Source organism: Ruegeria sp. B1 (genome assembly GCF_056535885.1).
Map to the genome: position 1 here is coordinate 1,327,284 of NZ_JBQFJA010000001.1, position 230,686 is coordinate 1,557,969.

At 57.9% G+C, this 230,686-nt stretch carries 205 protein-coding genes, 1 tRNA gene and 4 pseudogenes (2 of these 210 only partly in view); 117 read left to right on the forward strand and 93 right to left on the reverse strand.

Annotated elements, in window-relative coordinates; translation table 11 throughout:
- Both ACR3ES_RS06425 and ACR3ES_RS06430 read left to right on the forward strand, forming a co-directional pair.
- A protein-coding gene (locus tag ACR3ES_RS06425) for an oligopeptide/dipeptide ABC transporter ATP-binding protein (RefSeq protein WP_170436348.1) crosses the window boundary here: on the forward strand, positions 1-879 show its 3' portion. Its footprint begins 117 nt before the window's first position; only the last 879 of its 996 coding nucleotides appear in the window; its start codon lies off the left edge, out of view; its stop codon occupies positions 877-879.
- Positions 872-2,680, forward strand: coding sequence for an aminopeptidase P family protein (locus ACR3ES_RS06430; protein ID WP_480425047.1), 1,809 nt, complete (start codon positions 872-874; stop codon positions 2,678-2,680). The genes ACR3ES_RS06425 and ACR3ES_RS06430 overlap by 8 nt, the downstream gene beginning before the upstream one ends.
- A 44-nt stretch (positions 2,681-2,724) precedes the next feature.
- Here the strand turns inward: ACR3ES_RS06430 and ACR3ES_RS06435 are convergent.
- The 12 genes and pseudogenes from ACR3ES_RS06435 to ACR3ES_RS06490 all read right to left on the reverse strand — a co-directional run bounded on the left by ACR3ES_RS06435 (position 2,725) and on the right by ACR3ES_RS06490 (position 16,265).
- A pseudogene (locus ACR3ES_RS06435) lies at positions 2,725-3,842 on the reverse strand (IS3 family transposase).
- Positions 3,843-3,927: 85 nt separating this feature from the next.
- A complete protein-coding gene (gene arsJ, locus ACR3ES_RS06440) occupies positions 3,928-5,193 on the reverse strand; it encodes an organoarsenical effux MFS transporter ArsJ (RefSeq protein ID WP_170435905.1) in 1,266 nt (421 codons plus the stop codon).
- Positions 5,190-6,188 (reverse strand): ArsJ-associated glyceraldehyde-3-phosphate dehydrogenase, encoded by a 999-nt coding sequence (locus tag ACR3ES_RS06445; protein ID WP_170435907.1) that lies wholly within the window; start codon positions 6,186-6,188, stop codon positions 5,190-5,192. The genes arsJ and ACR3ES_RS06445 overlap by 4 nt, the downstream gene beginning before the upstream one ends.
- Positions 6,185-7,018, reverse strand: coding sequence for an arsenate reductase/protein-tyrosine-phosphatase family protein (locus tag ACR3ES_RS06450; RefSeq protein ID WP_170435957.1), 834 nt, complete (start codon positions 7,016-7,018; stop codon positions 6,185-6,187). The genes ACR3ES_RS06445 and ACR3ES_RS06450 overlap by 4 nt, the downstream gene beginning before the upstream one ends.
- Before the next feature lie 293 nt (positions 7,019-7,311).
- Positions 7,312-8,247, reverse strand: a complete 936-nt coding sequence (locus ACR3ES_RS06455) for an ABC transporter ATP-binding protein (protein WP_480425050.1) — start codon at positions 8,245-8,247, stop codon at positions 7,312-7,314.
- A 26-nt stretch (positions 8,248-8,273) separates the two neighbouring features.
- Positions 8,274-9,227, reverse strand: a complete 954-nt coding sequence (locus tag ACR3ES_RS06460; RefSeq protein WP_170435911.1) for an ABC transporter ATP-binding protein — start codon at positions 9,225-9,227, stop codon at positions 8,274-8,276.
- Positions 9,224-10,798 carry a gamma-glutamyltransferase gene (locus ACR3ES_RS06465; protein ID WP_480425051.1) on the reverse strand — a complete coding sequence of 525 codons (1,575 nt, stop codon included), beginning with the start codon at positions 10,796-10,798 and terminating at the stop codon, positions 9,224-9,226. Before ACR3ES_RS06465 ends, ACR3ES_RS06460 begins: the two co-directional genes overlap by 4 nt.
- The gene (locus ACR3ES_RS06470; RefSeq protein ID WP_170435913.1) at positions 10,795-12,255 is read right to left on the reverse strand and encodes an SDR family NAD(P)-dependent oxidoreductase; all 1,461 of its coding nucleotides are present in this window, start codon (positions 12,253-12,255) and stop codon (positions 10,795-10,797) included. The genes ACR3ES_RS06465 and ACR3ES_RS06470 overlap by 4 nt, the downstream gene beginning before the upstream one ends.
- Complete coding sequence (locus ACR3ES_RS06475; protein WP_170435961.1) at positions 12,252-13,067, reverse strand: ABC transporter permease; 816 nt, start codon at positions 13,065-13,067, stop codon at positions 12,252-12,254. Before ACR3ES_RS06475 ends, ACR3ES_RS06470 begins: the two co-directional genes overlap by 4 nt.
- A 17-nt stretch (positions 13,068-13,084) precedes the next feature.
- Positions 13,085-14,011: an ABC transporter permease gene (locus ACR3ES_RS06480; protein ID WP_170435915.1), complete on the reverse strand. Its 927-nt coding sequence runs from the start codon at positions 14,009-14,011 to the stop codon at positions 13,085-13,087.
- A gap of 2 nt (positions 14,012-14,013) precedes the next feature.
- Positions 14,014-15,504 carry an ABC transporter substrate-binding protein gene (locus tag ACR3ES_RS06485; RefSeq protein ID WP_170435917.1) on the reverse strand — a complete coding sequence of 497 codons (1,491 nt, stop codon included), beginning with the start codon at positions 15,502-15,504 and terminating at the stop codon, positions 14,014-14,016.
- Positions 15,501-16,265 (reverse strand): GntR family transcriptional regulator, encoded by a 765-nt coding sequence (locus ACR3ES_RS06490; RefSeq protein WP_170435919.1) that lies wholly within the window; start codon positions 16,263-16,265, stop codon positions 15,501-15,503. The genes ACR3ES_RS06485 and ACR3ES_RS06490 overlap by 4 nt, the downstream gene beginning before the upstream one ends.
- A gap of 201 nt (positions 16,266-16,466) precedes the next feature.
- On the opposite strand from ACR3ES_RS06490, the gene ACR3ES_RS06495 reads away from it, so the two are divergent.
- The gene (locus ACR3ES_RS06495; protein WP_480425055.1) at positions 16,467-17,261 is read left to right on the forward strand and encodes an Asd/ArgC dimerization domain-containing protein; all 795 of its coding nucleotides are present in this window, start codon (positions 16,467-16,469) and stop codon (positions 17,259-17,261) included.
- A gap of 104 nt (positions 17,262-17,365) precedes the next feature.
- Positions 17,366-17,533: a hypothetical protein gene (locus ACR3ES_RS06500; RefSeq protein ID WP_480425583.1), complete on the forward strand. Its 168-nt coding sequence runs from the start codon at positions 17,366-17,368 to the stop codon at positions 17,531-17,533.
- A gap of 46 nt (positions 17,534-17,579) precedes the next feature.
- On the opposite strand, the gene xylB is transcribed toward ACR3ES_RS06500, so the two are convergent.
- On the reverse strand, positions 17,580-19,016 hold the full coding sequence (xylB, locus tag ACR3ES_RS06505) for a xylulokinase (RefSeq protein WP_170435924.1): 1,437 nt from the start codon (positions 19,014-19,016) through the stop codon (positions 17,580-17,582).
- Between the two features lie 119 nt (positions 19,017-19,135).
- On the opposite strand from xylB, the gene ACR3ES_RS06510 reads away from it, so the two are divergent.
- The 11 genes from ACR3ES_RS06510 to ACR3ES_RS06560 all read left to right on the forward strand — a co-directional run bounded on the left by ACR3ES_RS06510 (position 19,136) and on the right by ACR3ES_RS06560 (position 31,892).
- Positions 19,136-20,161, forward strand: coding sequence for a LacI family DNA-binding transcriptional regulator (locus tag ACR3ES_RS06510; protein WP_170435926.1), 1,026 nt, complete (start codon positions 19,136-19,138; stop codon positions 20,159-20,161).
- 94 nt (positions 20,162-20,255) lie between these two features.
- On the forward strand, positions 20,256-21,560 hold the full coding sequence (locus ACR3ES_RS06515) for an ABC transporter substrate-binding protein (RefSeq protein ID WP_170435928.1): 1,305 nt from the start codon (positions 20,256-20,258) through the stop codon (positions 21,558-21,560).
- A gap of 107 nt (positions 21,561-21,667) precedes the next feature.
- A complete protein-coding gene (locus ACR3ES_RS06520; RefSeq protein WP_170435930.1) occupies positions 21,668-22,534 on the forward strand; it encodes a carbohydrate ABC transporter permease in 867 nt (288 codons plus the stop codon).
- 12 nt (positions 22,535-22,546) lie between these two features.
- Positions 22,547-23,377, forward strand: a complete 831-nt coding sequence (locus tag ACR3ES_RS06525) for a carbohydrate ABC transporter permease (protein WP_170435932.1) — start codon at positions 22,547-22,549, stop codon at positions 23,375-23,377.
- A 12-nt stretch (positions 23,378-23,389) separates the two neighbouring features.
- Positions 23,390-24,394, forward strand: coding sequence for an ABC transporter ATP-binding protein (locus ACR3ES_RS06530; RefSeq protein ID WP_170435934.1), 1,005 nt, complete (start codon positions 23,390-23,392; stop codon positions 24,392-24,394).
- Positions 24,391-25,164 (forward strand): L-iditol 2-dehydrogenase, encoded by a 774-nt coding sequence (locus ACR3ES_RS06535; protein ID WP_170435936.1) that lies wholly within the window; start codon positions 24,391-24,393, stop codon positions 25,162-25,164. Before ACR3ES_RS06530 ends, ACR3ES_RS06535 begins: the two co-directional genes overlap by 4 nt.
- Positions 25,164-26,675 carry a mannitol dehydrogenase family protein gene (locus ACR3ES_RS06540; protein ID WP_170435938.1) on the forward strand — a complete coding sequence of 504 codons (1,512 nt, stop codon included), beginning with the start codon at positions 25,164-25,166 and terminating at the stop codon, positions 26,673-26,675. The genes ACR3ES_RS06535 and ACR3ES_RS06540 overlap by 1 nt, the downstream gene beginning before the upstream one ends.
- Positions 26,676-26,900: 225 nt before the next feature.
- The gene (locus ACR3ES_RS06545; RefSeq protein WP_170435940.1) at positions 26,901-28,001 is read left to right on the forward strand and encodes an MHYT domain-containing protein; all 1,101 of its coding nucleotides are present in this window, start codon (positions 26,901-26,903) and stop codon (positions 27,999-28,001) included.
- A 136-nt stretch (positions 28,002-28,137) separates the two neighbouring features.
- Complete coding sequence (locus ACR3ES_RS06550; protein ID WP_170435941.1) at positions 28,138-28,971, forward strand: FAD binding domain-containing protein; 834 nt, start codon at positions 28,138-28,140, stop codon at positions 28,969-28,971.
- A 12-nt stretch (positions 28,972-28,983) separates the two neighbouring features.
- On the forward strand, positions 28,984-29,478 hold the full coding sequence (locus ACR3ES_RS06555; protein ID WP_170435943.1) for a (2Fe-2S)-binding protein: 495 nt from the start codon (positions 28,984-28,986) through the stop codon (positions 29,476-29,478).
- Positions 29,475-31,892 (forward strand): aerobic carbon-monoxide dehydrogenase large subunit, encoded by a 2,418-nt coding sequence (locus tag ACR3ES_RS06560; RefSeq protein ID WP_170435945.1) that lies wholly within the window; start codon positions 29,475-29,477, stop codon positions 31,890-31,892. Before ACR3ES_RS06555 ends, ACR3ES_RS06560 begins: the two co-directional genes overlap by 4 nt.
- Before the next feature lie 248 nt (positions 31,893-32,140).
- Here ACR3ES_RS06560 and ACR3ES_RS06565 read toward each other — a convergent pair whose 3' ends face one another.
- Both ACR3ES_RS06565 and ACR3ES_RS06570 read right to left on the reverse strand, forming a co-directional pair.
- Positions 32,141-32,740, reverse strand: coding sequence for a S24 family peptidase (locus tag ACR3ES_RS06565; RefSeq protein ID WP_480492774.1), 600 nt, complete (start codon positions 32,738-32,740; stop codon positions 32,141-32,143).
- Positions 32,741-32,993: 253 nt separating this feature from the next.
- On the reverse strand, positions 32,994-33,221 hold the full coding sequence (locus ACR3ES_RS06570; protein ID WP_480479826.1) for a hypothetical protein: 228 nt from the start codon (positions 33,219-33,221) through the stop codon (positions 32,994-32,996).
- On the opposite strand from ACR3ES_RS06570, the gene ACR3ES_RS06575 reads away from it, so the two are divergent.
- The 3 genes from ACR3ES_RS06575 to ACR3ES_RS06585 are packed head-to-tail and all read left to right on the forward strand — an operon-like array spanning position 33,209 to position 36,409.
- Positions 33,209-35,581: a helix-turn-helix domain-containing protein gene (locus tag ACR3ES_RS06575; RefSeq protein WP_480425058.1), complete on the forward strand. Its 2,373-nt coding sequence runs from the start codon at positions 33,209-33,211 to the stop codon at positions 35,579-35,581. The two genes, ACR3ES_RS06570 and ACR3ES_RS06575, sit on opposite strands and share 13 nt — an antisense overlap.
- Positions 35,538-36,206 carry an AAA family ATPase gene (locus ACR3ES_RS06580; protein ID WP_480423910.1) on the forward strand — a complete coding sequence of 223 codons (669 nt, stop codon included), beginning with the start codon at positions 35,538-35,540 and terminating at the stop codon, positions 36,204-36,206. Before ACR3ES_RS06575 ends, ACR3ES_RS06580 begins: the two co-directional genes overlap by 44 nt.
- A gap of 2 nt (positions 36,207-36,208) precedes the next feature.
- Positions 36,209-36,409 carry a hypothetical protein gene (locus ACR3ES_RS06585; protein WP_480423912.1) on the forward strand — a complete coding sequence of 67 codons (201 nt, stop codon included), beginning with the start codon at positions 36,209-36,211 and terminating at the stop codon, positions 36,407-36,409.
- 230 nt (positions 36,410-36,639) lie between these two features.
- On the opposite strand, the gene ACR3ES_RS06590 is transcribed toward ACR3ES_RS06585, so the two are convergent.
- A complete protein-coding gene (locus ACR3ES_RS06590; protein ID WP_480424921.1) occupies positions 36,640-38,025 on the reverse strand; it encodes an IS1182 family transposase in 1,386 nt (461 codons plus the stop codon).
- A 307-nt stretch (positions 38,026-38,332) separates the two neighbouring features.
- On the opposite strand from ACR3ES_RS06590, the gene ACR3ES_RS06595 reads away from it, so the two are divergent.
- From ACR3ES_RS06595 to ACR3ES_RS06605, 3 genes are all read left to right on the forward strand, one after another.
- Positions 38,333-39,148 carry a type IV toxin-antitoxin system AbiEi family antitoxin domain-containing protein gene (locus ACR3ES_RS06595; RefSeq protein ID WP_480423914.1) on the forward strand — a complete coding sequence of 272 codons (816 nt, stop codon included), beginning with the start codon at positions 38,333-38,335 and terminating at the stop codon, positions 39,146-39,148.
- Positions 39,138-39,323, forward strand: a complete 186-nt coding sequence (locus ACR3ES_RS06600) for a hypothetical protein (protein WP_480423916.1) — start codon at positions 39,138-39,140, stop codon at positions 39,321-39,323. The genes ACR3ES_RS06595 and ACR3ES_RS06600 overlap by 11 nt, the downstream gene beginning before the upstream one ends.
- 333 nt (positions 39,324-39,656) lie before the next feature.
- Positions 39,657-42,476, forward strand: a complete 2,820-nt coding sequence (locus tag ACR3ES_RS06605) for a S8 family peptidase (protein WP_480425060.1) — start codon at positions 39,657-39,659, stop codon at positions 42,474-42,476.
- On the opposite strand, the gene ACR3ES_RS06610 is transcribed toward ACR3ES_RS06605, so the two are convergent.
- The 4 genes from ACR3ES_RS06610 to ACR3ES_RS06625 form a co-directional block, all read right to left on the reverse strand.
- Positions 42,460-42,717, reverse strand: coding sequence for a hypothetical protein (locus tag ACR3ES_RS06610; RefSeq protein ID WP_480425061.1), 258 nt, complete (start codon positions 42,715-42,717; stop codon positions 42,460-42,462). The two genes, ACR3ES_RS06605 and ACR3ES_RS06610, sit on opposite strands and share 17 nt — an antisense overlap.
- 12 nt (positions 42,718-42,729) lie before the next feature.
- A complete protein-coding gene (locus ACR3ES_RS06615) occupies positions 42,730-45,051 on the reverse strand; it encodes a putative Ig domain-containing protein (protein ID WP_480425063.1) in 2,322 nt (773 codons plus the stop codon).
- Between the two features lie 149 nt (positions 45,052-45,200).
- Positions 45,201-48,308 (reverse strand): tandem-95 repeat protein, encoded by a 3,108-nt coding sequence (locus ACR3ES_RS06620; protein WP_480634703.1) that lies wholly within the window; start codon positions 48,306-48,308, stop codon positions 45,201-45,203.
- A 50-nt stretch (positions 48,309-48,358) separates the two neighbouring features.
- Positions 48,359-56,761 (reverse strand): tandem-95 repeat protein, encoded by an 8,403-nt coding sequence (locus ACR3ES_RS06625; protein WP_480634704.1) that lies wholly within the window; start codon positions 56,759-56,761, stop codon positions 48,359-48,361.
- A gap of 400 nt (positions 56,762-57,161) precedes the next feature.
- Here ACR3ES_RS06625 and ACR3ES_RS06630 point away from each other — a divergent pair.
- A pseudogene (locus ACR3ES_RS06630) lies at positions 57,162-57,260 on the forward strand (transposase domain-containing protein); the annotation flags it as partial.
- A 185-nt stretch (positions 57,261-57,445) separates the two neighbouring features.
- Here the strand turns inward: ACR3ES_RS06630 and ACR3ES_RS06635 are convergent.
- On the reverse strand, positions 57,446-60,295 hold the full coding sequence (locus tag ACR3ES_RS06635) for a S8 family peptidase (RefSeq protein WP_480426462.1): 2,850 nt from the start codon (positions 60,293-60,295) through the stop codon (positions 57,446-57,448).
- Positions 60,296-60,691: 396 nt separating this feature from the next.
- Between ACR3ES_RS06635 and ACR3ES_RS06640 the strand changes: the two genes are divergently transcribed.
- Positions 60,692-61,402 (forward strand): sulfotransferase family protein, encoded by a 711-nt coding sequence (locus ACR3ES_RS06640; RefSeq protein ID WP_480425560.1) that lies wholly within the window; start codon positions 60,692-60,694, stop codon positions 61,400-61,402.
- Positions 61,403-61,435: 33 nt separating this feature from the next.
- Here ACR3ES_RS06640 and sfsA read toward each other — a convergent pair whose 3' ends face one another.
- Positions 61,436-62,134: a DNA/RNA nuclease SfsA gene (sfsA, locus tag ACR3ES_RS06645; protein WP_170428285.1), complete on the reverse strand. Its 699-nt coding sequence runs from the start codon at positions 62,132-62,134 to the stop codon at positions 61,436-61,438.
- A 50-nt stretch (positions 62,135-62,184) separates the two neighbouring features.
- On the opposite strand from sfsA, the gene ACR3ES_RS06650 reads away from it, so the two are divergent.
- Genes ACR3ES_RS06650 through ACR3ES_RS06670 form a run of 5 tightly spaced genes read left to right on the forward strand, consistent with a single transcriptional unit; the run spans position 62,185 to position 65,874 of the window.
- Entirely contained in the window at positions 62,185-62,907 is a 723-nt protein-coding gene (locus tag ACR3ES_RS06650; RefSeq protein WP_170428288.1) for a molybdopterin-binding protein, read from the forward strand.
- The gene (locus ACR3ES_RS06655) at positions 62,904-63,614 is read left to right on the forward strand and encodes a GNAT family N-acetyltransferase (protein WP_170428291.1); all 711 of its coding nucleotides are present in this window, start codon (positions 62,904-62,906) and stop codon (positions 63,612-63,614) included. Before ACR3ES_RS06650 ends, ACR3ES_RS06655 begins: the two co-directional genes overlap by 4 nt.
- Positions 63,615-63,643: 29 nt before the next feature.
- Positions 63,644-64,201: a peroxidase-related enzyme gene (locus ACR3ES_RS06660; RefSeq protein WP_480425561.1), complete on the forward strand. Its 558-nt coding sequence runs from the start codon at positions 63,644-63,646 to the stop codon at positions 64,199-64,201.
- On the forward strand, positions 64,198-65,100 hold the full coding sequence (locus ACR3ES_RS06665) for an OmpA family protein (protein ID WP_170428296.1): 903 nt from the start codon (positions 64,198-64,200) through the stop codon (positions 65,098-65,100). The genes ACR3ES_RS06660 and ACR3ES_RS06665 overlap by 4 nt, the downstream gene beginning before the upstream one ends.
- Before the next feature lie 54 nt (positions 65,101-65,154).
- Positions 65,155-65,874: an SDR family NAD(P)-dependent oxidoreductase gene (locus tag ACR3ES_RS06670; protein ID WP_170428300.1), complete on the forward strand. Its 720-nt coding sequence runs from the start codon at positions 65,155-65,157 to the stop codon at positions 65,872-65,874.
- A gap of 66 nt (positions 65,875-65,940) precedes the next feature.
- On the opposite strand, the gene ACR3ES_RS06675 is transcribed toward ACR3ES_RS06670, so the two are convergent.
- Entirely contained in the window at positions 65,941-66,846 is a 906-nt protein-coding gene (locus tag ACR3ES_RS06675; protein ID WP_170428302.1) for a LysR family transcriptional regulator, read from the reverse strand.
- A 227-nt stretch (positions 66,847-67,073) separates the two neighbouring features.
- Between ACR3ES_RS06675 and ACR3ES_RS06680 the strand changes: the two genes are divergently transcribed.
- On the forward strand, positions 67,074-67,514 hold the full coding sequence (locus ACR3ES_RS06680) for a DUF4399 domain-containing protein (RefSeq protein WP_170428305.1): 441 nt from the start codon (positions 67,074-67,076) through the stop codon (positions 67,512-67,514).
- A 174-nt stretch (positions 67,515-67,688) separates the two neighbouring features.
- Positions 67,689-68,822: a cytochrome c peroxidase gene (locus ACR3ES_RS06685; RefSeq protein WP_170428307.1), complete on the forward strand. Its 1,134-nt coding sequence runs from the start codon at positions 67,689-67,691 to the stop codon at positions 68,820-68,822.
- Between the two features lie 41 nt (positions 68,823-68,863).
- On the opposite strand, the gene ACR3ES_RS06690 is transcribed toward ACR3ES_RS06685, so the two are convergent.
- Both ACR3ES_RS06690 and ACR3ES_RS06695 read right to left on the reverse strand, forming a co-directional pair.
- The gene (locus ACR3ES_RS06690; protein WP_480425068.1) at positions 68,864-70,405 is read right to left on the reverse strand and encodes an ankyrin repeat domain-containing protein; all 1,542 of its coding nucleotides are present in this window, start codon (positions 70,403-70,405) and stop codon (positions 68,864-68,866) included.
- A 630-nt stretch (positions 70,406-71,035) separates the two neighbouring features.
- The gene (locus ACR3ES_RS06695) at positions 71,036-73,063 is read right to left on the reverse strand and encodes an FAD-dependent oxidoreductase (protein ID WP_480425070.1); all 2,028 of its coding nucleotides are present in this window, start codon (positions 73,061-73,063) and stop codon (positions 71,036-71,038) included.
- Between the two features lie 134 nt (positions 73,064-73,197).
- Between ACR3ES_RS06695 and ACR3ES_RS06700 the strand changes: the two genes are divergently transcribed.
- The 5 genes from ACR3ES_RS06700 (at position 73,198) to ACR3ES_RS06720 (ending at position 75,914) form a co-directional block, all read left to right on the forward strand.
- Positions 73,198-73,683 (forward strand): RNA pyrophosphohydrolase, encoded by a 486-nt coding sequence (locus tag ACR3ES_RS06700; RefSeq protein ID WP_170428311.1) that lies wholly within the window; start codon positions 73,198-73,200, stop codon positions 73,681-73,683.
- 6 nt (positions 73,684-73,689) lie between these two features.
- Positions 73,690-74,235: an RNA polymerase sigma factor SigZ gene (gene sigZ, locus ACR3ES_RS06705; RefSeq protein ID WP_170428314.1), complete on the forward strand. Its 546-nt coding sequence runs from the start codon at positions 73,690-73,692 to the stop codon at positions 74,233-74,235.
- Between the two features lie 60 nt (positions 74,236-74,295).
- Positions 74,296-75,006, forward strand: coding sequence for a glutathione S-transferase family protein (locus ACR3ES_RS06710; RefSeq protein ID WP_170428318.1), 711 nt, complete (start codon positions 74,296-74,298; stop codon positions 75,004-75,006).
- Positions 75,007-75,161: 155 nt separating this feature from the next.
- Positions 75,162-75,443 (forward strand): hypothetical protein, encoded by a 282-nt coding sequence (locus ACR3ES_RS06715; RefSeq protein WP_170428320.1) that lies wholly within the window; start codon positions 75,162-75,164, stop codon positions 75,441-75,443.
- Positions 75,444-75,452: 9 nt separating this feature from the next.
- Positions 75,453-75,914, forward strand: coding sequence for a hypothetical protein (locus ACR3ES_RS06720; RefSeq protein WP_170428323.1), 462 nt, complete (start codon positions 75,453-75,455; stop codon positions 75,912-75,914).
- Between the two features lie 16 nt (positions 75,915-75,930).
- Here ACR3ES_RS06720 and ACR3ES_RS06725 read toward each other — a convergent pair whose 3' ends face one another.
- The 4 genes from ACR3ES_RS06725 to ACR3ES_RS06740 form a co-directional block, all read right to left on the reverse strand.
- A complete protein-coding gene (locus tag ACR3ES_RS06725; protein WP_170428326.1) occupies positions 75,931-76,920 on the reverse strand; it encodes an adenosine kinase in 990 nt (329 codons plus the stop codon).
- Complete coding sequence (gene nth, locus ACR3ES_RS06730) at positions 76,917-77,561, reverse strand: endonuclease III (protein WP_170428329.1); 645 nt, start codon at positions 77,559-77,561, stop codon at positions 76,917-76,919. The genes ACR3ES_RS06725 and nth overlap by 4 nt, the downstream gene beginning before the upstream one ends.
- A 94-nt stretch (positions 77,562-77,655) precedes the next feature.
- Positions 77,656-78,300: a cysteine hydrolase family protein gene (locus ACR3ES_RS06735; protein ID WP_170428332.1), complete on the reverse strand. Its 645-nt coding sequence runs from the start codon at positions 78,298-78,300 to the stop codon at positions 77,656-77,658.
- A 1-nt stretch (position 78,301) separates the two neighbouring features.
- Positions 78,302-78,751 (reverse strand): MarR family transcriptional regulator, encoded by a 450-nt coding sequence (locus ACR3ES_RS06740; RefSeq protein ID WP_170429654.1) that lies wholly within the window; start codon positions 78,749-78,751, stop codon positions 78,302-78,304.
- 119 nt (positions 78,752-78,870) lie between these two features.
- Between ACR3ES_RS06740 and ACR3ES_RS06745 the strand changes: the two genes are divergently transcribed.
- From ACR3ES_RS06745 to ACR3ES_RS06760, 4 genes are all read left to right on the forward strand, one after another.
- Positions 78,871-79,722 carry a bifunctional helix-turn-helix domain-containing protein/methylated-DNA--[protein]-cysteine S-methyltransferase gene (locus ACR3ES_RS06745; RefSeq protein ID WP_170428336.1) on the forward strand — a complete coding sequence of 284 codons (852 nt, stop codon included), beginning with the start codon at positions 78,871-78,873 and terminating at the stop codon, positions 79,720-79,722.
- Between the two features lie 72 nt (positions 79,723-79,794).
- Positions 79,795-80,667 carry a cation diffusion facilitator family transporter gene (locus tag ACR3ES_RS06750; RefSeq protein WP_170428339.1) on the forward strand — a complete coding sequence of 291 codons (873 nt, stop codon included), beginning with the start codon at positions 79,795-79,797 and terminating at the stop codon, positions 80,665-80,667.
- A 175-nt stretch (positions 80,668-80,842) separates the two neighbouring features.
- On the forward strand, positions 80,843-81,277 hold the full coding sequence (locus ACR3ES_RS06755; protein WP_170428342.1) for a glyoxalase superfamily protein: 435 nt from the start codon (positions 80,843-80,845) through the stop codon (positions 81,275-81,277).
- Between the two features lie 167 nt (positions 81,278-81,444).
- A complete protein-coding gene (locus ACR3ES_RS06760) occupies positions 81,445-82,200 on the forward strand; it encodes an SDR family oxidoreductase (protein ID WP_170428345.1) in 756 nt (251 codons plus the stop codon).
- 45 nt (positions 82,201-82,245) lie between these two features.
- On the opposite strand, the gene ACR3ES_RS06765 is transcribed toward ACR3ES_RS06760, so the two are convergent.
- Complete coding sequence (locus ACR3ES_RS06765; RefSeq protein ID WP_480425074.1) at positions 82,246-83,685, reverse strand: aldehyde dehydrogenase family protein; 1,440 nt, start codon at positions 83,683-83,685, stop codon at positions 82,246-82,248.
- Between the two features lie 224 nt (positions 83,686-83,909).
- Between ACR3ES_RS06765 and ACR3ES_RS06770 the strand changes: the two genes are divergently transcribed.
- Positions 83,910-84,560: a peroxiredoxin gene (locus ACR3ES_RS06770; protein WP_170428351.1), complete on the forward strand. Its 651-nt coding sequence runs from the start codon at positions 83,910-83,912 to the stop codon at positions 84,558-84,560.
- 71 nt (positions 84,561-84,631) lie between these two features.
- Here the strand turns inward: ACR3ES_RS06770 and ACR3ES_RS06775 are convergent, their stop codons facing one another.
- From ACR3ES_RS06775 to pnp, 3 genes are all read right to left on the reverse strand, one after another.
- On the reverse strand, positions 84,632-85,375 hold the full coding sequence (locus tag ACR3ES_RS06775; protein WP_480493424.1) for a glycosyltransferase family 25 protein: 744 nt from the start codon (positions 85,373-85,375) through the stop codon (positions 84,632-84,634).
- A gap of 125 nt (positions 85,376-85,500) precedes the next feature.
- Positions 85,501-86,520: a Hint domain-containing protein gene (locus tag ACR3ES_RS06780; protein WP_480425076.1), complete on the reverse strand. Its 1,020-nt coding sequence runs from the start codon at positions 86,518-86,520 to the stop codon at positions 85,501-85,503.
- Between the two features lie 203 nt (positions 86,521-86,723).
- Entirely contained in the window at positions 86,724-88,874 is a 2,151-nt protein-coding gene (gene pnp, locus ACR3ES_RS06785) for a polyribonucleotide nucleotidyltransferase (protein WP_170428360.1), read from the reverse strand.
- Between the two features lie 286 nt (positions 88,875-89,160).
- Here pnp and ACR3ES_RS06790 point away from each other — a divergent pair, with 286 nt between their 5' ends.
- Positions 89,161-89,925 (forward strand): DUF3299 domain-containing protein, encoded by a 765-nt coding sequence (locus tag ACR3ES_RS06790; protein WP_480425079.1) that lies wholly within the window; start codon positions 89,161-89,163, stop codon positions 89,923-89,925.
- A 98-nt stretch (positions 89,926-90,023) separates the two neighbouring features.
- Here the strand turns inward: ACR3ES_RS06790 and ACR3ES_RS06795 are convergent, their stop codons facing one another.
- The 3 genes from ACR3ES_RS06795 to ACR3ES_RS06805 are packed head-to-tail and all read right to left on the reverse strand — an operon-like array spanning position 90,024 to position 91,666.
- Positions 90,024-91,037, reverse strand: a complete 1,014-nt coding sequence (locus tag ACR3ES_RS06795; protein WP_170428362.1) for a zinc-binding alcohol dehydrogenase family protein — start codon at positions 91,035-91,037, stop codon at positions 90,024-90,026.
- 14 nt (positions 91,038-91,051) lie between these two features.
- Entirely contained in the window at positions 91,052-91,354 is a 303-nt protein-coding gene (locus ACR3ES_RS06800) for a DUF1330 domain-containing protein (RefSeq protein WP_170428365.1), read from the reverse strand.
- Between the two features lie 24 nt (positions 91,355-91,378).
- Entirely contained in the window at positions 91,379-91,666 is a 288-nt protein-coding gene (locus ACR3ES_RS06805) for a putative quinol monooxygenase (RefSeq protein ID WP_170428368.1), read from the reverse strand.
- A gap of 97 nt (positions 91,667-91,763) precedes the next feature.
- Here ACR3ES_RS06805 and ACR3ES_RS06810 point away from each other — a divergent pair, with 97 nt between their 5' ends.
- Both ACR3ES_RS06810 and ACR3ES_RS06815 read left to right on the forward strand, forming a co-directional pair.
- The gene (locus ACR3ES_RS06810) at positions 91,764-92,150 is read left to right on the forward strand and encodes a winged helix-turn-helix transcriptional regulator (RefSeq protein WP_170428372.1); all 387 of its coding nucleotides are present in this window, start codon (positions 91,764-91,766) and stop codon (positions 92,148-92,150) included.
- Between the two features lie 258 nt (positions 92,151-92,408).
- Positions 92,409-94,010, forward strand: coding sequence for a BCCT family transporter (locus ACR3ES_RS06815; RefSeq protein ID WP_480425081.1), 1,602 nt, complete (start codon positions 92,409-92,411; stop codon positions 94,008-94,010).
- A gap of 243 nt (positions 94,011-94,253) precedes the next feature.
- Here ACR3ES_RS06815 and ACR3ES_RS06820 read toward each other — a convergent pair whose 3' ends face one another.
- From ACR3ES_RS06820 to ACR3ES_RS06855, 8 genes are all read right to left on the reverse strand, one after another.
- On the reverse strand, positions 94,254-94,808 hold the full coding sequence (locus tag ACR3ES_RS06820; protein WP_170428379.1) for a CIA30 family protein: 555 nt from the start codon (positions 94,806-94,808) through the stop codon (positions 94,254-94,256).
- Between the two features lie 11 nt (positions 94,809-94,819).
- On the reverse strand, positions 94,820-95,272 hold the full coding sequence (locus ACR3ES_RS06825; RefSeq protein WP_480425085.1) for a TspO/MBR family protein: 453 nt from the start codon (positions 95,270-95,272) through the stop codon (positions 94,820-94,822).
- Positions 95,273-95,285: 13 nt separating this feature from the next.
- Positions 95,286-95,789 carry an aggregation factor core gene (locus ACR3ES_RS06830; RefSeq protein ID WP_480425087.1) on the reverse strand — a complete coding sequence of 168 codons (504 nt, stop codon included), beginning with the start codon at positions 95,787-95,789 and terminating at the stop codon, positions 95,286-95,288.
- Positions 95,790-96,066: 277 nt separating this feature from the next.
- Complete coding sequence (locus ACR3ES_RS06835; RefSeq protein ID WP_170428385.1) at positions 96,067-96,612, reverse strand: YdeI/OmpD-associated family protein; 546 nt, start codon at positions 96,610-96,612, stop codon at positions 96,067-96,069.
- A gap of 21 nt (positions 96,613-96,633) precedes the next feature.
- Entirely contained in the window at positions 96,634-98,127 is a 1,494-nt protein-coding gene (locus tag ACR3ES_RS06840; protein ID WP_170428388.1) for a cryptochrome/photolyase family protein, read from the reverse strand.
- A gap of 3 nt (positions 98,128-98,130) precedes the next feature.
- Positions 98,131-99,432, reverse strand: coding sequence for an FAD-binding domain-containing protein (locus ACR3ES_RS06845; RefSeq protein ID WP_480425089.1), 1,302 nt, complete (start codon positions 99,430-99,432; stop codon positions 98,131-98,133).
- Positions 99,372-99,512 (reverse strand): DUF2256 domain-containing protein, encoded by a 141-nt coding sequence (locus tag ACR3ES_RS06850; RefSeq protein ID WP_170428394.1) that lies wholly within the window; start codon positions 99,510-99,512, stop codon positions 99,372-99,374. The genes ACR3ES_RS06845 and ACR3ES_RS06850 overlap by 61 nt, the downstream gene beginning before the upstream one ends.
- Positions 99,509-101,020, reverse strand: coding sequence for a cryptochrome/photolyase family protein (locus tag ACR3ES_RS06855; RefSeq protein ID WP_170428398.1), 1,512 nt, complete (start codon positions 101,018-101,020; stop codon positions 99,509-99,511). Before ACR3ES_RS06855 ends, ACR3ES_RS06850 begins: the two co-directional genes overlap by 4 nt.
- A gap of 767 nt (positions 101,021-101,787) precedes the next feature.
- Here ACR3ES_RS06855 and ACR3ES_RS06860 point away from each other — a divergent pair.
- On the forward strand, positions 101,788-102,237 hold the full coding sequence (locus tag ACR3ES_RS06860) for a thiol-disulfide oxidoreductase DCC family protein (RefSeq protein ID WP_170428401.1): 450 nt from the start codon (positions 101,788-101,790) through the stop codon (positions 102,235-102,237).
- Between the two features lie 171 nt (positions 102,238-102,408).
- On the opposite strand, the gene ACR3ES_RS06865 is transcribed toward ACR3ES_RS06860, so the two are convergent.
- The 3 genes from ACR3ES_RS06865 to ACR3ES_RS06875 form a co-directional block, all read right to left on the reverse strand.
- Positions 102,409-103,728, reverse strand: coding sequence for an ABC1 kinase family protein (locus tag ACR3ES_RS06865; protein WP_170428404.1), 1,320 nt, complete (start codon positions 103,726-103,728; stop codon positions 102,409-102,411).
- Positions 103,729-103,734: 6 nt separating this feature from the next.
- Complete coding sequence (locus tag ACR3ES_RS06870) at positions 103,735-104,208, reverse strand: DUF427 domain-containing protein (RefSeq protein ID WP_050605543.1); 474 nt, start codon at positions 104,206-104,208, stop codon at positions 103,735-103,737.
- A gap of 188 nt (positions 104,209-104,396) precedes the next feature.
- Positions 104,397-105,515: a pyridoxal phosphate-dependent aminotransferase gene (locus tag ACR3ES_RS06875; protein WP_480425091.1), complete on the reverse strand. Its 1,119-nt coding sequence runs from the start codon at positions 105,513-105,515 to the stop codon at positions 104,397-104,399.
- A gap of 89 nt (positions 105,516-105,604) precedes the next feature.
- Between ACR3ES_RS06875 and ACR3ES_RS06880 the strand changes: the two genes are divergently transcribed.
- The 4 genes from ACR3ES_RS06880 to ACR3ES_RS06895 all read left to right on the forward strand — a co-directional run bounded on the left by ACR3ES_RS06880 (position 105,605) and on the right by ACR3ES_RS06895 (position 107,775).
- Positions 105,605-106,126 carry an MBL fold metallo-hydrolase gene (locus ACR3ES_RS06880; protein WP_480634705.1) on the forward strand — a complete coding sequence of 174 codons (522 nt, stop codon included), beginning with the start codon at positions 105,605-105,607 and terminating at the stop codon, positions 106,124-106,126.
- A 36-nt stretch (positions 106,127-106,162) separates the two neighbouring features.
- On the forward strand, positions 106,163-106,630 hold the full coding sequence (locus ACR3ES_RS06885; RefSeq protein ID WP_480426465.1) for a transposase: 468 nt from the start codon (positions 106,163-106,165) through the stop codon (positions 106,628-106,630).
- Positions 106,630-107,301, forward strand: coding sequence for a transposase (locus tag ACR3ES_RS06890; RefSeq protein WP_480425595.1), 672 nt, complete (start codon positions 106,630-106,632; stop codon positions 107,299-107,301). The genes ACR3ES_RS06885 and ACR3ES_RS06890 overlap by 1 nt, the downstream gene beginning before the upstream one ends.
- Positions 107,302-107,550: 249 nt before the next feature.
- On the forward strand, positions 107,551-107,775 hold the full coding sequence (locus ACR3ES_RS06895; RefSeq protein ID WP_480425095.1) for a hypothetical protein: 225 nt from the start codon (positions 107,551-107,553) through the stop codon (positions 107,773-107,775).
- Positions 107,776-107,823: 48 nt separating this feature from the next.
- Here the strand turns inward: ACR3ES_RS06895 and ACR3ES_RS06900 are convergent, their stop codons facing one another.
- The 7 genes from ACR3ES_RS06900 to rbfA form a co-directional block, all read right to left on the reverse strand.
- Positions 107,824-108,552, reverse strand: a complete 729-nt coding sequence (locus tag ACR3ES_RS06900; protein ID WP_170428413.1) for an SDR family oxidoreductase — start codon at positions 108,550-108,552, stop codon at positions 107,824-107,826.
- A 314-nt stretch (positions 108,553-108,866) separates the two neighbouring features.
- On the reverse strand, positions 108,867-109,136 hold the full coding sequence (rpsO, locus tag ACR3ES_RS06905) for a 30S ribosomal protein S15 (protein WP_170428415.1): 270 nt from the start codon (positions 109,134-109,136) through the stop codon (positions 108,867-108,869).
- Between the two features lie 143 nt (positions 109,137-109,279).
- Entirely contained in the window at positions 109,280-110,299 is a 1,020-nt protein-coding gene (locus ACR3ES_RS06910) for a calcium-binding protein (protein WP_170428418.1), read from the reverse strand.
- A 95-nt stretch (positions 110,300-110,394) separates the two neighbouring features.
- Positions 110,395-110,898, reverse strand: coding sequence for a DUF1643 domain-containing protein (locus tag ACR3ES_RS06915; RefSeq protein ID WP_170428421.1), 504 nt, complete (start codon positions 110,896-110,898; stop codon positions 110,395-110,397).
- 21 nt (positions 110,899-110,919) lie between these two features.
- Complete coding sequence (gene truB / locus ACR3ES_RS06920) at positions 110,920-111,825, reverse strand: tRNA pseudouridine(55) synthase TruB (RefSeq protein WP_170428424.1); 906 nt, start codon at positions 111,823-111,825, stop codon at positions 110,920-110,922.
- A 54-nt stretch (positions 111,826-111,879) separates the two neighbouring features.
- The gene (locus ACR3ES_RS06925) at positions 111,880-112,623 is read right to left on the reverse strand and encodes a phosphodiester glycosidase family protein (protein WP_170428427.1); all 744 of its coding nucleotides are present in this window, start codon (positions 112,621-112,623) and stop codon (positions 111,880-111,882) included.
- A complete protein-coding gene (rbfA, locus tag ACR3ES_RS06930; protein ID WP_170428431.1) occupies positions 112,620-113,015 on the reverse strand; it encodes a 30S ribosome-binding factor RbfA in 396 nt (131 codons plus the stop codon). The genes ACR3ES_RS06925 and rbfA overlap by 4 nt, the downstream gene beginning before the upstream one ends.
- Before the next feature lie 90 nt (positions 113,016-113,105).
- On the opposite strand from rbfA, the gene dapB reads away from it, so the two are divergent.
- On the forward strand, positions 113,106-113,915 hold the full coding sequence (gene dapB, locus ACR3ES_RS06935) for a 4-hydroxy-tetrahydrodipicolinate reductase (protein ID WP_170428434.1): 810 nt from the start codon (positions 113,106-113,108) through the stop codon (positions 113,913-113,915).
- Between the two features lie 14 nt (positions 113,916-113,929).
- Here dapB and ACR3ES_RS06940 read toward each other — a convergent pair whose 3' ends face one another.
- The 3 genes from ACR3ES_RS06940 to tmpA all read right to left on the reverse strand — a co-directional run bounded on the left by ACR3ES_RS06940 (position 113,930) and on the right by tmpA (position 116,655).
- Positions 113,930-114,796 carry a hypothetical protein gene (locus ACR3ES_RS06940; protein WP_480425097.1) on the reverse strand — a complete coding sequence of 289 codons (867 nt, stop codon included), beginning with the start codon at positions 114,794-114,796 and terminating at the stop codon, positions 113,930-113,932.
- Between the two features lie 135 nt (positions 114,797-114,931).
- Entirely contained in the window at positions 114,932-115,522 is a 591-nt protein-coding gene (gene tmpB, locus ACR3ES_RS06945) for a (R)-1-hydroxy-2-trimethylaminoethylphosphonate oxygenase (protein WP_170428439.1), read from the reverse strand.
- On the reverse strand, positions 115,519-116,655 hold the full coding sequence (gene tmpA / locus ACR3ES_RS06950) for a 2-trimethylaminoethylphosphonate dioxygenase (protein ID WP_170428442.1): 1,137 nt from the start codon (positions 116,653-116,655) through the stop codon (positions 115,519-115,521). The genes tmpB and tmpA overlap by 4 nt, the downstream gene beginning before the upstream one ends.
- A gap of 99 nt (positions 116,656-116,754) precedes the next feature.
- On the opposite strand from tmpA, the gene ACR3ES_RS06955 reads away from it, so the two are divergent.
- A complete protein-coding gene (locus tag ACR3ES_RS06955; protein WP_170428445.1) occupies positions 116,755-117,609 on the forward strand; it encodes a LysR family transcriptional regulator in 855 nt (284 codons plus the stop codon).
- 4 nt (positions 117,610-117,613) lie between these two features.
- Here ACR3ES_RS06955 and ACR3ES_RS06960 read toward each other — a convergent pair whose 3' ends face one another.
- A complete protein-coding gene (locus ACR3ES_RS06960; protein ID WP_170428449.1) occupies positions 117,614-117,796 on the reverse strand; it encodes a DUF1674 domain-containing protein in 183 nt (60 codons plus the stop codon).
- A gap of 89 nt (positions 117,797-117,885) precedes the next feature.
- On the opposite strand from ACR3ES_RS06960, the gene ACR3ES_RS06965 reads away from it, so the two are divergent.
- From ACR3ES_RS06965 to ACR3ES_RS06995, 7 genes are all read left to right on the forward strand, one after another.
- The gene (locus ACR3ES_RS06965; RefSeq protein WP_170428452.1) at positions 117,886-119,163 is read left to right on the forward strand and encodes a transcription antitermination factor NusB; all 1,278 of its coding nucleotides are present in this window, start codon (positions 117,886-117,888) and stop codon (positions 119,161-119,163) included.
- Between the two features lie 70 nt (positions 119,164-119,233).
- Positions 119,234-120,973 (forward strand): heparinase II/III domain-containing protein, encoded by a 1,740-nt coding sequence (locus tag ACR3ES_RS06970; protein WP_170428455.1) that lies wholly within the window; start codon positions 119,234-119,236, stop codon positions 120,971-120,973.
- 22 nt (positions 120,974-120,995) lie between these two features.
- Complete coding sequence (purH, locus tag ACR3ES_RS06975) at positions 120,996-122,585, forward strand: bifunctional phosphoribosylaminoimidazolecarboxamide formyltransferase/IMP cyclohydrolase (RefSeq protein WP_170428458.1); 1,590 nt, start codon at positions 120,996-120,998, stop codon at positions 122,583-122,585.
- Positions 122,585-123,085: a signal peptidase II gene (gene lspA, locus ACR3ES_RS06980; protein WP_170428461.1), complete on the forward strand. Its 501-nt coding sequence runs from the start codon at positions 122,585-122,587 to the stop codon at positions 123,083-123,085. The genes purH and lspA overlap by 1 nt, the downstream gene beginning before the upstream one ends.
- A gap of 28 nt (positions 123,086-123,113) precedes the next feature.
- A complete protein-coding gene (locus ACR3ES_RS06985; RefSeq protein WP_170428464.1) occupies positions 123,114-123,632 on the forward strand; it encodes a DUF3035 domain-containing protein in 519 nt (172 codons plus the stop codon).
- 80 nt (positions 123,633-123,712) lie between these two features.
- Positions 123,713-125,053: a M16 family metallopeptidase gene (locus ACR3ES_RS06990; protein WP_480425099.1), complete on the forward strand. Its 1,341-nt coding sequence runs from the start codon at positions 123,713-123,715 to the stop codon at positions 125,051-125,053.
- A complete protein-coding gene (locus tag ACR3ES_RS06995; protein ID WP_170428470.1) occupies positions 125,050-126,360 on the forward strand; it encodes a M16 family metallopeptidase in 1,311 nt (436 codons plus the stop codon). Before ACR3ES_RS06990 ends, ACR3ES_RS06995 begins: the two co-directional genes overlap by 4 nt.
- Positions 126,361-126,362: 2 nt before the next feature.
- Here the strand turns inward: ACR3ES_RS06995 and ACR3ES_RS07000 are convergent, their stop codons facing one another.
- The 5 genes from ACR3ES_RS07000 to deoC form a co-directional block, all read right to left on the reverse strand.
- Positions 126,363-127,160: an endonuclease/exonuclease/phosphatase family protein gene (locus tag ACR3ES_RS07000; protein WP_480634418.1), complete on the reverse strand. Its 798-nt coding sequence runs from the start codon at positions 127,158-127,160 to the stop codon at positions 126,363-126,365.
- 134 nt (positions 127,161-127,294) lie between these two features.
- Complete coding sequence (locus ACR3ES_RS07005) at positions 127,295-128,113, reverse strand: SDR family oxidoreductase (protein WP_170428475.1); 819 nt, start codon at positions 128,111-128,113, stop codon at positions 127,295-127,297.
- Positions 128,114-128,330: 217 nt separating this feature from the next.
- Positions 128,331-130,664, reverse strand: a complete 2,334-nt coding sequence (locus ACR3ES_RS07010) for an aldehyde dehydrogenase family protein (RefSeq protein WP_170428478.1) — start codon at positions 130,662-130,664, stop codon at positions 128,331-128,333.
- Positions 130,661-130,900 (reverse strand): hypothetical protein, encoded by a 240-nt coding sequence (locus tag ACR3ES_RS07015; protein WP_170428481.1) that lies wholly within the window; start codon positions 130,898-130,900, stop codon positions 130,661-130,663. Before ACR3ES_RS07015 ends, ACR3ES_RS07010 begins: the two co-directional genes overlap by 4 nt.
- Before the next feature lie 4 nt (positions 130,901-130,904).
- Positions 130,905-131,903: a deoxyribose-phosphate aldolase gene (deoC, locus tag ACR3ES_RS07020; protein WP_170428484.1), complete on the reverse strand. Its 999-nt coding sequence runs from the start codon at positions 131,901-131,903 to the stop codon at positions 130,905-130,907.
- Positions 131,904-132,577: 674 nt separating this feature from the next.
- Here deoC and mutL point away from each other — a divergent pair.
- From mutL to ACR3ES_RS07035, 3 genes are read left to right on the forward strand one after another with little or no spacing between them, the layout of a single operon-like run.
- Positions 132,578-134,434, forward strand: a complete 1,857-nt coding sequence (mutL, locus tag ACR3ES_RS07025; RefSeq protein WP_170428487.1) for a DNA mismatch repair endonuclease MutL — start codon at positions 132,578-132,580, stop codon at positions 134,432-134,434.
- A gap of 57 nt (positions 134,435-134,491) precedes the next feature.
- Entirely contained in the window at positions 134,492-135,730 is a 1,239-nt protein-coding gene (locus ACR3ES_RS07030; RefSeq protein ID WP_170428490.1) for a DNA recombination protein RmuC, read from the forward strand.
- 52 nt (positions 135,731-135,782) lie between these two features.
- Positions 135,783-137,102 carry an adenylate/guanylate cyclase domain-containing protein gene (locus ACR3ES_RS07035; protein WP_170428493.1) on the forward strand — a complete coding sequence of 440 codons (1,320 nt, stop codon included), beginning with the start codon at positions 135,783-135,785 and terminating at the stop codon, positions 137,100-137,102.
- A gap of 2 nt (positions 137,103-137,104) precedes the next feature.
- Here ACR3ES_RS07035 and ACR3ES_RS07040 read toward each other — a convergent pair whose 3' ends face one another.
- Positions 137,105-137,755 (reverse strand): ChrR family anti-sigma-E factor, encoded by a 651-nt coding sequence (locus ACR3ES_RS07040; protein ID WP_170428496.1) that lies wholly within the window; start codon positions 137,753-137,755, stop codon positions 137,105-137,107.
- 10 nt (positions 137,756-137,765) lie between these two features.
- Entirely contained in the window at positions 137,766-138,281 is a 516-nt protein-coding gene (locus ACR3ES_RS07045; RefSeq protein WP_480425102.1) for a sigma-70 family RNA polymerase sigma factor, read from the reverse strand.
- Between the two features lie 287 nt (positions 138,282-138,568).
- On the opposite strand from ACR3ES_RS07045, the gene ACR3ES_RS07050 reads away from it, so the two are divergent.
- The 3 genes and pseudogenes from ACR3ES_RS07050 (at position 138,569) to ACR3ES_RS07060 (ending at position 140,180) form a co-directional block, all read left to right on the forward strand.
- Positions 138,569-139,342 (forward strand): DUF1365 domain-containing protein, encoded by a 774-nt coding sequence (locus ACR3ES_RS07050; protein WP_170428502.1) that lies wholly within the window; start codon positions 138,569-138,571, stop codon positions 139,340-139,342.
- 86 nt (positions 139,343-139,428) lie between these two features.
- Positions 139,429-139,747 (forward strand): annotated as a pseudogene (locus tag ACR3ES_RS07055) (DUF3775 domain-containing protein).
- A 196-nt stretch (positions 139,748-139,943) separates the two neighbouring features.
- Positions 139,944-140,180, forward strand: a complete 237-nt coding sequence (locus tag ACR3ES_RS07060; RefSeq protein WP_170428507.1) for a DUF1127 domain-containing protein — start codon at positions 139,944-139,946, stop codon at positions 140,178-140,180.
- 399 nt (positions 140,181-140,579) lie between these two features.
- On the opposite strand, the gene ACR3ES_RS07065 is transcribed toward ACR3ES_RS07060, so the two are convergent.
- Complete coding sequence (locus tag ACR3ES_RS07065) at positions 140,580-140,900, reverse strand: hypothetical protein (RefSeq protein WP_480425104.1); 321 nt, start codon at positions 140,898-140,900, stop codon at positions 140,580-140,582.
- Between ACR3ES_RS07065 and iolG the strand changes: the two genes are divergently transcribed.
- From iolG to iolB, 8 genes are all read left to right on the forward strand, one after another.
- Positions 140,899-141,912 carry an inositol 2-dehydrogenase gene (gene iolG / locus ACR3ES_RS07070; protein WP_480425106.1) on the forward strand — a complete coding sequence of 338 codons (1,014 nt, stop codon included), beginning with the start codon at positions 140,899-140,901 and terminating at the stop codon, positions 141,910-141,912. The genes ACR3ES_RS07065 and iolG overlap by 2 nt on opposite strands.
- Before the next feature lie 123 nt (positions 141,913-142,035).
- A complete protein-coding gene (locus tag ACR3ES_RS07075) occupies positions 142,036-142,977 on the forward strand; it encodes a sugar ABC transporter substrate-binding protein (RefSeq protein WP_170428516.1) in 942 nt (313 codons plus the stop codon).
- An 87-nt stretch (positions 142,978-143,064) separates the two neighbouring features.
- On the forward strand, positions 143,065-144,189 hold the full coding sequence (locus tag ACR3ES_RS07080; RefSeq protein WP_170428520.1) for an ABC transporter permease: 1,125 nt from the start codon (positions 143,065-143,067) through the stop codon (positions 144,187-144,189).
- 1 nt (position 144,190) lies between these two features.
- Entirely contained in the window at positions 144,191-145,009 is an 819-nt protein-coding gene (locus ACR3ES_RS07085) for an ATP-binding cassette domain-containing protein (protein WP_170428523.1), read from the forward strand.
- A gap of 157 nt (positions 145,010-145,166) precedes the next feature.
- Positions 145,167-146,999 carry a 3D-(3,5/4)-trihydroxycyclohexane-1,2-dione acylhydrolase (decyclizing) gene (gene iolD / locus ACR3ES_RS07090; RefSeq protein WP_170428526.1) on the forward strand — a complete coding sequence of 611 codons (1,833 nt, stop codon included), beginning with the start codon at positions 145,167-145,169 and terminating at the stop codon, positions 146,997-146,999.
- Positions 146,996-147,895, forward strand: a complete 900-nt coding sequence (gene iolE, locus ACR3ES_RS07095; protein WP_480425108.1) for a myo-inosose-2 dehydratase — start codon at positions 146,996-146,998, stop codon at positions 147,893-147,895. Before iolD ends, iolE begins: the two co-directional genes overlap by 4 nt.
- 49 nt (positions 147,896-147,944) lie before the next feature.
- Positions 147,945-149,126: a phytanoyl-CoA dioxygenase family protein gene (locus tag ACR3ES_RS07100; RefSeq protein ID WP_170428532.1), complete on the forward strand. Its 1,182-nt coding sequence runs from the start codon at positions 147,945-147,947 to the stop codon at positions 149,124-149,126.
- 48 nt (positions 149,127-149,174) lie between these two features.
- Entirely contained in the window at positions 149,175-149,984 is an 810-nt protein-coding gene (gene iolB / locus ACR3ES_RS07105) for a 5-deoxy-glucuronate isomerase (protein ID WP_170428535.1), read from the forward strand.
- Positions 149,985-150,023: 39 nt separating this feature from the next.
- On the opposite strand, the gene ACR3ES_RS07110 is transcribed toward iolB, so the two are convergent.
- From ACR3ES_RS07110 to iolC, 3 genes are read right to left on the reverse strand one after another with little or no spacing between them, the layout of a single operon-like run.
- Positions 150,024-150,866: a class II fructose-bisphosphate aldolase gene (locus tag ACR3ES_RS07110; RefSeq protein ID WP_170428539.1), complete on the reverse strand. Its 843-nt coding sequence runs from the start codon at positions 150,864-150,866 to the stop codon at positions 150,024-150,026.
- Positions 150,863-151,699, reverse strand: coding sequence for a 5-deoxy-glucuronate isomerase (locus ACR3ES_RS07115; protein WP_170428542.1), 837 nt, complete (start codon positions 151,697-151,699; stop codon positions 150,863-150,865). Before ACR3ES_RS07115 ends, ACR3ES_RS07110 begins: the two co-directional genes overlap by 4 nt.
- A gap of 3 nt (positions 151,700-151,702) precedes the next feature.
- Positions 151,703-152,695: a 5-dehydro-2-deoxygluconokinase gene (gene iolC / locus ACR3ES_RS07120; protein WP_170428545.1), complete on the reverse strand. Its 993-nt coding sequence runs from the start codon at positions 152,693-152,695 to the stop codon at positions 151,703-151,705.
- Positions 152,696-152,810: 115 nt separating this feature from the next.
- On the opposite strand from iolC, the gene ACR3ES_RS07125 reads away from it, so the two are divergent.
- On the forward strand, positions 152,811-153,914 hold the full coding sequence (locus ACR3ES_RS07125; RefSeq protein ID WP_170428548.1) for a Gfo/Idh/MocA family protein: 1,104 nt from the start codon (positions 152,811-152,813) through the stop codon (positions 153,912-153,914).
- A 38-nt stretch (positions 153,915-153,952) separates the two neighbouring features.
- Complete coding sequence (locus ACR3ES_RS07130) at positions 153,953-155,086, forward strand: Gfo/Idh/MocA family protein (protein WP_170428551.1); 1,134 nt, start codon at positions 153,953-153,955, stop codon at positions 155,084-155,086.
- Here ACR3ES_RS07130 and ACR3ES_RS07135 read toward each other — a convergent pair whose 3' ends face one another.
- Positions 155,087-156,085 carry a LacI family DNA-binding transcriptional regulator gene (locus tag ACR3ES_RS07135; RefSeq protein ID WP_480425109.1) on the reverse strand — a complete coding sequence of 333 codons (999 nt, stop codon included), beginning with the start codon at positions 156,083-156,085 and terminating at the stop codon, positions 155,087-155,089. It lies immediately after the preceding gene.
- 116 nt (positions 156,086-156,201) lie between these two features.
- Positions 156,202-157,206, reverse strand: a complete 1,005-nt coding sequence (gene torT / locus ACR3ES_RS07140; RefSeq protein WP_480425110.1) for a TMAO reductase system periplasmic protein TorT — start codon at positions 157,204-157,206, stop codon at positions 156,202-156,204.
- Between torT and ACR3ES_RS07145 the strand changes: the two genes are divergently transcribed.
- Entirely contained in the window at positions 157,193-159,964 is a 2,772-nt protein-coding gene (locus ACR3ES_RS07145; protein WP_480425111.1) for an ATP-binding protein, read from the forward strand. The two genes, torT and ACR3ES_RS07145, sit on opposite strands and share 14 nt — an antisense overlap.
- Here the strand turns inward: ACR3ES_RS07145 and ACR3ES_RS07150 are convergent.
- Positions 159,937-160,641 carry a response regulator gene (locus ACR3ES_RS07150; RefSeq protein WP_170428561.1) on the reverse strand — a complete coding sequence of 235 codons (705 nt, stop codon included), beginning with the start codon at positions 160,639-160,641 and terminating at the stop codon, positions 159,937-159,939. The two genes, ACR3ES_RS07145 and ACR3ES_RS07150, sit on opposite strands and share 28 nt — an antisense overlap.
- 116 nt (positions 160,642-160,757) lie before the next feature.
- Here ACR3ES_RS07150 and ACR3ES_RS07155 point away from each other — a divergent pair, with 116 nt between their 5' ends.
- The 6 genes from ACR3ES_RS07155 (at position 160,758) to ACR3ES_RS07180 (ending at position 167,427) form a co-directional block, all read left to right on the forward strand.
- A complete protein-coding gene (locus ACR3ES_RS07155; protein WP_170428564.1) occupies positions 160,758-163,430 on the forward strand; it encodes a molybdopterin-dependent oxidoreductase in 2,673 nt (890 codons plus the stop codon).
- A 136-nt stretch (positions 163,431-163,566) separates the two neighbouring features.
- Positions 163,567-164,775 (forward strand): molybdopterin molybdotransferase MoeA, encoded by a 1,209-nt coding sequence (locus ACR3ES_RS07160; RefSeq protein WP_480425113.1) that lies wholly within the window; start codon positions 163,567-163,569, stop codon positions 164,773-164,775.
- The gene (locus tag ACR3ES_RS07165) at positions 164,772-165,299 is read left to right on the forward strand and encodes a DUF2478 domain-containing protein (RefSeq protein ID WP_170428570.1); all 528 of its coding nucleotides are present in this window, start codon (positions 164,772-164,774) and stop codon (positions 165,297-165,299) included. The genes ACR3ES_RS07160 and ACR3ES_RS07165 overlap by 4 nt, the downstream gene beginning before the upstream one ends.
- Positions 165,289-166,296 carry a GTP 3',8-cyclase MoaA gene (gene moaA / locus ACR3ES_RS07170; protein WP_170428573.1) on the forward strand — a complete coding sequence of 336 codons (1,008 nt, stop codon included), beginning with the start codon at positions 165,289-165,291 and terminating at the stop codon, positions 166,294-166,296. Before ACR3ES_RS07165 ends, moaA begins: the two co-directional genes overlap by 11 nt.
- A 30-nt stretch (positions 166,297-166,326) precedes the next feature.
- Positions 166,327-166,638 (forward strand): carboxymuconolactone decarboxylase family protein, encoded by a 312-nt coding sequence (locus tag ACR3ES_RS07175; protein ID WP_170428576.1) that lies wholly within the window; start codon positions 166,327-166,329, stop codon positions 166,636-166,638.
- A 276-nt stretch (positions 166,639-166,914) separates the two neighbouring features.
- The gene (locus ACR3ES_RS07180; protein WP_170428579.1) at positions 166,915-167,427 is read left to right on the forward strand and encodes a ferredoxin-type protein NapF; all 513 of its coding nucleotides are present in this window, start codon (positions 166,915-166,917) and stop codon (positions 167,425-167,427) included.
- 409 nt (positions 167,428-167,836) lie between these two features.
- On the opposite strand, the gene ACR3ES_RS07185 is transcribed toward ACR3ES_RS07180, so the two are convergent.
- Positions 167,837-168,856 (reverse strand): LacI family DNA-binding transcriptional regulator, encoded by a 1,020-nt coding sequence (locus ACR3ES_RS07185; RefSeq protein ID WP_170428582.1) that lies wholly within the window; start codon positions 168,854-168,856, stop codon positions 167,837-167,839.
- 137 nt (positions 168,857-168,993) lie between these two features.
- Between ACR3ES_RS07185 and ACR3ES_RS07190 the strand changes: the two genes are divergently transcribed.
- The 11 genes from ACR3ES_RS07190 (at position 168,994) to ACR3ES_RS07240 (ending at position 178,060) form a co-directional block, all read left to right on the forward strand.
- Positions 168,994-169,179 carry a hypothetical protein gene (locus ACR3ES_RS07190; protein ID WP_170428586.1) on the forward strand — a complete coding sequence of 62 codons (186 nt, stop codon included), beginning with the start codon at positions 168,994-168,996 and terminating at the stop codon, positions 169,177-169,179.
- A 24-nt stretch (positions 169,180-169,203) separates the two neighbouring features.
- Positions 169,204-170,349 carry a TRAP transporter substrate-binding protein gene (locus ACR3ES_RS07195; protein ID WP_170428588.1) on the forward strand — a complete coding sequence of 382 codons (1,146 nt, stop codon included), beginning with the start codon at positions 169,204-169,206 and terminating at the stop codon, positions 170,347-170,349.
- 111 nt (positions 170,350-170,460) lie between these two features.
- Positions 170,461-170,973 (forward strand): TRAP transporter small permease, encoded by a 513-nt coding sequence (locus ACR3ES_RS07200; RefSeq protein WP_480425115.1) that lies wholly within the window; start codon positions 170,461-170,463, stop codon positions 170,971-170,973.
- Positions 170,974-170,984: 11 nt separating this feature from the next.
- Complete coding sequence (locus ACR3ES_RS07205) at positions 170,985-172,313, forward strand: TRAP transporter large permease (protein WP_170428594.1); 1,329 nt, start codon at positions 170,985-170,987, stop codon at positions 172,311-172,313.
- A 12-nt stretch (positions 172,314-172,325) separates the two neighbouring features.
- Positions 172,326-173,633 (forward strand): histidinol dehydrogenase, encoded by a 1,308-nt coding sequence (gene hisD, locus ACR3ES_RS07210; RefSeq protein WP_170428597.1) that lies wholly within the window; start codon positions 172,326-172,328, stop codon positions 173,631-173,633.
- Positions 173,626-174,387, forward strand: a complete 762-nt coding sequence (locus tag ACR3ES_RS07215; RefSeq protein WP_170428599.1) for an SDR family oxidoreductase — start codon at positions 173,626-173,628, stop codon at positions 174,385-174,387. Before hisD ends, ACR3ES_RS07215 begins: the two co-directional genes overlap by 8 nt.
- A complete protein-coding gene (locus ACR3ES_RS07220) occupies positions 174,384-175,364 on the forward strand; it encodes an alcohol dehydrogenase catalytic domain-containing protein (protein WP_170428602.1) in 981 nt (326 codons plus the stop codon). The genes ACR3ES_RS07215 and ACR3ES_RS07220 overlap by 4 nt, the downstream gene beginning before the upstream one ends.
- 24 nt (positions 175,365-175,388) lie before the next feature.
- Complete coding sequence (locus ACR3ES_RS07225) at positions 175,389-175,799, forward strand: universal stress protein (protein ID WP_170428605.1); 411 nt, start codon at positions 175,389-175,391, stop codon at positions 175,797-175,799.
- A gap of 49 nt (positions 175,800-175,848) precedes the next feature.
- Positions 175,849-176,355: a sulfopyruvate decarboxylase subunit alpha gene (gene comD / locus ACR3ES_RS07230; RefSeq protein ID WP_170428608.1), complete on the forward strand. Its 507-nt coding sequence runs from the start codon at positions 175,849-175,851 to the stop codon at positions 176,353-176,355.
- Complete coding sequence (gene comE, locus ACR3ES_RS07235) at positions 176,352-176,906, forward strand: sulfopyruvate decarboxylase subunit beta (protein ID WP_170428611.1); 555 nt, start codon at positions 176,352-176,354, stop codon at positions 176,904-176,906. Before comD ends, comE begins: the two co-directional genes overlap by 4 nt.
- Positions 176,906-178,060 (forward strand): alpha-hydroxy acid oxidase, encoded by a 1,155-nt coding sequence (locus ACR3ES_RS07240; RefSeq protein ID WP_170428614.1) that lies wholly within the window; start codon positions 176,906-176,908, stop codon positions 178,058-178,060. Before comE ends, ACR3ES_RS07240 begins: the two co-directional genes overlap by 1 nt.
- On the opposite strand, the gene speB (ACR3ES_RS07245) is transcribed toward ACR3ES_RS07240, so the two are convergent.
- Both speB (ACR3ES_RS07245) and ACR3ES_RS07250 read right to left on the reverse strand, forming a co-directional pair.
- Positions 178,019-178,984: an agmatinase gene (speB, locus tag ACR3ES_RS07245; protein WP_170428617.1), complete on the reverse strand. Its 966-nt coding sequence runs from the start codon at positions 178,982-178,984 to the stop codon at positions 178,019-178,021. The two genes, ACR3ES_RS07240 and speB (ACR3ES_RS07245), sit on opposite strands and share 42 nt — an antisense overlap.
- A gap of 80 nt (positions 178,985-179,064) precedes the next feature.
- The gene (locus ACR3ES_RS07250; RefSeq protein WP_480634706.1) at positions 179,065-179,805 is read right to left on the reverse strand and encodes an IclR family transcriptional regulator; all 741 of its coding nucleotides are present in this window, start codon (positions 179,803-179,805) and stop codon (positions 179,065-179,067) included.
- Positions 179,806-180,090: 285 nt separating this feature from the next.
- Here ACR3ES_RS07250 and bhcA point away from each other — a divergent pair, with 285 nt between their 5' ends.
- The 7 genes from bhcA to ACR3ES_RS07285 all read left to right on the forward strand — a co-directional run bounded on the left by bhcA (position 180,091) and on the right by ACR3ES_RS07285 (position 188,170).
- Positions 180,091-181,281, forward strand: coding sequence for an L-aspartate--glyoxylate aminotransferase BhcA (gene bhcA / locus ACR3ES_RS07255; RefSeq protein WP_480425120.1), 1,191 nt, complete (start codon positions 180,091-180,093; stop codon positions 181,279-181,281).
- Positions 181,282-181,296: 15 nt separating this feature from the next.
- Positions 181,297-182,271: a beta-hydroxyaspartate dehydratase BhcB gene (gene bhcB, locus ACR3ES_RS07260; protein ID WP_170428620.1), complete on the forward strand. Its 975-nt coding sequence runs from the start codon at positions 181,297-181,299 to the stop codon at positions 182,269-182,271.
- 11 nt (positions 182,272-182,282) lie between these two features.
- A complete protein-coding gene (gene bhcC / locus ACR3ES_RS07265; RefSeq protein ID WP_480425122.1) occupies positions 182,283-183,446 on the forward strand; it encodes a 3-hydroxy-D-aspartate aldolase BhcC in 1,164 nt (387 codons plus the stop codon).
- Positions 183,447-183,525: 79 nt separating this feature from the next.
- A complete protein-coding gene (bhcD, locus tag ACR3ES_RS07270; protein ID WP_170428626.1) occupies positions 183,526-184,515 on the forward strand; it encodes an iminosuccinate reductase BhcD in 990 nt (329 codons plus the stop codon).
- Positions 184,516-184,726: 211 nt separating this feature from the next.
- Positions 184,727-184,939: a hypothetical protein gene (locus ACR3ES_RS07275; RefSeq protein ID WP_170428629.1), complete on the forward strand. Its 213-nt coding sequence runs from the start codon at positions 184,727-184,729 to the stop codon at positions 184,937-184,939.
- A gap of 33 nt (positions 184,940-184,972) precedes the next feature.
- On the forward strand, positions 184,973-186,019 hold the full coding sequence (locus ACR3ES_RS07280) for a TRAP transporter substrate-binding protein (RefSeq protein WP_170428631.1): 1,047 nt from the start codon (positions 184,973-184,975) through the stop codon (positions 186,017-186,019).
- An 84-nt stretch (positions 186,020-186,103) separates the two neighbouring features.
- On the forward strand, positions 186,104-188,170 hold the full coding sequence (locus tag ACR3ES_RS07285; RefSeq protein ID WP_480425123.1) for a TRAP transporter large permease subunit: 2,067 nt from the start codon (positions 186,104-186,106) through the stop codon (positions 188,168-188,170).
- A 51-nt stretch (positions 188,171-188,221) separates the two neighbouring features.
- On the opposite strand, the gene ACR3ES_RS07290 is transcribed toward ACR3ES_RS07285, so the two are convergent.
- Positions 188,222-188,995, reverse strand: a complete 774-nt coding sequence (locus tag ACR3ES_RS07290) for a FadR/GntR family transcriptional regulator (protein WP_170428634.1) — start codon at positions 188,993-188,995, stop codon at positions 188,222-188,224.
- 336 nt (positions 188,996-189,331) lie between these two features.
- On the opposite strand from ACR3ES_RS07290, the pseudogene ACR3ES_RS07295 reads away from it, so the two are divergent.
- From ACR3ES_RS07295 to dld, 3 genes and pseudogenes are all read left to right on the forward strand, one after another.
- A pseudogene (locus tag ACR3ES_RS07295) lies at positions 189,332-190,381 on the forward strand (TRAP transporter substrate-binding protein).
- A gap of 118 nt (positions 190,382-190,499) precedes the next feature.
- Positions 190,500-192,563: a TRAP transporter large permease subunit gene (locus tag ACR3ES_RS07300; RefSeq protein WP_170428640.1), complete on the forward strand. Its 2,064-nt coding sequence runs from the start codon at positions 190,500-190,502 to the stop codon at positions 192,561-192,563.
- Between the two features lie 21 nt (positions 192,564-192,584).
- The gene (gene dld / locus ACR3ES_RS07305; RefSeq protein ID WP_170428643.1) at positions 192,585-194,273 is read left to right on the forward strand and encodes a D-lactate dehydrogenase; all 1,689 of its coding nucleotides are present in this window, start codon (positions 192,585-192,587) and stop codon (positions 194,271-194,273) included.
- A gap of 57 nt (positions 194,274-194,330) precedes the next feature.
- Here dld and ACR3ES_RS07310 read toward each other — a convergent pair whose 3' ends face one another.
- Together ACR3ES_RS07310 and gph are read right to left on the reverse strand one after the other, a co-directional pair.
- Positions 194,331-196,031 carry a SulP family inorganic anion transporter gene (locus tag ACR3ES_RS07310; protein WP_170428645.1) on the reverse strand — a complete coding sequence of 567 codons (1,701 nt, stop codon included), beginning with the start codon at positions 196,029-196,031 and terminating at the stop codon, positions 194,331-194,333.
- Positions 196,032-196,363: 332 nt separating this feature from the next.
- Positions 196,364-197,038 carry a phosphoglycolate phosphatase gene (gene gph, locus ACR3ES_RS07315; RefSeq protein ID WP_170428648.1) on the reverse strand — a complete coding sequence of 225 codons (675 nt, stop codon included), beginning with the start codon at positions 197,036-197,038 and terminating at the stop codon, positions 196,364-196,366.
- A gap of 220 nt (positions 197,039-197,258) precedes the next feature.
- On the opposite strand from gph, the gene hemP reads away from it, so the two are divergent.
- Both hemP and ACR3ES_RS07325 read left to right on the forward strand, forming a co-directional pair.
- Positions 197,259-197,426, forward strand: coding sequence for a hemin uptake protein HemP (gene hemP, locus ACR3ES_RS07320; RefSeq protein ID WP_170428651.1), 168 nt, complete (start codon positions 197,259-197,261; stop codon positions 197,424-197,426).
- Complete coding sequence (locus ACR3ES_RS07325) at positions 197,423-197,899, forward strand: hypothetical protein (protein WP_170428653.1); 477 nt, start codon at positions 197,423-197,425, stop codon at positions 197,897-197,899. The genes hemP and ACR3ES_RS07325 overlap by 4 nt, the downstream gene beginning before the upstream one ends.
- A 52-nt stretch (positions 197,900-197,951) precedes the next feature.
- Here ACR3ES_RS07325 and ACR3ES_RS07330 read toward each other — a convergent pair whose 3' ends face one another.
- From ACR3ES_RS07330 to ACR3ES_RS07355, 6 genes are all read right to left on the reverse strand, one after another.
- Entirely contained in the window at positions 197,952-201,008 is a 3,057-nt protein-coding gene (locus tag ACR3ES_RS07330) for an aminotransferase class III-fold pyridoxal phosphate-dependent enzyme (RefSeq protein ID WP_170428655.1), read from the reverse strand.
- 27 nt (positions 201,009-201,035) lie between these two features.
- Positions 201,036-201,908: an NAD(P)-dependent oxidoreductase gene (locus tag ACR3ES_RS07335; RefSeq protein ID WP_170428658.1), complete on the reverse strand. Its 873-nt coding sequence runs from the start codon at positions 201,906-201,908 to the stop codon at positions 201,036-201,038.
- 102 nt (positions 201,909-202,010) lie between these two features.
- Complete coding sequence (gene cueR, locus ACR3ES_RS07340; RefSeq protein WP_170428660.1) at positions 202,011-202,400, reverse strand: Cu(I)-responsive transcriptional regulator; 390 nt, start codon at positions 202,398-202,400, stop codon at positions 202,011-202,013.
- The gene (locus tag ACR3ES_RS07345; RefSeq protein WP_170428663.1) at positions 202,397-204,868 is read right to left on the reverse strand and encodes a heavy metal translocating P-type ATPase; all 2,472 of its coding nucleotides are present in this window, start codon (positions 204,866-204,868) and stop codon (positions 202,397-202,399) included. The genes cueR and ACR3ES_RS07345 overlap by 4 nt, the downstream gene beginning before the upstream one ends.
- A gap of 413 nt (positions 204,869-205,281) precedes the next feature.
- The gene (locus ACR3ES_RS07350; protein ID WP_170428665.1) at positions 205,282-205,902 is read right to left on the reverse strand and encodes a pyridoxamine 5'-phosphate oxidase family protein; all 621 of its coding nucleotides are present in this window, start codon (positions 205,900-205,902) and stop codon (positions 205,282-205,284) included.
- 11 nt (positions 205,903-205,913) lie between these two features.
- A complete protein-coding gene (locus tag ACR3ES_RS07355) occupies positions 205,914-206,378 on the reverse strand; it encodes a nuclear transport factor 2 family protein (RefSeq protein ID WP_170428668.1) in 465 nt (154 codons plus the stop codon).
- A gap of 307 nt (positions 206,379-206,685) precedes the next feature.
- On the opposite strand from ACR3ES_RS07355, the gene ACR3ES_RS07360 reads away from it, so the two are divergent.
- Both ACR3ES_RS07360 and ACR3ES_RS07365 read left to right on the forward strand, forming a co-directional pair.
- Entirely contained in the window at positions 206,686-207,249 is a 564-nt protein-coding gene (locus ACR3ES_RS07360) for a TetR/AcrR family transcriptional regulator (protein ID WP_480425126.1), read from the forward strand.
- 145 nt (positions 207,250-207,394) lie between these two features.
- Entirely contained in the window at positions 207,395-208,552 is a 1,158-nt protein-coding gene (locus tag ACR3ES_RS07365) for an acyl-CoA dehydrogenase family protein (RefSeq protein WP_170428674.1), read from the forward strand.
- Between the two features lie 28 nt (positions 208,553-208,580).
- On the opposite strand, the gene ACR3ES_RS07370 is transcribed toward ACR3ES_RS07365, so the two are convergent.
- Positions 208,581-209,498 (reverse strand): LysR substrate-binding domain-containing protein, encoded by a 918-nt coding sequence (locus ACR3ES_RS07370; RefSeq protein WP_170428676.1) that lies wholly within the window; start codon positions 209,496-209,498, stop codon positions 208,581-208,583.
- A 150-nt stretch (positions 209,499-209,648) separates the two neighbouring features.
- Here ACR3ES_RS07370 and ACR3ES_RS07375 point away from each other — a divergent pair, with 150 nt between their 5' ends.
- Genes ACR3ES_RS07375 through ACR3ES_RS07385 form a run of 3 tightly spaced genes read left to right on the forward strand, consistent with a single transcriptional unit; the run spans position 209,649 to position 214,185 of the window.
- Positions 209,649-211,841 carry a dehydrogenase E1 component subunit alpha/beta gene (locus tag ACR3ES_RS07375; protein WP_480425127.1) on the forward strand — a complete coding sequence of 731 codons (2,193 nt, stop codon included), beginning with the start codon at positions 209,649-209,651 and terminating at the stop codon, positions 211,839-211,841.
- A complete protein-coding gene (locus tag ACR3ES_RS07380; RefSeq protein WP_170428682.1) occupies positions 211,838-212,872 on the forward strand; it encodes an ACP S-malonyltransferase in 1,035 nt (344 codons plus the stop codon). Before ACR3ES_RS07375 ends, ACR3ES_RS07380 begins: the two co-directional genes overlap by 4 nt.
- Positions 212,873-212,898: 26 nt before the next feature.
- Positions 212,899-214,185 (forward strand): FAD-dependent oxidoreductase, encoded by a 1,287-nt coding sequence (locus tag ACR3ES_RS07385; protein WP_170428685.1) that lies wholly within the window; start codon positions 212,899-212,901, stop codon positions 214,183-214,185.
- 4 nt (positions 214,186-214,189) lie between these two features.
- Here ACR3ES_RS07385 and ACR3ES_RS07390 read toward each other — a convergent pair whose 3' ends face one another.
- A complete protein-coding gene (locus tag ACR3ES_RS07390) occupies positions 214,190-214,894 on the reverse strand; it encodes an SDR family oxidoreductase (protein WP_170428688.1) in 705 nt (234 codons plus the stop codon).
- Positions 214,895-214,943: 49 nt separating this feature from the next.
- Between ACR3ES_RS07390 and ACR3ES_RS07395 the strand changes: the two genes are divergently transcribed.
- Entirely contained in the window at positions 214,944-215,849 is a 906-nt protein-coding gene (locus tag ACR3ES_RS07395; protein WP_480425129.1) for a LysR substrate-binding domain-containing protein, read from the forward strand.
- On the opposite strand, the gene ACR3ES_RS07400 is transcribed toward ACR3ES_RS07395, so the two are convergent.
- A complete protein-coding gene (locus ACR3ES_RS07400; protein WP_170428691.1) occupies positions 215,846-216,742 on the reverse strand; it encodes a LysR family transcriptional regulator in 897 nt (298 codons plus the stop codon). The two genes, ACR3ES_RS07395 and ACR3ES_RS07400, sit on opposite strands and share 4 nt — an antisense overlap.
- A gap of 75 nt (positions 216,743-216,817) precedes the next feature.
- On the opposite strand from ACR3ES_RS07400, the gene ACR3ES_RS07405 reads away from it, so the two are divergent.
- From ACR3ES_RS07405 to ACR3ES_RS07425, 5 genes are all read left to right on the forward strand, one after another.
- A complete protein-coding gene (locus ACR3ES_RS07405; protein WP_480425130.1) occupies positions 216,818-220,030 on the forward strand; it encodes a reductive dehalogenase in 3,213 nt (1,070 codons plus the stop codon).
- Positions 220,031-220,156: 126 nt separating this feature from the next.
- Positions 220,157-221,023: an FAD binding domain-containing protein gene (locus ACR3ES_RS07410; protein WP_480425564.1), complete on the forward strand. Its 867-nt coding sequence runs from the start codon at positions 220,157-220,159 to the stop codon at positions 221,021-221,023.
- Positions 221,020-221,499 (forward strand): (2Fe-2S)-binding protein, encoded by a 480-nt coding sequence (locus tag ACR3ES_RS07415; RefSeq protein ID WP_170428700.1) that lies wholly within the window; start codon positions 221,020-221,022, stop codon positions 221,497-221,499. Before ACR3ES_RS07410 ends, ACR3ES_RS07415 begins: the two co-directional genes overlap by 4 nt.
- Positions 221,499-223,754, forward strand: a complete 2,256-nt coding sequence (locus tag ACR3ES_RS07420; protein WP_170428703.1) for a xanthine dehydrogenase family protein molybdopterin-binding subunit — start codon at positions 221,499-221,501, stop codon at positions 223,752-223,754. Before ACR3ES_RS07415 ends, ACR3ES_RS07420 begins: the two co-directional genes overlap by 1 nt.
- Positions 223,747-223,992, forward strand: a complete 246-nt coding sequence (locus ACR3ES_RS07425; protein WP_170428706.1) for a MoaD/ThiS family protein — start codon at positions 223,747-223,749, stop codon at positions 223,990-223,992. Before ACR3ES_RS07420 ends, ACR3ES_RS07425 begins: the two co-directional genes overlap by 8 nt.
- Here ACR3ES_RS07425 and ACR3ES_RS07430 read toward each other — a convergent pair.
- Entirely contained in the window at positions 223,989-224,693 is a 705-nt protein-coding gene (locus tag ACR3ES_RS07430) for a DUF374 domain-containing protein (RefSeq protein ID WP_170428709.1), read from the reverse strand. The two genes, ACR3ES_RS07425 and ACR3ES_RS07430, sit on opposite strands and share 4 nt — an antisense overlap.
- A gap of 143 nt (positions 224,694-224,836) precedes the next feature.
- Here ACR3ES_RS07430 and ACR3ES_RS07435 point away from each other — a divergent pair.
- Positions 224,837-224,912, forward strand: a tRNA-Trp gene (locus tag ACR3ES_RS07435).
- A 297-nt stretch (positions 224,913-225,209) separates the two neighbouring features.
- Here the strand turns inward: ACR3ES_RS07435 and ACR3ES_RS07440 are convergent.
- From ACR3ES_RS07440 to ACR3ES_RS07450, 3 genes are all read right to left on the reverse strand, one after another.
- Entirely contained in the window at positions 225,210-225,620 is a 411-nt protein-coding gene (locus ACR3ES_RS07440; protein ID WP_170428712.1) for a hypothetical protein, read from the reverse strand.
- A gap of 300 nt (positions 225,621-225,920) precedes the next feature.
- Positions 225,921-226,382, reverse strand: coding sequence for a hypothetical protein (locus tag ACR3ES_RS07445; RefSeq protein ID WP_170428715.1), 462 nt, complete (start codon positions 226,380-226,382; stop codon positions 225,921-225,923).
- Between the two features lie 459 nt (positions 226,383-226,841).
- Positions 226,842-227,051 (reverse strand): hypothetical protein, encoded by a 210-nt coding sequence (locus tag ACR3ES_RS07450; RefSeq protein ID WP_170428718.1) that lies wholly within the window; start codon positions 227,049-227,051, stop codon positions 226,842-226,844.
- Between the two features lie 353 nt (positions 227,052-227,404).
- On the opposite strand from ACR3ES_RS07450, the gene lptF reads away from it, so the two are divergent.
- A complete protein-coding gene (gene lptF, locus ACR3ES_RS07455) occupies positions 227,405-228,541 on the forward strand; it encodes an LPS export ABC transporter permease LptF (protein WP_170428721.1) in 1,137 nt (378 codons plus the stop codon).
- A gap of 2 nt (positions 228,542-228,543) precedes the next feature.
- Here lptF and ACR3ES_RS07460 read toward each other — a convergent pair whose 3' ends face one another.
- Positions 228,544-229,377, reverse strand: a complete 834-nt coding sequence (locus tag ACR3ES_RS07460) for a LysR family transcriptional regulator (RefSeq protein WP_170428724.1) — start codon at positions 229,375-229,377, stop codon at positions 228,544-228,546.
- A gap of 100 nt (positions 229,378-229,477) precedes the next feature.
- On the opposite strand from ACR3ES_RS07460, the gene ACR3ES_RS07465 reads away from it, so the two are divergent.
- Positions 229,478-230,068, forward strand: a complete 591-nt coding sequence (locus tag ACR3ES_RS07465) for an HD domain-containing protein (RefSeq protein WP_170428726.1) — start codon at positions 229,478-229,480, stop codon at positions 230,066-230,068.
- Here the strand turns inward: ACR3ES_RS07465 and speB (ACR3ES_RS07470) are convergent.
- On the reverse strand, positions 230,065-230,686 hold the 3' portion of the coding sequence (speB, locus tag ACR3ES_RS07470) for an agmatinase (protein ID WP_170428729.1). 221 nt of this gene lie beyond the right edge of the window; 622 of the gene's 843 nt are visible here — the last part of the coding sequence; its start codon lies off the right edge, out of view; it ends in the stop codon at positions 230,065-230,067. The genes ACR3ES_RS07465 and speB (ACR3ES_RS07470) overlap by 4 nt on opposite strands.

A 230,686-nucleotide genomic window follows, 5' to 3' on the forward strand; every position in this document is an offset into this window, starting at 1 on the left:
CTGGACCTGATCCGCGGTGAAACCCTTGGTGTGGTGGGTGAGTCCGGATGCGGAAAGTCGACGCTTGCCCGTTGTATCGTACGCCTGCACACACCCAGCGACGGCAGCATCCGTTTCGAAGGTCAGGACGTGTTCGAGCGCACCTACAAGGCAGACCGAACCTACAACCGCCGCGTGCAAATGATGTTTCAGGATCCTTATTCCTCGCTCAATCCTCGAATGACGACCGGGCAGATTCTGGCCGAGGCTTTGAGTGTTCATGACATGCGTCCCGAAGCTGAAATTCCCGACCGTGTCGCCGAGCTTTTGGATCTGGTCCGCTTGCCGCAGGACGCGCAAACCAAGCTGCCGCACGAGTTTTCGGGCGGACAGCGCCAGCGCATCGCCATAGCCCGCGCCTTGGCCGTTGAACCCGAGGTGCTGATCGCAGATGAATTGGTGTCAGCCCTAGATGTCTCGGTTCAGGCGCAGGTGGTCAACCTGCTGCTGGACCTGCAAAGAGAGCTTGACCTGACCATCCTGTTCGTTGCCCATGACTTGCGGCTTGTTCGGCATGTCTCAAACCGAGTTGCCGTGATCTATCTGGGCCGGATCGTTGAGATTGGCGATAGCGAAACCCTGTTTTCCGCCCCGTCTCACCCATACAGTCAGGCGTTGCTGTCTGCCGCACCGTCCCTGAACCCCGATGACAAGGGCACGGTAGAACGGCTGGAAGGAGAGCTGCCTTCTCCCCTGAACATGCCCTCGGGCTGTCCGTTTCACGTGCGATGCCCCCATGCCTCGGATATGTGCAAAACCGATGTTCCAGTCCTGAAATCCTTTGAAGTCCGAGGCGAGGTCGCCTGCCACCATGTTGAAAAGATAAATGCCCATGCTTGATGCCCCAAATACTGATCGCGCCCCTATCATTGCGGCCCTGCGCTCCGAACTGCAGGCCCAGGGGTTGGACGCCTTTATTCTGCCCCGGTATGATGCCCATCAGGGCGAATATGTCGCCCCGCATGATGAGCGTCTGGCTTATGTGACAGGGTTTACCGGGTCGGCGGGCATGGCCATCATCACCCGAGATACCGTGGCTTTGTTTGTAGATGGCCGCTATGTAGTTCAGGCTCAAAATCAATGCACTGACGGCCTTTTTTCGCACCACCATCTGTTCAATAATCCACCCGAGGACTGGCTGGCTTCGGCGGTGGAAAAGGGCTGGAAGATCGGGTTCGACCCAATGCATCTGCCACCGGCATGGTATGACCGCTTTGCGGTAGCGCTGGATCAAACCGGTGCGGAAATGAGGCCGGCAAAGACAAACCCCGTCGATGCAGTCTGGCCGGATCAGCCCGCAGAACCCGCCGGCCAAATTGAGGCCTTTCCGCTTCAGTTCGCCGGTAAAAGCTCCCGCGACAAAGTCTCGGAACTGGCTGCTGAGCTGGCGCACAAGGGTGCGGATATTTTGGTAGAAACGCAACCCGACAACATCGCGTGGCTGCTAAACGTGCGCGGTTCGGATGTCGCGTTCAATCCGGTTCCGAATTCATTTCTATTGGTGCAACGTTCGGGCAAGGTTCATTGGTTTGTCTCAGAGAAAAAGCTGAATGCCGACGTTATAGACCATCTGCCGGAGGACTTGGAGTTATACGCCATGGACCGGTTTCTCGCGGTGTTCGATGACCTTGTGTCACCGCGAAAGGTTGTAGCATTTGACCCCGACTTCTCGCCGGTAGCAGTTCGGCATGTGCTGAAGCGGGCCGGTGCCAAAGACCTGCCGACAAAAGGATTTCTAAGCCGCATAAAGGCCCAGAAGAATCCCACAGAACTGGAAGGATTGCGCTCATGCCATATCAGGGACGGGGTAGCGTGGGCCGAGTTTTGTGCGTGGCTGGCCGCCGAAGTACCGGCCCGTGCAATTAAGCAGGATTGGGTTACTGAGCGAGAGGCCGAAAACAAGATACTCGCCTGCCGCCGTGAACAGCCGGGATACATTTGCGACAGCTTCAACACTATCTCGGCCGCAGGCGGCAATGCCGCTATGTGCCACTATGCGACCGACGCAGAAAACAATGTCCCAATTGTGCCGGAAGGTGCCTATCTGCTGGATTCAGGCGGCCAGTACGACACCGGAACAACCGACGCCACACGCTGCTTCTCATTCGGGCCAAAACGACCAGATGGGTTCGACAGAGCGTACACAGCCGTATTCAGGGCGTTTCATGCGCTTGCCACTTTACGATTCCCGCACGGGACACAAGGGCACCACATTGACGCAATTTGCCGACGACCGTTGTGGGACTTGGGGTTGGATTATGATCACGGCACCGGACACGGGATCGGGCATCGCCTGTCTGTCCACGAACATCCTCAGCGTATCGGAAAACCCTATAACCCTGTAGATCTTGTTCCGGGCATGGTCCTGTCGATTGAACCCGGTTACTATGAAGCAAACCGTTTCGGTATCCGGATTGAGAACCTATTCGAAATTGTCGAGGCCAAAGACGGATTCCTTGAGTTTTCAAACATAACTTGGATTCCAATTCAAACAGACATGTTGCTGACCGGCCTGTTGACCGCAGCCGAGATTGCCTGGATCAACAGCTACAACGCAGCCGTCCTAGATCGACTTCGCCCAGAGCTTTCGCCAGGGGGGCTCAAATGGGCTAAAAACGCGTGTTCAACCATCGCAAGCTAGTTTTACACCGCGGGTTGATGGTGTGATCCTGTCCAGCCCCAATTCTATGGGCCAGTTTTGAGCAAGGTTTCTGGAACGGGCGGTCGCATGTTTAGAGCCTGATGGGGTCTGACACGATTGTACTGTCTAAGCCAGGTATTGATGACGATCTGAGCCTGTTTGGTGGTGTGGAACCATTCTGCGTTGAGGACTTCCCGGCGCAGAGTGCCATTGAAGCGCTCGTTGTATCCATTCTCCCAAGGTGATCCCGGGTAGATTTGGATCGGCTTAATGCCCACCTTTCTTAACCAGGTCTGCAGGGCCGTTGCGATGAACTCCGCGCCGTTGTCGGAACGGATGTGTTCGGGCTTCCCGTGCCGCAATAAGAGTGGGTAGAGCGCATCCAGCACGTCTGCGCTGTTCATCTTCGGCTTGACCGCTACGCAGAGCGCCTCACGGGTATACTCATCCAGCACCGTCAGCATCTTGTAGCTCTGTCCGTTGCTCAGCTTGTCGTGGACAAAGTCAATGCTCCAGATGTGATTGGGATGTTGCGGTCGGAGCCGGATGATCGAGCTGTCCTTGTGGTACAGCCGTTTGCGTTTCTTGTGCCGTTGTGGGAGCTGCAAGCCTTCTTCGCGCCATAGTCGTTCGATCTTTTTATGATTGACTGCCCAGCCTTCGACACGCAGCAGCTCGGCGACCTTGCGGTAGCCGTAGCGCCCATACCGTTTGGCCAATCGGATCATCGCCAGACGTAACGCCTCATCATCCTTTGGCGCTGCGCGGTATTGCAGCGTGCTCCGCGCCAATCCAATCACGCGACAGGTGCGCCGTTCAGAGGTTGCCAGCTTTTGTCGGGTGTGGACCACGGCCTGACGAAGCTGGTCTGCCGTCAGGCCTTTGGCTTTAGATAATCAAGGCTCTCCTTGAGAATGAGTTTGTCCAGTTCAAGCTCAGCCACGATTTTCTTGAGCCGATCATTCTCTTTCTGCAGCGCCTTCAGATTGGCCATCTCAGATCGTCCCATCCCACCAAACCGCTTGCGCCATGTGTAATAGGTCGCATCACTGACACCAGCCGTTCTGCACGCCGTCGCGACATCCGAACCAGATGCCAGGCCCAGCTCAATCTCGCGCAAAAGCCGCAGAATATCTTCGTCCGAATACCGTTTCCGCGCCATCAATCCCGTCTCCAAAACTAAGCCAACTGTGGCACAGTTTTAGGGGGCCAAGACACCCAGAGGGTCAGGTAACGTTCGAAGATGCTCATGAGTAAGCCTCTGTTGTTTGATCGGTCAGCTTGCCCGACGTCAGCGCGGCCAGCGCCACCATCACCGAGGCGGTACCCAGCACAAGCGGCAGACCTCCGAGCTGATAGGTGAAACCTGACAAGACAGTGCCCAAAAGGCGTCCTGTCGCGTTGGCCATATAGTAGAAGCCAACATCCATAGTGACCCGCTCGGATTTGGTGAAAGCGAGAATCAGGTAGGAATGCAGCGAGGAATTGACGGCGAAGATCGCCCCAAAGACCAACAGGCCGAGAACCAGCGTGAGCGTCAACCATGTCTCAGGGCCGGATGACACCCAAACAGCCAGTGCTAGAGCCGCAGGAACACAGAAAAGGACCGCTGCCCAGCTGCGGGCAGCGCGGATCAGATCGCCTTCGGTCCGATCCGCGGCCTGCAGGATTTTGGGGGCATTGGCCTGCACTGCCCCGTACAGGATAATCCAGATCGCCATGAAGGTGCCGATCATAAAAAAGGCCGCACGGTTGCCGTCTTCCGTGCCGTCGGACAGGACAGCATAGAAATAGATCGGAATGCCGACGACAAACCACACATCCCTTGCACCAAACAGAAAAACACGGGCCGCTGACAGCCAGTTGACGTTTGCGGATTTTGAGAACACTTCGGAGAACTTGGCGCCCTTGCGCCCCTTGGGCAGGCCTGGTGGCATGAACAGGATCACGGCAAGCAGGATCACCGCCAGCACAAGCGCCATGATCAGTACAGCCCAAGTGAAGCCCAAGACGGCCAGCACCGCAGCCCCCAAAAGAAAGCCCAGACCTTTGACGGCATTCTTCGACCCGGTCAGCACGGCAACCCAACGGAACAGACCGCCACCGTCTGTGGGGGCCAGCAGTTTGACGGCGGATTTCGAGGACATCTTGGCCAGATCCTTCGCGACCCCACTTGCCCCTTGTACGATCATGACAAAGGCCACAGACGCGCCAATCGCCCAGTTAGGGTCTAGTTGTGTCAGCGCCAGCAGCGCCACGACCTGTAGTCCGAGCCCGGCAAAAAGTGTCGACGTCAAACCAAACCGCGCCGCGATCCAACCCGCTGCAAGGTTCGTCACCATCCCGGCGATTTCATACAACACAAACAGATAGGCCAGCTGTACTGGTGAGTAACCCAGCGTATGAAAGTGCAACAGCACCAGCATCCGCAAGGCCCCATCGGTCAGCATAAAGGCCCAATAGGCCGCAGTAACCGCGATATAGGCCGAAAGCCCCTCGGGCCGTTCGGTCACAGCGCGGACCCAACCATCAGCGCAACATCAACCAGACGATGGGCATAACCCATCTCGTTATCGTACCACGCATAGATTTTCACCTGAGTTCCGTTCACCACCATGGTCGACGGCGCATCTATGATCGAAGACCGTTCGTCATTGGTGTAATCGGTGGACACCAAAGGGCGGGTTTCGTAGCCCAAAATGCCCTTCAGATCGCCTTCGGCCGCGGATTTGAAGAAGGCATTAACTTCTTCGGCGGTGGTTTCGCGCTCTACTTCGAACACACAATCGGTCAGCGAAGCATTCAGCAACGGCACCCGCACTGCATGACCGTTCAGCCGGCCCTTGAGCTCGGGATAGATAAGCGTGATCGCCGTGGCCGAGCCCGTGCTGGTTGGGATCAGCGAGTTCAGTGCTGATCGCGCGCGGCGCAAATCTTTTGCGGGGCGGTCTACAATGGTTTGCGTGTTGGTTACGTCATGGATCGTGGTCATCGAGCCGTGACGGATGCCAAGATTTTCGTGAATCACTTTGACCACGGGTGCAAGGCAGTTGGTGGTGCAGGACGCAGCCGTCACGATGTGATGCGTGTTGGGATCATAGGTGTCTTCGTTGACACCTATGACGATGTTAGCGGTGGGGCCGTCCTTTACTGGGGCCGAGACAACAACCTTTTTCACACCGGCTTCGAAATAGGGGGCCAGCGTTGCCTCGGATTTAAAGACACCGGTACAGTCGACAACAACATCGACACCATCCAGCGGAAGCCCGGACAGGTCCTTTGTGCCAATAAAAGGCAGGCGTGTGCCGTTGATCGAAACGCTATTTTCGTCATATGCAAATTCCGCGTCCCAGCGGCCATGCACGGTGTCGAATTCCAGAAGATGCGTATGCATCTCTGGATTACCCACCCCGTCATTGATCCATGCGATTTTTGCGCCCTTTTCCAGCAATGGCTTCAGAGCCAGTTTTCCCATCCGGCCCAGACCGTTCACGGCATAAGTCGTCATTCTGTGTCCTCGAGTACGGCCCTGCCGATGTCGTCAACGGCGGCTTGCAGTGCAATCCTGTCGAGGCTTTCAACCGGCAGCGATGTAAAGGCCTGAATGCGCCGCTTGAGCGCGCCGTAAGCATTCTGGAAGGCGAGGCTTTTTTCGGCATCGGTGCCTTCAGCTTTCACCGGATCTTCCATACCCCAATGGCCACTGATCGGCTGGCCTTCCCAGGCCGGGCATTCCTCGTTCGCAGCCTTGTTGCAGACAGTGAAGACAAAATCCAAATCGGGTGCGTCTGGGCCGGAAAATTCGGCCACGTTCTTGGACCGCAGCACATCGGTATCATGCCCTTTGTCTTTCAGAACCTGCACCGCAAACGGGTTAAGTTCGGAAAAGGGGCGTGTCCCTGCAGAATAGACGTTAAACCTGTCTCCGGCGATGTCGCGCAGCAGCGATTCGGCAAAAACTGACCGCGCAGAGTTGCCGACGCAGATGAACAATACGTTGAATTTCCGATCTGTCACTGTGCCATTTCCTTGCTCCAGGGGCATGCAAATATCAGGGCGACCACGGCAGCAATCATTCAGTAAAAAACCGAGCATGTGCTGCACGTTCTTCGTATCAATCGAATAAAGCAGAGAAGTGCCAACACGTTCCTGAGCCACCAAATCGGCCCTTAGAAGCGCATTAAGGTAGTTCGACAGAGTGCTGGCCTTGATATCGAGCTGAGACGCCAGTTCACCCGCAGGCACTTTGTCAGGATAACGTCGCATTAACATGCGAAAAACTGACAGTCGCTGCGCGTGGCCGAGGGTTGCAAGCTGATTTGATACATCTTCTACCATATTTCGCGAAATATAGAAATTAGACCCATGCGTCAACACTACTATCGCAAGGTTCCAACTATATAATTCGATCGCACCACGGCTCGAACTCACGTGCGAAACAACTTGATCTTAAGCATCTGCGTGGAAATAGCTTATGTCTAAAAAGCCATTGCGTGTTCCCGACGCACCCAAACCGCATAGGCGATGATTTCACGAGGGAAACGAAGACCCTTCAGGCCTGGCATTTTGGGGCGGTATCTTCATGTATAAAGCGTAACCAGTTCAGAACGCGCAAACAGGTCGCCATTGCCTTACTCTCTGAGAAAGCACCGGCATTTTCGTGTGTCATCCAAAGGCTTTAGCTCAGGTCTTTTGTCAGAACAATATGGTTCGGCCATGGGACACCGGGTGACAAACGGGCATCCGTCGGGCGGAAACATCGGGCTTGGAAGATCACCCTCCAACACGATACGCTTACGTTTGCCCCGCAAAGACGGGTCCGGCAAGGGGATCGCTGAGATCAACGCCTCGGTGTACGGGTGTTTGGGGTTTAAAAAAACGTCTGCTGACGGGCCCTCTTCGACGATGACACCCAGATACATGATGGCCACCCGGTCAGCGATATGGCGTACAACGGACAAATCATGCGCAATGAACAGGTAGCTGAGACCAAGTTCACGCTGCAGCTGCATCAGCAGATTCAGGATCTGACTTTGGATCGAAACGTCCAAAGCGGATACCGGTTCGTCACAGATCACAAGCTTTGGGTTCAGGGCAAGCGCCCGCGCGATCACCACTCTTTGTCTTTGTCCATCCGACAGAGCGCCGGGCCGTCGATTTCGCTGATCCGGGTTCAACCCAACTAGCGCCATCAGCTCATCTACGCGTGTGTTGATTTTGGTCTTGGAGTGCCCGTGAATTACCAACGGTTCCGAAATGGATTGAGCGATTGTCCGACGCGGGTTCAATGCGGAAACCGGGTCCTGGAACACAACCTGCATGTCGCGCCAGATTTGCTGGCGCTGATCCTGCGTCAGTTTGGAAAGATCCTGACCTTCGAATAAGATCTTACCGTCAGTCACCGGGACAAGCCCCAGGACCGCGTTGCCTGTTGTGGACTTTCCGCACCCGCTTTCTCCGACAACCGCCAAAGTTTCCTGCGCTTCGATCCGCAAAGATACCCCGTCAACGGCCTTTACGACCGCCTTCTTGCCACCAAGCTTGCCTGTGCGCACAGGAAAGTGCACGCGGAGATCTTGAACTGATAACAAACTCACAAGCTTCCCCCCAGCGGGTGGTGACACGCAAATCGGTGAGAGCCCCCTTGCAGCTGCGGGCGCGTAGAGCAGGCCCCTGTCGGGCGGTCGCAGCGGGTCTGAAAGCGACAACCCTGCGGCCAGTCCTTGGGGCTTGGAACGTTTCCGGGGATGGCGAATAACTCTTCTTTGGCATCATCATCAAGCCGCGGCAAAGTCTTGAGCAACATGCGTGTATAAGGATGCCGGGCGTCTTCGAAGATGTCGTCAACCGGGCCCTGTTCCACAACGCAACCGCCATACATGACACAGACGCGATCGGCCAACTCTGCCACGACGCCCATATCATGGGTGATCAGCAAAATTGCGGTATGTGACTGCTTTGTCAGCGCACTCATTAAATCCAGGATCTGAGCCTGTATGGTCACGTCCAGAGCCGTTGTTGGTTCATCCGCGATCAAGAGTTGCGGTTCAGAAATCAAAGCTGCCGCGATCATGACGCGTTGGCACATACCGCCGGATAACTCGGCGGGCAATTGCCGGGATCGTCTTTCAGGTTCCGGAATTCCAACCTTGCGCAACATGTCAATTGCCTGAGTTTCAGCCTCAGCTGCGGTGGTTTTTCTGTGCACGATCAGGCTTTCGGCGACCTGAGCCCCAACCGACAACAGTGGATTGAGGGAAGAAACGGGTTCTTGAAAAATCATCGACAGTGAATCGCCACGCAGATCGCTCAATTCGTCGGTCGCCGCCTGTGTCAGATCCACGCCACCCAGACTGATTGTTCCTCGTTCAATCGTGAGGCCATCGCCAAGCAAGCCCATGACTGACAAGGCGGTCAATGACTTCCCCGAACCGCTTTCCCCGACGAGGGCAACAACCTCACCGGCCTCAACGTCCAGCGTTACCCCATCCACAAGGGATAGAGCCCCAGCGCGTATTGCCAGATCCTGAACGGTCAAAAGAGTCATTGCGTCTCCTCGCTTCTGACTGCTGTCCAGGGATTGTTGGGATGCACTGCGCCGATGTTAGGGGCGTGGTTTCGTCCAGCCTGAACCATTGAAGGGATGGCAAATTGAACTGGGTACAAGCTGTCTTCCACGATCTGCACCGCATGATGGGTCGCAATGGCAGTTGCAATATCTGGCCGCGCAGCCCGGTTGATGACGATCAGCGGTGTACTGGCGTCAATGCGAGGGGCATGAAACGCGGTTTCGGGTGCCTCGTTGCGGTCAATAAGCCGGGACAGAAGCTGAACAAGTGCCGGGAATATTTGTCGCCCACCAGCCGCGCCTATTGCGATGTCCGGCAAGCCGCCCTTGGTGGAAATGACAGGGGCCATGTTCGCTAACGGCGGCGCCCCCGCAGCGATAGAATTAGGCTGGCCGGGGCGGGGGTCAAACCACATTATCCCGTTGTTCATAACCATGTCCAAAGATGGCGCGACAACTTTGGAACCGAAACGCGACAACAAGGTGTTTGTCAGGGATACCATATTGCCTGCACCATCAATAACAGACAAATGGCTTGTGCAGTCCTGTGCCGCCGCAGCGTGTCCCAAATGCTTTAGACGAACCTCATATGCGGAACGAATTGCATTGGCATGATGTTCGGCAATTTGAGGTTCGTCCATTGATGGAAGGTCGACCGCGTTCAGATTAGACAGACAGGCCAGCAGGCTTGGTCCGCCCGACAGACCGGGAATGGTATGGATAAGCCTGTCGCGGTAGGCGCAGGTTGCAGGCGCGCTCCAAACCGGTGCGTACTGTTCAAGGTCTTTTTGCGAGAGCGTTGACCCGAGCATCTGCATATCCGCAATCAGTTTTTGGCCGGTCTCTCCAGTGTAAAAATCCTGAGGACCTGCTTCAGACAGGCGTTTCAGCATCGCGGCTTTTGCGGGCATGGGCAAGAACCGGACAGTCGGATCATGCGGGTCCGAACTTTGCCGCTGTGCGTTCAAAAAAAGATCAGTTGAGGCCGCGAATTTTGACAATCCTGGGCTGTCGATCGCAAACACGAGATCCGCAAACCAATCAACACGCATTCCGCGCTCGGCCAGCTCAATTGACGGGGCCGAAACCTCTGCCCAGCTTAGTGTGCCGTATTTTGTCAGGGCCTCAGCCAAACCCGCGACGGCACCGGGGGTGCAGATAGAGTGTGGACCAGATAGATTTCTGTCGTCCTCCACCGACGGCCAGTTGAACCAATCCCCCCCTTCGCCGCCGGACAAGCGATAGGTCTCGTACCTGATACCAAATGGTGCGCGCATATTGAAATCAAGCGTATCAATTTTTCCCGCGCTATCGGCATGCAACAGGAACCCGCCGCCACCCAGTCCAGACAACCATGGTTCGACGATCGACAGGGCAATCGCTGTCGCGACCGCAGCATCCATTGCATTGCCACCGGATGACAGGATGTCCGCACCTATCTGCGCTGCCTCAAAATGTTGCGCGGCCACCATGCCACCATAGCTTTCGACCTGCGGCTTGGTGATCGACCATTGCTGGTGCGACATACGACTTTCAGGGCGAGTGTTCATCGATTTCCCTTGCTCGTGAAAGGTTTGAGTTGACCGGCCTTTACCCGCATGCCCCCTTTTTGCATTTTGTGGTGCTGAGCCAGGGCATCACAGCTTGCCAACCAGACCTCGGGTTGTGCCGACAATGTCGAGAGGAGGTGTTCCAACTGTGCAACGCGGTTCGCCCGGCCAGAGATCCAGTCATGGACAGTTAACATATAAAGACCACCTTCTTTGATCTGCGATTGGGCGTCCTCAAGCCATTGTCTTGATATTTGGTAGTCCGGTCTTGGGGTCCTGTCGCCGGGCCCCAGGAACTTGGAAAAGACTGCGTCGTCGTTGTCCCAACGTACCGGCAGTTCAGGGATCCCTGCGATGGTATACGGTACGTCTTCTCCCATCAGGCTGCTGTCCCACAGATCAAGGCGGGACAATTCAGCCAGCATGTGCGGTGTCATTTCCCAGGCAGGCGATCTGAAACCGCTAGGGCGTTGGCCAGTCTGAACTTCGAACAGATTCAGAGATCGCTCCAGCGCATCGGTGAACTGCCGATCCGAAATGTCCTCGACGCGTTCGTGTACGTACCCGTGCAATCCAATTTCCTGCCCGCGCTCCAGTAGACCGGGCAGAAGATCGGGGTGTTCTTCGGCAACAATGCCGGGCACGAAGAATGTACCGGTGATGCCCGTTCGTTCGAGCATAACCACAATCCGCGCCAACCCCCTACGCATCCCGTATCTGCGATGTTCCAACGCAGCCAGGGTGTCGGGCAGACCATTGCGGTGCTGCCAGAGATATGGCGCCGTCGCATCCACATCGACCGTGAAGCAGGCAGCCGCCCGATAAGGTTCGGGCCCGGTCTCAGTGCCCAGCGGGATGGCGGCCATGACGCGATCGATATGTTCTTGCGACAGTGATGAGACGGAACTGCCAGAAGCGAAACCGGGTTCCAGGCAGTTCACCCGGATACCGTATTCCGCAAGTTCCAAAGCAAAGCCTTTGGACATACGGTCAAGCGCTGTTTTTGACATGCAATATGTGACCGCAGCGCGGCGCATTTTCCGAGCAGCCCCTGATGAGATGTTGATAAAACTGCCCTGAACATTCTGGTCGATCATGTGCAAGGCGAACCCGCGCATCAGTACAAAGGGCGCACGTACGTTGACGTCCATGATGCGGTCCCAATCTGCGGTGGCCAAATCCAGCAAGAAAGAAGATGGGTAAAGCGCGGCATTGTTCACCACGATGTCCGGAGCGCCCCATTTTTCTTGCACCGTATCAAGCAGAGTATTCAAGCCGTCGTCGGTTGTCAGGTCGGCCGCGACGCAGAACCCGGACAGCATGTCTGTGGTGTGATCCGTGGCGCAGATATCCGCACCTTGCTGTGCAAAAGCGTCCACCAGCGCGCGGCCCATGACGCCGGCTGCTCCGGTTACAACAACGCGTTTACCTGCGAACTCCGATCCAAAACTGATCATTTGCCTTCTCCAATTCGATCGCCAAATCTGTCGCCAATCAGGTTGGCACTCAGGACCAGCAGAAACAGCGCCAGACCGGGGAACATTGCGATCCACCACGCCGTGGCGATGTAATTTCGCCCGGTCGACAGCATTGAGCCCCAGCTGGCGGTTGGGGGTTGCACACCGAGGCCAAGGAAAGACAGCCCGGCTTCGAACAAAACCATCAGCCCAAATTCTAGTGTCGCAACCACAAGTAACGGACCAACGATGTTGGGCAGGATGTGGAGCGCAAGCACACGCAGCGGGCTCGCCCCCATAGAACGGGCCAATTTCACGTAAGGCCGATCCGCAATGACCAGTGTCTGGCCATAAGCCACCCGCGCATAGCGGGGCCAGCGTGTAAGGGCCAGAACCAGAATGACATTCAGAAACCCAGGGCCCAGAACCGCAACCGTGATGATCGCCAACAGAATGGCAGGGATGGACAGGAAGATATCGACAAGGCGCATGAGTATGGTTTCCGTCCAGCCGCGCAGATATCCGGCGGCCATCCCGACCAGCACACCCACGATGCCCGATAGCAGCACGGACAAGGCCGCAACCAAAAGAGATACACGCGCGCCATAAATCAGCCGAGACAGGAGATCGCGTCCCAATTCGTCTGAGCCCAGCAGAAAGACAGTGCCCCGCGCCTCATAGCCCGGTGGCTTCAAGCGACCCAATAGGTTCTGACGATCCGGATCCAGCGGCGCAAGCCAAGGGGCAAACACGGCGCAGAAAACCAGGGCCAACAGCAGGGCGACAGGCCACCACGACAGGGCCGCTTTCATGTCAAAGGGTCCTTTGGTCACGACGTACCTGCCAGCCGTACCCGGGGATCAACAACCGAATAGAGGATATCCGCCGCGAGGTTCGCAAAAATGGTTACGAAAGCTCCTAGAAGGACGATGGCCTGCACGACCAGAAAGTCGCGTGCGGCGATGCTTTGTACCGTCAGCAGCCCAAGTCCCGGCCATGCAAAAACGGTTTCGACGACGACAGCGCCCGCAAGCAGTTGCGACAGCTCAAGCGCAGTGATCGAAATAATCGGGATCATGGAATTACGCAGCAGATGCCGTTGCACAAGGCGACCGGTTCGCACGCCACGGGCGCGCGCGGATCGGACATAGTCCTTGCCAAGCTCATCTAGTACTGCGGCGCGGGTGATGCGGGCATAGGTTGCCAAAGACAACAGGCCAAGTGCTATGGACGGCATGATGAGATGAGCAAACGACCCCGTGCCGGAGGATGGCAACCACTTCAGCCAGACACCAAACAACAGGATCATCATGATCCCCGACCAGAAGGTCGGCATGGACTGACAGGCCAGAACAAACCACATGATGGCTTTTGAGGTCCGTTTGCCCTTGGTCAGCGCCATGATCAGGCCCAATGGCAACCCGATGCACAACGCCACGGTGATTGCCCCTGCCGCAAGCTGCAGTGTTTTTGGAATGCGGCTGGACAGGATGTCCCAGACGTCTGCGTTCTGAACAAAACTGCGCCCCAGATCAAACCGTGCCAGATCGCCCAGAAATGACAGGTATTGAACGATCAGGGGGCGGTCGAGGCCAAGCGTGACCCGCATGGCCTCGATATCTGCTTGCGTGGCGGTTTCCGGCAGCAGCAGCGCAGTTGGATCCCCAGACAGACGCTGGATGAAGAACACCAGGGTCACAACTCCGAAAGCTGCAATCAGGGCCTGACCGCCACGGTTTAGCAGAAAGCGTAGCATGTTTACTCGGTGACGCTCATACGGTTGAGGAACATGCTTTCATTGGCCGTAGGGGTGAAGGACAGGTCGGACGATGCGCCATACAGAACCGCAGCCTGATACATCGGCAGCAGGTAGTAGTTGTCGCGCACCATCTGGTGAACCTTGTTATAGGCGTCTTGACGCACCTCGGGATCAAGCGACCCCCGTGCCGTTTCCAGTAGGGCATCCAGTTCCGGCACATTCACACGGGACCAGCTACTGTCGGAATGCAGGGTCGGATAGGCGATACCGTCCGCATCCTGGCATGCACAGGACCAGCGACCAAAGCTGAGCTCGGAATTCTCAGAGGGTTCTGATCGCACGATGTCCAGATAAGTCGGCATATCGGTCATGCTGATCGACACATTGAAACCGGCGTCGTTCAACATCTGCTGCACGGCTTGTACGATACGCTGATCAAAAACCGGAGCGGTTGCAAGCGTTGCGGGCGTTGCCGCAAGATCTGCCTTGGAGGACGTTATCTCCTTGGCCTTCTCCGGATCATATTCGAACAGGGCGAGATCGGGTGAGTAGCCAAAGTGCGCGGGGCTGGACATCTGTGCCATCGGTACTTCACCCGCCTGCAACAAGCCTTCGGTGATACCGAGACGGTCAATCGCCAGGCTGGCCGCTTTGCGCATTTCCAGGTCGTTGAATGGCGGCTTGTCGAGATTCAGACCCATGTACCCGACGCGCTCTGTCGGGGCCGACAGCAGGTCGACATCCGGGTTTGACTCGATCTGAATGCCAGCATCCGCGTCGATGCTGACGACCAGATCAGCCGTGCCGGCCAACAGGTCTGCGACACGTGTCGCGGCATCCGGAACGGCCCTGAAAACCGCGTTGTCAAAAGGTCCTGTGTCCCCCCAGTAGTTTTCGTTTCGGCTGAGCGTTACTGCGACGCCACGGTCCCAAGTGTCGAAAACATAGGGGCCAGAGCCCACCGGAGCTTCGTTGAATGCATCGCGCCCGACCTCTTCGACAATTTTTTGGGGAACAACCGAGAGTTTCACCAATTGCGCCAATAGTGCCGGGTAGGGTTGCGCAGTGGTCAGCACAACTTTGGACCCATCAACAACTTTGGCATCGGTTATCTGGTTGAACTGCCCCAGCTGAGGAGACCCAAACTCAGGATTCGTGATGCGCTTGACCGAGAACACGACATCTTCTGGCGTCAGCGCGGACCCGTCATGAAACGTCACACCTTCGCGGATGGTCAATTCCAGTTCGGTGTCCGACAATTGCTGCCAGTCGGTGGCAATCTGAGGCACAATCTGGCCGTCATTGTCCCGCGTGACAAGGTTGTCGAATATGTTGCGATACACATAGTAGCTGTCGGGGTTCCATTGGACGTGGGGATCCAGCGAAGACGGCTCGCCCGCCAAGTCAATGGTAATGTCCCGCGCGAAAACGGGCGACGCGAGTGCCGTGATGGCGACAGCACCCAGAAGTTGCTTGAGCGAAGGTTTCATAGATCTCTCCTGTTTTGAGCGGTTGGTTTTGTTTTTGGGAATGTGTCGGGGTGCGACAAAGGCGTCTGGTCATTGAGCAACTGGCGCAGGAAATAGGCCTCTTGTGCGGCGATCAGGTTCTCTCTTGCACACTGAATGGCCTGTCCATCCTGAGCGCAAAGTGCCTTGATCAGATCGGACCCGTCCGTGCGCCGAAACGGATGTTTGGGGTGCGCGGCATCGAAAAAATGGGTGATCCGCGCCGTGTGATGCCACAGCTTGCGCAAATGGCGGGCCGTGAAGGGATTACTTCTTTCCAACATCAGACCGTCGACGCGGTTGAAGTAGAAGTTCATCGTACTCACCACACCCGGCTCGGTTCGGTTTTCCATTGCCGACAACATATCTGCGATCTGCTCAAGTTCTGTGCAGGCCGCCCGATCCAGTTTGATGTCAGCCAAGGACGGTTCAACGATGCGGCGCGCCTCGGTGATCTGACCGATCAAAGCACCACTGATCGGAAGCACTTGCCAACCGGTCCGGGGTTGTGGCGAGGCCCAGCCGTCATACCCCAGCCGCGCCAACCCAGCTCGGGCGGCCGCCTTGGTCAGGCCGAACTTCTTCATGACATCCGCTTCGGTCACCGTTTCGCTGGGCAACAATTCGCACCAGATGACCGCATCCAGCAACCGGTCTTCAGCGAAACGCACCTTTCCGTCCGGGTTTGGAGTGCCGTCTTCGGAAACGACTGGGCGCAACAGGGGAGAGGTCGGATCGTACATGAAATCTCAAATATCCTTTTTTGACATGTCAATTTTGACTATATGACATTTTTAATCAATCAGTTTTTTCAAACAGGGCTCGATGACATGAAAACACAACGTATATCCATCGCAGGTATCAGCACTCTTCTGGGGCAAAAATTTCTAGAGAGATCACTGCAAAGCACTGAAATAATTGTGCAAAGTCTGCATGATCCAAAAGTGCAGAATAACACAGACACCCTTGCGACAATCTGTGATTGGTCCGGCTCAAATGAGACCTTTCAGGCAGCAGCCAGTCTGCCGCTGCTGCCGTCTGATGCAACTTCTGCAGCGCAGACATTGGTTTCTTTTCTGCCAGATCCGGTTGGGGAAGATATCGAATCGCTGCATCTGGCCAAAGGGACACGGGTGGTAACGCATTGCGAATATGCCCGACTGACCGCCCCTATGGTCATGCCTGGCGTGACACAGGTGGTTGGTGATCCCCCTCTGTCGGCAACGCCGAATTGCACCACGGCAATCTGCGCGTCGTCGCTGGCTCAGCTACACCAATCCTTCGGTGTAAGCCGCGTGACGATTACGACGATGCAAGCGATCAGCGGAACAGATCTACCGGGCATACCCGCCTTTGCTATTCATGATCAGGTGATTGGGCATCTGGGTGGAGAGGCAGAGGCGCTATCGCAGGAGCTGTCAATCCTGTTCGATGCCAATTTCCCGGTCGATACTTTTGCAACACGGGTGCCGGTCTGGCGCGGACACACGATCACCCTGGCCGTTGACTTGAAAGTGCGTCCTGACCTACCGGCAGTCCAAGCCGCATTGTCAGGTTCATCAGCGATTTCCTTTCAGGACACCGAGAAGGCCCGTAGACGGTTTCCAGCCGATGCACCGCTGACAACGATCGTGAACCTGCGCCTTACGGACAGGGGCGTTCTACTTGTTATTGAAGGCGACAATCTAGAAGCGGCAACCGTTGGTGTAATGTTTGATACATTGCGCCAACTTTTCTGATTTGGTTGCCATTTTGGGTTGTATCGCAAACTTCTGACCGAGGTTGACGAAATCCCAGGCCTTGGTGCTTGTTGGCTTCAAATCAATCGCGAGAAAGTTTCAGAATGGATTCTTTGAAAGGCTGCCACGTCCCCAAGGATGCGGTTTTGTACGCTGTGTTTTTCTATCTGCGCTACACTGTTTCCTATCACTACCTTGAGGAAATCATGACTGAACGCGGCGTTGCCGGGCAAACTTATCCTGCGATCTCGACAGACACCCGATACTACTGATGGACGCAAAGGTTGGCGGCAGGGCGCAGTAGACGCTCGGGGGCGATCAGTAGACAGCGCTCACTGCGTGATAAAGCCTTCGAAATCGCTCCAATCGTTCGGACAATCCAGGCAAGTCAAAGGGCTCAAACCTGTCCGTTGTTGGAGGCTGATCCGCAAGATCGGCAATGGTCAACGCACCGTCGCCACAGGCTGCCAGACGGGCCGCGCCAAGGGCCGGGCCGGAATCTGCCCCATCAGAGCGCACGATGGGTTTCTCGGTTACTGTTGCGATAAGACCCAATAACAGATCAGATCGGCTGCCACCTCCGATTGCAGCCAGTTCCGGCAAATTGCCTATCGTTTCGCCGAAACTCTGCGCGGCGTCAGCAAAGCAAAAGGCAATTGCCTCGATCACGGAACGGCAGAGATCTGCGCGTGTTGTCGAATCCTCAAGACCAAAGTAGCAGGCCCGGATGTGCGGATCGCCCAAGGGGCTGCGTTCGCCGGTCAGATACGGCAAAAAAATCGGTACGCGATCACCGTTGACCGTTTCGGCAAGGGCGACAACTTCGGCAGCGGACAGCCCCAGTTGACCGCCGATCCATGATATCGGCCTTGCACCGTTCAACATCGCGGCCATTTGATACCATCGGTCGGGCAACGTATGCGCGAACGCGTGCACGTAACGGTCCGGGTTAGGCTTATACGTGCGATCTGCCACGAACAATTGACCAGACGTGCCCAGCGAGATGAACCCGCGCCCCGGTTCAGTCGCGCCCAAAGATACTGCCCCGGTTGCCGCATCCCCGCCTCCGGCGACGACAGGAACGCCGGGCTTCAATCCGGTCTCAACCGCTGCTTGCGGCGTCACGACTCCGACGACAGTTTGTCCATCGAAAATCGGCGGGAGCCAGTCGGGCGAGACATCAGTAGCTTCGGCAATTCCGGCATGCCAATCGCGTGAAGCCTGATCGAGCCACAGTGTCCCGGCGGCATCGGACGTATCGGTTCCCAATTCGCCATGCAGACGTAAGCCGATATAGTCCTTGGGCAGCAGGATATGGGCAAGTTGGGCATAATGTCCCGGTTCATGCTGTTTGAGCCATGCAATCTTGGGTGCCGTAAAGCCGGGCAGGGGAAGGACGCCTGCAATATCACCAATCCGCGGTATGGCCGTGCGCAATTGATCGCACTCACGAGTCGCCCTGCTGTCATTCCACAGGATTGCCGGGCGGATCGGGCGCAGATTGCGGTTCAGCAATACGGCCCCATGCATCTGGCCCGACAACCCGATGGCCTTCACCTCTGACAGTGTGATTTGCCCCGCAAGCTGGCCCAATGCGTCCAGTGTCGCCTGCCACCAAAGATCCGGGTGCTGCTCTGACCAGCCGGGCTGCGGCGAGGACGTTTCGATCTCCATTGAAGACGTCGCAAGAACTCGATCGGTATCGGCACAGACAAGTTTGACCGCTGATGTTCCGATGTCGATCCCGAGATACATTCAAACCCCTTGCCTGCACAAAAGCCCGGAACATGTCTGGCTATTGATTTTTGTCGCGCGCAAAGAATATGTAAAAATATGATAAGATCAAGGCGGCTGAGATCCGCAGGCAGACTGACATGACTAAAATCAAGAACATGGAAGAGTTCGCAGCCCTCAGCGGTATCTCGCGGCCCACAGTGTCCAAATACTTTCACGATCCGGACAGCGTTCGCCCAACGACAAGGGCGCGCATTGAAGAGGCGCTGGAGCGGTTTGACTATCGCCCGAATATCTATGCTGTGAACCAGAACCGAAAACTGACCAAGAATATCGGTATCGTTGTGCCTTATTTGTCCGATCCGTTTTTTGCCGAAATCGCACGGTATCTGGAGGAAAGCTGTATCGCGGCAGGCTATCGCCCGTCCTTGTTTAGCGCACATGGCGAACAAAAGCTGGAAAACGAAATTCTGGACAGTTTGCAGTCCATGAAACCTGCCGGGGTTTTGTTGGCGCCATTGGGACGGATTTCAGACCGATCAGCGATCGAGAAGTTTTGTTCCAGTGTGCCGACGGTCCTGTTTGACAGTAACCTTGAAGGCTTGGGGGCCGCGTTTGTGGGATCGGACAACTTCAGCTTTGTGTCGCAGACAGTGGAATACATGACCCGGACGGGAGAGCCCCCATCTTTCTTTGAAATGCGCACGCCTGCGAACCCGAACGCCAACAAACGAAGGAAGGCCTATGTTGAGGTAATGGAACGCCTCGGTTTCGAGCCGCATATCATCAAAATCGATGGTAAAGGATGGGCCTTTGAAGAAATCGGGCACAGGGGCGCGCTGAAGGTTCTGGATGAACGCGGCTTGAAGACGGACTCGGTTTTGTGCAGCAATGACCGGCTTGCCATCGGATTTCTTGCAGCCTGTTTTGAACAGGGGATTCGGGTCGGCCGGAAAGAAGACTGTGCGCTGCGCGTCGCCTCAAATGACGATCATCCGTTCGCAAAGTTCACATGCCCATCTCTGACAACCGCCGCCCATGACTATGACAACGTGGCCGGGCGGAGCGTCGAGACTCTGTTTGAACTTATTGAAAACGGTGGAGAATTTAAATCGCGAACTGAGACGCTCTTCCCCGCGCGACTTGTCTTGCGGGATTCGGCCTGACACAGTTATTTAACGCGCGTAAAGTTTTTATTGACGGCGCGACAACTTACGCTCTACGCTTCCTGCACGACATCCAAGCTCAGGGAGGACAGGGATGTATCTGAAGAACGCACTTCGTGCGGCGACTGCACTGACATTCGTCGCTACGGCAGCGGCCCATGCACAAACCATAACGATCGCCACCGTCAACAACGGCGACATGATCCGTATGCAGGGCTATACCGACAATTTCACCGAAGCGACCGGCATTGATGTGGAATGGGTGACGCTGGAAGAAAACGTGCTGCGTCAGCGCGTGACCACTGACATCACCACCAAGGGCGGTCAGTTCGACATCATGACCATCGGCATGTACGAAACTCCGATCTGGGGTGCCAATGGTTGGTTGGTGCCGCTGGACGGAATGTCCGCTGACTATGATGTTGGGGACCTGCTTCCCGCGATGGCCGGTGGCCTGAGCAATGACGGCACGCTCTATGCGGCGCCGTTTTACGGCGAAAGCTCGATGATCATGTACCGCACCGACCTGATGGAAAAGGCCGGATTGGAAATGCCCGAGGGGCCCACATGGCAGTTCATCCGCGAAGCGGCGGCGGCCATGACGGATCGTGAAAACGACATCAACGGCATCTGCCTGCGCGGCAAGGCCGGTTGGGGTGAAGGCGGCGCTTTCATCACCGTGACCGCAAACTCGTTCGGCGCACGCTGGTTCGATGAGGACTGGAAACCCCAGTTCGATCAGCCTGAATGGAAAGAGGCGCTGACTTTCTTTGTCGATATGATGAATGAATCGGGCCCGGCGGGTTATGCGACCAACGGGTTCAACGAAAACCTGTCGCTGTTCCAGCAAGGCAAGTGCGGCATGTGGATCGACGCGACAGTTGCAGCGTCATTTGTGACCAACCCCAACGATTCAACTGTGGCGGATAAGGTCGGCTTTGCACTGGCACCAAATGCGGAAGGCGTGGACAAGCGCGCCAACTGGCTCTGGGCCTGGGCGCTGGCCATCCCTGCCGGTACGCAGCAAGAGGATGCGGCAAAGCAGTTCATCGAATGGGCGACCTCGAAGGACTACATTGAGCTGGTGGCCGAGAACGAAGGCTGGGCCAATGTGCCTCCGGGTGCGCGGACCTCGCTTTATGAAAACGACAACTACAAGGACATCCCTTTCGCGCAGATGACGCTGAAGTCGATCCTTGCCGCTGATCCGCAGAACTGCTGTGCCCAGCCGACGCCCTATACCGGCATCCAGTTTGTCGCCATTCCTGAGTTTGCGGGCATCGCCACGCAAGTCAGCCAGGAATTCTCGGCGGTATATGCCGGACAACAATCGGTGGACGAGGCGCTTGCCAAGGCGCAGGCCTTCACAGCCGAAGAAATGGAAGCCGCAGGTTACTAAGGCTTCCCTCCCGTGGGGGACAGGCGATCTGTCCCCCGCTCCCCTCTTTCTCAACTTGTGTTTTTCTCGCAGGCTAGCAAAGTGCCTGAACAGAGAGGTCTTGCATCATGGCGACCCAACATTCCCGATCCGTTGCCCGGCTGATGATGGCACCCGCAGTGGTCCTGCTGCTTGGCTGGATGCTCGTGCCCCTGACGATGACCCTGTATTTTTCCTTCAAGAAATACCTGCCCCTGCGCGGTGGTGATCTGGGCTGGGTCGGCTTCGACAACTACGTTCGGTTCGTATCATCCAGCTCCTTCTGGCCCGCGGTTCAGGCAACGCTGATGATCGTCGGAGGGGTTCTCGTCATCACCGTTGTCCTAGGCATCCTTCTGGCGATGCTTCTGGACCAACCGATGTGGGGCCAAGGAGTTGTCCGCATCCTCGTGATCGCGCCCTTCTTCGTCATGCCCACAGTGTCTGCGCTGGTCTGGAAGAACATGTTCATGGATCCGGTCAACGGCCTTCTGGCGCATCTGTGGCGCTTTTTCGGGGCTGAACCGATCTCTTGGCTGTCTGAGGCGTCGATGACCTCGATCATCATGATCGTATCTTGGCAGTGGCTGCCCTTTGCGACGCTGATCCTGCTTACCGCAATCCAGTCGCTAGATAGTGAGCAGTTGGAAGCGGCTGAGATGGATGGCGCGCCAGTGCTGAAACGGTTCTATCACATCGTCCTGCCGCATCTGAGCCGCGCGATTACGATCGTGATCCTGATCCAGACGATCTTCCTTTTGTCGATCTTCGCCGAGATCTTCGTGACCACCGGCGGCGCATTCGGCACCCGTACACTCACCTACCTGATCTTCCAGCGCGTGCTGGAAAGCCAGAATGTTGGCCTGGGATCAGCCGGAGGTGTCTACGCAATCATCTTAGCCAACATCGTTGCCATCTTCCTGATGCGCATCGTCGGCAAGAACCTGGACGCGTGAGGAGGTAAGATCATGGCCCGCGCCGTCACAACCCGCCGTAAATCAATGAACACCGCCCTCGCCTGGGCCGTTGGTTTGCTGATCTTTTTCCCGATCCTCTGGACCATCCTGACCAGCTTCAAGACCGAGGCGCAGGCGATCGCCAGCCCGCCGCTGTTCCTGAATTTCAACTGGACCTTGGAAAACTACGCCGTCGTACAAGAACGTTCGGACTATATGCGGTTCCTTTGGAATTCGGTCATCATCGCCGGTGGCTCGACCATTCTGGGTGTGATCATCGCGGTGCCTGCGGCTTGGGCGATGGCATTCGTTCCGTCCAAGCGCACCAAGGACATTCTGCTTTGGATGCTGTCGACCAAGATGCTACCTGCGGTCGGCGTTCTCTACCCGATCTACCTGCTGTTCATTCGACTGGGTCTGCTGGATACACGCGGAGGGCTGGTCGTTGTCCTGATGCTGATCAACCTGCCGATCATCGTCTGGATGCTCTACACTTATTTCCGCGAAATTCCCGGTGAGATCCTAGAAGCCGCGCGGATGGACGGGGCGACGTTGAAAGAGGAAATCCTCTATGTCCTCACCCCCATGGCCATCCCCGGCATCGCCTCGACCGTGCTGCTGAACTTCATTTTGGCATGGAACGAGGCGTTCTGGACCCTCAACCTGACCGCTGTCGATGCCGCGCCGCTAACGGCCTTCATCGCCAGCTATTCCAGCCCCGAAGGTCTGTTCTTTGCCAAGCTCAGCGCGGCCTCGACCATGGCAATTGCACCAATCCTGATCCTCGGCTGGTTCAGCCAGAAACAACTTGTCCGCGGCCTTACCTTCGGCGCTGTGAAATAAGGAGCATTCCTCATGGGACGCATACAACTCAAGTCCGTGACCAAAAGCTTCGGCGACGTTCAGGTCATCCCCCCTCTGGATCTGACCATCGAAGATGGCGAGTTCACTGTCTTCGTCGGCCCCTCGGGCTGTGGTAAATCAACGCTCCTGCGACTGATCGCCGGGCTGGAAGACATTACCTCGGGCCATATCGAGATTGATGGAACCGATGCGACTGATGTGCCCCCGGCCAAGCGTGGCCTCGCGATGGTGTTCCAGTCCTATGCGCTCTACCCGCATATGACAGTGCGCAAGAACATTGCTTTTCCCCTGCGCATGGCAAAGCTGGATCAGGCTGAAATCGACCAACGCGTCGAAGGCGCTGCCAGCGTCCTGAACTTGAGCGACTATCTGGACCGCCGTCCGGGCCAATTGTCTGGCGGCCAGCGCCAGCGGGTCGCCATCGGTCGCGCGATTGTGCGCGAACCAGCTGCTTTCCTTTTTGACGAACCTCTGTCAAATCTCGACGCGGCGCTGCGTGTTGGCATGCGGCTGGAAATCAGTGAACTGCACGAGCGTCTGGCCACTACGATGATCTACGTGACTCATGATCAGGTCGAGGCGATGACCATGGCCGACAAGATCGTCGTCCTTCAGGCTGGTGTGATCGAACAGGTCGGCAGCCCGTTGGACCTGTACCGGACCCCGCGCAACCTGTTTGTCGCGGGCTTCATCGGGTCCCCCAAGATGAACTTCATCGAAGGGGAAGAGGCAGCAAAACATGATGCTCAGACCATCGGAATTCGCCCAGAACACATAGCTGTTTCGGAAACCGAAGGCGACTGGTCCGGGGTCGTCAGTGTCTCGGAACATCTGGGGTCGGACACGTTCTTCCACGTCCACGACACCGGGTTGGCTGAGACGATCACCGTCCGTGCCGATGGCGAAGTCGGGTTCCGCCACGGGGATCGTATTCACCTGACACCACGTGCAGATGTCATTCACCGGTTTGACTCCAAAGGGTTGCGGATCGCATGAAGCGTTTGGCGGGCAAAACGGCGCTGATCACCGGCGCGGCGCGCGGGATTGGATTGGCTTTTGCCAAAGCCTATGTCTCCGAAGGCGCGCGCGTGGCACTGGCTGATATCGACATCGCCCGCGCGCAAGAGGCCGCACAGGAGAGCGGTGAGGCCGCGATTGCGGTTGAGATGGATGTCACCTGCCAAAACAGCATTGATAGGGCCATCGCGCAGACGGCGGAGTGCTATGGTCAGATTGACATCCTGATTAACAACGCCGCCATCTTCACCGCCGCTCCGATCGCTGAGATCAAGCGTGCCGACTATCAGCGCGTGTTCGATATCAATGTTGCTGGCACGTTGTTCACCCTTCAGGCCGTCGCGCGACACATGATCGAACACAGAATCAAGGGCCGGATCATCAATATGGCGTCACAGGCCGGGCGGCGCGGGGAACCTTTGGTCGCCGTCTACTGCGCCAGCAAGGCCGCTGTCATATCATTGACGCAGTCGGCAGGGCTGAATCTGATCCAACACGGCATCAACGTGAACGCCATCGCGCCGGGCGTTGTGGATGGTGAACACTGGGACGGGGTCGACGCGTTTTTTGCAAAACACGAGGGCAAGGCTCCGGGCCAGAAAAAACGCGAGGTTGCGGCGGCGGTTCCCCATGGCCGCATGGGGCGTGCCGAGGATCTGACCGGAATGGCGGTGTTCCTGGCTTCGGATGAGGCGGACTACATCGTCGCGCAGACCTACAACGTTGACGGCGGAAACTGGATGAGCTGATGGAAACTGTCGCGAACGCACACCCTCCTGTACGGCTGCGACGAGATAGCCTTTCAGACCTGCCGGCGACAATCACAACCCCGGCGTATGAGCGTTCGGATCTGACGCCTGGCATTGTTCACATTGGGCTTGGCAATTTCCACCGTGCGCATCAGGCTTGGTACATTCACCGGTTGATGCAGCAGGGGCAGGCCTATGACTGGGCGATTATCGGGGCTGGTGTGCGACACTACGATGCCGAGATGCGGTGGAAACTGCTTGCGCAGGATTGCCTCACAACGCTGATCGAACTGGATCCCAAAGCGATATCCGCCGAGGTGATTGGTCCGATGATCGACTACTTGCCGATAGAGGAGGGGAACGCGGCCCTTATCCTCAAGATGGCTGACCCCGCCATCCGTATCGTCTCGCTTACCGTTACCGAAGGCGGGTACTATCTGGATACCAACACGGGTGCCTTCAACACCGATCACGAACACATTCGCCACGATGCGGACAACCCCGAACAGCCTCGGACGGTTTTCGGCGCTATTGTTTCGGCGCTTAGGCAACGTCGGGTGAATGGGGTGACCCCGTTCACTGCGCTGAGCTGTGATAACCTTCAGGGCAACGGGGCGATCCTGCGGAACTGCGTTGTTGGTCTGGCCCGCATGTCTGACCCTGATCTGGCGAACTGGATTGATCAGAACGGCGCATTCCCCAATTCGATGGTAGATTGCATTGTGCCCGCGACGACGGACCAAGTGGTGTCGCAATGCCACGCGCTTGGCGTCGATGACCGTGCGCCGGTCTCTCACGAGAATTTTCGCCAATGGGTTATTGAGGATGACTTTTGCGCCGGCCGACCGCCCGTTGAAGAGGTTGGGGTAACCCTGACCCACGATGTCCACAGCTATGAGACCATGAAGCTGCGCATTTTGAACGGAGGTCACCAACTGCTCGCAAATGTCGGGGAAATTTTGAATGCCCCGACGATCGCAGCCTGCATGCAGGACCCGGACATCATGGCGTTTTTTAAAAAAGTTCAGGTTGAAGAAATTCTGCCTTATGTCGAAGCCGTCCCTGGAACAACGGCGACAGAGTACCTAGGGTCGGTTAAGAGCCGATTTGCGAACACTGCAATTCACGATACGACGCGCCGGGTCGCGTTTGACGGATCGGCACGACATCCAGGTTTCCTGCTGCCGTCGTTGCGCGATGCACTTGCGTCCGGCTCTTCCGCAAACGGGCTCGCGTTGGCCGAAGCATTCTGGTGCCGGATGTGTGCGGGAATTCGTGAAGATGGCTCCGAAATCAGCCCCAATGACCCCCAGTGGGAGAGCCTACGCAAAACTGCGTTGGCGGCCAAAGCCGATCCAGAACTCTGGCTCGAACAGGGTCTGTATTGTGGTGACTTTGGCCGCGGCGCGCACTTTTCCGAAGCTTTTGCCTTCTGGCTGAACTTAATCTGGCAGAGCGGCAGTCGGGCCGCTATAGCTGAATATGTCGCCCTGGATTCAAAGTCACACTAATCTCCGGCCACAAAGCACAATCCATCTCAGGCAAATATTTTTGCAGGCAAAAAAACCTATCGGTCGATGAAATGACACCGTGATTCCCGCCTGCTCGCTGGCCAAGGCCCAGCGTGTCTGACAGGGCAAACGGGGTCTCGAGAGAACATCTGCTACACTGCGTTTGTATCGTGAATTTCAGTTTGCTAACGTCGTCCACGCGCTGGGGAGGGCGTGAACAGCTTCATGTTGGACTATTCGCACAACGCGTGGCTCGTGGCGGCATCTTTGGCTGTGGCGCTTATGGCCGGGTTCACAGGTCTCTACCTGACCCATGGCGCATCCAAACTGGACAACCAAAAGCGTAAATTCATTGTTGCACTGGCGGCCATCATCTTGGGCGGTGGCATCTGGTCCATGCATTTCGTCGCAATGCTGGGTCTGCAACTTCCAATCCTGTTCTACTACGACGCTTTGATCACCCTGATTTCGGCGTTGGTGGCCATTCTGATGGTGGGTTTGGCGCTCCTTCTGCTGCATTTTCGGCCCAGAACTCTGCCAACCATCGTTGGTGCCGGTGTGATCGTGGGGCTTGGCATCGTCGCAATGCACTATATCGGGATGGCAGGGATGGAGCTTTGCCGACCGGTCTACAATGCGCTGGACGTCGTAATCGCAACGCTGGCATCTGTCGTGTTGTCGGTGCTGGCCATCTGGGTGGCCTATGACAATCGAACACAGCGCAACATTCTGCTTGGAACGGTCTGTTTCGGAATGGCGGTGTTTACCATGCACTTTGTGGCAACGGGCCTGACCGACTTTGTCGCCAGCGACAACACTGGTGGAGCCGGGCCAGCACTGAACAACCAGGTGCTGGCCATGGGTGTCACGGTGTCGGTTTTCCTGATCTGCGCTGCCTTCCTGTTGACAGGGGTGACGTTTTTTGGCGTTGAGACCGAGGACGAGGCAACATCCGAAACGTCGGAACCCGAACAGGCGGCACCGGCTCAGCTGCGGGCGGGTATACCGTTCGAGCGTGAGGGTCAGACATTTTTTAGCCCGGCAGGTGACATCGCAGCCGTTCGGGCCGAAGGGCACTATACTGTCCTCTACATGGGGGCCGAGAAGTTATTTTGCCCGTGGTCGATCACCGAAGCCGAAACACGGCTGAAACCCGATGGTTTTCTACGCGCGCATCGCAGTTACCTTGTGAACCCAAAACACGTTTCCAGTTTCGAGCGGCACAAGGACAACGGCACATGCTATTTTGACGGCGTAGATGCTTTAACTAAAGTTCCCGTCAGCCGATCCCGCCTCAATGACATCCGTGAGGCTTTGGGTCTCTGATCGCAACTCGTGCAGCTTATTCGCATTTCGTGAAACAAGCTGCGCGCCCTGTTTCCCTTAGCTGGAACTGCAGGCACGCCCACCCTTTCCTGAGGTCAGGTCCCCCAGGCATATTGTCGGACCCAGGGAGGAAAAAATGATACCAGCCGGTTTTGAGTATCACCGGCCGGGCGATATTGCCTCGGCCATTGGCATTTTGCAGGAGCACGGAGACGAAGCGCGCGTGATCGCGGGCGGGCACAGCCTGATCCCAATGATGAAGCTGCGCATGGCAGAGATGGGCCATCTGATCGATCTTCAGGCGATTGATGAGCTGAAGGGCATCGAGGTCGGCTCTGAGACCGTCACGCTTGGTGCGATGGTCACGCAGCACGAGCTGATCACTCACGAAGCATTGGCCTCTGCCATTCCGCTGATCCGCGAGGCGGCGTTGCAAATTGCCGACCCTCAAGTACGCTACATGGGCACGGTCGGCGGCAACGTCGCCAATGGCGACCCGGGCAATGACATGCCGGGTTTGATGCAGTGCCTGAATGCGACGTTTGAATTGTCTGGTCCCGATGGAAACCGAAGCGTTGCTGCGCGTGAATTCTATGAGGCGGCGTATTTCACAGCGCGCGAAGACGAAGAAATCCTGACCCGCATTTCGATACCGGTTCCGGGACAGGGCGTGGGTCAAGCCTATGAAAAGCAAAAGCGCAAGATCGGCGACTATGCCACCGCCGCGGCCGCCGTGATGGTGGGCAATGGTACAGCCTCGGTCGCGATGACCAACCTGGCCGATACACCGGTCTGGTCAGAAGAGGCCAGCGTATGGTTGGCCAGCGGAAAAATCGACGGCTGCGTCGCCGCCATGCTGGATGCCATCGACCCGGTTGCAGACAACCGCGGACCTGTCGAGTTCAAGAAACACGTGGCCGCCGTCATGCTGCGCCGCGCCATCGAACGTGCGCTAAGCCGCGCGGGGTGAGGGGAGGATAAAATGTCGAAAATGCACGTCAAACTCACCGTGAACGGTAAAGAGGTCGAAGGCCTGGCCGAGCCGCGCACGCTGCTGATCCATTTCCTACGGGAAGACCTAAAAATCACTGGCCCTCATATCGGATGCGAGACCAGCCACTGCGGCGCCTGCACCGTGGATATCGATGGCAAGTCCGTCAAATCCTGCACGACTTTTGTGGCGCAGGTGAACGGAGCCGATGTCACCACCGTCGAAGGCCTCACCAATGACGATGGCAGCCTTGGCGTATTGCAGGAAATGTTCCGCGAACATCACGGGCTGCAATGCGGCTTCTGCACGCCGGGGATGATCACCCGCGCGCATCGCTTGCTGCAGGAAAACCCGAACCCGTCTGAGGAGGATATCCGTTTCGGCATGGCCGGGAACCTGTGCCGCTGCACCGGCTATCAGAATATCGTCAAGGCAATCTCGGCCTCGGCTGACATGCTGAACGCTCAGAAGGAGGCTGCGGAATGAACGATCAAACTCTGACCCCCGAAGAACGCGCCGCCAATCTCAAGGGGATGGGCAGCTCGCGCAAACGCGTCGAGGACGTGCGCTTTACCCAAGGCAAAGGCAACTATGTCGATGACATCAAGCTGGATGGGATGCTGTTCGGTGCTTTTGTTCGATCGCCATATGCTCATGCGCGTGTCGTCAGCGTAGACAAAGAAGCTGCACTGGCCGTGCCCGGTGTGGTGGCTGTGCTGACGGCCGAAGATCTTGCTCCGCTGGGTCTGCATTGGATGCCAACACTGGCGGGTGACAAGCAGATGGTTTTGGCCGATGGCAAGGTGCTGTTCCAGGGCCAGGAGGTTGCCTATGTGGTGGCTGAAAATCGGTACATCGCGGCAGATGCGGCAGAGCTGGTTGAGGTTAATTACGAAGAGTTGCCGGTTCTGACGGATCCGTTCGACGCGCTGAAATCGGACGTTGTTCTGCGCGAAGACCTTGAAGGTCAGACCGAAGGCGCGCATGGTCCGCGCAAACATCACAACCATATCTTCACGTGGGAACAGGGCGACAAAGACGCGACCGAAGCCGTTCTTGGTGAGGCAGATGTGGTCGCCGAAGAGATGGTTTACTACCACCGCACCCACCCATGCCCGCTGGAAACCTGCGGCTGTGTTGCCTCAATGGACAAGGTGAACGGCAGGCTCACGCTTTATGGTACATTTCAGGCACCGCACGCGATCCGCACTGTCGTGTCACTGATCTCCGGGCTCGCCGAGCACAATATCCGTGTGATCAGCCCCGATATCGGCGGTGGCTTTGGCAACAAGGTTGGCGCATATGCGGGCTATGTTTGTTCGGTTGTCGCTTCGATTGTCACCGGTCAGCCGGTGAAGTGGGTCGAAAACCGGATGGAAAACCTGATGTCGACCGCCTTTGCCCGCGACTACTGGATGCAGGGCAAGATCGCAGCCACGAAAGATGGCAAAATCACAGGGCTGTGGTGCCACACGACAGCGGATCACGGCGGTTTCGACGCCTGCGCTGACCCCACCAAGTTCCCGGCGGGATTCATGAACATCTGCACCGGGTCCTACGATATCCCGACCGCCTATCTGGCTGTGGATGGCGTCTACACCAACAAGGCGCCAGGCGGTGTCGCCTATCGCTGTTCTTTCCGGGTGACCGAGGCGGCCTATTTTATCGAGCGAATGATCGAAGTTCTGGCCATCAAGCTGAACATGGACGCAGCCGAGCTGCGACGGATCAACTTCATCAAGGCAGATCAGTTCCCATACCAGTCGGCGCTGGGCTGGGAGTATGATTCGGGCGACTATCACACCGCCTGGGACAAAGCCCTGAAGGCTGTGGATTATGAGGGCCTGCGCGCTGAACAAGCGCAGCGGGTTGAGGAGTTCAAAGCTGGTAAAACCCGCAAGCTGCTGGGAATTGGCTTAACGCATTTCACAGAAATCGTGGGCGCGGGACCGGTCAAGAACTGCGATATCCTCGGGCTGGGGATGTTCGACAGCTGCGAAATCCGCATCCATCCGACGGGTTCCGCCATCGCACGGCTGGGGACGATCTCTCAGGGCCAGGGCCATGCCACGACCTTTGCCCAGATCATCGCCAGTGAGATCGGCCTACCCGCCGACGACATCACTTTGGAGGAAGGCGACACCGATACCGCGCCTTATGGTCTTGGAACCTATGGGTCTCGGTCCACGCCTGTGGCCGGTGCGGCAACGGCGATGGCCGCCCGCAAAATCCGCGCCAAGGCGCAGATGATCGCGGCGTACCTGTTGGAAGTCCACGACAATGACGTCGAATGGGACGTGGATCGGTTCGCTGTCAAAGGTGCGCCCGAGCGATTCAAGACCATGAAAGAAATCGCCTTCGCCGCATATAATCAGGCCATTCCGGGGCTGGAGCCGGGTCTAGAGGCTGTGAGCTACTATGATCCCCCGAACATGACCTATCCGTTCGGAGCTTATATCTGTGTCATGGAAATCGACGTGGATACCGGCGAATGGGAGGTTCGGCAGTTCTACGCGCTGGACGATTGTGGCACACGGATCAACCCGATGATCATCGAAGGGCAGGTCCACGGTGGCGTCACCGAAGCGCTGGCCATCGCGATGGGTCAGGAAATCGCCTATGATGAAATGGGGAACGTGAAGACCGGCACGCTGATGGACTTCTTCATCCCGACCGCGTGGGAGACGCCGAACTATATCACCGACTACACGGTGACGCCGTCCCCGCACCATCCGATTGGGGCAAAAGGTGTCGGTGAAAGTCCAAACGTGGGCGGTGTGCCTGCATTTTCGAATGCGGTGCATGATGCGTTCCGGCCGTTTGGGTTGGTGCAGAGCCACATGCCGCATGATCATTGGCGTATCTGGAAGATCGCCAATGGGCTGGGGATGCACGGGTAGTTGGGTTCGAACCGGCTGGCGCCGGTCCGATCAGACGGAGGGGGCCAGCCCCCTGGGGGGGATCGGAATTAATTGGAACGGTGAGTACGGTTTAAACTGGAACAGGTGGATGAAGGTCATCGCATGATAGCCTTGTTTTATTGGCGATGCGGGACGGCGCGGCAAAATCGGCCGTTCGGCAAGGATGGCCCGAACTAAACTGGACTATGCCGGATGATGCCGGATGTTTCCAAAAACGGCATTAACTCTCACCACTCACGCATGGATGCGACCACTCTGCCTTCCAATCGGACATCCTCTGGTGCCTCCAAATCCACAATGATCGGTGGGTATCGTGCGTTGGTGCTGATCAGCTGGAGCCTATTACCTGGCAACCGCTGTACGCGTTTAACAAACAGTTGCCCGTCATAATGTACGGCGAACATAAAGCCGTTGCGTGGCTCTTTCTGATCCGTGGCGATCAGGACGAGATCACCATCTGAGAGCTCTGGCTCCATGCTGTCGCCAGTCACGCGGATCACCGACAGATGATCCTCACTTAGCCCGCGCCGCTGAATGGAAGCCCGACTGTAGCTGTAGTAACCGGAGCCGACGTCGGCCTCCACTAGCGAATCGAAGCCAGCGGACGCCTGCGCATCGAAGTGCGGAATGGCGACAAACTCTTCAACACGATCATTGGGTTGAAGTGCCAAAGCTTGGTTCTCATGAGCATTTGCTCCGACACTCTCCGTGATCAATCGGGCGCCTCGCCCGGTTAGAAGCCACGTTGGTGATATGTCCAAATGCTCCGCCATTGCTGCTAAAAGCTCAGCGCTCACCTTCCTGGAGCCCGAGAGATAGTGCTGCATGGTTCGGTAGTTCGCTCCGATCTTATTGGTAAAATCCTGCAAACTCAAACCGCTAGCAGATACGGCCTCTTTTAGTCGCTCATTTATGTCCATTTGTTCTTATGTCGCTTGATTATAGGAGCATTTGGTCTTATTTGTGATATTACAACATACCGACGCACCCCAGCATTGCGAGGACACTATGTCAGCAAGAAGCAAGCCGTTCCAGCCCGGAGCGGTTCTATGTGAGATCATCGTTGGCGCATGTCGCGCCTCAGACCTCGGCGGGCGTGGGAAGCAGAACATCCACACCAGCACCACTCCCGTGGCTACCTGCGGACAATCTGGGGACGACACGGGCCAGGCGCGCCTCAAACGCCGGAAGCGCATGGCACCCCGCGATGCGGTGCTGAGCGAGGAACGCGTCACGGAACGCGTCCCCGGTGCCGGAGAAGGGGCGGGCGCCCCGAGACGGTGGCGGTGTAAGCCATGGGGCAGGCATCGCGCAAATTCGAACTGGTTGAGGCCAACGCCTCGGGGTTGACCAATCCGCCGCTAGAAGCCGTTGGTCAACCTGTTGGTCAACCATTGGTCAACCACGAAAAATGGTTGCCGATGAATGACCTGGTCGAGTTGTCTGGGGTATCCAAACAGGCGGTCAGCAAAGCCCTGCAGTCGCGCAAGTGGCGCGGTGTCGATCTTCTTGTCAGAGAAGTTGAAATCGGGCGTGGCGGTGCTGGAGGTCGAGCACCTCAAGCGCATGTAGACCACTTACCCGCTGATCTGCGGGAGGCCTGGTATCTGGAGCGTGGCATCGTGCTCCACGCAAAGCCCGATGTGGCGACCGGCGGCACCTGTCTTGTACCGGAGCAGGCCCACCAAACGGATGCACGCTTTGAGGCCGATCTGGCTTTGGCGCGGTGGCGGCAGGAGGTGATCCGCCCGGCCCTGGCCTTTGAGAAGGGCTCACCTGAGCGGGCGGCGGTGATCGAGGGCCTCACCCGGGAACCGCGCCTGTTCCCCAACGGGAAACGCAAGCTGATCTCCAAGCAGACGCTCTATAACTGGCTGCGCGACTATGAGGCCTTTGGTCTAAATGGTCTGGTCCGCAAGCGCCGCGCCGATCACGGCGTCCGGCGCCAGACGGTCACCCGCGCCTGGGATGCGTTTTTTGAGGCGCATATCGATGCGGCCACGCAGGCCGGGATCGGCGCGGACCTGACCACCTATATCCGGTCCCTCTGGGCAGCGGGGGAATGCGGCTGGCGCGCGATCTCGGAGAAATCCACCACCCGCCTGATCGAGATGAGCCGAGACCTGCGGGTCGTGCCCTTCGAGGCGCTGGAGCTGGGCCGGTGCGGCGACACGAATGCCAAAGGCACCCAGTTCGGCCTCTGTAATGTGAACCGCCGCCAGGTGGAGCATCACCGCCAATACGCGCTTCTCGCGATCAAGGACAAAGACAACGCCACCTTCCAGGACAGGTATGTGCCCTCGATCCGGCGGGACTATGCCACGTTGCTGCCACGTCAGATCGTGGTGGGGGACGTGCACCCCGTGGATATCATGATGCGCCGCGCCGATGGCACGGTGGTCTATCCCAAGGCGATTGCCTGGTACGACGTAGCTACCAATGAAATCCATATGACGTTCGTGCTTTGCGAGCCCGGTGAAGGCATACGGCGCGAGCATGTGGCCCAGAGCTTTGAGGCGATGGTCGCGGAATGGGGCCTGCCCGAGATGCTCTATCTCGACAACGGGTCCGAGTATTCCTGGGATGCGATGATCGGCGGGTTCACCCAGCTCTCCAGACTGACGCAGGGCGGGCTCAAGGTGTTTGATCTCACCGGTGATCCGAAGGTCGCAGCGCGCGTGGCCGAGGGCCGTGAAGCCGTGGTGCGGTCGATGCCCTACAATGCGAAGGGCAAGCCGGGCATTGAGGGTGCCTTTGGCAACATCGAGCAAGTCTTTTTCGCCACAATCCCAGGCTGGACCGATGGCGACCGCATGAACAAGAAGACCCACGCCAAGGGCAAAGACCCGGTGGCCTTCGATGGCGATGCGAGTGCCTTTCTGGAGACCGCTGGCAAAGCCTTGGAGTGGTATCACAAGCGCCCTCAGCATGGGCGGCTTGCAGGCATGAGCCCCAATGAGGCCCTGCGCAATTTCATTGATCAGGGATGGGGCAAGACCACACTCTCGCACCCCGAGGTTCTCGCCCTCGCCTTTGCCGAGGAGGTCGAGCGCATGCCGGATCGCGGGCGGGTGAGCTACACCCCCCGCCGTGGCGAGACGATCTATTTCTACGACGATGCGCTCCTGGGCCTCACCCACAAGATCACCCTCCGGGTGCCCGCCTTCAATCCCGCGTTTGTGTTCTGTTTCGCCAATGGTGAGTTGATCTGCCAGGCCTTCCCGGAGCGCACCTTTGGTGTCCTGGATGATGCAGGCGCTCGGGAGGTCAACCGGCGCGGCAAGGCCTTCCGCCGCCAGATCGCTGAAAAGCGCAAGCATGTGGCCCTGTTGTCGCTGACCGAGGAAACCGAGCGGCACATCGCTCATATGCCCGATGCGCCGGAGGCCCCGGTGGCTGCAGTGGTCGATGCCGGGATCATCGACCGCATGGTGCGCATGGATGCCGAGGCGCGCGCAAAGGCCCTGGCCGAGGCCGCCAATACCGAGCCGCGCAAACCCATTGAACAATGGAAACCGCCGACCCCGAGGTGGTCAGGACTTTCACATATGCGGAGGAAGAGGATTGAGGAGCTTCGTCGAAACGGAGATGGCGGGCCGGGCGCGCATGATGTGCGAAACGGTGATGTCCGTGCCACAATACAGCCGCCTGGGTCAGATCACGGGTGATCCGGGCACCGGCAAGACCTCGGCGACCTACTGGCTGGCCGAGACGCTGGGGGCCATTCGTATCGAGGCCTGGGCAGGCATGAAGGAAAAGACCTGCCTGCAAGAGCTGGCGCATGCCTTTGCCAAGGCCGGATATCCCATCGATGCGAGCGGCACATCCAACACCCTGATCCAGCGCCTCATCCGGCAGGGGACCGAGGGCAAGCTGATCATCGTGGATGAGGCCAATCACCTGCGCTGGCCCACCCTTGAGATGCTGCGCTCGATCTCTGACATCGGCGGCGCGGGGCTGGTGATCGCGGGCACGGACTTGCTGGCCAGAAAGTTCATCCACCCGCAAATCCGGGTGTTCCTGGAGCAGTTCCGCCAGCGGATCGGCACCAAGAAGGTGGTGATGCAGCCGGTGCAGGAGGCGGGCGAGATGGCCGCCTATGTCCTGGCCCCGCGCTTCGGGAGCATCACTCAGAAGAGCGCCACGGCCTTTCTCAGAAAGACGGGGGGCAACTGGCGCTTAGCGATGGCCCTGGCCGATGCCTGCGCCCGCCTCATGGAGAATGAGGGCATCGACAAACTCGATGAGCGCGTGGTCGAGACCGCTGCCGCATGGATGGCGGGAGAGAGTTGAGGATGGCCGTTCCCGAAACCGTCCAGGAGCTGGTCTCCCTTGCCGCGCCCCATGCCCTTGATGGCGCGCCCTTCACCGCTGCGGACCGGCTGCACAAGGCCGCCGATGCTCGCACCGCCCACGCCATCCCTGCGGGGTATCCCAACCCACCGGGCTTGGCACCATTGGCGAGACCAGCACCCTCAGCGCAAGCGCAGGATTGAAGATCACGTTCATGGCATACTCCCATGCTCTAACGCCGGGGCACTCGGATCATGATCAGGCAGCGACCCTCGGTGCTTTCAACTCGTTGTTATTTCTGTCAAATTGGGCGGATTCTGTTGAAGAACTCGGTGCAATTGACTGCCAGATTATCGCTGGAGAACCAGCGCGAGTTGTTTGGTCCGGACGCTGGCCCAGTCGTCTCGCAAATGGGCTGATTTGGCGGGTCAGATCATCCCATGGCCTCCGTTTGGGCGGTCCTGGGCCTGAGCTTGGCGAGCTTTCTGAGGTTCTGTGCGATGGCAGCGAGCAGGAACTCATCTTTTGCCCCGTTCGGGCCGCGCAATCGCAACCTGGTCAGGTTCAGGATGCGTTTCAGATGCGCGAAGAGCATCTCAACTTTCTTCCGTTTGTCACGGCTGACCTTGTAGGCTTTCGTCTTCCGGCTCGATCGCGCGAAGTCCCGGGCGTCCTCGTGCTCTTCCCGGCTGATCGATCTGCAGATCGCATTGGGGCAGCACTTCTCTTTCGATGGGCACCCCTGACAATCGGATTTTAGAGCGCGATACTTTCGGGTGCCGCGGATGTTCTTGTCGCGATTGGGATCGGAGTAATTCCGGCGGAACTGCTTCAATGCGAAACCTTCGGGGCAAATGTATTGGTCGTTGGCCTCGTCGTATTCAAACTCAAAACGGGTCCATGCGCCGTCCTTGCGGTTCGAATGATCGATCACTGGAATGAAGGGGATGATGCCGCGTTTCTTGACCAGCCACCCCAAGTTGTCGCTGGATCCATAGGCCGTGTCCGCGGCAAGCCAATCCGGCCGGATGCCGAAGCGCTGTTCAGTGCGATCCAGCATTGTTTGCGAGGCACCCACCTCGGCCTGTCGGATCGCCCGCGTGGCTTCAACATCCATGATGACTGAGCTTTTTGTGTCGATCAGGTGGTTCGTGGCATAGGCAAAGTAGGGACGACTTTCCTCAGCTCGGGTCCACTGAGCTGCCGGATCCGACTTGGCGACGAACTTAGGTTGTACCGGCGAGGCTGCACCGAAGGCCGCATCGTCTAGCGTTTCAAGGTACTCTCTGGCCGCGCGATTGCCCGCAGCTCGAGCGACGTCTTCGCTCCAGTCCTTAGCCGCAATGGAACGGGCTTTGTTGGCATCCGCCGGTATCAGGCTGGCGTCGACAGCAAAGCCTTCGCCTGACACGAGGTCCTCCTTCAGGCAGCGCTCCACCGTCGCCTCGAAGATATGGCGCAGCATGTCGCTTTCCCGAAGCTTGCCATGGCGGCACCGCGAGAACGATGAATGATCCGGCACCTTGTCCTCCAAACCGAGCCGGCAAAACCAGCGATACGCAAGATTGAGATGCACCTCCTGGCACAGTCGTCGTTCGGACCGAATGCCCATCGCATAACCAATCACCAGCATCCGGACGATCAGCTCGGGATCGATCGAAGGGCGGCCCGTGTGGCTGTAAAAGGGCTTCAGCCTCTCCCGCATGTCGCCCATGTCGAGGAAACGGTCAATCTCTCTCAATACGTGATTAGGCGGCACATGTGCGTCCAAATCGAACTCATAGAACAGCTGCGCTTCAACCTTTTGAATGCCCATCATCGCCCGATCCTCCCAATCTCGATAAATCAAGTGAATCAAACGACTTGCCGCACTGCAACACAGAGTTCTTCAACACCATCGGCGGACTCCAGTCATTCGCTGCGAACGCGATTGCTCCTTCCAAGAGTCTGGATTGCGGCCATTCAAATGTGGAATTGCTTGCGACTCCGGAAATCTGGCCGCTATATTTTGCAGGCGAAAATTCATGAAATTCGCGAATTCCGGTATGCGGTATATACCGGAAGTATAGTACTATACTTAGATAGAAATTCGCTATTTCCGAGAATTTTGTGTACTCTAATGTAGTATGAACGATTCGAGACCACCGCTGGCTCGCGGGCGCGCCCGCCTCACTACAGTCATTCAGGCTTCAGGGGATGTCGTGCGTATTGACGATGCAGTGCGAGCTTTGGATATCGACCGTCACCAGGCCGCGAAATTACTCTCAAGATGGACCGCCCAAGGCTGGCTCAGGCGAGTTGGTAGCGGGGCATATGTACCTGTTCAGCTTGATCTTCTCGATGCGAGGCAGGTCTTGCAGGACCCTTGGATTCTTGTGCCGACGCTATTTGAGCCATGTTACATTGGGGGACGGACCGCTGCCGAGCATTGGGACCTCACCGAACAGATATTTCGCGATGTTCTTGTGTTTACGGCCCGCTCGGTTGCCGGCCGGACAGTCGAGCGGCAGGGTGCGGTCTTTACACTCAAGCACATCAAGAATGAGATGATATTCGGGACGAAAACGGTTTGGCGTGGCCAGACCCGTATTCCGGTGTCTGATATTAACCGCACAATCATCGATATGCTCGATGATCCCCGGGTTGGCGGGGGCATTCAACATGTCTCGGAGTGTTTTGATCGCTACCTACAGCGGCCTGATTGCAACCCTGATCTGTTGATCGACTACGCTTTGCGCCACGGAAACGGCGCGGTCTTCAAGCGGCTCGGTTTTCTTGCTGAACGCCACGAAAAGGGCGGAATAGTTGCCCGCAAAGCGCGCAAGCATCTCACCAAGGGGCATGCCAAGCTGGACCCGTCTTTGGAGTGTCCGCGTCTCATCACACGTTGGCGCTTGCGTGTGCCGGATAGCTGGATGAAGGACGCCCCGCATGATCGATAAGCGCGAAATCCTTGGACTTGCCAGTACGCAGGGCCTTACCCCGCACGTGGTGGAAAAGGATTACGCGCTTGGCTGGGCGCTCGCGGGTATCTATGCGCATCCTGAGCTATCTGAATCCTGGGTCTTCAAGGGCGGTAGACCGGATCGAATTATTTTGGATTTCGGACCGCCTTAATTTGGATTGATCCGGCTTCAATCGCTCGGTCTTTTCGTCTGGGTTGAGGTGGTGAAGCTCCTGCCACTGATCTCATGGCGTGCGCAGGCCGCACCATAGCCGATGTCTATTCAAACATAGGATCGGGGTATTTCATAATACAGTAACCGGGTTCTAAAGTTGGGCAGGAAACGAATGGCCCGCCTACCGAATGATCGGTCAGCAATCCTCAATATCCGCAATACATTCAGCTTGTTACTTGCGAGCCGGGTGGGTCGGGCGGTTCATCGGTATCAACGGCGCGCGGTCGCAACCGAGCAGTTACAATCTAACAGCTAAAGAATAGCAATCATCATGCGCCTGTTTAAGACGTTAGCCCTGACCACGACGGCCATTATTACCTTTGCCAACTCCGTCGCGGCGAATATCTACGCAGGCCAACTCGCCTCCTACTCAGATCAACAGGTCTTGAGCTACCTCGTTCGCGAACATGCGCGCGATCCATCGACCTCCGAGGATGCGAAAGAGTACATTATCCTGAACCGACCAGGGATTATGGAGGACTACCTCAACCAAACCTTAGACCGGGCACCAGACACCCGTAGTTTTTCCCTTTCGGAGCTAAGCACAGGGGAGACCTTCGGGATTGGTTCGATCGCCCTTGGGCTCGCCGCAGTTGGGCTTGCAGCTTCTCTCGCAGGCGGTGGTGGTGGAGACTCTGAGACAGGCTCCGGCCCAAATCCAGGCACCGGTATTCCAAACCCAGGTCCCAGCCCATCACCTTCTCCAAACCCCAGTCCAAATCCAAGCCCAGGTCCCGGCACTCCAAACCCGGGCCCCAACCCAGGCCCCGGTCCCAACCCAGGCCCCGGCCCCAATCCAGGTCCCGGCCCCAACCCAGGCCCCGGTCCCAACCCAGGCCCCGGCCCCAATCCAGGTCCCGGTCCCAATCCAGGTCCCGGTCCCAACCCAGGCCCCGGTCCCAATCCAGGCCCCGGTCCCAATCCAGGCCCCGGTCCCAATCCAGGCCCCGGTCCCAACCCAGGCCCCGGTCCCAACCCAGGCCCCGGTCCCAACCCAGGCCCCGGTCCGGACAATCCCGCTTTCTTCCGGACCGAAGAATTCAACGCAAACTATGCTCTGTCTCTGATTGGAGCCGATGAAAAATACGCTCAAGGCTGGCGAGGACAGGGCATAAAGATTGCAATCCTGGACACAGGTATTGATATCGACAGTCCAGAATTCGAAGGGAAAATCGACTTTGAGAACAGCCACTCTTACTTTGTCGGAGACCCCGACGATATTTCTGAGCCTGACGGTCATGGCCGTTCCGGTCATGGCACGCATGTTGCCAACATCGCTGCAGGCAGGAAAAACGGTCAAGGCCTGCACGGCGTTGCCTTTGAATCCGAGCTTGTCATCTTCAAAGGAATAAGAAAACGGGGCGACTACACCGAATTTACGATTCCGATCGAGAACATATGGGCTGATGCCATAAACCGCGCAATTGACGCTGGTGCGCATGTCATGAACAACAGCTGGGGTCGAACCAAAATTGTCGATGATTTCATCGTCGAAATGCCAATCACGGATTTCACAACTGAAACTCCGGACGAAAATAGCAAAAATCTCGAAGAATTTCTTGGCCGCAAAACCCTCGACGCCCTGGATGACGCCAAAGAGGCTGACTTGATGAACATTTTTGCCGCAGGTAACAGCGGCCTGCCCGAGGTCGGAGTCCTCGCAGGCATTCCAGTCGTTCTGGAGGACGATTATCTCGGTTACTTCATCGCCGTCGTTGCTGTCCGTGAAGACAAGAGCCTATGGCACTCCTCCAACCACTGTGGCGTCGCAATGCACTTTTGCCTCGCTGCGCCAGGCGCAGGTGTCATTATCATCCCCAACGGCAACGGCTTCACTCACTTGAACGGAACATCCATTGCAGCCGCCTATGTCACTGGCGCCTATGCCGTATTGAAGAGCCAGTGGCCACACCTGACAGCACCCGTAATCGCTGAGATTATGTTCGCGGCAGCCGAAGATCTCGGTGAGCCGGGTGTTGACCCGATCTACGGGCAGGGCCTCCTCAATCTGGAACGCGCCATGCTTCCTATGGGTGAGCTTGTCGTCTACCAGGGGAACACCACCGAGAGCGACGCCATGCCTCTCGCCGAAACCGGCATCGTCGCCAGCGGCGCCCTGGCGCCAGCCCTCAATCAAGCCCTCGCAGGGCAGACCCTGATGGTTGCAGATGCGTATACGCGCGGATTTGAGCTTGCCGCCAGTGCCCTGGTCTCCGAACTCAAGGCGCCAAGACCCCGCCCCACCTTCGTACGGGAAACAAAGGCCAGCGACAGCCTGACGCTCATGCGTTCAGATCACGGAACAGGTCTCCGTTTTGATGGGGATGTGTTCTCCTATGAGATAACCCTCGGCGACATAGATCCAGACACAGATCCATTTGGACAGCTTCTGACAGAAGACTACTCATTCAGGCACAAGTTTGAACTCACACAAGCGCTGGCCCTTATTACTGACCACGCGGTCGGATCATCCACGGGCTCCTTCTCGAGGACCAGCATAGGGCTTGAAGCAAAAGACAAAGATGGGTCAGGCCTTTCTGCCCAGTTCGGCCTCATAGAAGAAAACGGCACAGTCCTTGGATCCCGCTTTATGGGAGCCGCGGGTCAGGGCGGACGCAGCTCTACCTCATTCTTGGAAATATCCGGATCTGTTGCGGTCGGGCAGGGCACGCTCCTGACGGTATCGGGCACGCAAAGCAGGACAGATTTCAAACAGGCAGGCCTGGTCACTGGCGGCCAAAGCCTGACGGGGCGTGCCGGCAGCGTCTCAATCAGCAAGAAACGCTTTCTCGGCAGCCCAGGCACGATGCGCTTGTCGATATCCAGTCCGCTCCAGATCTCCTCTGGTGAGATTTCAATCGACCTCCCCCGGGACAGGGTTGCAGCAGTGGCCGGTCAGGAAAGCGCGGGCGTGACAAGAAGCTCTCAAACTGTGCAGATTACATCTTCAGTGCGGCCGATAGATATTGGCCTGACCTATCAGCTTGCTTCAGAAGCGCCCGGACCGGAAATTCTGTTTAACGCGGGATATCGCGCACAAGGCGGTGACCCCAATCCCTACATTGGATTTGCCCTCAGTCACAGGTTTTGAGCCGCAGGGACAGCCCGATCACTGGGTGCCATGCCGCAGCCGCCAAACCCGCCAGCACGATCAGCGTCGGCACCGAACCGCTCGCCAGCACCCGGTCATACACCTGTAGCATGAACAGTGATCCGGTGAGCATCAGGAGATTGATCGGCAGGCTGAGCAGGCCAACACCTGCGAGCGTAGAACGGAGTGCCTGAAGGCACTCCGCAACAAGCCCGTCCTGGGTGCGTGATTGCGACACCATGCGTTGTGGTCTTTACGCGTAAAACCGGAAGTCGTCGGAGGACAGGTCCGACACGACCACATTCTTCAGGACAATGCTGTTGTCCGTATCCAGCGTGATGGTCGTATCGGTGCCATCATCCGCCGCCTTGTTCAGCACTTCTGCATAGGAGGCCAGGTTGGGGACACCCCTGAACGCGATGACATCCAACGTCGCAATACCAGCCACAAAATCGGTTATGATATCCTCGCCAAAACCGGGATCAAAGACGAAGGCATCGTCTCCCGCACCCCCGGTCAGCGCGTCGTTGCCACCACCGCCTATCAGCCAATCATTACCGGCGCCGCCATGCAGCGCGTCGTCTCCGCCCAGACCCCACAGACTGTTATTGGCCTCATCCCCATACAGCAAATCTGCATGAGCGGATCCCGCGAGATTCTCGATCGACACAAAACTATCGCCCGTCGCGTCACCCGTGTTGGCCGCGGCATCGCCCAGATCAACCGTCACGCCGGAGGCCGCGTCCCAATACCCGGCCCCATCCTGGCCCGCGCCGCCATCCAGAACATCCGCACCTGCACCGCCATGCAGCCAGTCATTGCCCCCGCCGCCCTGCAGCGTGTCGTTACCCGCGCCGCCGTACAGATAATCATTGCCCCCGCCACCATGCAGCGCGTCGTCTCCGCCCAGACCCCACAGGCTGTTATTGGCCTCATCCCCATACAGCAAATCTGCATGAGCGGATCCCGCGAGATTCTCGATCGACACAAAACTATCGCCCGTCGCGTCACCCGTGTTGGCCGCGGCATTGCCCAGATCAACCGTCACGCCGGAGGCCGCATCCCAATACCCCGCCCCATCATTACCCGCGCCGCCATTCAGATCATCTGCACCTGCACCGCCATGCAGCCAGTCATTGCCCCCGCCGCCCTGCAGCGTGTCATCGCCATCACCACCATAGAGATAATCATCGCCCCCGCCACCATGCAGCGCGTCGTCTCCGCCCAGACCCCACAGGCTGTTATTGGCCTCATCCCCATACAGCATGTCTGCATGGGCCGATCCCGCGAGATTCTCGATCGACACAAAACTATCGCCCGTCGCGTCACCCGTGTTGGCCGCGGCATTGCCCAGATCAACCGTCACGCCGGAGGCCGCATCCCAATACCCCGCCCCATCATTACCCGCGCCGCCATCCAGAACATCCGCACCTGCACCGCCATGCAGCCAGTCATTGCCCCCGCCGCCCTGCAGCGTGTCATCGCCATCACCACCATAGAGATAATCATCGCCCCCGCCACCATGCAGCGCGTCGTCTCCGCCCAGACCCCACAGGCTGTTATTGGCCTCATCCCCATACAGCATGTCTGCATGGGCCGATCCCGCGAGATTCTCGATCGACACAAAACTATCGCCCGTCGCGTCACCCGTGTTGGCCGCGGCATTGCCCAGATCAACCGTCACGCCGGAGGCCGCATCCCAATACCCCGCCCCATCATTACCCGCGCCGCCATCCAGAACATCCGCACCTGCACCGCCATGCAGCCAGTCATTGCCCCCGCCGCCCTGCAGCGTGTCATCGCCATCACCACCATAGAGATAATCATCGCCCCCGCCACCATGCAGCGCGTCGTCTCCGCCCAGACCCCACAGGCTGTTATTGGCCTCATCCCCATACAGCATGTCTGCATGGGCCGATCCCGCGAGATTCTCGATCGACACAAAACTATCGCCCGTCGCGTCACCCGTGTTGGCCGCGGCATTGCCCAGATCAACCGTCACGCCGGAGGCCGCATCCCAATACCCCGCCCCATCATTACCCGCGCCGCCATCCAGAACATCCGCACCTGCACCGCCATGCAGCCAGTCATTGCCCCCGCCGCCCTGCAGCGTGTCATCGCCATCACCACCATAGAGATAATCATCGCCCCCGCCACCAATGGCGAGGGCTGTAACGCTCGAGTAGAATTGCGAACTATTGGTGAATTCGTTGATGCTGAACGCGCTCGCGCCAACACTCCCATCAATCGCGGCTGGTGTATCGTCGACAGGCGTAATCTCAAGCGCAAAGGTGCTGCTTGCGCAAAGAGGTCCGTCGCTGGCCGTTACCATGACAATCAATGTCCCATGGACGTCCCGGGGCGGTATGCCCGAGAAACGCCCCGCAACCGCATCAAACACCAACCAGTCCGGCAGGGCCGTACCATCAACAAGCTTTGCGCTTAAGGTCAGCGCATCGCCATCCACATCCGTGAACGCATGCGCTGGCAGGACAAAGCTCACAGCCTCATCTTCCGCGGAAGACTGATCAGGCAACGCAATTGCCAAAATGGGTGTGTTGTTCATAACGGTCATTATGTTCTCCAATTCAAACTGTTGAGCATCAGGAGATTGATCGGCAGGCTGAGCAGGCCAACACCTGCGAGCGTAGAACGGAGTGCCTGAAGGCACTCCGCAACAAGCCCGTCCTGGGTGCGTGATTGCGACACCATGCGTTGTGGTCTTTACGCGTAAAACCGGAAGTCGTCGGAGGACAGGTCCGACACGACCACATTCTTCAGGACAATGCTGTTGTCCGTATCCAGCGTGATGGTCGTATCGGTGCCGTTATCCGCCGCGCTGTTCAGGACGTCCGCATAAGATGTCAGGTTGGTGACACCCCTGAACTCGATGATATCCTCCGTCGCAGCACCAGCCGCAAAATCGGTTATGATATCCTCGCCAAAACCGGGATCAAAGACGAAGGTATCGTCCCCCGAGCCGCCGGTCAGGATGTCGTTGCCTGTGCCAGCATCCAGACGGTCATCGCCAGCGCTACCATACAGATAATCATCGCCCGCGCCGCCGTTTAGGATGTCATCGCCAGCGGTGCCGGTCAGGATATCATCACCAGCGGTGCCAAAGATCGGTGCTTCGTTTCTTCCGCGAACAACAACTGAAACCGTTGCGGTGCTTTCACCGCCATTGCCATCTCTGACGGTATAGGTAAATGTATCCGTCAGCATTTCGCCCTCTGCCAGGGCCTGAACAGCCTCTGCGCCGGTCGGATCATAGCTGATGGTCCCATCGGTGTTCAGCGTCAGGACTGCTCCATGCGCGCTTTCGGCAGAGACCGCTGTCACCGTCAGTGCATCTCCCTCGGCATCGCTGTCATTGACAAGAAGACTGGCTGTCTCAATCAGGGTGACAAAACCTTCCGAGATAATATCGGAACTTTGAGTAACACCGGCTGCATCGAAAATACGGGCCTCCATGGTCCAAGCAGACGAAGCGCCGTACTGTTGGTCATTAGACTCCCAGGTGACCACAAAATCGCCATTGGCGAGCGCTGTAACCTTCGGGTTTCTTTGAGCGCCATCGATGATTGCATTGACCAGAAATTCACTGGCGATCTCCCCGCCGTTCGCATCGAAAATACGGGCCTTGATAGCAGTATCGTAAGAACCGTCTTGCGGGTCAGTAGCCTCCCAGGTAACGACGAAATTGCCATTCGCGAGTGCTGTAACACTAACGCCATGCTGCCAGTCGTCAATGGCATTGAGAGGTTCATTGACTTTGAGGAGGCCGCTGATGTCCCCGCCATTCGCGTCGTAAACACGGAAATAGCTGTCAGAACCACAAAGATCGTTATTGCAGGGTCCAGTCGACCAGCTTGCGACGAAATTGCCATTGGCGAGCTCTGTAACACTTATGATGTATTGATAGAACCCGTCGACGACGTTCAACCTGCCGCTGATCCCGACGCCATTCGCATCAAAAACGCTTGCGTTAGTCTCTAAATATCCGTTATCTTTATGCAGCCAAGTTACGATGAAATTGCCATTAGAGAATGCTGTAACACTCGGCGAACGTTGGAAAGCCCATTCTTTAATGACGTAGAACTCACTGACAATCTCAACGCCATCTACGTCTACAATACGTGCCTTGATGTCAGTAAAGTGAGATTCATCAGGGGATTCCCAAGTTTCGACGAAGTTGCCATTGGCGAGTTCTGCGACCTTCGGGTCGCTTTGGGTGCCATTGGTAAAGTCATTGATCAGGAACTCACTTGCGTCAATTGTACTTTCTGCATCAATAGTATTTTCAACCTCGCTATCATCAGCCGCGACAGGTGCATCGTTTCTTCCGTGAACAACGATTGAAACCGTTGCAGTGCTCTGCCCACCATTGCCGTCTTCAACCGTATAGGTGAAGGTGTCGATAAGTGTCTCGCCCTCTGCCAGAGCCTGAACAGCATCTGCGCCGGTTGGATCATAGCTGATGGTCCCGTTGGTATTCAGCGTAAGGGCGGCCCCATGCGTACTCGCGGCAGAGACCGCTGTTACCGTCAGTGCATCCCCTTCAACATCACTGTCATTGGCCAAGAGGGTGGCGGTCTCAATCGAAGTCACAACATCTTCGTCGATCGGCGTGGGACCTTGCGCAACACCGTTTGCATCGAAAATACGCGCCTTGATGGCCCAATCAGTGTCGCCTTGCTGCCCGTCAAGAGAATGCCAGGTGACGACAAAATCACCATTGTCGAGCGCTGTCACATTTGGAGTGCCTTGAATGTCATTGGTAAACTCATTGACGAGGAATTCACCGACAACCTCACTGCCACTCGCATCGAAAATACGCGCCTTGATGGCCCAGCCATCATCACCTTGCTGCCCATCATCAGATGCCCAGGTGACGACAAAGTGGCCATTGGCGAGGGCCGTAACATTTGGGTCGCGTTGCGTGCTATGGGTGAATTCATTGACGAGGAACTCACTGACGATCTCAACACCGTTTGCATCAAAAATGCGCGCCTTGATGGCCCAATCAGCATCCCCTTGCTGCTGGTCTTCAGACTCCCAAGTGACAACGAAATGGCCATTGGTGAGCGCTGTAACAATCGGCTTGATTTGCCAGCCATTGGTAAATTCATTGACGAGGAACTCACCGACAACCTCACTGCCACTCGCATCGAAAATACGCGCCTTGACGGCATAACCGGATGGATCGCCTTGCTGCAAGGCGTGAGAATGCCAGGTGACGACGAAATGGCCATTGGCGAGAGTGGTAACGCTTGGGTCCCGCTGATCGCCATTGGTAAATTCATTGACCAGGAATTCACTGACGATCTCGCCGCCCTCCGCATCGAAAATACGCGCCTTGATGGCCGTTGGAGACGTATCGCCTTGCTGCTGGTCTTCAGACTCCCAAGTGACAACGAAATGGCCATTTTCCAGTGCTGTTACACTCGAGATGAATTGACCGTTATTAGTAAACTCGTTGACCAGGAATTCACTGCCAATCTCACTGCCATCCGCATTGAAAACACGCGCCTTGACAGCATATCCGGATGGATCGCCTTGCTGTTGGTCAAAAGACGACCAGGTGACGACAAAATGGCCATCGGCGAGCGCCGTGACACTCGCGTTCAATTGCCAGCTATGGGTAAACTCGTTGACCAGGAACTCACTGACGATCTCAACACCCTCTGCATCAATAATACGCGCCTTGATGGCAGAAGAAGAAGCATCGCCTTGCTGCCCATCACGAGAGTCCCAGGTGACGACAAAATGGCCATTAGTCAGTGCGGTAATACTTGGAGTCTTTTGTCCGGTGTTGGTAAATTCATTCACGCGGAGTTCACTCGCGCCAATAAGATCATCTACCGCGATCGGTGCATCGTTTACAGGGGAATCTCAAGGGCAAAGCTATCGCTTGCTGTGCGTGACCCATCGCTGGCCGTCACGGTCACACTCAATGTACCATGGAAGTCCTGCGGCGGTGTGCCCGAGAAGCTCCCCGCAATGGCATCAAACACCAGCCAGTCCGGCAGCGCCGCACCATCCGTCAGTGTCGCACTCAAGGTCAGTGCATCGCCATCCACATCCGTGAACGCATTGGTTGGCAGTGCAAAGCTCACAGCTTCATCTTCCGCTGAAGAGTGATCGGACAATGCAATTGCTAAAACGGGTGCATCGTTTCTTCCGTGAACAACAATTGAAACTGTTGCAGTGCTCTCCCCGCCATTGCCGTCCTCGACCGTATAGGTAAATGTGTCGATAAGTGTCTGCCCAACTGCCAAAGCCTGGACAGCATCCGCGTTGGTGGGATCATAGCTGATTGTCCCGTCGGTGTTCAGCGTCAGGGTCGCGCCATGCGCACTCGTGGCAGACACTGCTGTCATCGTGAGCGCATCCCCGTCGACATCGCTGTCGTTGGCCAAAAGCGTGGCGGTCTCAATCAGGGTCACAACATCTTCTGTGATCGGCTCGGGACCTTGAGCAACACCGTTTGCATCGAAAATACGCGCCTTGATGGCATAACCAGACGTATCACCTTGCTGCCCGTCGTTAGACATCCATATGATGACAAAATGGCCATTGGCGAGCACTGTCACGCTCGGCGCAATTTGAGTGTCATTGGTGAATTCATTGACCAGGAATTCACTGACAACCGCATCGCCATTCGCGTCAAAAATACGCGCCTTGATGGCCCAGCGATCATCGCCTTGCTGCCCATCATCAGACGCCCAGGTGACGACAAAATGGCCATTGGCGAGGGCCGTAACATTTGGGGTATCCTGATTGCCATCAGTAAATTCATTGACCAGGAACTCACTGACAACCTCATCGCCATTCGCGTCCAAAATACGGGCCTTGATGGCAGAACCTTCGGTGTCGCCCTGCTGCCCGTAACCAGACTCCCAGGTGACGACAAAATGACCATTGGCCAGTTCTGTAACACTCGAATTCCATTGAGAGTCATTGGTAAATTCATTGACCAGGAACTCACTGACAATCTCATCGCCATTCGCATCGAAAATTCGCGCCTTGACAGCATAACCAGATGGATCGCCTTGCTGCACGGCATAAGAGTGCCAGGTGACGACAAAATTACCATTTTCCAGCGCTGTCACACTTGGGTTCCGCTGATCGTAATCGGTAAATTCATTGACCAGGAACTCACTGACGATCTCAACACCCTCTGCATCGAAAATACGCGCCTTGATCGCAGTTGGAGACGTATCGCCTTGCTGCTGGTCTTCAGACTCCCAGATGACGACAAAATGGCCATTGGCAAGCGCTATCGCACTCGAGAACGCTTGATCGCCATCGGTAAATTCATTGACCAGGAACTCACTGGTGATCTCACCGCCGTTCGCATCGAAAACACGCGCCTTGACAGCATAATCAGATGGATCGCCTTGCTGTCGGTCAATAGACGACCAGGTTACGACAAAATTACCATTTTCCAACGCTGTCACACTCGGAATCAATTGCCAGCTATCGGTAAACTCATTGACCAGGAACTCGCCGACGATCTCAACACCATTCGCGTCAAGAATACGCGCCTTGATAGCAGAAGAAAAAGCATCCCCTTGCTGCCCAGCATCAGACGTCCAGGTGACGACAAAATTGCCATTGGCCAGTGCGGCAATACTTGGAGCATTTTGTATGGTGTTGGTAAATTCATTCACGCGGAGTTCACTTGCGCCAATAAAATCATCAGCTGCGACAGGGGCATCATTGACCGGTGTGATCTCAAGCGTAAAGGTCTCGCTTGTTGCAAGTGAGCCATCGCTCGCCGTCACCATGATGTTCAATATGCCGTTGAAGTCCTGGGGCGGTGTGCCCGAGAAACTCTCCGTAGCCGCATCAAACACCAGCCAGTCCGGCAGCGCCGAACCATCCGCAAGCGTTGCGGTCAAGGTCAACGCATCGCCATTCGGATCGCCAAACGCGTCCGGTGGTAGTGTAAAGTTCACAGCCTCATCTTCTGCGGAAGAGTTATCGGGCAATACAGGTGGCCCAATAGGTGGATCATTGGCTCCAATGACCTCAAGGGAGACTGTTGCGGTGCTCTCCCCGCCATTGCCGTCGCTGACTGTATAGGTGAAGGTATCCGTCAGGGTCTCCCCCTCGGCCAGATCCCGAACAGCTTCTGCGTCTCTTGGATCATAGCTGATCGTCCCATCGGTGTTCAGCGTCAGGGTTGCGCCATTCGCGCTTTCGGCAGAGACCTCTGACACCGTGAGGGCATCCCCGTCGACATCGCTGTCATTGGCCAGGAGGGTGGCGATATCAATCGAAGTAACAACATTTTCTCTGACAGGAGTGGGGCTCTGCGCAACATCATCAACCGCGACAGGAGCATCGTTGGTTCCGTGCACAACAACTGAAACACTTGCGGTGCTCTGACCGCCGTTGCCGTCCTCGACGGTATAGGTGAAGGTATCCGTCAGGGTCTCGCCCTCTGCCAGGGCCTGAACAGCGTCTGCGCCGGTTGGGTCGTAGCTGATTGTACTGATCGTATCGGTGGTGTTCAGGGTCAGGGTTGCCCCATACGCACTCGTGGCAGACACCGCTGTCATCGTGAGCGCATCCCCCTCGACATCGCTGTCGTTGGCAAGAAGGGTGGCGGTATCAATCAGGACGACAACATCTTCTGTGATGATATTCGGACTTAGAGCAACAACATCATCAATCGCGGCAGGCGCATCGTTTCTTCCGTGCACAACAACTGAAACGCTTGCGGTGCTCTCCCCACCATTCCCGTCCGCGACCGTATAAGTGAAGGTATCCGTCAGGGTCTCGCCAACTGCCAGCGCCTGCGCAACCGCAGCACCGGTGGGATCGTAGCTGATGGTCCCGTCAGTGTTCAGTGTCAGGGTTGCCCCATGCGCACTCGTGGCAGACACCGCTGTCATCGTGAGCGCATCCCCGTCAACATCACTGTCGTTGGCAAGAAGGGTGGCGGTATCAATCAGGGTCACAGCGTCTTCGGTGATGATGTTGGAGCTTTGAGCAACACCATTTGCATCGAATATACGGGCCTTGATGGCCCAATCAGAAGTATCGCCTTGCTGCCCGTCTCTAGATTGCCAGGTGACGACGAAATGGCCACTGGCGAGGGCTGTAACACTTGGCTCGGTTTGAGTGTCATTAGTGAATTCATTGACCAGGAATTCACTGACGATCTCGTTACCATCCGCATCAAAGATGCGGGCCTTGATGGCAGAGCTGGAAGCATCCCCTTGTTGCTCGTCTCCAGTCACCCAGGTAACAACGAATTCGCCATTGGCGAGGGCTGTAACGCTCGGGCTGATTTGACTGTCATTGGTAAATTCATTGACCAGGAATTCGCTGGCGACCTCATTTCCATTCGCGTCAAAAATACGGGCCTTGACAGACCAATCGGGCGTATCACCTTGCTGCTGCTCATCAGACATCCAGGTGACAACAAAATGATCATTGGCGAGGGCCGTAACGCTCGGAGTGCTTTGCCAGTCATTACTAAACTCGCTGACCAGGAACTCGCTGACGATCTCAACGCCGTCCGCGTCAAAAACACGCGCTTTGATGGCTCCACCAGGCACATCGCCTAGTTGCTGGTCATGAGACATCCAGGCGATGACAAAACCGCCATTGGCGAGGGCCGTAACGCTCGGACTGATTTGACTGTCATTGGTAAACTCATTGGCCAGGAATTCACTGGTGACCTCAACGCCATTCGCATCAAAAATACGCGCCTTGATGGCATAATCAGACGTATCAACCCGCTGTCCTTCTCCAGACTGCCAGGTGATGACAAAATGGCCATTGGCAAGTTCTGTGACGCTCGGGTTGAGCTGCCAGTCATTATTGAATTCATTGACCAGGAACTCACTGACGATCTCACCGCCATCCGCATCAAAAACACGGGCCTTGATGGCCCAATCGGACGTGTTACCTGGCTGCCCGCCTTCAGACACCCAGGTGACGACAAACTGCCCATTGGCGAGGGCTGTAACGCTCGGTTGAGCACCATTGTTGAATTCATTGACGAGGAACGCACTGACGATCTCACCGCCATCCGCATCAAAAATACGCGCCTTGACAGCCCAATCGGGCATGTCGCCGTGCTGCTGCGCATGAGACATCCAGGCGACGACGAAATGCCCGTTAGCAAGTTCTGTGACGCTCGGGGCGCTTTGACTGCCATCGGTGAACTCATTGACCAGGAATTCGCTCTGGTCAACAACATCATCCACTGCAACAGGCGCATCATTGGCTCCGTGCACAACGATGGAAACCGTTGCGGTGCTCTCCCCGCCATTGCCGTCACTGACCGTATAGGTGAATGTATCCGTCAGGGCCTGGCCCTCTGTCAGAGCCTGAACAGCGTCTACGCCGGTTGGGTCATAGCTGATCGTCCCATCGGTGTTCAGCGTCAGGGCTGCGCCATGCGCACTTGTGGCAGACACAGCTGTCACCGTGAGCACATCCCCGTCGACATCGCTGTCATTGGCAAGAAGCGTGGCTGTCTCAATCAAGGTGACAGCATCTTCGGTGATAAGATAGGGGTTTTGAGCAACACCGTTTGTATCAAAAATACGGGCATTGATCGCAGAACCGGACGTATCGCCTTGCTGCCCGTCATCGGACTGCCAGGTGACAACAAAATCGCCATTGGCAAGGGCTGTTACACTCGCGTTGCCTTGAAAGAGATGGTTAAATTCATTGACCAGGAATTCACTGACGATCTCGTTACCATCCGCATCAAAGATGCGGGCCTTGATGGCAGAGCTGGAAGCATCACCTTGTTGCCCGTCATAAGAGTGCCAGGTGACGATGAAATTGCCATTGGCGAGGGCGGTAACACTCGGGTCGTGTTGGCCGTTATTGGTAAACTCATTGACCAGGAATTCATTTACAATCTCAACACCGTTCTCATCGAAAATACGGGCCTTGATGGCCCAATCAGTATCACCTTGCTGCCCGTCGTTAGACCTCCATGTGACGATGAAATGGCCATTGGCGAGCGCTGTGACGCTCGGGCTCCCTTGAGTGTTAGCGGTGTATTCATTGACCAGGAATTCGCTGACAATCTCAGCTCCACTCGCATCAAGAATGCGGGCCTTGACGGCACCCCCAGACGTATCGCCTTGCTGCTGGTCATCAGACTCCCAGGTGACAACAAAACGGCCATTGGTGAGGGCTGTCACACTCGATGACTCTTGCTTGCCATCAGTGAACTCATTGACCAGGAATTCATTTACAATCTCAACACCGTTCTCATCGAAAATACGGGCCTTGATCGCAGAACCAGACGCATCGCCTTGCTGCTGGTCATCAGACGTCCAGGTGACGACAAAACTCCCATTGGCGAGGGCTGTCACACTCGAGAACGCCTGACCGCCATCGGTAAACTCATTGACCAGGAACTCACTGGCGATCTCACCGCCATTCGCATTAAAGATGCGGGCCTTGACGGCAGTACTGGAAATATCGCCTTGTTGTCCGTCAGAAGACTGCCAGGTGACGACGAAATCGCCGTTGGAAAGCGCTGTAACGCTCGGGCTGTTTTGCCAGTCATCGGTAATCTCATTGACCAGGAATTCGCTGACAATCTCAGCTCCACTCGCATCAAGAATGCGGGCCTTAATGGCAGAACCAGACGCATCGCCTTGCTGCTGGTCATCAGACTCCCAGGTGACAACAAAATGGCCATTGGTGAGGGCTGTAACACTCGATGACTCTTGCTTGCCATCTGTAAATTCATTGACGCGGAATTCACTCGTGCCAACAATATCATGACCTGCCACAGGTGCATCATTGGCAGGTGTGATCTCAAGCGCAAAGGTGTCGCTGGCTGAAAGTGACCCGTCACTGGCCGTTACCGTGACACTCAATGTGCCATTGAAGTCCTGGGGCGGTGTGCCTGAGAAGCTGCCGGAAGCCGCATCAAACACCAGCCAGTCCGGCAGGGCCGTGCCATCCGTAAGTGTCGCACTCAGGGTCAGCGCATCGCTATCCACATCCGTGAATGCGTTCGCCGGCAGCACAAAGCTCACGGCCTCATCTTCCACGGAAGCCTGATTGGACAATGCAAGTGCCACAACAGGGGCATCATTGGTTCCGTGCACAATGATCGAAACGGTTGCGACGCCCACACCGCCATTGCCGTCATCGGTCGCATAGGAAAATGTGTCGATAAGTGTCTGGCCCTCTGCCAGGGCCTGAACATCAGCTGCCCCGGTGGGATCGTAGCTGATGGTCCCATCAGTGTTCAGCGTCAGGGCTGCACCATGCGCACTTGTGGCAGAAACCGCTGTCACCGTGAGTGCGTCCCCGTCGACATCGCTGTCATTGGTGAGAAGCGTGGCGGTATCAATTGAGGTCACAACATCTTCGGTGATCGGAGTGGGACTTTGCACAACATCGTTAACTGCGACAGGTGCATCGTTGACAGGGGTAATCTCAAGCGCAAAGGCATCGCTTGCTGAAAGAGACCCGTCACTGGCCGTCACCAGTACATTGACCATGCCATTGAAATCCTGCGGCGGTGTGCCTGAGAAGCTCCCTGCAACCGCATCAAACACCAGCCAGTCCGGCAGGGCCGTGCCATCCGTAAGTGTCGCACTCAAGGTCAGCGCATCCCCATCCACATCCGTGAATGCGTTCGCCGGCAGCACAAAGCTCACGGTCTCATCTTCCACGGAAGACTGATCAGGCAATACAATCGCCACAACAGGCGCATCGTTGGCTCCATGAACAACCACGGAAACACTTGCGGTGCTCTCCCCGCCATTACCGTCCTCGACCGTATAGGTGAATGTATCCGTCAGGGTCTGACCCTCTGCCAGGGCCTGAACAGCGTCTGCGCCGGTTGGATCATAGCTGATCGTCCCGTCGTCTGTGTTCAGCGTCAGGGCCGCGCCATGTGCACTCGTCGGAGACACATCCATCACCGTCAGCGCATCTCCATCCACATCGCTGTCATTGGCCAGAAGCGTGGCGGTCTCAATCAGGGTGACAACATCTTCTGTGATAATCTTGTGACTTTGAGCAACACCGTTCGCATCAAAAACGCGGGCCTTGATGGCGAGGTCCCCATCGCCCTGCTGTCCGTCATGAGACTCCCAGGTGACAACAAAACCCCCATTGGCGAGGGCTGTCACACTCGGGTTCTGTTGCCAGCCATTGGTGAATTCATTGACCAGGAATTCACTGACAACCTCATCGCCATTCTCATTGAAAATGCGGGCCTTGATGGCAGTACCGGACGTATCCCCTTGCTGCCCGTCCTCAGACATCCAGGTGACAACAAAATGGCCATTGGTGAGCGCTGTAATACTCGGGTATACTTGCCAGCTATCGGTGAATTCATTGACCAGGAACTCACTGACAATCTCATCGCCATTCTCATTGAAAATACGGGCCTTGATGGCAGAAGCGGACGCATCCCCTTGCTGCTGGTCATGAGACCCCCAGGTGACAACAAAACCCCCATTGGCGAGGGCTGTCACACTCGGGTCCTCTTGCCAGAAGTTGATGAATTCGTTGACACGGAACTCACTGACAATCTCATCGCCATTCTCATTGAAAATACGAGCCTTGACGGCAGACCAAGACGTATCCCCGTGCTGTTGGTCCCAAGAATGCCAGGTGACGACAAAATGGCCATTGGCGAGCGCTGTAACGCTCGAGTATAGTTGCGCGTCATTGGTGTATTCATTGACCAGGAATTCACTGACAATCTCATCGCCATTTGCATCGAAAATGCGGGCCTTGATGGCAGAACTGGACGTATCCCCTTGCTGCCCGTCAAGAGAATGCCAGGTGACGACGAAATGGCCATTGGCAAGGGCTGTCACGCTCGGCCAGCCTTGCATGTCATGGGTAACTTCATTGACCGGGAACTGACTGACAATCTCATTACCATCCGTATCAAAAATACGGGCCTTGATGTCAAAACCAGACGGATGCCCTTGCTCCTGATCATTGGACGGCCATGTGACGACGAAATGGCCATTGGCGAGCTCGGTAACGCTGGGGGTCAATTGACTACCATTAGTAGACTCATTCACCAGGAATTCACTGACAATCTCGACACCATTCTCATTGAGAATACGGGCCTTGATGGCAGTTTCAGACGTATCGCCCGGCTGTCCATCATCAGACTGCCATGTGACGACGAAATGGCCATTGGCGAGAGCGGTAACACTCGGGTCGCTTTGAGAGCCATCGGTGAAGTCATTGACCAGGAACTCACTCGGATCAACAGTATCATCAGCCGCGACAGGTGCATTGTTCATTACGGTCATTTCTTTATCCAATTCAAGCTGTGTGCAATTGAGATGATCTCGCCCTGACCCTGAACCCGCCGGTGACACAGGGGGACCTGGCCAGCGTTCCAGAGTTTTGTTGCTTTTGACTTTTGCTGTCTGATTGCCCGCGAATACGTCCAGCTAATTCGTCCCGCATCCAACACTGGATCCAGATCGCTGAATTGGAAAATACCATGATTCTATATTTGAATAGGAAAAGGCTATGGTGGGGTCTGCACCTGTCAGACTGTTACTTTGTCAATACGGCCTGAGCAAACAGTCGCCACAAGCACCATTATCGCACCAGAAGTCTGCAATGGTCTTCTGGTCAGGGCGAGTTGCCCAGTCAACCACATCAGTTCGACGTTCCGCCCTGCATTACGTTCTAACCAATGGCCGTGCCTGGCTCACCCAAACACTGACCGCTATCGCAAACGGGCATAAACAGTCCAACATCAGCAGCCTGATGCCCTGGAATTACGCCACAGACCTGTAATCGGTGCACCGCCTTCACTTTATCCTGAAAATGACGCAGAAATCTCAGCGGCCCAATGCATGTACCGGCTGCTGTTCTCCGCCGTCCCTGAGGCCCTGGTTCAGACCTGCATCGTGCATCTGGTGCGCTATGCACTGCGCAGCTCTCTCGGCAGATGAAGTGGCCGAAACATCTGCCCGTGCGGCTCAAAACCTGTGACTGAGGGCAAACCCAATGTAGGGATTGGGGTCACCGCCTTGTGCGCGATATCCCGCGTTAAACAGAATTTCCGGTCCGGGGGCTTCTGAAGCAAGCTGATAGGTCAGGCCAATATCTATCGGCCGCACTGAAGATGTAATCTGCACAGTTTGAGAGCTTCTTGTCACGCCCGTGCTTTCCTGACCGGCCACTGCTGCAACCCTGTCCCGGGGGAGATCGATTGAAATCTCACCAGAGGAGATCTGGAGCGGACTGGATATCGACAAGCGCATCGTGCCTGGGCTGCCGAGAAAGCGTTTCTTGCTGATTGAGACGCTGCCGGCACGCCCCGTCAGGCTTTTGCCGCCAGTGACCAGGCCTGCCTGTTTGAAATCTGTCCTGCTTTGCGTGCCCGATACCGTCAGGAGCGTGCCCTGCCCGACCGCAACAGATCCGGATATTTCCAAGAACGAGGTAGAGCTGCGTCCGCCCTGACCCGCGGCTCCCATAAAGCGGGATCCAAGGACTGTGCCGTTTTCTTCTATGAGGCCGAACTGGGCAGAAAGGCCTGACCCATCTTTGTCTTTTGCTTCAAGCCCTATGCTGGTCCTTGAGAAGGAGCCCGTGGATGATCCGACCGCGTGGTCAGTAATAAGGGCCAGCGCTTGTGTGAGTTCAAACTTGTGCCTGAATGAGTAGTCTTCTGTCAGAAGCTGTCCAAATGGATCTGCGTCTGGATCTATGTCGCCGAGAGTTATCTCATAGGAGAACACATCCCCATCAAAACGGAGACCTGTTCCGTGATCTGAACGCATGAGTGTGAGGCTGTCGCTGGCCTTTGTTTCCCGTACAAAGGTGGGGCGGGGTTCTGGCGCCTTGAGTTCGGAGACCAGGGCACTGGCAGCAAGCTCAAATCCGCGCGTATACTTATCTGCAACCATCAGGGTCTGCCCTGCGAGGGCCTGGTTGAGGGCTGGCGCCAGGGCGCCGCTGGCGACGATGCCGGTTTCGGCAAGAGGCATGGCGGCGCTCTCGGTGGTGTTCCCCTGGTAGACAACAAGCTCACCCATAGGAAGCATGGCGCGTTCCAGATTGAGGAGACCCTGCCCGTAGATCGGGTCAACACCCGGCTCACCGAGGTCTTCAGCTGCAGCGAACATAATCTCAGCGATTACGGGGGCGGTCAGGTGAGGCCACTGGCTCTTCAAGACGGCATAGGCTCCAGCGATGTGTGGGGCGGCGAAGGACGTTCCGGGCAACAGAGCGTAGCCGTGGCCGTTGTCGTGATAAACTCTAACGTCGCCTGGTGCAGCGAGGCAAAAGTCCTGTGCGACGCCACAGTGGTTGGAGTAGTCTGCTATTTTTATTTTTTCCTCGTCAACGCGATCAACATCGACCGCGACAACGGCGATAAAGTGGTCCTTATACTCGGGCAGGACAACTGGAATGCCTGCATAGTATGAGACCTCGGGCTCGCTGGTGTTTCCTGCGCCAAAAACGATCATCAAGTCTTCGGATTTGGCTCTATTCAGGGCGGTGATGGTCTCGTCTCCAAGAGTTGCTATGAGACGGTTGCGATTTTGGTCCAAAGTGAAAGCTGGATGCATAAACTCAGTGATTAGTGAGGTGCGTACGATACCACCGATACTATAGGTGGTACCCCAGCTGTTGTTCATGACGTGCGCACCGGCATCGATTGAGCGGTTTATGGCATCACGCCATATCTCTACAGTGTTAGGGGTGGTCAATTCGGTGGTGGTGCCCCGTGCTCTTATTCCCTTGAAGATGACAAGCTCGGATTCAAAGGCAACGCCGTGTATGCCTTCACCGTCTTTCCTGGCTGCAGCGATGCGGGCGACATGCGTGCCATGACTGGCAGAGCTAGAACCGAAGGGTTCAGAAATATCTTTGGGGTCTCCGACAAAGTAGGACTGGCTGTGGTCAAAGTCGATTTTCCCTTCGAACTCCGGATTGTCGACATCAATGCCCGTGTCCAGGATTGCAATCTTTACACCTTGCCCTCGTGCGCCCTTTGCGTATCGCACATCGGCTCCAATCAAAGACAGGCCCTCGTTTCGGTTGAATTCCGGGGTTTGGTAGTAGGCGGGATCGTTAGGGCCGGGACCTGGATTGGGACCGGGGCCTGGATTGGGACCGGGGCCTGGGTTGAGACCGGGGCCTGGGTTGGGACCGGGGCCTGGGTTGGGACCGGGGCCTGGGTTGGGACCGGGGCCTGGGTTGGGACCGGGGCCTGGGTTGGGACCGGGACCCGGGTTGGGACCGGGAGCTGGGTTGGGACCGGGGCCTGGGTTGGGACCGGGAGCTGGGTTGGGACCGGGGCCTGGATTGGGACCGGGGCCTGGATTGGGACCGGGGCCTGGGTTGGGACCGGGGCCTGGATTGGGACCGGGGCCTGGGTTGGGGCCCGGGTTTGGAGTGCCGGGACCTGGGCTTGGAATACCGGGGCCTGGATTTGGGCCGGAGCCTGTCTCAGAGTCTCCACCACCACCGCCTGCGAGAGAAGCTGCAAGCCCAACTGCGGCGAGCCCAAGGGCGATCGAACCAATTCCGAAGGTCTCCCCTGTGCTTAGCTCCGAAAGAGAAAAACTACGGGTGTCTGGTGCCCGGTCTAAGGTTTGGTTGAGGTAGTCCTCCATAATCGCTGGTCGGCTCAGGAGGATGTACTTGCGTGCCTCCTCGAAGGTTGATGGATCGCGCGCATGCTCACTGACGAGGAATTGCAAGGCCTGTTGATTTGAATAGGAGGTGAGTTGATCCGAGTAGATACTCGCCGCGACGGAGGTGGCAAAGGTGACAATGGCCGTCGTGGTCAGGGCTAACGTCTTAAACAGGCGCATGATGATTGCTATTCTTTAGCTGTTAGATTGTAACTGCTTGGTTGCGACCGCGCGCCGTTGATACCGATGAACCGCCCGACCCACCCGGCTCGCAAGTAACAGGCTGAATGTATTGCAGATGTGGGCGATTTTTTGGCCGAGCCCTCAGGGGGCAATCAGTTCGTTCCATACCCAACCTTAGAACCCGGTTGCTGTATTGTGAAATACTCCGATCCTATGTTTGAATAGACATCGGCTATGGTGCGGCCTGCGCACGCCATGAGATCAGTGGCAGGAGCTTCACCACCTCAACCCAGACGAAAAGACCGAGCGATTGAAGCCGGATCAATCCAAATTAAGGCGGTCCGAAATCCAAAATAATTCGATCCGGTCTAGCGCTCAGCCGTCCCCCGACCGATTTTTGTCGTTGGCCTGCCGCGATCCGGCACCACGTTGGTTGAGCTTATTTTGTCGGCTCATTCCGGCGTGCAGGGGCTTGGAGAACTGGCAAGTGTGCACCATTGGGCCCGAACAGCTTTGGCGGAACCGGACGGGTGGCAAGACGTACAAGGTCTGGCGGATTACTATTTTCAGAGACTCCCCAACCTGACCGGCGACGCCGTGGCCTTTGTAGACAAGGCACCTGGTAACTATGCCTTTCTTGGCGCAATGGCTCAGGCGTTTCCCAATGCGGTAATCCTGAATGTCGAACGGGACCCCCGAGACGTAGCTCTGTCTATGTGGCGTGCACATTTTGGGGCCGGTGGTTTGTATTTCACCCATGACATGAAATGGATGGCGGCTGAGGCCAACCGGTATCGGCGCTACATACGACACTGGCAGGATATGCTGCACGAGCGTGTTCACAACATCCGGTACGAGCACCTAGTGAACAATTTGGAAGACATCTCTGAACGCCTTGCGCACTTGTGCGATCTGCAATTCGAGGAGGGCATGCTGTCGCCACACGCATCTGCGGATGCGGTCAAAACAGCGAGCAACTTGCAAATCCGCAAACCGGTGAACGGATCATCCGTTGGACGCTGGCGCGAAGCGTCCGACCAACTGGCCCCATTTGTGCGCAAACTGGATCCAGAGTTGTGGCCGGAGATCGGAAACGGTGTGTGACAGGCGTGGATGGTACAGGCGCGCTCACCCACCTTATGCAGTAAGGCGTCGTCTGACCCAAACACCGTCAGGTGAGATCTGAGTGTCATAGATCAATCGCTCCACGCCATGCGCTTGCGCGTTTTCGAAAGCCGCCGCATAGGTCGGGTCGATGTCCGCAGCCAGCGCGAAGCGGTCACAATCGGTGCGCTGAACCAGATACAGCAGAACGGCCCTGTGCCCCTGCTTTGCCATTGCTGCCAATTCACCCAGATGCTTGGTGCCGCGCGCGGTGACGCTGTCAGGAAACTCGCCCAGACCCGGCTGGCGCGAGAGGGTCACGCATTTGACTTCGACATAGGCATCGGGCAGCCCCGGCTGCGTCATCAGAAAATCGATGCGGCTGTTCTGGCCGTACTTCACCTCGGGGCGTACGGTTTCGTACATGGCCAGTTCGGGGATCTCGCCCTCTACAAGCGCTGCGCGGAGGGCCTTGTTGGGGACCGACGTGTCCACGCCGGTGAAATGCCCGTTTTCGTGATCGACCAGACGCCAGCCGTATTTGAGCTTTTTCTTGGGATCGTCATTGGGCTCCAGCCAGATCTTCATCCCGGGCTCGGCCAACCCAAGCATCGAGCCGGGATTGGCGCAATGAGCTGTGATCTCGCGGCCATCCTCCAGCAGGCAATCGGCCAGAAAACGTTTGTAACGGCGGATCAGCCGGGCGGGGACAAGAGGGGTTTCAAATCGCATGACCCCCGGCCTATACCTGCCCACAGGGTCGATCAAGAGGAGAGCGTGCCATGTCAAACCCAACCGCAGCCATGCTTGTGATCGGAGACGAAATCCTGTCTGGCCGCACCCGCGACTCGAATATGCACTATCTGGCCGGGGAACTGACTCGACACGGCATTGACCTGAAAGAGGTCCGGATGGTCAGCGACGACGCCTCTGCCATCGAAACGGCTGTCAAAACTCTGTCGGACACATATGACCACGTGTTTACCAGCGGTGGCATCGGACCCACACATGACGATATCACGTCGGACTGCATTGCCCAGGCCTTCGGCGCGCATATCGATATTCGCGACGACGCCCGCGCGTTGCTGCAGGCCCATTACGACAATTCCGGTTTGGATTTGAACGCGGCGCGGCTGCGCATGGCCCGCATTCCGGACGGAGCCGTGCTCATCGACAACCCCGTTTCGACAGCACCGGGATTTACCCTGAAAAACGTACACGTGATGGCAGGCGTCCCTTTGGTGTTTCAGGCCATGGTCGCTAGCGTTGTACCAAGCCTCACAGGCGGCAGCCCGTTGTTGTCGCAGACCTTGCGTGTAAATCGCGGCGAAGGGGATATCGCCGAAACGCTGTCAGCGCTGTCGGAGACGTTCGAAGACCTGTCCATCGGTTGCTATCCCTTCCAGATAAATGGGGTCTTCGGAGCGAATGTGGTTGTACGCGGTACAAATGGCGCGCGGATAGATGCGGCCATGACGCGGTTGGCGAAAGAGCTGCAGCTGTGAGGCCCACATGGCCAGAGGTTGTTGATGGCACCTGGCCAGCGGCGCGGTACGAAAGACTGGGCCCATTTCAACTGCGCCAAGGGCAGGGCGGTGGGTCACGCGTTTCTGCGGCCAGTGCATTGGGTGCAGCGACTGAGGCCGACATAGATGCGGCCGAGTCCGAGATGCTGGCCATGGGACAGAAACGCATTTTCTGCCTGCGCCCGGGCGACGAGTCGCTGGACGCTCAACTGGCTGCGCGCGGCTACGACATCCTTGATCCGGTCAATATCTATGCCTGCCCGGTGATCCATCTGACAGACGAAGCGGTCCCGCCGGTTATGGTTTTTCCCATCTGGGAGCCTTTGGTGATCATGCGCGAAATCTGGGCAACCGGTGGGATCGGGCCGGAACGGATTTCAGTTATGGAGCGCGCGCCGGGACCCAAAACAGGCATGCTGATACGGCACAAGGACCAGCCCTGCGGGGCAGCCTTTGTGGCGATGCACAAGGATATCGCAATGGTGCACGCTTTAGAAATTCTGCCGGATCATCGGCGCCAGGGATTGGGCCGTTGGGCGATGCGCGCCGCAGCCTTCTGGGCGATGGACAATGGTGCGCAAACCCTTAGCGTGATCTGCACCAAGGCCAACCAGGGCGCCAACGGTCTCTATCGCTCGCTCGGGATGGAGATTGCCGGCGAATACCATTACCGTCAGCACGTCTAAGGAGAACGACCATCGTGACAAACAAAGACATGCCCACCGCGCTGGACCTGCCCATGGCGGACCCGTTGCCGCCCGAGACGCAGAAGTATTTTGATATTTGCGTCGAAAAACTGGGCATGGTGCCAAACGTACTCAGGGCCAACGCGTTTGATGTCGCCAAGCTGAATGCCTTTACCGCGATGTACAATGACCTGATGCTGGCCGACAGTGGTCTGTCGAAACTGGAACGCGAAATGATCGCCGTGGTCGTGTCTTCGATCAACAAATGCTTCTATTGCCTCGTCGCGCATGGTGCGGCGGTGCGGCAGCTGTCAGGCAATCCGCAGCTTGGCGAAATGCTCGTCATGAACTACCGGGTCGCGCCGTTGGACGACCGCCAGCGCGCGATGCTGGATTTTGCCGCAAAGATGACCACCGCGAGCGCTGAAATCGAAGAGCCTGATCGTCAGAAGCTGCGCGATGTCGGATTCTGTGACCGGGACATATGGGACATCGCCAACGTGGCCGGGTTCTTTAACATGTCCAACCGCGTGGCCAGCGCCACGGCTATGGTGCCGAACGACGAATACCACGCGCAGCATCGATGATCCGATCTCTGGCCCTTTTGATCCTGATACAGGCTGCACCGGTTGCCGCGCAGGATCTGACCCTGCCATCCAGTGCGCGGCAGATCAGCGACCGCACGTCCCTGCTCGACAGTTATGACCTGCCGACAGGCCCATATGCGGATGGGGCTGTGCCTGCACGGACAGTCGAAGGGCGGGTCGAGCGGTTTTCCTGGCGATTGCAGGCCGGGTCCAGCACGACGCTGCAGATTTTGGCGCCATTGCGGGACCAGATCAAGGCGCAAGGCTTTGAGGTCCTGTTCGAGTGCGAGGCCCGCACCTGCGGCGGATTTGACTTTCGTTTCGACACCGAGGTGATTCCGACGCCGGATATGTATGTGGCGATTCAGGACTACCGTTTTCTGTCCGCCACCAAAGGGTCGGAGGTGCTGAGCCTTTTGGTCAGCCGCAATCCGCCTGATGGATACATCCAGATGATCCGCGTGACGCCGCAGGATGCGCCAGACCCGTCGCCGGTCGTAATCGAAGAAACGGTTGACGGGGCCGGGGGCCTTTTGACCGAGTTCGAGCAAACCGGGCACGTCATTCTGGACGATTTGCATTTTCGCACCGGTGAAGTAGCGTTGGGGGATGGACCATTTGCATCTTTGGCGTTGCTGGCCGGATTTCTGGCCGAAAACCCGGGCACGCGGCTTGCCCTGGTCGGGCATACTGATGACACGGGCGCCCTTGAGGCCAATATTTCGGTCAGCAAGAGACGGGCCGAGGCTGTACGGACACGTCTGATCGACGCGCATGGCATTGCCGCGCGCCGGATCGAGGCGCAGGGTGTGGGCTATCTGGCTCCGATCACATCAAACGCAACTGCCGAAGGCCGCGACCTGAATCGCCGGGTCGAGGCGGTATTGCTGGTCAATTGAGCGCGACGGAATAAGTCCAGCCTCAGACCCAGTCTCAGAACCTAAGGAGGTATCATGCCGGACCAGACACAAACGCCACGCGCTTTGATTGTTGGGGCAGGGGCCGGTCTGTCCGCCTCATTCGCACGCGCATTGGCACAGGACGGGTATGCGCTGCATTTGACCGCGCGGGACGTTTCGGATCTTGATCCACTTGCAGCAGAAACCGGAGCTCAACTGCACCAGTTGGACGGCACGGATGCCGAGGGAATGTCAGCTTTGATCCGCGATCTGCCCGGTGAGTTGCGCGTGGCCTGTTATAATCCTTCGGCCCGACAGCGCGGGCCGATCACCGAACTGGACCCCGAAACCGTAAGGAAAGCCGTTGAAGTTACGGCCTATGGTGCCTTTCTGATGGGGCAGGCTGCGGCCCGCCGCATGCTGACGCAAGAGATGCGCGACAATCGGCGAGGCACAATCCTGTTCACCGGCGCGTCCGCCGGGGTCAAGGGGTTTCCGCTGTCGGCCCCCTTTGCGATGGGGAAATTCGCGCAGCGGGGCTTGGCGCAATCGATGGCGCGGGAGCTGCACCCCAAAGGCATCCATGTCGCCTGGATCAATATCGACGGGGGTATCCGCAACCCGGACCGTCCGGACCGTGTGGCTCCGGCCGGCAATCCCGACAGTATGCTGAATCCGGATGCAATTGCGCGAGAATACATGCACCTGATTGGCCAGGACCGTTCAACATGGAGCCATGAACTGACGCTGCGCCCTTGGGTCGAATCCTTTTGAGCGGTACAAGTGGCTGAAAAAAGACCCGCACAGGGTGTGCGGGCCATCAAAGTTCACCGGGAGAATTTACCAATCCATCGGGCCCTTTTCGTTGAAGGACTCGACAAGAAAATCAATGAATGCCCGCACCTTGGGCTGCGTAAAGCGACCGGGCGGGTAAACGGCGTAAACGCCCTGCACCTCATCCGGCAGCGATGGCATCGCGTCCAGCACCTGACCGGATTTCAGGGCTTCGGCATACAGGTAGCTGGGCAGATACGCGATCCCCAGCCCCGAAATGGCTGCATTCAACAGCGACTGACCATCGTTCACGCTCAGCCAGCCGGCTGTGCGCACCTGCCTCTTTTCGCCCGAGGGCGCGGTCAGTTTCCAGACATTGCCTGATGACTGGCTGGAATAGTGCAGCAGTTTATGCTCGTTCAGATCGTCGATCTTCTGCGGGCGGCCGAACTTCTCGATATAGCTCGGCGCGGCCACCATCCGCTTGACGGTTTCCGTTAGCTTACGGGCGCGCAGGGTGCTGTCTTCCAACTCGCCAATGCGCACGGCGACGTCAAACCCTTCGGAAATCAGTTCGACATACCGGTTGTTCAAAACCATGTTGACGGTGATGTCAGGATAGGCAGACAGGAACTCGGACAGCACAGGCGACAGGTGATTGACCCCAAAATCTGTCGCAACACTGATCCGCAGCAGACCCGACGGCGCGGACTGCATGGAAGTCACCAATGCGTCAGCTTCGCCTGCATCATTCAGAACCCGGCGCGCGCGGTCATAATAGGCCAGCCCAATCTCAGTCGGGGAAACCCGGCGCGTGGTGCGGTTCAGCAAACGTGCCCCAAGGCGCGCCTCAAGGCTCGAGACGTGCTTGGACACGGCCGACTTGGAGATGCCCATCTTTTTTGCCGCATCGGTGAAGCCACCCTGGTCCACCACATTGGCAAAGGCTTCCATTTCGGTCAGTCGATCCATTCTCGTACCCCAGGTCTTGGTTCCTGACCTGACAATCACCTCAAATCTGGGCGGAAACGGGGCAGACATGGGATAATATCGGGGTTTTGAATCGGATCGTTTGCACTTGGGAAACGCCGAAACAGTGGTTTCGTTACCCTCTACACGGCTTACATCCGTCGTTTTTCGGGACTTTTGCCCTTTCATGCTAAGGTGAGCGTGGCAAATTTGTGACCAGGGAGGAGATCATGAAAGCCTTTTTCGCCGCCGTCGCTCTATGTCTGTCGGCCACGTTTGTAATCGCGGGTGGGGAAACCCCCTCGAACCCCGACGCCAAGGTCTATTTCGTCAACATTGCCGACGGTGATACGCTGCAATCACCTGTCACCATTGTCTTTGGCCTGAGCGGGATGGGTGTCGCCCCGGCCGGAACCGAGGTGGAGAACACCGGGCATCACCACCTACTGATCAATCGCCCGCCGCTGGGCGAGGGCGAGGATGGTGCGGATGAGTTGGCGTATGGTCTGCCGTCAGACGAGAATCATCTGCATTTCGGCGCTGGTCAGACCGAGGTGACGCTGGACCTGCCTGCGGGACAGCATACGCTGCAATTGGTGCTGGGCGATGCGGGCCACGTGCCGCATGCGACCCCGATTGTGTCCGAGGTGATTAAGATAACCGTTGAATGACTCAAAACTCACGAACTGTGCCTTGTAGGTGATCAGACGTGCCCACCCAAGGGTGCGAACCTGTTGCGTTGGCACCGTCTCTTTCGCGGACGTCTGAACGACACCACATTGACTGACATCAAAGTGGGACACGGCTATCCCGGTGTATTTGCTTACAAAAGGGGAGCGGTGTCTATGGGTCGTCTTTCGGTTTCTTTCGGGATTTTCTTGGCATTGTCCTGCGCTTCGGCTTTGGCCGCCGACGAATCGGTGACGGAAGCCGGGCTTGGGCGGATGCTGTTCTTTGACACCAACCTGTCTGCCAACCGCACTCAGGCTTGTGCTAGTTGTCATGACCCCGAGAGCGGTTTCGCCGACCCGCGCGGCATGGCGTCGCCCGGGGATGACGGTGTCTCGCTTGGGGACCGGAACGCGCCGACCGCCGCCTATGCGGCGCTGTCTCCGGTGTTCCATCGCAACGAAGCCGGCGAGTGGGTCGGGGGCCAGTTTCTGGATGGGCGCGCGGCAACGCTAGAGGATCAGGCCGGCGGACCGCCCCTGAACCCGGTCGAGATGGGCATGCCCGACAAGGCCTCGGTCGTGGCACGGCTGAAGGAAAACCCGACCTATGTCGCCGCCTTTCCGGCGCTGTTCGGTGACGGCGTTCTGGACGATCCCGAGGCGGGATATGCCGCAATGACGCAGGCGATCGCCGCGTTCGAGCGGACACCGGAACTCAGCCCGTTCGACTCAAAATACGACCGCTACCTGCGTGGCGAGGCAGAGCTGACCCGCGATGAGGAATTGGGGATGGTCCTGTTCTTCTCGCAACAATTCACCAACTGCAATCAGTGCCATCAACTGTCGACAAGCGCGATTGATCCGCGCGAAACCTTCAGCGACTATCACTACCACAATATCGGCACGCCCGAGAATGTGGCCCTTCGGGACATGAACGGCGTGCCGCTCGGAACCATAGACGAGGGCCTGGCCGCCAATCCGGCGGTTGCAGGTGATCCTGCGCATCTGGGCAAGTTCAGAACGCCAACACTGCGAAACGTTGCGGTGACAGGCCCCTATATGCACAACGGTGTGTTCGAGGATCTACGCACCGTGGTCCTGTTCTACAACATCTACAACACGCGCTCTGAGAACCGCATGATCAACCCTGAGACTGGCGCTCCGTTCGGGCCGCCGCCGGTCAAGGGCACGCTGGCTGTCGAGGAACTGGCCCACGGTCCTGCGCTTGATGACGTGCGCATTGACGCCATCGTCGCCTTTCTGAAAACCCTCACCGACGCCCGGTACGAGCACCTGTTGGAGGAATAGCCCGGGCTGCGTACCTTTGTGGGTAGGCGCTAAAAAACCGCCTACCCGACGCCGCCGTCTACCACTTGGTCTGGATGCTGCTGCGCCCAGTTCAAAAGGAATTCAGCGATGTCGCTGGACCCTGTCAACTCCATCGCGCGCAGCGGCAGCGGCACGCCTTGTGCCAATGCCAGATGTAAACAGGTGATGTAGTCGCGCTCGGCCCGTTGTGGACAGTTATCGGCCCCGTGCAGAATGGTCCCCAGCAGCGTGCCGCCATAGCCGTTTACGTGGTCCAGGTCCGGTTTCAGGGTCAGCAGATACTCCATGACCTCCGGCAGGCCTTCCCACCCCGCGATTTGCACCGGCGTAAGGCCCTCGGAATCCGGCCGATCAAACTCAACACCGACCGCCACAAGCCGTCGCACATGGTCGAGTTTGCCTGGAATATGCAGGATCATACGGATGATGTTGCGATAGGCGTCCGGTATCTCGTCTGGATCAAGTTTTCCCGACACGGGCTTGCCGTCTGCGACATCGGCTAACTTTTGCTCGACAGTGCTGAGCTCGGTATCGGCGCCGCGATCCTTTAGAATCTGCGCCAACTGGCTGTGTCCGAAGACGCGCGCATAGCCATAGGGGGCGACCCCTTCAAAACGGCGGTTCATGTCGGCGCCGTTATCCAGAAGCAGTGTGATCATATCTGCCTTGCACATGCGCCGGGCGGCCTGATGCAGGGCTGGAACAACCCATGGTGCCTCGCCGCCTATGTGGCGGCCGTCGAACTCATCCACCTTGGCCCCATGTTCGATCAGCAACCGAACCGCCGTGGTGTCGTGAAAATCCATGGCCCGCAGCAGGGCATTGGTGCCCCTGGGGTCTGCGCCATGTGCCAGAAGCAGACGAAGACCGTCATGATGGCCAAGTTCGGTGGAATGATAAAGGCTCTCGTCGTCGTTTGGGTTGGCGCCATTTTTAAGCAGCCATCGGCCAAGTGCCATGTTGTTTGCGTGGCCGATCGCAAAATACAGCGGTGACAGTTTATGGTCGCTTTGATCGTAGATTGATGCGCCCAGATCGACATCCGCGCCGTTTGCCAGTAGTGCCTGCGCGATGTCCAACATGTCGCCAGCCAGATGCGGTGCGTGATGAATCCACTTTGATCGTGCCAGCACTGTCATTGACGGTGCGAGATTCCCGAGCGGCTGCGTCGCAAGTGCCGGAGATGTGTTTAGAAACTCCAGCACATCCGATTTACGATAGAGGCCCAGGCACAAGCCGAAATCGCCATCGGCAATATCCGGCGTATCCTCCATCAGCTGTTCGGCGACCGAGAAATGGCCCTGATAGATGGCCAATCTCAGACGCTGACGTTTTGCGGCCTTGTCCATACCCACCAGATCGGCGGCCAGTTTGAGCGCGGGCCATGACACAAACCCGTTTTCCCGCGCAATGACATGGAGGTAGTCGGCGTGTTTGAGATCGACACCTTCCGGTCGTGGCGGGAAGTTTGCAATTCGCTGACGGGTCCGTATCTCGCCCGCCTCATGGGCGTTGCGGAGCGTCTTGGCATCGCGGCGCAATTGATCAAGAGATTTTGTCATCGGTGTCCTCATTTCTGGCTCGATGGTCCGCTTGGTTCGAGCATGAGACATACCGAAGTCGGGGTGTCGTCGTGTTTTTCAGGGTGCCGATGACAGCTTTCCGCGGACCTGGATGCTTACCTGAAAGCCCGTTCAGTCTAGTCAGAGGCCGATTGAGCCGCAAGACCCGTCCGGCGGGTTTTGGTTGCTGATGGTCATATATATATCTGTGATTTGATACGTGCAGGGCACATGCGTGGCCGCGATCACTTCGACATTTGCTTTTTGTTGCGGCGACCCGAACGGAATGAGCGCCTACTCTGCTTCGATCCCCGTCATTTCGGTGAACTTAGCATCAGCCCGTCGAATTGAGGAACCTCGACTCTCGAGATGTCGAGCTCGGTTCCAGTATGCGGTTTGCCTTGCTTGAGATGGTCGGGAACCTCATCTGCGTTAGCGCTGATCGGCACAAGCCACAGTGCAGCCACCGCTGTACCCATTTCCGAGGAAGCCCGGTTGCACGCTCTTTGTTCCCTACCGAAGCGCAGCACTTCACTCTCCAAGGCAGGGCTATCCTGAACAGTTATTTGAGACTAACTAGTGTCTCTTATGTCATCTGCCGTGGGTCCTGCGTCAGCCGGGAGCGGGCATCTATAACGATGCTGCCAACCGTGTACCCTGATGGATTGCGCGCTTGGCATCCAGTTCTGCGGCCACATCCGCACCGCCGATGACGTGCGGTGTGACACCGCGTTCGATCAATGCGTCCGCAAGGCTGCGGTTTGGGATCTGACCCGCGCATAGGACAATCGTATCTGCGGAGATCACGGTCGGTTCTGCCCGGTCTTCGCCAAAGCTGACATGAAGGCCCGCGTCGTCGATTCGCTCATAATTCACGCCGCCGACAAAACGGATGTCTTTCATCCGCAGCGCGGTGCGGTGAATCCACCCTGTGGTTTTGCCCAGTCCTTTGCCATGCGCCTGTTTCTTGCGTTGCAGCAAAGTCACCTTGCGTGCGGGCGCGGAGGGCTGCGGCCCCTCGGGGGCAAGGCCGGACCGATGTGCCTCGGGATCGGTGACGCCCCATTCCTTCATCCAGAGCGGAAGGTCCGTTGTCGGGCTGTGTCCATCCTCCAGAAGGAACTCTGAAACATCGAACCCGATGCCTCCGGCACCAATGACTGCAACAGAGTCGCCCACATCCGCCTTATCGCGCAACACGTCGATATAATTGAGGACATTGTTCTGATCCTGTCCGGGGATCTCGGGATCGCGCGGGGTGACGCCGGTTGCAATCACCACTTCATCAAAGCCAGTGAGATCGGCGGCGACCACGTCACGACCCAATTCGACCTTGACGCCCAGATCGGCAATCATGGTGCGGTACCAGTCGACGAGCCCCCAAAACTCCTCCTTGCCCGGCACCTGTTTGGCCATGTTGAGCTGACCGCCGATTTCTTCGGCCCGATCATAGAGAGTGACTTTGTGCCCACGTTCGGCTGCTGTTACGGCTGTGGACAGGCCTGCCGGGCCTGCACCCACAATGGCGACGTTCTTTTTAACCTCGGCCTTGCCGATCACCAGCTCGGTCTCGTGGCAGGCGCGCGGGTTGACCAGGCATGAGGTCAGCTTGCCGCTGAACGTGTGATCCAGACAGGCCTGATTACAGGCGATACAGGGTGCAATCTTGGCGCCATCACCCGAGATAGCCTTGTTCACGAAATCCGCATCCGCCAGCATCGGGCGCGCCAGCGACACCATGTCGGCGCAGCCGGTGGCCAGCACTTCTTCGGCCACTTCGGGCGTGTTGATCCGGTTCGACGTGATCAGCGGGATCGAGACCTTGCCCATCAGTTTCTTGGTCACCCATGCAAAAGCCGCGCGCGGTACGCTGGTGGCAATTGTCGGAATCCGCGCTTCATGCCAGCCGATACCGGTGTTGATCATCGTAGCCCCGGCTTTTTCAACCGCCTGCGCCAGTTGGACCACCTCGTCATGGGTCGAGCCATTGGGAATCAGATCGATCATCGATAGCCGATAGATGATGATGAAATCGGTGCCCACGGCCTCGCGCGTACGACGGACGACTTCAATCGGCAGGCGCATCCGGTTCTCATATGACCCGCCCCAACGGTCGGTGCGCTTGTTGGTATGAGTCACCAGAAACTGATTCAGGAAGTACCCCTCGGACCCCATGATCTCGACACCGTCATAACCCGCCTTTTGCGCCAGAACGGCGGCATTCACGATATCGCCGATCTGCTTCTCAATACCGTCTTCATCCAACTCGTGCGGTGGGAAAGGCGAGATCGGCGATTTCACCGGGCTGGGGGCCACACATTTCGGACCATAGGCATAGCGGCCGGCATGCAGAATCTGCATGGCGATCTTTCCGCCAGCCTCATGTACACGTTTGGTGACGACAGCGTGTTTCGCGACCTCGTCGTCATTTGTCATCATCGAGGCGCCCGGCAAAACTGACCCCTCAAGATTCGGTCCGATCCCGCCGGTGACCATCAAGGCCACACCGCCGCGCGCCCGGTCTGCGTAAAACTCCGCCACCCTATTCCAGTCGCCGGTTTCCTCAAGCCCGGTGTGCATCGAGCCCATCAGGACGCGGTTTTTCAGCGTGGTAAAGCCCAGATCCAGCGGGGCCAGCATGTGTGGGTACGCAGTCACGGCGAACTCTCCCTTGATCAATTGGGAAATAAATTGACGTGCACGTCACCTTTGTCACGTGAAACCTAACGTCACCCCCTTTGCTGCCGTCGCGACCCTTGTTAGAGGTGGGCAAACGTCGCACGAGGCCGCGCATGACCCCTGAAGAAATCGCGAAACTGCCCTATCGCCCCTGTGTCGGACTGATGCTGGTGAACACAGAAGGCAGAATATTTGTAGGCCAGCGCAATGACCGTCACAAAGATGCGTGGCAAATGCCCCAGGGCGGTGTGGACAAGGGCGAAGACCCGCGCGTGGCCGCCTTGCGGGAACTGTGGGAAGAAACCGGCGTAACGGCTGATCTGGTTGACATCATCGCCGAAACCGACGGCTGGCTGCCCTATGACCTGCCGCATGACATCGTTCCAAAAATCTGGAAAGGCCGCTATCGGGGGCAGGAGCAAAAGTGGTACCTGATGCGCTTTGCCGGGCGTGATGACCAGATCAATATCGATACCGACCACCCGGAATTCACCCGATGGAAGTGGCAGGAACCCGCACGCTTGGTCGAGGAGATCGTACCCTTCAAGCGTGAGGTGTACGAGCAGGTCGTTGCCGCCTTTGCCGATCATCTGCCATAAAGTGGCATGCGTATCGAGGACATCTGGCCCAAGTACCGCGCCCGGTTAAAGGCGTTCCTGCACGCCCGCGTGTCGAATCCGGCGGATGTGGACGATCTGCTGCAAGAGATATCGATCAAGGTGCTCACCGGTCTGCCGAACCTCAAGGACCCGGCCAAGTTGCAACCGTGGCTGTTTCAAACCGCGAACCGTACCATCATTGATCACTACCGTTGGTCGAACCCGACAACGGCGCATCCCGAAGACCTTTGGTACCAGCGTGACGACCCCGAAACCCGTGAAGAACTGGAGCGCTGTGTCGAACCTTTCATTCGCGGGATGCCCAAACACCTGGCCGATTTATTGATGGCGATTGATGTGAACGGGGTGTCGCAGAGCGATTATGCACAGGCGCATGGTATTCCGTATTCAACCCTCAAATCACGCGTGCAAAAGGGACGGGCCGAGCTGCGCAAGGTCTTTGAAGACTGTTGCAACATCTCGACGGATGTACGCGGCAATATCGCCGACGTGCAGGAAAAATCGGGTTCGTGCAAAAAATTGTTGAACTGACCGTCGTCTTTTTGGTTCGGGCCTCGTCTGACAGAGGAAACCGCCAAAAAGGAAAGACCAATGATCCGTATCATCAGTTTCAAAATCTGCCCCTTCGTCCAGCGCGTGACAGCGATGCTTGAGGTCAAGCAGGTGCCCTATCAGATCGATTACATTAGCCTCAGTGACAAACCGGACTGGTTTCTGGACCTTTCGCCGACCGGCCAGGTTCCGGTTCTGGTAACCGAAGGCGGGACGGCCCTGTTCGAATGCGATGCCATTGTCGAATATATCGACGAGGTCACGGCTCCGCTGCAGAACAACCTGACCCCCGAACAGCGCGCCCTGAACCGGGCCTGGAGCTATCAGGCCAGCAAGCACTATCTGGTTCAGTGCAGCACGATGCAAAGTGGCGATCAGGTGAGTTATGATGACCGGAGTGCCAAGCTGGACAAGTCATTCGAGAAAGCGGAAAGGCAATTGGGCGATGGTCCATACTTCTCGGGCCGGACACTTGGCAACGTGGATATGGCCTGGCTGCCCCTATTGCACCGCGCCGCGATTGTCGCCGATTACAGCGGGCACGATATGCTGGCAAACTATCCCAAAGTGAAGGCGTGGCAGCAGGCTCTTATGGCAACTGGTATCCCACAGAAATCCGTTTCGGAGGATTTCATGGCGAAGTTCTCGGACTTCTATCTGGCAGACCGCACATGGCTGGGTCGCGGAGCCAACAAGAATGAAGAATCGGCACCGCAGGTCCCAGAGCGCTCGGGCGGGTGTTGTGGATAGAGTATTGGATATCTCGTGCCAGTCAGAGAACTGGTGCGAGGCACCCAGATCAGGCCGCAGACAAGCGGTCGTATCTTGAGTTCAATTGCGTGTGTTTTTGTGCGACGCTCCAACGTGAATACAATTTTGACCACGCACAACAAGGGCATGCTTCTATGACGACCAAAGCTGAACTTGAGGCCGAGTTGGAGAAACTTCGAACCCGCAATGCCCAACTCGAGGCAAAGACCGATGATCAGCCGGACGACCCCCAGCCGATCAAGACAACGGACGAGATTAGAAACCTGCTGGCAGAGCACGGCATTGATCTGTCCAAAGCCGAGGCGATGGGAGAAGAGGCGATTGCAGAGTTTGGCAGGCTCCAGAAGGATTACCCGATCACTGCTTTGCTGATAGCTTTCACGCTTGGATACACGGTTGGACGGGCACGGGGGTAGGAAGTGAGAATGAACCGACTGAGCAGAAATCTAACAACGATCTATCGTACCGAACGGCTTATCACGCGCCGACGTCTCGCCGTGGTTCAACAGCAGTCCGTCATGATGGCGCTTGCCGGAATTGCGGTGCTAGCCGCTTTGGTGCTGCTGAATGTCTCCCTCTACTTTGTTTTGAACGCGTGGATGTCGTCCGCAGCCTCTGCGGCGGCCCTGGCGCTTGCCAACCTGCTTTTGGCCGGTCTGCTTGTCCTGATCGCCAAGCGGACAAATGTCGAGGACGAGATCGCCCCCGCCGTCGAAGTTCGGGATATGGCCATCGCGGACATCGAAGATGAGCTAGAGGAATTGGCGACAGAAGCGCGCGACGTCGTTCAGGCGGTCAAGAGCATCGGTGCGAACCCCTGGGGGTCGCTGCCTGCGCTGCTGATCCCGCTTCTGACCGCGATACTAAAACACCGAGAGGACGATTAGTCTGGCGCCAGCAAGCTCAGAGCAAGCCTTCCGCGCGCAACAAGTCCAGCATGTTTGTCTCCGGTCTTGGCCCGATATGGCTGATGACCTCACGGGCGCAGACGTTTCCAATGCGGGCGCAGGTTTCGTAGTCCCGACCCGTCGCCATACCGAACAGGAACCCGGCGGCGAATTGGTCACCGGCCCCGGTGGCATCCACCGGAACAACCTTTTCAACCGGCACGTCGATGCGGGTACCTTCATTCAATATGGTCACCCCGTCGCCCGAACGCGTGCAGACGACCAACGGACAGATCTCGGCTGTCTTAGCCAAAGCCACTTCCAGATCGTTGGTTTCGAACAGTGACTTGATCTCGGCCTCGTTGCCGATGACAAAATCCAGCTCGTTCTCGATCAGCAACAGAAAATCGACTCGATGCCGTTCCACGCAGAACGGATCGGAAATGGCGATGCCGGTCTTGCCGCCACCTTTGTGGCAGTCGCGTGCGGCCTCCAGGAATGCGGCTTTGCCTTTCTCCTTGTCGAACAGGTAGCCCTCCAGGAACATGATCTGGCTGTTGCCCGCCACGTCGGTGGAGACATCCGCCGAAGACAGTTCGGAAGAAATCCCAAGATAGGTGTTCATCGACCGCTCGCCATCGGGTGAGACGAAGATCATCGAGCGCGAGGTCGGCAGCTCGCCCCCCGGCACCGGCGGGTTAACAAAATCAACGCCGTCTTGATTCATCGCATCCGCATAAAACCGACCCAGCGCGTCGTCATGCACGCGCCCGATGAATGCTGCATCCAAGCCCAAAGCGCCCGCACCGGCAATCGTATTGGCAACCGAACCGCCCGGCGTCTGGACCCGGCCTTCCATCGCAGCATACAGCACCTCACCGCGATCCCGCTCGATCAGCTGCATGATGCCTTTGTCGATTCCCATCAGTTCCAGGAAACTGTCATCGGCCTGGGAAATCACGTCCACAACGGCATTTCCGATGCCAACAAGCTGGTAGGTTTTCATAAAGTCTTTTCCTCAAATTGACAGAGATCGCGGATGATACAGGTGGGGCACAAGGGTTTACGCGCCTTGCAATGATAACGGCCGTGCAGGATCAGCCAGTGATGGGCGTGAAGCTGAAAATCGGCCGGGATGTTGTCTTCAATCGCGCGTTCCACGGCGTCCACATCCTTGCCCGGGCAAATGCCCGTTCGGTTGCCGACCCGAAAGATATGCGTGTCGACCGCCTGTGCAGGCAGATGCCACCACATGTTCAACACCACATTGGCTGTCTTGCGCCCAACGCCGGGCAGCGATTGCAGCGCGGCACGGGAATTGGGCACCTCGCCGCCATAGTCTTCGACCAGGATGCGGCTCAGCTTGATCACGTTCTTGGCTTTCTGGCGGAACAGGCCAATGGTCTTGATGTGCTCGATCAGGCCGTCTTCGCCGAGGTCCAGCATCTTTTGCGGCGTGTCGGCGATCTTGAACAATTCCTTGGTCGCCTTGTTGACCCCGGCATCGGTCGCTTGCGCCGAAAGCGCCACTGCAACGACCAGGGTGTAGACGTTCACATGATCCAACTCGCCCTTGGGCTCGGGATCCGCGTCGTGAAACCGCGTGAAGATCTTTCGGATCGTGTGGTAGTCAAGTTGTTTGGCCATCCGGCCCGGTATGCCCTGCCAGGCAAGTGGCTGCAAATGAAAATCTGGCGTTTTGGGTCACGCGACCCTGCTTTGGGCGCACTTGCGATTGATTCTATCCGGGCGACCCACGAAACGCGGCGCCGGCGGTCGCTAAACTCTCTTTCACGCCGGCCCATTTCGTCGGATCAGCGGCAAGTACGGCAGCAGGATCGATCTGCACACGATACCCTCGGTTTAGCGCGCCTTGTGCTGTAGTGTTAACGCAATAGCAGCCGTCCAGACCGGTCAGGATCAAAGTTCCAATTTGGTTCTCTTCCAGAAACCGTTCGAATTCGGACGACGAAAATGCGTCACCCACCGATTTTTCGAATTCGGCATCTGCGAAGAGTTCCAGACGCGGATCCACAGCGATTCCCGAGGACCCCGCGTTACCGCGCCCCTGATTGAACCAACCATTCAACGTGGTTGCCAACCAACCCTTGAAAACCTGACGGATGGCGATCACCGGTATCCCAGATTGCCGGGCCTGATCCGAGTCCGCTTTAATGTGCGAGATCGCGCTTGCCAAAATCGCCTCGTCCCAAGCGGGGATTGAGGTGAAGTCCGATTGCATGTCGATCACCAATAGGGCCATACCGGGGCGGTCATCCGGATTGATTTTTGGCCCGGTGGTTGGTGTGTTCACTCGTCGAATTTCCATCACCACGTAAAGAACCGCAACGATGATCGCGCCAAGTATGATCCAAAGAATTGTCATTTCAGGCCTCGTTTGCCATCTCGGAAAAGAACTTGGACAGGGCAAGTTGCACTTTGTGGTAGTGGGTGAGCTCTTGCGGCGAAAAGCCAGCTGCGAAAAAGGCTAGGTTTGCCATCTCATCGGCTCTGATTGCCAATATCGTTCTGGTTCCCATTGGCGTCAGGTCATAGCAGCAGGATCTTGCGTGCCGGGGATTGGCTCGGCTTTCGACGAGGCCTGCCTGTTTTACCTCTTTTAGGATCCGCGAGACGTACTGACGCTTGAGTTGCAGTTTTGCGACCAAAAGCGGTGCCGTCGCACCCGGATAAAGGGACAGGCCTTCAAGGATTGCCCTTTGTCCTACTGTTACGCCTTGCGACGAGCTGACTTGTTCAACTGCCGCTGTGATGTTGCGGAGCAAGGGGCGTGTTGTCTGAACCGCCTCATAGAGCTGATCCACCGAGTGTTTCATGGCAGCACGATAGGCCTGTGGGACCCTATTTGTCAACTCAGTTGACATCATTTGCGCATGTTTCGGGTCGCGACCTGGGCGATGGCGATGTAATGTTTCTACAAGCGAAGAGGTGTAAAATGAACGTCCAGACCCCCGAGACCGGATACCACTACAACGTCATGCGCCGCGCCATCGATCTGATCGATCAGGGCGGTGAAACGCTTACCTTGGATGAGCTGGCCCGTCAGATGGATATGAGCCCGGCGCATTTCCAGCGCGTGTTCTCTCGCTGGACTGGGGTGTCGCCCAAGCGCTATCAGCAGTATTTGACGCTGGGCCATGCCAAGGCATTGCTGCGCGAACGTTTTACGACGCTTGAGACCGCGCACAACGTCGGTCTGTCCGGTAGCGGCCGGCTGCATGATTTGTTTCTCAAATGGGAATCCATGAGCCCAGGCGAGTATGCCCGCAAGGGTGCTGGTCTGACGATCTATTGGGGTTGGTTCGAGAGCCCCTTTGGTCCAGCGCTGGTCATGGGCACCGAAAAGGGCATTTGTGGCATCGCGTTTGGAGCCGAGACCGGCGAAGAGGACGCGATGGAAGATATGCTGTCACGCTGGCCCAAAGCTGATTTTGTGGAAGATCCGATACGTCTGCGCCCCTGGGTGCTCAGCGCCTTTGGGGCGGCCAGCGACCGGCTTGGCGCGACGCCGCTCTACCTGATCGGCTCGCCCCTGCAGATCAAGGTTTGGGAGGCTCTGATGCACATCCCCTCGGGCCAGGTCACAACCTACTCGGAGATTGCCGAGCGTGTGGGTGCGCCGCAGGCCGTGCGCGCCGTCGGAACGGCAGTGGGCCGAAACCCGGTCAGCTGGCTGATCCCCTGTCACCGTGCGTTGCGCAAGTCCGGTGGGCTTGGCGGCTATCATTGGGGCCTGCCGGTCAAACGCGCCATGTTGGCTTATGAGGCCGCACAAGCGGATGCCTGACCCATCAGAAAAGGGACGCGGATCGCAATCCAAGATGCTAGACCGGACTTTAGGCAGCAAGAAACCGGATTGATGGTCCAAAGATTCGCCCTGTGGTCGATCCCGATTTCCATATCGGTATTGGCATTGAAACTTATGGCATGGTGGCTGACGGGATCGGTCGCCCTACTGTCCGATGCAATGGAGTCGGTGGTCAATGTGGCGGCGGCTCTACTGGCCTATTTCGCAGTGTCAATTTCGGGTAAACCGCCCGATGATAAACATCCGTTCGGACACAAAAAGGCGGAATACCTGTCGGCGGTTGTCGAAGGTACCCTGATTGTCCTTGCCGCGCTGCTGATCATGCGCGAGGCGATAATCGCCCTTCCATCTCCGCAATTGCACCAGGCACCGATGTCCGGTGTCGCGCTCAATGTGCTGGCGACCGCTGTGAACTGCGTATGGGCATTTGTGTTGCTGCGGATCGGGCGGAGTAAGTCCTCGCCGGCGCTGGAAGCCGGTGCGAAACACATTTTTGCTGACGTCATAACGTCGGTCGGCGTGGTGGCCGGCGTCGTGCTGGCCTTAGCGACCGGATGGCTGTTCCTTGACCCAATCATCGCCATTCTCGTTGCCCTGAACATCCTGCGCGAGGGGTGGAAGGTCATTCGCAACTCGGTGGACGGGCTGATGGACGCAACCCTGTCTGACTTGGACCTGGATGTGATTCACCAGACAATCAAGGCGCATCTCGGCCCGGCACTGGAATACCACGATCTCCGGGGCCGCAGATCTGCAAACATGATTTTTGTCGAATTTCATTTGGTTGTTTCTGGAACTATGTCGGTGGCTGCGGCACACCAGATTTGCGATGATATCGAGGCGGCTCTGATGAAAGAGTTTCCGGGGTCGGTTTTTGTGATTCATCTGGAGCCGGACACCGAGCTGAAAAACGAGCAAGCCTGATTGACAGGCTGAACGCGCAATGCCAAAAGCCCCGCAGGTTCGGGTCCCCCGCCGTTCGCGGCCGTTTGGCTTTGGTGAAACCCGATTGAGACCACATCTGTTGCCCTTTCCTGGCGCGGATGGCAATGCGAACCCCGTCCAGTTATCGCGCCCGTTCAAGGAAACGAGGCAAGACATGATCCATTCAGAACACATTGCTCCGGTCGGGGAGTTGAAGGTGCAGGCGAAACGTCTGCGCGACAAGCTGCGCGGTACCGGTGCCATGCTCTCGCACAGTGAAGCACTGGAAATGATCGCTCATCAGCATGGGGTGCGGGATTGGAACACTCTGCGCGCCATGGCCGGAAACCGGATGCTTTTGCAAGTCGGCGATCGGGTCGCGGGTCGCTATCTTGGGCAGCCTTTCACGGCGATAGTTCGCGGCATGACAACGCTGGGTGACGGATCGCGCCGCCGGATCACGCTGCATTTCGATGACCCCGTGGATGTTGTCCGGTTCGACAGCTTTTCGGCGTTTCGGCAACGTGTCACAGGTGAAATCGGGTGGGACGGGCGATCAACCCGGTGCACGTCGGATGGTGCGCCGCACCTTGTGGTGCGGCCGGTCTGATCGAAGAGGGCGAAGGGCCATTCGCCCCTTCGCCAATTAGACCTGCGCTGTCCTGACCCGTTTCCTGCGCAATCCGATGGCGTCCTTATTTTCTCGCTGTATCCGGATCGTCGCGCGGCCCAACGGATCGATATCGGTTCTCCTGTCATTAAAACAGGAGACCTGAAATGGATTTTGCAAACCAAACCCTTATCGTAACCGGTGCCAACAGCGGCATAGGAAAGGCCGCCGCTGAATTGCTGGCAAAACAAGGCGCCCGCCTTGTCCTTGGTGCCCGCAGGTCCGAGCCTTTGGACCACGTCGCGCATGAGATTGAAAGACAAGGCGGGCAGGCCATCGCACTTGCCGGAGATGTTGGCGACCCGGATTATGCAGCCCAACTGGTCGCGGCGGCCGAAGATCATTTCGGAGCCTTAACCGGCGCCTTCAACAATGCCGGAATTGTCGGTGAGCTGTCGCCAGCTGAGGATATGCCAATCTCGACATGGGACAAGGTTCTGCGGACCAACCTCACCAGCGCCTTTCTGGCCGCGCGGGCGCAGACCCCAGCGCTGAAACGCGCGGGCGGCGGGGCCTTGCTGTTTACCTCGTCCTTTGTAGGCTATTCCAATGGCGGTTTGCCGGGCATGGGTGCTTATGCGGCCTCCAAGGCTGGTTTGATCGGATTGGTGCAGTCGTTGGCGGCGGATCACGGAAAGGACAACATCCGGGTCAACGCGATCCTGCCGGGCGGCACGCTGACGCCCATGGCCGGAGACGACCCCGATACTCACGCTTATATCTCGGGTAAACACGCGCTGGGTCGTCTGGCACAACCTGCAGAGATTGCGCGGGCGGCGCTATTCCTGCTGTCAAACAACGCCAGTTTCGTCACCGGTACCGCGATGCTGGCCGACGGTGGCGTGTCCGTTCGATTTGAATAAAGACAAATGGCCGCCGGGTTCCGGCGGCCAAATCCACTGTACAGGCTACTCAGCCGCCCAACCGCCAACGGCTTTGACTTCCAAAAAGTCCTCCAGACCCCAGACGCCCCCTTCGCGCCCGTTGCCGGATTGCTTCATCCCGCCAAACGGAGACCCTGCGCTGCGCGACTTGCCATTCATCTCAACCATGCCCGACCGAAGAACACGCGCCATCCGGTTGGCGCGGTCGCCATCCTGCGTCTGCACATAGTTCGTCAGCCCGTACGGCGTGTCGTTGGCGATTTCGACGGCCTCTTCCTCGGTATCGAAGGGGATCATGGTCAAAACGGGCCCAAAGATTTCCTCGCGTGCAATGGTCATCTGGTTGTTGGCGTCGGCAAAAACTGTCGGGCGCACATAGTACCCCTTGTTCAGACCTTCAGGGCGACCGGTGCCACCGGCGACGAGGCGTGCGCCTTCGTCGATCCCTTTCTGGATCAGGTCCTGAATCTTGGTCCATTGTAGTTCGTTCACAACCGGGCCGATATGGCGACCTTCTTCAAGAGCAGGGCCGACAGATACCTTGTTCGCCACTTCTGCAGCCGTTTCAACGGCCTGATCGTAGATCGGGCGCTGTACCAGCATCCGGCTGGGCGCGTTGCAGCTTTGGCCGGTGTTGTTCATCATGTGCATAACGCCTCGTTTGACGGCTTTTTCATCCGCATCTGCAAAGACCACGTTTGCGCCCTTGCCGCCCAGCTCCAGATGAACCTTTTTCAGCGTGTCGGCCGCGTTCTTGGAAATTGCCGTGCCGGCACGGGTCGAGCCGGTAAAGCTGATCATGTCCACATCCGGATGTGCCGACAGCTGCGAGCCGACGCCAACGCCGTCGCCGTTCACCAGATTGAAGACGCCCGGCGGGAACCCGGCCTCATCCATCAACTCGGCAAAGATCATCGCGTTCAGGGGGCTTTGCTCGGACGGTTTCAGCACCATGGTGCAGCCTGCAATCGCTGCGGCGCCGACCTTAAGCGTGATCTGGTTCATCGGCCAGTTCCACGGCGTGATCAGCCCGGCAACGCCGACTGCCTCATAGATGATCCGGTCATTCGGGGCGTGACCGCCGAGGGGCCGCTCGAACTCAAAGTCTTTGGCTGCGTTAATGAACTCGGTCAAATGCCACGACCCGGCGCCGACTTGCTGGCTGCGCGACATGTCGATCGGCGCACCCATTTCCATTGACATGGCCTGCGCCAGATCTTCGGTGCGGGTCTGGTAGACTGCAATCAGCCTTTCAACCAGCGCTATGCGTTCGGCGACCGGCGTCGCCATCCAGCCGGGCAGGGCGGCTTTGGCGGCCGCCACGGCGGCGTTGGTATCTGCTTCGGATCCCAGTGAAATCACCGCGCAGGGCTCTTCGGTCGACGGGTCGATCACTTCGAAATCCTTCGCCATCGAGGGGGCGACCCATTTTCCGTTGATGTAGAAATCGCGTTTTTCGATCATGGCTCATCCTCCTGACCATGCAGCCCTGGGGGGGGCGGTTTCCGGCGCCACTCTGTCACCGAGATCAGAGGTCGGCAAGAGGGTGAAATCTGGCCTTGATCAAATTTTTCAGGCAGAGGATTGCTAAATAGATACCGCAGTTCGATGCAGATGGTTTAACCTGCGCGCAAAGTGGTTAGGTTTACAGCAACCGACTCGGTATTTTGCACGAAAGGAGATGCCCCATGGGTTTGCGCATCAATGACACGGTCCCGAATTTCACGGCAGAGACAGATCAGGGGACCATTCAGTTTCATGACTGGATCGGCGACAGCTGGGCGATCCTGTTTTCTCATCCAAAAGACTTTACCCCCGTTTGCACCACCGAGTTCTCGGCCGTTGCCAAGCTGAACGACGAATGGGCCGCACGGGGCACCAAGGTGATCGGCGTCTCTGTCGACGGGGTTGAGGATCACAAGAAGTGGAAGAAGGACATCGAAGCCTATGGCAACGCCAATCCCGGCTTTCCGATCATAGCCGATGATGGTCTGGCCGTGTCCAAGGCCTTTGACATGTTGCCCGCCGAGGCCTACCTGCCGGACGGTCGCACCCCGGCTGACAGCGCAACCGTACGGTCGGTGTTCATCATCGGCCCAGACAAGCAACTGAAACTGTCGATGACCTACCCGATGACCGTGGGTCGCAACTTTGCCGAAATCCTGCGCGCGTTGGATGGATTGCAGATGTCGGTCAAGGGCGTGGCAACCCCTGCGGACTGGGTGCCGGGTGAGGATGTGATCATCCCGCCGAGCGTCTCGAATGAGGACGCCAAAGAGAAGTTCGGCGAGTTCGAGACGATCTTCCCCTATTTGCGTAAGACCAAGGCGCCGTCCTGAACGGCGCCGGGGTCAGGGGGGCTGTCTGCCCCCCAATTGCGCCTGTGGCGCAATTCCCCCCGAAGATATTTTCAGCCAGATGAAGCAAGCGGGCGCTGCGGATGCAGGTGGAGCCGCGCGCGGTAGATGGCGCGTTCGACTTCGCGGGTCAGTTTGTCTGTTATTGGGGGTTTGGTCTGGATGGTCGAGCCGCCGATTTCGCCTGCCACTTCCCTGTTGCCACATCCCAGCAAGGTGTGAATGGGTTGGCCTGTCAGCCAGTGCATTTGCAAAAACGTATCCACCGGGCGATCGATCCGGTTTGTCGCGGCCAATAGACGCTCTGCGGCGTGCCGCCCGACCATCTGACAGACGCATTGCAGGCCGATCACTTTTGGCAGGACCAGCTGCAGCCCGTTGCGTTCGACAAGCGTTTCTGCGGGCGTTTCGCGCTGTTTCACGGGAAGGCGGATATAATGCTCCGGAGTTGCCACTGTGCGTAGCAGGTCCATCGCTTCGGCCGTACGGGCAGGATCAATGCGCAGGTCGTCTTCGGCGATGATGGCCAGGTCGATTTCTTCCTCGACCAGTTTCCGCCAGATTCGGCGGTGGCTTTCAAAGACGCCAATTTCGGCGGGGCGGAGCTCAAAGGGGTAATGTGGGCGATGAAGATCGCCGGGGTGCAGGTCGACACCCACGATCTGGTCCGGGTCGCGGCCGTTCACAGCCTCGAACAGTTCCGCATTGGGCAGGTCGGCGCAGAGCTGATCGGCATTTGGTCGTCGGGCTGTGCTGGAGGACATATGGATGATGAAGGATCGCATGGTGCCGTGCATAGAACACGGGGCAGTTCTGGGGAAGGGAAACCGAAGAGAAACGCCTGTACGAGGCCGGAAATCCTGGGCGCCAATCGATATCGATGGCGCACGCGCGGTTCAGATTAGGCGGGGGTAGCGCGCCATTAGGCAGCGCGCGTGGTTGCATGTGGGCAGGATGCGAACATGGGCAGAGCCTGCGGTACCGACACGTCGGGCTGCAACAGGCTTGCCTCGTATGGTTTGAGAACGGGCAGGGCCGTGTTCCCGTAGCCGCCGTTTTCGGACATCAGGTTTGGGAACAGGTCCAGAAGCTCGCGTCTGGTTTCGGGGGCCATCGCGCTCAGTGTTGTGTCGCCGGGGAAAAAGGATTCCGACCAGATGCCTTCGACATTCACCAGTTCGTGTTTGTCGAAAAGGATGTGGATGTACTCGACACCCGAGTCCGGCGGTAGTTGCGTGACCGCCCTGTCATCAATCAGCCCTTTGGCCGGGGTCAGCATGAGCGGTTCAAAATACATCAACTCCAGAAGCGCCGAAGATACTACGATCCTGTGTTGCGGCGAGACCGTCAGGTCGCGCTTGGGATATCCGGGGGCAAAACAGCCGGCCTTGATCTTGATCGGGCATAATCCGGGATCCGCCTGTAACTCCGGCACGGACAGGCGCCGTTTGCCGACCCATCGAACAGGTTGGGTGCGACCGTCGGCGACAACGACACGGTCGCCCGGTTTCAATGTCTCGACCCGCCGCTGGCCGCGCGCGGTCAGGATCAGCGATCCGGGGGTGAAACAGACAAAGGATGGCAACGATTGGTATGCGCTTGCTGCGGCGGTTCCGGCGAAACTGGTGTTGGCAATTGTGTTGCCCAGGGCGACGTCCCCTGATGTCACAATGACATATCGGGGGTTCGAGAACTGGATCAGGGTAAACGTGACCGGTAGACCACTCACCTCGCCGCTATAGCTTTCGAAAGTCTGGAAGTTTTGCGAGGTGCCGCTGAAGCCCGGAACGCCGGTGACATCCAATTGCAAGCCTCCGTCGAAATCCGGGTCCTGCAGCAGGGCATCGTTGTCGATGACCTCAACCTCATAAGCGGCCTCAATGTCGATGTTGCGGGTGCTGAACGGATCCGCGCTGATCGCGTATATGGTGATTGAAGCCACGGTCGAACAGCATCCCAGTTATTGGCGTAACTTTCGTTAAGTTTGAGCTAATACAACTTTAAAGTGTTAACATTTGGTTTACTGTGTTTAGGGAGAGCAGATGTGCTGTGATGGAGCGAGGCGCTGCCACCATGCACCCGGGTGACAAAAAAAGACCCCGGCCAAAGCCGGGGTCCATCGCGTTCAGAGAAAGGGAATGCAGGTTAGTCTGCGCTTTCCTCTTTCTTTTCTTTCTTCTCGGGAACGATCTCTTCGCCGGTTTCCTGATCGACCACTTTCATCGACAGGCGGACCTTGCCGCGGTCGTCAAAGCCCAGCAGTTTGACCTTTACGTCCTGGCCTTCCTTCAGAACATCTGACGGATGGTTCAGGCGGCGGTTTTCGATCTGGGAGACGTGGACCAGACCGTCGCGCTTGCCAAAGAAGTTTACGAAGGCACCGAAGTCGACGATCTTGACCACTTTACCGGTGTAGATCTGACCTTCTTCCGGCTCAGCAACGATCGAGTGGATCATCTCATAGGCTTTCTTGATCGATTCCCCATCGGGCGAGGCGATCTTGATGACGCCGTCGTCGTTGATGTCGACCTTGGCACCCGAAACCTCGACGATTTCGCGGATGACCTTACCGCCCGAGCCGATCACTTCACGGATCTTGTCGGTCGGGATGTTCATGGTCTCGATGCGCGGGGCGTGGACCGAGAATTCGTTGGTCTCGGACAGGGCTTTGCCCATCTCGCCCAGAATGTGCATACGGCCGTCCTTGGCTTGCGCCAGGGCTTTTTCCATGATCTCAGGCGTGATGCCCGCAACCTTGATATCCATCTGCAGCGAGGTGATGCCGTTTTCGGTACCAGCCACTTTGAAGTCCATGTCGCCCAGGTGGTCTTCGTCACCCAAAATGTCCGACAGGATGGCGTATTCGCCGTCATCTTCCAGGATCAGACCCATGGCCACACCGGCAACCGGTGCTTTCAGCGGAACGCCCGCATCCATCATCGACAGCGAACCGCCGCAGACCGATGCCATCGAGCTTGATCCGTTGGATTCAGTGATCTCCGACACGATACGGATCGTGTAGGGGAAGTCGGTCGCCGCAGGCAGAACTGCCTGCAGGGCGCGCCATGCCAGCTTGCCGTGGCCGATCTCACGACGGCCCGGTCCACCCACGCGGCCAACTTCACCAACCGAATAGGGGGGGAAGTTGTAGTGCAGCAGGAAGTTCGATTTGAAGTTGCCATGCAGTGCGTCGATGAACTGCTCATCGTCACCGGTGCCCAGCGTGGTCACGGCCAACGCCTGAGTTTCACCACGGGTGAACAGGGCGGAACCGTGTGTACGCGGCAGCATCGAGGTTTCTGCAACGATCGAACGGATATCGGTGGTCGAACGACCGTCGATACGCTTGCCGCCTTTGACGACGTCGCCGCGCAGGATGCCAGCTTCCAGCTTCTTCATTGCGGAACCGAGGTTGCCGTCTTCCAGCTGCTCTTCGGTCAGCGCTTCTTTGATCGCTTCACGTGCGGCAGCAACAGCTGCGGTGCGCTCTTGCTTGTCAGTGATTGCGAAGGCGGCGCGCATCTGCTCTTCACCGGCGGCCTTAACGGCAGCATACAGCTCCGAGTAATCCGGTGCCTGGAAATCAAACGGCTCTTTCGCGGCTTCTTCGGCGAGGCTGATGATCAGGTCGATCACCGGCTGAATCTGCTCATGCGCAAAGTTCACCGCGCCCAGCATTTCGGCCTCAGAGAGTTCGTACGCTTCTGATTCCACCATCATCACGGCGTCTTTGGTACCAGCAACAACCAGATCCAGACGCTGTTCAGGGTTCAGGCGCAGGTCCTGCATGTCATCGACGGTAGGGTTCAGAACGTATTCACCGTCTTCGAAACCAACACGGGCACCGGCGATCGGGCCCATGAACGCCGCGCCGGAGATGGTCAGAGCAGCCGAAGCGGCGATCATCGCGACGATGTCGGGATCGTTGACCAGATCGTGGCTCAGCACGGTGCACATCACCAGAACTTCGTTCTTGAAGCCGTCAACGAACAGCGGGCGGATCGGACGGTCGATCAGACGCGCGGTCAGCGTCTCTTTCTCGGTCGGGCGCGCCTCGCGCTTGAAAAAGCCGCCTGGAACTTTACCGGCGGCATAGTATTTTTCCTGATAGTGGACGGTCAGCGGGAAAAAGTCCTGACCGGGTTTTTGAGCCCGTGCAAAGGTCACGTTCGCCATGACGCTGGTTTCGCCCAGCGTGGCAATCACGCTGCCGTCAGCCTGACGGGCAACCTTGCCGGTTTCCAGTGTCAGCGTTTCCTCGCCCCACTGCATTGATTTCTTTTTTACATCAAACATTTGCGTATCCTAGAAGGGAGCACTCCCGGCCCTCCGGGTCTCCCGTTTTGCATGGCGGCTCCATTGCCGCCGACCCCACTTTATCTTCCATTCGAGTGCCGGGGTCCAAGCACAACGTCTCAGATGCAGCGCGCATACAGGAGAAAGCGTTGGATGAAAAGAGAAACCGAACGGGTTGGCTTACGACTGCAGTGTCGTGATTGTGACAGGTTGACCATGGACGCCGCCACCAATTCCCCTAGGATTAGACGGCGCGGGACGAGCCAACCGCAGTCGGAGAAAACGGATGAAGATGTGGATGCAGTGCCTTGCGGCAGGTCTTCTGGTCCTGATGGGTCAGGTTGCGATTGCATCGCCGTCCCAACCCATCGAATGGTCTGACCTGCCCGACCCCTCGGTCCAGGTGTTCGAGGACCCGTTTCGCGATCTGAACCCGGAACAGTTTGACGATCTGGTCTTTGCCGTCCGTCTGCGCGCGCGGCTGCAGCAGGATGTCGGCAGCGCGGAAGAGCGCCAGAAATGGAAGGAGCTTTTGGTCGAGACCGAGGAGGCGCTGGACGCGGATGGGATCGATATCGACTGGTTGCTGTCGCAACGCGAGGCCGTCATTCACCGCCGCGAGACAGCGCATTCGTCCGGTAACCCGATTTACGACGGCCAGACCATCACGATTGCAGGCTATGCGATCCCGGCACCGCCGGATGCGGATGGGCATTCCGTGGCCTATCTGGTGCCCGAACCCGGTATGTGCAGTCATTTGCCACCGCCACCTCCAAACCAAATGGTCCGGGTCGTCTTGTCTGAGAACTGGGCGCCGGAATACGTGCATGAACCCGTCCGCTTGACCGGCACGCTAAGCATTGATCCTTCGGAGCACCGGATGGTCGTCGTCGACGGTATGATGCCGATGCGCGCGACATTCCTGTTGAATGCTCATCATATCGAGACGTTTGAGCAAGACGAAAATCAGCGTCGGGACCTGCAAAGCCTTATTGATCGTATTCGTGCAGGTGCGCATCAGAACACCGGCGGAGCGCAGGTTCAAAACTGATCAGGTCGTGAGCTTCGCCTGCCGAAGCGATTTTGCACGACTTCGACAAGTCTCCTGACCCGAAGTCCGGATCAGGTTAGGCTTACGGCAGGTTTGCCTCAGAAACCGTCCAGCACCAATTTGCCGCGTGCTGTTCCGCTTTCCAGCGTCCGATGTGCTTGCTTTAGCGTGTGGGCGCTGATTTTCCCCACAGTTTCAGTCGCGGTCGAGCGGATTTTACCGGCATCAAGGAGGCTTGAGACTTCGTTCAGGATGTCACCCTGACGTCCGATATCGGCCGTTTCGAACAAAGACCGGGTGAACATCAGTTCCCAATGCGTCGATACCGCCTTGAGCTTGAATGGCATGATGTTCAGCGTGTCCGGGTCGTCGATCAGCCCGAACCGGCCTTGCGGTGCAATCAACTCGGCAATCTGTTCGATGTAGCTGCCACTGTGATTTGTGAAAAACACAAACCCCGGCGAACCGATCCCCAACGCTTCGATCTGCGTTGGCAGAGCTTTGCGGTGATGCACCACGTGATGCGCGCCCAACTCCTGCACCCAGGTCGCAGTTTCCGGGCGCGATGCCGTTGCGATGACCGTCAGATCGGTTAAGGCGCGCAGCAATTGTATGGCGATAGAGCCGACCCCGCCGGCACCACCGATGATCAGAACGGAGCGACCCGCACCGGGCACATCGTCGGTCACGCGCAGTCGGTCAAACAGCATCTCATAGGCGGTCAGCGCAGTCAGTGGCAGCGCCGCCGCCGCAGCGTCAGACACGCTGTCCGGCTTGCGGCCGACGATACGGTCGTCGACCAGATGGTATTCGGCATTGGTGCCGGGCCGGTTGATTGCACCCGCATACCAGACCTGATCGCCCGGTCGGAACAGGGTGGCCTGGTCTCCGGTGTCGACCACTTCACCAACGGCGTCCCAGCCCAGAATGGCGGGTGCATCGCCGTCCGCAGGGCGGCTCTGGCGGATCTTGAAGTCCACCGGGTTGACCGAAACCGCCCGGACCCGAACCAAAAGGTCACGGCCTTCCGGTACGGGGGTTTCGATCTCAAGATCGACCAGAGCGTCCTCCCGATCGATCGGACCCGGCTCGTAGTATCCCACAGCTTTCATGTCAGATTATCCTTTCAGGCCAGATCGTCCGTGCCTTCGATCAGAACGTGGTGGCTGACAGACCCCAGGGTGCGGGCCTCAAGATGAGGCACATAGTCAGGATCGCTCATAAAGGCGTGTGCGGCCTCTTTGGACGGCCACTCAATCACGATACGCAGGGCAGGGTCGTCGTTGCTGCCCTCCAGTCGCTCATGGCTTGAAGTGCGGGCCAGGTATGTGCCGCCATGCTGCGCTACCAGCTTGTTTGCTGCGGGCAGGTAATCCGCGATCCAGTTTTCATTCTTGGGGGTGACTTCCAGTACCGAATAATAGGCCATTGTCCAACGTCTCCTATATTGCGTTCAATCGATCTTGGTCAGTTCGTTCAGGGTGAAATCCTGAACCGCGCCCTCGGTTGCGGCCATGTATGCCTGCAGGTGCGGCGCGTTCATATGATCCTGCCAAAGGGCGCGACTTTCCCAGGTTTCGTAGAAGACAAAGAAGCCCGGTTTGGTGTTGTCCGCGTGCAGATCGTATTGCAGGCACCCGCGTTCCGCGCGTGTGATCGGGATCAGTTTCTCCAGCTCCCGCCGCACGTGGTCCTCGTGACCAGCTGCAGCAGTGATCTGGGCAAGGATGGTCAGGGCCATGTCCAACGCTCCGTGTTTGACATTTCGTTTCAGGGTCGGATATGGCTGGGCAGATGCAAGTTCGCAAGTACGCACTATTTTGGCATATAAGTACCAAATGGATACTGTAAAACCTGACACATCAGACCGGACGCGCTTTTCCCGCTATGACTGCAGCGACGGGTGCCCCGTCGAAGCGGCGTTGGAACAGATTGCCGGAAAGTGGAAAGGTCTGATCATCTATCACCTGATGGATGGCACGTTGCGTTTTAACGAGCTCGCCCGTCGTGTTGGCAATGTCACCCAGCGCAGCCTGACCAAACAGCTGCGCGAGCTTGAGGCTGATGGGATTGTCAACCGCGAGGTATTTGCGGTTGTTCCGCCGCGTGTGGAGTACAGTCTGACGCAAAAGGGCGAGCGCCTGCAGGACGTGATCAAGGCACTCCACGGTTGGGGGTCGCAGTATGGCCTGCCGATCGCCAAAAAATCCGCCAAGACTGTCTGAGTCTGATCGGTTTCGACGGCTTCCACCATATCAAAACGCGTGGAAAGACTGCAGAACTTCAGGTTGCGCAGAAACTGGGCACAAGGCCTTCAAATTCAGCAAATTGAATGCATTTTGTGAAATTTTGATGACGGTGTAGGGTGTTACCACCAACCCACGGTCGAGATGACGGAATTGCGCCAAGGGGGTTACAAAACTCATAACCGTCTGCCGGCCGAGTACCTTGGCGTTTGCACCTAGCGAACAGGGGGCAGTCGAATGGCTCAAACAAAGAAAATGCTGGATCCGGATCCCCGGATTTATGATTTCGAAACAGAGTATGAACTGGGGCAGGATAACGTCAGACCGTTTGGTCTGGACATTCACAACCCGGTTTTTCTGATCTCAAGTATCCTCATCTTTGCGTTCGTTCTGATCGCACTTGCAAACCAAGAAGCGGCAGCGACGTTTTTTGGATGGCTACGGCCCTGGCTGACCAGCACCTTTGACTGGTTTCTGGTGCTGTCGGTTGACGCAATAACCCTGTTCTGTCTGGTGCTGATCATCCTGCCGGTAGGCAAGGTGCGGATTGGCGGCAAAGATGCCAAGCCGGACTATTCCTATGCCGGATGGATTGCGATGATGTTCGCCGCCGGTATTGGCATCGGTCTGTTGTTCTTCGGTGTGATGGAGCCGGTCTACTACAACTTCGCAGAAGGCGGCAATGCCGTGCCCTTGGGCATCGATATCGCGGTGCCGGGTAACGAATATGCCGGTGTTGTTGGCACGATCCATCACTGGGGCCTCGAAGGCTGGGCGGTTTACGCCGCAGTTGGCCTGAGCCTTGCGATCTTTGCCTATAATCTGGACCTGCCGCTGACCTTGCGATCGGCCTTCTACCCGATCCTGGGCGAACGGGTTTGGGGCTGGTGGGGCCACCTCATCGATACGCTGGCGGTTTTTGCCACGCTGTTTGGTCTGACCACCTCGCTGGGTCTTGGCGCGCAACAGGTTGCGGCCGGCCTGAATGAGGTGTTCGGCATCGAACCCAGCCCGACCGTTGTTGTCCTGCTGATTATCGGCATCACGCTGATCGCGCTGGGCTCGGTCCTGATGGGCATGGATGCAGGTGTCAAACGGCTGAGCGAGATCAACATGATCATGGCCGTGGGCCTGTTCATCTTTGTGATCGTTGTCACTGGTGTCGGCACGGCCATCGCGCGGTACTTCAACGTGATGGTGGATTACGTGACGCACTTACCGGCCTTGTCCAACCCGTTCGGGCGTGAAGACACCAGCTATTTCCACGGCTGGACGACCTTCTGCTGGGCCTGGTGGATCGCGTGGTCGCCCTTTGTGGGCATGTTCATCGCCCGCATCTCCAAGGGCCGCACAGTGCGCGAGTTTATCCTCTGTGCGCTGCTGGCCCCCACCGCCGTCTGCGCCCTGTGGATGTCGACCTTTGGTGGCGCCGCCATCGACATGCTGAACGCCGGCGGAGCCGAAGGTGTTCGTGCTACAGTGATCGACAGCTACGCGCCCGAGGGTGCCCTGTTTGGCTTCCTGAAAGAGCTGCCGCTTTACGGCATCGTGGCTCCTATCGCACTGATCCTGATCGTGGTGTTCTTTGTCACCTCGTCGGATTCCGGTTCGCTAGTGATCGATACGATCACGGCGGGCGGCAAGATGGACGCGCCGGTGGTTCAGCGTGTGTTCTGGTGCACGCTGGAAGGTCTGGTGGCGATCGCACTGCTGCTCGGAGGCGGCCTCAGTGCCCTCCAAGGCGCGGCGGTGTCAACGGGTATCCCGTTCACGTTGGTGGTTTTGATTATGTGCTATTGCCTGTGGCTGGCATTGAAATCGGAACGGTCCAAGATGTAAGCAACAGCCCTTATCAATAACAAAACGCCCGCCAGAGCGGCGGGCGTTATTGTGTGAGTTGAGGAATGTGATGAGCCCTTACCGGTCGTTACCGAGCCATCTGGTTGCTGCGGGTGCAGTTGAGAGTTCGCAGCCCTAAGCAGACATCCATAATCAAGTTTTGCAGTTTCTTTTGACACACTTCGATCTCGAACCATGTCAAACAGACCTATTTGAAGATCGCAGCCCTCTCTCTGGAAACCTTCAATAGAAACCAATCTCGCTGACATCTATGCGGGCCTCGTGATCGCGCCCGTAGGCTACAACTCCAACTGAGATGATTGCGTTTGCAACAGGAGTAGTGCGCAACATGGCACCTGAAGCCTTGAAATCTGACAGAGGTAAATGGACTTCGGTCCAGTCTTCAGAAGTTGCAAACGCGGCCTGGTAGTATTGCCACGGCAGCACCGTTCCACGTGTTCTGAGATGAACGAAGTATGGCTCGCCGTTCCCCCGTACAAATAGCCTGACGCCTGATACGCCTGCATCTGGTCGATCAGACAACTTGCGTAGGAACTGGATGAAGCCCCCGCTATTTTCCGTACTCACGGTTCCGGTCAACCGCGCGAATGCAACATCACCTTCTGAACGAAACTGCACCTGCCCTGAAGAAACTCCTCCCATGACGGTGTCGGCTACGTAGTCCCAACGCGTGTCCGGAGACTTGGAGAAGTCTTCAGTCAGTTTTCCATCAGCCTGAGCCATTGTGCATCCGATGATAACAAGACCTGAAACAAGCCCAACGAAGTTGGCACGCATATTGTTCTTTCTCAGTTCAATATCGCAATGGAAAGGTTCAGCGCCGTGGCAAATGCAACCCACGCAAAGTACGGCAGGAAGGCCAGTGCGGAAACCCGATCTGAATTCCAGACCCGAGCGATGAACATGACGATGACAGCCAACAACGCGACAATGACCACAAGGGCAAACCACGGCAGTTGCAGTACGAAAAAGGCGGGGGACCACAAAAAGTTCAGACCCATCTGCGCCCACCACAGCTTCATGGCGGTCGAGCTTCGGTCTGCTTCGAACTGACGCCAACCAACCATAGCGATCAAGACATATAGCACTGTCCAAACCGGTCCAAAAATCCAATTTGGTGGATTGAAAGCTGGCTTAGAAAGCTGCGTGTACCATTCGCCAGGTGCGGTTTGTGTCCCGATCAGGATGCCGCCTCCCACCATGAGCGCAAGGAATGCTATGCGGATCAACCAATTCGACATTTTGGGATAGCTTTCAGCAGTCCTTGGTCGTCACATTGACAAATGCTTCGGAAGAGAAGGTCGCCGTACTGGTCTTTTCCGCATCGGTATATGACACCGTGGCGCCTTCGATCTCCGACCCCGTTACGGTGATTTCGCGTTGCCCGATAGTGTCATCGACATCGATGGTAAAGGCGAGTTTGTCCCCGGCTGCGAGGGAGGCTATCTCAAGTGCAATTGTATCTTGCCCGTCCACAACCGCTGGAATTTGTCGCAGAGCATCCGCACCCTCCACGAATTCGAGAGGTTGGAAAACCTCCACGCCCGCGCCATTTTCGGTGACATCGAAAATCAGACGTCCGGCAGATTGCGACAAGTCAATTTTGAGGGTCGAGGTTTCTATTTCGCATGTTCCGACATTCGTCAGGACAAAACGGTCCTTTGGTGCACCTTCTATGAAGCGAATTTGAACTCCGGCTTGAAGCGAGGTAGCTGCGAAGAGTACAAGGCACATCGCAATAATTCTGGTCGGAAGCATGTTTGTCTCCTTTCGAAAAGGTTCCTGACACATACGCTCTCGCAGCTTTCTTGGATCAGACTTATGCCTTTTGAATATTGCGGTTCAGCCAACAGGTCCTATCAAAATTCCATGCACCGCACTTAAATCGATCCCCACGTCCACCAGACCATCGGGCCAGATCTGATGGGACAGCACAACAACGCGGTCGTCTTCAGCACAGGCTCGTTTGGTGGCCACACGCTTTCACTACGAAAGCTCAGATTGCGATTGCAAACCAAGGGCAAACCAGAAAGCGTTACACTTGCTGCACTCTTTTTCCAGCATGCGTTGTTGCGACCGTCTTGTTGATCCGCCGTTGGCGCGTTGCCGGGCTTTTGGCAATCTTGATCCAGCGAAGGATGTTGCGTCGGTAAGACGGGGGCAATTGCTCCCATTTGTCCATGTCCAATTCACCGGATAAATCGTCTGGCACAATCAGAGCATCGACGTCATCAAAAAAGTTCCATAATCCTGACGCCTTACTGGATTTTATGGACGCCTCTCCTGCGGGGTGCATCACGCCTTCTTGCCTGAGGCGCTCCGCTCTATCTTTGTAGCTCTTAGACCAGGCTTGCTGTTTTCGCGGGCTGATCAGTTGCGCCGTTCGGTCTTCATCGATTGCAAATCGTCTTCCATCAATCCAACCATGCGCGATCAACGCATCCAGTACCTCGTCCCGACTGACATATTTCTGCGGATATGCCGCCTTCCACGTGAACAGGCGGACGCTATCACGTTGGGCAAAATGCGTGCTCAGCCACTCCCACAGCTGATCACGGGATGTGACCTCAACATCGGCCATGCGCCACCATAGTGTTCATGCTTATCTCATCCGTCGCAAAAAAGCTTCAGCCGTCTTTATGTGCGTGCTTTTGACCTCTGGCGACATCCATTCAGCCGTACGGCACATCATCGCCCATCGGGGATTGCCAGCCAGTCTATCGCTGTGTTTCAGAATAAAGCGCCAATACAGCCCGTCCCAAATGTCGGCCCAGGGCCCCCTGCCCCAATGGCTCATTTTGCGAACATAGTTTGAACCCGAAAAGTACGGTTTTGTGGTGATCAACCCGCCATCGGCATGCTGGCTCATCGCGTAGGCATTGGGAACCATAACCCAATCATAGCTGTCGACGAACATTTCCATGAACCAGCGATAGACATGATCCGGATCAATTTCGCACAGAAACATAAATCCGCCCAAAACCATGAGGCGTTCAATATGATGACAATACCCTGTCTTGAGCACCCTTTTGATCGTGTCGTCCAGTGGATCAATACCGGTGGTTCCGTCGTAGAATGCGCGGGGCATTGGGCGGTGATGGCCCCAATGATTTGTCGTACGCATCGGCACACCCAGGCTCTCATAGGTCGCGCGCATAAACTCGCGCCAGCCAATGATCTGACGGATGAAACCTTCTACCGAATTCAAGGGAATACCCTTGCGATCCGCATGCGCCAGGGCAGCGTCCAAAACCTGTTTGGGCGTCAACAATCCAATGTTCAAGGCTGGCGTGAGAACGGCATGCCATAGCCAGCTTTCGCCCGCAACAATGGCATCTTCATAAGCGCCAAAGTGATCAAACCGCCGTTCCAGAAACTGCGCCAGCCAGTCGGACGCAGCTTTGTGTGATGTCGGATAGTACAACGTATCCAAGCTGCCCAATGCTTCTGGAAAGTCAGCAAGTACGCTTGCTTTCGCGGCTTCATCAACCGCGTCATGGGAAGGCCAGTCGATCCAAGGCAGGCTGCCCAACAGCGCCTTGGGCACCTTCTTGCGGTTTTCCTCGTCAAAGCTCCATTGTCCTCCCGTCGGTTGACCGCCGTCCATCAACACATTCAAGCGGCGGCGTTGGCTTTTGTAGAACTCTGCCATGAACCAGCGTTTGCGACCGGCAGACCAATCCTGATTGTCGGCCCGAGTGTTCAAAAAACCAGGTGATGGCTGGAAATCAAGCGTGATATCGGTTCTGCCAGCCGCCGCCCGAAGACGTTTTTCTGCAATTAAGTCTACCGGATCAACCATGATTATATGGCTGATGCCGCGGTCCCGCAGACTTTGAAACAGGCGCAAGCAAGCGCCCGGCTGCCGCTCAAAGGGCCAAATCGCGGCATCAAATCCCTTGGCGACCAAGCCATCGCGATAGCGCGTCATGGAAGCACGGTGCAGCCAAAGCTTTTGCTTGTGCATCGTGGCAGGATAAAACGCATCGCCAAAGAAAAGCGGGTCTTCGAAAAGCACAACCGCGTCGGGTCGGGCGGCCACACCGGGGTGCTGGGCAAACAATTGGTTGGGAAGTAAAAGCGCGGCAGTGGACACCGGCTATGGCCTTGGTTGGGCGGCCAGGTTCAATTGGCTCAAAAGCGATGGGATCTTCTTTCGAAGACCAAAGAAGCCTGCGCTTGCATGAGGCCATGTTATCGTGTCGTGGGGTCGTATTATCCGGTTCAAAGACAGGCCAGCGTCCCTCAACAGAGGTTCCGCACGATCCAGTCGTGACCGAGTGGGGCCGACGGGCGCATAGGCTGTTGCAATGGTTTTGACACCGATATTCCGCGCTGCCTCGATCAACGGATCACTCCAATCCTCGGCGGATTGCACGCGCTTTCCGTGAGGTTCCAGGGCGCTGTTCATCGCGCCTTCGGCAAAGTCCGTTACAGCGCCTGCAATCGGATTTGGAGACCGACCAAGCGTCGCCAAAAGTCCAATCGCGGCAGCAGGCGATGTCGGCATTAAGCTATCGGCTGACAGATCATCCTCGGTCAACAGCATGAGGTAAGGGCCCTCTGGGGGCTCTTGCGGAGTCAAAAGCGGAATAAGCGGGTGTTCTGCTGTCTCGGTCAGAGGTTCCGCAAATTTGGCGAGGTTTTTTGGTTGAAACCGTCCTTCGGTGTATTTGGCAATATTATCAGGTCGCGCGAGGTAGGTTTTGCCTTTTGTGTGCAATCCGCCGACCCACCGCCAGCTCAGCGTGTTCGACGCGGGATCGCCATCCAGCAAATGCCGCAAAAAGAAGTCCGCGCCAAGCTGCCAGGGTATGTGGAGCGTAAAAATCCAGATTGATGCAAACCACATGCGCGCATGGTTGTGGAGGTAACCGGTCGTCACCAGTTCCCGCGCCCAATGATCGAAACAGTCGATGCCGGTATTGCCGTTCACTGCATCGTTGAAACGGGTCTCTAAGCCCTGATCGAATTTTAGTCGCTCTAAAGCACTCAACAGATCCCGCTGATAATGTGTCCAGACGCTGGGCCTCTGTTCCAGCCAGCCCTTGAAGTAAGTGCGCCAGAACACTTCTTGAACGAACTTCTCCGCCGCGTCGGAATTATGGGACGCTAGTACAGTTGCCAGTACCTCTTGTTCCGTTATCAAACGGTGGCGCAGCCAAGGTGACAAACCCGATACATTGCTGCGTTGATCGGTCCCAAAATCGTAGTTCCGCTTACCTGCATAATGCCGACCGGCGCGTCCCACGAACTGCTTCAGCCTTTTAAGGCCATTGGTTCGTGTGGGCTTGAAACTGATCGTCTCTTTCGCTTCCGCAAGTTCTGGAAAAATCTCGGTCATGCGGCCGACCTGCATTTCTTCGAACAGTATTTCACTTGATCCCAAACGTTTTCCCATTTCTTGCGCCAGGTGAACGGGCGCTTGCAGATCGGGCAGATTTTCTGGGGCAAATCGGCTTTCTTCCGCATCCTAATCATTGGTCCCCCAAATGCAGGCCGAGTTGCTCTTGATCTTGAGCCGACCGCGCATCTTTGCGAGCAGTCCGCCTGGTCTTTCGGCTCGCGTGCTTTGCCGCGATGGCTTGCGCTTGGGCGCGAAACTCAGTGCTCCGGCGGAGGCCCCATACCCGCTCGCGCGCGGCTTTGGCTGCTGCGAGATGGTCAAAAACACGCTCTGGATAATGCGCTCCGATGATTTGTTGCCCATCTTGGGCTTTCCAGGGTTCGTGGATGTACCGATCCGAAATATGGGCCAGTTCCGGCAACCATGTCCGAATGAACATCCCTTCTGGATCCTGATCATAGCCCTGCTTAACTGGATTATAGATGCGCACGGTATTGATGCCAGTGGTGCCTGATTGCATTTGCACCTGACTCCAGTGAATGCCTGGCTCATAGTCCGTAAACATGCGCGCCAAATGCTCACCCGGGGCTCGCCAATCCACCCAAAGATGATAGCTCGCCGTGGCCATCACCATCGCGCGCATCCGAAAGTTGAGCCACCCCGTCGCTTGCAATGACCGCATACATGCGTCCAAAAACGGATATCCCGTTTCGCCTATGGACCAGGCAGCCAAAAGCTCGCAATCTGGCGCTTTCGGTCGAAGCCCGTCGTAAAGGCGATGCAGATTTTCAAACTCGATCCGAGGTTCATCCTCAAGTTTCTGAATAAAATGGCAATGCCAATGCAACCGGCCCGAAAACGAGCGCAGCGATTTGCGCCAGTCCTTTGCTTGCGGCGGCAATTGGCGTATTTGCCTTTCAGTCGCTTGCGAGACCTCGCGCATAGAAAGCGCGCCCCAAGCCAAGTGGGGCGACAGCCGCGAACACGCAACGGCTCCCTCCAAAGGGCTGGACATCTCGCGTTGGTATCTTTTGCCTCGGTATGTCAGAAAGCTGTTCAGCCGCTCCAAACCCGCAGCTCGTCCACCGGCTTGACGACCAACGCACAGATCATCTCGCAAGCCGAGATCGCGCGCCGAGGGAATACACCCTGGTTCTATATCGATATGTTTCAACGCAACTGGTGACGAAACGGGCAATGCCATAAACCTGTCCCACCGTTCCGCCCAGCCGTCGCGAGACTTGAGCCTGCGAAAAACGCCTTGGTTTTGCACTTCGTGCCACTGCACACCATGATCCCTGCACCATGCTGCGACCTGACGGTCCCGCTGATACGTCCAATTGTTCCCTGTTTCCTCGTGTGACCAAAGTACGTCGACTAGACCACGATCCTTCAACTCGGATAGGACCGACACAATCTGCCCGGTGCGCACAACAAGAGGCTGGCCAAGTTCCCCAAGGTCTTTTCGAAGTCCGGCGATTGTCTCAGCAACAAAGTTCCACTGCCGTGTTGACGCGTCGGGTTGCTGCCAAAGCTCCGGTTCAACGACATAGAGTGGCAAAACTGGCCCGACCGCAGACGCCTGCGAAAGTGCCGGATGATCATTTACCCGTAAATCCCGTTTGAACCAAACGACCTGCACGATACCTCCGTTCTTCGAGTACTGTACGTATGGCCACAGAAATTGGATCTTTGTTTCAACCACCTCTCCACTTCGCTGTGGACGCGGCCTTTGCGCAGGCGCCATCGGCCTTCGGCACTTGAAGGTTGGAAGTTTCCGCGAACTCATTGATGAGCGTCTGGCCTGGAGAATGAGACCTTGGCGAAAGTGACATAGATTGTTAACGGCTCTGAGCCCTAAAACACCATGCCAAGAACCGGGTTGGCCCAACTTTAGTTTGTTTGAACTCTGATTTCTGAACACAGGTTAAAGAGACCACCACAACGACCTGTACGCCACCAAGCACCAAGCACCGTGAGCGCAATTGGCAGCGATCCCCAGAACATCTACCCCCAATGCACCGTTAATGGGAGAAAGCTAAATCTAAACCGAGTCATCTCGTTTGCGCATCGAAATCGGTAAATTAGGCTCATGCAGCATTTAGCCTCGTCGATCATTCGATACGGAAACCACTGAATTTATTTGATTGCCGTAGTCAATTTTTTGTGGCGGCGACTTTTAAGCTCTCTTCAGCAAACCGCGAGATAACTACAAACCTCGCGCACTATGCAAAAATTTTGCCTATACGCCTGCAATTTGAGCAAAGTTGCCGTTAACTATGACTTGCGGCATCCCAAGTTCCGGCTTCATAGCGTATCTGTGTTCCACGACTGCCCCATTGTTTCTTTGGTTTTCGCGCTAACTCTCACGAGCGTACCGGCGAAACCCAATGGGCAAGGTCAAATAAAATGCACAAAACGGACAATGCTGAGTTTGCACTCACATCCGATGACGCCGATCAACCGCACACTACGGTGTACTTCGATGGATCATGCGCGCTTTGCTCCGTTGAGATCGGGCATTATGCTTCTTGCAAGGGCGCTGAACACCTGCGGTTTGTCGACGTTTCAGAACCCAATGCTCGTGTTGGTGCAAATCTAACGCGGCAAGAAGCGATGGATCGATTCACTGTGCGCAGACCAGATGGAGAACTTGTGTCCGGTGCGCGCGGGTTCACGGAACTCTGGGGCACTTTACCCAAATGGCGTTGGCTGGCGCGTCTGGCAGGCTTACCCGGGGTAACGTCCCTGCTAGAACTTGCATACCGAGTTTTCCTGCCCTTAAGACCGAAGCTTTCGAAGATCGCCTCTTGGTTCGGAGCGAAGCCGGTTAACAGGACAAATTCGTCGACACGATAAACCTAAACGATGGGCATTTCTAATGGCTGGATTGGCTCTTCAAAGGCGTTCTCGAATCCGCGTTTGGCAACATTCGCGCCGTATTCACACTTCGTCTTGGGTTGGTCACGCTGATCAGTGACGCAGGTTTGTAGTTGTTCGGCTTGTTGGTTTTGAGTGAATTGGGTTAGTTCAGATGACGTACTTTTCAAGCAGCATCTTCACGGGCAGCGAGGCATTCAATCGAGTAGCCAACAGAAACATTCCCCCAATCTTTCGCTGAAGGTAAAGAACGTCCATTGGCACCTGGGGTGGGATATAGCCGACCTCGACCAGGGCCATACTCTCTTTGTTCAGGCGGTGGGAAAGCGTTAGGTCGGAGAAATCAAATTCATTCGCAGATAGAATTGCTTCGAAAACGCTGCGGATCATTCCGAGGATCCGGTCGTCAAATGGGCCATCACCTTCAATAAGCTTCAGTTGTATGGCAGCCTTACGAAGCGCCGCGCCGTCTTCAAGCAAACCGGCGCGCAACAGATCCACGTATCCATCTATTGCAGATGGTTGCAGTGCGCGTGCCGCGCCAAAATCCAAGAGACCGATTTTTCCATTGAATGGGTTGTATCGGTAATTGGCAAAGTTTGGATCGCTCTGCATCATACCGAACTCAAAAACCTCGCGCAGCGTGAGATTGACCAAGGCCTCTGAGACTCGATTGCGTTCCTCGCTTGTCGCATCACTCACGGCCTCGATAGGGCGACCTTCCAGAAAGGACATCGTCAGAACTTCTGGCGTGCTCCAATCTGCATAGAACTCTGGGATTTTAAACGCTTCATCGCCCTGCAATAGGTCAGCAAAACAGCGCAGATATTGCCCCTCGCGTTCATAGTCCGTTTCTTCATGTAATTGACTGCGCGCCTCTTGGATATACGGAGCCAGATCAAAGCTTTGGGGAAGCAGACCTGACATGCGAACCAGAGTGGCAACGTTGGCCACGTCGCTGTCGATACTGCGCGCGATACCGGGATATTGCACTTTAATCGCCACATCGCGCCCGTCTTTCAATGTCGCACGATGTACTTGCCCAATGCTCGCTGCCGCTATGGGCCTAACGTTAAAATCTTTGAAGGATTTTCGCCAATCTGCACCCCAAGCTCGGTTCAGGACGTCACGCAATTGTTTCGGTGGCATGAAATGCGCCTGATCTCGTAAACGCGCCATGATGTCAGCCAGTTCAGGCGGCAAGACCTCACCTGCATCCATCGAAATCAACTGACCCACCTTCATCGCGGCGCCTCGCATGCGAGCAAGTTGATCCGCGACTCGTGTCACGTTGTCGGGTGTCATCAACAAACCACGCATATCGGGTCGCGCGCCGCGACCGATCTCTCTTAGGGCGCGTGCTGCCATGTTCCCCGCAATGCCTGCCGTCATGCTGCTTAAACCGGCAACACGGACCAAACGGCTTGTAGGAACTGCCAAAGGGGTTGGTGAGGATTTAGGGTCGGTCATCAATACTCACCAAAATTCCGTGCCCGGAGCGCCTTTTATGCGACCCTTCAAGTTTTCGGTGACCCAACCTCCATAGAAGTCCCCGGGTTGCGGGATCACCCGGTACTCACCAACAAAACAAGCGTCCATAAGTCCGGCGTAAAAGGCGAGATAGCCCTTAATCCGTTCAAATTTGATAGTTGGTGCAGCATAACTCCACGCAGCTTTCTTAGCCGCAGCTGCCCCGCTCTGAACGTCCCAGTAGCTCGCAACACCCTTCCACTCGCAGAATGATCTACCCGAGGCCTTTGTCAGAACGGCATCAATGTCTTGCGGCGGAATATAATACGTGGGGGCGTGGTGGGTTTCGAGAACCTGAAACGCCTGATCGGTTTCCACGATTGTTTGACCGCCGAGCTCGATCCGCACTCGATGAGGCACTGCCCGCAGCGCAGGTGGTCGCGGATAGTCTTGGACGTTTGCAGTTGTCCAACCTGTCATTTCGAACCTTGGGTATGAAGCAGTTGTTCCATCTTCGAACTAGCGCGCCGACAGCGTTATTCTAGCGATAGAGCTTTCAGCGTATGGCAGGTGAACTTGCACCAAAATTGGGCTTAGTGTCAGCTTGGGACGGGCAACGTTATTTGGCCGACTTTGCAGCCCGAACCGTCGAAATGAGTGTCCTAAATCTACCAGTTTGCCAATAGTTCGTCCATGCGCTCTAGGCCAAGGTCGAGGTTGGCAGCAGCACCTCCCCCCACACCCAGTCGGATGTGGTTCTGCATCCCGTAAGACGAACCCGGTAGTAGAAATGTCCGATAGGGATCGGCGAGCAAGCGTTTGGCGAACACGTCGCCATCAATCCCATCGAGCCGCGCCAAACCAATTAATCCAGCCTGAGGTTTGACCCAGTCGAGGTTGGGCTGATCGGCAACAAACCTATCCAGGCGTTCCAGCGTTTTCATCCCAGCTGCCCGTGCAGTTTTCAAAGCCTGATTATATCGGTCAGACCTCAAGGCGATTTCGGCGATGACTTCGCCAAGAATATTCATAATTTCGCTCGAGTTTTCCCGCAGAATAATAGCGTCCCAAATGAGATCTGAATCACGGCATATCATCCACCCGGTGCGTAGCCCCTGGAGCCCCAGTGCCTTGGAAACGCTGCCCGTAGTGATACCCCTTGGATACAAACCAGCAATCGAAGGGGCACGGGACCCGTCCCACTCCAATCCCGCGTAAACCTCGTCAACAACCAGCCATGCACCTACGCGATCTGCGATTTGGACAAGCCTTTCCATCTCTGCTTGTGTCATCAACTGCCCGGTGGGGTTATTGGGGTTGGTCATAAAGATGAGCCGCGTGCGCGCTGTTACTGCGGCCTCAACTTTGTCGAGCGGCAATACCCAACCAGCACTCTCTTCGCGGTCGACAACTTTTAGCGTCGCGCCAACTGCCTCTGCCAATACGCCCGCTTGTGGCCAGCCCGGGCGTTCCGTTACGACTTCGTCGCCCGGTTGGACCAATTGCATGAATGCAAGATAATTGGCTTCCGCGGCGCCGGCGGTGATCAAAACGTCGTCTGGCTTGCAAACATCAGACAAGCCGGCGCGGTCCAAAACATGCCGTCGTAAAGCAGGCAGACCCCGAAAGCTCTTTTGGTTCCAATCCAACGGCAGCGCTGGATCCAGCGCATCCATGAACTCACCCAAACGCGGCGACTCGGACAAGGAAAACCCAACGAAAGCTTCTGGATCCGCTTCCGTGGTATCCAGTAGGTATTGAAAAAGTGTGTGTATCTTGACTTTCATGCTCTACTCAAAATCTTTGTAGTCAATCAGGGAGAGAGTCTGTGCAAGCAGAGGGATTTGTCAAAGGGCGACCGATTGACCTTTTGGTTTTGGACTACGGGCTGTTTAAGGTCCATTCCACTGGCCGCATCATAGGTATCTGCGGGTTTCTGATCCGAACAGATTTGGGAGAAGCAATACTCATCGACACTGGATTTCCTGAAAAATACGCCATTGATACGGACGCCGCGGTCAAAGAAGATCGATTGTTCGAGTTTGGCGAGGTTCTGAAGTGCGAACCAGATAATCTGCCACGCGCACAGCTGGCAATACTCGGGCTTATTCCGTCAGACATTACATTACAGATTTGTACGCACTCCCATATCGACCATATCGGTGCATTGGGCGACTTTCCAAACAGTCCCATTCTCATCTCCTCTGCCGAGCGAGCCTTACCTCGCCCCTTGTATTGGGGCGATATGCGGCCGATGGAATGGCCCGAGCAGGATTACCTGGTTATTGATGACGACGTAGAGATTGGGCCGGGTATCTTCGTTTTGATGGCACCCGGTCATGCGCCTGGCCAGATCGCGGTAATAGTTTCCATGCAGGAGGTCGCGCTGACCGGATAGGTTTGGCGCAAAATCTAAGGAGTGGAGATTTCCAAGATGATGACGCCTACTATTGCTGCGACCTGCTTTGTCGCCATTGATCTGAGCAAATCGAAATGGCTTGTGGCGCTTGATGCGCCGCACTTGGCCAAGATCAAATCTGTGCGCCTGGACGGGTTTGATACGCCGGGACTGATCGATCTGGTTCGAACGACTGTTGCGGAGGCGACGGAGCTTTGCGGAGCGGATCAACGACCTGTCGTTTGCTTTGAGACCGGGTACGATGGTTTTTGGCTTCAGCGGCTTCTGTCCAACGAAGGGATCGAGACGCTGGTCGTGGATCCCACGAGCTTCCTCGTGAACCGTAAAGCCCGCAGGGTCAAAACAGATCGCGTCGACGCCGAAGGCATGGTCGTTCTGCTGAAGAACTATTCCTCCGGTGATCGAAAGGCGTTCCGCACGGTGCGTGTTCCAACCGTTGCCGAAGAAGATGCCAAGCGCTTCCACAGAGAACGCAAAGGTTGATGAGCGAACGCACTGGCCACATCAATCGCATTCGTGCCCTGCTCGCCCTTCAAGGCGTTCGGCACATCAATCCGGCGATGGTGACATGGCGCAAGAGACTGGAAGGCCTCGAGACTGCTGATGGCCGTCCTTTCCCACCTCAGCTGATGCGCGAGGTCGTCCGTTCCTTCGAACGCTTGGAGCTGGCGAACCACATGATCAAGGCTCTGGCAGAGGAACGCGACGAAGCCCTTGCGACTGAATCTGAACAGTTCCCGGAACACGAAAAGGCCGTGCTGCTCGAAGGGCTGCGTGGCGTTGGACGGCACAGCGCGATGCTTCTGTCTGCCGAAGTGTTTGGCCGGGAGTTCAAGAACAGGCGACACCTGTCGTCTTACCTCGGCCTGACGCCCAGCCCCTATTCCAGCGGCGACGTGGAGCGAAGCCAGGGCATCAGCAAAGCCGGAAACCGACCGGCCCGAACCCTCGGGATCGAACTGGCGTGGTGCTGGCTGCGGTACCAACCACAAAGTGCCCTTGCGCGCTGGTTCCGGAAATACACCGCCGAGCGCCCGGGAATGAGAAAGAAAGTTGCCATCGTGGCTCTTGCCCGCAAGCTCATCGTGGCTTTGTGGCGATACGTGGAAACGGGACTTGTCCCGTCTGGCGCGGTTCTGAAGGCGGAGGTGTAAAACGGGATACCAAAACTTCAGAATAACGCGCAACGCCGGATGGTTGAGTGACCGAGAAGATTGATGGTCTTCACAAACCCTGTAGAAGTTTGGTCCCAACCAAGGCGGCTCCATTCCGGGAACGTGAACGGAAATTTGGTTCGGGCAACACGCCCACCGTATGCAAGTCGATGCCACTGGAGTGAGCATATTCGAGGAGCCAAACCAGCGATGCAAAGAAAGAAAAGGCCTTGAAAATGTAATTTCCTCATGCAGGTCGATCTTCCGTCGGGGGCGATTTTATTGACCAGTGATGCGATTTCCCGACCAGCAGAAATCGACGAGAAGTTTGCCGGGTCTTGGGACGAAGATGCAGCAATTGCCAGCGCAGACAGGTTGATGCGTCTGGCATCCGAGCGAGATGCCTTTGTAATCTATGGGCATTGTCCAAAGCAGTGGCCTGATCTGAAGAAAGCACCAGAAGTCTACAGCTGATCCCACCCCTTGGACCATTTTTTCGGAAAGTGATGTCGCGCCAAAGAATTATCTGACGTCGCGCCCTTGGTTCAGAATAATCACATTCCCACTGGAAACATCCCCTGCCGGTGAAATGAGAAAACCAACCCAAGAGGCGATTTGCTCAGGTAGCATCGCATGACCATGTGGCATGGCACTAACGGCTTTCTTCAAGACTTCCTCGGTCAAGACATTGAACAACGGTGTCTCAGTCATGGCAGGTGCCAGAGAATTTACACAGATTTTATCCTGTGCGTATCGACGGGCGAGGTCTTTTGTAAGGGTATCCATCGCTGCTTTTGACGCGCGGTAGTGCGGAGGGTCGAACACATCGAAATTGTAAGCACCGTTCGATGAGATATTTACAATCTTTTTAATGCCTTCGCGTTCTAACATCAATTGGACCGCTTGCTGGCAACAATGGAATGCAGAATTAAAGTTGATTTCCATCTGCTTTTCGAGTTCCTCGGGCGGAATGTGCGGGAAGTCAGACATAAAGCAGGTGCCAGCGTTGTTTACCAAAGCATCCAGACCGCCATGGGCTGTCCTAATGCGCTCAAACGTTTGAGCCACGGCCAAAGGATCAGTTAAGTCAACGTAAATAGGTGTGAAGTCCGAACCAAATTTTGATGCCAGTTCGTTCAGACGCTCTTCTTTGAGGTCCAGACCAATCACATGCAACCCGTTTGTCTGCAATTGGCGGCAGATGGCCTGCCCCATCCCGCCCGCGGCGCCGGTCACAACCGCTGTCTTCATGGTAACTCCTCCTACCTAGGTATGATTTGCGATACTTCGAATTAAAGAAGGAAACTCATACCCCTTTTTCTGAAAGCGGCGAAAGCCAATTTCGTTTAATTCAGTGCACGTTCGTTTTGGGCTCAAGCTAGACTTTGCAAAGTCAGCTTTCTGCGCCTTGCTGCCATATGGGGCGACAAACATCGCGAGTGCAGCGAACAACCGCTCGGTAGACATCAAGCACGAAAAACGCCCGCCAAATCGGCGGGCGTTTGATCTGTACATCTTGTACAATCAGGGTCGTGTGACCCATACAATGCGTACAAAAAAAGCGCCTAGCGGCGGATGCCCAGCTTTTTGATCAGGTCCTGGTAACGCGCTTCTTCTTTGCCCTTCAGGTAGTCTAGCAGCTTACGGCGCTGGGCGACCATTTTCAGCAGACCGCGACGACCGTGGTTGTCTTTCTTGTGGGTCTTGAAGTGCTCGGTCAGGGTGTTGATGCGCGAGGTCAGGATTGCAACCTGGACTTCAGGCGAACCGGTGTCGCCGTCCTTGGTTGCGAATTCTTTCATGACGCGTGTTTTTTCAGCGGCAGTGATCGACATCGGGGTCTCCTTCAAAGGTTAGAGTTAATGGCGCAGGCCGGGATGTCGTCCAGCACAGGCCCATGGAGAAAACCGCACCGATTCCGATGCGGATGGGCGCGTATAGGCGCTTTTGAAAGGAATGGCAAAGGGTTTCTGGGGCTCTAGCCCATCGATCCATATTGGGCCAGTTCGGCCTCGGTGATCAGCTGAATATCATCAAGGCTGATACCGTCTGCGCCAAAGACCTGGGCAACTTCCTCTCCGTCTACAACGATGCGGGTCAGGTTGGGAGTGTCCTCATCCTGTTCGATCTGAATGTCGGGGTTGGTCTGGTCTTCCCAGGTGATAAACAGTTTATCATCTCCCGGTTCAAAGCCCATGATTGTGACATCCTCGGCCTCCGAACTTAGGACAATGTCATCAGCCCCGTCGCCCCCATTGGCCACATCTGATGTATGGGCCACGATGGTATCGTCGCCATCACCCCCATTCAGAAAGTCGGTCTGGTCGAACGCTTCGTCGTCACCGCCAAGCAGCAGATCATCGCCATCGCCCCCGAATAGCGCGTCGTTGCCCGCGCCCCCCGTCAGCCTGTCATCGCCATATCCGCCATGCAGCGCGTCATCTCCTTTGCCACCCGCCAGAGAGTCATCACCCTGACCACCGTAGAGCGTATCGTCGCCCGCGCCACCGTCCAGTTCATCGTCACCGAAATGACCCGCAAGTAAGTCGTCGCCCTGATTGCCGAACAGCAGGTCGTCACCGTCTTCGCCGTGCAGCGTGTCCTCCCCATGACCGCCGGACATCACGTCCTGCCCATCGCCGCCATGCAAAACGTCATTGCCGCATCCGCCGTTGATCAGGTCATCGCCGCCATAGCCGTTGATCTGGTCGTTCCCCTCCTGCCCGCTGATCTCATCCACTCCATCCGTTCCTGCGATCACGAGATCGCCCAGATGTTCGGAAATCACCGTACCTGTTGAAATGTCGGGGATGTCTTCTGTCGCGGGCGAATCGACATTTTCGCCGATCTCCAGAAACTCACCTTCGGGGATGTCGTCGGCGATATCGTCCCGCAGCTCGTCTTCGTCCCGCTCGTCTTCTTCCGAGGTCAGAACATCGCCAATCGCATATGCTGCGCCACCAACGGCTGCCAATCCAATCAATCCGGCCAGAAACATGGTAACCCTCCGAAAGCAAGCTGCTCCGAGGGTGGACTATCCCATCCGGCCTGTTGGTTGGTCAAAGCCAAGCTGGAGATGTGGTTAACCCGTTGTCACCAGGTTTCGGGCTGTTGGGTGTATGCGATATACAGCGGATGTTTCGGGTGGCCGTCTTTCGTCAATCCCAGATGAAACAGAGGGTGCCCGGTGTTCCGCAGCAGGGTTTCCACTGTTGGTCCGCGCTCCAGATGGGAGCCATGGGTGCCCCATGCCGCGATCACTTGATCGGCCCATTGAACGCCTTCCAGAATGGCCGCGTCGTTCCCGGGGCCTACCGGATCGAGGGCAGCACGCATCTTGCGCGGGTCAGTGTCGCGCCAGGCAAAGATGTTGGTCACTTGAAATGCCCCGAACCCCAGGGCCCGCGCCCGGCGTTCGCAGCGTTCAACCGTGGGATCATTCTGCACCTCAGTCGCGGTCGACGGGTTCAGCATTACAAACAAAGCTTTGCGACCCTCGGGATCCCAGACACGGGTGAGGCTATAGCGATAGCTTTCGCAATCAGAATAAACAGCGGTTGAGGGCGCATCGCCCTTGGTGTGGGTTCGAGTGATCATGCCAATCGCCTAGCACGTGGATCAGGCAACGAACACCCGGCTTGGGTGAAGCTCGCCGGATTTGTAGATGCCCACCGCGACGGCCTTGCCGTCGAGCGAGGCCCAGGCCTCATCGCCGTACTCCACGTCTGAGGCCAGAACCATACCCGGATTGCCGTTGCGCAGGCGGGTGGCGCCCTCGGGGGTGCATTTGAGTTCCGGAAGATCAGACAGGCCGGTTTCCAGCGGGTGCAGATGCTCGTCTAATGCCGTGGTCTTGGCCATGTCGTCGATCTGTTCGATGGTCAGACCATCCTCAGCCTCAAACGGGCCGGACCAGATGCGGCGCAGTTCTTTGACGTGGCCGTGGCAGCCGAGAGCGGCTCCCAGATCACGCGCGATGGAGCGGACGTAGCCGCCCTTGCCGCAAGTCATCTCCAGCACCACATGGTCATCGTCGGGGCGATCAACCAGTATGAGTTCTTCGACCCAAAGGGGGCGGGCGGTCAGTTCCATGTCCTCGCCATCGCGGGCCAGTTTGTAGGCGCGTTGGCCGTCGATCTTCACAGCAGAGAACTTCGGCGGAACCTGCATTATATCGCCCAGAAACGGGCTTAGCGCCTGTTTGATGTCCTCATCCGAGGGACGCGCATCGCTTTGTGCAATCACCTCACCCTCGGCATCGTCGGTATTGGTGGCCTGTCCCAGACGCACGGCGAAAGTGTAGGCTTTCAAAGCATCGGTGATGTAAGGAACGGTCTTGGTCGCCTCACCCAGAGCCACGGCCAGAACGCCGGTCGCCTCAGGGTCTAGCGTCCCTGCATGGCCCGCTTTCTTGGCCTCCATCGCCCAACGTACCTTGTTGACCACTGACGTCGAGGTCATGCCCGCAGGCTTGTCCACAACCAGCCAGCCAGAGATGTCGCGACCTTTACGTTTGCGTCCCATTTCGCACCTAATATCTTGCCGAGGCGCGCGAGTTAGCGGATCGCTCAGGCGCTGTCAATTTGCAGGCGCGTCCTCGACCACGCCGACGATTGGGCCCAGCGAAAACCCGACATCGGATCGGTTGTTCGCGCGGTCGTACATGCGAGAGATATTGCCATCGAAGAACAGCGCATTTGGTGTTTCCAGAACATCCCGGAACAGGCTGCCGAATTCGTGAAAGGTGACATAGCCATCCGAGATGGCGAACACTGCTCGCGTTCCATCCGCGCTGGTGCCCACCCCGTTGCGCACGTAGAGCGAGGTCGAATCGGGCAGAAAGCGCGGATGCAACTCTCCGTCGATCACCAACATCGGACCGGATTGGGTGGCAAAGCGGCAGGTCGGCGCCTGATCGACAAACTCCAGCGTCTCATACACATCGGCACGGCCCTCGCGGATGCAGAACACCCCGTTGGGCAGCAGGCCGAAATTGCCGGGGCCGGGGTTGGGGATCACGCGCATCTGCTCCTGACCCTCTTCAACATAATGGCCAACGGGCGAGCGGTCGTCATGATACATGCCCGCATTCATCGCAAAAGCGAGGCGCTTACCATCGGATTCAAGCGCCTCGTTCACTGAGGAAAAATGCCCGAGCAGATTGCCGTTCTCATCGTTCAGAAACAGGCGCAGGTCTTCACTGCTGGCGTCCGCCTCACAGACCGTATAGCGCTTGTCCTGATGCGTGACCTTTTCGCAGGTCACTGCCCCGGCTTGCGCGGCCCAGAGGATTGCACCAATCGTGGCGGTCAGACGGATCACTCGTCCAGATCGCGGCGCACCGCGTCCTGTTCGAACATACGGCGGGTGTCATCCAGTCGGTCAAACGTATCGTCCAGACGGAACCGCAAATCAGGCGAGAATTTAAGCCCGACCTTCTTGCCGACCATGCGCCGCAGCTCACTTTTGTTTCGCGCCAGCAGGTCGATCACCTCGTCCTGACCTTTACCCCCCAATGGCAGCACATAGGCGGTGGCGATCTTCAGATCGGGCGAGGTGCGCACTTCGCCGACTGTGATCGAGAGGCGGTTCAGATCCGGGTCGTGGACGTCCCCGCGCGCCAACACCTCGGACAGGGTGCGACGGATCAATTCGCCGACACGCAGCTGTCGCTGGGAGGGGCCGGGGCCATCGTGAAATTTGTTCTTTGCCATGCCCCCGATCTAAGCGCAAAGCAGGGCTTTGCCAAGCGGGCGCGAACGGGGTAGGAGGCTTTGAGCCGACTTTAGAAAAGGACCAGCGCCATGACCCATATTCCGGGGATCGTCATTACAGGGGCTTCGGGCCGTATGGGGCAGATGCTGATTAAGACCGTCACCGACAGCGATCAGGCGCGTCTCGTAGGCGTGGTCGAGCGTAAGGGGCACGACTGGATTGGGCAGGATGTGGGTGAAGCAATGGGCGGTCAGGCCCTTGGGGTGACCGTCACCGACGACCCGCTGGAGGCTTTTGCGCAGGCGCAGGCGGTGATCGACTTTACCACGCCCGAAGCGACGCTGGAGTTTGCGGCTCTCGCAGCGCAGGCACGGTGCGTGCACGTCATTGGCACCACCGGGATGACCGAGGAACAGATTGCTGCGTTGGAACCGGCGTCTCGGCATGCGGTGATCGTGCGGGCGGGGAACATGAGCCTGGGTGTGAACCTGCTGATGCAACTGACCAAAAAGGTTGCGGCGGCTTTGGACGAGGATTTCGATATTGAAGTGATCGAAGGGCATCACCATCACAAGGTCGATGCGCCTTCGGGCACTGCGCTGATGCTGGGCGAGGCGGCAGCCGAGGGGCGGGGCGTCAAACTGGACGATGTGTGGGACAGAGGCCGGGACGGCATCACCGGCGCCCGCAAGCGTGGGGACATCGGGTTCCACGCCATCCGGGGCGGCGACATTGTCGGCGAACATGACGTGCTGTTTGCAGCCCCGGGAGAACGGATCGTTCTGCGCCATGTCGCGTCAGACCGTGCCATCTTTGCCCGCGGTGCCTTGAAGGCTGCGCTTTGGGGGCAGGGCAAGGCACCGGGTCAGTATGACATGGTCGACGTACTAGGACTTTAGATTCCGCCAACGGTTCACTGAAATGCTGACAGACCCGGTGGTAACGCTCCGTTGCTGTCTGAGTTCACGCGGTCGGATAACGCTCCTAGCCGCTGATCCCACGTGGGATAGAGACCGGTCAGAGCCAGTGTCAGACGCTCTGCCCCGATGGACACACCCATGGGAGCCGCATCGCCGCCGATGATGATCTCCCCGATTTCGGTCCAATTGTCAGATGGCGGGTAGGCGGTTGGCGCGGCCTCGTCCACATCGCCGATGCGGTAGTAGACACCCATGGTGACAACGTACGCGTTGCCAAACGGATCGGGGAAGAAATACCCCGACGCGTCCCGCGCGGCGAGCGCTTCGGCTTCATTGCGCAGCAGAACTTTCTCCTGATACGGCAAGCCCAAATCATCTAGTACGGTGCCCATGTCGGATGATTGCGGCACGCTCACAAAGGCGATGCGCGACGGGTCCAGCCCTAGGGTTGCGGTCAACATCTGAACCATAAGCTGCGTCGTCACCTGACCGTCTGCACCCTGAATCGGGTGACACCCCACTTCGTGGAACAGCGGAAGTATGTCTGGGCGACTCTTTTCTTCAACATCTGCCACCCGCGCCAGTGGTTGAACCACGAAAGCTTCGGTCGGCAAGGCGAACTGGTCGAAGTCATGGCGCAGGCCACCATTGTAGTCCTGTCGTTGTGTCACGATCGAAAGGGGCTGAACCTCGCTGAAACCGAGATCTGAGAAAGCGTTTCTGAGACGAGACAGTGTGTCCTGATACGCGGCTTCAAATTCGTGGTTCTGATCTGCGGCGGCGAGTGCGCGCCGCGGCAGCATTGCACCGAATGTGGCTGCGGTTCCCAACTGACCGGCCCTGCGTCTGTCCAAATCCATCTTGGAGGTCCTCCAAATACCATCGTGAATGGTTCCGCCTCCAAGTAAAGCAGAAGACTGCGTCAGGCGTTAAGAAAATCTGAAATCCGCGCGGTGGATGGGTCGAGCGAATTGATAAACAAAATGGACATTGGCTCAGGTCAGACGCAGATGAAGGTCGACCATCCGTTGCACCATTGGCGCAAAATGGGCGAAATCGGGTGTTTCCATATCGGCGCGTTTACCGGCCTCGTCCAGATAGCGAACCTGAATGATTTCTTTCAGGTTTGGGTTCATCTCGAACTCGGTGACTTCTTCGGGGCTCATGGGTCCACCTTGCAACTCCAGCGTGTGAACCGACGCAACGGATAGACGATTGAAATATTCGGTTTTGGTCGCGCATAGGTACCGCTTGGCTGCCACGTGATACCGGCAGCAATCTGTGATCACACTGGGAAAGAACTGCTCCAGCACATCTGCACCGGCGTCCTCATGATGGCGGTCTTCGGTGTCGTCCGGGTGATAGGTGCCGAATTCCGAGGTGAAATGTCCGATATCATGCAGCAGGGCGCCAACGATGATCTCTTCGGGCATCCCGTTTTGTTCGGCGATGGTCGCACCTTGCAGCATGTGCTCGGCCATGGTGACCGGCTCGCCCAGATACTCCTCGCCTCCTCGCCGATCAAAGATATCGGCGATGAAGGCGACGATGTTGTCTCGGGTGAGTGTCGAAAAATCCGGTTTCATTCCGCCGCCTCCGGCTGCGCCAAGTCCATTACTGCGAGGGTCGAGAGCAACCCGTCCTTGTCGGCGTAGCACCCCTGCAACCAGCGTGAGCCTGCGCCGGAATAGCCAAGACGCGCGTGCAGTACACGGGTGTTGTCGACAATAAAGCTTTCGCCCGGTTCAAGTTTGAACGACACGCCCATTGCGGGATCGTCGATGATTTCGCCCAGTTGGCGGTATGCGGCGTAAAAGGCCTCCATCTGGTCAAACGGCACATCGACAAACGGTGCGGACGACCGGTTGTTAAACCGGATGCCCATCAATTCGCCATCCGGAGACAGCTCGATCATCGGACGGCGCGACCGCAGGCAGACCCCGTCCGCGCCTTTGTATTCGAACCGCGCCGGGTAGCCTGCCAGCAGGGCAAAGCCCCCGGGGTTCTGCTCACGCAGTCTTTCAGCCGCGCGGAACCCGTCGACAACAATCGAGTCGCCACCTTTGGCGCTGTTCTCAAGGCAATAGAGGATTTGCAGCGTGGGCACCGGGTCACGGTAGGGGTTGTCGGTATGGGCCTGAAGACCTAGCCCGGTATAGGCAAGGTTGGTCGGGTTCACCTCGGTCCGGACCTCGAAGTAAGGGCCATAGTTGGTTTCACGCACATAGCCAAACAGATCGGCGACCTTCAGAAGCGACTCGGGCGCGGTTGGCCCGCCGGTTAGCTTGGCGAATCCGAACTCAGCCACTGCCGCCAGCCAGTCGCGTTTGGTGGCGGGGTTGGTGTGGATAGCGGTCCAATCCGCGCTCGGCGCCTCAAGACCACGCTCCCACGTTGTTATGCCTTGGGCGGTCCATCCGGCTGGGCGATCATGAACACAGTCATAGTTATGCTCGGCTAGCCAATCTGCTGGAAAAATGACCGTCTTGCCTTCTGGGTGAAACGTGACTTGTAAGTTCCCGTTTTGCACAGCAACCTCGCGGACCGAGATATCGCACGGAATGTCGCCAATCGTGATCAGGCGTTGACCGTTACCCGGTGCGCGGGTGTCCGGGTCGAGCGCATTGTCGCGCAGCCAGATGGCGTGAAAGCGGGACAGCGCTCCGTTCTCGAACTCTACGGACACGACCGAGGCGTTGTGGGTGGCGGTGCGCAACATTGGGGCTCTCCTGTTCGGCGCGGGCTTTGGTTGAGCAGATACGCCCCTTGTGGCATTACGACAATTAATCCTTCTTTCTGCTAAGGCTTGGAAAAACTAATGGCAAAGAAAAAGATAGGGTTGCCACCATTGGACTGGTTGCGCGTATTCGAAGCTGCCGGTCGATTGGGCGGGTTCTCGGCTGCGGCGCGTGAGTTTGGATTAACGCAGGCTGCGGTCAGCCAGCGGATTGGTAACCTCGAAGCATGGCTGGGCCGGTCCTTGTTTGTCCGCGAGGCGCGGGGTGTATCGTTGACGGTCGAAGGGGAAAGCTATCTGCCGCTGGTGCAGGACAGTCTACAGGCCTTGGAGCGCAACACCGAAGACCTGTTCGGCAGGGCTCCGCGTGAGTTGCGGGTCGCGGGATTGTCGTCCCATATCCATGCCCTGGTGTTGCCCGCGTTGCCACGGTTTCACACCCAGCGTCCAAAGGTACGGGTGGTGACGGATTCCGTTGCGCGCCGTTCGTCCCTTGATGAAGAACGCACTTGGCTCCAAATCCGCTATGGTCGCGGCGCGTGGCCCGGGCGCGATGCGGCTCTGATCGCGCGCGAATTGCTGGTGCCTATGGCCGCGCCGGGCAACAACTGGGGCGCGCCGCTGATTGACTTGCGCGGTGAACGCCCCGGGTGGCGCGACTGGGCTCAGGTATCAGGTCAGAACGACCTTCCGCCCGCAAAAGTTAGCTTTGATTCGATGGAACATGCAATTTCGGCGGCAAGGCAGGGCATGGGTGTCGTGCTTGGGTCCGTCCCTTTGGCATCGGGTGAATTTCAATCTGGGCAATTGCGCAAGCTGGAATTGCCGGATCTGCATACCAAGGATGGGTACTGGCTGACCTGGCCAGACGAACGCGCAACGTCCAAGAAACAGCGCGCACTGATCGAGGATTTTCTGGATGCCCTGCGGGGATGAGCGATCAGAAATCGATGGCGATACCTTTTTTCTCCCAATCGCCATAGCGGGCCGGGTCCGGTCCATCGCGACCGCCCAGTTCCTTTGGCATCTTCTTTGCCTGCGCCTCGGCCTTACGGCGACGCTCTTCCGCTTCGGCCAGAGCGCGTTGTGCGGCAGGCGGCAGATCTTTGCGGTCGTCACTCATGACATCGGGTTCCTTTCCATGCACCGCCTTGATATACGCCCCCGTCCGCCGATGGCAATGCGGGCGGGGATCATATCAAGGTGGCGAGAGTGTCCAATAACGCAACAGCAGCGCGACGCAGCGCAATCTACCTGCTGGATCAGGTTCTGGGCGAAGGGCGTCTGTTGTCGGAATGTCTGGCCGCAGGGGCCTTGGATCGGTTGGACCCCGAGGATCGCGCGCGGGCCCAGCGACTTGCGCTGGAAACCCTGCGTGGACTGGAACGAGCCGACCGTCTGTTGAACAATCATGTGAATCGAACGCCTGCATTGACGGTTCATAACGCTCTACGACTTGGGACAGTTGAGCTGTGCGCCGGCGAGGCTGCGCATGGCGTGGTCAATTCGATGGTCGAGATCGTCGGGCGCTCGCGCAAACACGGTCGTCTCAAGGGGCTGGTCAACGCCGTGTTGCGCAAGGTTGCAGCCGAAGGGCCCGAGGCCTGGCCCAAAATGCGGGTGCCGCGCCTGCCGGAATGGCTGCGGGAGCCCCTGGATGCCGCTTGGGGGATCGATGCTGTGACTGCGATGGAGCAGGCACATTTCGACGGCGCACCGTTGGATCTGACCTTAAAGCCGGGATGCACAGGACCGTCCGGAGAGGGTCTGCCGACCGGATCGGTTCGGCTGCAAAACGCGGGCCAGGTCTCGGCGTTGTCGGGATACAAGTCCGGGGATTGGTGGGTCCAAGATGCGGCGGCGGCATTGCCGGTTCGCATTCTGGCTCCGCAAGCGGATGAGACGGTGCTGGATCTTTGCGCCGCGCCCGGGGTTAAGACATTGCAACTGGCTGCTGCCGGAGCGCAGGTCACTGCGCTGGATGTTTCCGAATCCCGGATCGAACGGGTGCGCGAGAATCTGGCACGCACCAAATTGAAAGCGCAGATCGTCGTCGCAGATGCATTGGCGCATCAGGGTCAGTACGATGCAATCCTGCTGGACGCGCCCTGTTCTGCAACCGGCACGATCCGGCGTCACCCCGACCTGCCCTTCGCCAAGGACGGCTCGGAATTCGGCGGCCTGATCGCGTTGCAGGCCGCTATGCTGGCCCATGCCTGGACGTTGCTGAAACCGGGAGGACGGCTGGTCTATTGCACGTGCTCGCTGCTACCCGACGAGGGTGAAGTGCAGATCGAAGAGGCCTTGGAACAGTATCCGGACATGCGTGTGGATGGCGCAGCGCTGGAGGTTCCGGGTGTTGAAAAAAGCTGGATCACGACCGAAGGCGGGCTGCGCCTGCGCCCGGATTTCTGGCCGGATCGGGGCGGTATGGATGGATTCTACATCGCTTGCCTAAACAAATCCGCCCGAGGTCACGCTTTTCGATGACTTGACGATCGCCCCGGTCTATCGTTGGTTCAAGCGCCAGCAGAGCGCAAGGGGCAGAGTAACACGCGTCATGTCAAGTTCAGACACCATGGCCACAAGGTGGATGCGGTTTCAAAACCGTTATTATGCTTGGCTGAGTCAACGCCGCAAAGCGGTCACGGGGTTTGTGGCACAGCCCGAGCCGCGCACGATCGGGTCCTTTGCACGCGGGCGGCAACTTGTGGCTGGCAACCTGCTGTTTGCTGGATATCTGGTCGAGGCACAGGACACCGGGCTTTGGGACGTAGCCGCGCCGACTGCAGGATTTGATGACGAACGACACGGTTTTGCCTGGTTGGATGATCTTGCCGCCGTTGGTGACATGCGCGCACGGGAAAAAGCACAACGCTGGGTCTGGGGATGGATCGACGCACATGGTCGCGGTCGGGGGGCCGGATGGGCGCCGGACGTGACCGGACGGCGGGTTATGCGTTGGATCAATCACGCCGTATTCCTATTACGCGGGGTTGATGAGAAGCAGAGCCAGTTGTTCTTCCTGTCGTTGTCGCAACAGACCTGGTTCCTGTCCAAACGGTGGCAGGCAGCCACGCCGGGATTGCCCCGGTTCGAAGCTCTGGCGGGATTGGTGCAAGCCGGTCTCGCCCTTGAGGGTCTGGAACAAATGGCCGATCCGGCCCTGCGCGCTTTGGCGCGGGAATGTGATCGGCAGGTGGACGCGCAGGGCGGGATACCCACCCGTAATCCCGAGGAATTGTTGGACGTGTTCATGCTGCTGACCTGGACCTCGTCTGCGCTGAGCGAGTTGGGCCGGGGTACGCCGGGTGCACAGGCAGGTGCTATCAAGCGCATCGCGCCAACCCTGCGCGACCTGCGCCATTCGGATGGGGGGCTGGCTCGGTTTCATGGTGGCGGGCGCGGTGTCGAAGGCCGGTTGGATCAGGCCCTCGCGCAAAGCGGGGTAAGGCCGCAACACTTGCCCGGCCTGTCGATGGGCTATGCCCGCCTGTATGCCGCGAGAACCAGCGTGATTGTGGATGCGAGCCCGCCTGCACAGGGGGCGGCGTCCTACAACGCGCACGCTTCAACACTGGCATTCGAACTGACGTCGGGTCGCCGGCCGTTGATCGTGAATTGTGGGTCAGGGGAAAGCTTCGGTCTTGAATGGCGGCGCGCAGGGCGTGCCACACCGTCGCATTCGACCCTTTGCCTGGATGGGTACTCAAGTGCCCGGCTGACCAGTCTTGTTGCAGGCACCGAGAACCAAGCGCTGGTGGATGCACCGCAGGATGTCCCGGTCGAATCTGAGAACACGTTTCAGGGCGTCCAGTTCATGGCGGGGCATGACGGATATACCAAGGTGTTCGGCCTCACCCACGCCCGCACGTTCGAATTGCGGTTTGACGGGCGCGAACTGACGGGCGAGGACATCCTGCTGACCGCCACCGACAAGGAGAAGCGGCAATTTGACCGGGCGATGGATGCTTCCGGTCTGAAAGGCATCGGTTTTGACATCCGGTTTCACCTGCATCCCGATGTGGACGCGGCCCAGGATTTGGGGGGCGCTGCGGTGTCCATGGCGCTCAAAAGCGGTGAGATATGGGTTTTCCGTCATGACGGCGTTGGAAAGTTGTCTGTTGAACCAAGTGTTTATTTGGAAAAAGGTCGCCTGAAGCCCCGCGCGACAAAACAGATTGTTCTATCCGGGCGCGCAATGGAGTATGCGACGCGCATCCGGTGGACGTTGAGCAAGGCGCAGGATACAGCCTATGCCGTGCGTGATCTGCACCGGGACGAGCCCGAATTCGACTGACGCCAAAAGGATCCTTGGACTTATGACCGATTTTCACCCCGTGCGCCGCGCGCTCTTATCCGTTTCCGACAAGACCGGATTGATCGAGCTGGGGCAGGCGCTGGCCGAACGCGGGGTCGAGCTGTTGTCGACCGGCGGCACTGCCAAAGCCCTGCGCGACGCCGGGCTCGCGGTCAAGGATGTCAGCGAGGTCACCGGCTTTCCCGAGATGATGGATGGACGGGTCAAGACGCTGCACCCGATGGTGCATGGGGGCCTGCTGGCATTGCGCGACAATGACACGCATGTCACCGCGATGCAGGAACACGGCATCGGCGCGATCGATCTGCTGGTAGTGAATCTGTACCCGTTTGAGGCGACAGTGGCCAAGGGTGCCGGTTACGACGAATGCATCGAAAATATCGATATCGGTGGCCCGGCGATGATCCGCGCGGCCTCTAAGAACCATGCTTTTGTCAGTGTGGTTGTGGATGTCGAGGATTACTCGTCCCTGCTGGATCAATTGGAAGAGAATTATGGCAAGACCTCACTGGGTTTCCGTCAGTGGCTGGCGCAAAAAGCCTATGCGCGTACCGCAGCTTATGACGCCGCCGTTTCCAATTGGATGGCTGAGGCGTTGCAACTCGACGCCCCCAAACGCCGTGCCTTTGCCGGTGAGTTGAAACAGACCCTGCGCTATGGCGAGAACAGCCATCAGCAAGCTGCTTTCTACACCGATGGGACAGGCCGTCCTGGTGTTGCGACTGCGGTGCAGCATCAAGGCAAAGAACTGAGCTATAACAACATCAACGACACGGATGCCGCCTTTGAATTGGTCGCCGAATTCGATCCTACAGATGGGGCGGCTTGTGCGATCATCAAACATGCGAACCCTTGCGGGGTTGCGAAAGGTTCGACGTTGTTAGGGGCTTACAAAGCGGCTTTCGATTGCGACCGCACCTCGGCTTTTGGTGGAATCGTGGCCCTGAACCAGCCTCTGGACGCCGAGACCGCGCAAGAGATCACCGGTATCTTTACCGAAGTTGTGATTGCCCCCGGTGCATCGGACGAGGCCAAGGCGATCTTTGCAGCCAAAAAGAACCTGCGCCTGCTGACCACCGATGGCCTGCCGGATATCACCGTAAGTTGCAAAACCGTGCGCCAGGTGGCTGGTGGTTTGCTGGTGCAGGACAAAGACAATGGCTTTGTCGGCATGGATGATCTGAAGGTTGTGACCAAAAAGGCCCCGACTGCGGAACAGATGCGCGATTTGCTGTTCGCGTGGAAAGTGGCCAAACACGTCAAATCCAATGCAATCGTTTACGTCAAAGGCGGCGCGACCGTGGGTGTCGGCGCAGGGCAGATGAGCCGGGTCGACTCGGCGCTGATTGCGGCGAAGAAAGCCGAACGCATGGCAGACGTTCTGGGCCTGCCGCAGCCGCTGACCATCGGGTCTGCGGTTGCTTCGGATGCATTCTTTCCTTTCCCCGACGGTCTGATGGAGGCCGCCGAGGCGGGGGCGACCTGCGTGATCCAGCCGGGCGGCTCCATGCGCGACGACGAGGTGATCGCGGCGGCGGATGAGGCCGGTCTGGCCATGGTTTTCACCGGCATGCGCCATTTCCGTCACTGATGCGGTACCGTCTACTGCTCTGGGCCGGTTTGGCCGCATTTCTGATCGACCAGATCAGCAAGTATCTTGTTGTTCATGTCATGCGTGTTGCGGAACAACCCGGAGGCATCGATGTTCTGCCGCCGTTGGTTGTGTTCAAATACGGCGAGAACAGAGGTATCAATTTCGGCCTGTTTCAGGGCGACAGCGACGCGGCCCGCTGGATTTTAGTTGGCATTTCACTGGCCATTTGTGTCGCGGTTCTGATCTGGTTGCGGCGCAGCGCACCATCCAATCTCATGCTGATTTGCGGTGGCTTGTTGATCGGTGGCGCCTTGGGCAACGTAGTGGATCGCATCCTCTATGGATTTGTTCTGGACTTCCTGAACATGTCCTGCTGCGGGATCAACAATCCGTTTGTGTTCAATCTGGCGGATGTGTTCATTTTTGCAGGGGCACTCGGTCTGGTGTTGTTTGAAAACAAAAAAAGGCCTCGTGACGTGCCGGACGATATGCTTTAAAAGCACCCGAAACAGGCTGGAGACACCCATGCGCATTCTGCGTGCCTTATTTGCACTGACGACAGCCGCCGCTGTGGCGGGGTGTTCGGATATCGGTCTGCGAAATCTTGAGCCGCCGGGTCAGGGTCCCGATGAATTCTCGGTTCTGCCTGTCAAACCCCTGACTCAGCCGCAGGATTATGCGTTTCTGCCTGCACCTTCACCGGGTGGAACCAATCTGACCGATCCGACCCCCAAGGCGGACGCGGTTGTCGCGCTGGGCGGTAATGCTGCGGCGCTGAACCCCAATACGGGCATTCCGTCATCGGATTCGGCGCTGGTCACGGCGTCGAGCCGTTATGGCGTTCCAGCGAATACGCGTCAGGTATTGGCTGAGGAGGATGCGGAATTCCGCAGGCGTCAGGCGCGCTGGACACGGCTTCGCCTGTTCCCGGTAGACCGGTATTCTGAGGTTTATCGCCGCGAGGCGATTGATGCCGACGCACAGAACGAAGCGGCGCGGCGCGTGGGCATTGAAACGCCCTCAGCACCGCCAGCCAATGAATAATTCTTAACTTTCCGTCATCGGCCTTGAACCCGGCGGGCTCTACCGTAGTTTGAAATGTGAAACGAAACGGAGGACGCCCCATGGTTCGGGCCCTGGCATTGTCGGCTGCCCTGATTGCCGCCACCCCTGTTCTGGCCGAGGACGGGCACGAGGCGGTCACCACATTTACGTTGGATAACGGCATGGATGTCGTGGTGGTCGAAGATCACCGCGCACCGGTTGTGCAGCACATGGTCTGGTATCGTGTCGGATCGGCGGATGAGCCTATCGGGGTGTCCGGCGTGGCGCATTTCCTGGAACATTTGTTGTTCAAGGGAACCGAGACTCTGGAGCCCGGCGAGTTTTCGGCAACCGTTGCGGCCAACGGTGGCAACGATAATGCGTTCACGTCTTACGACTACACCGCCTATTTCCAACGCGTCGCCGCAGACCGTCTGGAACTGATGATGCAGATGGAGGCAGACCGGATGCGCAACATCCGCCTGACCGAAAACGACATTGTTACCGAGCGAGATGTGATCCTCGAAGAGCGCAATCAGCGCACAGAGAACAACCCGCGCGCCTTATTTGGGGAACAGATGAGCGCGGCGCAATATCTCAGCCACAGCTATGGCGTTCCCATCATCGGATGGCAGCACGAGATGGAGATGCTGGATATGGACGACGTATTGGCGTTCTACGAGACCCATTATGCGCCGAACAACGCGATCCTTGTCGTTACGGGTGATGTCGACCCCGCAGAAGTGCGCGAAATGGCAGACCGTTACTACGGCGTGATTCCGGCCAATCCGGACGTGCCCGAACGCGTTCGCTCGCAAGAACCGCCGCAAATCGCCGAGCGCCGCCTGACCTATAAGGACGCGCGGGTGGCGCAGCCATATGTGCAGCGCAGTTATCTGGCGCCCGAGCGGAACCCGGGCGAACAGGAGAAGGCCGCAGCGTTGTTTCTGCTGGCCGAATTGCTAGGCGGCAGCACGACATCCTATCTGAACGAAAAGTTGCAGCTGGAAGAACAATTGGTCGTTTATGCTGGCGCTTTCTATCGGGGCGTATCTCTGGATGACACAACCTTCGATCTACTTGTTGTTCCTGCGGCTGGTGTGTCCCTGCAAGAGGCCGAGGATGCCATGGATCAGGCTGTGGCAGACTTTATTGCTGAGGGTGTCAACGCAGAGGATCTCGACCGGATCAAGATGCAATTGCGCGCTGCGCAGATCTATGCGCGCGACAATGTCGACGGGATCGGCAACCGCTATGGGCGGGCCCTAACCAGTGGCCTGACGGTAGAGGATGTGCAGGCTTGGCCAGATGTTTTGCAGGCGGTGACCGGAGATGAAATCATCGCCGCGGCGCGTGAAATCCTGCAGCCTGAAACATCGGTCACCGGTTGGCTGATGCGCGATGATGAGGTGACGCAATGAGAGCTTTTTTCACGACGCTGATTGCCATTGTCGTTGCAATCCCCGCATGGGCTGAGATTGAGATCAAGGAAGTGACGTCGCCGGGCGGGATCACCGCATGGCTGGTTGAGGACCACGCGATCCCCTTTACAGCGCTGGAATTGCGCTTTCGCGGTGGCACGTCTCTGGATGACCCAGACAAGCGCGGTGCGGTCCACCTGATGAGTGGCCTGATCGAAGAGGGCGCAGGCGACATGGATGCCCGCACCTATGCGCGAGAGCTGGAATCCCTAGCAGCCTCTTTCGGGTATAATGCAAGCGATGATACGGTTTCGATCTCCGCTAAATTCCTGACTGAAAACCGCGATGCGGCCATCGACCTTTTGCGGACGACGATCCATGAGCCCCGGTTCGATCAGGATGCGGTGGATCGAGTGCGGGCGCAGGTGCTTTCGGGTCTCAAGTCGGATCAGACTGACCCGAATGACATCGCCGGGCTCAACTTTGCCGAAATGGCCTATGGAGAACACCCTTATGGGTCGGAAGGTAAGGGCACGATCGAAAGCGTTTCGGCGCTCACACGCGACGATGTGGTCGCGGCCTATGACGCTGTCTTTGCCAAGGACCGTCTGTATGTGGGCGCCGTGGGCGACATCACCGCGGAAGAGCTTGGCACGCTGCTGGACAAACTGCTCGCGGACCTTCCCGAAACAGGGAAGCTGATCCCGGAACGGGCCGAGGTCACGATCTCTGGCGGGATCAGCGTGGTCGACTTTGACACGCCGCAATCCGTGGCCCTTTTTGGACAGAAAGGCATCGACCGGGATGATCCGGACTTTTTTGCCGCCTACATCCTGAACCACATTATCGGCGGCGGCGGGTTCGAAAGCCGCCTGATGCAGGAAGTGCGCGAAAAGCGCGGCCTGACCTACGGTGTGGGCACATATCTCGTGCCCAAGGATTTGGCATCGGTCTATCTGGGATCGGTGTCATCGTCCAATGATCGCATCGCCGAAGCGGTTGAGGTCATTCGTGATGAATGGGCCCGTGCCGCTGCCGACGGCGTGACCCAGAAAGAGCTGGATGACGCCAAAACCTATCTGACCGGTGCCTATCCTCTGCGGTTTGACGGGAACGGGCAGATCGCGGGCATCATGGTTGGGATGCAGATGGAAAACCTGCCTATCGACTACATCGCCACACGCAATGATCAGGTGAACGCCGTGACGCTGGAAGACGTGAATCGCGTCGCGTCCGAATTGCTCGATCCGGACGGGCTGCATTTCACAGTTGTCGGCAAACCCGTGGGTCTAGAGACGACGAACTGAGATCAGGCCTCGATTTCAACCGTGAGCAGGCAGTGATCGGACAAATCCCGTAAGAATGCCTCGCGTTCGTCGTCAGGTTTGTCCACCCATCCTGACACCTGAACCGAGTAGTTTTCTCCGGAGCCGTTCGGACCAAGGGGGGTAAAGGTCATCAGGTTACTAGCCATCGCGTGGTCCAGATCTGACGTGAAATTTCGGCCCATCTTTTTCCAGGTGACGTCGTGACTTTTACTCAACAGCTTCATGTCGTTTTTGATTGCAAAATCGGATAGCGCAGTGATTTCGCTGCCCCCAGGAACAATCAAATCAGATTTGCGCTGCGTCGGAAACTGCAGGCCCATCGTGTTCAGGTCGCCAATTACCAACAGGCGCTCTCGTTTATTCCCGACTTTCTTGTCGAGCGATTTGCGCAGGTTCCAGACCTTGTCGAACATCTCATAGCGGTTCCCAAAATCACGGGCTTCGGTGCCACTGTCCGTATGCAGGAACAGAATATTGTACCAAGTTCCAGAGGTCTTGAACGATAGCAAGGCACCGGGTCGCAGATAGGGATTGTACAGATTGAACTGGCGCTTTTGCGAAAACGTCACCTGGTCCATCTGACCGCGCCGCCATCCGACCAGAATTTCCTTGGACGCTTTTCCGCTCCCGTCGTGGCCTTCGGTGAAGCCGAAATCAAACTCTGGAAATTCCGTGTCAATCAGTTCCAGAATATCAAGAGTTTCTACTTCCAGAATGCCAAAGATGTCCGGCTTTTGGGATTTGATTTGTGCGGCAACCGAGCGAACACGCTTTTTCAAAGCCGCGCTGGATTTAGGTTTTTACCAAATTCCTTCACATTCCAGCAGGTAACACGGATAGTCATGATCGTACTCCTCCAATAAACTATGACGAATGCGATCAGGTTGAGACATCCCTGCCGGGTTTTCAACGTTTATTGGGATTTGGATTTTGTCATCGAGCGCAGCATATCGCCCATCATCTGGCCAAATTTTCCTGACCCGCGTTGATAAAGCGCGCCATCGACCGACAGAACCGTGCCGCTGATATAGCTGGCCATGTCAGATGACAGAAACAGACAGGCGTTCGCGACGTCCTGAACTGTTCCCCAACGACCGGCCGGAATATCCCTGCGGATTTCATCATGCATGTTCTCATTCGGGGCCAGTCGGCGTGCGCCTTCGGTGTTTTCGATGAACCCCGGTACAACCGAGTTCACGCGGATGCCTTCAACACCCCACTCCATAGACAGCGTCCGGGTAATCTGATCGACGCCGGCTTTTGCAGCACAGACATGCGCCTGACCTTCGTAGGGCAGAAACGCCTGCGGTGCCGAGATGTTGAGGATGCTGGAACCCGGACGTTTCAGATGCGGGTACGCCCCTTTCAAGACGTGGACGGTGCCCATCAGATCAATGTCGACAACGGATTTGAAAGCGTTGACCGACATCTCGGCCGTCAGCGCCGGGAAATTCCCGGCTGCACCGGACACTAGAATGTCGAAATCTCCGAAGGCATCGTGGAACTGTTTCAACCCTGCCGCCACAGCGTCCGGATCGCGCACGTCAAACGCCGCACCCATAGCGTCTGCCGCACCTGCCGCTTTAAGTGCTGCGACCGTATCGTCCACTTTTTCCTGCGACCGGCTGGCCACCGCAAGTTTCGCGCCCGAGGCAGCAAAGGCCTCGGCAATACCACGATTGATACCGCTGGTCCCACCAATGACGACGACGGTTCTTCCTGAAAAATCCATGTGGGCCTCCCTAGTTATGATCAGCCATGTTTCCCTGCTTCAGCTCGCCACGCATCTTTTCAACCATCGGAATCGCTAGGTTTTCGACGTTTGCGAGTAGGAAGGCCAAACACGCCAAAGCACCAATCATGCACCAAATCACGAAGCGAACTACGGTGGTTTTAGTCGTTTTGTCTGTAGGTAGTACCAAATTGGCTATTCCCGTGATGCGGGAGCCCTACTCGCCGTAGGGCACCCAGATGTTTTTCACTTCGGTCGCAGCTTGCAGGAAACGGCGCGAATGATCTACGCCCCAATCAATTGCCGTGGCGTTATTGACCCAGGTCCGTTTCAGGTTCCCGGCTGAGACGACCTCGATCTCTTTCGACAGATCCGTCGATGAGAAGGACCAGACCGCATCCACGTTCAGATGCGAGGCCAGTGGCTCGGCCATTTCCGCGTGGCTGCCGGTCAGGATGTTGACCACACCGGCAGGCACGTCCGAGGTTTCGAGGATCTGATAGAAATCAGTCGCCGCCAGCGGATAGGGTTCCGATGCGGCCAGAACCACCCGGTTGCCCATGGCAATCGCAGGCGCCATAGCCGAGACCAGCCCTAGCAATGGCGCTTCATCCGCACAAAGTGCGCCGATGACGCCAACAGGCTCCTTCATCGCAATCGCCACACCCCGGATCGGAACGCCATGCACCTGACCGTCATATTTGTCGGCCCAGGCAGCTGCAGTGAACAGGCGCTGGATCGAGGCTTCGACCTCTTTCGTAACGTCCTTCTTGCCGGTCATGGCATCAATGCGCGCGGCAAACTCATCGGCGCGGGCCGAGAGATTCTCGCCGATATAGTACAGAATCTGCGCCCGCAGATGACCGGTTGTCTTGGACCAGCCTTTGGCCCCCGCAGCAGCCTCGACCGCGTTGCGGACGTCCTTGCGGTTGGCCAGACCCACATGGCCCAGCAGGCCGGATTTGCCCCAGATGGGTTTTGAATATCCGCTGTCGGGTCGCGCCTGTTTGCCGCCGATATACATCTTGGCGGTGCGGTCGATGGGATCGACCGGGGCCCCTTCGCCCATGATCGCCTCGACCTTGGCCAGTGGCTTAGCCTTGCCTTTGGATTTGGTATAGGCCGCCAGACCTTCCCAGCCGCCTTCCCGGCCAAAGCCGCTTTCCCGCACGCCGCCAAACCCTGCGGCGGCGTCGAACAGGTTGGTGGCATTCACCCAGACCACGCCCGCAACCAGCTTGGGCGCGATATCCAGCGCCAGGTTCACATTCTCGGTCCAGACCGTCGCGGCCAGGCCGTAACGGGTGTTGTTGGCCAGCTCGACCGCCTCTTCCGGCGTGCGGAAGGTGGACGAGACCAGTACCGGGCCGAAGATTTCCTCCTGCATCAGCGGATCCGAAGTTTCGAGACCCGAAATCAAGGTCGGCGGGTAGTAGCAGCCGTTTTCCGGCAACTCACAGGCGGCCTGATGCATATGCCCAACCGTGTTGCTTTCGACCATGCTCTTGATGGTCTGCAGCTGAACCGGGTCCACAACCGCGCCAACGTCAATGCATTTGTCCAGCGGATCACCGATGCGCAAGCCATCCATCCGAGCGCGCAGTTTCTCGTGGAAGCGGTCGGCGATGCCTTCCTGCACCAACAGGCGCGATCCCGCGCAGCAGACCTGACCCTGATTGAACCAGATCGCGTCGACCAGACCCTCAATCGCGCTGTCGATATCGGCGTCATCGAACACGACATAGGCGGATTTCCCGCCCAGCTCCAACGTCAGCTCCTTGCCCGTGCCCGCCGTCGCCTCACGGATGCGGCGACCCACGACGGTCGAGCCGGTGAACGCGATCTTATCCACGTCCGCGTTTACGATCATCTCGCCTACTGCGCCATCACCAGTCACGATGTTGACCACACCTTTGGGCAGCCCGGCCTGCGTGCAGATATCAGCGAACAGCAGCGCAGTGAGCGAGGTATACTCGGCCGGTTTCAGAACCACCGTATTACCCATCGCCAGCGCAGGCGCGATCTTCCACGCCAGCATCAGCAAAGGGAAATTCCACGGGATGATTTGACCGCAAACGCCCAAGGCCTCAGCATCGGGCAGCTCGCTCTCCATCAACTGCGCCATGCCGGCGTGGTAGTAGAAATGCCGTTGCGCCAGAGGGATGTCGATGTCACGCGATTCCCGGATCGGCTTGCCGTTATCCATGCTCTCCAGCACCGCAAATAGGCGGGAATGCTTCTGCAACAGACGTGCAATGGCATAGAGATACCGCGCACGGCCTGCGCCACCCAGTTTCTCCCACTTGGGTTGCGCCTTGCGGGCAGCGGCGACGGCAGCGTCCACATCAGCTTGCTTCGCCTGGGTCAGCTTGGCCAGAACCTCTCCGGTCGCGGGGTTGCGGCTGTCGAACCCTTTGCCGGGCTTGGTGAAAACCCCGTCGATGTAGTGCCCGAACTTGTCACCCTGATCGACCAGCCAAGCCAATGCTTCCGCGGCGCTTTCAAGGGCGGGACCGTAATCCATGGTCTCGAATATTTCTTTGACTGTCATAGCCATATCCACCCGTCTCGGGATTTTTCTATTTTAGATTCATCTACGAGATTCTGAGCTGCCCATCGCATTTCGTATTGCCAAGTGTAGAATAGAGTTTCATCTCTTCTCAGTTCCTGCTCGTGAATTCGCCAGATTTCTCGTGCGACTTCGACAATTGTCATCTTTTTATTTGCTTCGCGCAAAACGTCAGCAACCCATGGCTCCAAGAGTTCTTTTACTTCTTTCGAGGTCATCGTTTTATCCCATCGAATGCCTGTAACCAGCCGAGTAGGACCCGGTAACATAATGTTCCAACTGCCGTTCGATATCACCCAGCAGCGACGAAGCACCAAAACGGAACAGGTTGGGCTCTAGCCAGCGGTCGCCCAGTTCATCCTTGATCAGCGACAGATAGACCAGCGCGTCTTTGGCTTTCGAAATCCCACCGGCGGGTTTGTATCCAACGCGATATCCCGTGCGGTCATAATAGTCCCGGATCGCGCGGATCATCACCAGACTGACGGGCAGGGTGGCGTTGATGCTTTCTTTGCCGGTCGAGGTCTTGATGAAATCCGCCCCGGCCATCATGCAGACCAGCGAAGCGCGCGCGACGTTGCGCAGGCTGCCCAGCTCTCCGGTCGCCAGAATGGCTTTGACATGGGCATCGCCGCAAGCCACACGGAATGCCTTCATCTCATCATACAGGGCCTGCCAGTCCCCCGACAGGACGTGACGGCGAGAGATGACGATGTCGATTTCCTCTGCGCCGGCCTTTACGCTTTCTTCGATTTCAGCCACGCGCAGGTGGAACGGGGAGAGGCCCGCGGGAAACCCCGTGGAGACGGCTGCAACAGGAATGCCGGTGCCTTTCAGTGCCTCAACCGCCGTTTCGATCATGTCATGATAGACACAAACCGCGCCGGTTGTGATCGCGGGCATATCCAGCGCTTGTAAGGTTGCAGGCGCAACCGGCTGGCGCGCCTTGGCGCACAAGCGGCGCACGCGCCCCACGGTGTCATCGCCCGAAAGGGTAGTCAGGTCGATCATTGTAACGGCCTTCAGCAGCCATGCCGCCTGATACTCTTTCTTCACTGACCGCCGGCCCGGCAGGGTTGCCGCGCGGCGTTCAATGGCCGAGGTGTTGGCCTGCACGGCGCGGACCCAATCCAGATCCAGATCCATCCCCGGGTTCCGGGGTTCGGTCACTTGCGGCAGATGCGCGGTGCGCACGGCGCTGTCTGAGCTCTGCGTGTCCATCTTTGCGTCCTTTGGGAGGTTTGCGTCAAAATCGCACGGGATAGGACCAAATGGAAGGTTTGCTGCCTTTCGTAAAGCAATTTTTTACCAGTTGGACAAATTCAGGGGTATTTTACGGGTGATTGGCATGGTTGCGCGGTCGATGTGGATGGATTAGGGCGGGTTAGATGCCGCGACCTCTATTTCAGACCGGGAAGTTGTCCGCGTTGTAAACGATTGGTCGGATCGCGTGCCGACTCACACCACAATCGTACGGTTAGTTGCGAAACCTGTTCGGTGTTGTGGTCCATTCCCTGCATTCAGACATGGACTCCTGAATGGTCCCTCCCCTGGTTTTTGGCTGTGCGGCAAGGCACGTATCTGGTTTGTTTTGAACCCCGCGTGTCTTGGCAAAGTGGCAGGATAACGCCGTACCGCGTTGCGGCGTTTCGGCTGATCTCTGCCGAGATCGCGCGCGCATCAAACTTAAGCATCGTTTAACAATAACGCGTGTTACCAAATTTTCATTGAACGCTGAAACATCGCCACTCACTTCAGAACGTCCGGACAGTCGTGGGCCTTAGATCAACCGTATTAGGTGACCCCCACGATTGTTCGGACGCCCCCTCACCCCCCTTGTTTTCAGTTGTCAAACCTGTGGCAGAATCGCACCCGGGTATGCTAGGTCTAGCGGTATGGCGCAAGCAAACCCCAATATCAGCGAAAAACGCCCGGCGATCCGGCAACTTGACGACGCGGCGATCAATCGTATTGCGGCTGGTGAAGTTGTGGAACGCCCGGCCTCGGCAGTCAAAGAGCTGATCGAGAATGCCATTGATGCCGGCGCTTCGCGCATCGCGATCGAAATCGCGGACGGGGGTAAAACGCTTATCCGAGTCACCGATGATGGCTGCGGTATTGCCGCTGAAGATTTGCCGCTGGCCTTGTCCCGTCATGCAACGTCGAAGATCGACGGGTCCGATCTGCAGAATATTCGCACGTTTGGATTTCGCGGAGAGGCGTTGCCGTCGTTGGGGGCGGTCGGGCGCCTGACGATCACCAGCCGCGTGCCCGGGGCCGAGGCCGCGTCTATCCACGTGTCGGGCGGCAAGATGGATCGGGTAAAGCCGGCGGCCCTACGTGCAGGTACGGTAGTGGAGTTGCGCGATCTTTTCTTTGCGACACCGGCGCGCCTGAAGTTTATGCGCACCGACCGCGCAGAGGGTCAGGCAATCTCGGATACGGTCAAGCGGCTTGCCATGGCGGAACCTGCGGTCACCTTTGCCCTGCGGGATGTCTCGGGCGGGGGCGAGGGGCGAGTCATGTTTCGGGCGGACCGAGAAAACGGTGATCTGTTTGACGCGTTACATGCCCGCTTGGCCCGTGTTCTGGGCCGCGAGTTTGCCGACAACGCGCTGCGGATTGATGCTTCGCGCGACGGGATACGGCTCTATGGCTACGCGGCCTTGCCAACCTATTCCCGGGGTGCCGCAGTGGCGCAGTATCTGTTCGTCAACGGGCGACCGGTGCGGGACAAGATGCTAACCGGCGCGCTGCGCGCCGCCTATTTCGATTTCCTCAGTCGTGATCGCCATCCGGCAGCAGCGCTTTTCATCGATTGCGATCCAACTTTGGTGGATGTGAACGTCCATCCCGCGAAATCCGAGGTCCGGTTTCGCGATCCGGGCGTCGCGCGCGGACTGATTGTCTCGAGCCTGCGCCATGCGTTGGCGGAGGCAGGGCATCGCGCGTCTTCGACCGTGGCAAACGCGACCTTGGGGGCAATGCGCCCGGAACCGGCCCAGCCAGCGACCGCGCGGGTCTACCAAATGGATCGGCCCTCTCCATCTGCACGGCAGGCGGCCCATCGCGCACAATCGCCGGGTTTCGCGGAGCTGGCAAAGGATTATAGTGGACGTGTCGTTGAACCCGCTGCGATCCCCGCCGCCGCCGACACGCCCGAGACGCGGGACCTGCCACTGGGGGCTGCGCGCGGGCAAGTACATGAGAACTACATTATCGCCCAGACTGCGGATGGGTTGGTCATTGTGGACCAGCATGCCGCACACGAACGGCTCGCGTATGAAAAACTCAAGGCGCAGATGGCCGAAACAGGTGTCGCCGCGCAGGCGCTGCTGATCCCAGAGATTGTCGAGCTGTCCGAAGGCGATTGTACACGCCTGATGGGGATTGCGGATGAACTGTCCAACCTCGGGTTAACCGTCGAATCATTTGGCGGCGGCGCGGTTGCTGTGCGTGAGACCCCTGCCATTCTGGGAGAGGTCGACGCAGCTGCGATGATCCGGGATATTCTGGACGAACTGGCCGATCAGGGCGAAAGCCAGACGGTGCAGGCCCGGGTTGAGGCCATCCTCAGCCGGGTGGCGTGCCATGGTTCTGTCCGTTCTGGTCGGCGGATGCGCGCGGAGGAGATGAACGCGCTGCTGCGTGAGATGGAAGCCACGCCGCATTCAGGGCAGTGCAACCACGGGCGGCCCACCTATGTGGAACTTAAGCTGAGCGACATAGAAAGGTTGTTCGGGCGCAGTTGATCCGGGTCCGATGCACATGTATCAAGGATAAAACAAAACAAGAACACGCAGAGTGAGATGATCGAGATCGCAGGAAACCAATATGCTCTGAATGACCCCATCGTGATGGCAGCTCTGATCGGTGGTGGTGCGGTCCTGCTGATCTTGATGCTGCTGTTTCTGGCGGTTCGCGCGGCCACGCGGTCTGCCCGCATGGCGGAACCATTGGCGCAGCAACTGGCGCATCTGGGTCAGCATGTGCAGCAATTGGGCCAAGGGCAAGAGCAGTTGCGGGGCGGATTGCAGCATGTCTCGGATACGCAGGCCAATGCACAGGTGCAGGTGATCCAGACGGTGGAGGCTCGGCTGTCTTCGGTGCAGCAACAAATGAACGACCGGCTTGCTGACAATGCGATGAAATCCGCCCGTGCATTGGCCGACATGCAGGAACGCATGAAAGAGTCACTGCATGGCTCGTCCAAGCAGACCGCCACGTCTCTGACCCAGTTGCAGGAGCGGTTGGCGGCAATCGACAAGGCACAGGACAACATCACCAAATTGTCGGGCGATGTGTTGTCGCTGCAGGATATCCTGTCCAACAAGCAGACCCGCGGCGCGTTTGGTGAGATTCAGCTGACCGACATCGTATCGAAGGCGCTGCCAAGTGACAGCTTCCAGTTGCAGGCTACGCTGTCGAATGGGCGGCGCGCGGATTGCCTGATCCATCTGCCGAACCCACCGGGTCCGATTGTCATCGACAGTAAATTTCCGTTGGAGGCGTATGAGGCACTGATTGGATCGACCAATGACATGGAGCTGAAAGCAGCGGTGCAGATGTTCCGCAGCACTGTACGCAAACATATCACCGACATTTCTGAACGATACGTATTGGATGGGGAAACCGCCGATGGCGCGTTGATGTTTCTGCCTTCCGAAGCTGTCTATGCCGAGCTTCACGCCAAGTTTCCGGAATTGGTTCAGGAGAGTTTTGCCAAACGTGTCTGGATCGTGTCGCCGACCACCTGCATGGCAACGCTGAATACGATGCGCGCGATCCTCAAGGATGCGCGGATGCGCGAACAGGCCGGTGCGATCCGCAAGGAACTGGGCATGCTGCACAAAGATGTGGACCGCCTGGGCGAGCGTGTTGGGAACCTGGACCGGCATTTCGGACAGGCGGCAAAGGATATCTCGGAAATCAAGATCAGCGCCGAAAAGGCGGGTCGCCGGGCGCAGCGACTGGATAATTTCGACTTCGAGGAACTGTCTCCGGAGGAACCGTCAGGCGTTGTTCCGCTGGCGCGACACGAAGGCTGATCCGGGTTCGCTGCTTGACGCAGCAAGATTATGGTGCGGGGTGGCGCGCAACATGGCAAAAGACGGTCCGCTGCCAGAGATCAACCAGTTGGTCAGCAAAGCCGAACAGGACGCTGAACGCATTGTCGGGTTGCTTCGAATGCTGGTGGCCTTTGGGCTAGGCGCTTTCTTTTTGGTGACGGTGCAACCGGTGCACAACACGGGTCACGTTGTGTTGGAGCGGCAGTGGATTTTTGCCCTTAGCACCATGCTCGCCTATTTTACGCTGGGCCTTGTCACTTGGTCAGCCGCGCGGAAACAGCGCTTTTCAAGCTGGATGGCGTGGCCGGTGTCCGCGGCGGATTCGCTGTTTCTGGTCGTCAATGTCTGGGTCGGCATGCGCAATGTCGGTCTGTCCGGGGACGCGATGTTCGTATTGCCAGCCGTGTGGTTGGTTCCGGTCGTGCTGGCCTTTGGCGTTTTGCGGGGCAATCCCAAAGTCATGGTGTTGCAGGTCGCATTGTTGGTTTTGGGGCTGCTGGTCTTGGTGGGATCAGATGCCGGATCGACACGCGGGCAAAACACGAACCCGATCTGGCTGTTCCTGTCGCCGCCGCCGAACCTGATCCGCCTGTTCATGATTGCACTGGCAGGTGTTGTGTTGATCGTTGCAGCCAGGCGCGTTCATGCCCTTCTGTTTCAGTCCGTTACTGAGGCGCAGCGCCGCGCGAACCTGACCAGATACCTGCCGGCGCAGGTGGTGGATGACCTGGGTGAAAGCGGATTGAATGCTCTAAAGCATGGACGTCGGCAGATGGCTGGCTTGATTTTTGTCGATTTGCGCGGTTTTACCGCTCTGTCGCAGCAGTTACAGCCCGAGCAGGTGTCCGGGCTGATCGCGTCCTATCGAAGCCACGTCTCCAAGGTTGTCCGACAAGAAAACGGGATCATCGACAAGTTTATCGGAGATGCGGTGATGATCGTGTTCGAAGGTGATCGCGCCGCCGAGCGGTGTCTGAGATGCGGCATGGGGCTTTGGAGCGAAATGCGCGATTGGATTTCAGAGCGCAAGCAGGCTGGTTTGCCAACCCTCGACACCGGAATCGGCCTGCACTGGGGTGAGATCTTCATCGGTGTGATCGGCGATCAGGATCGGTTGGAGTTTTCCGTGTTTGGCGACACCGTCAATATCGCCGCCCGGTTGGAAAGCCTGACACGTTCGCTGGATATGGATCTGATCCTGTCTGCTGAACTGATCAATGCAGCTGGCACTACGGACCCGGAGCACAATCTGGTGGCGCTGCCCCCGATCGAAGTCCGGGGGCGGAGCGGCGAATTGGATTTGCTCGGAATACCCCGGCAAAGTAGCACCAAGGATATTGAGACGCTCTAGCGTCAGATCCGCAGGAATGGCTGGAACAGCCGCGGCATCAGCTTATTGAATTTCAGCGGAGCATCGGTCACGGCCAGACAGATACAATCCTCCGAAATATCCGCCACCGGCGTATGTTCCAGATCCTCATCCGCAATCTCGACATCGCCGCGGGCAAAGCGGTCCACCTCGTCGGAAAACGCGCCCTGAAGAACCATCGTCAGTTCGATGCCTTGATGGCCGTGATCCGGGACAGCCGCACCTGCCGGGATAAACAGCAACCTTGCGGTGGCCTCTCGCGTGGTGGGCAATATGGCTTGCTTTACGCCCATACCGATGGATTTCCACCGGATGTCGTCCACTGTGCCGCCAACATAGTCCTGCAGCGGCGACGGCAGCACGGCGCAACCCGGATGTGCGGGTTTGGGGGTCGGCGCGCCCTGAGCGATCAATGCCATTGTTGCAGCCAGCGAGTTTTCACCCATGCGGATGGGCTCCGCGTTTGCTTCCAGAACATGCCCTCCAACCGCGTCAAAGCTCTCTGCCCGCGCGCGGCATTCGTCGCACAGCGACAGATGCGTGGCGACCATCAGATCAAACGCTTCGGGCAGCGTGCCTGCGGCATAGGCCATCAGCAGGTCGTCTGTCAGGTGATGTTTTATCGTTTTGCTCATTGTCTTCATCTCAGTTCATTGCATGGCGCAAGCGGTCCAGCGCCAGCCGTATCCGTGATTTGATCGTGCCCAGCGGCAATCCGGTCTGAGATGCAATCTCTCGATGGCTCAGATCTCCGAAGTACGCCTTCTCGATCAGCTGTCTTTGCGCGTCTGGCAACGCCGAAAGGGCGGTGCGCAGCTGCGCGGTTTCCTGTTGCAACGCGATGACGTCGTCCTGATCCGGCTCGGCCTCGGGACCCCATCCCAGCTCTTCCGGTTCGGGGCGGCGCTGCTTGCGCAGCACGTCAATGCGTTTGTTCCGAGCAATCGTGAACACCCAAGTGGCCACTGTGGCCCGCGATGGATCGAACAGATGGGCCTTGTGCCACAAGGTTGCCATCACCTCTTGAGCGCATTCCTCGGCCATCGCGGCATCGGACCCTGATTTCATCAGGAATGCCTTAACGCGTGGCGCAAAGTGCTGAAACAGCTCGGCAAACGCCGCCTGATCCTGCGCGTCCCGGATGCGACGGATGTGGACCACCCACTCAGTCCTGGTGTCGCAACTGTCTTTCGCTCCGTTCACCGGTTTGCCCTTGATGCGTTTCCTTGCGCGCCAAGGCTGAGGGGCGACTGGTTCAGCCGCAGGTTCGTCCAAGGTCACGGAATTGATCTCGGTAAACATAACCACAATACGCGGCGCGGCCCAAGCCGGATCATATTAATTGATCATTTTAATCCAAACTCTGCCGTTCTGCGTATTTTAACATGAGGTCTTTCGTGGAAAAGAATGCTATTTGAGTAGTTTACAGGCGGATCGGAAACAGCAGGATGAAAGAAAAAGTTGACTATATTGCAGGCCACACATTTCACGGGCGCAAAGGCGCCATCGAGAATGCGTTCCGGTACTCTGTCGACTACATCCTATTGGACCCCGAGGCAGACCTGGAAACGCCAGCCCTGTTTTCGATTAACCGGGTCAACATCACGAACTGGCGGACGTGCGATCATGGTGGAGAGCCGGGTCGAGGCTGCGGCGCGGATTGGTTGCGCGCGTGCTTTGATGACATGAGCGTGACGCAACCGGCGCGTATCATGTTGCTGACGCAGCCGCGCGTTTTAGGGCACGTTTTTAATCCAGTCAGTTTCTTCTTTTGCTTTGATGGCGCGGATCGGCTGTATGCTGTTGTGGCCGAAGTCACGAACACTTACGGCACGCGCCACAGCTATTTGTGTCACAAGCCTGATTTTTCACCGATCGAACCTACGGACAGAGTCGTCGCAGACAAGTTGATGCACGTATCGCCGTTTCAGAAGATTGAAGGGACATACACGTTAAGATTCGACTACAGTGCCGACCGTGTGGGGGTTTGGATTGATTATGGGCGCGACAATGGCGGGCTGATCGCCACACTGACTGGCCCGCGTCAGGCATTGACCAATCGTGTTATTCTATGGTCCCTGCTGCGGCGCCCGTTTGGAGCCCGGCGCACCTTTGCTTTAATTGTCTGGCAGGCGTTGAAGCTGGCGACCAAAAAAGCCAGATTCCGTCCGTTTCGAACAGCGCCGGTGCCAGAAAACCCTGTTTCGCGGGTCCGTCAGTAGACCGCACCGGTTTGAGTGAGATCAAAGACTCCGGCTGTTGGGAATGGTTGTGATGGGTCAGGAACCGCGAACACAGGAGCTTTAGAATGTTGGAAATCTCGGCGAGAAAAGTGGCACAGGTGGCCATGATGGGCCGCGAACTGGACCGGGCCGAAGCCGAGCTGCGGGCCTTTGTGGGCCGCATGAGCGAAGATGAGCAGGCCTGTTCATGTCGCCATCATGTGGATCGGCCGCGAGAGCTTTTTTGCCGAGGATCTGGCCGAAGCCATTGCGACCGCAAAATCCGAGGCATCTACACCGTGCGCTGACTACCTGATCGGAACACCCCATCTGTCGGATCATCTTGAGAATGGTCTGGATGCGCTTGGGATTTCGGCAGAGGATGTGGAAAACGATCTGATGTAGACGCCCCCTCGGGTTCGGGATCAGGAGTTGCGTATTCGACGCTGCTCCCGAGTCGTTTTTTCCCGAATTCCGGGCTTTTTGTTGTCGATCCGATACCCCCGCGAACAATTAAGGAACGTTAACGTAGACCTCCACTCTCGTTAACGATCACGCCCTTTATTGAATGTCAGAACTTCAAGCGAAGAAGGAGAAAGACATGGAACATATCCACACAGCCAAACCACACAGCAGTCTGTTGGCGGGCATGATGTCTGCATATGCCGAAGCCCGGACCGAACATTTTCGGCGTCAGATCTTCTCAAAAACTGTTCGGGAACTGGAAAAACTCACCGACGGGCAGTTGAAGGACATCGGTATCCCGAGAGACCAAATCAAACAAAGAGCCTACCAGAGCGTCTACAACCACCAGCCCTACAGTCACGCAACGACCTAATATTGGGTACCCTTGGTCACGGCCAATCCCATCGCGTGGATGAAACAAACCCTCACCACAACGGGTCAACACTGCGCGAGGGGACGGTACAGACAAAACCGCCTGGATCATCGCCTTGGCCGTGACCGGTATTCCCGGTGCACGGCTTGATGTTTTGAGAGCGAGCCTTAGGCACACGGTGCCCAACGCAAAGTGGGGAATGGCACGCTGCTGTAGAATGCAAGACAGGTCACCGAAAAGGTGGGCTCAACCATGGGTGCGGCTTGCCGTTGACAGACTGGAAAACCTCTTTGCGGGCGACGTGCCGCCAAACCAGGTGGTAGGATAAGCGTATGGTGTTGCAGACTATTATGATCGCTGGGGTTTTGAGATCGACGTTTGATGGTGCGCCTCACTTTATCAAGCGGAGGGATGAACCCGCCAATTCTTATCCGGGTTTTGGCCCTTTTGTTGGGATAGACTCAACTTTGGATCGGTATCGTCAATAATGTCGTGAACCTTTGACGGACGCATCGACACAAACCAGATCGCCGTCAAAAAGTTGACACCTGCTGCAGTTGAAAAAAGAAGTGCGGCGCTTGTAAGAGTTCCGAACAGCCCAGCAAGAATTCCACAGGTGATGGCATTTCGATCAGCCACAAGCAAGGGCTTAAAAATCTCTTGCAACCGGTTGCAAAAATAAACATTGTATGTGGCGAGTAGGATTCGGGAGAATTGCATGCTGAGGATCGGACTGCTGGGTGCGGGTCGAATTGGGCGTGTGCACGCGCAGGCTATTGATGCGCATCGGCAAAGCAAGCTGTGCGCAGTGTCGGACGCTTTGCCCGAAGCTGCGGCGGCGCTTGCCGAAGAATACGGCGCAGACGCGCGCAGCTCGGACGAGATCATCCAGGATGCCGATATCAATGCGGTTCTGATCGCGACGCCGACGGATACCCATTCTGATCTGATTGAGGCCGCGACGCGGGCCGGCAAAGCGGTTCTGTGCGAAAAGCCGGTCGATCTGGACCTTCGGCGCGCAATCGCTTGTCAAAATGCGGTTGCTGCGTTGGGGCGTCATGTCATGGTCGGATTCAACCGCCGATTTGACCCCAGCTTTACCGCAATGAAAGCGTCCATCGACGCGGGCGAAATCGGAGAGATCGAACTGTTGTCGATCACCTCCTTTGACCCGGCGCCGCCGCCAATAAGCTATATCAAGCTGTCGGGCGGGTTGTATCGGGACATGATGATCCATGACTTTGATATGGTGAACTACCTGATGGGGGGCTTACCAATCACGGTTTCTGCTGTGGGGTCATCATTGGTTGACCCCGAAATTGGCAAGGCAGGAGATGTTGATACAGCCGTTGCAACACTGACTTACGCGGATGGTCGCATTGCGGTCATTAAGAACTCGCGGCGTGCGGCCTATGGCTATGACCAACGGATCGAAGTTTTAGGGTCCAAAGGTCTTTTGCAGGCTCAGAACGTGCTGGAAAACACGGTGGTCAAGTCCACAGCGGACGGGGTTGTAGGAGCCAAGCCGACCTACTTTTTTCTGGAGCGCTACATGACCGCTTTCCAGGCCGAATTGGCTGCGTTTGTCGACGCGACGGTGGCTGGTTCGAACTATCCCGTGACACTGGAGGACGGAGTGGCTGCGCTGGCGATGGCCGAGGCGGCGACACGTTCGGCGCAGTCCGGGGGACCGGTGTCCATGGGTGAAATTTTGAAACCGGTTGCAAAATGAGTGGATTTCTTCAAACTGAAACAAGCTCCGCCCTGGGTCGGAGTACCAGAGATTCGGCTTTGCCGGATGATCGGGGTTGAGGCCTCGACCACAAGACAGACTGTTCTAATGGGAGGAATGGAAATGAAAATGTTTGTAAAAGGGGTTCTGATGGCCAGTGCGGTTGCGCTGGGCTCAGCGACCGGTGCTGCCGCAGAAGGCGAGAAATACATTCTGGTCAGCCACGCCCCTGACAGCGACAGCTGGTGGAACACGATCAAGAACGGCATTGCCCTTGCGGGTGAGCAGATGGGGGTTGAGGTCGAATACCGCAATCCGCCCACCGGTGACCTGGCCGATATGGCGCGGATCATCGATCAGGCTGCGGCGTCGGGTCCCAACGGCATAATCACAACTCTGGCCGATCCCGACATTCTGGAAGGCCCGATCAAGGCTGCCGTGGATTCCGGTATCGACGTCATCATCATGAACACCGGCACGCCCGAAAAGGCGCGCGAAGTCGGTGCGCTGATGTATGTCGGTCAGCCGGAATACGATGCGGGTTTCGCTGCGGGCCAGCGCGCCAAAGGCGACGGCATCGGATCGTTCCTGTGTGTGAACCACTATATCGTTCAGCCGTCCAGCCAGGAACGCTGTCAGGGTTTTGCCGATGGTTTGGGTGTCGAGCTGGGTGAACAGATGATCGACGCGGGCCAAGACCCTGCCGAAATCAAGAACCGGGTTCTGGCGTATCTGTCGGCAAATCCCGACACGGACGCTGTTCTGACGCTTGGTCCGACCTCGGCGGACCCGACCATCCTGGCGCTTCAGGAAAACGGCATGGCCGGTGACATCTATTTCGGCACATTCGACCTGGGTGGTGAAATCGTCAAAGGCATCAAGGATGGGACCATTCAGTGGGGCATCGATCAGCAGCCCTTCCTGCAGGCCTATCTGCCGGTCGTGGTTATGACCAACTACCACCGCTATGGCGTCCTGCCGGGCAACAACATTAACTCTGGCCCGGGGTTTGTCACTGCTGATGGCCTGACCAAAATCGAAGAGTTCGCGGGCGAATACCGCTGATCCTCTTCACGGTGTAGGCGCGCGAGGCGTGCGCCCACACCAACCAATACTTCAAGTCTTTGAAGACCGCGCGAGGGAGGACTACGAATGGCTGAGTCAGCGCAAACCACGACAGGCGGTGACGAACGGATTAAACAGATCTCACCCCTGCGGCGGGCCCTGATCCGTCCGGAACTGGGCGGGATGGTAGGCACCGTTGCCGTCTTCACGTTTTTCCTGCTGTTCGCATTCGACAGCGGAATGTTTACCAGTCAGGGCGTGATGAACTGGTCGGTTGTGTCGGCGCAGTTCATGATCATTGCTGTTGGCGCTTGTCTGCTGATGATCGCTGGCGAATTTGACCTGTCCGTTGGTTCGATGATCGGCTTTGCCGGAATGATGATTGCGATTTTCTCGGTCACTATGAGCTGGCCGGTCTGGATGGCGATTATCGTCACCTTTGCTCTGTGCATCTCGATTGGCGCGTTGAATGGGTTCATCGTTGTCCGAACCGGTTTGCCGAGCTTTATCGTCACCCTGGCCTTCCTGTTTATTTTACGGGGGTTCACGATTTTCCTGCCGCAGACGATTGAGCGCAAAACCATAATTGGCGGTATCAAGGATTCAGCCGAAGGCGACTGGCTGGCCTCGGTATTCGGCGGCAAAGTGCTGCAGGGTTTCTTTTCCTGGCTGGGCGACAACGGGTTGATCGAAACGTTCGAACGGGGCAACCGCGCCGGTGAGCCGGTGGTGGACGGTATCCCGATGCTGATCGTTTGGGCCATTGTCATTATTATCTTTGGCCATGTTTTGTTGACCAAAACCAAGTTCGGAAATTGGATTTTTGCCGCCGGAGGCGATGCCGAAGCCGCCCGCAATTCGGGTGTTCCGGTCAACCGGGTCAAAATTCTGATGTTTATGTTCACGGCCTTCTGCGCCACGGTCTTTGCGACCTGCCAGGTGATGGAGTTCGGCTCGGCCGGCGCAGATCGCGGGCTGTTGAAAGAGTTCGAAGCCATTATCGCCGTTGTGATCGGCGGCGCCTTGTTGACCGGTGGCTATGGGTCGGTTCTGGGGGCCGCGCTGGGGGCGCTGATCTTTGGCGTGGTGCAGCAGGGTCTGTTCTTTGCCGGGGTAGAAAGCTCGCTGTTCCGGGTGTTCTTGGGTGTCATCCTGCTGGGCGCTGTGATCCTGAACACCTACATCCGTCGCATCATCACAGGAGAACGCTGAGATGACTGAAGACACCAAATTCCATCACGGCGACGCGGAGGCAAAAAAGCCGATTATCCGCATGGTCGACATCCAAAAGCACTTTGGGTCGGTGATTGCTCTGGCCGGGGTAAGTTTCGATCTGAAACCTGGTGAGTGCCATTGCTTGCTGGGCGATAACGGTGCGGGCAAATCAACGTTCATCAAGACGATGTCGGGTGTTCACAAACCTACGTCGGGCGAGATCTTCTTTGAAGACAAGCCCATGCATTTCGAAGACCCGCGTGATGCAATTGCAGCCGGGATCGCAACGGTGCACCAGCACTTGGCGATGATCCCGCTGATGAGCGTCAGCCGCAATTTCTTTATGGGTAATGAGCCCACGCGCAAGGTTGCGGGCATCAATTTCTTCGACAAGAAGCTCGCCGATGAAATCACCATGGAAGAGATGCGCAAGATGGGCATCAACCTGCGAGGTCCTGATCAGGCGGTCGGAACCTTGTCCGGGGGTGAGCGGCAAACCGTTGCGATTGCCCGCGCGGTGCATTTCGGCGCCAAGATCCTGATTTTGGACGAACCGACATCGGCGCTTGGCGTGCGTCAGACAGCAAATGTTCTGGCGACCATCGACAAGGTGCGCAGTCAGGGGATCGGCGTCGTGTTCATCAGTCACAATGTGCGCCACGCGCTGGCTGTTGGCGATCGTTTTACCGTGCTGAACCGGGGCCAGACTCTGGGGACGGCAAAGCGTGGAGAAATTACACCGGAAGAGCTGCAGGACCTGATGGCTGGCGGTCAGGAAATGGCCCAACTTGAGGGATCACTGGGCGGCACCGTCTGACCCGACTAAAATCCGAGTGCTCCGCCGGATTGGCGGGGCACTCAAAACAGTGGCATGGTTTTGCAGGGTTTAACCTACGTGTCACGAGAACTGGAATCTTCGAAAATATGAAAGACGACGGACTGCCCGCTGCGGGCTCCTGTTGAAAGGGATTATCATGACCAAGACAATCCGACTGACTGCTGCACAAGCTTTGGTGCGTTATCTGGGGGCGCAGATGAATGAGGCTGGTCAGCCGTTCATCGCCGGCGTCTGGGCCATTTTCGGCCATGGGAACGTGGCGGGGTTGGGCGAGGCATTGCACGCCGTCAAGGACAGCCTGCCCACATATCGCGGCCATAATGAGCAGACCATGGCCCATTGCGCGATTGCCTATGCCAAGCAGATGCGGCGCAGGCGGACGATGGCGGTGACGTCCTCCATCGGACCCGGGGCGACGAACATGGTGACGGCGGCGGCGCTGGCGCATGTAAACCGTTTGCCGGTTCTGATTATTCCCGGTGATGTGTTTGCAACGCGGGGCCCTGATCCGGTTCTGCAACAGATCGAAAGCTTTGGTGATGGCACGATCAGCGCAAATGACTGTTTTAAGCCGGTCAGCCGCTACTTTGACCGGATTTCGCGGCCCGAACATCTGTTGACCGCTCTGCCGCGCGCATTCCGCACAATGACGGACCCGGCCGATTGCGGGCCTGCGACCCTGGCTTTTTGTCAGGACGTTCAGGCCGAGGCGTATGACTATCCCGAAAGCTTCTTTGAACCGCGTGTCTGGTACCAGCGCCGCATCCGCCCGGACGAGAGCGAACTGGCCCGCGCGGTTGCGGCCATCAAGGCGGCCAAACGCCCGGTCATCATCGCTGGCGGAGGGGTTCACTACTCGGATGCGACCGAAGCGCTTCAGAGCTTTGCCGAGACGCATAACATTCCCGTTGCTGAGACGCAGGCTGGTAAATCTGCTCTAGCGTGGGATCATCCATTGAACCTTGGTCCCGTCGGGGTAACCGGCGGCGAACCTGCCAATGCTATTTGCGCCGAGGCTGATCTGGTTCTGGGCATCGGCACGCGGCTTCAGGATTTCACCACCGGTTCGTGGGGGCTGTTCTCGAACCCTCAGCGCGAGATGGTCTGTTTGAATACGGCGGCATATGACGCGGAAAAGCACGGCGCGATGCCCCTGCAATCGGACGCTCGCGTGGGTCTAGAAGAACTTGGAGCTGCGTTGCAGGGCTATCGGGCGGACCCGGTGGCCGACACGCTCAAGTCGGATTGGTTCGAAAAAGTCGATGCGCTGACCGACGCGCCGGGTGACGGCAATGCTCTGCCCACCGACATGCAGGTCGTGGGCGCAGTTCAGCGCGCATCCAATGACGACACGGTCGTGATGTGCGCAGCGGGCACTATGCCCGGCGAGTTGCACAAGCTGTGGAAGGCGCCACGGCCCGGCTCCTACCACATGGAATACGGCTTTAGCTGCATGGGATATGAGATCGCCGGCGCCATGGGCATAAAAATGGCCCAACCGGATCGCGATGTGATCTGCTTTACCGGAGACGGGACCTATTTGATGGCCAACTCCGAGATGGCCTCGGCCGCCATGATGGGAATTTCGTTCACGGTTGTGATCACCGACAACCGTGGGTTTGGCTGCATCAACCGGTTGCAGATGGGGACCGGCGGGGCCGAGTTTAACAACCTGCTGGACCATGCCGTTCACGAAACGCCCTCGGCCATTGACTTTGCTGCGCATGCTGCGGCGATGGGCGCGACCTCGGTCAAGGCCGGCTCGATTGCTGAGCTGGAAGCGGCGCTGGCCAAACGCAGCGAGATTAAGGGCCCTTATGTTGTGGTCATCGACACCGACCCTTACCCGTCCACTGAATATGGCGGCACGTGGTGGGAAGTGGCGGTGCCCGAAGTCAGTATTCGCCCCGAAGTGAATGAAAAGCGCGCGGCCTACGAACTGGCAATCAAGGAAAGAAACACGAAATGAGCGTGAAAATCGGGATCTCTCCGATCGCCTGGCAAAATGACGATCTGCCGGACCTGACGGCGGACTACACGATGGAGCAGGCGCTGAAAGAAGCCCGCGACATCGGGTATACCGGCGTGGAGCGTGGACAGCGTATGCCCAGCGACACCGAAGGTCTGCGCGCCTATCTGGAGGGCAATGACATCGCCCTATGCGGCGGCTGGTGCTCGGGCGCGTCGCGGATCAACGACTTCGCGACCGAACGCGAAGCCGTGCGCGAACAGGTCGAGCAATTCGTGGCCCTGAACAGCCCCTGCATTGTGTATGCAGAGTGTTCCAACACCATCCAGGCCCAGGCCGGAACACCGGTCAACAACCGCCCGCAGCTGTCTCGGGATGAGGTCAAGGCCTACGCTGCAAAGATCACCGAGCTGGGCAAATGGATGGCCGATCAGGGCATGCCAATGGCCTATCACCATCACATGGGCACCATCATCGAGAGCGAAGACGATGTGAACTGGCTGATGGACGCCTCCGGCCCCGAGGTGAACCTGTGTTTTGACACTGGGCACTTGCTGTTTGGGGGCGGCGATGTCATGGCCACGTTGGATCGCTGGGGCGACCGTGTTCATCATGTGCATTTCAAGGATATTCGTCCACATGTGGTGCAGACGACGCGTGAGAAGGATCACAGTTTCCTCGACGCCGTTGTTGGCGGTGCGTTCACCGTTCCGAGCGACGGATGTATCGATTTTCAAGCGGTCGCAAATGCGCTCAAAGCCATGGATTTCGACGGGTGGATCGTGGTCGAGGCCGAACAGGACCCGGCCAAGGCGCCACCATACGAATACTCAAAAATGGGCTACGAACACATCGTTGAAGTATGTGGAAAGGCAGGGTTGGAGATCATCAGGTAAGCAATCACCCCGCAAGGGCAACATCGGCGCCATGAGAAAGGAGTATGTCATGGTACATCAAGAACTTGGATATGTCGGCTATTTCGACCGGGAATCCTGTGATCTGGATGAATTCAAGGTGTTGACCTCGCAGAGTCTTTCAGCGGCCGACGTTCCGCATGCGGCGGCCATCAAGAGGAACGTTCCAATCTACGACATGCACGCGCTACGCCCAGATCTGGAGCATGCCGAGACCCGTCGCGCCATTATGGCAGAGTGGGGCCGCGTGCTGGACAAATCGGCCGGTGTTATCGCCCTGAAAGGTGCGTTTGCGGATACGGCTGTGATCGACCGTGCCACAGCGGTTTTCAGGAAGATCATCGACGAAGAGCATCACGGCGGTTCCGGCGAAGGCGATCACTTTGCGGCGTCGGGCGCCAATGACCGGATCTGGAACGCATTGCAAAAGCAATGCCTGCACGATCCCGAGGGATTTGCGCTTTATTTTGGCAATACGGCGATTGCTGCCGGATGCGAGGCGTGGCTGGGTCCAAACTACCAGGTTACGGCGCAGGTCAATCAGGTTCGGCCCGGCGGCAAGGCGCAGCAGGCGCACAGGGATTACCACCTGGGGTTCCAGAGCGCCGAAAGCGCCGCCCGCTACCCCGCGCATGCACATCTGGTGACGGCGTCGTTGACGTTGCAGGGCGCGGTCGCCCATTGCGACATGCCGGTGGAAAGCGGGCCGACCAAGCTGTTGCCGTTCTCGCAGCTTTATCCGCCGGGTTATCTGGCGTTTCACGATCCCGCGCACAGGGATTACTTTGAGACGGCGTATATCCAGTTGCCATTAGAAAAAGGGGATGCGGTCTTTTTCAATCCAGCACTCTTCCATGCGGCGGGCGAAAACAGCAGTGCAGACATTCACAGAATGGCCAATCTCTTGCAAATCTCCTCGGCGTTTGGCCGCGCGATGGAGGCGATAGACCGAGCGGCAATGACACAAGCGGTCTTCCCGTCGCTCATTGCGTTGAAACAACGCGGTGATCTGAGTGCTGCTGAACTGGAAGCCGCCATTGCCGCCACGGCCGAAGGCTATCCGTTCCCGACCAATCTGGACACGGATCCGCCAGTTGGAGGCAACGCCCCCGAAAGTCAGGCGGATATCCTGCGCTGCGCACTAGCCGAGGGGTGGAGTCTGGGCGAACTGACTGCAGCCCTTGCTGCACGGCAAACACGACAGGCCGCGTAAGGTTCAAACGGGCGGGCCTTTCGTGCCCGCCCCAAACGGAGATAAACCATGGCAGACTTGCTCAAGAAACCCTTTGGCACGCGCGGCAAAGTGCATGATATCACGCCGGCCAGCGCCGGGTGGCGCTATGTGGGGTTTGGGCTGTATCACCTGCGTGCCGGGGATCGGGCGGCCGAGGCCACCGGCGACCGCGAAGTCATTCTGGTCATGGTCGAAGGCAAGGCGCTGATCACGGGGGCGGGGCAGGACTGGGGTGTTCTGGGTGATCGGATGAATGTGTTTGAAAAGACCGCACCGCATTGTCTGTACTTGCCGAACGGGACGGATTGGGAGGCTGTTGCGGAAACCGATTGCATCGTTGCAGCGTGTTCCGCACCGGGAACGGGCGGGCACAAGGCCCGCCGCATCGGCCCCAACGGCGTCACCCTGACGGAGCGCGGCAAGGGCGTGAATACGCGCCATATCAACAATATCGCCATGGAGGCTGAGGACTATGCCGACAGCCTGTTGGTCACCGAAGTTTTCACACCAAACGGGCATTGGTCTTCTTACCCCAGCCATCGCCATGACGAGGATGACTATCCGCGTATCACCTATCTGGAAGAGACTTATTATCACCGTCTGAATCCCGCCAATGGCTTTGGAATTCAGCGGGTTTATACGGATGACGGTCAGTTGGATGAGACGATGGCGGTGTCAGACGGCGATGTCGTGACCGTCCCGCGCGGCCATCATCCCTGTGGCGCGCCCTATGGGTTTGAGATGTATTATCTGAACGTGATGGCGGGTCCGATTCGGAAATGGCGTTTCGTCGCGGCGCCCGAAGTCGAATGGATCATGGAGCGGGATAGCTCTTGAGCCAGTAAGGCCGTCGCAACGGCCCTCTGGTTTGGCGCTCTACGGTCTCTGCGGCGGCGCTCCGAAGGCGCGAATGACGGTTCGGGCCGCGGATTCCACGGGATCGATAGTCTCTTTCAGGATGGTGACCCGATCAAACCTGTCGGGGTCGCGTTTGACCGCCTCGCGCAGGGCTGCACCAAAGGCCATACGCAGCTCAGTTCCGATGTTGAACTTGCAGATCGAGGTCTCGCGGGCCAGCCGGCTGCGCTGTTCCACCGGCACGCCCGAGCCGCCATGGATCACCAGCGGCACATCTGTCATGGCGTCGATCTGACGAATGCGGCCGTCGTCCAGACCGCCCTCTTTGTTTTCCTGTAAATGCACATTCCCGGCCGATATCGCCATTGCATCGACACCGCTGTCCTTCGCGAACTGGGCGGCCTCGGCAGGATCGGTACCGTTTGATTCCTCGCCCCCAGAATAACCGACAAACCCGATCTCGCCTTCACAGGAAATGCCCGCTTCATGCGCCATCTCGGCGATTGCGGCGGTTTCGTCGATGTTTTGCTGCAAGGGCTTGCGCGACCCGTCGAACATCAGCGATGTGAACCCGCTGTCCAGTGCGATCTTGCACTCTTCGAACGTGTAACCGTGGTCCAGATGGGCGACCACCGGGACTGAGGCGTTTTCGGCGAGATGCCGGAACATCTTGCCCAGAACGGGCAGGGGCGTGTGCTCGCGACAGCTCGGTCCGGCCTGCAGGATCACCGGTGCGTTCTCCGCCTCGGCGGCGGCCACATAGGCGCGCATATCTTCCCACCCGAGGGTGACGAGCCCACCAACGGCATAACCTTGTTCGTAGGCAGGTTTCAGAACGTCTGAAAGTGTGGCAAGCGTCATTTGAATTTTGCAATCATGTCTTTGATACCGGGGATGGTCTCGACCTGGTACACGTGTGTCGGCTGGAAATACTGAACCAACGAGCGCTGGCTGAGACCGCCGAGGATGGTGAAATAATACATCTCGTACCCGGGCAGCACGCAGCAGGGATGGTACCCCTTGTCGATACAGATCGTGGAGCCGTCGACGATGTGATAGGCGTCGCCGGGCTTGTTGCCCTCGCGCTGCAGCATTTGCAGGCCAGAGCCCCAATTGGGTTTGAAGCGGAAATTGTAAGTCTCGTCGTGGCGGGTTTCATCGGGCAGGCGGTCAGTATCGTGTTTGTGGCTTGGGAAGCCTGACCAACCGCCCTGGCCTACGGTGAATAGCTCACTGACCAACAGGCGCCCGACCTTATCATGCTGTTTCTGACCGAGGATGTGTTTGATTTTGCGATGTGTTTTGGTGTCATCGCTGCCATATTGAACCAGATCATGTGCGCGAACATCGAATGGGTCCAGGACCGTGTCGTATCTCGCACCGGCGACAAAAACTTCGGCGTCGTCCGAGACGCAGACCATCCGCGCTGTGGCTCCAACCGGTACATACGCGCCCTCCGGCTCTCCGTCCCACACATCTTCGCTGCGGTTGCCCAATGCGTCAAAGCGCACGCCTTCGACGTCGACATCCACACTGCCCGTGGCGGGCACGATGCAGGTTTCATACCCGGGGACCTGATACTCGAACGCCTCGCCGTTCTTCAGTTTGACGATGTTGAAGTAGTTCAGCGGCACCGTCGGATCATCGGCACCGACAATCGGCTGGTTCTGGTTGTCATAAGGCGCAATATGCATGGGTTACTCCTGTGAGGCCGAGGTCGGCCCCGGGTGGGACGCCAGAAAGGCATCCAGTTCTGATGTGTTGGGCATTGCCGGGGCACAGCCGGGCTGCGACACGACGATCGAGGCGCACGCGGACCCGCGCATAACGGCCTCTTTCAGTGGGTGCCCGGCCGCGATCGAGGCCAGCAAGCCAGCCATGAAACTGTCACCGGCGCCGTTGGGTTTGACGGCTGTCACAGGATAGACACCGGTGCGGATTTCCTGGCCGTGCATCAATGTGACAGCACCTTTTTCGCCCATCTTGTAGACAACGATGCGACCTGGCTTTTCGGCCAGTGCCTGGGCCTTGGCAAACCCTTTTTCAATGCCACCGGCCATAAACCCGAACTCTTCGTCATTGCCGACGATCAGGTCGCTGGCATCCCCGGCGCGCGACAGAACATCTGAGGCGACCTCGGGCGATGGCCAGCTGTAAGGGCGGTAGTCGATGTCGAATATGACCGGCAATCCGGCATTGCGCGCGTTTTCAAAGGCCCGGAAGGTGGCCCCACGTGACGGTTCAGCTGCGAAGACGGTACCAGCGGATATCAGGGCCGAGAATATGCCGAAATCGACCTTGTCCATATCGGCTTCGGTGACCTGAAAATCGACAGCGCCGTTTCGGTAAATCACGTTCTGAAAATTCTCGGTTCGGCTTTCATAAACCGCCAGTGACATACGGTATTCGCCGCCGATTTCCTTAATGAACGAAGTGTCAACGCCGTAGTAGCGCAGCCTGTTCAGACAAAAACGGCCAACCGCATCGTCCGATACGGAGGTAATCAACGCCGCCTGACCGCCCAGTTTGACAAGTCCCGCGCAGATATTGGCGGACGACCCCCCAAGATCCGCTCGAAAGGTTTCCGCATCCTCGCTTTTGACGCCAATTGGCTCCGCGAACAAATCCATCCCTGCACGTCCCAGAACGGCAAACCGGTTGCCTTTTATACCGTCTATCAAAGCGCTCACGAAATTCCCCCGGGGCAAAATTGGTCTGGCAAAGCTGTTGGAACTTGCATTGGATCGATTCACACGATACTGATTTTGCAACCGGTTGCAATTGATATATTCGGAGCCGTGAGGGATGCCTGAAATCGGAATTGGAATTGTTGGCGGCGGCTATATGGGCAAGGCGCATTCGGTCGCCATGTCAGCAGTGGGCGCGGTGTTCAACACTGCTCTGAGACCACAATTGGAAGTGATCTGCGCGTCATCTCCGGAAAGCGCTGAGCGATACCGGGTGGCTTACGGATTTAAGCGCGCGACCGAGGACTGGCAAACGTTGGTGAACGATCCTGCTGTTGACGCCGTGGTCATTGCATCACCGCAAACGACACATCGTGAGATTGCAGAAGCTGCCCTGGCACTCGGCAAGCCGGTTCTGTGTGAAAAACCGCTTGGCGCAACTTTGGAAGACGGCCAGGCCATGGTTGACGCGGCCGAGGCGGCGGGTGTCACCAATATGGTTGGATTCAACTATGTCCGCACGCCTGCCACCCAATTTGCGCGACAGCTTGTTGCCGATGGCGAACTGGGGGACTTAACCTGGTTTCGTGGCGAGCACACCGAGGATTTCTATGCAGATCCGGAGGCACCCGCTACATGGCGCACAACTGGTATGTCCAACGGAACAATGGGCGACCTCGCCCCGCATATGCTCAATGGCGCCTTGGCTTTGATCGGGCCGATTGCCGAAGTTATGGCCGAGGTTGAAACAGTGCACCACATGCGTCCCGGTGGCCGCGTTACCAATGACGATCACGCGCAGATCATGTGCCGGTTCGAAAACGGGGCCATGGGCAATATCTATGTCAGCCGAATCTCCACCGGCCGAAAAATGGGTTATGCCTATGAAGTAGCGGGGACCAAAGGTGCTATCCGGTTCGATCAGGAGGACCAGAACGCTTTGTGGTTCTATCGCCACGACGGCCCCGAAGCGTCAAGAGGGTTCACCAAGATCCTGACAGGACCGGCGCATCCAGATTATGAACCCTTTTGTCAGGGACCCGGACATGGCACCGGGTATCAGGACCAGATCATCATCGAAGCCAAGGATTTTCTGCAGGCGATTCAAACAGGCGAAGCGATCTGGCCGACCTTCCGGGACGGGCATGAGGTCAATCGCATAGTGGCCGCGGCGCTTGCCTCATCGGACCAGCGGCAGTGGAAACAGATCAGCGATTTCTAATCGCGAGGCCAACAGTATTCTGAAGAGAGATGAAGACCATGGCAAAGCTGAAATGGGGCATGATTGGCGGTGGTGAAGGCAGCCAGATCGGGCCCGCGCACCGTCTGGGCGCACTTGCAGATGGGCATTTCGAGTTTGCGGCGGGTGCCTTGGATCACCGGCCGGAGGTTGGTCGCGACTATGCCCAGCGGTTGGGCATTGCGTCGGACCGCGCCTATGAAAACTGGCAAGAGATGCTGGCGGGCGAGAAAGACCGCCCAGATCGAGTTGATCTGGTCACAATCGCGACGCCCAACTCAACTCATTTCGAAATCGCCAAGGCCTTTCTCGAGGCCGGTTTCAACGTGCTGTGCGAAAAGCCGATGACCATGACGGTTGAGGAAGGTGAAGAGATTGTTCGCGTCGCCGAAGCCTCGGGCAAGATATGCGCCGTCAACTATTGCTATTCCGCCTATCCGATGATCCGACAGGCCCGCGCAATGGTGCGCGCCGGAGAACTTGGCAAGGTGCGTCTGGTGGTAACGAATTTCAGCCACGGTCACCACGGCGACGCGACCGACGCAGACAACCCGCGCGTTCGCTGGCGGTACGACCCCGAGATGGCGGGCGTCTCCGGGCAGTTTGCCGATTGCGGCATACACGCGCTGCACATGGCGAGTTTCATTTGTGATGACGAGGTCGAGACACTGTCTGCCGACATGGCCTCAACCATCCCCAGCCGCGTTTTGGAAGACGACGCGATGGTCAATTTTCGCATGGAAGGTGGGGCCGTCGGGCGGTTGTGGACCTCTTCCGTCGCCATCGGGCGGCAGCATGGCTTCGACATTCAGGTGTTTGGTGAGACCGGCGGTTTGCGCTGGGCGTCAGAACAGCCCAATCAGCTGATTTACGCCCCCGTTGGTGGGCGGACGCAGATCATTGAAAAAGGCGAAGGCAACCTGCACGCCGAAACCCAGCGCCTGTCCCGCGTGGCCATCGCGCATCCTGAAGGGTTCCCTCTGGCCGTCGCCAACATTTACTGCGATCTGGCCGATGCGATCCGGGGCGAGGTGCGGGACGGATTGCCAAACCCGTCCGATGGGGTCCGGTCAATCGCGGCGGTGCATGCAGCCGTCGCGTCGTCGAAGGAAGCAGGTGCGTGGAAAGACGCGCGCCCGCCGATGTTTCGCTGATCATATACGGGGTCGGAGCGTTCCCCGCTCGATCACCCTGCACGGAAAGATACGGGCTTCGGGATAGCGCTGAGGCTCCTTCAGCATTTCCTCGATCAGATCAACCGATGAGGTGATGATCTGTTTGATGGGCTGGTGGATGGTGGTCAGGTCGACGCTTTCCCAGCGCGACATTTCCATGTCGTTCAGGCCAATAACGCCGATATCTTTGCCGGGTTTCAGCCCATGATCCGCGAGCGCCGACAGCGCCCCGATAGACAGAATATCGTCGCCGCAGAAATAGGCCTCGGCCGGCGTGTCTGCGAGCAGCCTTAGCATCTCGGCGCGGCCCGCCTCAAAGGAATACGCGCTGGCAAAACAATATGAGACGTCGATACTAGGCAGGCTGCCCAGTTCCTCCATGAACCCCCGATGCCGGTCCATCGCCGAGGTCGCATCCTCGGGGCCCCCAAGGTATCCCACGTGCGTATATCCCCGCGCCAGCAGTTCTCGGGCAGCCATGCGGCCGCATTCGACATTGTCAATTCCGACAACGTGAACCTCGGGCGACGTCGCGGACCGTCCAAATGTGTGCACCACGGGCACGCCCGCGTCGTGAAACGCCTTGGCAAAGCTGGCAGGCAGAGTGGACGAGGCCACAATGACCGCGTCGACGGAATACTGGCGGAGCATTCTGACTGAATTGGCGGGTTCGGTTTCATCCGTCAGATTAACGATCAGCGGGCGCAAGCCTCTTTCCTGCAGGGCGCGGGTGAACTGATCAAAGACTTCAAGAAAGATCGGGTTATGAAAGTTATTTGAAATCAATCCGATGAGCTTGGTCCGTCCTGTTGTCAGCGATGAGGCCAGTGCGTTCGGGCTGTATCCCAGGGTCTGTGCCGCTTTTTCGACCTTGCTGCGAGTTTTGGCCGAAACAGACGCGCCCTTGGTGAACGTGCGCGAGACGGCCGAGCGGGATACCCCAGCGAGCGCCGCAACTTCTTTTAGGGTGACGCTCATGACCGGATGGTCCTGCAATCAGGGTTTTGGGTGTATTCCGCATCTTTGTCTTCCATAATTGAAACACTAAGCATCATTGCACGCAACGTGCAACCGGTTGCAATAGGTTGGTGCATCTACCGGATGTTCGGAAAGTAATCGGCGGGTGACAAGCGGACCCGGCCAAGCCCCTGATCCGCCGAAGTCAACAGCACGATATCTGGCCCGATGGGTGTCTCGGGGTCGATGGGTACTTCCACTGAAACCGCTTGCCGGATTGCCATGATGCCCTGCAGGGCCGGGTCGTCAAAAGAGGCGGCCAACACCGTGCCGTTCATCAGCCCCCGCATGATCGTGTGGCTGATATAGGTCGAGACCAGCATTGGCCGTGGATGATCGGGGTGCGAGGCGTACAGACCCATCGCCGCCTCGACCGCCGGTGCGCTGCCGATCAGATAGTCGGCATCGGGATAACGCTCCAGCGCGGCCTCGACTTGCTCCAGTTGTTGCCTGAGGCCGGTATCCGAACCAAACACCTCACTTACTTTCACCGCGCTGCCCTGCAGCCCGTCCAGCAAACCGTCCTCAAGCGGACCGGTCCAGCCCGCCGCGCTGGGGCCGGATATGAAGACGACGCTTTGGGGCTTTGTTCCTGCCGGGTGCAAACTGGCCAGATGGCGCCCGACGGCGTATCCCATATCCTGCCAGTCGACGCCCGTACGACCGCTGAGTGCCTCAGCGTGCAACTCATTGACCAGCCCAAACACCGGAATGTCCCGTGCAGCGCGGTCGATGGCCCGCATCAGGTCGGGATGATCCGATGTAACGGCGCCGATCAGGATTGCGGCGACATTGTCCCGGGCGCAAGCGTCGAGTTGTGAGATTTGCTCGGTCCTAGCACGATATCCACCGGCTTCGAAAAAGCGAAGCTTGACATCCTGAACCGCCGCTTCCTGTTCCAGACCGTACCCAACGCTCAGCCAGTACTCATCCTTGAAATGCGGCACCAGCACGCAGAATGTCCGCGCTGGATCGGCAAGTACGGGCGCAGCCCAGGGTGCGACACAAAGCGTAAGCGCCAAGATTGTGCGGGACGACGCGGCCCCGTAGTGTCCGGCTATGCGGCGAATGAGTTTTGACACGCGGTTGATCCGGATCCTGTCGGCGATGGCGGCGATCGCTCTTATGGTGGGTGTGGCGGCCATTGGCGTCAACCGCTATCTGGCGCGTACGCATTCCGAACTGATCCAGACGCATCTGCCGGCGATGCAACTGGCAAGCCGTATTGGCGCATCGGTCGAGATTGTTGGAACGCTTGCTGCCGCATTTGTGCAGGCGGATTCGAATGAGGACCTGGACAGGATTACCCGGGCGCTGACAGCGACGGTCACAAACATCGAAACGGGGTCACAAGAGCTGGCCGAGATCAGCCCGGTGCAGCTGGACGTCACCGGCGAGTCACAGGCCGGTGTCATTGTCGCGCGGATGGCAGAGAACGGGCATGCGGACCTGCGGCTGGGTGGTCGTGTCTTTAACGGGGCGCTTGAGGTCGCAGCGGCCGGGACCCGGCTGGATGCCGTGGTCGAGGCGGAAATCGATCTGGCCCGTCTTCGGATCACTGCTGGCATTATGGGGTTGTATTCCGCCCCGGGTGCCGATCCCCGCGCGGCGTTAGACACATTGGCCGATCGCCATTTCTTTGCCTTCGAACGGTTGACGGAACTGGCGCGGATGGTCGATTCAATCCGTTTGCTGATGCAGCAGGTTCCCGATGCCGCTGCAGCCCGAGAGACCGAACGCATTCGATCTGACGTGACCGCCAATCTCGTTTTAGCAGAACGCCGTGTCGCCTATATGCCGTCCTTCGCGGCGCGTGAAGAGGCGCAGGAGTTGTTGCAAGAGTACCGCAATGCGCTGACCGCCGAGGGGCTGATTGGTCTACAGGATGAACGGATCATGCTACAGGCTGCGATAGCGGATGACAGCGAGCAGCTGCGGGATGTCATCGCAACCCTGTCGGAGCAGGCAAGACAGACCCGTGACGCCGTTCAGGCCGAGGGGTTAGCCCAGATCGCCACGGCCGAGCGCCGGTCTTTGCTGATAACGTCTGCTCTGGTTGGTGTTGTTGCGATCGCGGTGTTGGCGGGTGCGATCCTTTGGGTTTATGCCCGCCGCCAGCTGGTCGAGCGTTTGGGGATCTTGTTGCGCCGCATCGTTGCGGTTGCCGGGGGCGATGCCGGTGCCCCTTTGCCGATCAGCGGCCACGATGAGATCGGGCGGATGGAAAAGGCCCTGAATATCTTGCGTCGCCGGTCGATGGAGGCATCCCGCCTGCGTGAACATCTGGAAGAGGCAGTCATTGCGCGGACCGGAGACGTGGTGGCCGAGATGAAAGCGTCCGATCTGGCCCGTGCGGACGCCGAAGCGGCCAACCGTAGCAAAACCGAATTTCTGGCCAGGATGAGCCATGAAATCCGAACGCCGCTCAACGGCATCATAGGGATGTTATCGCTGCTGCGGACCGAGGTGACGGATTCCGGGCGCCGCGAACGTGTCGGGACGGCGCTCAAATCCGCGCGGGAATTGCTGGATATCACAAATGACATTCTTGAATACGCGGGCAATTCGGATCAGGCAAACCGTGGCAATCCTGTACACTTCCCGCTGCGTGACCTGGTGGGCCAGATGGGACATTACTTGCAGTCGCTGGCTAAAGCGAAGGGGCTGGAGCCGGTTGTTGACTTGGTGGAACCTGCGCCAGTTGTTTTGTATGGGGATGTTGTCAAGGTCCGGCAGATCGTCAGCAACCTGATTTCCAATGCGGTGAAATATACAAAGCGTGGAATGGTCACGCTGTCGGTGGATCACGCGGTCTCTGACGAGGCGGACGGGCTGGTGGTGAGCTTCTCGGTGTCGGATACCGGCGTCGGGATGTCTGCAGACACGATTGCGCATGCATTCGACGCCTATACCCGAACAGCAGACGCGCGACGATCCGGGGTCGAAGGGCTTGGTCTGGGTCTTGCGATCTCGCGCAATCTGACCGAAGCGCTGGGCGGTGCGCTGTCAGTCGAGAGCGAGCCCGGGGTGGGCAGCCGGTTCACCCTGACCGTGCCCCTCGGAATCGGGGATCCGGCGCTGGTTGCCGAGGAGGATGCAGACGCGCCGGCGGGTGATTTCAACCGCGATGTGTTGGTGATTGACGACCATGCGGTCAATCGAATGGTCGCGCGCGGGTATCTGGAACGCATGGGATGCGCTGTGGTCGAGGCAGACACCGGCAAGGCGGCGCTTGCGGCTGCGGCGGGCCGCACGTTCGACCTGATCCTGATCGATCTCGATCTGCCCGACATGCGGGGGGAAGACGTCGCCGCGCAGCTGGCGTCCTGCGGTCATGCCCCGCAGCTTGTCGCTCTGACAGCGCATCTTATCGAAGATACGCCTGAGACCCGAGCCCACCTGGGCGTTGCGCGTATCCTGTCAAAACCGATCTCGCCGAGGGCACTGACCGACGTTCTCGAGGCTTTGCCTGGCCCGGATCTGTCCCCTGAGGCCGCTGCTGTGCTGGACAGCCTGTCGAGCGATATCAGCGATCTTGGTCCTGAAACGACGGCGAAGATCGTGCAGGAGTTTTTAAGCGATCTGCCACAGTCCGTTGCAGCGATTTCGGCCGCACCGCATGACATGCGGCGTAAAGCGGCACATCGGCTCAAGGGCGCAGCCTCAAATTTTGGGCTGGATCAGCTGTGCGCCGTTCTGGCCAGCGTTGAGACTGCCCGCGAGGGGGCCGAGCAGGACCTGCTGTTGCAGATGCAGGAGCATGCCATCCAGGCGGCATCGGTTCTGGTTTTGGCAGCCACGCAGGCGGGCCTTCAGGTCAGCGCCGGATCGACGAAATGATAGCCCTGTCCGTGATCCGTCAGAATCCACTGCGGATCGGTCGGATCGTGTTCCAGTTTTCGCCGCAGTCGCCCGACGATCACGTCCATCATACGGTCGTTTGAGCGGTGCGGCGGACGGCCAATCATCTCGGATAGTCGGGACCGGCTGAGCGTCTGCCCCGGATGGTTGGCAAGCGCCGCCAGGACGTCGAATTCCTGTTTCGTCAGCGGTTCCGTTCGCGCGGCTGACACCAGCCGCCGCCGAATACGGTCAAAACACCAGGGACCAAATGTTTCCACCGGCGGGGGACCCTGCGGCGCTTGCCCGATATCTGCAATCCGCGCCAGTAGGTTCTTGACACGTGCGGCCAGCTCGCGCTTGTCGAATGGCTTGGTCACATAGTCGTCGGCCCCCATTTCCAGCCCGACAATCTTGTCGACCTGATCGTCGCGTGATGTCAGCAGGATGATCCCCACCCGTGAGGCCGCACGCTGCTCGCGCGTGATGGTCAGCCCGTCTTTGCCATCGAGATTGATATCGACCAGCAACAACTCTGGCGGGTCCATGTTGATGATGGACTGCATCTCGTCGGCGTTTTCCGCCTCGCTGATGCGGTGGCCCTGTTCGCGCAGGTACGCGGCAAGCCGCATCCGGGTGGTCCGGTCATCTTCGACAATCAGGATGTGCTGCGCCATGCCGTTTTGTTTACATATCTTTACAATTTCGAACAAGACCGTTTGCGCGCCGTCAAAGTGTGTCTGCGTTCTGGGGTCTAACCTTTCATCAGCCAATTCAGCCACAGGAGGCTCTCATGTCGTTCAACCGACCAACCCGCCGCGCGTTTCTGCAAGGAGGGGCCGCCGCATTCGGCGCTGCCAACTTGATGGGGACAACCGCGCTTGCCGCGCTGGATCCGAATTCCTTTACAAACCGCACATTCCACGCGACCCATTTCGGCCCGTTCCAGGCCGTGGTGCGGGATGGCAAACTGGTCGGTCTGCACACGGTCAAGGAACTGGATGCTCGCCCCACCGAGTTGCTCAGCTACGGTGTGGTAGACCGCACCTACGACAAATCCCGCATCAACTATCCGATGGTGCGCAAATCTTATCTGGAGGGCTGGGAAACCGGTGACATCAAGCCCGAACTTCGGGGTAAGGAAGAATATGTCCAGGTTGATTGGGACACCGTCTGGGGTCTCACCGCCAAAGCGCTTTTGGACACAGCAACGAACCATGGCAACCAAGCCATCTTCAGTTCGTCTTACGGCGGCTGGTCGAATGCTGGCGCATTCCGGCCTAATGTTTTGCAGGGCCGGTTGATGAACCTGATGGGCGGCTGCACCATTACCTCGGGCGACTGGTCGGCCGGTGCGTCTCAGGTTTCCCTACCGCATATCATCGGCGACATGGAGGTCTATTCGGCGCAATCCGCCTGGGAAACCGTGCGCGACAATACCGAGGTATTCGTCATGGTGGGATGCGACCCCATCAAGAACAACCGGGTCGAGTTCCGCGTGGCGGATCACGGCATGTACGCGCATTGGGAAGCCATTCGCGATGCGGGCATCCGGTTCTTTTCCATCAACCCGCAGCGGACCGCTTCGGACGACTATCTGAACGCGGAATGGGTGAAAATCGTTCCCAACACCGATGTCGCGCTGTTCTGCGCCATGGCGTATCACGTGCTGGATCAGGGCCTCGAAGACCGCGCCTATATGGACAAATATACTGTCGGCGCGGACAAGTGGATCGCCTATGTGAAAGGCGAAGACGACGGTGTGCCGAAAACACCCGCCTGGGCTTCGGAAATCACCGGCATGGACGCAGCCAAGATCGTCGAACTGGCCGAACTGTTTGCCACATCGCGCACCGAAATTGCCGGGGCATGGGCCCTGCAACGCGCCCAGCATGGCGAAATGACCCACTGGGCCATCATCAATTTCGCCGCACTGACCGGAAAGATCGGCAAACCGGGGCAGGGCGTCGGTTTCAGCTGGCACTATGGCAACGGCGGTATGCCGGTCTCTGGCAAGTCCATTCCTGCCGGACTGTCGCAAGGGCGCAACTGGGTCAAGGGTGTCTGCCCGGCCGGACGCATCACCGAGATGCTGGAAAATCCTGGCAAAGAGGTCTTTTACAACGGCAACAGCCATATCTATCCGGACGTGAAGGTGATCTTCAACGCGGGCAACAACTTCATGTCGCACCAGCAGGACACCAACCGGCTGATCCGTGCGCTTGAAACGGTCGAGACCATCGTCAGCGTTGACGTCTGGTGGACGGCGGCCACACGCTGGGCCGATATCGTAATGCCGGCGGCCTCGACGCTGGAACAGGATGACATCACCTCGGGCGGCACCTATTCCAACGACCGGGTCTATGCGATGAAGAAGGTGATTGAACCCGTTGGGGACAGTCTGCCGGATTATGAGATTTTCGAAGGTCTGGCCGACAAGCTGGGTCTGTGGGCGCAGTTCACGGATAGTGAAGACAAGATGTATCACATCCGTCAGGCTTACGCGCGCTCCAGCGCGGCCGAGCACACCTCGTTCGAGGATTTCTGGGAAAAAGGCTTTGCCCGCATGGAAGTCCCTGACGAGGCCCGCCAATGGACACGTCACGGTGCGTTTTTTGAGGACCCCGAGGCGAACCCGCTGCACACCACCTCGGGCAAGATCGAAATGTTCTGCGAGGATTTCGCCGAGTTGGAGATTGAGGATTGCCCCGCCATGCCCATCTGGATGGAGAAGCATGAATATCTGGGCAACGCCAATGAAGGCCAGTTGCACGTTGTTTCGCCGCACCCCTGGTTCCGCCTGCACAGCCAGATGGACCAGTCGGAGACCTTGCGAAACCTTTACAAGGTTCAGGGCCGCGAACCGGTCCGGATCAACACCGAAGACGCCGCATCGCGCGGTATCGCGGATGGGGATCTGGTCGAGCTCTACAACGACCGCGGCACGGTCATTGCCGGCGCAGTGGTCTCGGATGACATCATGAAAGGCGTGGTTTCGATCTACGAAGGCGCATGGCCATCGCTGGATAGCAAGGGCCGCTGCAACTCGGGACTGGTGAACTTCATCACATCCACGCAGCGTTCGTCCGGCCTGTCCGAGGCGAATACGGCGAACACCGTGCTGTGCTCGCTGCGCAAATGCGAGGATCCCGAGGGTCCGAACCTGGCCTACGAGAAACCGCCGATCATCGAAGACATGGAGATCGCTGCAATCGATGATGACAAGCTTGGCCTTGAGCGGCTCGAAGCGCTGACCGCAAGCCTTTATGCAGATATGGGGCCGGGCGAAAAGATCTACTTCGAGCGCTGCACCGTCTGTCATGCCCCACGCGAGGTGACACATTTCACGCAGCAGCAGTGGAGGGGCATTACCCCGTCGATGTTCCCGCGGGCTGGCTTGGAAGAAGACGAGGCCGCGTTGGTCATGGACTATCTAATGAAGAACGCCGCCGACGCCGCCAACTGAGCGGGGCGTCCGATGGGCAGGGGGCCGGTCACCGGCCCCCTTACTCTCAAGCAAATTCAGGAGGGCCTAGCCGATGCAAATCTCCCGTGTCGCCGAAAGATGTGGTTGTGACAGCGTATCGCGGTCAACCGATCTGATGAGCGTTACCGACGCGGTGGACTGCGCGCTGGCGCAGGTCAGGCCGATATTCGAGACTGAGAGTGTCGACCTGACCTGTGTCGCCGGGCGGACCAGTGCACAGGCGGTTGCCGCCCCAACCGCCATGCCCTTTTTCGACAACTCCGCGATGGACGGGTTTGCGGTTCGCAGCGCCGATCTGGACCGGCGCTGCTGCTTGCCGGTTACGGGCACGATAGCGGCGGGGGATGCGCCGCGCGCCCTGCCGGCAGGTGCAGCCATGCGCATCTATACCGGAGCGCCACTGCCCGCGGGGGCGGATGCCGTTGCGATGTCCGAGGTCTGTATCGACAAATCCCATAAGGTCCATTTCGAACGGAAACCGGCCCCGGGCGAGAACATCCGCCGCGCAGGCAGTGATCAGAAGGCCGGTCAGGACCTGATCACCGCAGGCACGCGCCTAGCGGCCCATCATGTCGGCCTTTTGGCGGCCAACGGCATCACGCATATTTGTGTGGTGCGCCGTCCGCGGGTCGCGATCCTTTCAACCGGCAATGAACTGTGTGACGGAACGCGCCATCCGGGGCAAATCCACGACGCGAATCGTCCGATGCTGGCGGCGCTGTCCCGTCAGGCGGGCGCGGAAGTACTGGACTTCGGCATTCTACCCGATGATCCACAGGCTTCGTCACGCGCCTTTGCCGGACTGGTGGGCAAGGCCGACTTGATACTGACCTCGGGGGCAGTGTCGATGGGGGGCAAAGACCATATCCGCGACGCCCTGCGCGCCGCCGGGGGTGAAATCAGCGGCTGGCGTGTGGCGCTGAAACCCGGCAAGCCGGTGATGTTCGGACGCCTGGGTCAGTCGGCGGTCACCGGCCTGCCTGGAAACCCGTTTGCGGTTCACGTTGGGTTCCACTTGTTTGTTCTGCCGCAGCTTGACCGTCTGCTGGGCAGGCCGCGATCTGGTTTTGCCCCGGTTCCCGCGATCGCCGGATTTGACTGGATTCGCAAACCGGGCCGCGCCGAGGTCTTTCCTGTGCGCCTGATCGCTTATGACGCAAACGGTGCGCCGGTGTTGCAGCGACTCGGCCAGAGCGTTTCGGCGACTCTGTTGCCTGTCACCACTGCCGACGGGCTGGCCGTCGTCCCGGCGGATGCCGACCACATCAGATCGGGCATGCCGCTGGTCTGGCATCCTTTCTGTCAAACAGGAGACGTGGGATGAGCGCCTTTCCAATAGCCGCAATCTACCTTGAAAAAGGCGATATCGACGGGTTTCTGGGCGATGTCGCCGACACGTTACGGGCGGACGGTTTACGTGTGTATGGCGCCTTGCAGAGCCGGGGCGCTCTGGTCGGGGAGTGCCATTGCGCCGATATGGACCTGACGACAATCGGGTCGAACCGGGTGTTTCGCATTTCGCAACCTCTGGGGGCCGGATCGCACGGGTGCCGCCTGCACCCCGGCGCGCTGGCGGAGTGCTCGACTTTCATCGAGCGCGAAATGGAGCAGGGTGCCGACCTGCTTATCCTCAACCGCTTCGGTCGCGGGGAAAGCGAAGGACGGGGGTTTCGGGACCTGATCGCCAAGGCCTTGGAATCAGAAGTCCCAATCCTGACCGCCGTGCGCCCGACCTACGGGCACGCGCTGGCTGCATTTGGTGCGGACCTGGCCTGTTACCTTCCGATGCAGCGCGATGCGGTGTTCACATGGTTTGCCGCGCAGATGGAGGACCCACATGCTGCTTGATACCACCTCCGCTCCACTGGTGGACCGGTTCGGTCGTGCGATCAGCTATCTGCGTCTGTCGGTAACCGACCGGTGCGATCTGCGCTGCACCTACTGTATGGCCGAAAAGATGGTGTTCCTGCCCAAGCGCGACATTCTAAGCCTTGAGGAAATGGCGCGCCTCTGCGACATCTTTATCCGGCGCGGGGTGCGCAAGCTGCGCCTGACCGGGGGCGAACCGCTGGTGCGCCGGGATGTGATGGACCTGTTCCGTGACCTGTCCCGGCATCTGACATCCGGTACGCTGGACGAGCTGACACTGACCACCAACGGCACTCTGCTGGCGCGGTACGCGCAATCGCTTGCGGATTGTGGCGTGCGCAGGGTGAACGTCTCACTCGATACCCTCGATCCCGACAGATACCGGGCCGTCACCCGCAGGGGCGACATTCGCATGGTGCTGGCAGGTATCGATGCAGCGCTTGCGGCAGGGCTCGCGGTAAAGCTGAATGCGGTTGCCAGCAAGGGGGCGTTCGAACAGGAGGTCGATGATCTCATTCGCTTTGCCCATGGTCGCGGTATGGATCTGACGTTGATCGAAGAGATGCCGGTCGGCGACACTGGGCAGGATCGCACCGCACGTGCATTATCCCTGCGTCACCTTCAGGCCGATCTGTCATCGCGTTGGACGCTGATCCCGCAACGGCATTGTTCGGACGGTCCCGCGCGGTATGTCCGGGTTGAGCAGACCGGTGGCCGACTTGGGTTCATTTCACCGATGTCCTGCAACTTCTGTGCCCTCTGCAACCGGGTCCGCGTCAGTTGCATAGGGCAGCTCTATACCTGCATGGGCGACGAAGGGTCGGTCGACCTGCGTACGCCCCTGCGCCAGTCAGAACAGGCGACGCTGAGCGCCATTCGCGCTGCCGTCAAAGCAAAGCCCGAGCGGCATCGGTTCAATATGTCGCATATGGCGGATCCCGCAGTGATGCGCCATATGTCCGTTCTGGGCGGCTAACGTCCCATACTGCAACTGGAAGGAAACACCATGACCAAAGATCTCCCTGGCGCCGCTGGCAATCTGGCCGATAGCAACCCATCTGTCTGGTCTGCTTATGCGCAACTTGGCGAGGCAACCGCCGAAGCGGGCGCCCTGACGGCCAGAGAGCGTCGGCTGGTCAAGCTGGCACTGGCCATCGGCGCGGCCTCGGAAGGGGCCGTTCATTCGCACACGCGCCGCGCGCGCGCCGAGGGCATTTCCGAGGACGATCTGAACCAGGTTGCATTGCTGGCGATCGGACCTTTGGGCCTGCCCCGGGCGGTTGCCGCGCGCACCTGGATCGCGGATATCCAGGAGTGACGGGCCGGTTTCTTACCGTTGCCATCCAAATCCGGACACCGTCCCGTCCAAAGCACTGCGACCGGTTTCACGTGTTTTAGTGCCAAACCGAAAGAGGCATTCTTTGTCGGCGGCATGCGTGTTTGGTGCAAAACTGTCGGAATTTTTTGATTGTTTCCCCACTCTTTGGGAATTGAGTGGGGATAGCATGATCTGGATCAATTCAATTCACATTGGAAGCCATTATCAGGAGGGTGCCGAACAGCTAAGTTTCAAATAGATCAGGGTCGCAAGCGCATGAGCCAGCAGACCAACAGACGCGTTTTTCTGAGCGCCCGGATGCTTCGACAGGACCGCACGGCGATCCGACCGCCGGGTGCGGTTGAGGCTGAGTTCTTCGATCTTTGCACCGGTTGCGGCGATTGCGTCCGAGATTGTCCGGAAGGCATTCTGGAATTTGACGATGGGGGGTATCCGGTCGCGCAACTGAACGTTGGTGCCTGTACGTTTTGTGGTGTCTGCGCCCTATCGTGCAAGACTGATGCTCTTGTGATCGACCGCGTCCCGGATTGGCCGTGGCGCGCGTCTATCAAGGCGGGCGAATGCCTGTCCACAACTGGCGTCGGTTGCCGGTCCTGTCAGGATATCTGTGATCAGGGTGCTATCCGTTTCAAGTTACAGGCGGGAGGACGCGCTGAACCCGTTCTGGATAAGGACAGTTGCATCGGTTGCGGAACCTGCGCCGCCTCATGCCCCGCCGGCGCTGTCTCGTTTGATCGTTACGCCGCCCCGCAGAAGGAGGCGGTCTAGTGACGATTTGCGGCTGTCTCGTGTAAATCGAGCCGCAAAGCAGAGCCTCTGCCCCGGCTGTCATGGCGAAAACGCCCGATGCCTAAATTCACGTAGCAGCCGATGAGGGACGCTTGTCTTCGCTGTCGAAGACACGCCGGACCCTCCGGCGTCCGAGATCATCATGGATCTTCACCAGATCCCCGGCGTGATTTCATTCGAGAGCGTCTAACACCCCGGAAATGGCGATTACGAAGACGGCTTCCGCCTGTGCGTTGATCTCCCCAAGCAGCATTTCGGCTGGCGCAGTTGCACCGCGGGATCCAGCCCCCGATGTTCCTCCCATAACGTCACAAGGCTGAAGGACAGGCCCGCCGTCAGGCGGGCGTGTTTTTGCGCGTCTCCACCTCCGGTCAAAGGCAACTTAGCGTCATGTCGCCCGGGTAAGGGAGTTCCGGTTCACGATCTTGGTTTCAAGTTCAACCGAACGGCCCGGCGTGTTGTGTTCGATCATTTCGATCAGTTCGTTGGCGGCCTTGCGACCCATCTCGCGGTGTGGGACATGCACGGTGGTCAGGCCCGGCTGCACGATCCGGGCCAGCTCGATATCGTCGAACCCGGTGATCGAGATGTCATCCGGCACCCGAATGCCCATCTCTTGTGCCTGCCGCACGGCACCGACGGCCAAGACGTCATTACCGCAGAGAATGGCGGTCGGGCGGTCCGCGGTGGACACCAGGCGCGTGAACGCGACCGCGCCGTTTTCGATCTCATAGGGAGTTTCGACGATCTTTAGGGCACTGAGGGACAGGCCATGCGCCGCAAAAGCGTCTCGTATTCCTTCTATCCTGAGGCGTGCCCGATCGTTCCCGCGACAGATACCTGAAATAATCCCGACCCGCGTGTGGCCGAGTTTAATGACCTCGTCGGCCAGCGCCATCATGGCCTGTCGGTTGTCAAACCCGACCGATGGCATGCGCTGCTCCGGGGTAAAAGACCAGGCCACCAGTGCCGGGACTTTCTGCCGTTCAAGATAGTTGTAGATGCGGTCTTCGCGGTCATGGCCGATCAACAAAAGCCCATCCGCACCCCGGGCAACCAGCGTGCGGATCTGCTCCTCTTCGACTTCGGGCTGATAGGCGGAACTCGAAACCAGCAACGTGTATCCGCGCTGGTGGATTTCCTCTTGGAACGCCTGCAAACCCCGGGCAAAAATCGCGTTGTCCATGGTTGGGATGATTGCGCCAATCGTGAATGACCGTTTGGCCGCCATGACACGGGCCGCGAAGTTGGGGGTATAGCCCAACGTGTCCACAGCCGACAGAACACGTTTTCGCGTCGCCTCGACAACGCGGTCTGGATTATTGAGGCAACGCGATACCGTTGCGGTCGAGACGCCTGCCTCTTTGGCAACGTCATCCAATGTTGGCGCGGATCGAAGTTTCGGCATTTCCGAACCTGTAATTTGCTTTTGCCGATAAGTCTAATCTCAAGGGCATCCGATTAAAAGCGATTATGTAAGCGCTTGCATTTTTGATGTAAGCGCTTACAAGAGAAGCTGGAGCCGAATCCAAAGGGAGCCTCAATATGTTTCTTGCAGCATCCGCAATCGTGTTTGTCATCTATTTTGCAAACGTGGCGCTGGGTGCTTTTGCAGGCAGCGCCTTTCTTGGGGACGTAGGAGAGATGTTGGTTCTTTTCGCGGCGTCGATCCTGTTCGTTGTCGCAATTCTGAAAAAGGAGGCTGACCGTAACGCTGAAAGCGGCGGCTGAATTTTTTGCTTGGGAGGGCAATACATGAAGAACGACAGAAACGAGCTTGCGTCCGAAGAGCGCCGCAATTTTTTGAAGCTGACGGCTGGCGGATCCTTTACGGCCGCGTTGGTCGCAGGTGCCGGCGGTATGCTGTGGTCGTCCGAGGCGGCAGCTCAGACGGCTAAGGAAGAGAGTGATCGCGAGAAAGCGGCGGATCATGTCATGACGATCGCAACCGCGTATGTGCTGGGTGCATCGCGCAGCTATCCGATCATGCAGCTGGATCTGAAGGAAAACATTCAGAACGCAACCAACGGCAAGGTCTACGTCAAGCTGGCCCCGGGTGGGCAGTTGGGTGCGGGCGGATCGCTGGTGCAAAAAGTGCAGGGCGGCACCATCCAGGCGGCGCAGCATTCGCTGTCGAACTTCGCGCCGTTCGCCTCGACGGTTGACCTGATCAACATGCCATATCTTTGCGGATCCAACCAGCGGTTCACCAATCTGGTGCATTCGGACACGTGGCAGAACGAGGTTCATCCAAAGGTCGAAGCTGCCGGGTTCAAGGCCCTGTTCTACGTTGTGATCGACCCGCGTGTCGTTGCGGTCCGTCAGGGTGGCAATGCCATCATCACCCCGTCCGACATGAGTGGCATCAAGTTCCGCGTGCCGGGCTCCAAGATGCTGCAGCAGTATTACCGGATGGTTGGGGCCAACCCGACACCGGTGGCCTGGGGTGAGACGCCATCAGCGATCAAACAGGGCGTGGCGGATGCACTGGATCCGTCGGTTGGTGCCTTGTTCGTCTTCGGCTTCAAAGACATCCTGAGCCACGTGACTTTCACGCAGGCTGTCCCGGACAGTCAGGTCTATTCGTGTAACCTGGAATGGTTCAACTCGATGCCTGCAGATGTTCAGGAAGGCATCATGTGGGGTTCGGAAATGACCAGTCACCAGAACCTGTCTAAGGTTCCGTCGGCGCGGGCTTACGCCATGGCCGAACTGAACAAGGCCGGGGTCGAGTTTCACTCGCTTAGCGGCGATCAGTTGGCTGAATGGGAAGATGTCGGCGGATATCAGAACGCTGATTGGGATCCGTTCAAGACAGAACTGGCCGGCTCCATGGAAGCTTTCGACAAACTGGTCGAAGCAGCCGGAACGCAGGGCAAATATTACGTCCACGACGCGTAAAGCCACTCGAACGGGTGTGCAAAGCGCACCCGTTCCCCTCACGACCCGCAGTACTGAGCGGCGGTCTTTTCCGACCGGTTTGCCCCGTGCTGCCAAGCTTCGGGGCAGGATATGACGATACTGCAGAGAATTGACCGAGACGCCGAGCGTTGGTTGTTGCTGGTGTTCTACGTGATGCTGGTCATCACGATGGCCATCGAGGTTCTGAGGCGCGAAATCTTCGCCTATTCCTCAATCTGGGGCGAAGAAATTGTCCGGTATTCCTTCATCTACCTTGCCTGGATCGGAGCCGCCGCAGCCGTCAAGGAGCGCGCCCATATCCGCATCGATGTGATCATGCACTACCTCGGGCCGCGCCCCAAGGCGCTGCTCTATATCTTCGGCGATCTGGTGATGTTCGTTGTGGCGATCATCGCGCTTTACTGGTCTTACGAGGCTGTTCATGTCTCAGCCAAGTTCGGGTCGGTAACAGACGGTCTGCGCGTGTCAAAGGTCTGGTTCCTGATGGCCGTGCCAACCGGGGTTGCCCTGATGATCTGGCGCCTGATCCAATCGTTCCTGCGCGATCTGAAATCCCTTCGGGACGGTACCCCCGTCTTTGAAGGCGACAAGCTGTTCGATTGAGGAGAATCTGAATGCTTTGGGGTTCTCTGAATCAAACTGTTGAACTGGGCTGGGATTTCTACCTGCCCGTGATCCTGTTCGTTGGCCTGATTGCGATGGCCGTTCCGGTCTGGGCCGCGATCGGTTCTGCCGCGATCGTCATGCTGATCATGTCGGGCGATCTGCCGCTCAGCCTTGTTGGCGAGAGCCTGTTTACCGGCATCGACGCCTTTGCACTGACCGCTGTTCCGCTCTTTATCCTGACCGGCGACGTTCTGGTTCGGACCGGGTTGTCGCGAAAGTTTCTGGACGTCGCCGAAGCGCTGACTTGCTTTGCCAAGGGGGGCTTTGGCTCCGCCACCGTTCTGGTTTGCGGCATGTTTGCTGCGATTTCAGGTTCAGACGCGGCGGGTGCTGCCGCTGTGGGCCGCATGACCATCAACCGGTTGGTGGAAAGCGGTTATCCCCGCCCATACGCCTGTGCACTGGTTGCGGCGGGGGCCTGTACCGGCATCCTGATCCCGCCCTCGATTGCCTATATCATCATCGGGCTTGTGCTGGGCATTTCTGCCTCGACCCTGTTCCTTGCGGCGCTGATCCCGGGTCTGGCCATTTTGGTCTCGATCCTGATCACCAACATCATCATGAACCGCATCTACGCATATGAAGGCGGCGGTCTGATGACCACGGGCGAGTGGCTGGCCAATCTGGGCAAAGCGCTCAAATCCGGGTGGTATGCCTTCATCGTTCCCGGCATCATCTTTTATGGCATCTTCTCAGGTCGACTGACCCCGACCGAGGCGGGTGCAACCGCGGTTGTGGTGACTATCATCATGGGGTTCATCCTGCGCACGCTGACGCTGGCGGATTTTCCGTCCATGCTGGTGAGTTCGGCCAAGGTCAACGGAGTGATCCTGCCGATCATTGCGTTTTCGGCGCCGTTGGCCGAGGCGCTGGCGATCATGGGTGTGCCGCAGGGGTTTGTGGCCTCGATCACAGCGCTGACGGACGACCCATATGTGCTGATCCTGCTGATGATCGGTATCCTGATCGCCGCGGGCTGCGTGATGGAGACCACGCCCAACATCGTGATCCTCGCGCCGATCCTGAAGCCTCTGGCCGACAATATCGGTATGAACGAGATTCAGTTCTGCATCATGATGATCACCGCCCTGGGCGTGGGCTTTATCACCCCGCCGCTGGGTCTGAACCTGTTTGTTGTTTCCGGGATAACCGGAGAATCAATTCTAAAAATCGCGGCCCGTGCCGTTCCCTTTGTCTTGACCATGCTAATTGTGGTTCTGTTGATTGCGTATGTACCTGCAGTTTCAACCACATTGCTCCCTGAAATCTACCAGTAGGATTTGCTGAATATGCCGCGTGACTATTTGAAAAAGGCAACCCTGACGCCGCAAACTCATGCCTCCGAAGTGCACGAGACGGTCAAAACCATCCTTGGGGACATTGAGGCGGGGGGCGATGCGAAAGCGCTGGAGTATGGGGCTAAGTTCGACAAATACGATGGCAATGTGCTGTTGACCCCGGAGGAAATCGAAGCGGCCTGCGCGCTGGTGCCCGAGAAGCTGAAGGCGGACATCAGGTTTGCCCACGACAATGTCCGTCGTTTCGCAGAAACCCAAAAGGCGACGGTGTCCGACGTACAGATGGAGATTGTGCCGGGATTTGTTGCTGGTCAGAAGGCGATCCCCGTGGATGCGGCCGGATGCTATGTGCCTGGCGGGCGCTATAGCCATATCGCCAGCGCGATCATGACGGTAACAACGGCCAAGGTCGCCGGTTGCCGTCACATCACCGCCTGTTCGCCGCCGCGCCCGGGCGAAGGTGTTGCGCCCGCGATTGTTTACGCCGCGCATATCTGCGGGGCGGACAGCATTCTGGCGATGGGTGGTGTGCAGGGGGTGGCCGCGATGACCTATGGCCTGTTTGGCCTGCCACGCGCGAATATTCTTGTGGGGCCCGGCAACCAGTTTGTGGCCGAGGCCAAGCGCATCCTCTACGGCAAGGTCGGCATCGATATGATCGCGGGTCCGACCGACAGTCTGATCCTTGCGGATTCCTCCTCGGATGCGCATGTGGTGGCAACAGACTTGGTCAGTCAGGCCGAACATGGTTACAACTCGCCGGTCTGGCTGGTGACGGATGACCGGGACCTGGCCCAAAAAGTCATGGACCTGGTTCCGACCCTGATTGACGATCTGCCCGAATTGAACCGCGACAATGCTTTCGCCGCCTGGCGGGACTATGCCGAGGTGATCGTCTGTTCTGATCGCGAGGAAATGGCTGCCTGCTCGGACGAATATGCTCCGGAACACCTGACCGTACAGGCCGAAGACCTGGACTGGTGGCTGGATCGCCTGACCTGCTATGGCTCGCTGTTCCTTGGCGAAGAAACCACCGTGTCTTATGGCGACAAGGCAACCGGCACCAATCATGTGCTGCCGACATCCGGTGCAGCCAGTTATACCGGCGGTCTGAGTGTCCATAAATACATGAAGATCGTGACATGGCAGCGGGCCACGCGCGAAGGGTCGAAATCCATCGCTGAGGCCACTGCCCGAATTTCACGCCTAGAGGGGATGGAGGGGCATGCACGGGCCGCCGACGTGCGTCTTGCCAAGTATTTCCCGGACGAACAGTTCGATCTGACTGCTGATGGATGACCCCCGCGCGCTTTTTGACCTGACCGGTCGGGTCGCGTGCGTAACGGGCGCAAGCTCGGGGCTGGGGCGGCGTGTCGTCGAGGTTCTGGCGGCGGCAGGGGCGCGGGTAGTCGGCGTCGCGCGACGTGCCGAGGCTTTGGCCCGGCTGCGCGAAGAACTCGGCGCGGGTGTCGAAACGGTTGTTGCCGATGTCGCGGATCGGGCTGCGATCGGTACTCTGGTCGCGGAGGTTTCGGCCAAATTCCGGGCGCCGGATATCGTCGTGCACGCGGCTGGTGTTAACATGCGCGAAGCGGCAGACGATGTTACTGATCTGGGTTGGGATGCGACACTGGCGCTGAACCTCAGCGCGCCGTTCTTTCTGAGTCAGGCGATGGTGCCAGCTATGAAGCAGCGTGGCTGGGGCCGGATCGTGAATTTTGCCTCGTTGCAGACAACGCGGGCCTTTCCGGGCGGAATTGCCTATGGCGCGACCAAGGCAGGGATCGGCCAACTGACGCGCGCAATGGCTGAGGCCTGGTCCCCGCATGGTATCACCGCTAATGCCATCGGCCCGGGCTTTTTTCCGACAGAACTGACGCAAGCCGTTTTCGACGACCCGGAGCGCGCGGAATGCAATGCCGCTCAGACCTGTATTCGGCGCAATGGACGGATGGAAGACATGGATGGGCCGATCCTGTTTCTGTGTTCGAAAGCATCAGACTATGTCACAGGCCAAGTCCTTATGGTTGACGGGGGGTTCACCGCGAAATGAAGGCGCTGGTTTACCAAGGTATTGAACAGATGGCGTTTGCAGATGTGCCGGACGCCGAACCGCGCCCGGGCGAGTTGCTGATCCGCGTTGAGGCTGTGGGTATCTGCGGATCGGATATGCATGCCTATCTCGGTCATGATGCGCGTCGGCCAGCCCCCCTGATTCTGGGGCATGAGGCTGCGGGAATTGTTGTAGGGGGCTCTCAGGATGGCACACGGGTGACAATCAATCCCTTGGTCACCTGCGGTACATGTCCTGCCTGTTTGTCCGGGCGTGAGAACCTGTGCGCGGAACGGCAGATCATCTCGATGCCGCCGCGTGAAGGTGCGTTTGCGCAGTACCTAACAATGCCGGTCTCAAACCTTGTCGAGGTGCCGGATCATGTGTCGCTGCACAAGGCGGCGCTTGCGGAACCCCTGGCTGTCAGTTGGCATGCCGCCCGGCTTGCGATTGAGGCGCTGCATCCAGCCGCTGACAGGCGCGCATTGGTGATCGGTGGTGGTGCCATCGGTCTGGCTTCAGGGTTGGCCCTTTCGGCGATGGGGGTCGAAGAAGTGACCATCGTCGAGCCAAACGCAACGCGCAGGGATTTTCTGCGGCAGCTTGGATCTCTGAACGTCGTCGATATCGCCATGGGGACCTTTCCGCTGGTGATAGACGCGGTTGGCTACAAGGCGACACGGGCGACTGCGTCGGCTTGTGCGGAACCCGGCGGTGTGATCGCCCATGTAGGTCTGGGCGAGGATACCGGCGGTTTGGATGTGCGCCGCATGACGTTGCAGGAAATCACGTTTATCGGGACCTACACCTACACGGCCGAGGATTTCCGCCAAGCCGCGGCGGCGATTTTTGACGGACGGCTGGGTACGCTAGACTGGACCGAGACGCGGATGCTGGCAGACGGCGCACAGGCCTTTCGGGACCTTCGCGCTGGCGCCGTCGCCGCACCAAAGATTATCCTGACACCGTGGGGTTAATCCCGGCAGCAATGGAGGCATATTATGTACAAAAAGGTTCTTGTCCCGATGGCTCTGGATCACGGCATTTCACAGCACACGCTCGAGGTGGCTCGGGCCCTGTCCGAGGACGGAGCCGAGATCATTGCGTTGCATGTTTACGAAATGCCGCAAGGCTCGGTCAGTGCTTACCTCGACAAATCTGCTGTCGCCGAAGCGTACGAACGCGCGCGGCGACAATTGCTGGAAAAAGTGGAGGGCCTTGATGGTGTGAACCCTGAGATTGTCAAAGGGCATACGGCCAGAACAATCATCGACTTTGCGACGGACAATGCAGTGGATTGTATCGTCATCGGCTCGCATAAGCCGGACCTAAGCGACTACTTCCTAGGATCGACCGCATCACGCGTCGTCCGCCACGCTCCCTGTGCGGTTCACGTGCACCGCAGGGCCTGAACCTTTCATCGCGCCTTGGGCGCCCCAATAAAGGACTGACTGATCGGAAATGAACATAGACAAAAAGATCACCGACGATCTGGTTGCGAACGATGTCTCGTTTGTGACCACCGTGCCATGCAAACAGCTGGCGGGCGTGATTGAAGCAATCGATGCCCATGACGACATTTACCATATCCCATCGAACAAAGAGGATGAGGGGATGGGTCTGTGCGCTGGTGCGTGGATGGGCGGCAAACGCCCGGCGATCATCATGCAGAACACGGCAATCGGCGTTACCATCAACACTCTGGCAACACTGATTCAGTATTATCGGATGCCGCTGCCCATGCTGATCTCATATCGCGGCGAACTGCGCGAACCCATCGCGTGTCAGGTCGAAATGGCCGTGCACACCAAGGCGCTGCTGGCGCAACTGAATATCCCGACCTATCACTTCCATAATCAGGAAGATGTCGCAGAGCTGGATGCAATCCTGAAATATACCTTCATGTGCAACAAGCCGGTCGCCATTCTGACCGACGCCAATTTCTGGGGAGGCTATGGCGACCAATGATCCGTTCTGAAATCCTGAAGGAAATCGCCCCGATCCTGCGTGACCAGCTTATCGTTTGCAATATCGGCATTCCCAGCCAGGAACTGCATGCCATCGATGACCAGCCGACAAATTTTTACATGCTGGGCACGATGGGTCTGGCCTCGTCCATCGGGCTGGGTCTGGCCTTGACGCAACCAAAGCCGGTGATCGCGATTGATGGTGACGGGTCGGTTCTGACCAATCTGGGCACCTTGCCCACCATCGCAAACAACGTGGCGGATAACTACATCCTGCTGATCATCGACAATGGCTCTTATGGCTCGACCGGAGACCAGCCGACCTATGCTGGGCAAAAGACATCGCTGACCAAAATGGCCGAGGCCGCCGGGTGTGAGCGCGTGATCGAATGTCAGGCCGAAGACACGGGCCGGGTTCTGCAGGAGTCTCTGGACGCCAAGCAGATGACGATTATCGTCAGCAAATGTGAAAGCGGCAATGCCAAGATGCCGCCGATCACAATGGATCCGGTCGTGATCTGCGATCGCTTCATGAAAGCTGTCCAGACCTGATGCCAAACAGTGCCATCCACTGCGCCGAAGACGCCCGCCGCCTCGCGCGGCGGCGTTTGCCGTGGATGGTGTTCGACTATATTGACGGCGCGGCCGGGGCCGAAACCGGAGCTGACCGCAATCGTTCGGCGTTGGAGGATATGACGCTGCGGCCTCGTATTCTGCGGAACGTCAGTGAGCGGTCTCTGGCCAGCGCGGTCTTCGGGCAGGTTACAAAACGTCCCTTTGGTATTGCCCCAATGGGTATGTGCAACCTGTCCGCACCGGGCGCTGATCTGATGCTGGCGCGCCTGGCGGCCCGGTATTCGGTGCCGTTGGGGGTGTCCACCGTTGCTTCGACCCCGATGGAAAAGCTGATCGAAACGGCGCAAGGCAACGCGTGGTTCCAGCTTTACTTCAGCGGCGATGGTTCAGGGACGGTCAAACTTGTGGCCCGCGCCCGGGCCGCGGGATACCAAACGCTGGTTCTGACTGTGGATGTGCCCGAGGTGGGTCGGCGTCCGCGCGAATTGCGGCATGGGTTCCGCATGCCGTTCCGAATTGGCCCATGGCAATTTCTGGATTTCGCTCTGCATCCGCGCTGGTCGCTGAACACTCTGTTTCATGGCAAACCCCAGATCGCAAACTTCTTGATGGATGGCTACGAGTTCGACCGAACCGAAAGCCGAGCCAAGGCAACATGGGACACGCTTGCACGACTGCGGGAGCAGTGGACCGGCAAGCTGGTTGTCAAAGGTGTTCTGGACACCGAAGATGCCGTGGCATTGAAAGCTGCCGGTGTTGATGCAATTCAGGTGTCCAGTCACGGGGCAAGGCAATTGGAAAGTGCACCGGCACCCTTTTCCATGCTGCCGAAAATCCGTGCGGCGGTTGGCGCAGACTTTCCCGTGTTTTACGACAGCGGTCTGCGCTCGGGCGAGGATGCGTTGAAGGCGATGTTGAACGGTGCCGATTTCGTGTTCTTTGGCCGCAGCCTGCAATTTGCAATTGCTGCCGAAGGCGAAGCCGGGCTGGACCAACTCTGGTCAGTACTCAGCGACGAAATGGACATCGCTATGGCGCAGATTGGAGCGACTTCGATCCAACAAATCAGGCCAGCGCAGGACGCGCCGCTACTCTCTGTTGTGGAAGATGAAGCCAATAAAGTTCAGTAGCAGTTGCGCTGCTAGAATCTGAGTGCTTTCGGTCGGATCGTAGGCTGGCGCAACCTCGACCAGGTCAATACCCACTACATCACCGCGTTTGGTCAGACCCTGCAGGATTTCCAGAACGTCATAATAGTGAAACCCGCCATGGCTTGGTGTGCCGGTACCGGGCGCAATCGAGGGGCAGAAGGCATCGATGTCGATGGTCACGTAATAGCGGGCGCCACTTGGAATTCTTTCCAAAACCGCATCGGGCCCCAGCTTGCGCACCTGCCGCACCGACAGGATGTCCGATCCTCTGCTGCGGGCGTCGTCATAGCCCTCTTTCGCGGTAGAGGAGACGTTGCGAATGCCAAGTTGTGTCATCCCGCTGACGTAGTCTTTTTCGATCGCCCGGCGCATGGGGTTGCCATGTCCCAGGGTGACGCCGTGGCGTTCATCGACAAAATCCAGATGCGCGTCGATCTGGACAACATGGATCGGGCCGTTTTGGGCGCAGTCCTCGGCGAAGGCATTGATGCAGGGGATGTTGATGGAATGGTCCCCGCCGATGATCACGGGAATGGCGCCCGCATCCAGTATCTTTTGGACGCCGAACTGGATGTTGTCGTGGCTTTTTTTGGTCTTGGTGTGGACGATGTCAGCATCTCCGATATCCACAATGCGGACGTCTTCGCCCAGATATGTTGCATCATCCTCGTGGTCATAAGCTCCGGCATGGCCAAAAGTGAACAGCGTTGAAGCTTCGCGCACGGCCCGTGGGCCAAAGCGTGCTCCGGGCCGGAACTGACAGCCAAAATCGAACGGGGCGCCGAGGATGGCGACATCCGCATCGATGGCATCCCAATCCGACACGTAGGGTTTCTTGCCAAAAGTCGAAATGCCAACAAAGGGCAGGTTCAGGCGACCGGCGTCATAGCCATGACCAGACATGATGTGCTCCGTTTCGTTGAGATTTGGCGTGCCGTTGCCGAACAGGACGGCAGTGTTTGTGGGAATGCAACCGTCGAACCTTATCGTGGGTGGCCGCCGACTGCCAAAGTGATTTCTTTTGCCGCCGTTGCAACCAATTCTCCAACCCTGTTCGTTGCACTGCTACGGAACCGCGCTGTGGGTCCCGAGACTGATACGCCTGCGCAGGGTTCATTTTGTTCGTTATATATCGCCGCGCCGATACAGGACATGCCCGAATAGCGTTCTTCTTCATCATAGGACCATCCGCGTTCGCGAATTGCATCGAGATCTCTCAAAAGCGTTTCCACCTTGGCGTGGGTGCGCTCCGTGAAAGCTTCGAACGTGGTCGCGGACAGCGCTTTGTCCAACACTCTGGGTCGCATGGCCGCCAGCAAGGCCTTGCCAGTGCCCGAGGCGTACATCGGTGTGCGGGACCCCGGTGGGAAAAACGCCCGGATCGGGTTACTGGTCTCGATCTGGCTGACAAACACCACATCGGCCCCGTCCGGCATGGCCATATTGGCGGTCTCACCGGTTTCCTGCATCAGCTTGCGCATGATGGGACGGCCAAGCTCAACAACGCTGCTGCGTTTCAGATAAGACGCACCCGTTCTGTATGCTTCGATGCCGATCATCCATTCCTGCCTCTCGTCGTCAAAGCTGACATAACCCCGGTTGGACAGGGTGGTTAGTATCCGATGCGTTGTGGCTGTGGGGATGCCGGTTTCGCGGCTGAGGTCGCTGAGCGTGCTGCGCTCGAACCTAGCGACGGCACTCAGGGTGCCAAGAGCGCGGTCCAAAGATTGCAACGTGCCGGCCGAGCTTTCCTTAAACGGTGACTTGGGTCTTCCGCGCGCTCTTTTCTGATTCTCCAAAGCCATTTCCTCCTCTAAAATCTGCGCAAAAACTAGGCGGCGAGATATGTTTTTCCATTTTGCCAAGAATTACGGCAAAAAATGAAAAACCCCGACGACCATCTTTTACAAGGCCTTAGACGCATTTTTCGCTCAGCAAAAAATATTTTCGAGAAAATTGCAAAACCTTCTGTCTGGTAAGATAATTTTACCAAATCGGAGGAAGAGACGATGTCACAGCAAAACCCGGTCTTTATTCCAGGGCCAACGAATATTCCTGATCGCTTGCGTCTGGCCATGCAGGTCCAGACCCAGGATCACCGCGCACCCGATTTTGTCGAAACATTTGCGCCGGTTCTTGAGGATACCAAAAAGGTTTTTGCAACCACTCACGGAACGATCATCACTTTTCCTGCGAGCGGAACCGGCGGGTGGGAAGCCTCTGTCACAAACACACTCAGCCCGGGCGATGCCGTGCTCATTGCTCGCTATGGCATGTTCAGCCATCGCTGGATCGATCTTTGCCAGCGCCACGGTCTGGATGTTCGTATCATCGATTGCCCATGGGGCAGCGGTGCACCGGCGGACAAGTTTGCCGAGGTTCTTGCGGCTGACAAAGATCGCGAAATCAAGGCCGTTCTGACCACCCATAACGAGACCGCTACCGGCGTACGGTCGGATATTGCGGCGGTCCGTAAGGCCATGGACGCCAGCAATCACCCCGCGATGCTGTTTGTCGATTGCGTCAGCTCCCTAGCCTCGATGCCGTTCGAGTTCGACAAATGGGGCGTGGATATCGCCGTGTCCGGATCGCAGAAGGGGTTCATGCTGGCAACCGGCATGGCGATCCTCTGTGTCAGCCCCAAGGCGCTGGCGACGATGGAGAGCGCAAAGCTGCCCCGCACCTTCTTCGACTTTCGCGACATGATGACAGCCAATGCCTCTGGCGGGTTTCCATATACCCCGCCCTTGCAGCTGATCTATGGCATGCGCGAAAGCCTAAAGATGCTGTTCGAGGAAGGCCTGGACAATGTCTATGCCCGCCATTTCCGCCTGGCCGAGGGCGTGCGCAAAGCCACGTCTGCCTGGGGGCTGAACTTGGTGGCGCAGGCGCCGGATCTCTATTCCGACACGGTCAGCGCGATTTATGTGCCGGACGGCTTTGACAGCAATGCACTCACGGATCACGCGTTCAGCGCTTATGGTGTCAGCTTCGGCATCGGTCTCGGCGAGATGAATGGCAAGGCGTTCCGCATCGGCCACCTTGGCAGCCTAACGGATGTGATGGTGTTGTCTGGCCTGGCTACAATCGAGATGGCGATGGCCGATCTCGACTACCCGATCGAGTTGGGCAGCGGTGTTGCAGCGGCGCAGGAATACTTCCGCGCCGGCAGCGCCACCCCCATGCAATCCGCAGCATAAGGAGGGAGAGACCCGATGCTGGACGCGATGACCACCGTCGACCGCCTGACCCTTGCCGATATGCGCGAGGCGCATGACCGGATCAGGCCGCATATCAACCGCACGCCGGTGCTGCGCTCGGCTTATCTCGACGAGCTGACCGGAGCGCAGCTGTTCTTCAAATGCGAAAACTTTCAAGAAGCCGGGGCCTTCAAAGTGCGCGGTGCCTGTAACGCCGTATTCGGTCTCGATGAAGATGCTGCGAAACGAGGCGTCGCCACTCACTCTTCGGGCAATCACGCCCTCAGCCTCAGCTACGCAGCCGGGCGGCGCGGTATCCCGTGCAATGTGGTGATGCCGCGCACCGCACCACAGGCCAAGAAAGACGCGGTGCGTCGGTATGGCGGGATCATCACCGAATGTGAGCCATCGACCACCTCACGTGAGGCGGTGTTTGCCGAGGTGCAGGCAAAATCGGGTGGCGAGTTCGTGCATCCCTACAACGACCCGCGGGTGATTGCCGGTCAGGCGACCTGTTCGGCGGAGCTACTGGAACAGACCGACGGGTTGGATGCGGTTGTGGCGCCCATCGGTGGCGGCGGCATGATCTCGGGCACCTGCCTGACCTTGTCCAATCTGGCACCTGAGGTGCAGATCTATGCGGCCGAACCCGAGCAGGCGGACGACGCCTATCGCAGCTTCAAGGCCGGTCACATCATCGCAGATGACGCGCCTGAGACCATCGCCGATGGTCTGAAGGTGCCGCTGAAGGAGAACACCTGGCATTTCGTGTCCCACTTCGTGACCGACATTTACACGGCCAGCGAACAGGAAATCATCGATGCCATGAAGACGACCTGGAAATACCTGCGCATCGTGATGGAGCCCAGCTGCGCGGTGCCTTTGGCCACCATTCTGAAGAACCCCGAAGCCTTCAAGGGCAAGCGCGTCGGCGTGGTGATCACCGGCGGCAACGTGGATTTGGACAAACTGCCCTGGATCAAGGGCTGAGGAGGAAGAAAATGAACAAGCCTGTAAACATCGATCAGCTTGAAGTCGGGTTCGACATTCCTGCCGCCATCGGCATGGACGAGGCCGATATCCAGACACCGTCGCTGGTGCTGGACCTCGATGCGCTGGAGCGCAACATCAAGAAAATGGGCGACTATGCCAAGGCCCACGGCATGCGCCACCGGGTGCATGGCAAGATGCACAAATCTGTTGACGTGGCCCAGTTGCAGGTCGATCTGGGCGGTGCCTGCGGCGTGTGCTGCCAAAAGGTCTCGGAGGCCGAAGTGTTTGCCCGTGGCGGCATCAAGGATGTTCTGGTGTCGAACCAGGTTCGCGATCCGGCCAAGATCGACCGTCTGGCGCGTATGCCCAAGTTGGGCGCGCGGACAATCTGCTGCGTCGATGATATCGACAACGTGGCGGACCTGTCCGAGGCTGCACAGCGGCACGGGACCCAGATCGAATGCCTGGTCGAGATCGACTGCGGCGCCGGGCGCTGCGGCGTGACGACAACGCCCGAGGTTGTCGCCATCGCCAAGGCAATTGATGCGGCCCCGGGGGTGAAGTTTGCGGGCATTCAGGCCTACCAAGGCGCCATGCAGCACATGGACCACTATGACGATCGCAAAGCCAAGATCGACATCGCCGTAGAACAAGTGAAAGACGCCGTGGACGGGCTGAAGGCCGAAGGCCTTGAGTGCGACATCGTCGGCGGTGGCGGCACCGGATCCTACTATTTTGAAAGCACATCAGGCGTGTACAACGAACTGCAATGCGGTTCCTACGCTTTCATGGACGCCGATTATGGCCGCATCCTCGACAAGGATGGCAACCGGATCGACCGCGGCGAGTGGGAGAACGCGTTCTTCATCCTCACCAGTGTCATGAGCCACGCCAAGGCCGACAAGGCCATCGTCGATGCAGGGCTCAAGGCGCAGTCGGTAGACAGCGGCTTGCCGGTGATCTTCGGACGCACGGATGTTGAATACGTCAAATGCTCGGACGAGCACGGCGTTGTGGCCGATCCGGACGGTGTCCTCAAGGTCAATGACAAACTGCGTCTGGTGCCCGGTCACTGTGACCCGACTGCAAACGTGCACGATTGGTATGTGGGCGTGCGCAACGGCAAAGTCGAAACCCTGTGGCAGGTCTCTGCACGCGGCAAGGCATTCTGAAACACGCTCCATTTGATCCGGGCGGCAGGTCCTCCCCCTTGCCGCCCGGATTGAATCCACTTTCACCGGAGAAAAGGTCATGAAAGATACATCTGAAAACGGGCTGCTGATCGTCGGAGAAGACCTGTGTCAGAAACTGGTCGGTCGCGGCGCCGCATTTGACGCCGTTGAAGCCGTGTTTGCTGCCATGGCGCGCGGAGACGCTTACAATTTTCCGGTTATTCGTGAGTCGATCGGATATGCAGACGCGCTCTATGGGTTCAAATCCGGCTTTGATCGGGCGGGTCAGGTGCTTGGGGTGAAATCCGGTGGCTACTGGCCAGGCAACATGGATAAGGGGCTGACCAATCACCAGTCCACCGTGTTTTTGTTTGATCCCGACACCGGCAAACTCGCCGCCCTGGTTGGTGGAAATTATCTGACCGCCGTAAGGACGGCGGCCTCGTCTGCCGTGTCGATTGCACATCTGTCGCGCGCGGACTCACGGGTGCTGGGCATGGTGGGTGCAGGCCATCAATCCGCGTTCCAGCTGCGCGCTGCTGCGGAACAGCGGGACTTTGAGAAAGTGGTCGCTTGGAACCCGCATCCCGACATGCTGCCGCTTCTGGGCGAGGTGGCGAATGAAATCGGTCTTGAGTTCGAGGCGGTCAGCCAGCAGGAACTTGGGGCACAGGCGGATGTCATCATTACCATCACCTCGGCCTTTGAGCCGCTGTTGATGAAAGACTGGATCAAGCCTGGGACGCATCTGGCCTGCATGGGCACAGACACCAAGGGTAAGCAGGAGGTCGACGCGGCGCTGGTTTCCTCGGCCACTGTTTTCACCGACGAAGTTGCTCAGTCCATCTCTATTGGCGAAGCACAGCACGCAATCACCGATGGCAGTCTGCGCGAAGACGCCATCACGCCAATCGGCGCTGTCATCAACGGCGATCACGCGGGCCGGACCAGTGCGGATCAAATAACCCTGTTCGACGGAACCGGGGTCGGGTTGCAGGATCTTGCCGTCGCGTCTGTTGCCGCACAGCTGGCAGACGAAAGCGGGCAGGCGCAGCGCGCAACGCTTTGAGCGTCTGCCAAAACCGGAGGGAGGTCATCATGTCAAACATCGCAAGGCCGATTTTAACGCACGAACTCGCGCCAAAGACCTGCTCAATCGGGATTTGGAACTGAACCCGAACACAGTCTTTCCATTGGAGCCGCGTGCGGAGAGGAGGCCCCGCGCCACCTGATGAGTCAGTAAAAGCGCTCTTTTCAAAAGAGCAATAGGAGGAGACACCATGACACCCTTGGAGACGCCGATCATCGTGTCGGCGATCAGAGAGGTTGTGCTTGATGCAGGGGCTCAGGGCCTCGCCCTGCAGGGTTTCTTCGGCGGCGGTGCAAGTGCTCTGACCCTCAAGGCGTCGCGCCAGCACTGCCACAGAATTCAGACGATCCGAAATACCGCCGGCTCTGACAGAACCGGCAGTTCGTCCAATCCGCTCGTTTGAGCAAAACCCCATGTCCAATCGGAGGAAACAGACATGAAAAAACTAGCAACCCTAACCGCAGCAGTTGCCCTTGCGGCAGCGCCCGCGCTGGCCGCCGACAGAATACTGTTGAAAACACCTGTTGCGTTTTCAACGGAATTGCCGGGCCTCGGCACGCCCATTGTCCGCGTGTCCGAAGATCTTGAGGCCATTTCCGGCGGGTCGATTAAGATGAGAGTCTATGAGCCCGGCAAACTGGTTCCGGCCTTTGAGATTCTGGACGCGGTGTCGACCGGCAAGATCAATTCGGGCTTTGCCACCGCCGGGTATTGGGCGGGAAAGATCCCGGCTGCGCCCCTGTTCTCAGCAGTGCCCTTTGGTCCTGAGGCGGGCGAATACATGGCCTGGATGTATTATGGCGACGGGTTGGACCTGTATCAGGAAATGTATGATCAGGCCGGCTATAACGTCAAAGTCTTCCCCTGCACGATCATCGCCCCCGAAACCTCGGGCTGGTTTGCAGAAGAAATCACCTCGGTCGAACAGCTTGACGGTCTGAAGATGCGGTTCTTCGGTCTGGGCGGCAAGGTGATGCAGAAGCTGGGCGTTGCCACGTCGCTGCTGCCGGGTGGCGAAATCTTCCCCGCCCTGGAAAAAGGCGCGATTGATGCAACCGAATTCTCGATGCCTGCCATCGACCAGCGTCTGGGTTTCGACAAGCTGGTGAAGTACAACTACTTCCCGGGCTGGCACCAGCAGGCCACCATCTTTGAGTTGCTGATCAACAAGGATGAGTGGAACGAGCTGAACCCGCAACTGCAGGCGCAGATCGAACTGACCTGCCGGGCGCAAATGACCGAGAGCTTTGCCGAAGGCGAAGCGATCCAGTTCGAAGCCATGCAGCGCAACGTGGAAGAAAACGGCGTGACCATCGTCGACTGGACCCCAGAGATGCTGGATATCTTCCGGACCACCTGGGAAGAGGTCGCCGCTGAAGAAGCCGCCAACGATGCGTTCTTCAACAAGGTCTACTCGAACCTGAATGAATTCAGCGAAGGCTATTCGCTGTGGAAATCGCACGCATTCCTGCCGCGGCAGTAATCAAGATGTGGGGCCCGGGCGACACTGTCCGGGCCCCTCAAATGCCCCATAGGGAGGGGCCCCAGCTCAGGGGGGAATAAAGTGGTGAGCGAGAGTTTCGAAAACAAACTAAACAAGCATGTCGACCCGCATTGGGACGAGGTTGAAGGCGATGACCGTCGTCGCCCAAAGCTGTCGGCCCGATTGGATGACATCGTGTCCGGCGTTGGCCACGTTGTCATGTGGGCCAATGTTGCACTGGTTGTCGCCATCGTGTCGCAGGTCAGCATGCGATATGCCCTGGACTGGAATTTCCCGAAACTCGATGAGTTGCAGTGGCATCTTTATGCGCTGACCACCATGATCGGGATGTCCTACGCGCTGACACATGACGCGCATGTACGCGTTGATATCTTGCGTCTCGGGTTCTCGAGCCGCGCCAAGCGTGTGGTTGAAATGCTGGGGATTACGATCCTCCTTTTGCCGTTCTGTTGGCTGATGATTGATCAGGGATACGACTATTTTCAGGACAGTTTCCGCGTAAACGAACGTTCCGACAGCCCGACAGGTCTGCCAGCGCGCTGGGCCTTGAAGTCGGTGATCGCGATCAGCTTTGTGCTGGTGGCAACCGCGGCTATCGCGCGTCTGATCCATGATGCTTACATGTTGGCCACCGACGCCGATGAGCGCGCCGCCAGTTCCGGCCTTATGCGCCTGCTCCTGATGTGGGCGATCTTTGCCACAATCACAATCGGCCTGATCCAACTGGTCGAAACGCCCGAAGACACGCTGGTCATCGTGATGTTCATGAGTTTTGTCGCGCTTTTGTTCTCGGGCTATCCCGTCGCCTGGGTCTTGGCAGGCGTCGGCGTCCTGTTCACGGGCGTTGCCTATATGGGCGACAATGACATGCTGTTGTGGACCGGCATGGAGGCCACATTCACCGGACTGGATTACCTGACGCTGGGCGCGGTGGTGAACCGTGTGTATGCGACCATGTCGAATGCGGTTCTGGTGGCCCTGCCGATGTTCATCTTCATGGGGTTGATGCTGGACGAGTCCGGTGTTGCACAACGCCTGATGACGTCGATGCAGAAACTGTTCGGGACCATGCGCGGGGGGCTCGCGATCACCGTCACCGCAATCGGAATCATCCTTGCCGCCTCGACCGGCATCGTTGGTGCGTCTGTGGTTCTGCTGGGTCTGCTGTCGATGCCTGCCATGATGAAACAGAACTATTCCAAGACACTGGCGGCGGGCGTCATCGCATCGTCTGGAACATTGGGTATTCTGATCCCGCCTTCGATCATGTTGGTGATCATGGCCGATCAGATGGCCCTATCGGTTGGTGACCTGTTCATGGCGGCGCTGTTTCCGGGGTTGATCATCGGCGGGCTCTACATCCTCTACATCGTGATCATCGCGACCATCAACAGAGAGGTCGCACCCTTGCCGGAGGACGCAAAAAAGGTCGATTGGGCAGCGATCTGGGACGTCTTCAAAGCCGTTCTGCCGCCTGTCGCCCTGATCTTTGCCGTACTCGGGTCCATCTTTGCAGGTATCGCCACACCCACGGAAGCATCCGGTGTCGGTGCCGCAGGCGCAACACTGATGGCGTTTGCCTATGGCAAGCTGAACTGGCGCAACCTGTTCGAAGTGACGCGGAATACGTTCAAAACGACCGCGTATATCTTTGCGATCTTCCTTGGCGCGACCTGCTTTGCCTTTGTTCTGCGCGAGTTGGGCGGAGATCAGTTGATCACCAAGACAATCGAAGGCATGGGCCTGAGTGAAATGGGGACCATCCTCTTTATCCTGCTGATCGTGTTCCTGCTGGGCTTTGTTCTGGACTGGATCGAAATCACACTGATCATCCTGCCACTTGTGGCGCCGATCATTGTTGCCATGCAGATGACTGTGCCGGGCTTTGGACTGGATAACCCGGAACTGATCTGGTTCGTCATCCTTGTTGCGGTGACACTGCAGACCAGCTTCTTGTCACCACCTGTGGGCTTTTCCCTGTTCTACCTCAAAGGGGTCTGCCCACCGGAAATTCGACTGCAGGACATCTATAAGGGCGTGGTGCCCTTCATCCTGCTGCAGTTGACCGGGCTGGCCTTGGTGATCCTGTTCCCGCAGATTGCCACGTGGCTGCCTTCGGTTGCCTATTAAAAACACCGGCGGCATCCACTCCGGGTGCCGCCGCTACTGCCGACGCGGATGTTATCTGGACAGGAGTCGGCGCTTTTCGGCCATGGTTTCGCGGCGGCGCTGCTCAATCCCGATTTTGAACGATGTCTCAACAAAGTCGATATGATCGGTCGCTGCCTTCTCGGCGCGCGCTTCGTCGCCGTCAATCACCGCCTGGCCAAGCTCCAGATGCTGCTGCAACAGTTTTTCTCCAGTGCCGTCAACCGTTCTCAGGAAATCGCGATTATAGAACACGCCTTTGCGGGTGAGCTCGTAGATTGAGGCCATCATGTGGATCAGTGTCGCGTTTTGGCTGGCATCCACGATAGCAGAGTGCAAGGCAAAATCGGCTTCATGCGAGGCTTGAGCATCCCCGTCCTGCCAGGCACGTTCATTGTCCGCGAGGATTTCGGCAATGCGTTCTTTATCTGCCTTTGTTGCCCGGCGGGCCGCAAGGCGCGCCGCAAACCCTTCCTGCTCGCGTCGGTATTCGAGATAGTCGAAAAACGCGGGTTCGTGTCTTTCATACAATGCCAGAAGTGCGGGCATCATGGCCTGTCCGGTCAGCGCGGCAACAAACGTACCCTCTCCGTGCTGGGTCGTGACAAGGCCACGTTCTTCCAGAACAGACAGCGCTTCGCGCAGCTTTGGGCGCGAGACACGCAGCATCTCGGCCAGGTCACGCTCGGACGGAAGTTTACGCCCCTGTTTGAGGATACCTGACGCAACCAGATCTTCGATTTGAGCCACTACAGCTTCGGCCAGCGATTCGTGCCCGACCGGTTCAAATATCGCTGTGGTGCTCATGAGAGTCCGCCTTGCTTCAAGCTGATATGCGCAATTACTGGTAAATAAATATAACCATGTCTGGCGAAAATTCAACTGCCATCAAGGACAGCGGGGGCCGAGCCCAGTCGTTTGTTTGTGCGCCACTTTTTGCAAACATGTTGCTCGATTGCACCCTTACTTGGGGTGTTGGTTAACTCACCTATCAATTTGATGCTGTGGCGTCTTGTAGGGCCAGTGATAAATAAAATTGTTGACTGGTTTATAATGGTAAAGTTAGTTTACCACCGGAGCGGCGCTGGAAAACCGGCGCCACGGATCGGAACCCATGTTCCGGCATACTCTGGAGGAGATTTAATGAAGAAGACCCTGACGAGCCTGGCCGTTGCTGCCAGCCTGCTTGGCGCACCTGCTGTGGCGGCAGACAAGTTGCTGCTGAAAACCCCCATCGCATTCTCGACCGAATTGCCAGGTCTCGGCTCACCGATCCCGCGTGTGGCCGAACAACTTGATCTGATGTCGGGCGGCACGCTGAAAATGAAAGTGTACGAACCCGGTAAACTTGTCCCGCCATTCGAAATTCTGGACGCAGTGTCCACGGGCAAGATCAACTCGGGTTACACAACAGCCGGTTATTGGGCAGGTAAAATCCCTGCGGCCCCGCTGTTCTCGGCGGTCCCGTTTGGCCCCGAAGCTGGTGAATACATGGCGTGACTCTATTACGGAAACGGCATGTCTCTGTATCAGGAGATGTACGATCAGGCAGGCTATAACGTCCACGTTCTGCCGTGCGCCATCATCGCACCGGAAACGTCGGGCTGGTTTGCGTCCGAAATCAACTCTCCCGACGATCTTCAGGGCCTGAAAATGCGGTTCTTTGGTCTCGGTGGCAAAGTCATGCAGAAACTGGGCGTGGCCACGTCACTGTTGCCCGGTGGTGAGATTTTCCCCGCGCTGGAAAAGGGTGCGATTGACGCAACCGAGTTCTCGATGCCTGCCATCGATGCGCGTCTGGGCTTCCATAAGTTGGTCAAGTTCAACTACTTCCCCGGCTGGCACCAGCAGGCGACCGTGTTCGAACTGATGATCAACAAGGATGTCTGGAACGAAACCAGCGACCAGCACAAGGCAATCATTGAAAGTGCCTGCAAGGCGTCGATGGCCGACAGCTTTGCCGAAGGCGAAGCGATCCAGCATGCAGCGCTGATCGACAATGTTGAGAACAACGGCGTCACGCTCAAGCAGTGGTCGCCCGAGATGCTCGATACGTTCCGCGCAACCTGGGAAGAGGTTGCCGCCGAAGAAGCGGCAAACGATGCGTTCTTCGCGCAGGTTCTGACCGACATGAATGAATTCCGTGACGGCTATGACCTTTGGAAAACCAACGCGTTTCTCCCACGTCAGTAACCTCCCGTGCTGACGACACCGGGGCGGCTGTTTCCGCCGCTCCGGTCCTTATTCCCTGATTTTCGGACAGTCTCACCTGTCCCTGTCCGCACGCCGGACTGCTGAGCGAGGAATGACCATGGCCACGCAAAAGAATATCACTGATCCGGTTGAAGCCTATGAAGGCATCCTGGAACACCCCGAGACCGACCGTCAAAAAATCGCGGTCGCCATCGACACGAGCGTCAAGGCCATCGGGCATGTGGTCATGTGGGCCAACATCCTTTTGATCGCTGCGATCTTCAGTCAGGTGTCGCTGCGCTACTTACTCAGTCAGAACTATCCCAAGCTGGACGAGATCCAGTGGCATTTCTACGGAATCGTCACGATGATCGGCATTTCTTATGCGCTGATCACGGACAGCCACGTGCGCGTTGACGTGCTGCACATGCAGCTTTCGCGCCGGGCGCAGCGGATCATCGAGGTGATCGGCATTCTGACCCTGCTGACGCCGTTTATCTATCTGATGATCGATCAGGGATTTGATTATTTCTATGAAAGCCTGCGGGTCAACGAACGCTCTGACAGCCCAACCGGCCTGCCTGCGCGCTGGGCATTCAAAGCGGTGATCCCGATCAGCTTTGTGCTGCTTGCACTTGCGGCGCTGGCGCGGTTGATCCACGACGCTCACGCGCTGCTCTACGGGCCGGTGTCCGAGCGTCAGGGCGGATCGTTGCGCCGTATCCTGCTGGTGCTCTTAGTGTTTGCTGCGGTCTGCGTAGCGCTGACTTTTCTGGTTGAAACAACCGAGGAAAAGCTGGTCATCGCGATGTTCTTCACCTTCATTGCGCTGCTGTTCACTGGTTATCCGGTGGCCTGGGTGCTGGCCGGTGTTGGCGTGGCCTATTGCGGGCTGGCCTATCTGTTCGACAACGATCTGATGTTGTGGACGGGGCTTGAAAGCACCTTTACCGGACTGGACTATCTGACGCTTGGTGCCGTTGTGAACCGGGTCTATGCGACCATGTCCAACGCGGTTCTGGTCGCACTGCCGATGTTCATCTTTATGGGGCTGATGCTGGACGAAAGCGGCGTGGCCGAGCGTCTGATGTCCTCGATGCAACGTCTCTTTGGCACCGTGCGGGGTGGTCTGGCGATCACCGTGACGCTGATCGGGATCATTCTGGCGGCCTCGACCGGGATCATTGGTGCCTCGGTTGTGCTTCTGGGCGTGTTGTCGCTGCCGTCTATGATGCAACAGAAGTATCAGCCGACGCTGGCGGCGGGTGTGGTCTCGGCCTCGGGCACATTGGGCATTCTGATCCCACCCTCGATCATGCTGGTAATCATGGCCGACCAGATGGCCCTGTCGGTGGGTGATCTGTTCATGGCCGCCGTCTTTCCCGGTGTCATCATCGGCGGCCTGTATTTGACTTACATCTTCATCCTCGCGCTGGTGAAGCGCGACGCGGCGCCGGTGCCCGAGGGCGCCAAGGCCCCGGACTGGGTCGCCGTCAAGGATGTGCTGGTTGCCGTGATCCCAACCCTGATGCTGATCCTGGCCGTTCTGGGTTCGATCTTTGCCGGATTGACGACGCCGACCGAAGCCTCGGGTATTGGGGCCTTGGGCGCGACACTGCTGGCATTGGGGTATCGCAAGCTGACGTTCCAAAAGATCTGGAACGTGCTGGTGTCGACCTTCAACACGACAGCTTACATTTTTGCGATTTTCCTTGGCGCGACGGTATTTTCATATGTCCTGCGTGAATTGGGCGGCGATGAACTGATCGAGCATGTGGTGCAGTCGACGGGCTTTGGTGCCAGTGGCACCGTCATCTTCATCCTGTTCATCGTATTTCTGCTGGGGTTCGTACTCGACTGGATCGAGATTACCCTGATCGTGCTGCCGCTGATGCGCCCTATCGTAAACGGGCTTGGCATCGACATCCCCGGCTTTGGAGTATTGGACGAACCAGCGCTGGTTTGGTTCGTGATCCTTGTTGCGGTCACATTGCAAACCAGTTTCCTGACGCCGCCCGTGGGTTTCGCACTGTTTTATCTCAAAGGTGTCTGCCCGCCCGAGATCAGGCTGACGCATATCTACAAGGGAATCATCCCTTTTGTGCTGTTGCAGCTAACCGGTCTGGCACTAGTCTTCTTGTGGCCGACACTTGCCACATGGCTGCCGTCGGTGGCCTATTAAAGAGCGGTGACGGAGGCCGTTTTGAACAATGACGCACTAATAAAAACCTTCCGGTCCATTGTTGGATCGCGACATGTGTTAACCGGCGAACGGGCAACCGAACGGTTCCGACGGGGGTTCCGCTCGGGTGAGGGCGCGGCGTTGTGCGTCGTCCAACCCGGCACCCTGTTGGAGCAATGGAAGGTTCTGCAAGCTTGCGTTGCAGTCGACAAAATCGTCATCATGCAGGCCTCAAATACCGGCTTGACCGAGGGGTCGACCCCCAAGGGAGGGTACGACCGCGACGTTGTCCTGATCAATGTCAGCAGAATGGATGCCTTGTATCTCTTACAGGACGGGAAACAGGCACTCAGCTTACCGGGGGCGTCGCTGTTTGAGCTGGAACGGCAATTGCGGCCACTGGGTCGCACGCCCCATTCGGTGATTGGGTCCTCGACTATCGGCGCCTCGATCCTAGGTGGGGTCTGCAACAATTCCGGAGGGGCGCTTTGCGAGCGCGGCCCAAGCTATACCGAGCTTGCGTTATTTGCGCAGATCACCGCGAATGGCGATTTGAAACTGGTGAACAACCTTGGGCTGGATTTGGGCGACACGCCGGAAGAAATCTTGACGCGGCTGGAAGCTGGGGATTTTGACAAGAACGCCGCCACACCCAAGGGGCGCCACGCCTCGGACCCGGACTACACCACGATCCTGCGCGATATCGATGCGGACACACCCTCGCGGTACAACAACGATGACCGGTTGCTGTATGAGGTGTCCGGATGCGCCGGCAAGCTGGCAGTTTTCGCGGTGCGGCTCGACACCTTCCCGACCTATGACCGCGAGCAGGTCTTCTACATCGGAACAAACGACCCCGCCGACCTGACCGAACTGCGACGTCATATCCTGAAAGACTTTGAGACCCTGCCGGTTTCGGCCGAATACGTACATCGTGAGTGTTTCGACATTGCCGCCAAATACGGCAAGGATACCTTGGTGATGATCGACAAGCTGGGAACCGATCGGCTGCCGATGTTTTTTGCCCTGAAAGGTGCGGTAGACTCACGCTTGAACAAATTCGCATTGACCCGGGGATTCACCGACAAGTTCATGCAGATTGCCGCCAAGCTTTGGCCGGAACATCTGCCAAAGTTCCTGTATGAGTATCGCGACAAATATGAGCACCATCTGATCCTGAAAATGCATGACGGCGGTATTGAAGAGGCAGCCGCGTTCCTTCCCGATTTCTTCCAAGACCGGGATGCCGAATTCCTCGCCTGCACACCGCGCGAGGCCAAGATCGCAGGGCTGCATCGCTTTGCCGCTGCTGGTGCTGCTGTGCGATATGGCCATGTCCACGCCGGTGAAGTCGAAGAGATTCTGGCGCTGGATATTGCGCTGCGACGCAATGACCGGGATTGGTTCGAAACACTGCCCTCCGAAATCACCGACCAGCTGGCGGGCAAGGTCTACTACGGCCACCTGATGTGTCACGTGATGCACCAGGATTACATCGTCAAGAAGGGGTGTGATCCCAAGGCGATCAAGGCTGCGATGCTCAAGATTCTGGATGAGCGCGGCGCGGAGTACCCGGCCGAACACAATGTCGGACACCTATACCAAGCCAAACCGGATCTGGCGGCGCATTACAAAAGCTGCGACCCGACCAATTCGTTCAACCCGGGGATCGGCAAGATGTCCAAGGCAAAATACTATCAGGGTGAGTAGGGTTTTGATCCGGAGCACTTAGCATTTGTGCCGATCTACGATGTCCGGTGTCGCAGGCTATATGCGCGAGCGATCGCGATAGGCCTCTAGCAGGCTGTTTCCGCTGTCAAAAAACGCCTGTTCACCGACCAGCTCTGTGACGCCATACCGATCAAGCTCCGCCTTCACTTCTGGCTCAACCAGCGTAAATACCAGCCGGATTTCCTTCGCGCGCAAATAATCGATCATACTGCGCAGTGTGAATCCGGCGGTGAAATCGACAACGTCGATGGCCGAGGCGTCGATGCAGAACCACTCCGGTTTTTGGTCCGAGGTGCGCACAATTGCGGTGACCTCATCGGTAAATCTTTGGGTGTTTGCGTAATACATGCCGTGGGAAAACCGATAGATCACCAAACCCGGTTCGAACTGGTTCGGCGCCGACAACGCCTTGGAGTGCCAGCCGCCTGTGTCGGTTTTTACGATGACCGAATTCTTGGGCCGGTAACCGCGGCGGGTGTGATCGACAAGCGATAGGACCATTGCAAAGATGATGCCCTGCTCGACACCAATAACAACGACGACGGTGGCTGTGGCAACCGCGACCCAGAACTCCGAACGCGCCTGCCTGAAGATCGTTGCCAGACCTTTCACATCGATCAGCTTGACGCCAATCAGGAACACAACCGCAGACAGCGCGGCGTTGGGCATATAGGCCAAAGGACCGGTCAAAAACAGGATGACGACCAGAACGATCACAACAGTGGTCAGTTGCGCAATCTGGCTGCGTCCGCCGGCACTGGCGACCATCTCGGTCTTGGTTGGGCTGCCATTCACTACGAACGTGCCGGTAAACGCCGCGCCAAGGTTTGCCAGCCCAAGTCCAACAAGGTCTGTATTCTCGTTGAACTTTTCCTCGTATCGGGCTGCATAGGCCCGGGATGTTGCCGCGCTTTGTGCGAGAATCACAACAAATATAGACAGGGCTGTGGGTAGCAACTGCTTGAACAGGGTCCAGCTCCATTGGACGTCCGGTATGGAAAACGAGGGCAGTCCGCTGGGGACCGCGCCCAGCAGCGAAATTCCGACCGCATCGAATTGGAATGCCCAACTGCACAGGATGACACCCACGATGGCGATCAAGGGGCCCGGCACTTTGTTGGACAGGCGGCTACAGCCAAGAACGATGCACAGGATGCCGGCGGACACGCCAACTGTTGGCCAATTGGCCTGTGACAGGTTCTGGGCAAGCCCCTGCAGCTTGGCGAGCGTGTCATGACCCGTAACGTCGACGCCGAGCATCCCTGGGATCTCGCCGGTAGCGACCTGAATGCCGACACCGGTCAGGAACCCGACCAGCACCGTTCGGGACAAAAAATCCGCCAGAAACCCAAGCCCAATTGTGCGTGCCGCAATCAACAGGACTGCGGCCATCAGGGCGAGCAGGGAGGCCAGGGCCATATACTCGGAAGATCCCGTAACAGCCATGCCCGCTAGGGCTGACGCCGTGATCGCCGCCGTTGCCGAGTCGGCCCCGACGACGAGATGCCTTGAAGACCCAAACAGGGCAAACAGGGTCATCGGTAACAGGATCGTGTACAGACCCGTGATCACCGGTGTTCCCGCGATCTTTGTGTAGCCCATAACCTCGGGGATCGCGAGGCAGGCAAAGGTGACGCCCGCCAGGATTTCCGCCGGTAACCTCGCGCGGTCAAATGGCAGGATTCCTTGTAGAATGGGCAGCGAAAACAAATAGTTCTCTCTGCGTGGCGCTCCCATTCCTCAATCCCTCTCTGGTTCTTTTTTGGGCGTAATGTGCTGAAGCCGGTTCTATCCGCACAAGAGCTTCAGGAACGCTACGCAATTGTTTTGCGCAAAGCCAACTTTTGAACAGCGTGCTGGCAGGAAATTTTGCGATCTACGGGAATCCCCCAATTTCGCCAATCTAATAGAATCGGTAGACATTGATTAACCACACGGTCGCTCGCGGCCATACCACTTTCCCCGATGAGGGGCTGGTCACCACCCCCTCGGCCGGCCCCTCAATAATTTTTGGGGTTCCCAAAACAGGTTCAATACTGCGGTTTCAAGGGCCAAACTTGGCGCAGTGCTCAGACATGCTGTTCCATTTGCTTCACCATCTGTGTCACCAAAGCCGGTAATTCACTGGCAGCATCGTAGCTGATTGTGTGGGGAATCTGCTCCAGCGGCGTCTTTCTGTATCCGCCACTGAACAGCAAAAAGGGTATCTGCGCGCGCTGAGATGTTTCCGCGTCCACCTCGCTGTCCCCAACAAACAGACGCGGGCCCTCGTCTGATAAAGCGTTGAAGCTTGAATGCAGATGCACGGGATCCGGTTTGCGCGTCGGTAGAGTGTCTCCACCTAGCACAGCGTCAAAGTGCTGGGTCAGATCCATCGCTTCCAGAATATGCCGCGCCGGGGCCTCGGGTTTGTTGGTGCAGACACCAAGGACGCACCCCATGTCCCTCAGTTGCGTCAAAGCTTCTGGTATGCCGGGATACGGCCGGGTCGTCTCGCTCGCCGCCGCGTTGTACTGCGCCAGCGTGATCCGCGTGAGCTCGGCGTGCCGCGCCATCGGCAAATCGCAATGTCCCATCACGCGTTCGACAAGTTTGGGCAACCCGTTGCCAACGAATCGCTGGATCACATTCAGTGGCAGCGGGTCTGTTCCGATTTCGTTCAGCATCCGGTTTGCGGCATTTGCAATATCGCCGATGCTGTCCACCAATGTCCCGTCCAGATCGAATACAACCGCTGCGCGCATGGAAAACCTGCCTGTATAGTGTGTTTTCCCACTCCTAGCGTGTGCAGAAATGCAGCGCAATTGCGCCCGTTTTTAGAATGACAAAACCGAGGCTTGACATACCTTACTAAAATAATCAGATTAAGCGCCAGAGCCGCAAGCCAGCCCACGTACGGGTCAGCCAGATCACTAAAAACGCGAACAGAAAAAGCCGTTTGCCTGAAAAACTCTGGAGTTCCCGATGAACGCGCAGACCCCGAATTCAAGCCAATCTTATGCCGTGTCGATGCTGCCGTCGCACAAAGCCGAAGATCTGACAAAGGGCGGCAATCTGGCCCATATTGAACTGGGTGACCAGTTGTACACCTTGCGCATCACCCGCGCGGGCAAATTGATCCTGACAAAATGAAGTCGCCGTCCGTTCGGGGCGGGGCTGCAGTGGGCCGCCTGTCCGATCTCAACCCGGTCGAAGCCGGTGCAGTGATGTATCTGCGCCTGTGGGGCGAAGGCCCGCAGGGTCGCGCAGACGCCGCCAGCGATTTTGACATCGCTCTGGGCATGGATCAGGGCAGGGCAGTGATGCTGACCTTGGACCGTTTGTGTTCCTTGTGTGCCAACCACGGGCGGAGGCCATTGGTGCGGCACGGCTTGGGATGCGCCTGTCTTGGTGCGGACGAGAATTGTTTTGCCCAGATGATCGGGGCCGCGTCCGAGGGCGCGCGCGAGGATGCGATGATGATAGCGTCCTTGATCGTGCGACCGGATTTTGCCCCAGCTTTGGCTTCGTTGTCTGAAGAACTTGGCCTGGCCCTTCGGCGCATGACGGCAACCGCACCCCTGCCGACGACCGGCCATAAAGCTCCCTCGGCCGTTTTGCACTAAATCTCTTTTTGTCGAACGGCAAAACCCCGGCGCAAGCCGGGGTTTTCTTATTTTAGCAGCATCCGCAACCCGCGTGGTGGCTGTGCTGATGGTCGCTGGTCGGTTCTGGCGCGTTATCTCCTATTTCCGAAAGAACATCGCGCAGTGCCCACAGGATCATGTCCACATCGTCCGCCTCGATGGTCAGCGGCGGACGGATTTTCAGAATGTTGTCCTTTGGACCTTCGCTGCCGATCAGAATGCGATGATCGCGCATCCGGTTCTTGACATATCTGCAAATCCCCGTGCCTTCGGACCCGTCCGGATTGATCAGTTCAACGCCGACAAAGAGCCCCATGCCGCGTACGTCCCCGACGCTTGCAAAATCGGATCCGATCTGGCGCAACCCGTCCATCAACCGCGCACCCATGAGCCGCGCGTTTTCCTGCAGGCCTTCGTCATCGACGATGTCCAGCACCTCCTTGCCGATCCGGCAGGACAGGGTTGAACCGCCAAAGGTCGAAAAGAATTCGATCCCGTTGTCAAAGCTTTCGGCAATTGCTTTGGTCGTGACGACGACGCCCAGCGGGTGCCCGTTGCCGATGGGTTTGCCCATCACGACAATATCCGGCACAGCGCCCTGGTGTTCGAACCCGAAATAGTAGTCACCCAGCCGCCCAAGACCCGTCTGCACTTCATCCGCGATGCAAACACCGCCTGCAGCCCGGATTTTCTCATAAACTGCCGACAGATAGCCCGTGGGTGGAACAATCTGACCTCCGACCGAGGGAAAGGTCTCGGCGATAAAGCCTGCGAGCCCCTGGCCGCGGCTCTGCAAGGCTGCAATTGCAGGGTCGACGAGGTCTGCGAATTTTTGTGCCCGGTTTGGATCATCACGTTTGAACGACCCGCGATAGTCATCGGCAACTTCGACCAGTTCGACCCAGTCTGCCTGCCCGACACCACCGGGTTTGTTGAATTTGTAGGCCGAGATCGCAACCGCTTCATTAGTGTTGCCGTGATACCCATGATCCGGTGTCACGATCCCCTTGGCCCCGGTATGCGCACGCGCCAGACGCAGGGCGAGTTCATTTGCCTCGGTGCCGGAGTTAACGAAGTAGCAGACCTCGAAATTGCCAGGCAGTTTCGACAGGACCTTATCGGCAAAGGCAGTTTGTGCCGGGTGCAGATAACGGGTGTTGGAATTCATCCGCTTTAGCTGATCCGCCGCGACGGCCTGAATGCGCGGATGCGCATGGCCCACATGCGGGACGTTGTTGTAGGCATCCAGATACGGGCGCCCGCATTCATCGAACAGGTGGTGCTTCCAGCCGCGCACCAGCATGACCGGATCGTCATAGGTCAGCGACAGGTTGCCGCCGAAATGGTCATGGCGCCCCTGCAGGATGGCCTGCTTGTCTGTCGGGCGATAAAACACTTTGTCATCCGGCAGGTTCAACAAGGCGGCGGGGTTGGGACATATCGCATGCCACAGGAACATCTCGTCCGGGTCACCAACGCCGGGCCAGTCAGCCTGCATTCCGTCAGTGGTCAGTGCCAGCTGGAAATGCACATGCGGCGCCCAGCCGCCATTCTGGCTGGCATCCCCAAGACGGGCAAAGGCCGCGCCTTGCGCGACCGGGTCGCCGGGTTTGAGGCGCTTACACACCTCGGGATCGAGATGGCCGTAAAGCGTATAAAACGGATCCCCGTCGGGTGTTTCGTGATGCAGGATTACGACGCCGCCATAGTCGAGATGGCGGTCGCGGTTTTCGACGGCTTCAACCCGTCCGCTCATCGGGGCGTGCAGTATGGTGCCGGCCGGTGCAAAGACGTCCACGGCCAGATGCACCGTCCGCCGGTCCGACGCTTTCCACGGGCCTTTGCGAAACCCCGGCTCGGCGTAGATCAGGCGCGGTTCGTTGTAGTAGCCCAGCCAGAGGCCGTCCTCGAACTCTTCCCCGACCCGCGCGGCCTCGTCCAAAGGCATATGGAACGGGTTTTGCGGCCAGACCGAGTTTTCAACCGACAGGGACCCCATCGGTGCATCGCTCAGGTCCTGTTCAAACATCTGGGCAAAGTGGCCACGATGCTCGGACAAATATGCCAGAACCCGTTCGGCCCCGTCCGTAACCGGCAGGCCGCAGGCCGCGCGCAGGCGCGCTGGCATCAAGTCACCATTGACCGACGTGTTTTTAAGAAAGCGCCACGCAGGAGCCTGACTGATCGTCACGTAAGGGTCGTTGGGGTTTGCGATGGCCATGAGGGTCGAGTTCACAACAGACACCGCCAGGCGCATTTGGACCAGCGGCCAGATCAATTCAATCTCTTCGGCGCGCAGGCGGTTGGCGGCGTGATACCCGCGTACCAGAGCGGTCAAGGCGCGTTCGGGTTTAGGATGATCCAGGCAGATATAGGCCCCGGCAATGGCGAGGTCACATATCCGCGGAGCCGCGCACATGTCGCCCAAATCAATCAGACCGGACACGGATTGACGCTGACCCAATTCGCCATCCACCAATATGTTGTAATCATTTGCATCGTTGTGGATAGCCTGTTTCGGTAGGGTCGACAGCCGATCTGCGATGGCGTCATAGCCGCTGGTGATCTCGGTCAACAAGGCATGCCGAGCCGGGTCGGTGATTACGTCCAATTCGTCCGCGATCCAACCCGCCTGCATCAGATCCCATTTGAACTCTTTCCGCGCCAAACCATCGTGTTTGAACTGTTCCAAAGCCCGGTCGGTTGCCCCCAACACGCGCCCAAGCTTCAGGATCAGTTCTTCGCTCTTGGGCGCCGTCTTGGCGTAACACTGGCCCGGCAATCGTTCGAGCAGCCAAACTAGCCGGGGCGCGCCTGTCTCGTCGGGAATTTCCGGCAACACCGCTCCGTGCAGATCGGGAATGACCTTGGGAAATGGCAGGCCCGGCGCTTCGGCGGCGAGATGCTCAAGCGCTTTGACCTGCAGGTCGACGAGCTCGGGCTCGCACCCGGCACGCATAACCTTGAGCACATAGTCCTGCCCGTTCGTGGCCGGCACCGAAAAGTTCAGATCATATTCGCCGTCCAGCCGAGACAGCCGGGTGTCCAGACCCCATTGCGCCCGCAAGGTCGCTGCCCAAAATTCCATACTGTCGCTCATCGGTATCTGAATCCGTTAGCCGAGTGTGCGTAGCCGTTTGATCAACGAAGACGTATCCCACCGCCCACCGCCCAGTTTCTGAACGTCCTTATAGAATTGATCGACGAGCGCGGTCACCGGAAGGGATGCCCCGGTCTCATTCGCGGTATCCAGACAGATGCCCAGATCCTTTCTCATCCAATCCACCGCAAAACCGTGATCAAAATGATCGTCCAGCATGGTTTCGTACCGGTTCGCCATTTGCCAGCTACCTGCCGCGCCCTGACTGATCACCTCGACGACAGAGCGCCCGTCCAGCCCGGCTTTTTCTGCAAAGTGCAGCGCCTCGCTCAGGCCCTGAACCAGTCCGGCAATTGCGATCTGGTTGCACATCTTGGCCATCTGACCGGCCCCGCTGTCACCGATCCGACGGCAGATTTTCGAATAGACCTGCATAACCGGTTCGGCCCGGTCATAAGCACCCTGATCGCCGCCGCACATGATCGACAGAACGCCGTTCTCTGCTCCGGCCTGACCCCCAGAGATCGGCGCGTCGACAAAAGCAATGCCTTGCGCGCCTGCCGTTTCAAACAGCTCGCGCGTGACCTTGGCTGACACTGTGGTGTGGTCGACAAAGATTGTGCCGTCGGACATGCCGTGAAAGGCACCGCCCTCACCGTTGCACACGTTGCGCAGGTCGTCATCGTTCCCGACGCAGGCAAACACGATCTCGGCGCCCTGCGCGGCCTCTTCGGGGGTTTGACCCAGTGCGCCGCCGTGTTCGCTCACCCAGGCTTCGGCCTTGGCGGTGGTGCGGTTGTAAACAGTGACCTCATGACCTGCGGATTGCAGGTGCCCGGCCATGGGATATCCCATGACACCGAGGCCAAGGAAAGCAACTTTTGCCATTTGGTGATCCTCTCCGCTGTCCGGCCCCTTCCTCAGCTGATGCAGCGGACCGGAATGTTCAGCAGAGACAAAGCAAAGCTGCGGACAAAGGGCAACCCCGCGCTACGATTTGCCACCCAGGTCCTGCAGAATCGGACAATCCGGCCTGTCATCGCCCGCACAGGCGTCAATTAGATGACTGAGCGTATCCCGCATCGCGTTCAGGTCGGCGATCTTGGCTTGGATCTGCGCCAGATGGTCCCGTGCGACCCGCTTGACATCGGCGCTGGCGCGGGTCTCATCCTCGTACAGCGCCAGCAGAGTTCGGCAGTCTTCTATCGTGAACCCCAATGCGCGGGCGCGCCCCAGAAAGTTCAGCTTGTGGACATCCTGCTCGCGGAACCGACGATACCCGTTTTCGTCGCGCTGCGGTTTGATCAGCTTGATGTCTTCGTAGTACCGGATGGTTTTGGCAGGCAGGCCGGTGCGGGTGGCGACATTTCCGATATTCATGCGTGGACCTCCCCGGTCGCGGTCTCAGCGGTTTCCGGGACGCTCGCGCGTATGCGTCGCAGGCGCAGGGCGTTCGACACTACAAAGACACTCGACAACGCCATAGCCCCGGCGGCCAGTGCCGGTGACAGCAGGTGGCCGCCGAAGGGGTAGAGAACACCAGCGGCCACAGGGATCAGCAAGACGTTGTATCCAAACGCCCATCCCAGGTTCTGGCGGATATTGCGCATGGTCCGGCGGCTGATCTCGACCGCATTTGCCACGCCGCGCAGATCACCCGACATCAGGACCACGTCGGCCGTTTCAATGGCGACATCCGTTCCTGTGCCGATGGCAATACCGATATCGGCAGATGCCAGCGCTGGCGCATCGTTGATCCCATCGCCGACAAACGCCAAGGTCCCATACTCATCGCGCAGTGCGTTTATTGCGTCCAGCTTACCATCCGGCAGCACGTCAGCGGTCACATGATCGATGCCCAGCCGGGCCGCCAACGCCTGGGCCGTGCGCGAGTTGTCCCCCGTGACCATGGCCAATGTCAGGCCCATCTCGTGCAGTCGCGCCAATGCCTCAGGCGTGCCCAGCTTGATCGGGTCCGATACGGAAAGGCTCGCGGCAGCCTGACCGCCAATGGCCAGAAACAAGGGCGTTGCGCCCTCTGCGGCGCGCGCATCGGCTTCAACCTGCAGTTCTTGCAGATCGATCCCCTTTTGCTGCATCAGTTTGTGTGATCCGATCAGGACCTCTTGGCCTTCGATCTGCCCCTGCAGGCCCAGGCCCGTCAGGGACTGCACCTCTGAGACCACCGGCAGATCCGAGGGTCCGGCGCGTGTGATGGCCGTCGCAATCGGATGCTCAGATCGCGATTCCAGCGCAGCCGCCAACCGCAACACTCCGGCCCTGTCAAAACCATCCATGGTCACCAAATCCTGTAGTTCCGGGCGACCAAGCGTCAGCGTGCCGGTTTTGTCCAACGCGACCACCTCAGCCTGCTGCAAGTGTTGCAAGGCATCGCCCTTGCGAAACAGAACACCCAACTCTGCCGCGCGACCGGTTCCGACCATGATCGATGTCGGCGTTGCCAGACCCATGGCACAGGGGCAGGCGATGATCAGAACCGACACCCCGGCAACCAGTGCCAATGGCAGGGCGGGGGACGGCCCAAACATCAGCCAAGCCAAAACGGTCAATATTGCAACGGCGATGACGGCTGGAACGAAGCGGTAGGTGATCTGATCTACCAGCCCCTGAATGGGCAGTTTTGCGCCCTGTGCCTGCTCCACCATTTGAATGACCTGCGCCAGCACCGAGTCCGCCCCGACATGGGTCGCCTGAATGCGCAAAGCACCAGTGCCGTTCACAGTCCCGCCCACAACCTGATCGCCCGCGGACTTGCCGACCGGGACGGGTTCGCCCGTGATCATGCTTTCATCGATGTAAGACGTGCCTTCTACTACATCCCCGTCCACCGGCACGCGTTCGCCGGGGCGGATTTGCACGATATCGCCCATCATGATCTCGGCGATCGGGCGGTCCACAGTCTGCCCGTCCAACTCGACCCGCGCGGTCTTGGGTTGCAGGCCGACAAGCTTGCGGATCGCGGCGCCGGTTTTGCCCTTGGCGCGCGCTTCCAGAAGCCTGCCCAGAAGGATCAGGACAACAATTACTGCCGCCGCTTCGAAATACACATTTGCGGTGCCTTGCGGCAGCAATTGCGGCGCAAATGTCGCCAACACCGAATAGAGATACGCTGCCCCTGTTCCCAACGCGACCAGCGCGTTCATGTCGGGTGCACCGCGCAGCAAAGACGGAATTCCCTTTGCGTAGAAAATGCGCCCTGGCCCGATCAGCAGCACAGACGTCAACGCGAACTGGATGAGATAACTTGATTGCGTGCCAATTGTCGCGTGAATCCAGTGATGAAAAGCGGGGACCATGTGGCCGCCCATCTCGAGAATGAACACCGGCAGAGCGAGAACAGCCGCAAACATCGTCGCGCGCCGCAGGGTGTGCGTGTCGTCCGTCTTTTCGCGATCTTCAGCTTCGGGCATGGACTCGGTGCGGGCGGGATAGCCTAATCCCGTTACAAGCTGTGCCAGACTACTTGGATCGATGGTGCCTTGGGCGTAGGTGACGGTGGCGGTTTCGGTCGCCAGATTGACATGTGCTTCCACGACCCCGGGTGCAGATTGCAGCGCCCGTTCGATCTTGGCCACGCAGGAGGCACAGTTCATCCCGCTGACCTTCAACACAGTTTGACGCGTCGCGGCGGGGTACCCGGCGGTCTCCAGGGCGGTGGTGAGCGCAGAAATCGGCCCCTCTAAGGTGACTTGTGCTGTCTCCGTCGCGAAATTTACTGACGCGTTTTTAACGCCCGAGACCCCTCTCAGTGCAGTTTCGACGCGTCCAACGCAGGATGCGCAGTTCATGCCATTGATCTTGAGTTGTAGGGTGTGAGGTTGTGTCATCCGATTCGTCCCGGCCATTCGATAACCCTTCAGATGGGGGTTACAGTAACGGGAAGGTCAAGAGGTGGGTATGGGCATTTTTCTGAAATAGGCCTCTTGCTGCTGAGTTTCGGCGCTCAGGTGTAGATGCAGGCCGACAAGCGACGCGACGGTCAACTCTGCGTCGCCTACTTGCTTGCAAAAACCTGTTCTGGCCAGCGGCGTTGCAATTGCTCGAACAACAAAACGCTGTGGTATGACGGTGGTGCGGTTCGGACCGCGTTCGGCGAGGCAATGAAACCCAGAAGAATAACGAGAATGCACGCCAAGACCCCTGCGACTGCAACTGCGGAAAGACGAAGAGCGGAACGAAGCATGTCGGTCTATCCTGGAGCTATAAGTTCACGAAACGAGCAGGGCAAAGGATCGTCGGTTCAACCCGTCTGGGCCAATTCCTGTTTCAGGCGCTCGTTTTCCGCCTGCAACTGGGCCAGTTGACGTCCCAGCGTATTCAGATGCGGGCGCAGTTCGGCCTCTGTAAAGCGGGGTGTGATGTGACGCGGGCAATTCCAGTCCAGCGCTTCGACACGGATGATTGCTGCGCGTTCCGCCGGGGCTTCGGCATCTTCAGGATACAGGCTGGATGCGGCTGCCTCGCCTTCGGTAAACCCGACGCGCCCCAGGATCTTGAGGCGCCGTTGATTGGCGTAATCCATCAGGATCAGTGCAATCCGGTCATTCTCGTCGAGGTTCCCGCGCGAGATGTACTGCTTGTTTCCCGAGAAATCGGCGTATCCAATGGCCTGAGGCCCCAAGACCTTTAGAAATCCTGCCGGTCCGCCACGATACTGTACATATGGCCATCCGGTCTCGGACACTGTGGCCTGGTAGAAGCCGTCGCGCGCTTCGATAAACGCCTTTTCCGGATCCCCGATCAAATGACCTTGCTGCGGCCCTCCCTCGATGAACTTTGCATATGTCTTGGCAGATCCCATTCGTTCCTGATGGGCGCGAACAGATGGGGTGAACGTCAGTTCCGAAAAGGCGCGGGGCATGGTCAATCCTTTCAAAGGCCGAGGCTGTGCAGGCCGGGATGATCGTCTGGACGCTGACCCAGAGGCCAGCGAAACAGGCGGTCCTCCTCGGTGATAGGCAGATCGTTCAGTGAGGCATGGCGGTGAGACATGCGCCCGTCTGCGGCAAACTCCCAGTTTTCGTTGCCGTAGGACCGGAACCAGTGCCCGCTGTCATCATGCCACTCATAGGCGTAGCGCACAGCGATGCGATTGCCGGAGAAAGCCCAAAGCTCTTTGATCAACCGATAGTCCAACTCCTTGCGCCACTTCCGTGTCAAAAACGCGTGAATTTCTGCATGCCCGGACAGGAATTCGGCCCGGTTCCTCCAGCGGCTGTCCTCTGTGTATGCCGGCGTGACGACATCGGCATCGCGGCTGTTCCATGCATCTTCTGCCAAGCGCACCTTTCGTACGGCGGTTTCCTGGGTAAAGGGGGGAAGCGGGGGTCGGTCCATTGGGCAAGGCGTCCTTTACGTCAATGATGCAGCCAGAAGTGCCACGGTCAAAAGAAAGGGAACGTATTGAGGTGGGAGTAAACTGGCGCGGCGCTTCATCCGTTTTGCCCTTATGGTGTACAGATCGGTAAACTATAAAAAGTATATGTACCGTTCTGTTATCTTTATCAAGAAGAAAATTGGCCGGTTTAGTGCGAGAAAGTTGTGAACGGACCTAAGAACATTAAATATAAAGAATAAAACATGAGCCATTGCACACCGGCATCGCATCTAATATGTACTGATCAGTACGCTAAGGAGCCAAAACATGCGACCAAACAAGCGGGACGAGCTTGTCCGCAAGGCATTGCAGGTTTTTTATCGTGATGGTTTTTATGCGACCGGAATGGATAAGCTGGTCGCGGAAACGGGTGTGTCCAAGACGTCGATGTACAAGCACTTCCGTACCAAGGAAGAACTCATTCTTGCGTCTCTTCGATTGCGTGACGAGAACTTTCGCAATTGGATGTTCCGCCGGATCGAAGAGTTGTCGGAAACGCCTGCGGGGCAGATCATCGCCAGTTTCGACGCGATGAAGGAGTGGTTTGAGGAGGACGGCTTTCGCGGATGTATGTTCATCAAAGCTGGCGCCGAATACCCGGATGCAGAACACCCGATCCACGCCCAGGCCGCCGAACACAAACGCCTTCTGTTGGACCATTTCACCCAACTTGCGCGGAAGGCAAATGTGCAGAACCCTGAAAAACTGGCCAGTCAAATCGTCCTGCTGCAAGAGGGGGCAATCGTGGCGGCCGTTCTGCTGAAGAACTGCGACCCCGCCGAAGACGCGAAAGACGCCGCCCGGCAGTTGCTTGCAACAGCCCTTGCGTGATCGGTCTGCGCAGATGCGTGATTTCAGTTTTCCCGCCCAAATAAAAGACGTTGGGTTGTGCGGCGTTTGAACGCTGCGTCACACGGATTGGCGGAACACGCTGTGCAGGCTAGCCTTGCGGGAACTACTTATCGGAGAGCCTGACATGTCGCTTTTTACCTCCACCGCCGCATGGGTCACGGATGAACACCGGATGTTTGCCGAAATGGCAGGCCGGTTTATGGACGATGAATTGACGCCCAACATAGAAACCTGGATTGCCAACGGCGTGGTCGACCGTGATTTCTGGCTCAAAGCAGGCGCAACCGGACTAATGGCGGGGGCCATCCCGGAAGAATATGGCGGTGTCGGCGGCGGCATGGGCTTCGACTCGGTCACAATCTACGAACAGACGGCCCGGGGCGACGCCGGGTGGGGTTACGGCATTCAGTCTATCGTGACTCACTACATCACCGCGTATGGCAGCGAGGATCAAAAGCGGAAGTGGCTGCCCAGGCTGGCCTCGGGTGAAATGGTTGGGGCGCTTGCCATGACGGAACCCGGCACTGGCTCGGATGTGCAGGCGGTGCGGACAACAGCCGAAAAGGATGGCAATTCCTATCGCCTCAACGGGTCCAAGATATTTATCACCAATGGGCAGTCCGCGGATCTCATTATCGTGGCGGCTAAGACAGACAAGTCGCTCGGCGCCAAAGGCGTGTCTCTGATCGCCGTCGAGACGGATGGGGCGGATGGGTTCCGTCGCGGTCGCAACCTCGAGAAGCTGGGCATGAAAGGCAACGATACGGCCGAGTTGTTCTTTGAAGATGTCAAAGTGCCGATGACAAACCTTTTGGGCGCCGAAGAAGGGCAGGGTTTCTACCAGTTGATGAAGCAATTGCCGTGGGAGCGTTTGACCATTGGCTTGATGGCTTTGGGGGCAATCGATTTTGCGATCGCCGAAACGGTGAAATACGTGCAGGAGCGCAAAGCCTTTGGGCAGCGTGTCATGGACTTTCAGAATACCCGGTTCAAGCTGGCGGAATGCAAGACCAAGGCCGAGGTGCTGCGAAGTTTCGTCAATGACTGCATCGGCAAGCTCGAAGCCGGAGAACTGGATGCGGCCACCGCGTCGATGGTCAAATACTGGGGCTCGGAAGTGCAAAACGAGATCATGCACGAATGCCTGCAGCTGTTTGGTGGTTACGGCTTTATGATGGAATACCCGATTGCCCGGCTGTACGCAGACGCAAGGGTGCAGATGATTTACGGTGGCACAAACGAGGTCATGAAGGAACTGATCGCCCGATCAATCGACGTTTGACGAGGGTCGGGTGATCGGCCTCAGATGATCATTCCAGACCCTGATCTGATTTGCCGTGCGTTGCATCCAGTTGGCTTTCCAGCCAGTTCCGGAAAGACTTCAGGGGTTCGGATTCGGCTTTCGCCTTGGGCCAGACCAGAAAGTAGTCGCCGAGGCTGATCTTCGGACCGTCCCATGCCAGGGCTAGGCGCCCTGATTTCAGGTCTTCGGCCACCAGGTAGCTTGGCAACAGACCAACGCCCAGCCCATGGATGGTCGCTTGAATCATTGTTGAAAACTGATCGAACATCATGCCCTGCATCCCGTGAACCGGTTTACCCTGCGCGGCAAACCACCTCTCCCAACCATCCGGGCGTGTCTCGATATGCAAAAGCGAGGCTTCGATCAGCCAGTCGATGCTTTCAATCCGTTCGGGCAGCAGCGCCGGAGCGCAGACCGGCAAAACCTCTTCGTGCATGATCTTCAGGTAGCTCACACCGCTCCAGTTCTGCTGACCAAAATGGAACGCCGCATCATAAGGCTCATTGGCAAAGTCAAACGGTTTCAGGCGCGTGTTCAGGTTAACTGTCACCTCGGGATGGCGGCGGGCAAAGTCCTGCAGGCGCGGCGCCAGCCAGTGCATCCCGAATGCTGGCAGGATCGACAGATGCAAGGAGCCGCCGGTCGGATTGGCCTTTAGCTTTAGCGACGCCTGCGCCAGTTGGTGCAGGGCCGTTCGAGCCGTCTGCACATAGTCTTTTGCGGCGGGTGTCAGGTTCAGGCGCATCTGCGTGCGCTGGATCAACTCGACACCCAGCTGTTCTTCCATCGCCTTGAGCTGTCGGCTGATCGCGCTTTGAGTCAGCGACAGTTCCTCGGCTGCGGCGGATGCGCTGCCCAAACGGTCGACGGCTTCCAATGCCAACAGCGACGAAATCGAAGGGAGAAAGCGGCGCGGCGCGATCATATTACAATTCCTCATACCTTTGGCCCCGAATATCACTGGCCTTTTCGCAACACCAGCGAGATACATGGATTGCTTACGCAGTGGGGTTCGATCAGCGTAGGTTCGGCCGAAAAACGGGCGCTGCCCCGAAACGTTTGAAGAGGTCGCCCAATGGATCGCGCTCAGATCGTTCACGAAAACTTCCGCGCCCGGGTGGCTCGGCGCGACCTTCCGCAAGGTCCGCACCCCAGGCCGGGGTTGAGCGATACCGATGCCGTTTCCCTGTTCCGGTCGCAAGTACTGAGCCGTGCGCTCGACCGGACCAGCCGCGCAATGCAGAAGGCCGGTCAGGGGTTCTATACGATAGGGTCGTCGGGGCATGAGGGGATGGCGGCCTTGGCGCATGCTCTGCGCCCGACGGATATCGCTTTTCTCCATTATCGGGATGCCGCGTTTCAGATTGCCCGGGCCGAGCAGGTGCCCGGTCAGCAGATCGCGTGGGATATGTTGCTGAGTTTCGCTTGCTCGAAAGAGGACCCCACGTCTGGGGGACGCCATAAGGTGCTGGGGTCCAAAGCACTGACAATTCCGCCGCAAACGTCCACAATTGCCAGTCATCTGCCAAAGGCGGTCGGTGCAGCTTACTCTCTGGGCGCGGCGCGGCGCCATAACCTCGAACACCGGGAACTGCCCGAAGACGGGATTGCCATGTGCTCATTCGGGGATGCCTCGGCTAACCATTCCACGGCGCAAGGGGCGTTCAACACGGCGGGCTGGACCAGTTTCCAATCCACTCCGCTGCCATTGCTGTTTGTGTGTGAGGACAACGGTATCGGAATATCGGTCAAGACGCCAAAGGGATGGATTCAAGCTTCGATGGAGCACCGGCCCGGGATCAGGTATTTTCAGGCCGACGGTCTCGATATCTACGAAACCCATGCGGTCGCGAAAGAGGCTGCCGATTACGTCCGTGCACGCCGCAAGCCCGCCTTCTTGCACTTGCGGACCGTCCGCCTTTACGGCCATGCCGGGGCCGATGTGCCGACGACCTATCTCAGCAAGTCCGAGGTAGAGGCGGATGAGGCGAATGACCCGCTTCTGCATTCGGTACGTCTGTTAAACGACGCTGGTGCTTTGACCCCGGAACAGGCGTTGAGCATCTATGATGACACTTGCGCGCGCACGGATCGTATCGCGGCAGAGGCTGCGACTCGCCCGCATCTGACCCGCGCGCAAGAGGTCATGGCCAGCCTCATCCCGCCCAAACGCGCATGTAAACCCACCAATGGACCAAGTTCCGAAGAACGGGCCAAATCCTTCGGGGCAGACCTGCGCGCGATGTCCGAGCCGCAACCGATGAGCCGCCATATCAACTGGGCGTTGACCGATCTGATGCTGGAACATGGTGAACTGGTATGCATGGGCGAGGATGTCGGCCGCAAGGGTGGCGTCTACGGTGTGACGCAGAAACTGCAGCAGCGGTTCGGCCCGGACCGGGTGATCGATACTTTGCTGGACGAACAGTCAATTCTGGGGTTGGCCATTGGAATGGCGCATAATGGGTTTGTCCCGATCCCGGAAATCCAGTTCCTTGCCTACCTGCACAACGCCGAGGATCAGATTCGGGGTGAAGCGGCGACGTTGCCTTTCTTCTCTAATGGTCAATTCACCAATCCGATGGTCGTACGAATTGCCGGACTGGGATACCAAAAAGGGTTCGGCGGGCATTTTCACAACGACAACTCATTGGCCGTTCTGCGGGACATCCCGGGGGTGGCTATCGCCTGCCCCTCGAATGGTGCCGATGCAGCGCAAATGCTGCGCGAATGCGTGCGGCTGGCCCGAGAGGAGCAACGGGTGGTGGTGTTTCTGGAGCCTATCGCTCTCTACCCAATGCGCGATCTGCACGCGGCGCAGGACGGCAACTGGATGACGACCTATCTGCCACCGGATCGGCGCATTGCGCTGGGCGAGGTTGGGGTGCATGGCGACGGCACCGACTTGGCGATCGTCACCTACGGCAACGGGCATTACTTGTCGCAACAGGCGCTGCCTGATTTGAAGGCCGCCGGTTTGAACTCCCGGATCATCGATATGCGGTGGTTGGCACCATTGCCGGTCGAGGCCTTGCGCATCGCCACCGAAGGTTGTCGGCACGTGCTTATTGTAGATGAATGTCGCCGAACCGGCAGTCAGTCCGAGGCGCTGATGGCGTTCTTTTGCGAGGAAGATCGAAGCAAGCCCGTCGCGCGCGTTGTTGCCGAAGACAGTTTCATTGCAACGGGTCCGGCTTATTCGGCACCATTGCCGTCCAAGGACAGTATTGTGAACGCCGCTTTGGCCCTGACCGGAGGGGCGCGATGACCCGCACCGCCGTTGTAATCTGCCCAGGACGCGGAACCTATAACAAACCTGAACTGGGCTACCTGCATCGATACCATGCATCGCAGATGACGATGTTTCAGGGTTTCGATGCGATCCGGGCCGAAGCCGGTCAGGAACCGGTCACTACACTGGACAGCGCGACGCGCTTCACGGTGGGCAAGTACTCTCGGGGCGATGTGGCCTCACCCCTGATTTATGCGGCATCGCTTGCCGATGCACAGAGCCTCGCTGACGATATCGACATTGTCGCGGTCACTGGAAACTCCATGGGGTGGTACATCGCGCTCGCGGTCGCTGGCGCCCTGAGCGCTGATAGCGGTTTTCAAGTCGTCAACACCATGGGCACCTTGATGCAGGAGCATCTGATTGGCGGGCAACTGGTTTACCCCTTTCTGAGCGAAGATTGGGCGCCTGATCCGGATCGCAAAGCGGCATTGCTGAAAGATGTGGCGCGTATCGCCTCGGTCGAAGGTCATGATCTGGCGCTATCCATCGATCTGGGCGGCATGTTGGTTCTGGCCGGTAATGAGGCGGGTTTGGCGGCATTCGAGGCCTCACAACCAGCGGTTCAGGACCGCTTTCCAATGCGTTTGCCCAATCACGCGGCGTTTCACACAAGGTTGCAGGCGCCCGTGGCAGCAGAAGGCCGCGCGCGCTTGAGTGCCGAGCTTTTCGGGCAGCCCCAGCATCCGCTGATCGACGGGCGCGGCAAAATCTGGTGGCCCGATACCACAGACACCAACGCGCTATGGGACTACACGCTGGGTCATCAGGTCACCGAACCCTATGACTTTACCCGCGCCATCCAAACAGCTGCGCGGGAGTTTGCCCCGGACCTATTCATCGTGACGGGACCGGGGGGCACACTGGGCGGTGCCGTCGCCCAATCACTGGTTCTGGCCAATTGGCGCGGCATGGCGGACAAGGCGTCGTTTGCTGAACGCCAAAAGACCGCGCCTGTGCTTGTCGCGATGGGTCGCGATGATCAGAGGGCGCTTGCAACGGGCTAGGCTCTATCCGATGATTTGTGCGCAACATGTCGAGGCTCAATGTGACCTACCCCGAACATGCCATGTGGCGCGAGACGTGTCGCGAAACGCTAGACACGCCGCCGCTGACCAACGATCTAACGGTTGACCTCGCCGTCATTGGAGGCGGGTACACGGGATGCACCGCTGCGCTGACAGCGGCACAAGCTGGGGCATCGGTGTGTCTGCTTGAGGCGCAGGATATCGGATATGGCGGATCGGGGCGCAATGTCGGGCTGGTCAATGCCGGGCTCTGGCTGCCGCCCGAGGACATTCGATCTCATATCGGGCATGAGGCTGGCGACCTCCTGATCGACTTGCTGGCGCACGCCCCGGCAGATGTCTTTGAATTGATTGATGCGCATGGGATTGACTGCGGGCCGGTCAGAAACGGAACGTTGCACTGCGCGCATTCTGCTGCGGGGTTTCGGGATCTGCAAACGCGTCATGCGCAGTTGCGCGCGTCTGGCGCACCGGTCGAACTGTTATCCTCGGAAATTGCGCAAGCCCGAACCGGCAGCGGTGCCTTTCACGGGGCGCTGTTTGATCCGCGTGCGGGCACCATACAGCCATTGGCTTATGTGGTCGGGCTGGCACGCGCGGCGAAAGAGACCGGGGCCCAGATTTTTCTAAAGAGCCCGGTGCAGGCCATGCAGCATCACAACGATGAATGGATTCTAACCACACCCGGTGGCAAAGTCCGTACCAAGGCGGTTATCCAGGCCACCAACGCGTATCATCAGGGGTTGCATGAGACTTCGCCAGCTTATGTGCCGGTGTATTACTTCCAATATGCGACTGCGCCGCTGTCACATAACCTGAGAGCTGGCATTCTGGCGCATGGCGAAGGCTGCTGGGACACCGGCCTGATCATGACCTCGTTCCGATTAGATCAGGACGGGCGTATGATCATCGGCGGCATGGGCGATCTGGCGCAGGCGGGTCGTGCTGCGCATACAGGCTGGGTCAGGCGCAAGTTGGATAAGCTCTACCCACAGCTTGCAGATGAGCCGCTGGTGCAAGGCTGGCATGGACGCATCGCCATGACGTCGGACCATATTCCCAAGATCACCGAGTTTGGACCCAACGCCCTGTCGGTTCACGGGTTTTCGGGGCGTGGCATTGGCCCTGGAACGGTGTTCGGACGGATGATGGCAGACGGTCTGCTGAGTGGTGATTACACGCGCCTCCCAGTGCCTCCGGTCTCGGAGCATAGGGAAAGCTGGACAGGGCTGCGCCGCGCGTTTTTCGAAACAGGTGCGGCGTTGACGCACGCTTTAAGGGCGCGGTTCTGACCTATCAGACCGAACGGGTGATGCCGCCGTCGACGCGGATGTTTTGCCCGGTGATGTATCCGCCGCCTTCGGATGCCAGCAGGGACACGACCGATGCGATCTCGTGGTAACTGCGTCCGTAGCGGCCCATGGGAATGCGGGACCGGAATTCCTCTTTCTCTGGCAGGCTGTCGATGAAACCGGGTAAGACATTGTTCATCCGTATATTCTCGGCTGCATACCTGTCCGAATACAGTTTGGTGAACGCCGCCAGACCGGCCCGAAATACGCCCGACGTTGGAAAAACCGGATCGGGCTCGAACGCGGCAAAGGTTGAGATGTTGATGATCGACCCGCCGCCTTGCGCTTGCATGATCGATGTCACCAGCCGCGTGGGGCGCACGGCGTTCATAAAGTACACATCCATGCCGGTGTGCCAGTCTTCGTCTGTCAGTTCCAGCACCTCCGCGCGCGGCCCATGACCCGCCGAGTTGACCAGCACGTCGACCCTTCCCCAATGGGCCATCGCGGCGTCCACCAGTTTCTGCAGATCGTCGTTGGACTGGTTCGAACCGGTAATGCCAACGCCACCCAGTTCATGTGCGAGCGCCTCGCCCTTGCCGGATGAGGACAGCACACCAAGCTTGAACCCATCGGCGGCTAGTCGACGGGCCGCATCCGCGCCCATGCCGCTGCCACCCGCTGTAATAAGTGCCACTTTGTCGGTCATTGAATGCTCCATTCCGAGTTTGCCCAAAGGATGCGGGAGGGCGTCCAATTTGACCAATCAGTTCTTCTGCTCTAAGGCTGTAGAAAATCTACTGCGTATCGACATGCCAGCTTTGCCGCCTCTGAATGCCTTGCGCGCCTTTGAAGCCTCGGCCAGACATCTGAACTTTCGTCTTGCCGCCGAAGAGCTTGGCGTCACGCAGGGCGCTGTCGCGCAGCAGGTGCGCGGGCTTGAGGCGCGGCTGGGCGAGGAATTGTTCGACCGCATGCCGCGCGGTCTAAGATTGACTGAGGCGGGACGGCGCTTCCAGGCGCCGTTGAAACGAGCTTTTCGTCTCATCGAAACGGCAGTCTCGGACCTCACGGCTCAGCGTCAGATAACGATTTCTGTCACACCGAGTTTTGCATCCAAATGGCTGGTTACAAGACTGCCCGACTTCACATCCCGGTATCCGGACATTCAGGTTCAGGTAGATGGGCGCGAAAAACTCGCAGATTTTGCCAATGACGGCGTCGATATTGCCGTTCGCCACAGCTGCGATCCGGTCACCAATGACCTGGACGTCGTGCCGTTATTTTCGACCGAATTGGTGGTCGTTTGCGCACCAGACCTTTCGCAACAGCTTTCAGATGTTTCGGATCTGATGCAGCAGGTCCTTCTCAGCGACTCCCATGGGCTTTGGCCTTTGTTTCTTGAACATGCCGGCGTGCACGGCAAACCCCGCACCATGACGTTCAACCAGACCAGTCTGGCCATTGATGCCGCTGTCTCGGGTCAGGGGTTTGCACTTGCCCCTGCACCGCTTGTGGCGTCGGAACTCGCAACCGGGCGATTGGTCAGACCTCTGGAACAGGTTTTGGAGGATGAGCTTGGCTTTTACGTCGTGACGCCCAAAAGGCCACGCAAGCCTGACCTGGTGGCGAAGATGCGAGACTGGCTGCTGTCCCAGACCTAAAGCGCCGACGCAATGTCCTCAATCCGGGCCCTCAACCAGCGATGCGCGGGATCGTTGGCGGAACGCTGATGCCAGACCATGTAGATCGAAACCGGCTCGCAGTCGAAAGGCAGCGGTGCGCAGTTGAGCGTCGCAAGCGGGCCGTCTTTCATGAGCAGCGTGTCCGTCGAAATCAGGGTGCTGCCCCTGATGAAAGGGGGGATCGCGTTGAAATGCGGCAAAGTCACCGTCGGTGGACGAATCCTGGTCTGATCCACGCCATGCATGACGGCCCGGGCGTTGCGACCGTCCGGGAAACGCACCTCGACATGCTCGCTTGCGCAATAGGCCTGCCAGCTGTCCGGAGGCGTGCGCATGGACGCATCGTAGAACACCATAAGTGGGCTGGTGAGCAGTCTTTTCTGGAATATATCCGGTCCGTCAGGCGGCAGCGGCGTCAGCATCAACTGGCACCGATCGCTGCGCAATAGCTCCCGCCCCGGAACGCCTGAGGGGATGAACTCTAGTTGCAGCCGAACGCCTTCAGCACGTGTCGCGCGCAGCAGTTCGGGAAAGATCAACTCTCGCGGCATGTCATTCGTGGCAATCCGGACTGTGATCTCTTCGGCCATCGGGTCAAACGGGCGTTCTTCGGTCAGCGCCCGCATACTGTCCAACACGCCTTGCACAGGGTCTTTCAGGGCCAAGGCACGCTCCGTCGGGGTCAGGCCCTGTCCCGATCTGACAAACAACGGATCGCCCAGAACCTGCCGCAGCTTGGCGAGCGTGTGGCTGATCGCCGATTGTGTGACACCCATCCGGTCTGCAGCCTTTGAGACAGAGCTTTCTTCGAGGATGGTCAGGAATGTGCGCAGCACTTTTCCATCCAGATCGGTGAAATCAATTTTGCTCATATCATCTATGACTAGTCATGAATGGTTTTACTGTCCACTGTGGGCTAGGTGGTCAAATAGGACAGGAGGCGCGCAATGGGGATCCGCTTTTTCTCGGACAAGAATCGGCCCGTTCATATGGGGCCGTACCCGTTGGAGCGTTTGGCTCGGCAGGACCTTATGCCCGACTTGTTGATGGTACCCCCGAACCCCGAACTCAGCTTTCATCGCCCCGAGCAGCCGGAAAGCATCGTCAATGCCATGGGCGAGTTTCAGGCCATGTTGGACACGATCCGGGCTGGCATCTTGAACGCGGCGGTCGCGGATATCCCGGCAGACCCGAAAACCCGCGCAGATCATCTCAAAGCCTTCGGCTATTTCAATGACGCGTCGATGATGGGCTGTGGGCCGCTTCCATCCTCCGCTCTTTTGGATCAGCCGCGTCGCAACCCGGATATTGACCGGCTGGCCTATGCCCTGCGCACGCGCCAGACAAAGACGCTGGCGTCGGGGATCGACGTCATCATGGCCGATCTGAAAGATAGCATGGAGACCGCCCCAGGGCCGATAGACACGCATCGTCACGCAATCGTTTTCCTGTACGAACACAACCGTGACCCGGAGCCCGAGGAACCCGGTGCGGATTGGATCATGGACGCGCAGGCTCATCGTGCTTGCCTGCTGGCCACCGAGAACGCCGTCGTGATCGCCAATTACATTCGCTTGCTTGGGTTCGATGCGCGCGCGCATTCGACCGTGTCCTCAGAGGTTGATCTGGGCAAACTGGCGGTTGCCGCCGGTCTGGCCACCGTCGAAGATGGCGAGCTTGTTACCCCTTGGCTGGGCAAGCGGTTCGGTTTGGCCGTTGTCACCACCGAGATGGAGATCGCGCATGACCGGCCGTTACAACCGATGGCGCACCAACCCTGGTTCCGGACCAAAGGCCCTGCATGGTGGCTTGGAACCGGCTTTGCCAAAAGCGCGCTGAACCGAGATTCGTACGCCAAACGGCGCTACGTGAACGGGGCGCATCCGTTTGAAAAGCTCAGGCGCGTGGACGATCCGACCACTTACATTGATGAAGACAACGTGGCCCGCGTACCCAAACGGGCCGACATGTTTGCCCGCGCCCAATTCGGAGATATGGGCAAACCCCTGCAGGATGCGGCCAAAGGCGGGTACTATGTCCGCAAATCAGCGCCAAGCTTCGCGCAGCGCCGGGCCTTGGGTGCTTTTGTTTTGCTTCAGGATGGGGAAAGCGCCGACACCGCCAGGCCCACGGATGCCGAGCGCAACGCAGCAAACATCAAGGCGGCGAGCTACTTTTTAGGTGTCGACGCCGTTGGGCTGAGTCGGTGCCCGGACTGGACCTGGTATTCACACGACGCGACCGGCGAAGAGATTGACCCACCCCACGACCAAGCCGTCAGCATGATCATCGATCAGGGCTATGAGACCATGGAGGGGGCCAGCGGAGACGATTGGATCAGTGTAGCGCAGTCCATGCGCGCCTATCTTCGCTTTTCCCTGCTCGGCGGCGTCGTTGCGCAACAGATCCGCAACCTCGGCTACAAAGCCAAGGCGCATACGGTCATGGATGGCGAGGTATTGCAGCCGCCTCTGCTGCTGCTGTCGGGGCTGGGCGAGGTCAGCCGGATAGGTGAGGTTATCCTCAACCCCTATCTCGGGCCGCGTCTGAAATCCGGCGTTGTGACAACCGACATGCCAATGACGCATGACAAGCCCATTGACTTCGGTCTGCAGCGCTTTTGCGAAAGCTGCAACAAATGTGCGCGGGAATGCCCCTCGGGCGCGATTACGGCCGGGCCAAAGCTGATGTTCAACGGCTACGAAATCTGGAAATCCGACAGCCAGAAATGTGCGACCTACCGGATCACGACCCCCGGGGGATCGATGTGCGGGCGATGCATGAAGACCTGCCCTTGGAACCTCGAAGGGGTCTTCAAGGAACGCCCCTTTCGCTGGGCAGCAATGAACCTGCCGCAGGCCGCACCGGCTCTGGCAAAACTGGACGATGCTGTTGGTAACGGCGGATTGAACGACACCAAGAAATGGTGGTGGGATATCGAACTGCAGGAGGACGGGTCCTACCGTCCCTCGGTTCATCCTTTGAACCGCAGGGATCTGCAACGAGATCTGGACCTGAAATACGAGGACCAGACACTTGCCGTTTACCCCGCCTATCTGGCCCCGCATCCCTGGCCGTATCCGTTTGCGATGGACCGCGAGGCCGGGATTGCGGCCTATCAGGCAATGGTCCCAGCAGACGAGTACAAGGCCCGAAAGGCGACAGGTGATGTGACTGTCATTCATCGGTATCAGATCGCTGGCGACGCGCCGGTGATGCGGGTCGAGTTGACCAGGGTCGAGAAAATGGCCGCTGATGTGACCAAATACGAGTTTTCGGCGATGGATGGCGCGCCGTTGCCAGACTGGACGGCGGGGTCGCATCTCGACGTACTGGTTGCGCCAGAGTTCTTGCGGCAATACTCGATGTCAGGTGATCCTGCGGATCGTTCCTCCTATCAGATCGGTGTTCTGCGCGAGGACGATGGACGCGGCGGGTCGGCATTGCTTCACCGCGTTTTTTCCGAGGGCCGCAAGGTTTTTGTCTCGAAACCAATCAATCATTTTGAGCTGGACGAGACAGCAACGAAGACGTTTCTGATGGGCGGCGGCATAGGAATCACCCCAATGATTGCCTTTGCGTATCGGCTGCATGCGCTGGGCCGGGACTTCGTCCTGCACTATTCGGCGAGCACGCGCCAAGGAGCAGGTTACACGCAAGATCTCGCTTCGATGCCATGGGCGGATCGCGTCCACTATCACTTTTCGAACGAAGGCACGCGCGCCGAGTTTGACGAGATTCTGGCTGGCTATGAGGACGGATGGCATGTCTATACGTGTGGACCAGATCGGTACATGGACGGCGTGATGCAGGCGGCGGAGAAACAGGGTTTTCCCGAAGAGGCGCGGCACCTGGAGTATTTCTCGGTTCCCGAACAGCCAGAGTATGAAAACCACCCCTTCACTTTGAGGTTGGCGCGGTCGGGACGGGAGTTGTTGGTCCCCATAGAAAAGGACGCGGCCCAGGTGCTGAACGAAGCGGGCATTCACGTAGATGTAAAATGCTCGGATGGTATCTGCGGGGTCTGCAAATGTGGTGTGATCTCGGGAGAAATCGAGCATCGGGACTTCGTTTTGTCCAAGAAACAACGCGGGGATTCGATGATCCTGTGCCAGAGCCGCGCCGCAGATCCCGACGGTGTTATTGAGATTGATCTTTGACATAGCGCAGAAGCGACATTGCGAGGCGCAAAAATAGGTCGTTCCAGCCATGGACGCCGGCAGGTGGCTGCACTAACGTCCATGCGGACCCCAGTGAACCCTGATCAACAGGCGCGAGGTAAATTCATGGATTATCACAGCCCTGCCAGTTTTGCCGAAGCGTCGGCTCTGGCCGCACAAGCGACGGGCACCACACGATTTCTGGCTGGCGGCACAGATGTTCTGGTCCAGCTGCGCTCAGAAGTGGTGACACCTGATACGCTGATAGACGTCAAGAAAATCAAAGGCGTACACGACATCACACGCAACGCGGACGGCAGTTGGACGCTGGGTGTCGCGACATCCGGTGCCGAGATGAGCGAACATGCCGAATTGACGCAAGACTGGCCGGGTCTGGTCGAGGCGATGGACCTGATTGGCTCGACGCAGGTGCAGGGTCGGGCAACGCTGACGGGGAACCTGTGCAATGGGTCACCGGCGGCTGATTCCGTGCCCGCCATGATGGCCGCAGGTGCCACGGTGACCGTGACTGGCCCCGATGGAACACGCACCATTGCGGTCGAGGATATTCCGACCGGTCCGGGCAAGACGTCTTTGGGCAAGGGCGATGTGATTTCCGCCGTCAACATCCCGGCCCGTGGCGAAAACGGCGGCGATGCTTATCTGCGTTTTATCCCGCGCACCGAGATGGACATCGCCGTTGTCGGCGTGGGTATCAGCTTGCGCGTGGACGGGGACACTATCATCGAGGCCCGTGTGTCGTTGGGCGCTGTCGCACCTACTGTGTTGCTGGCTGAGGCATGCGCCAAGGCGATCATCGGCACTACGCTAGACGATGCCGCACTTGATGCTCTGGCGTTGGCCGCGTCCGCGGCCTGCAACCCGATTGATGACAAGCGTGGCACGATCGAATTCCGCACTGAGGTGGCCGGTGTTCTGGCCAAGCGTGCCGCAAAAATCGCCTATGCCCGGGCAAAGGGAGAAACAGTATGAGCAAGCTCCACGTTTCCACTCAGGTAAACGGCGACGCCGTGGATTTTCTGTGCGATCCGCGCGAAACCCTGTTGGATTGCCTGCGCGACAAGCTGAATCTGACCGGGGCCAAGGAAGGCTGCGGCACCGGCGATTGCGGGGCCTGCTCGGTCACGGTTGATGGGCGTCTGGTCTGTTCCTGCCTCATGTTGGGTGTCGAGGCGGACGGCAAGCAGATCGAAACCGTCGAAGGCATCGCAGATGGCGGTGTCCTGCACCCGTTGCAGAAGAAGATGATCGAATATGCCGCCCTGCAATGCGGCATCTGCACTCCGGGCATTCTGGTCGCGGCCAAGTCGCTGCTGGAAAAGAACCCAAACCCAACCGAAGAAGAAACCCGGTACTGGCTGGCGGGCAACCTGTGCCGCTGTACTGGCTATGACAAAATCATTCGCGCAGTGATGGACACGGCGGCTGAGATGCGGGAGGCGTCATAATGGCTCTGGACGATCGCAAATCTGAATTCACTTTTGTTGGGACGAGACCAAACCGACCCGACGGGCTGGATAAGGTGACAGGCCGCGCCAAATTCGGCGCGGATATCACGGCGCCCGGAATGCTACATGGCGCAATCCTGCGTTCGCCCCATGCCCATGCGCGGATCATCAAGATCGATGCGTCTAAGGCCGAGGCGCATAAAGACGTCAAAGCCGTCGTAACCCGAGCCAATTTCGCCGATGTTCCGTTCAAGCCCGGTTTGGAAGGCGAATTCTGGAACGTACTGGAAAACGTCATGGCGGGTGAAAAAGCGCTTTATGATGGTCACGCGGTGGCAGCTGTGGCAGCCACATCCGCCCTCGCGGCGCGCGATGCGCTGAAACTGATCGAGGTCGAATACGAGGTCCTGCCCCATGTTACCGATGTGGACAAGGCGATGGCCCCGGACGCGCCGATCATCCGCGAAGGGGCTGCGGATTATTCTGTGCCCGAGGGGATGCACCCGAACGTGGTGCGGTATCACGAAAGCGGCCATGGGGATGTCGAGGCTGGGTTTGCCGAGGCGGATCTGGTCATCGAAGACAGCTTTGTGACCGAAGCGACCCATCAGGGCTATATCGAACCCCATGCCTGTCTGGGCATGTTGGGCAATGACGGCAAGGGTGAGCTGTGGTGTACAACGCAGGGCCATTGGGTCGCGCAAAAAACCTGCGCGGCGCTGCTGGGCATTGAAACCTCGCAACTGCGCGTGACTGCCTCGGAAATCGGCGGCGGCTTTGGTGGCAAGACCACCGTCTTCATCGAACCGGTTGCGCTGGCGCTCAGCCGCAAGGCCAACCGTCCGGTCAAGATCGTGATGAGCCGGTCCGAGGTGTTCCGGGCAACCGGTCCGACATCCTCGGCCTCGATGGACATCAAGATCGGGATGAAAAAAGACGGCACCATTTCCGCAGCGCAGGGTGTGTTCCGCCTGCAGGGCGGGGCTTTCCCGGGTGCTCCGGGAGACATGACCGCGATGTGCGCCTTTGCGCCCTATAATCTCACCAACGTGCATCAGGTCGGGTATGACGTCATGGCCAATCGGCCGAAGCAGGCGGCCTATCGTGCCCCGGGTGCACCGATGGGGGCGTTTGCCGTCGAATCCGTTATAGACGAGCTGTGCAACAAGCTGGGCCTTGACCCGATCGATGTACGGCTGAAAAACGCGGCACATGAGGGGACCAAGGCCAGCTATGGCCCGACCTATGAAAGGATCGGCCTGGTCGAAACGCTGGAGGCCGCGAAAGTGCACCCGCATTACTCGGCGCCCCTCGAACCGGGGCAGGGGCGCGGAATTTCCTGCGGGTTCTGGTTCAACCACGGCGGCGAGACGTCGGTTTCGCTGGCGTTGTCCGAGGACGGTTCGGCGCAGTTGATGGTTGGTACGCCGGACATTGGGGGCTCGCGGGCGTCCATGGCGCTGATGGCCGCCGAAGTTCTGGGCATTCCCTACGAGAACATCCGTGTCACCATCGCCGACACCGCAACGCTGGGTTACAACGATGTCAGCCACGGCTCGCGCGTGACCTATGCCAGTGGTCTGGCCACGATCAAGGCGGCACGGCACGCAGTCGAGAAATTGTGTGGACGGGCAGCCGCGAAATGGGGCATCCCGGTCGACGCGGTGAAATGGGAAAACGGTAGCGCGGTGCCGTCCGGTCCGAATGCCGGTGACTTTGACCCGATGCCGCTGGCGGACATCACCGCCGATATGGGCGCAACCGGCGGGCCGATCTCAGGCCATTTCGAAGCGACGCCCGAGGGCGCAGGCGTCTCCTTCGGGACGCATATCGTCGATGCCGAGGTCGATCCGGAAACCGGCAAGACCAGTGTCACGCGATACACCGTGATTCAGGACGCAGGCAAAGCGATCCACCCGACTTATGTGGAAGGCCAATATCAAGGCGGAGCTGCACAGGGCATCGGTTGGGCCCTGAATGAGGAGTACATTTACGGCGAGGATGGGCGCCTGCAGAACTCGATCTTCCTCGACTATCGCATTCCCGTCGCCAGTGACCTGCCGATGATCGACACGGTCATTGTCGAAGTCCCGAATCCGGGCCACCCGTTTGGCGTACGCGGAGTTGGCGAAACCGGCATTGTGCCTCCACTGGCCGCCATCGCGAATGCGGTTTCAAACGCGGCAGGTGTGCGGATGAAGCAACTGCCGATGTCGCCGCCGCGCATTCTGGCTGCGTTGAAGGACAATGGTTGAGGTCCACCTCTGGTCCGGCCTCCGGTCTTTGACCGGGGGCCTGCAGGTGGTGGAGGTTCAAGCCAGCACCACGGGAGAATTGCTCAAAGAACTGGTGCGGACCCATCCACAACTACAGGGTCCAATTGATGCGGGTGTCTCCATCGCCATCAACGGGCGTGTGATTGCCAGCGGGCTTACCGAACCGATTCCCGAAGGCAGCGAAGTCTACCTGATGCAGCGGCTTAGGGGCGGTTAGGCACCAGGCGACCACGGCTTGCGCCCGACCATCCGGTCAGCTTCTGCCGTGATGTCGTTCATGTGGGTCTCAAGACTTTGCCGCAAAACCTCGATCTCTTCCTCATTGGCTTTGCGCGGCACGGTGTCCGTCCACTCCCGGCACAAAAAGACACCTTCGTTGCGCCAGGGCCGTGGCATCAGCAACCGATCCCAGGTACCTGCTTCGCCACCATACCGCGTCGAATATGTGATGCCGAAGACCCGTTTCCCGGACGAGCGGGCCCAGACCAGGGGCACGGTTGACGACACGCGTTTCGGACCCCGGGGACCGTCGGCGGCAATCCCGATCGAGATGCCCTGTTTCATCTTTCCCAACACCTCGCGGGACAAGGCGACGTGGCGCTTGTGGCTGGACATGGCGATCGTGTCCATCCCGAACAGTTGTTGCACGCGCCCGACCATGCTGCCAGCCCGCGCGGCCGACGTAATCGAGCAGATGCGCCCCTTGTCCAAGGGAAAGAAATAGGGCGATTGCGCAAGTCGTTGATGCCACAACACAACGATGACCGGTTCGGCCTGCTCTGCAAGCTTGTCCAGTTCCTCATACCCGATGCGCTGCCACCGGGTATTGCGGTGCACCATCCGGATATAGCCGGCAATCCGCCGCGCAGCCCAGTTTAGAACCGCTTCGCTGTTGGCAATGTTCTGGCGGAGGCTCAAGGCCGGTGTCCTTCTGCTGACCAAAGCTTGTCTTAAAGAACTGCGCGCCACGCGCAACTTGTTTGTCCGGCCATGACCCGTTTGGGATTGTGAAAAAGCCTCTTGAGTCCGCTGCGCGGCTGGCATATCTGGTGTCGCACCACAGGGGTATAGCTCAGTTGGTAGAGCGACGGTCTCCAAAACCGTAGGTCGCGGGTTCGAACCCTGCTGCCCCTGCCATAAAAGATAATCATTTTTTCCGGTTTCCCAGCGGTCAATTTGACCCGGTGAGAGTCACTTTGGGACTTTTGTTTCCGTTATCCGCAGTTTCGGCCTTTAGACGGTCGCTTCCGCAAGCGTTGTATTCCATCTCCGAGAGCGCCAGTCCAAATTGGTCTCAGTCGACCCGGGAGTATGCTTGGGGATCGGGCGTGACTTTGACTTCCTGTCATCTTACAATTGCCAACCGTGCAGCCCGAAAGCGCATGTTCTGGAGAACAAATGATTATGTTGCTGCCCCTGCCAACTGCCCGTCCTTCAATCCAGAACGAATACAGTTGGTGAGGTGACGCGCGCGCTTAGCCAGAATGTCAGGCCATAAGCTGCCCCGAAACAGACGCCAAATAGGATACCTTCCGGCTCTACCGGTAAAAGCCACGTAAAAACACCCGCTGCTAATAGACTGCCAGAGGCAATTGCCATCCCCCATCCGGCCCAACCATACCGCAGCGCCAGAACTGCCAAAGCCAGGCCCACAAAGGCGCACGGGAGAGCTATGATGGTCGACATGCCAACGATGAAGGCGAAAGCTGAGAGTGCGGAAAAGCCGTCAGACATAGCGAAGGCAACCAGAATTGTGTTCACGCCCCAAGCCAGCGCGGCCAGCACTACAGGAACACAAACACACCCCAAAGCTCCCCGACCTGCTGCCCGCCTGCTTTGGTCCATGTCCAGGCCCGGCGGAGTTCGCCACAGCGGCCAGCGTCTTCGAAGATCGGAAAATGCTACCATGTTCGGTTCAAAATATGGGCTGGTTGGTTAGCGGTCGGAAAATGCGTTGTTGCTCAAGGGTAGCACACAGGTTTTCAGACCTCTACGCACTTTGTGACGAAAATCAAACATGGATGCTTGCGGTGCAGAGCGAAACAAGCGGTAAGGCGACCGCCAAGTTCGGTGAGACTTGTGTCGCCTTTAATGGTTGGGAGAAGCCTTACCCAGATGGGTCAAACGACCATTGTGCGCTGGGCATCAACCCGCGCTCACGATCTGAAACGAACCGTCTTGGTTGCGAATGGCGCAACTCGTCGGTGTGAGTGTCGGCAGTACGGTCGTCTCACCTGCCGGTGCATTCACGGCAACCGATTCCGGGCACCGCGGAATACTGATCGGCGCATAGCCCTTGTCAGCCATGCATTGATTGGTGACGCGCGTCCTGAGGCCTTTGTTCACGTCGACGGAGTATATTTCGCCACCCCAGCTGCCACCAAGACAGTATCCGGATGCGCAGTAGTTGGAGCCGACATAGGTTCTGGGCCACTGCCGGATTGCAAATGCCACGGGCACTTCCTCAAGCGCGGCTACCTCGCAATTAAGCAGGTCAGTTTCCAGACGCGATACCTCACCGCCAGCCCGGTAATACGTGTCCAAGGGACCAGAGCAGCTACACAGCACCAGACCCAAAACAATCGCGGATAATACTTGCTTTCGCATGACAATCCTCGTCGCTTGTCTTGCTAGAATATAGGCTTGAGGCCATGTCGACAATGCGAGAAGAGCCTCCGTATCTTTGTGGTTTTCTTGATCACAGGGGTAGGCGGGATTGCGGCCCTTCGGTGCTGTCAAAATCAACACCTGATCGAACTGGTAGGTGCATGTGGTCGTAGCATAGCTTATGCAGGTGGTGAAAACGACTCATCGTGGAAGTGTCGTACAGACAACGCAAGCCGCTTTGCAGACTGCACCGCACCGCTATGCAGGAATAAGAGCAACAAATTTGCCGAGGGAAATACCGCGGCGTGCCTGAACCGCTCACCGACACAGGCAAAGACTGGTGGCGCACGTGTTGCTTTGGTGAGGCGGTGTTGGGTACTTCAATTGGTCTGAAAACGCACGATAAATCAACGAGCTAATTGTCGTGGCGGCGCCAGTGGCGTCGGGCTGGATGCCTTTTTATCCATTGACGTAATGAAGATGGATCGACCGCTGCAACTGCTCTCGGGTGTACCCTATGTCTGCAAGATCCTTTTCGGTCATCATATCGATTTCCCTAAGCTTTCTTTTGTACTCGGCCTTTCGACCACGCCGCGCATTTCTGTCTTCTGCGGAGGCAAACAAGAGTGTGAGGAAGCTGTTTCCAGCACCAAAGTCTGCGTAAGCCATCTCAGAGCCCTCCTTTTACACAATTGGCTTCTCATGAAATCGGATATTGTGGCTGCCTCTGAACTCTGTGTTTCACTGGCGTTAAGTCTTCTTTAGCTGGGATTTGATGGATCTGATCAGGTCACACTGGTTTGACCGTCTCGATAAAACACACCAACAAACCGGGTTCGTCTTTGCGGTCTTTCAGGTTCAGGTTTACACAGGCCGCCGAAAAATCTGCAATTTGTCGGTCAAGGCATCGGATTGGTGCTTTTCCCAAGCATCGGCATGTTTGAAAGCGGCAAACGCAGTTTCCTCTGTCTGCCGATTGGCGTAGAGTTCCTGTACAGAACTGATTTGGTGGACGAGGATCAATGTCGCGTTTTGATGGATACTTCCTGCGGCAATTGCTCGTTCTATTTGGGTTTTTCACCCTGGTTCTGGTAGGGGTGTTTTGGATTACACGCTCCGTCGGCCTGTTTGACCGGGTGATAAGTGGTGGTCAGTCCGCTATGGTGTTTCTCGAATTCACCGCCCTGACCCTGCCGACCCTGATCCGAACCGTGATGCCGATGGCGGTCTTTGCCGCTGCGGTCTATGCGACCAATCGACTAAGCCGTGAAAGCGAATTGACCGTCATGCTGGCCACGGGGTCCAGCCCGTGGCGGCTGGCCCGATCAATTGTTCTGTTCGGCTTGGTGACCGGGTTGATGATGGCTATTATCAGCGTCTTTCTGCGCCCAGCTTCGGTTGAACAGCTGGAATTGCGTCAGGCCGAAGTTGCGGGCGATGTAACAGCACAGCTTTTGAACGAAGGTGAATTCCTGCATCCGGCACCAAACGTGACGGTTTACATTGGTCGTATCGATCTCGACGGAACCCTGCATGAGGTGTTTGTCTCCGACCAGCGCGATGCGGAAAACGCGGTCAGTTATTCAAGTGCGACCGCTTACCTCGTTAACAACGGAACGGGAATCCATCTGGTCATGCTCGACGGGGTCGCTTTGCGGCTGGATGAAGAAGGAAAAACGCTCTCATCGACGCTCTTTCAGGATGCGTCTTACGACATCTCCGAACTGACCAATACTGAGAGCCTGACCAAGCGCAGTCTCGAGGCCATTCCAACGCTGGAACTGATTCAGGACCGCGCTGCCGTTGCCGCTGAAGACGGATATTCCGAGGGGCAACTGATTGAAGAATTGCATCAGCGGTTTTCCTGGGTGGCCATTTGTATTGCCGTTGCGCTTGCGGGGTACTCGACCCTAATGCTGGGCAGTTTTTCACGGTTCGGGTTGTGGCCGCAGATATTGGGTGCGTTCACAATCCTGATTCTGTTGGAGGGCGTTCGCGGCTTTGTCGCGCCTGTGGTGATTGAGGAACCGGCTTTATGGATACTGCTCTATGTGCCGGCGATGATGGGCGTTCTGATATCTGCGCTGTTTCTCGCTGTAGCCGGTCGACCGCTTGTTCGGCATCGGGGCAGGCGAGAGGCGTTGGCATCGGTCGGCTGACGTCAGCTGCGCAAATCGGTCACACACTTCACTACGTCTGTCAGGACCGGGCTGTCCGGACGCGCCACAACATAAAGCGGCAAGGTCAAATCAGGCGCACCGGATACCGCGATCAACGTGCCCGCATCAATAAAATCGTCAATCACATATCTTGGGAAGTATCCGCGCCCGCCGCGTTTGAGCACATAACGCAATGCCATCATACAATTGCCCAAAAAGATGGTTTGTCCCTTGGCTTGCCGTGCCGTGAACCGAACGTGGTCCTGATAGATGTCGCCCAGTTCCAGATTGACAAACACCGAGGCTCCGTCGGTCTTGGTATCATCCGGGGTTTTGGCCAGTACAAGTCGCTCGGCGGTCATCTCGTGAAAAACGACGCGGCGGTCCGATGGGGTTTCGTGAGTCAACGCAACATCCAGAACATGGGTCGCAACGGCGTCAACCATATCCAGATCGTGGTCGTAGTTCAGGGTCAGCATCAGTTGTCCAAAGCGCTCTTCAAAACGCACGGCGACATCCACCAGCAACGGGTCCCAGATACTCAATTGCGCGCCCAAACGCAGCGCGGGTCGGCTTTGCGCCTGCTCTGGAAGGTTGTTTGAGGCAAAGGACCACAGGGACACCATCTGTTCGGCGTAGGGTTTGAGTTGGCGGCCGAATTCGGTCAGGCCCGTTCCGCCGGCGCCACGGGTAAACAACTGCTTGCCTGTGGCTTCTTCGATCAGGCGAATTCGGGCGCTGACCGCTGTTTGTGTGACGTTCAGTTTTCGGGCCGCCGCGTGAAATCCGCCTGTTTCGGCAACGCATAGAAAGGTTTCAATCGCCTCAATCCGCATCTTGAAAGTATTTTTTCATCATATCGATAAAATCAATTCATTTTTTTAGAAGAACGACACAGCTTAAGCTGCCTGTCACCACCAAGCTGTAGGATACGCCATGCTGGACAAGAGCCACAAACCCACCTGGACAAGTTTCGAAGAGACGACCAAAGCCGACTGGGACGCGGTCATGGAATACGAAGAGGCGTATAATGCCGCCCTTCCAGACCGAATTCTCGATGCCATTAGGTCGCTGGACGAGGACTGGACGCCCTATCCGGTCAATCGCTACCAGCATAGCTTGCAGGCCGCCACACGGGCTTATGAGGATGGCGCGGATGAGGAACTTATTGTGGCAGCACTAATCCATGACACGGGCGATATCCTGTCGCCTTACAATCATGGTGAACTGTCAGCCGCGATGATGAAGCCCTATGTCAGTGAGCGCACGCACTGGATCCTCAAGCATCACTGCGTTTTCCAGGGGTATTACTACAATCACCATCTGGGCGGCGACCGACACGCCCGCGACAAGTATCGCGACAGCCCGTATTGGGAGGATTGCCGCTATTTCTGCCACGAATATGACCAGAAAGCGTTTGACCCGGACTATCCGACCAAACCATTGGAGTTCTTCGAGCCCATGTTGCGCCGCGTGCTAAGCAAAGGCGAAGGTCACATGGAACTGAACGAAACCGCCGAAGGCTAACAGGCGGCCATTAGGCGATAGACGATCTGTGCGGCGGTAAAGTCCCAGGCGGCATTGCCGTCGGGTGCAAGCTCCACCACATCGAATCCAACACATTTGCGATGTTGCAGCGCATGTTCGACCAGCCGCAGCGCCTGATAATAGCCCAGCCCACCCGGAACGGGTGTCCCCGTCGCGGGCATCAGCGACGGGTCCAGGCCGTCAACATCGAAACTGACATAGACCAAATCGGGAAAATCTTCGGGCAGGTCGACTGCATGGACGTTACCGGTCACTAGCTCCTCGGCATCCACGTGGAAGACGTGATTGCTCAGGCGGCTTTTGGCCTCTTCGACAGAAAAGGCACGCACACCGAATTGCGCAATGCGGATACCTTCTTCGGCCAGAAGGTGCATGACCGAGGCGTGGGAGTGTTTCTCACCCTGATAGGCGTTGCGCAGGTCCGCATGGGCGTCAATCTGAACGAGACCGACCGGCTGCCCCAACGCGCGGGTCACGCCCATCACGGCCCCGTAGCTCAGGGAATGCTCTCCGCCCAAAGTCACCGGCACCTGGCCCGCATGGATTGCGGTCTCGGTCCGTTGGGCGAGGCGCTCCATCACCTCTGGCAATGGCCCG

Excerpts from the sequence above, each read along its gene's own strand:
- ACR3ES_RS06800 (WP_170428365.1), bottom strand. The coding sequence starts at position 91,354 with ATGGCCTATTATTCGGTACTGGAAGTCACCCCCAAGAATGAAAACTGG.
- ACR3ES_RS06485 (WP_170435917.1), bottom strand. The coding sequence starts at position 15,504 with ATGAAACCTTCGCTCAAGCAACTTCTGGGTGCTGTCGCCATCACGGCA.
- hemP (WP_170428651.1), top strand. The coding sequence starts at position 197,259 with ATGAACGCGCAGACCCCGAATTCAAGCCAATCTTATGCCGTGTCGATG.
- lspA (WP_170428461.1), top strand. The coding sequence starts at position 122,585 with ATGCGGTACCGTCTACTGCTCTGGGCCGGTTTGGCCGCATTTCTGATC.
- ACR3ES_RS06615 (WP_480425063.1), bottom strand. The coding sequence starts at position 45,051 with ATGACCGTTATGAACAACACACCCATTTTGGCAATTGCGTTGCCTGAT.
- ACR3ES_RS06445 (WP_170435907.1), bottom strand. The coding sequence starts at position 6,188 with ATGACGACTTATGCCGTGAACGGTCTGGGCCGGATGGGAAAACTGGCT.
- ACR3ES_RS07445 (WP_170428715.1), bottom strand. The coding sequence starts at position 226,382 with ATGCGAAAGCAAGTATTATCCGCGATTGTTTTGGGTCTGGTGCTGTGT.
- ACR3ES_RS06610 (WP_480425061.1), bottom strand. The coding sequence starts at position 42,717 with ATGGTGTCGCAATCACGCACCCAGGACGGGCTTGTTGCGGAGTGCCTT.
- ACR3ES_RS06555 (WP_170435943.1), top strand. The coding sequence starts at position 28,984 with ATGTCGAAAATGCACGTCAAACTCACCGTGAACGGTAAAGAGGTCGAA.
- ACR3ES_RS07200 (WP_480425115.1), top strand. The coding sequence starts at position 170,461 with ATGACGATACTGCAGAGAATTGACCGAGACGCCGAGCGTTGGTTGTTG.
- ACR3ES_RS06570 (WP_480479826.1), bottom strand. The coding sequence starts at position 33,221 with ATGCCTGCCCCATGGCTTACACCGCCACCGTCTCGGGGCGCCCGCCCC.
- ACR3ES_RS06500 (WP_480425583.1), top strand. The coding sequence starts at position 17,366 with ATGGATTCTTTGAAAGGCTGCCACGTCCCCAAGGATGCGGTTTTGTAC.
- ACR3ES_RS07035 (WP_170428493.1), top strand. The coding sequence starts at position 135,783 with ATGGCAAAAGACGGTCCGCTGCCAGAGATCAACCAGTTGGTCAGCAAA.
- ACR3ES_RS06955 (WP_170428445.1), top strand. The coding sequence starts at position 116,755 with ATGGCAAAGAAAAAGATAGGGTTGCCACCATTGGACTGGTTGCGCGTA.
- ACR3ES_RS06685 (WP_170428307.1), top strand. The coding sequence starts at position 67,689 with ATGGGTCGTCTTTCGGTTTCTTTCGGGATTTTCTTGGCATTGTCCTGC.
- ACR3ES_RS06870 (WP_050605543.1), bottom strand. The coding sequence starts at position 104,208 with ATGACAGGTTGGACAACTGCAAACGTCCAAGACTATCCGCGACCACCT.
- ACR3ES_RS07060 (WP_170428507.1), top strand. The coding sequence starts at position 139,944 with ATGGAACATATCCACACAGCCAAACCACACAGCAGTCTGTTGGCGGGC.
- ACR3ES_RS07190 (WP_170428586.1), top strand. The coding sequence starts at position 168,994 with ATGTTTCTTGCAGCATCCGCAATCGTGTTTGTCATCTATTTTGCAAAC.
- ACR3ES_RS06565 (WP_480492774.1), bottom strand. The coding sequence starts at position 32,740 with ATGCAGCACTATCTCTCGGGCTCCAGGAAGGTGAGCGCTGAGCTTTTA.
- ACR3ES_RS06815 (WP_480425081.1), top strand. The coding sequence starts at position 92,409 with ATGGCTCAAACAAAGAAAATGCTGGATCCGGATCCCCGGATTTATGAT.
- ACR3ES_RS06860 (WP_170428401.1), top strand. The coding sequence starts at position 101,788 with ATGCACAAAACGGACAATGCTGAGTTTGCACTCACATCCGATGACGCC.
- tmpB (WP_170428439.1), bottom strand. The coding sequence starts at position 115,522 with ATGAAACCGGATTTTTCGACACTCACCCGAGACAACATCGTCGCCTTC.
- comD (WP_170428608.1), top strand. The coding sequence starts at position 175,849 with ATGAACATAGACAAAAAGATCACCGACGATCTGGTTGCGAACGATGTC.
- ACR3ES_RS06490 (WP_170435919.1), bottom strand. The coding sequence starts at position 16,265 with ATGTACGATCCGACCTCTCCCCTGTTGCGCCCAGTCGTTTCCGAAGAC.
- dapB (WP_170428434.1), top strand. The coding sequence starts at position 113,106 with ATGACCCATATTCCGGGGATCGTCATTACAGGGGCTTCGGGCCGTATG.
- ACR3ES_RS06540 (WP_170435938.1), top strand. The coding sequence starts at position 25,164 with ATGGAAACTGTCGCGAACGCACACCCTCCTGTACGGCTGCGACGAGAT.
- ACR3ES_RS07420 (WP_170428703.1), top strand. The coding sequence starts at position 221,499 with ATGGCTCTGGACGATCGCAAATCTGAATTCACTTTTGTTGGGACGAGA.
- ACR3ES_RS07165 (WP_170428570.1), top strand. The coding sequence starts at position 164,772 with ATGAGCGCCTTTCCAATAGCCGCAATCTACCTTGAAAAAGGCGATATC.
- ACR3ES_RS06585 (WP_480423912.1), top strand. The coding sequence starts at position 36,209 with ATGGCCGTTCCCGAAACCGTCCAGGAGCTGGTCTCCCTTGCCGCGCCC.
- ACR3ES_RS06560 (WP_170435945.1), top strand. The coding sequence starts at position 29,475 with ATGAACGATCAAACTCTGACCCCCGAAGAACGCGCCGCCAATCTCAAG.
- ACR3ES_RS06755 (WP_170428342.1), top strand. The coding sequence starts at position 80,843 with ATGATCCATTCAGAACACATTGCTCCGGTCGGGGAGTTGAAGGTGCAG.
- ACR3ES_RS06460 (WP_170435911.1), bottom strand. The coding sequence starts at position 9,227 with ATGACTCTTTTGACCGTTCAGGATCTGGCAATACGCGCTGGGGCTCTA.
- ACR3ES_RS06550 (WP_170435941.1), top strand. The coding sequence starts at position 28,138 with ATGATACCAGCCGGTTTTGAGTATCACCGGCCGGGCGATATTGCCTCG.
- ACR3ES_RS06895 (WP_480425095.1), top strand. The coding sequence starts at position 107,551 with ATGCAGGTCGATCTTCCGTCGGGGGCGATTTTATTGACCAGTGATGCG.
- ACR3ES_RS06470 (WP_170435913.1), bottom strand. The coding sequence starts at position 12,255 with ATGATCAGTTTTGGATCGGAGTTCGCAGGTAAACGCGTTGTTGTAACC.
- ACR3ES_RS06960 (WP_170428449.1), bottom strand. The coding sequence starts at position 117,796 with ATGAGTGACGACCGCAAAGATCTGCCGCCTGCCGCACAACGCGCTCTG.
- ACR3ES_RS07015 (WP_170428481.1), bottom strand. The coding sequence starts at position 130,900 with ATGACCTCGAAAGAAGTAAAAGAACTCTTGGAGCCATGGGTTGCTGAC.
- bhcB (WP_170428620.1), top strand. The coding sequence starts at position 181,297 with ATGCTGGACGCGATGACCACCGTCGACCGCCTGACCCTTGCCGATATG.
- ACR3ES_RS07075 (WP_170428516.1), top strand. The coding sequence starts at position 142,036 with ATGAAAATGTTTGTAAAAGGGGTTCTGATGGCCAGTGCGGTTGCGCTG.
- purH (WP_170428458.1), top strand. The coding sequence starts at position 120,996 with ATGACCGATTTTCACCCCGTGCGCCGCGCGCTCTTATCCGTTTCCGAC.
- ACR3ES_RS06700 (WP_170428311.1), top strand. The coding sequence starts at position 73,198 with ATGACCCCTGAAGAAATCGCGAAACTGCCCTATCGCCCCTGTGTCGGA.
- pnp (WP_170428360.1), bottom strand. The coding sequence starts at position 88,874 with ATGTTTGATGTAAAAAAGAAATCAATGCAGTGGGGCGAGGAAACGCTG.
- ACR3ES_RS07275 (WP_170428629.1), top strand. The coding sequence starts at position 184,727 with ATGACACCCTTGGAGACGCCGATCATCGTGTCGGCGATCAGAGAGGTT.
- ACR3ES_RS06915 (WP_170428421.1), bottom strand. The coding sequence starts at position 110,898 with ATGATCACTCGAACCCACACCAAGGGCGATGCGCCCTCAACCGCTGTT.
- ACR3ES_RS07160 (WP_480425113.1), top strand. The coding sequence starts at position 163,567 with ATGAGCGTTACCGACGCGGTGGACTGCGCGCTGGCGCAGGTCAGGCCG.
- ACR3ES_RS06885 (WP_480426465.1), top strand. The coding sequence starts at position 106,163 with ATGATGACGCCTACTATTGCTGCGACCTGCTTTGTCGCCATTGATCTG.
- ACR3ES_RS06890 (WP_480425595.1), top strand. The coding sequence starts at position 106,630 with ATGAGCGAACGCACTGGCCACATCAATCGCATTCGTGCCCTGCTCGCC.
- ACR3ES_RS07425 (WP_170428706.1), top strand. The coding sequence starts at position 223,747 with ATGGTTGAGGTCCACCTCTGGTCCGGCCTCCGGTCTTTGACCGGGGGC.
- xylB (WP_170435924.1), bottom strand. The coding sequence starts at position 19,016 with ATGTATCTCGGGATCGACATCGGAACATCAGCGGTCAAACTTGTCTGT.
- ACR3ES_RS07115 (WP_170428542.1), bottom strand. The coding sequence starts at position 151,699 with ATGCATATTGCGCCTTATGACAACCAGAACCAGCCGATTGTCGGTGCC.
- ACR3ES_RS07380 (WP_170428682.1), top strand. The coding sequence starts at position 211,838 with ATGACCCGCACCGCCGTTGTAATCTGCCCAGGACGCGGAACCTATAAC.
- ACR3ES_RS06510 (WP_170435926.1), top strand. The coding sequence starts at position 19,136 with ATGACTAAAATCAAGAACATGGAAGAGTTCGCAGCCCTCAGCGGTATC.
- ACR3ES_RS07225 (WP_170428605.1), top strand. The coding sequence starts at position 175,389 with ATGTACAAAAAGGTTCTTGTCCCGATGGCTCTGGATCACGGCATTTCA.
- ACR3ES_RS06715 (WP_170428320.1), top strand. The coding sequence starts at position 75,162 with ATGACGACCAAAGCTGAACTTGAGGCCGAGTTGGAGAAACTTCGAACC.
- ACR3ES_RS06760 (WP_170428345.1), top strand. The coding sequence starts at position 81,445 with ATGGATTTTGCAAACCAAACCCTTATCGTAACCGGTGCCAACAGCGGC.
- ACR3ES_RS06765 (WP_480425074.1), bottom strand. The coding sequence starts at position 83,685 with ATGATCGAAAAACGCGATTTCTACATCAACGGAAAATGGGTCGCCCCC.
- ACR3ES_RS07125 (WP_170428548.1), top strand. The coding sequence starts at position 152,811 with ATGCCTGAAATCGGAATTGGAATTGTTGGCGGCGGCTATATGGGCAAG.
- ACR3ES_RS06970 (WP_170428455.1), top strand. The coding sequence starts at position 119,234 with ATGTCAAGTTCAGACACCATGGCCACAAGGTGGATGCGGTTTCAAAAC.
- ACR3ES_RS06985 (WP_170428464.1), top strand. The coding sequence starts at position 123,114 with ATGCGCATTCTGCGTGCCTTATTTGCACTGACGACAGCCGCCGCTGTG.
- ACR3ES_RS07085 (WP_170428523.1), top strand. The coding sequence starts at position 144,191 with ATGACTGAAGACACCAAATTCCATCACGGCGACGCGGAGGCAAAAAAG.
- ACR3ES_RS06735 (WP_170428332.1), bottom strand. The coding sequence starts at position 78,300 with ATGACAATTCTTTGGATCATACTTGGCGCGATCATCGTTGCGGTTCTT.
- ACR3ES_RS07350 (WP_170428665.1), bottom strand. The coding sequence starts at position 205,902 with ATGCCCCGCGCCTTTTCGGAACTGACGTTCACCCCATCTGTTCGCGCC.
- ACR3ES_RS07145 (WP_480425111.1), top strand. The coding sequence starts at position 157,193 with ATGAGTTTTGACACGCGGTTGATCCGGATCCTGTCGGCGATGGCGGCG.
- ACR3ES_RS06690 (WP_480425068.1), bottom strand. The coding sequence starts at position 70,405 with ATGACAAAATCTCTTGATCAATTGCGCCGCGATGCCAAGACGCTCCGC.
- ACR3ES_RS06650 (WP_170428288.1), top strand. The coding sequence starts at position 62,185 with ATGTCAAACCCAACCGCAGCCATGCTTGTGATCGGAGACGAAATCCTG.
- gph (WP_170428648.1), bottom strand. The coding sequence starts at position 197,038 with ATGCGCGCAGCGGTTGTATTCGATCTGGACGGGACATTGGTGGACAGC.
- ACR3ES_RS07355 (WP_170428668.1), bottom strand. The coding sequence starts at position 206,378 with ATGGACCGACCCCCGCTTCCCCCCTTTACCCAGGAAACCGCCGTACGA.
- ACR3ES_RS06465 (WP_480425051.1), bottom strand. The coding sequence starts at position 10,798 with ATGAACACTCGCCCTGAAAGTCGTATGTCGCACCAGCAATGGTCGATC.
- ACR3ES_RS06750 (WP_170428339.1), top strand. The coding sequence starts at position 79,795 with ATGGTCCAAAGATTCGCCCTGTGGTCGATCCCGATTTCCATATCGGTA.
- rbfA (WP_170428431.1), bottom strand. The coding sequence starts at position 113,015 with ATGGCAAAGAACAAATTTCACGATGGCCCCGGCCCCTCCCAGCGACAG.
- ACR3ES_RS07310 (WP_170428645.1), bottom strand. The coding sequence starts at position 196,031 with ATGGGAGCGCCACGCAGAGAGAACTATTTGTTTTCGCTGCCCATTCTA.
- ACR3ES_RS06595 (WP_480423914.1), top strand. The coding sequence starts at position 38,333 with ATGAACGATTCGAGACCACCGCTGGCTCGCGGGCGCGCCCGCCTCACT.
- ACR3ES_RS07215 (WP_170428599.1), top strand. The coding sequence starts at position 173,626 with ATGGATGACCCCCGCGCGCTTTTTGACCTGACCGGTCGGGTCGCGTGC.
- ACR3ES_RS07205 (WP_170428594.1), top strand. The coding sequence starts at position 170,985 with ATGCTTTGGGGTTCTCTGAATCAAACTGTTGAACTGGGCTGGGATTTC.
- ACR3ES_RS06720 (WP_170428323.1), top strand. The coding sequence starts at position 75,453 with ATGAACCGACTGAGCAGAAATCTAACAACGATCTATCGTACCGAACGG.
- ACR3ES_RS06805 (WP_170428368.1), bottom strand. The coding sequence starts at position 91,666 with ATGGCCCTGACCATCCTTGCCCAGATCACTGCTGCAGCTGGTCACGAG.
- ACR3ES_RS06770 (WP_170428351.1), top strand. The coding sequence starts at position 83,910 with ATGGGTTTGCGCATCAATGACACGGTCCCGAATTTCACGGCAGAGACA.
- ACR3ES_RS07175 (WP_170428576.1), top strand. The coding sequence starts at position 166,327 with ATGACCAAAGATCTCCCTGGCGCCGCTGGCAATCTGGCCGATAGCAAC.
- ACR3ES_RS07385 (WP_170428685.1), top strand. The coding sequence starts at position 212,899 with ATGTCGAGGCTCAATGTGACCTACCCCGAACATGCCATGTGGCGCGAG.
- deoC (WP_170428484.1), bottom strand. The coding sequence starts at position 131,903 with ATGGACACGCAGAGCTCAGACAGCGCCGTGCGCACCGCGCATCTGCCG.
- sigZ (WP_170428314.1), top strand. The coding sequence starts at position 73,690 with ATGCGTATCGAGGACATCTGGCCCAAGTACCGCGCCCGGTTAAAGGCG.
- lptF (WP_170428721.1), top strand. The coding sequence starts at position 227,405 with ATGTCGCGTTTTGATGGATACTTCCTGCGGCAATTGCTCGTTCTATTT.
- ACR3ES_RS07400 (WP_170428691.1), bottom strand. The coding sequence starts at position 216,742 with ATGAGCAAAATTGATTTCACCGATCTGGATGGAAAAGTGCTGCGCACA.
- ACR3ES_RS07050 (WP_170428502.1), top strand. The coding sequence starts at position 138,569 with ATGAAAGAAAAAGTTGACTATATTGCAGGCCACACATTTCACGGGCGC.
- ACR3ES_RS07465 (WP_170428726.1), top strand. The coding sequence starts at position 229,478 with ATGCTGGACAAGAGCCACAAACCCACCTGGACAAGTTTCGAAGAGACG.
- ACR3ES_RS07150 (WP_170428561.1), bottom strand. The coding sequence starts at position 160,641 with ATGGCGCAGCACATCCTGATTGTCGAAGATGACCGGACCACCCGGATG.
- ACR3ES_RS07375 (WP_480425127.1), top strand. The coding sequence starts at position 209,649 with ATGGATCGCGCTCAGATCGTTCACGAAAACTTCCGCGCCCGGGTGGCT.
- ACR3ES_RS06515 (WP_170435928.1), top strand. The coding sequence starts at position 20,256 with ATGTATCTGAAGAACGCACTTCGTGCGGCGACTGCACTGACATTCGTC.
- ACR3ES_RS06480 (WP_170435915.1), bottom strand. The coding sequence starts at position 14,011 with ATGCTACGCTTTCTGCTAAACCGTGGCGGTCAGGCCCTGATTGCAGCT.
- sfsA (WP_170428285.1), bottom strand. The coding sequence starts at position 62,134 with ATGCGATTTGAAACCCCTCTTGTCCCCGCCCGGCTGATCCGCCGTTAC.
- ACR3ES_RS06605 (WP_480425060.1), top strand. The coding sequence starts at position 39,657 with ATGCGCCTGTTTAAGACGTTAGCCCTGACCACGACGGCCATTATTACC.
- ACR3ES_RS06525 (WP_170435932.1), top strand. The coding sequence starts at position 22,547 with ATGGCCCGCGCCGTCACAACCCGCCGTAAATCAATGAACACCGCCCTC.
- ACR3ES_RS06790 (WP_480425079.1), top strand. The coding sequence starts at position 89,161 with ATGAAGATGTGGATGCAGTGCCTTGCGGCAGGTCTTCTGGTCCTGATG.
- ACR3ES_RS06675 (WP_170428302.1), bottom strand. The coding sequence starts at position 66,846 with ATGGATCGACTGACCGAAATGGAAGCCTTTGCCAATGTGGTGGACCAG.
- ACR3ES_RS06710 (WP_170428318.1), top strand. The coding sequence starts at position 74,296 with ATGATCCGTATCATCAGTTTCAAAATCTGCCCCTTCGTCCAGCGCGTG.
- ACR3ES_RS07010 (WP_170428478.1), bottom strand. The coding sequence starts at position 130,664 with ATGACAGTCAAAGAAATATTCGAGACCATGGATTACGGTCCCGCCCTT.
- ACR3ES_RS06475 (WP_170435961.1), bottom strand. The coding sequence starts at position 13,067 with ATGAAAGCGGCCCTGTCGTGGTGGCCTGTCGCCCTGCTGTTGGCCCTG.
- ACR3ES_RS06600 (WP_480423916.1), top strand. The coding sequence starts at position 39,138 with ATGATCGATAAGCGCGAAATCCTTGGACTTGCCAGTACGCAGGGCCTT.
- ACR3ES_RS06900 (WP_170428413.1), bottom strand. The coding sequence starts at position 108,552 with ATGAAGACAGCGGTTGTGACCGGCGCCGCGGGCGGGATGGGGCAGGCC.
- ACR3ES_RS07040 (WP_170428496.1), bottom strand. The coding sequence starts at position 137,755 with ATGAGCAAAACGATAAAACATCACCTGACAGACGACCTGCTGATGGCC.
- ACR3ES_RS06660 (WP_480425561.1), top strand. The coding sequence starts at position 63,644 with ATGCCCACCGCGCTGGACCTGCCCATGGCGGACCCGTTGCCGCCCGAG.
- ACR3ES_RS06725 (WP_170428326.1), bottom strand. The coding sequence starts at position 76,920 with ATGAAAACCTACCAGCTTGTTGGCATCGGAAATGCCGTTGTGGACGTG.
- ACR3ES_RS07460 (WP_170428724.1), bottom strand. The coding sequence starts at position 229,377 with ATGCGGATTGAGGCGATTGAAACCTTTCTATGCGTTGCCGAAACAGGC.
- speB (WP_170428617.1), bottom strand. The coding sequence starts at position 178,984 with ATGTCTGGTCATGGCTATGACGCCGGTCGCCTGAACCTGCCCTTTGTT.
- iolG (WP_480425106.1), top strand. The coding sequence starts at position 140,899 with ATGCTGAGGATCGGACTGCTGGGTGCGGGTCGAATTGGGCGTGTGCAC.
- ACR3ES_RS06535 (WP_170435936.1), top strand. The coding sequence starts at position 24,391 with ATGAAGCGTTTGGCGGGCAAAACGGCGCTGATCACCGGCGCGGCGCGC.
- bhcD (WP_170428626.1), top strand. The coding sequence starts at position 183,526 with ATGAAAGATACATCTGAAAACGGGCTGCTGATCGTCGGAGAAGACCTG.
- ACR3ES_RS07410 (WP_480425564.1), top strand. The coding sequence starts at position 220,157 with ATGGATTATCACAGCCCTGCCAGTTTTGCCGAAGCGTCGGCTCTGGCC.
- ACR3ES_RS07330 (WP_170428655.1), bottom strand. The coding sequence starts at position 201,008 with ATGGAATTTTGGGCAGCGACCTTGCGGGCGCAATGGGGTCTGGACACC.
- ACR3ES_RS07290 (WP_170428634.1), bottom strand. The coding sequence starts at position 188,995 with ATGAGCACCACAGCGATATTTGAACCGGTCGGGCACGAATCGCTGGCC.
- ACR3ES_RS07450 (WP_170428718.1), bottom strand. The coding sequence starts at position 227,051 with ATGGCTTACGCAGACTTTGGTGCTGGAAACAGCTTCCTCACACTCTTG.
- ACR3ES_RS07360 (WP_480425126.1), top strand. The coding sequence starts at position 206,686 with ATGCGACCAAACAAGCGGGACGAGCTTGTCCGCAAGGCATTGCAGGTT.
- ACR3ES_RS06995 (WP_170428470.1), top strand. The coding sequence starts at position 125,050 with ATGAGAGCTTTTTTCACGACGCTGATTGCCATTGTCGTTGCAATCCCC.
- ACR3ES_RS07390 (WP_170428688.1), bottom strand. The coding sequence starts at position 214,894 with ATGACCGACAAAGTGGCACTTATTACAGCGGGTGGCAGCGGCATGGGC.
- ACR3ES_RS07220 (WP_170428602.1), top strand. The coding sequence starts at position 174,384 with ATGAAGGCGCTGGTTTACCAAGGTATTGAACAGATGGCGTTTGCAGAT.
- hisD (WP_170428597.1), top strand. The coding sequence starts at position 172,326 with ATGCCGCGTGACTATTTGAAAAAGGCAACCCTGACGCCGCAAACTCAT.
- ACR3ES_RS06865 (WP_170428404.1), bottom strand. The coding sequence starts at position 103,728 with ATGACCGACCCTAAATCCTCACCAACCCCTTTGGCAGTTCCTACAAGC.
- ACR3ES_RS06520 (WP_170435930.1), top strand. The coding sequence starts at position 21,668 with ATGGCGACCCAACATTCCCGATCCGTTGCCCGGCTGATGATGGCACCC.
- ACR3ES_RS07185 (WP_170428582.1), bottom strand. The coding sequence starts at position 168,856 with ATGCCGAAACTTCGATCCGCGCCAACATTGGATGACGTTGCCAAAGAG.
- ACR3ES_RS06835 (WP_170428385.1), bottom strand. The coding sequence starts at position 96,612 with ATGGCCGATGTTGAGGTCACATCCCGTGATCAGCTGTGGGAGTGGCTG.
- ACR3ES_RS06745 (WP_170428336.1), top strand. The coding sequence starts at position 78,871 with ATGAACGTCCAGACCCCCGAGACCGGATACCACTACAACGTCATGCGC.
- ACR3ES_RS07135 (WP_480425109.1), bottom strand. The coding sequence starts at position 156,085 with ATGAGCGTCACCCTAAAAGAAGTTGCGGCGCTCGCTGGGGTATCCCGC.
- rpsO (WP_170428415.1), bottom strand. The coding sequence starts at position 109,136 with ATGTCGATCACTGCCGCTGAAAAAACACGCGTCATGAAAGAATTCGCA.
- ACR3ES_RS07240 (WP_170428614.1), top strand. The coding sequence starts at position 176,906 with ATGCCAAACAGTGCCATCCACTGCGCCGAAGACGCCCGCCGCCTCGCG.
- ACR3ES_RS07405 (WP_480425130.1), top strand. The coding sequence starts at position 216,818 with ATGGGGATCCGCTTTTTCTCGGACAAGAATCGGCCCGTTCATATGGGG.
- moaA (WP_170428573.1), top strand. The coding sequence starts at position 165,289 with ATGCTGCTTGATACCACCTCCGCTCCACTGGTGGACCGGTTCGGTCGT.
- ACR3ES_RS06795 (WP_170428362.1), bottom strand. The coding sequence starts at position 91,037 with ATGAAAGCTGTGGGATACTACGAGCCGGGTCCGATCGATCGGGAGGAC.
- ACR3ES_RS06850 (WP_170428394.1), bottom strand. The coding sequence starts at position 99,512 with ATGATTAGGATGCGGAAGAAAGCCGATTTGCCCCAGAAAATCTGCCCG.
- comE (WP_170428611.1), top strand. The coding sequence starts at position 176,352 with ATGATCCGTTCTGAAATCCTGAAGGAAATCGCCCCGATCCTGCGTGAC.
- cueR (WP_170428660.1), bottom strand. The coding sequence starts at position 202,400 with ATGAATATCGGAAATGTCGCCACCCGCACCGGCCTGCCTGCCAAAACC.
- ACR3ES_RS06910 (WP_170428418.1), bottom strand. The coding sequence starts at position 110,299 with ATGTTTCTGGCCGGATTGATTGGATTGGCAGCCGTTGGTGGCGCAGCA.
- ACR3ES_RS06575 (WP_480425058.1), top strand. The coding sequence starts at position 33,209 with ATGGGGCAGGCATCGCGCAAATTCGAACTGGTTGAGGCCAACGCCTCG.
- bhcA (WP_480425120.1), top strand. The coding sequence starts at position 180,091 with ATGTCACAGCAAAACCCGGTCTTTATTCCAGGGCCAACGAATATTCCT.
- ACR3ES_RS07155 (WP_170428564.1), top strand. The coding sequence starts at position 160,758 with ATGTCGTTCAACCGACCAACCCGCCGCGCGTTTCTGCAAGGAGGGGCC.
- iolE (WP_480425108.1), top strand. The coding sequence starts at position 146,996 with ATGAGCGTGAAAATCGGGATCTCTCCGATCGCCTGGCAAAATGACGAT.
- mutL (WP_170428487.1), top strand. The coding sequence starts at position 132,578 with ATGGCGCAAGCAAACCCCAATATCAGCGAAAAACGCCCGGCGATCCGG.
- ACR3ES_RS07100 (WP_170428532.1), top strand. The coding sequence starts at position 147,945 with ATGGTACATCAAGAACTTGGATATGTCGGCTATTTCGACCGGGAATCC.
- ACR3ES_RS06825 (WP_480425085.1), bottom strand. The coding sequence starts at position 95,272 with ATGTCGAATTGGTTGATCCGCATAGCATTCCTTGCGCTCATGGTGGGA.
- ACR3ES_RS07005 (WP_170428475.1), bottom strand. The coding sequence starts at position 128,113 with ATGGATTTTTCAGGAAGAACCGTCGTCGTCATTGGTGGGACCAGCGGT.
- ACR3ES_RS06875 (WP_480425091.1), bottom strand. The coding sequence starts at position 105,515 with ATGAAAGTCAAGATACACACACTTTTTCAATACCTACTGGATACCACG.
- ACR3ES_RS06670 (WP_170428300.1), top strand. The coding sequence starts at position 65,155 with ATGCCGGACCAGACACAAACGCCACGCGCTTTGATTGTTGGGGCAGGG.
- ACR3ES_RS07325 (WP_170428653.1), top strand. The coding sequence starts at position 197,423 with ATGAAGTCGCCGTCCGTTCGGGGCGGGGCTGCAGTGGGCCGCCTGTCC.
- ACR3ES_RS07300 (WP_170428640.1), top strand. The coding sequence starts at position 190,500 with ATGGCCACGCAAAAGAATATCACTGATCCGGTTGAAGCCTATGAAGGC.
- ACR3ES_RS06590 (WP_480424921.1), bottom strand. The coding sequence starts at position 38,025 with ATGATGGGCATTCAAAAGGTTGAAGCGCAGCTGTTCTATGAGTTCGAT.
- ACR3ES_RS07080 (WP_170428520.1), top strand. The coding sequence starts at position 143,065 with ATGGCTGAGTCAGCGCAAACCACGACAGGCGGTGACGAACGGATTAAA.
- ACR3ES_RS06625 (WP_480634704.1), bottom strand. The coding sequence starts at position 56,761 with ATGACCGTAATGAACAATGCACCTGTCGCGGCTGATGATACTGTTGAT.
- ACR3ES_RS07335 (WP_170428658.1), bottom strand. The coding sequence starts at position 201,908 with ATGGCAAAAGTTGCTTTCCTTGGCCTCGGTGTCATGGGATATCCCATG.
- ACR3ES_RS07280 (WP_170428631.1), top strand. The coding sequence starts at position 184,973 with ATGAAAAAACTAGCAACCCTAACCGCAGCAGTTGCCCTTGCGGCAGCG.
- ACR3ES_RS07030 (WP_170428490.1), top strand. The coding sequence starts at position 134,492 with ATGATCGAGATCGCAGGAAACCAATATGCTCTGAATGACCCCATCGTG.
- ACR3ES_RS06580 (WP_480423910.1), top strand. The coding sequence starts at position 35,538 with ATGTCCGTGCCACAATACAGCCGCCTGGGTCAGATCACGGGTGATCCG.
- iolB (WP_170428535.1), top strand. The coding sequence starts at position 149,175 with ATGGCAGACTTGCTCAAGAAACCCTTTGGCACGCGCGGCAAAGTGCAT.
- ACR3ES_RS07365 (WP_170428674.1), top strand. The coding sequence starts at position 207,395 with ATGTCGCTTTTTACCTCCACCGCCGCATGGGTCACGGATGAACACCGG.
- ACR3ES_RS07065 (WP_480425104.1), bottom strand. The coding sequence starts at position 140,900 with ATGCAATTCTCCCGAATCCTACTCGCCACATACAATGTTTATTTTTGC.
- ACR3ES_RS07440 (WP_170428712.1), bottom strand. The coding sequence starts at position 225,620 with ATGGACCAAAGCAGGCGGGCAGCAGGTCGGGGAGCTTTGGGGTGTGTT.
- ACR3ES_RS06830 (WP_480425087.1), bottom strand. The coding sequence starts at position 95,789 with ATGCTTCCGACCAGAATTATTGCGATGTGCCTTGTACTCTTCGCAGCT.
- ACR3ES_RS06430 (WP_480425047.1), top strand. The coding sequence starts at position 872 with ATGCTTGATGCCCCAAATACTGATCGCGCCCCTATCATTGCGGCCCTG.
- ACR3ES_RS06845 (WP_480425089.1), bottom strand. The coding sequence starts at position 99,432 with ATGGGAAAACGTTTGGGATCAAGTGAAATACTGTTCGAAGAAATGCAG.
- ACR3ES_RS07195 (WP_170428588.1), top strand. The coding sequence starts at position 169,204 with ATGAAGAACGACAGAAACGAGCTTGCGTCCGAAGAGCGCCGCAATTTT.
- ACR3ES_RS06810 (WP_170428372.1), top strand. The coding sequence starts at position 91,764 with ATGGATACTGTAAAACCTGACACATCAGACCGGACGCGCTTTTCCCGC.
- ACR3ES_RS07370 (WP_170428676.1), bottom strand. The coding sequence starts at position 209,498 with ATGATCGCGCCGCGCCGCTTTCTCCCTTCGATTTCGTCGCTGTTGGCA.
- tmpA (WP_170428442.1), bottom strand. The coding sequence starts at position 116,655 with ATGTTGCGCACCGCCACCCACAACGCCTCGGTCGTGTCCGTAGAGTTC.
- ACR3ES_RS07110 (WP_170428539.1), bottom strand. The coding sequence starts at position 150,866 with ATGACGCTTGCCACACTTTCAGACGTTCTGAAACCTGCCTACGAACAA.
- ACR3ES_RS06545 (WP_170435940.1), top strand. The coding sequence starts at position 26,901 with ATGTTGGACTATTCGCACAACGCGTGGCTCGTGGCGGCATCTTTGGCT.
- ACR3ES_RS06450 (WP_170435957.1), bottom strand. The coding sequence starts at position 7,018 with ATGGTAGAAGATGTATCAAATCAGCTTGCAACCCTCGGCCACGCGCAG.
- ACR3ES_RS06940 (WP_480425097.1), bottom strand. The coding sequence starts at position 114,796 with ATGGATTTGGACAGACGCAGGGCCGGTCAGTTGGGAACCGCAGCCACA.
- ACR3ES_RS06680 (WP_170428305.1), top strand. The coding sequence starts at position 67,074 with ATGAAAGCCTTTTTCGCCGCCGTCGCTCTATGTCTGTCGGCCACGTTT.
- ACR3ES_RS06740 (WP_170429654.1), bottom strand. The coding sequence starts at position 78,751 with ATGAAACACTCGGTGGATCAGCTCTATGAGGCGGTTCAGACAACACGC.
- ACR3ES_RS06530 (WP_170435934.1), top strand. The coding sequence starts at position 23,390 with ATGGGACGCATACAACTCAAGTCCGTGACCAAAAGCTTCGGCGACGTT.
- ACR3ES_RS07180 (WP_170428579.1), top strand. The coding sequence starts at position 166,915 with ATGAGCCAGCAGACCAACAGACGCGTTTTTCTGAGCGCCCGGATGCTT.
- truB (WP_170428424.1), bottom strand. The coding sequence starts at position 111,825 with ATGGGACGCAAACGTAAAGGTCGCGACATCTCTGGCTGGCTGGTTGTG.
- ACR3ES_RS07415 (WP_170428700.1), top strand. The coding sequence starts at position 221,020 with ATGAGCAAGCTCCACGTTTCCACTCAGGTAAACGGCGACGCCGTGGAT.
- ACR3ES_RS06665 (WP_170428296.1), top strand. The coding sequence starts at position 64,198 with ATGATCCGATCTCTGGCCCTTTTGATCCTGATACAGGCTGCACCGGTT.
- iolD (WP_170428526.1), top strand. The coding sequence starts at position 145,167 with ATGACCAAGACAATCCGACTGACTGCTGCACAAGCTTTGGTGCGTTAT.
- bhcC (WP_480425122.1), top strand. The coding sequence starts at position 182,283 with ATGAACAAGCCTGTAAACATCGATCAGCTTGAAGTCGGGTTCGACATT.
- ACR3ES_RS06990 (WP_480425099.1), top strand. The coding sequence starts at position 123,713 with ATGGTTCGGGCCCTGGCATTGTCGGCTGCCCTGATTGCCGCCACCCCT.
- ACR3ES_RS06775 (WP_480493424.1), bottom strand. The coding sequence starts at position 85,375 with ATGCACGGCACCATGCGATCCTTCATCATCCATATGTCCTCCAGCACA.
- ACR3ES_RS06635 (WP_480426462.1), bottom strand. The coding sequence starts at position 60,295 with ATGCGCCTGTTTAAGACGTTAGCCCTGACCACGACGGCCATTGTCACC.
- ACR3ES_RS07130 (WP_170428551.1), top strand. The coding sequence starts at position 153,953 with ATGGCAAAGCTGAAATGGGGCATGATTGGCGGTGGTGAAGGCAGCCAG.
- ACR3ES_RS07345 (WP_170428663.1), bottom strand. The coding sequence starts at position 204,868 with ATGACACAACCTCACACCCTACAACTCAAGATCAATGGCATGAACTGC.
- nth (WP_170428329.1), bottom strand. The coding sequence starts at position 77,561 with ATGGCCAAACAACTTGACTACCACACGATCCGAAAGATCTTCACGCGG.
- ACR3ES_RS06820 (WP_170428379.1), bottom strand. The coding sequence starts at position 94,808 with ATGCGTGCCAACTTCGTTGGGCTTGTTTCAGGTCTTGTTATCATCGGA.